The sequence below is a fragment of the Pseudomonas sp. Os17 genome (assembly GCF_001547895.1).
Taxonomy (GTDB): Bacteria; Pseudomonadota; Gammaproteobacteria; order Pseudomonadales; family Pseudomonadaceae; genus Aquipseudomonas.
In genome coordinates this window covers 6,224,649-6,451,003 of the sequence record NZ_AP014627.1, presented here as the reverse complement: position 1 = coordinate 6,451,003, position 226,355 = coordinate 6,224,649, and the positions used below count along the sequence as shown (strand labels likewise).

Here is a 226,355-nt window from a genome sequence, read left to right as displayed (position 1 = left end):
GGTAGTTCTCGCCGAAGTCCCGCAGGCCGGCGGCGTAGGCTTCACGCAGGGCGGCAGCGGGCTTGGTCTTGCTCACGGCCAGCAACCGGACGCTGGCCGGGTCGCGCTGTACGGCCTGACAGGCGCTGCGGATGCGCTCGGCGAGCCGGGCAATGTTGTCTGCTATCGTGGACATTCGATTTCTTCTCAAAAGTACCGGCGGCCTCGGCCTGCCGGCTGCCGCGTGAATCCACCAGACCCTCACCCGCCACTGGCCAGAGTATTGCTCGATGGCCGTGGCGGACCTTGCCCTTGCCTCGGGCAATGGCAGCCGCCCAGAGGCGGGCGGGTCTGAAGCTCGCGGCATTCTACTGGAATTGGGAGTCACTATGGACATCACCGAACTCTTGCTCTTGAGCGTCGCCCGAGGTGCTTCCGACCTGCATCTGTCCGCCGGACTGGCGCCGATGTTGCGTATCGACGGCGATATCGGCGCGCTGGAGGGGCCGGCCCTGGACGGGCAGCAGACGCTGGCCTTGATCCACAGCCTGATGAGCGAATCGCAGCGCCAAGCCTTCGCCGTCACCCGGGACCTGGACTTCGCCTACGAGCTGCCGGGCGTGGCGCGCTTTCGGGTCAACGCCTTCCAGCATGCCCGGGGTGCCGGCGCGGTGCTGCGCCTGATTCCTGCGCGGGTACAGAGCCTGGAAGCGTTGGGGCTGGGGGAAGTGTTTCGGCACATTGCCGAGGTGCCCCGGGGGCTGGTGCTGGTGACCGGGCCCACCGGCAGCGGCAAGTCCACCACCCTGGCGGCGATGATCGATCATCTGAACCGCCATCGGCGCCAGCACATCCTCACCATCGAAGATCCCATCGAGTTCGTGCATCCGCAGCACAGCTGCCTGGTGCACCAGCGCGAGGTGCAGCGCGATACCCAGAGCTTCGCCAGCGCCTTGCGCGCCGCGCTGCGGGAAGATCCGGACGTGATCCTGCTGGGAGAGCTGCGGGACCTGGAAACCATCCGCCTGGCGCTGACCGCCGCAGAAACCGGGCATCTGGTACTGGCCACTCTGCACACCGCTTCGGCGGCCAAGACCATCGATCGGTTGGTGGACGTGTTCCCGGGGGAGGAAAAGGCCCTGGTGCGCTCGATGCTGGCCGAGTCGCTGCAGGCGGTGGTTGCCCAGGTGCTGCTGAAGAAGGTCGGTGGTGGCCGGGTGGCGGCGCACGAGATCATGCTGGGCAGCCCGGCGATTCGTAACCTGATTCGCGAGGACAAGGTGGCGCAGATGTATTCGGCGATCCAGACTGGCGGCGCCCAGGGCATGCGCACTCTGGACATGAGCCTCAAGGCGTTGCTCGGGCAGGGGTTGATCAGCCGCGAGCAGGCTCGGGAACAGGCGCGGATGCCGGAGAGCTTTTGACCGGGCTGCAAATGCATTCGCCGGCAAGCCGGCTCCTACAGGTGGGCGTAGGAGCCGGCTTGCCGGCGAATGGGCGAATCAGCAGATCAGCGCTGCACGACCCGCAGGGGCGCGTGCTCCTTGGGCAGGACCCGCTTGGCAACCACGTAGTGGCTCTGCCAGTAGGGTTTCTTCAGGGTGTCGATGGTCACCGCCTTGCCGCGCCGCGGGGCGTGGATGAAGCGGTCTTCGCCCAGGTAGATGGCGACGTGGTTGACCTTGCGGCTCTTGATGTTGAAGAACAGCAGGTCGCCCGGCTTCAGGTCCTTGCGCTCGACCTTCTGCCCGTGGCCGCTGGCCATGGCGTTGGACGTGCGCGGCAGGTCCACGGCGGCAACGTCGTTGAAGGCGTAACGCACCAGGCCGCTGCAATCGAAGCCTTTACTTGGGCTGCTGCCGCCCCAACGATAAGGAGTACCGAGAACGTTGACCGCGCGGCTGAGGACTGTGGTGCTCGGCCGGCCGGCGTTGTTGGCCACCAGCTTGCTATCGGTCTTGCTCAGGCGGGTGGGGTGCTTGATGGTGGTCTTGTTCTTGGCGGTGACCGTCGAAACATGCGGTTTCGGGGTGTAGCCATTAACGTTGGGAAGTCGTTGCTCACGGTTGGTGGCGTGGGCGGCCAGTGGCATTAATAGGCAAATGGTTAGCCATGTCTTGAAAAATGGTCGCATTAGGCAAGGCTCTTATTTGGTTTGCGCGCAACTTTATAACAGCTTTCGGGTCACTTCCGTGGCCGTTTGTCGATTCAACCTTGGGGTCAACTTCGGCAAAGAGGTGGCAACTTGACGCAGAAAACTGTCAGAAGTCAGGCAGTACAAGGCTTTGACGGGAGAGAAGGTAACATCGTCCACATGTCGAACGCCTGTAAAAAAGTCACAAAGTTTTTAAGAATATTTATCTATCACCTGCAAAGAGGCTCTTAATGAACACCTATCGTCAGGATGCATCCGCTCATGACACTCACAGCAAGGTGATCGGTTACCTGTTGTGGATTTTTGGTTTTACCGGTGCCCACCGCTTCTATTACGGCAAGCCGGTAACCGGGACCCTCTGGTTCTTCACCTTCGGTCTGTTGGGCATTGGCTGGCTGATCGACTTGTTTCTGATCCCGTCCATGGACCGGGAAGCGGACTTGCGTTTCACCTCGGGGCCACTGGAGTACAGCGTCGCCTGGATACTCCTGACCTTCCTCGGAGTCTTCGGCGTACATCGCATGTACCAGGGCAAATGGCTGAGCGGGGTGATCTATCTGTTCACCGGCGGCCTGTTCTTCCTCGGGGTGCTGTACGACTTCTGGACCCTGAACGATCAGGTGTCCCTGGAAAACGCCAAGCGCCGCTGATCCATTCAGCGGCGCAGGCGGTGATGGCGTTGCATGGGGCTGTTGCCGCAGGCCGCCATCAGGAGCGGCGGCTCCTTCGGAGCCGTTCGCAGCCTGCGGCAGCGGCTACAGGGTGCCAGCCAGGGAGTCAGCCTTGATAGCTGATGTGCCCGTCCACCAGGGTGTAGCGCACCGCGCCCGGCAGGCTATGGCCGAGGAACGGGCAGTTCTCGCCCTTGGACAGCCAGCGCTCGCCGGCCACGGTGGAACTGACCGGGTCGAACAGCACCAGGTCCGCCGCGCCACCTTCCACCAGCTTGCCCGCCGGCAGGCGCAAGGCGGCGGCCGGGCCGGCACTGAGGCGCGCCAGCAGGGTCGGCAGGTCCAGCAGGCCATCCTGAACCAGGGTCAGGGCCAGTGGCAGCAGCAACTCGACGCTGCTGATGCCCGGCTCGGTGGCGCCGAACGGTGCCAGCTTGGCGTCACGTTCATGGGGCTGGTGATGGCTGGAGATGGCTTGCACCACCCCGGACTTCACCGCCTCGCGCAGGGCGTCACGGTCGGTCCGCGAGCGCAGTGGCGGCTGTACGTGATACAGGCTGGAGAAGTCGATCAGCGCCTCGTCGGTGAGGATCAGCTGATACAGCGCCACATCGGCGGTCACTGGCAGGCCGCGGGCCTGGGCCTGGGCAATCAGTTCCACGCCGCGGGCGCTGGTCAGCTGGCTGAAGTGCGCGCGCACGCCGCTCTGTTCCACCAGCAGCAGGTCCCGGGCCAGGGCCACGGTTTCCGCGCTTTCGGGAATCCCCGGCAAACCGAGGAAGCTGGCGGTAGCGCCTTCGTGGGCCAGGCCGCCTTCGGTCAGGTCGCGATCCTGGGAGTGGAAGATCACCGTCAGGTCGAAGGTGGCGGCGTATTCCAGGGCACGGCACAGGGTGCGGGTGCTGCGGAAACCGTCCAGGCCGTTGCCGAAGGCCACGCAACCGGCGTCACGCAGGGCAATCAACTCGGCCAACTGTTCGCCTTCTAGGCCCTTGCTCAAGGCGCCGATGGGGAACACCTTGCTGTTGCCGGCTTCGCGGGCGCGGTCGAGGATCAGTTCGGCCACCGCCGAGGTGTCCAGCACCGGCTTGGTGCGCGGTGGGCAGCACAGGCTGGTGACGCCACCGGCCGCGGCGGCGCGGGTTTCGCTGGCGATGCTGCCCTTGCGGCTGTAGCCCGGCTCGCGCAGGGCCACGCTCAGGTCCACCAGGCCGGGCGCGGCCACCAGGCCCTTGGCGTCGATGCTGGTGACGGCATTGAAACCGCCCGGGGCGGCGCCGATGGCGACGATCTTGCCGGCTTCCAGGTGCAGATCAGTGGTTTGATCCAGGCCGCTGCTTGGATCGATGACGCGGGCGCCGAGAATGCTGAGCTTCACTGGGCGTTCTCCTGCTCGAATTGTCGCTGGGCGGTCTGCCCGCTCATGGCCATGGACAGTACGGCCATGCGCACTGCAATACCGTAGGTCACCTGATTGAGGATCACCGAGTGCGGACCGTCGGCCACCGCCGATTCGATCTCCACGCCACGGTTGATCGGGCCCGGGTGCATGACGATGGCGTCGGGCTTGGCCCCGGCCAGGCGCGCGGTGGTCAGGCCGAACAGGCGGTAGAACTCGCCTTCGCTGGGCAGCAGGCCGCCCTGCATGCGCTCACGTTGCAGGCGCAGCATGATCACCACGTCCACGTCTTTGAGGCCTTCGGTCATGTCGGTGTAGACCTTGACCCCGTACTGCTCGATGCCGATGGGCAGCAGGGTTTTCGGTGCGATCACGCGGATGTCCGGGCAGCCGAGGGTTTTCAGCGCCAGCATGTTGGAGCGCGCCACCCGCGAGTGCAGGATGTCGCCGACGATGGCCACCGAGAGGTTCTCGAAGCCGCCCTTGTGCCGGCGGATGGTCAGCATGTCGAGCATGCCCTGGGTCGGGTGGGCGTGACGGCCGTCGCCGCCGTTGATGATCGCCACCTGCGGGCACACGTGTTCGGCGATGAAGTGCGCGGCGCCGGAGTCGCCGTGGCGCACTACGAACATGTCGGCGGCCATGGCTTCCAGGTTGCGCAGGGTGTCCAGCAGGGTTTCACCCTTGCTCGCCGACGAGGTCGAGACATTCAGGGTGATCACGTCCGCCGACAGCCGCTGGGCCGCCAGTTCGAAGGTGGTGCGGGTGCGGGTGGAGTTTTCGAAGAACACGTTGCACACGGTCTTGCCGCGCAGCAGCGGGACTTTCTTCACCGCCCGGGCGCCGACTTCGAGGAAGGAGTCGGCGGTGTCGAGGATTTCCGTCAGCAGCTCGCGGTTCAGGCCGTCGAGGGACAGGAAATGGCGCAGCTGGCCCTGATCGTTGAGCTGCAGCGGGCGCTTGGCGTCTAGAGGCGTCATCGCAATGGACTCTTAAAAGGGCGAGTTAGAGGGCGAGGTCTTGGAGCTCGAGTTGAAGCGGCGCAGGACCGGACAATTTTACCCGCTCGTGGGCGGCCAGCGACAGGGTCGCGCCCACCACATTCGGACGGATCGGCAGCTCGGCGGCGTTCAGGTCCAGCAGGCAGACCAGGGTCACGCTGGCCGGGCGGCCGTAGTCGAACAGTTCGTTGAGGGCGGCGCGGATGGTCCGGCCGCTCATCAGCACGTCGTCGATCAGCACCAGGTGCTGGCCTTCGATCTCGAACGGCAGCTCCGAGGGACGCACTTGCGGGTGCAGGCCGTTCTGGCTGAAGTCGTCGCGGTAGAAGGACACGTCCAGGGTGCCCAGGGGCGCGTCGCTGCCCAGGGCTTCCAGCAGGGCCTGGGCCACCCAGACGCCGCCGGTACGAATACCGATGAAGCGGGGCTCGCTGATAGCGCGCTGGGCCAGGTGGGCGTTGAGATCAGTGGCCATCTGGCTGATCAGGGCGGCGGGATTGGGCAGGCTCATGGTGGCTCCTTCGTGGGCTCGCGCCGGGTTGCCGGGCAGCGAGGCGCGTGGGACTTGCGGCTGGTGTTGGGCCAGGAGGCGCGCAGCAGGGGGCCGCGCCTCTTCAGGATTCGGGTTTCAGGTGTTCAACAGGCCGGCGTTTTCATCGAGCCAGCCCTGCAGCAGCAGGGCCGCGGCGATGGCGTCCACCGGGTTGTCGCGGTAACTGCCTTTCTGCCCGCCCCGGGCCAGGCGTTCGCCCTTGGCCTCGAAGGTGGTCAGGCGTTCATCGTGGGTATAGAAGGGCACATTGAAGCGGCCGTTCAGGCGCCGGGCGAACTTCTCGGCCCGCACGCACATATCGCTGGGGCTGCCGTCCATGTTCAGGGGCAGGCCTACCACCACGGCGTCGGGTTTCCATTCCTCGATCAGCGCTTGCACCTGATTCCAGTCCGGCACGCCGTTCTGCGCCTTGAGGGTGCACAGCTCGCGGGCCTGGCCGGTGATGGCCTGGCCCACGGCGACGCCGATCTGCTTGGTGCCGTAGTCGAAGCCGAGGATCAGTCGCAAGGCCATCAGGCGTGGCCCGCCTGGCTGGTGAGCAGGTTGAGGTTGACCCCCAAGTGCCGGGCGGCGGCTTCCAGGCGCAGTTCGCTGCTGGTGTTGAACAGGATGTCGGCGTCGAAGGGGCAGGTCAGCCAGGCGTTGTCCGCCAGCTCGGCTTCCAGTTGCCCGGCTTCCCAGCCGGCGTAGCCCAGGGCGATCAGGCTCTTGGCCGGGCCGACACCGTCGGCGATGGCGAACAGCACGTCTTGGGAGGTGGACAGGGACAGCCCTTCGAGCTCCACCGTGGCCTGGTAGACCGGGCCGCTGGGGTGCAGGACAAAGCCGCGATCGGTCTGCACCGGGCCGCCACTGAAGATCGGCACGTGCTGGCACAGCAGCGGCGGCTCTTCGTCGGGGCGCAGTTGTTCGAGGATATCCGCCAGGTTCAGGTCCTGGGGCCGGTTGATCACCAGGCCCATGGCGCCACTGGCGTTGTGCTCGACGATGTAGGTCAAGGTCTGCGCAAAGTTCGGGTCGGCCATATGGGGCATGGCGATCAGGAAGTGATGCTTGAGATAGCTTGGGCTGACATTTTTCATGAGCGCTAGTGTGGCGATGGCGGGCCCGGCTGACAAGCGCCAGCCGGTGGGTGCTGGCCTGCCGGTGCAGGTGGCGCGGGGGAGGGCGTATCCGCTGAGGGGCCTCTGCGCTAGCCAACCGGCTGTTGCGGGTGCTGGGCGCTTGCCAGCGGGTGCGGATTAATTGCTGGACAGCTTGTCGCCCCGGGCGAAGCGCCAGGTGCGGATGATTTCCAGGCGGTCGATGTCCGACAGGTCGCCGGTGAAGGGCGCGAACGGCGCGGCCAGGCGCACGATGCGCTGGGCGGCCTGGTCCAGCAGCGGCTGGCCGGAGGACTCCAGTACCAGTACTTCATACAGTGAGCCGTCGCGGTTGATCGAGACCATCAGCCGCAAGTTGCCGTAGATCTGCTTGCGGCGGGCCTCCTCGGGGTAGTTGAGGTTGCCGATGCGCTCGACCTTCTTGCGCCATTCGTCCTTATACCAGGCACCCTTGTCGCGCATGGTGGAGGCGGCGCTCAGGCGGTGGATGCGCGGGCGCTTGGCATACAGCTGTTGTTCGTTGGCCAGTTCCGCTTCCAGGCTGGAAATCTCGCTGGACAGCTGGGAGCTGTCGAACGTCGGAGTCTCGGCCTTGGGCGTCGGGTCTTTCCTGACCTCTTCACGCTGGGTCACGGTCTTTTTCGGTTTCGGCGCGGTGGTGGCCACGGCTGCCTTGGGCGCGGCTTCCTTGACCTCGGGCTTGACCGACGGCGGAGGCACCACCTTTTTCACCGAATTGTCCTGGAACGGCGCCACCTCGGTGGTTTTCGGAATGGCCTTCTTGTCCAGGGTGCCGCTGCCTTCCTGGTGCTCCTGGGCGAGAAAGTCGGCCTTCTTCGGCTTGGTCTCGCTCTTGAAGGTGGCCAGGGTGATTTCCAGGGTCTTGCTGATGGTCTGGGGCTCGGCGAAGGAAAAGCCCAGGCCGAGGATCAGTGCCAGGTGCAGGAGCGCCGCCAGGAACAGGGTAAATCCCAGGCGATCGGCCGCGCGCACGCCGCCATGGGCTAGCTCGGGGGGCAGATCGGACGGCAGGCTCATGGGCGTTTCGACATCACGGCAGGCATCACACAACCAACATCACGTTTTCACAGGCGGCGCATGATAACGCAATGTTGGTTTCAAGCCTTGAGTGCCAAGCTTCAAGCGACAAGCTGCAGATGACGCAGATCAAGCTTGCGGCTTGTTGCTGGCGGCTTGCAGCTTGCGTTCGATGGCATCCATCAGCCGCGCGCCGATTTGCGTGCCGAAGGCGTTGTCGATCTCACGGATGCAGGTGGGGCTGGTGACGTTGATTTCCGTCAGGTGCTCGCCAATCACATCGAGGCCGACGAACAGCAGGCCCTTGGCCCGCAGGGTCGGGCCGACCTGGGCGGCGATCCAGCGGTCCTTGTCGCTCAGTGGACGGGCTTCGCCACGACCGCCGGCGGCCAGGTTGCCACGGGTTTCACCGGCGGCGGGGATGCGCGCCAGGCAGTAATCCACCGGTTCGCCATCGATCATCAGGATGCGCTTGTCACCGTCCTTGATCGCCGGCAGGTAGGCCTGGGCCATGATCTGCTGGCTGCCGAGCACGGTCAGGGTTTCCAGGATCACCGACAGGTTCGGGTCGCCGGCGCGGTGGCGGAAGATCGAGGTGCCGCCCATGCCGTCCAGAGGCTTGAGGATCACGTCGCCATGCTCGGCGGCGAACTCGCGCAATACATCGGCGCGCCGGCTGACCACGGTCGGCGGGGTGCACTGCGGGAACAGGGTGGCGAACAGCTTTTCATTGCAGTCGCGCAGGCTCTGGGGCTTGTTGACCACCAGCACGCCGGCGCTTTCGGCCTGTTCCAGCAGGTAGGTGGAGTAGACGAACTCCATGTCGAACGGCGGGTCCTTGCGCATCAGGATCACATCCAGATCGCTCAGCGGGCAGTCGATCTCGGCGTCCAGCTCGAACCATTTCTCCGGGTTGGCGAACACCTGCAGCGGGCGCATGCGCGCCCGCGCCACGCCAGCGCCCTGGTACAGGTCGCGCTGCTCCATATAGAAGAGGGTCCAGCCGCGCTCCTGGGCGGCCAGCAGCATGGCCAGCGAGCTGTCCTTCTTGTAGGAGATGCTGGCGATAGGGTCCATGACAATCCCGACGCGAACGCTCATGGGTGGATTCCTTTAAGAAAATAAGTGGAAGCAAGGCAAAAAAAGTGGCGTCAGAGTGGCGCTGACAAGGGCCTGGGTCAAGGAAAAACCACTGCCTGGCGTGGTCCATAGATTGCAGAGGGGAGAGTGTGCTAAAAAGGCTCGCATGCCGGGCCGAGGCCTTGAAGTTCAAGGGTTTGGGGCGTAGGCCAGCGGTACCGGATCAAATCATTCGCTGGGGCGATGGCAGAGCAGATATGGAACAGCATTCCAACGCCTTGAAGGTGATGGTGATCGACGATTCGAAGACGATTCGCCGCACGGCCGAAATGCTGTTGAAGAACGTCGGCTGCGAGGTCATCACCGCCGTGGACGGTTTCGAGGCCCTGGCCAAGATCGTCGATCATCATCCCGGCATCATCTTCGTCGACATCATGATGCCGCGGCTCGACGGCTATCAGACCTGTGCGCTGGTGAAGAACCACAGCGCGTTCAAGTCCATTCCCGTGATCATGCTGTCCTCCAAGGACGGCCTGTTCGACAAGGCCAAGGGGCGCATCGTCGGCTCCGACCAGTTTTTGACCAAACCCTTCAGCAAGGAAGAACTGCTGAGCGCAATCAAGGCCCACGTTCCGGACTTTGTCGCGCTTGCGCCACAGTAGACACGCACAATGGCGCTCGGCCCGCGGGCCGCGCGCCCATACCGTATGGGGAAGACCATGGCTCGTATTCTGATCGTCGATGACTCGCCGACTGAAATGTACAAACTCACCGGCATGCTGGAAAAGCACGGCCATGAAGTGCTCAAGGCCGAGAACGGTGCCGACGGCGTGGCCCTGGCCCGGGAAGAAAAGCCCGATGCGGTACTGATGGACATCGTCATGCCCGGCCTCAACGGCTTCCAGGCCACCCGCCAGTTGACCAAGGACGCCGAGACCAGCCATATCCCGGTGATCATCATCACCACCAAGGATCAGGAAACCGACAAGGTCTGGGGCACTCGCCAGGGCGCCAAGGACTACCTGACCAAGCCGGTGGACGAAGAGACCCTGATCAAGACCCTGAACAGCGTCCTGGCCGGCTGATCGCCCGGCCATGAGCGAAACCCAGACCGCCTTCGAGCTGCTGCTGGAGATCGACCAGCGCTGCCGCCTGCTGGCCGCCGACCTGCCGTCCCAGGAAACCCGCCAGCACGGCTGGAGCGGTATCGGCTTCCGCCTCGGGGAGCACTGGTACGTGGCCGCCATGGGCGAAATCAGCGAGGTGCTGCACGAGCCGCGCTACACCCTGCTGCCCGGGGTCAAGCCCTGGGTCAAGGGCGTGGCCAACCTGCGCGGGCGGCTGCTGCCGATCATGGACCTGTGCGCCTTCTTCGGTCATGAGCTGTCGCCCCTGCGCAAGCAGCGGCGGGTGCTGGTGGTGGAGTACAAGGAACTGTTCGCCGGCCTGCTGGTGGATGAAGTGGCGGGCCTCAAGCATTTTGCCCAGGACAGTCTGGAGCCCGGCCCCGGCGACTTTGCCATTGCCGCGATCAACCCCTACCTGCAGGGGCAGTTTCGCAGCGACCAGCTCTGGCAGGTCTTCAGCCCCTTCGCCCTGGCCCGCTCGCCGGCGTTTCTGCAGGTGGCGGCGTGAGCCTCGCCCGGTCCCGCTTGCCCTGCGTTCGCTGTACCCCGGCCAGCCTTGCTGCCCTGGTTCCATCCATGCTGCCCGAGCGTTGCGTGCGCCCCGGGCTCCTGAAAGCGGGATCACCCGCTCGCCACAGGCCTGATCGATGACCAAAGCCAAAACCGGCAAGCCCCTGGAGGGCTCCCGCAGCCGCTCGCAGATCATCGTGCTGTTCATCGCACTGATCGTGTTCATCATGCTGCTGTTCGCCAACTTCGCTTACCTGAACACCCAGGCCACCTACGACAAGCAGTACATCGGCCATGCCGGCGAGTTGCGGGTGCTGTCCCAGCGCATCGCCAAGAACGCCACCGAAGCGGCAGCCGGCAAGGCTGCGGCGTTCAAGCTGCTGGGGGATGCGCGCAACGACTTTGCCCAGCGCTGGAGCTACCTGAAGAAGGGCGACCCGGCCACCGGCCTGCCCGGCGCGCCGGTGGTGCTGCGCCAGGAAATGCGCGCCGTGCAGCTGGACTGGGAAAAACTGCTGAAGAACGCCGATGTCATCCTCGGCAGCGAGCAGACGGTGCTGTCCCTGCATCAAGTGGCGGCGACCCTGGCGGAAACCGTGCCCCAGTTGCAGGTGGAATACGAGAAGGTGGTGGAGATCCTCCTGCAGCGCGGTGCCCCGGCCGCCCAGGTGGCCATGGCCCAGCGCCAGTCGCTGCTGGCCGAGCGGATTCTGGGGGCGGTCAACACGGTGCTGGCCGGCGACGAAAATGCGGTCCAGGCCGCCGACGCCTTTGGCCGGGATGCCGCGCGCTTCGGCCAGGTCCTCAACGGCATGCTGCAGGGCAACCCAGGGTTGAAGATCAGCCAGGTCGAAGACCCGGACGCCCGGGCCCGGTTGGCGGAAATTTCCGAATTGTTCGAGTTCGTCTCCGGTTCCGTGGACGAGATCCTCGAAACCTCCCCCGAGCTGTTCCAGGTCCGCGAATCGGCGAGCAACATCTTCAGCCTGTCCCAGACCCTGCTGGACGAAGCCTCGCTGCTGGCCACCGGCTTCGAGAACCTGGCCGGCAGCCGCAAGCTGGACACCATCGGCGGTTATGTCCTGGGCCTGCTGGCCCTGGCCTCGATCATCCTCATCGGCCTGGTGATGGTCCGCGAAACCAACCGCCAGCTGCGGGAAACCGCCGAGAAGAACGAGCGCAACCAGAACGCGATCATGCGCCTGCTGGACGAGATCGAGGACCTGGCCGACGGCGACCTGACGGTGACCGCCTCGGTGACCGAGGACTTCACCGGGACCATCGCCGACTCCATCAACTATTCCGTCGACCAGCTGCGCGACCTGGTGGCCACCATCAACCTCACGGCGGGGCAGGTGGCCGGCGCGGTGCAGGAAACCCAGGCCACCGCCATGCAACTGGCCGAAGCCTCCGAGCACCAGGCCCAGCAGATTTCCGAAGCCTCCACGGCGATCAACGAGATGGCCCAGTCCATCGATCAGGTGTCGGCCAACGCCGCCGAGTCCTCGGCGGTGGCCGAGCGTTCGGTGGAAATCGCCAACAAGGGCAACGAGGTGGTGCACAACACCATCCACGGCATGGACAACATTCGCGAGCAGATCCAGGACACCGCCAAGCGCATCAAGCGCCTGGGCGAGTCCTCCCAGGAAATCGGTGACATCGTCAGCCTGATCGACGACATCGCCGACCAGACCAACATCCTGGCCCTCAACGCGGCGATCCAGGCCTCCATGGCCGGCGATGCCGGGCGCGGTTTCGCCGTGGTGGCCGACGAAGTGCAACGGCTGGCGGAGCGCTCCTCGGCCGCCACGCGGCAGATCGAGACCCTGGTGCGGGCGATCCAGACCGACACCAACGAAGCGGTGATCTCCATGGAGCAGACCACCACCGAAGTGGTGCGCGGCGCGCGTCTGGCCCAGGACGCGGGGGTGGCCCTGGAAGAGATCGAAGGCGTGTCCAAGACCCTGGCGGCGCTGATCCAGAGCATTTCCAACGCGGCCCAGCAGCAGACCACGTCAGCCGGGCAGATCTCCCTGACCATGAACGTGATCCAGCAGATCACCTCGCAAACCTCGTCCGGCTCCACCGCGACCGCCGAGAGCATCGGCAACCTGGCGAAAATGGCCAGCCAACTGCGCCGCTCGGTGTCCGGCTTCACCTTGCCGGCCACCCGGGCCCCGGCCCCGAATGACAATCGCTGACGCAAGGCCTTGACGGGAGTGGTGATGGTGGACCGGCATGACTATGTGGCCCTGGAATGGGTCAAGGGCGAAATTGCCGAAACCTTGAAGCAGGCGCATCAGGCCTTGGAACACCTGGCGGATGACCCCCAGGACCCGGATGCCCTCGGCCAGTGCCTGGCGGGGATCCACCAGGTCCATGGCAGTCTGCAGATGGTGGAGTTCTACGGCGCCGCGCTGCTGGCCGAGGAAATGGAAAAGCTCGCCCTGGCCCTGCAGCAGAACCGGGTGGCCCAGCGCGACGAAGCCCTGCGCCTGCTGCGCCAGGCCATCGGCCAACTGCCCCAGTACCTGGACCGGGTGCAGAGTGCCCGCCGCGACCTGCCCCTGGTGGTGCTGCCGCTGCTCAACGACCTGCGCAGTGCCCGGGGCGAAGGCCTGCTCTCGGAAACCAGCCTGTTCAGCCCGCAACTGCCCAGCCTGCCGACCCTGTCCGACAAGGCCCTGGCGGCTCTGGAGCCGCTGGAGTTTCCCACCCAGATGCGCAAGTTGCGGCACCTGCTGCAAACCGCGCTGGTGGACCTGCTGCGCGAGCAGGACGCCGAACACTGCCTGGGCCACATGGCCAAGGTCTTCGAACGCCTGGAGGCGCTGTGCCAGGACGCACCGCTGGCGCCCTTGTGGCACATCGCCTCGGCCCTGGTGGAAGGCATGCGCCAGGGCGTGATCGCCAACAGCCCGGCGGTGCGCAGCCTGCTCAAGGACGCCGACAAGGAACTCAAGCGCCTGCTGGAACAGGGCATGCCCGGAATCAACCAGGCCGCGCCCGACGAATTGCTCAAGAGCCTGTTGTTCTACATCGCCAAGGCGCGCCATCCCACCCCATTGATGCTGACCATGAAAGAACGTTACGGACTGGACGACGCGCTGCCAGACAGCGCGGTGGTGGATGAGGAACGGGCCCGCCTGGCCGGGCCCGACCGCGATGCCATGCGCTCGGTGCTGACCGCGGTGTGCGATGGCCTGGTGCGGGTCAAGGAGCGCCTCGACCTGTTCGTGCGCAGCGACCGCCAGCACACCGGCGACCTGGACAGCCTGCTGTCTCCCTTGCGACAGATCGCCGACACCCTGGCGGTGCTGGGTTTCGGCCAGCCACGCAAGGTGATCATCGACCAGTTGGCGGTGGTCCAGAGCCTGGCCCAGGGCCAGCGCGCGCCGGACGACGCGGTGCTGATGGATGTGGCCGGGGCCTTGTTGTATGTCGAGGCGACCCTGGCCGGGATGGTCGGCACCGTGGAGCCGGAAAGTCCCGAGGACAGCCGCCTGCCCACCACCGACCTGACCCAGATCCATCAGTTGGTGATCCAGGAAGCCCTGGTCTGCCTGCGTCAGGCCAAGGACCTGATTGGCGAGTGCATCGAGGCCGACTGGGAGCGCGAGCAACTGGTGTCGGTGCCCGAGTTGCTGACCCAGGTGCGCGGCGCGCTGGCGATGATCCCGCTGCCCCGTGCCGCCAGCCTGATGGAAGCCTGCAATCGCTTCATCAGCGAACAGCTGCTGCAGGATTCGCCCCGGCCGGACTGGCGGCAACTGGACCACTTGGCGGATGTGATCACCAGCCTTGAGTACTACCTGGAGCGCTTGAAGGAGGACCACCAGGCGCCGGGGGAGAAGTTCCTCGACCTGGCGGAGCAGGGCCTGACGGCCCTGGGGCATGCCCCCGTGGCGCAAGCGGCATTGCCGGAGCGGCCCGCAAGCGGCGGCGAGGCGCCGGCGCTGCCGGTGTCCCAGGCAGCGGACGAGCCCCGGCCGGCGCAGTCTCTGGCCGATGCGCTGGCGGCCCCGGTGTCGGCGCTCAACCCGCCGGCCCTGATCACCCCCGGCAGCCTGCTACCGCCGCCGGTGGACGAAGAGCCGGTCGACGACGAACTGCGGGAAGTCTTCCTTGAAGAAACCGAGGAAGTGCTGGACATGCTCCGCGAGTACCTGCCGCGCTGGACGGCCGAGCCCCAGGGCCAGGCCGCCCTGAGCGAACTGCGTCGAGCCTTCCACACCCTCAAGGGCAGTGGGCGCATGGTGCGTGCCCTGGTCCTGGGGGAGCTGGCCTGGGCGGTGGAGAACCTGCTCAACCGGGTGCTGGAGCACAGCGTTGCCCCCAGCGCCGAAGTCCGGCAACTGGTGGCCGACACCCTGCAGCTGCTGCCGGACCTGATCGGCGAATTCGCCGCCCGGGCCCAGCGCCAGCGCGAGGATGTCGACCGCCTCGCCGCTCGCGCCCATGCCCTGGCCAAAGGTGCCGCAGCCGACGCCCTCGCTGAAGGCCAGGCGCTGGACCCGCAGTTGCTGGAGATCTTTCGCGCCGAAGCCCAGACCCACCTGGACAGCATCCAGCGTTTTCTCGAACGGGCTGCCGAGCACCTGCCGCTGCAGGCCAGCGATGAACTGCAGCGGGCCCTGCATACCCTCAAGGGCAGCGCCTCCATGGCCGGGGTGCTGCCGATGGCCGAGCTGGCCGGGCCCTTCGACCAGTTGGCCCGGGAATACCGGGCCCACCTGATTCCCCTGGACCTGGACGAAGTCGAGCTGCTGCTGGAAGCCGAAGGCCTGCTGCGCCGCGGGTTGCGGCAACTGGACAGCGATCCGCTGGCGCCCATCGACGGTGCCCGCTCACTGGTGGGGCGCGCCCTGGCACTGCTCGGCGAGCGCCTGGAAACCCTGCTCAACGCCCCGGACGCCGCCCCCCGGGCCAAGCGCGATCCGCACTTGATCACCAACTTCCTGGCCCAGGGCATGGACATCCTGCTGGACGCCGAAAGCCTGCTGCGGCGCTGGCAGCAGCATCCCGGCGAGCGTCAGGAACTCAGTGCCCTGCTGGACGAACTGACCACCCTCGGTGAAGGCGCGCACCTGGCCGACCTGCACCCGGTGGATGAACTCTGCGAAGCCCTGCTCGACCTCTATGGCGCGGTGGAGGAGAGCAGCCTGGCGGTCAGCGAGCGCTTCTTCCACGAGGCTGAAAGCGCCCACGAGGCCTTGCTCAACATGCTCGACGAACTGGCCGCAGGCCAGGCAGTCAGCCCCTGCGCGGAGCGCGTTCAGGCCCTGCGCGATTTGCTGCACGAAGGCCTTGATCCGAGTGCCACCGGCCTGATCAAGAGCGATGGCAGTCGGGCCTTGAGCATCAGTGAACTGGGGGCGGCCACCGCGCGCCTGGAGCAGACGCCGGGGCAGGCGGACGCAGACGCGGAGATCGTCGAGATCTTCCTCGAAGAAGCGGTGGACCTCCTCGAAAGCGCCGATCAGGCCCTGCAACGCTGGTTGGCGGACCCGGAAAACGGCGCGCCGCTGTCCTCCCTGCAGCGGGACCTGCACACCCTCAAGGGGGGCGCGCGAATGGCCGAAGTGACGCCGGTGGCGGAGCTGGCCCAGGAGCTGGAGTCGTTGTACGAGGGCCTGGTGGACCGGCGCTACAGCCACAGCCAGCACCTGGGCCTGCTGTTGCGCAGCAGTCATGAGCAATTGGCGTTGCTGCTGCATCAGTTGCAGAGCGCGCGGCCCCTGGATGACTCCCGGGCTCAGGTCGAAGCCGTGCGCGCCTACCGGCAGCAGGTAGCCAGCCCCGCCGAGACGGCCGAGAACGCGCCCTCCGAGGACAGCGCGGCCCAGGATCCGGAGCTGCTGGAGATCTTTCTCGAAGAAGGCTTCGACATCATCGACAGCTCCGCCGCGGCCCTGGCGCGCTGGCAGGCCGACCCCCAGGCGCGTCAGGAGGTGGAAACCCTGCTGCGGGACCTGCACACCCTCAAGGGTGGGGCGCGAATGGTGGAAATCGCCCCCATCGGCGATCTGGCCCACGAGCTGGAGTTTCTCTTCGAAGGCTTGTCCGCCGGCCTGCTGCAACCCAGCCCGGCGTTGTTCACCCTGCTGCAGAAAAGCCACGACCGCCTGGCGCAGATGCTCGATGCGGCTCGCGCCGGGCAACCCATCGAGCCGGCGCAGAAACTGATCGAGGCGATCCACGACCTGAGCCATCCGCGCGTGCCGTCCGTGCCCGGGGCGCCTGCGCCGATGCCGGCGAGCAAGCCGGAGCCGGCGGCCCCCGCCGCGGAGGCCGCGGTGGTGGGCGACATGGTCAAGGTGTCGGCGGAACTGCTGGACGATCTGGTGAACCTGGCCGGGGAAACCTCGATCTTCCGGGGGCGCATCGAACAACAGGTCAACGATGCCCGGGTAGCGCTTGGCGAGATGGAAACCACCATCGAGCGCATGCGTGACCAGTTGCGGCGCCTGGACACCGAAACCCAGGGCCGCATCCTCAGTCGCCAGCAAGTGGAGGCCGAGCGCCTGGGCTACGAGGAATTCGACCCGCTGGAAATGGACCGGCATTCGCAGTTGCAGCAGTTGTCCCGGGCCCTGTTCGAGTCCGCCTCGGACCTGCTGGACCTCAAGGAAACCCTCGACCGGCGCAACCACGACGCCGAGAACCTGTTGCAGCAGCAAGGACGGATCAACACCGAATTGCAGGAAGGCCTGATGCGCACGCGCATGGTGCCCTTCGAGCGCATGGTGCCCAGGCTCAAGCGCATCGTGCGGCAGGTGGCCGAAGAGCTGGGCAAGGACGTGGAGTTCGTGGTGGGCAACGCCGAAGGGGAAATGGACCGCAACGTTCTCGAACGCATGGTCGCGCCCCTGGAGCACATGTTGCGCAATGCCGTGGATCACGGCCTGGAGGCCGCCGACGTGCGCCGCGCCGCGGGCAAGCCGCCCCGGGGGCGGATCAGCCTCGACCTGTCCCGGGAAGGCGGCGACATCATCTTCGACATGCGCGACGACGGCGCCGGGGTGCCCCTGGAAGCGGTGCGCGCCAAAGCCATCAAGCGCGGCCTGCTGGATCCGCAAGCCGCGATCAGCGACCGCGAGGTGCTGCAGTTCATCATGCAGCCGGGGTTTTCCACCGCCGAGAAGATCACCCAGATCTCCGGGCGCGGGGTGGGCATGGACGTGGTGCACGAGGAAGTGCGGCAACTGGGCGGCAGCATGAGCATTGATTCGGTGGCCGGGCAGGGGGTGCATTTCCGCATTCGCCTGCCCTTCACCGTCTCGGTCAACCGGGCGTTGATGGTGCAGTGCGCCGATGAGCAGTACGCGATCCCGCTGAACACCGTCGAAGGCATCGTGCGGGTCTTGCCGGGCGAGCTGGACGCCCATTACCAGCTCGATCCGCCCCGTTACGAATACGCCGGGCAGGGCTATGACCTGTGCTACCTGGGGGAACTGCTGCACACCGTGCCGCGCCCGAAACTGCTGGGCCAGGTGCTGCCGCTGCCGGTGCTGCTGGTGCACTGCAACGAACAGCGCATCGCGGTGCAGGTGGATGTCACGGCCGGCACCCGGGAGATCGTGGTCAAGAGCCTGGGGCCGCAGTTCGCGGCGGTGCAGGGCCTGTCCGGGGCGACCATTCTCGGCGATGGCCGGGTGGTGCTGATTCTCGATCTGCTGGCGCACCTTCGTGCGCTGCAGCTCCAGGCACCGCGGCCGGGGCCGAGCGGCGAGGCCGTGGCCGCCGAAGTCCAGCCGCCACGGCCGATGCTGGTGCTGGTGGTGGACGATTCGGTCACCGTGCGCAAGGTCACCAGCCGCCTGCTGGAACGTCATGGCATGAACGTGCTCACCGCCAAGGACGGGGTCGACGCCATGACGCTGCTGGCCGAGCACACCCCGGACCTGATGCTGCTGGACATCGAGATGCCGCGCATGGACGGTTTCGAAGTGGCGATCCAGGTACGCAACGACCCGCGCCTGCAACACTTGCCGATCATCATGATCACCTCCCGCACCGGGCAGAAACACCGCGACCGGGCCATGGCCATCGGGGTCAACGACTACCTCGGCAAGCCCTATCAAGAATCGGTGCTGCTGGAAAGCATCGCCCTGTGGAGCAAGCCCCATGCTTGATCACCGCGCCAGCACCCTGACCGGTCTGTTGCTGCCCCTGGCGGACCGTACCCTGATCCTGCCCAACGTGGCGGTGGCCGAACTGATCGACTATCAGCAGGGCAGCTTCGACCTGGATTCGCCGCCCTGGTACCTGGGCCGGGTGCTGTGGCGCGAGCGGTGGATTGCGCTGATCAGTTTCGAGTCGGCCTGTGGTGGCAAGACGGTGTTGGGCGAGCGGGCGCGTATCGTCGTGCTCAACGCCCTGGGCGGACGCCCGGAGCTGAAGTTCATGGCCTTGCTGGTGCAGGGCATTCCCCGCTCCTGCAAGCTCGACAGCCAGTTGAGCTACGTCGATGTGTCGTTGGCGCCTCTGGAAAAGGCCGCGGTGCAGGTGGCCGAGCAAGTGGCCAAGGTCCCGGATCTGCTGGCGCTGGAGGAGTTGCTGGTGGGGGCGGGGCTGCTGTCCTAGGCGTGTTTTGCCGGCAAGCCGGTGGCGTGCAGCACGCGCGCGTCGCTAGACCCTGGCGTGCCGGCGAAAGCTGCGCCTCAGGCCCCCCGCAACCTGTCCCGTACCTCCATCAAGGCATACCCCAGCAGGTTCAGGCCGCGCCACTGCTCCGGCCGGCTGGCCTTGGCATCGTCCGCCGCCAGGCCAATGCCCCAGATCCGATCCACCGGGCTGGCTTCCACCAGCACCTGATCGCGGGTGGACAGCAGGTAGTCGCCCAGGGCCGGGTGCTGGCTGAACTTGGCCAGGTTGCCTTGCACCACGATCTCGAAACGCGCCTCGGACCAACGGGCGTCATCGAAGCCGCGCACTTCGCGGCCCAGCTGTTTGACGTCCGCCGGGGTGGTCGCCTTGAGGATCCGCCCGTGGGTTTCCCGGTCATCGAACAGCAGGGCCTTGCCGGCCATCATGAAGTGCTCGGCGCTGGGGTAGTGAATGCCCTCAAGCTCCAGGCCGGCGGCGAACCACTGGCTGAAGCAGCTTGGGGAAAGGCGCCCGTCGCGGGTCGGCTGGTGGCCCCAGAACATCAGGTAGTCGGGCTCAAGGCCATGCTTGATCTGTTCCAGCAGTGTCTGGTTCGAGCGAATCGGTGTGTCCATGCTGACTCTCATCATTGTCTGCTCAGGCCATTGACTGGCCGGTCCGGCGCGCATTGTGGCCCCAGAGGGCGGCCGGATGCCAACCCTGTGGATAATCTTGCAACTGCGCAACATCTTGCGCAGTCATCTGTGGATAAGCCTGTGCACAGATCGCGGTAATGGCCTTGCCGCATGGCCTGCTTCAAGGTGCGCAAGATCTTGCACAGCACTGCGCAACATGTTGCGCACTTTTCCCGGTATTTCCTCGAAAAAGTCCGCCAAACACTGCCAATTAGTCAGTAACTCACTGATTCAAAACAACTAATCAATTGCTGGCACAGACCTTGTACTCACCTCTGCACCCCACGGCCGTCTGGCCGGGGTTTCTTTAGTGATTTGCAAGGAGAGCATGCATGGCAACGCCAGCGTATATGTCGGTCACCGGCACCAAACAGGGGCTGATCACCGCCGGGGCCTTTACCGCCGATTCCGTGGGCAACACCTACCAGGAAGGTCATGAAGACCAGGTCATGGTCCAGGGCTTTCAGCACGAAGTGATCATTCCCCGCGATCCGCAGTCCGGCCAGCCCACCGGCCAGCGGGTGCACAAGCCGGTGATCATCACCAAGGTCTTCGACAAGGCTTCGCCGCTGCTGCTGGCGGCGCTGACCTCGGGCGAGCGCCTGACCGAGATCGTCATCCAGTGGTACCGCACCTCCGCCGCCGGCACCCAGGAGCACTACTACACCACCACCCTTGAGGACGCGATCATCGTCGACATCAAGGACTACATGCACAACTGCCAGGACCCGGGCAATGCCCACTTCACCCACCTGGAAGACGTGCACTTCACCTACCGCAAGATCACCTGGACCCACGAAGTCTCCGGCACTTCCGGCTCCGATGACTGGCGGACCCCGGTCACCGGCTAAGGAAGGCCGCTCGACCCTTACCGCGCCCTGGCCAGCTTCGCTGGTCCGGGCCCTTATTCATCCAGCAGTTGCACTGCCCGCATCGAGGCACAGGGAATGTTCGCCGCCGCCGACCAGACGCATTTCAGCCTGACCCTGGAGGGTCGCCCCCACGACTTTCAAGTGCTCGGCCTGCAGGGCCGGGAACGCATCAGCCGGCCCTTTGCCTTCGACCTGGAGCTGGTTAGCGAACGCTCCAACCTGGACCTGGACGCGCTGCTGCACACCCCGGCCTTCCTGCAACTGGCGGCTGATGGCAGCGGCATTCACGGGCAGATCCAGCGCATCGCCCAAGGCGACCGCGGTCGTCGCCTGAGCCACTACCAGATCACCCTCGGCCCACGCCTGGCCTATCTGGGCCAGCGCATCAACCAACGGATCTTCCAGCACCTGAGCGTGCCGCAGATCATCGCCCGGGTGCTGGAGGAACACGGCATCCTCGGCAACGACTACCACTTCCACCTCGCCGGCCCCTACCCGGAGCGCGAATACTGCGTGCAGTACGACGAATCGGACCTGCGCTTCATCCAGCGCCTGTGCGAGGAAGAGGGCCTGCACTACCACTTTCAGCACAGCCGCGACGGGCATCGACTGGTGTTCGGCGAAGACCAGACGGTGTTCCGCAAACTGGCCCCGGTGGCCTACCGGCAAGACTCCGGCCTGGTGGCCAGCGAGCCGGTGATCAAGCGTTTCGAGCTGCGCTTGGAGGTGCGCCCCAGCCGCACCACGCGCCGCGACTACGACTTCGAAAAACCGCGCCTGCTGATGCAGGGAGCGGCCAAACCGCAAGAGCCAAAAGCCGAGCCGGACCTTGAAGACTACGCCTACCCCGGACGCTTCACCGACCGCGAGCGCGGCAAGCATCTGGCCAGGCGCGCCCTGGAACGGCACCGCAGCGACTACCGCCAGGCCAGCGGCCACAGCGACCAGCCGAACCTGCGCAGCGGGCATTTCCTGCCCCTGAGCGAGCACCCCCACCCGGCCTGGAACGACCTGTGGCTGCTGACCGAAGTCCTCCACGAAGGCAAACAGCCGCAGGTGCTGGAAGAGTCCATCACCAGCGACACCCGGGCCGGAAAAGGCTTTCACCAGGGCTACCGCAACCGCTTCACCGCCACCCCCTGGGAAGTGCCCCATCGCCCGCCCCTGGAACACCCCAAGCCGCGGATTCTCGGCAGCCAGACCGCCAAGGTCACCGGCCCTCAGGACGAGGACATCCACACCGACGCCCACGGCCGGGCCAAGGTGCAGTTTCACTGGGACCGCGAGGGCCAGGGCAACGACAAGAGCAGCTGCTGGCTGCGGGTGTCCTCGGCCTGGGCCGGCGCCTGGTACGGCGCCATCGCCGTCCCCCGGGTGGGCATGGAAGTGCTGGTGACCTTCCTCGAAGGCGACCCCGACCAGCCCCTGATCACCGGCTGCCTGTACCACAAGGAAAACGTCGTCCCCTATCCGCTGCCGGCGCACAAGACCCGCAGCACCTTCAAGACCTTGAGCAGCCCCGACGGCGGCGGCTTCAACGAACTGCGCATCGAAGACAAACAAGGCGCCGAGCAGATCTTCATCCACGCCCAGCGCGACTGGGACCAGCAGGTCCAGCACGACCAGAAAATCCGCGTCGGCCACCAGCGCCACGACACGGTGGAGGCCAACAGCTACAGCGAATTCAAGGCCGAAGAACACCACACCGTGCATGGCGAGCGCAAAGTCGAAGCCCGCGCCAGTGATCACCTGAGCGTCGCCGGCAGCCAGCACCTGCAACTGGGCAACGGCCTGTTCATCGAAGCCGGCCAGGAAATCCACCTCGCCAGTGGCCTGAAAGTGGTGCTCGAAGCCGGCAGCGAACTGACCCTCAAGGGCGGCGGTAGCTGGATCAAGATCGACGCCGGCGGCGTGGCCCTCAGCGGCGCCCTGGTCAATAACAACTCCGGCGGCAGCCCGGGCAGTGGCACTGGTGCGGCGCCGTTGTTGCCGGGGCCGTTGCGGGTGGCGGATGGGGGTAAGCCGGGCATCCCGCTGGAAGCCCTGGTCAAGCAACACCTGGTCTTTCGTCAAGCCAAGGCCGGAGTGTGTGAAGTCTGTGAAGCGGCAAAACGTGCCAGGAAGGCTAATTCATGAACCCGACACACCAAGGTGCGCTGCTGCTCGACGGCGCCTCTCAGGACCATATTCTGGCTTGGCTGTATCAGCATTATCCCAGCCATCAACCGCTGCCACTGTTACTGGAAACCCCCTATGCCGCGCTGCAGGAGTCGGGACCGATTCTGCTCGACGCACCGCGCCACAGCCCCCTGTATGAGGGCTGGAGCAGCGGCGTGACAGAACTGCGCCACGGGTTGTGGTTGGAGGCCCGGTTGCCCGCCGAACAATTGTTCCACTGTCTGCAACGTCGCCTGCAAGTGCGCTCGCCGGACAGCCGCATATTCTGGTTGCGCCTGGGCGATGCGCGGCCGCTACTGCGGGCCTGGAAGGCCGGAGTCGAATGGCCCCGAGGCTTCTGGCACGGCATCGACGTGCTCTGGATGCGCGACGCACAAGGTCCGATCCCCACCTGGCGCAACCACCAACCGGAGTTGGACCTAGTAACCGCTGGTGACAGCTTTGATGCCCACATCACCTTGAGCTGGCCTTTACTAGGCGCCCTCACAGAAGAGCCCGAGCCGTCGCAGGAAACCGATCAATGAACCAGGCCGCACATGCTCCGCAACACTTCAAACCGGCCAGTTGCCCGTTGCTGGCTGCTGTTCTGCCCGTGCGTTATGCCATTGGCCCGGTCACTTCGGAACCGCAGCTCGCCAGCATCGACGCCAGCGCGTTGGGCCTGCAAGCAGTGAGCGGCCAGTTCCCGGAACTGGGGCCCGATCATCCGCCACTGACCCAGTGGCCCCTGGGGTACGTGCCACGCCTGCTACGGGACGGTTGGTTGTATGTCTGGCAGGACAGCACTCACCTGCTTAGCGAATACCGGGTCGATAGCACCCTGTTGAGCCAAACACCACGCGGTGGTCCGGTGTTGGAGAAACAAGCCCAGGTCTACCTGCTGCTACCGGCCGGTGCGCCCGCGCAACTGGTCTGGTCGCCGGTACGCTGGAGCGACTCGCAGTTCACTGCCGTCAAGACCCAGGGCAATGTCCGTCAACGTGTCATGCGCAACCTGACGCCCGGTATCGCCCCCGAAAGCGGCTTGTTGTCCAGCACGCGGAAGTTTCTCGGAGACAGTACCCCGGAAAACTTCCGCTGGAGCTGTTTGCCAGAACCACAACCCTGGCAATTGAACGACCCGATCCTGCGCCGCATGCAGCGCTGTGAACAACAGCATTACGCAATCGTCGACGATCCCTGGGGAGTACTGATCGATCTGGCCGGCCTGGTACGTGCCCGTAATCTGGCTTTCGACAAGCAAAGTCTGGCGCATCGCGACCGTTGGATGGTCGCCAGCGTGCTCCAAGAACTGAGTGAGCATGACAAACAGCTCAAGGCCAACCTGCCCAGCGACACCGACTACGAAGCCTTGAAACGCACATGGCGCGAGCAGAAACAGGCCGCCGACCAACTCGACTTCGATCGTCGGCGGATCGTCACCTTATGGGCAGACTGGTTTGGCACCCTGGGTCAACAGGGCCCGGCCACCCTGGAAACCGCCTGCGGGCACATGGACATCACCCAGCATGAGGCCCGTGACCTGCTAGAGGCCAGCTTCGCCGCGGCCTGCCTCGGCCCGTCTGCCACGGCCATTGGGGTCCAGGCGCTCTACCAGGCCATGGATCTAGAAAACCAGAACGTGCAAAAACCTTGGCTAGTCTGGGCTTTACTGGGGCTCCAACAGCGCCTCTCAGGCACCGAAGTCAAACAGCTGTTGCATGTTCCTGAAGGTCTTGAGCCTCTTGAGTCCGCGGCAAAACGTATAGCTCAGGCGCTGGCCCTGGTGGCCGCGTTGAATGCTGGAGCGAGCAAGCTGTCGGAACTGCCCTTGGCCAAGCCGACAGAGGCTTTTTTTGCCGCCATGGCTCCAGTGGTGGGTGGCCATATGCGTAGCATGCCCGAGCAAGTCAATCTCGCCGCCCTACGCCTGCTCCAGGCCATGCTTGCGCGCAGCCAGCAGCAGGTGGAGGTACAGTCGTTGAGCGCAAAGCAGAGCTTGGCCTGGCTTGGCGAACAGCTCGATGGCACGCAGAACAAATCGAAGCGCCGACGCCTGAAAAAAGAAATCGCCACACTTGAAGAACAGGACGCGCGTAATGCCCGTGTTGAAAGCAAAGGAGCAGGCGATGCAGCGACAGGCAAAGGCCAGCCTTCGGCCATCGCTAAGCAGGTGCAGGGGTACCCTCACCTAAACCTTATCCCGGCCCAGCGCCCAGCAGCCCCCGCACATCCTGCTCCGGGGTATGGAAGTGGCGCGCATGCACCCACGGTAAAAACTCCTGGGCCGAGTGCAGCAGACTTACCTCCACTGCCCAAAAGTGCGACGAAACTTGATCTGCCATTGAATGCGCGTGACCTGTTGAATGATTCGCCGTTGAAGGTTTTGATTGCGCTGGTTTCGGTTTGGAATTTGAGAAGTAGTTTTGATGCTTTGTCTGAAAACTACACAAACAAGAACAACTTGACAGCTATGAGTGCAGGTCTGGGAGTTTGGGCGGCTTTCTCCACAATTTCTCAACATCTCGCAGATGTAAAATGGAAAGCGTTTATTGGTAAGTCTGGCAAGTTCAATTTCGAAGCGCAAAAATTGCTTGCGAACGCGTTAAAAATTGGTGCTAGCGCAGTGCTTATTCAAGCAGCTACTGCAGGGTTAGATACTATTATCTACGGTTGGGATGCGCTGGATTCTTATAGAATAGGAGATATTGATACAGCTACTGTCAACGTTGGTTTAGGCGTAGCTAGCTTTGGTTATATTCGAGTTTCCTTACAAATCTCCCGTATGTTGCGAGTCTCTCGCGCCACAGTAATTATGGGTAGTGTTGCTGCATTAGGGCGTGGTATCTCTGTTTTGCCTGCTCCGCTTGTTGCACAAGCAACGGGATTAGTTATAACTATATTTGGTGGCTTGCTGGCACGCATGTATACCAAAGACACGCCTGTCGAAACTTGGGTCAAGCAGACCTGCTTCGGAACTCGCCCTGCCAATTGGTCAAATAGTTACGAAGAGACAATGAAAGCCTACTATCAGGCGGTGGCCCCAGTAACAATGAAACTCCGTCGCTGGATTGATATCAATCCGGTCAGTGGTGAGTGGGTCAATGAGGTTCGTTTGGTGTTGTTGATCGAAGGCCAAACAAGTTATCAACAAGGCATGGTGAGTTTTAGCGGAGTCGAGGAGTGGACCCAAGAACAACCCCTTATGGACTTCAGCCCACCCCGCAAGATTTCCTATCCATTGGAGTGGGGGGAGGAAGACCCCAATCCCTTAAAACAAGAATTTGGTAGCCGCATCCGACAAGAACCTGGCGTACTGTGCCTTAGCGCAGCCTATCATCAGAACGGTGCGATGAAGCTGACTGGTATTCGCGGTAATTTAATATATCAACCCATTGAGGGAATTTATTTGCCACTCATTGATGTTAATTTGAGTTGAAATTATGACTAAAGGAAAACTTATAAAGTTGTTAGGGGACAAGTTGAGCGGGAAAAATAGTAGTGCGATTTTGTATTCGGATAGATCCACAGGCAGGTCGCCCATGAATTTGCTCGATATTGAGGAGCATAATGAAATTTATTTAGAAGTTGCCAGTGGAGGGGGCTCATATAAAGGGATGTTGACAGGTATGTTGGGTGGAATGTCTGGGTTGATGTTTTTATGTATATCTGCGTATTTTTTATGGAATGGCAGATATCAGCCTGCACTGGAAGTGCTCTTGCTCGCGATTTCTCTATTCATCGTGCCTTTTCTTTGGGAAGTACTCCGCTCTGTGCCACCCCCTATACTTTTCAATCGACGTACTCGTGAAGTCTACTTTCAGCACGATGACGAATTATTTCATACTCCTTGGGATGGTATAGCTGCGGTTGCATACCAATTTCAGATGATGGGACCTTATACCGGAGACATGCGTCATGCCTCGTTGGAGATTTTAGTTCAATGTTTTTGTCATCCGGAAAAACAGTTGATGCTAAGCCTAGGATTACCTATGGGTAAAAGCCTTGAATTGCAGGAAAGCTCTTGGGAGTATCTGCGTGCATACATGAATAATGGACCATGGTTTGATGAGCATGGTAGACATAGCGAGTCTGATGTATTTATTAAAAGTCAGCTGGAGATTTCTGGAAGTGGAACGAAGCTTTTCAAAAATACGTGGGAGCGAATTTTTACTGAGTACAAAAGAAACGGTGGTAAAAATTTTCTGGATTTTGCGGATTTCTACCTATTAATAATGGGCATATTGTTTAGTCCTATGAATACCATTCAGGAGTTCACCTACAGCGTCGCCAAACGCCGCAGTCGTAAGCTCTGGCCAAAATTGGTGATGGAACGTTTAAAGCCAAATGGCCCTACCACTCGACTCATCGATATCGAACAAAAAAAGAATCTTGAACAGCAACGCCAATCGCCTGAAAAGCCAGATTGAATCGCTAGCTCCGGCGTCACTGTTGTCGGGGCGCTTCTACAACAACGCCTCAAGGAACACCTGCCTCTGGTGGAGCTATGCCAGAAGCACAAGGGCGGCACGCCCATGCAGTTATCAATGGTGGAAGCTGCAGCACGGCCTGTCATTCACCCAGGCGAGTGAGTACCTGGAGCAGGGTATGGATCTGGGCTTCGTCCAGGCCGAGGAACTGCAGCGTTTTCTCGACCTGCGGCTGCGCTATGCCCACCACGACCTGCCGTGTCTGGCTTCACACACCAGCAATGAGGACCGCCTGGAACTGTTACGTCGGCATTGGCAAGACAAGGAGTCACTGACATGAGCGCCCCCATCGGTAGCCTGAGCCCGGGCCCGGCCTGCGAAGTCGGCAAACTGATCGTCCAGGTGATCGGCAAGGATCACCCCGAGAGCCAGAAGCTGGTGCTGCTGGATCGGGCCGGCAGCCCGCTCAAGGGCGAGCAGGAACCCCTGGAGCGGGAACTGTGCAGCAGCGTGTTGCACGTCTGGGACAGCGCCGGCCTGGCCAAAGGACAACTGTGCCTGGAAATCGCCACCGGAACGTTTGATTTATTGGTTTTTCATCTCGGTGCTCGGTCTTGCGGGAGCCGGTGCTGTCGGTTTTTTTCTGTACAAGGCGTGGGTGGCTTTTCAATGGAATGACCAGGCTTATTGGGGATTCCTGGTGCTCGCCCTCGGTGTAGGGCTGTTTGCCTTTATCAATACCAAGAAGCTGTATGGCACCTGGATGGGCCCTTCGTCCGAGCCCGCGCAGGAGCAAGACCAGACCGCCGGTTGACCCCCAAGGAGGCCAACCGGGCAGGTTTGACCGAGGTCTTTACGCCTCCAGCCGCCACTGCAAGGCGTCCAGGGCATCGCAGCCGTCTTGCAGCAGCAGGTGGGCGGCGTTGACGAAGTGGTTCAGGTCGCGTTCGTCGACGCCTTTGAGGCTCAGGCAGTTGAGGCTGTGCAGCAGGTCGCGCGAGGCCTTGATGCGCTGCACCGCGCCGCCGTGCAAGTCCGCTGCCGGGGCGTCGCGGTCGAGGTGGAACACTGGGGTAGGGGTGAGATTGCTGTGTAGCGGGATGAAATCAGACATAGCGCACCTCCGTGTTTTTTGAGGAGCTACTACCTTTTGCGGCTAAACAAAGAGGGTGGCAGCTGCACGCGGGTTAGCCGACCAGAGGAATTCACGGAACCTCCGGCACACCCGAAGGTGTCCCGCGCACAGCCGCCATAGCAAAATGCCAGGCGGCAAAAAGCGCCGGCATTATAGGCAAGCGCTTGTGCGTCCGTGAACAGGCTCGACCGGCTAAGATCGGCCGCCGATGCATCGGCGACCGGGCAACTATGCGGTTCCCCCTGCGCTGCAACAACCGCCAATGTGTTGCCATTACCTACAGCCGGCCTTCGATTCAATCATTACCCTCAGCGTAACGATCCAACGCCGCGCTTGATTGATGCCCCCCGTTTTCACTCCTAAGGTGACTGCCACGACAGCGAACCCGTGGAGTGAGCATGACAACAATAATTTCCCCCGACGCGCGCTGGTCGCGGCGGCGCAGCGAAAAGCAGCGGCGCCTCGAGCAGGTGCGGGCCCTCGCCGATGGCGTGGTGTTGCCGACCGACAAGATCGTCGCGGCGCTGGAGGCTCTGATCCTGCCCGGCGACCGGGTGGTGCTGGAGGGCAACAACCAGAAGCAGGCGGACTTTCTCTCCCGCTCCCTGGCCAAGGCCGACCCGGCCAAGCTGCATGACCTGCACATGATCATGCCCAGCGTCGGCCGCTCCGAGCACCTGGACCTGTTCGAGCGCGGCATCGCCCGCAAGCTGGACTTCTCCTTCGCCGGCACCCAGAGCCTGCGCATCAGCCAGTTGCTGGAAGACGGGCTGCTGGAAATCGGCGCCATCCACACCTACATCGAGCTCTATGCGCGGCTGGTGGTGGACCTGATCCCCAATGTGGTGCTGTCCGCCGGCTTCATGGCCGACCGCGCCGGCAACATCTACACCGGCCCCAGTACCGAGGACACCCCGGCGCTGATCGAGCCGGCGGCCTTCAGCGACGGCATTGTCATCGTCCAGGTCAACCAGTTGGTGGACGACGTCAGCGAGCTGCCCCGGGTCGACATTCCCGCGTCCTGGGTGGATTTCGTGGTGGTGGCCGACAAGCCGTTCTACATCGAGCCGCTGTTCACCCGTGACCCGCGCCATATCAAGCCGGTGCACGTGTTGATGGCGATGATGGCGATTCGCGGCATCTACGAAAAACACAACGTACAGTCGCTGAACCACGGCATCGGTTTCAACACCGCGGCCATCGAGCTGATCCTGCCCACCTACGGCGAATCCCTGGGGCTCAAGGGCAAGATCTGCCGCAACTGGACCCTCAATCCCCACCCGACCCTGATCCCGGCCATCGAAAGCGGCTGGGTGGACAGCGTGCATTGCTTCGGTACCGAATTGGGCATGGAGAACTACATCGCCGCGCGCCCGGACGTGTTCTTCACCGGCCGCGATGGCTCGCTGCGTTCCAACCGGATGTTCTGCCAACTGGCCGGGCAGTACGCGGTGGATCTGTTTATCGGCGCCACCTTGCAGGTGGATGGCGATGGCCATTCTTCCACCGTGACCCGCGGCCGCCTGGCCGGTTTCGGCGGTGCGCCGAACATGGGCCACGACCCGCGCGGGCGCCGCCACGGCACTCCGGCCTGGCTGGATATGCGCCAGGATCAAAGCGATGCGCCCCAGGCCATGCTCGAACGCGGCAAGAAGCTGGTGGTGCAGATGGTGGAAACCTTCCAGGAAGGCGGCAAACCGACCTTCGTCGAGACCCTGGACGCGGTGGACGTGGCGCGCAAGAGCGGCATGCCGCTGGCGCCGATCATGATCTACGGCGACGACGTCACCCACCTGCTGACCGAGGAGGGCATCGCCTACCTGTACAAGGCCCGCTCCCTGGAAGAGCGCCAGGCGATGATCGCCGCCGTGGCCGGAGTCACTGCCATCGGCCTGCGGCACAACCCCAAGGACACCGCGCGCATGCGCCGTGAAGGCCTGATCGCCTTGCCCGAAGACCTGGGCATCCGCCGCACCGATGCCAGCCGCGAGCTGCTGGCGGCGAAAAGCGTCGCCGATCTGGTGCAGTGGTCCGGTGGCTTGTACAACCCACCCGCCAAGTTCAGGAGCTGGTAATGCACGCACTCAACCTGCAATCACAACCCCTGAGCCTGGCCGAGCGCCTGGCGGACCTGGCGGTGGACGCGCTGATCGACGAGGCCGACCTGTCGCCCAAGCCGGCCCTGGTGGACCGCCGTGGCAATGGCGCCCACAGCGACCTGCACCTGGGCCTGATGCACGCTTCGGCCCTGGCCCTGTGGCCGGCGTTCAAGGAAATGGCCGAGGCGGCGCTGGCATTCGGCGCCGTCGGCCTGCCCCTGCGCGAAGCCCTGGGGCGCATCGGTCGTGAAGGCGAGCGAGCCATGCTGACCACCACCGGCGGGGTGAACACTCACCGTGGGGCGATCTGGGCCCTGGGCCTGCTGGTGGCCGCCGCCGCGCTGGAGCCGCGATCCACCCGTGCCGGCAGTGTCGCGCTGCGGGCCGCGCGCCTGGCCCTGCTGGAGGATCGCTATGCCCCACGGCCCCTGAGCCACGGCGCCCAGGTGGCGCTGCGCTACGGCGTGCGTGGCGCTCGGGAAGAAGCCCAGCAGGGCTTTCCCGCGGTGCTGCAATGGGGGTTGCCGCAGCTCAAGCGCAGCCGTGCCCAGGGCCATGGCGAACAGAACGCCCGACTCGATGCCTTGCTGGCGATCATGAGCCGGCTGGCCGACACCTGCGTGCTCTACCGCGCCGGTGAACAAGGCCTGCTGGCCATGCAACAGGGCGCCCAGGCGGTGCTCGATGCCGGTGGCAGCGCCAGCCTCGCCGGGCGCCGCCGCCTGCACGAACTGGACCTGCAACTGTTGACCTTGAATGCCTCGCCCGGCGGTGCCGCCGACTTGCTGGCGGCCAGCCTGCTGCTGGACCGGATCGAATCCGCCGACGCCTTTCACCCGGGAGCGAACTGATGGAAACCTTGTCCTTTGAATTTCCCGCCGGCCAGCCCGGTCGTGGCCGCGCCCTGGTGGGCTGTGTCGGCTCCGGCGACCTGGAAGTGCTGCTGGAGCCGGGGCAGCCCGGCAAACTGACCATCCAGGTGCAGACCTCGGTCAATGGCAGCGCCGCGCGCTGGCAGCACCTGTTCGAGCGCATGTTCGACGGCCAGACACCGCCGGCGCTGCTGATCGATATCCATGATTTCGGCGCCACCCCGGGGGTGGTGCGCCTGCGCCTGGAACAGGGCTTCGAGGAGATCGGCCATGACTGACAGCGCACGTTTATTGAACAAGCACAGCTTCGTCGAGCTGGGTGCTCGGCAGCGCGCTCGGGCCTTGCTGGATGCCGGCAGTTTCCGTGAGCTGCTGGACCCGTTCCAGCGGGTCATGTCGCCGTGGCTGGCGCGCCAGGGCGTGGTGCCCCAGGCCGATGACGGGGTGGTGATCGCCAAGGGCAGCATCGACGGCCTGCCGGTGGTGGTGGCCGCCATCGAAGGCGCCTTCCAGGGCGGCAGCCTGGGTGAAGTGGGCGGGGCGAAGATCGCCGGGGCCCTGGAACTGGCCGCCGAGGACAACCGCAACGGCACCCCGACCCGCGCCGTGCTGCTGCTGGAAACCGGTGGCGTGCGCTTGCAGGAAGCCAACCTGGGGCTGGCGGCGATTGCCGACATCCATGCGGCGATTGTCGACCTGCGCCAGTACCAGCCGGTGATCGGCGTGGTGGCCGGCAGCGTCGGCTGCTTTGGCGGCATGTCGATTGCCGCCGGGCTGTGCAGTTATCTGCTGGTCACCCAGGAAGCGCGCCTGGGGCTCAACGGCCCGCAGGTGATCGAACAGGAGGCCGGGCTTGAGGAATACGACTCCCGGGACCGGCCGTTCATCTGGAGCCTGACCGGCGGCGAGCAGCGTTTCGCCAGTGGCCTGGTGGACCGGTATGTGGCCGACGATGTGGCGCAGATCCAGGCCCAGGTCCGCGAACTGCTGGCCCTCGGCTTGCCGCAACGGCAACGCAGCCGCGAGGCCGAACACTACCTGCAACGTCTGGCTCGTCTGGACACTGGGCCGCAAATCGATGCGGCGACGGTTCGCGATCTGTATCAAGGAGACCGCTCATGAGTGCGTGTTCGTTGCGGGGCCTGAACTGGTTCAACGCCTTGAGTGGCGGCGTCGCGCCGCTGACCGGCCTGCCGCCGTCGCTGCGGGTGGCCGATGGCGAGCTGGCCGGGCAGCCGGTGCGTTTTATCGCCGTGGTGGCCGACCCGGAGAATCGTTTTCCCCGTGCCCGCCAGGGCGAGGTCGGCCTGCTGGAAGGCTGGGGCCTGGCCAAGGCGGTGGATGAGGTGATCGATGCCGACCGCGACCAGCCCCACAAGCGGGCGCTGATCGCCATCGTCGATGTACCGAGCCAGGCCTATGGCCGGCGTGAAGAAGCCTTGGGCATTCATCAGGCCCTGGCCGCGGCCGCCGACAGCTATGCCCGGGCCCGCCTGGCCGGACACCCGGTGATTGCCCTGCTGGTGGGCAAGGCCATGTCCGGAGCCTTTCTGGCCCACGGGTATCAGGCCAACCGCCTGATCGCCCTGCGCGACCCGGGGGTGATGGTGCACGCCATGGGCAAGGCCTCGGCGGCGCGGGTCACCCTGCGCAGTGTCGAGGAACTGGAAGCCCTGGCCGCCAGCGTGCCGCCCATGGCCTATGACATCGACAGCTACGCCGGCCTGGGCCTGCTCTGGGAAAGCCTGTCGGTGCGGCAGATCGAACAGCCCACGGCCGAGGATCGGGTCGCGGTCGAGGAGTGTCTGCTGGCGGCCATCGTCGATGTGCGGGCCAAGGGCGTCGACCTGAGCGGCCGGCTGGGGGCGGCGAACCGGGCGGCGTCGAGCCGGGTCCGCCAATTGCTGCGGGAACAATGGTGAACGGCTTCGGCCCCTGGCTGCCCCACGACCTGCTGTGGGGCATGACCCCGGCGCAGTTGGCCGCCGATGCGCCGGATTGGGCCTTTGCCGTGCTGGAGGCGGGGCAGCCGGTGGTGGTGCGGCGGGCGCTGACGGCGCCGGGGCAGATCGCGGTCGGCCTGCGCGGCCGCACCCGCGAGCAGCGCTACCCGGCGTTGCTGGCGCTGGACTCGGTGCAGCGCGGGGTGTATCCCGAAGCGCTGTGCCAGTTGAATGGCACACGCTCATTGCCGGCGCTTCAGGCCTTGCAGCAACTGCGGGGCGAGCTGAATGCCCTGGGCCTGGTCTGGGGCGTCAGCGGCAGTGCCGGTTTCGAGCTGGCCTCCGGGGTGGCTGCGCTGCATCAGCACAGTGACCTGGACCTGATCCTGCGCACACCGGAACCCTTTTCCCGGGCTCAGGCCCGGGAGCTGCTGGCCCTGCTGGAGCGCGCCGAGTGCCCGGTAGACCTGCAACTGCAGGTTCCGGCCGGGGCCGTGGCGCTGCGTGAATGGGCGGGAGCGGCGCCTCGGGTGCTGCTCAAGAGTGCCGAAGGCGCGCGCTTGGTCAGTGATCCTTGGTGCCTTCTGGAGCAGGTGGCATGAGCAGCCTGTTGGTGTTTCCGGGCCAGGGCGCGCAGCAGCCGGGGATGCTCCAGCGTCTGCCGCCAAGCCCGCAAACCCGCGCCTGCCTGCAGGAAGCCAGTGAGGTCCTGGGGGAAGACGTACTGACCCTGGATTCGCCCCAGGCCCTGGCCAGCACCCGGGCGGTGCAGTTGTGCCTGCTGATCGCCGGCGTGGCCAGTGCCCGGACCCTGTTGCAAGCGCCGCTCAAGGCGGACTATGTGGCGGGCCTGTCCATCGGTGCCTATCCGGCGGCGGTGGTGGCCGGGGCCCTGGAGTTTGCCGATGCCTTGCGCCTGGTGCGCCTGCGGGGCGAGTTGATGCAGCAGGCGTATCCGCAGGGCTATGGCATGACCGCATTGATCGGCCTGGATCTGGCGGCGGTGGAGGATTTGCTGGCCCAGGTCCACAGCCCGCAGACGCCGGTGTACCTGGCCAATATCAACGCCGACAGCCAGGTGGTGATCGCCGGCAGCGATGCGGCGATGCAGGCGGTGGCCGAGCTGGCCCGGGGTTGCGGAGTCGGCGTGGCCAAGCGGCTGGCGGTCAGCGTGCCGTCCCATTGCCCGCTGCTGGAGCAACCGGCCCAGACCCTGGCCGCGGCCTTTGCCGAAGTGCCCCTGCAGATGCCCGTGCTGGGTTACCTGAGTGGCAGTCGGGCCCGACCGCTGCGCACGCTGGAGCAGCTGCGCGACGACCTGGCGTTCAACATGTGCCGGGTGGTGGATTGGCGCGGCACCGTGCAAGGCGCCTACGAGCGCGGGGTACGCTTGCAGATCGAATTGCCTCCCGGTGCGGTACTGACCGGGCTGGCCCGCCGGGTGTTTGCCCAAGGGACGGTGATCGCCTTCGACGGCGCGCGCCTGGACACCCTGCAAGCCCTGTTGAGTGAGGAGGGAAGCCGCGACCGATAGAGCACCGACTCAGGCTGACGAAGCACAAGAACAACAACTTCGACGATGCACTTTGAGGACAACAACAATGATTATCTACGGTGTGGCCTTTCTGGCCTTTTGTACCCTGGTGGGTATTTTCATCGGTGAGCTGCTGGGCAAATTGATCGGCGTGCCGGCCAATGTCGGCGGTGTCGGTATCGCCATGCTGCTGTTGATCGGCTTGGGCAGCTACCTGCACAAGCGCGGGCTGTTCGCCGGCAAGTCCGAACAGGGCGTGGAGTTCTGGGGCGCGGTGTACATCCCCATCGTGGTGGCCATGGCCGCGCAGCAGAACGTCTACGGCGCGCTCAAGGGCGGGCCGATGGCGATTCTCGCGGGCACCCTGGCGGTGGTGATCGCCTTCGCCCTGGTGCCGGTGCTGGTGCGCATCGGCAACAAGGCGCCGGATGCGGCCGTTGCTCAGAAAACAGTGGGGTAAGGGCCATGTACGAATCGATGATGAAGGTCATTACCGGCTACGGGCTGATCAGCGGTTTCGCGGTGATCGGGATCACCATGTGGGTGTCCTACTGGATCTCCAACACCTTTACCAAGGGCCGCCTGCACGGCTCGGCCATCGCCATTCTGCTGGGGCTGGTGCTGTCCTATGTCGGTGGCGCCTTCACCGGCGGGCAGAAGGGCGTGGTGGACATTCCGCTGTTGTCGGGCATCGGCCTGCTGGGCGGGGCCATGCTGCGGGACTTCGCGATTGTCGCCACGGCCTTCGGGGTCAGTGTCGAGGAGCTCAAGCGTGCCGGGTTCGTGGGCGTGCTGGCGCTGTTTGTCGGGGTTGGCTCGTCCTTTGTCGCCGGGGTCGGCGTGGCCATGGCCTTTGGCTACACCGATGCGGTGAGCCTGACCACCATCGGCGCCGGGGCGGTGACCTACATCGTCGGCCCGGTGACCGGTGCGGCGATTGGCGCCAGCTCCGAAGTCATGGCGCTGTCGATTGCCGCGGGGTTGATCAAGGCGATCCTGGTGATGGTGATGACGCCGTTCGTGGCGCCGTTGATCGGCCTCAACAACCCGCGCAGCGCGGTGATCTTCGGCGGCCTGATGGGCACCTCCAGCGGCGTTGCCGGGGGCCTGGCGGCCACCGATCCGAAGCTGGTGCCCTACGGTTGCCTGACAGCGGCGTTCTACACCGCCCTGGGTTGCCTGCTCGGGCCGTCGTTGCTGTTCCTGCTGATGCGCGGCCTGCTGGGCGCGTAGGGGCCGGCTTGCGGGCACGTTCGCTGGCAAGCCAGCTCCTACGAGGCGAGTGCATCGCGGATTTCGTGTAGGAGCCGGCTTGCCGGCGAAGGGGCCCTCGGAGTTTGTGCCGGGCTTGCGCATGCTTTCGCTGGCAAGCCAGCGCCCAGGCAAGGCCGAGCCGAGCGCCGTTGGGCGGGCTTCTAGGTACTTTGCCGGTTGGCGTACATCCGGCATTCAGCCAGCAGCGCCAACAGGTTGGGGTCGCGCTCCTTGGCCTTGAGAAACACCACGCCGATATGTTGCTGCAGGCGGTAGCGCGCCTGCAGCGGTATCAGCTTCACGCGGTTTTCATACACCGCGGCAATCCTTCCCGGTAGCAACGCATAACCGACCCCGGAGCTGACCATGCTCAGCAGGGTGAAGATGTCATTGACCTGCATCGCCACCTTCGGTTCGAACCCCGCCTGCTTGAACACCCGCACCCCGTCCTGATGGGTGGCAAAGCCCTGGGTCAGGGTGATGAAGGTGGCGTCGCGCACGTCGGCCAGGTCCACTTCGCGCTGCTGGGCGAAGGGCGAATCGGCCGGGGTGGCGAGGAAGATATCGTCGGAAAACAGCGGCAACTGCTCGCAGTCCGGGTCGTTGACGCTGTCGTCCAGGGAAATCAGGATGGCGTCCACTTCCATGTTCTTGAGTTTGTACAGCAGGTCGATGTTGGAGCCCAGGATCAGGTCGATATTCAGTTCGCTGCGGCGCAGCTTCAGGCCCATGATCAGTTGCGGCACGGTTTTCACCGTCAATGAGTAAAGCGCGCCGAGCTTGAAGCGTTCTGCAGAGAAGCCTGCCGCTTCACGGGTCAGGCGCACGCTCTCGACCACGTCCTGCACCAGCTTCTGCGCGCGTTCCTCCAGCACGAAGGCGCTTTCCAGCGGCGTCAGGTTGCGTCCTTCATGCTTGAACAGCGGGCAGCGCAGGGCGTTTTCCAGGGAGTGGATGGCCCGATGCACGCTGACATTGCTGGTCTGCAACTCGGCGGCGGCGCGGGCCAGGTTGCCGGTGCGCATGAAGGCCAGAAACACTTCGAGCTTTTTCAGGGTCAACTCTTCGTCGATGAGCATGGTCCGGCCTCGGCTGATGAGGGGCTGATGATGCCCGATGAGTCCGAAAGTGGCCGCTGGTTTTTTATCCGCCGTGCCCCCATTGAGCTATTGCGCTTTCAAACTGCAGGCCTGAGCCTTGCGTGGTTTTTCATGTTTCAAGGGTGAGTGACCGATGTATCACGGAGAAAGATTCAACGCCTGGACCCACTTGCTGGGGGCGATCGCGGCGTTTATCGGCGGCATCTGGCTGGTGGTGCTGGCCAGTATCGACGGCAGTCCGTGGAAGATCGTCAGTGTGGCGATCTACGCCTTCACCTTGCTGGTGCTCTACAGCGTGTCCACGGTCTATCACAGCGTGCGCGGCCGGGCGAAGAACATCATGCAGAAGGTCGATCACTTTTCGATCTACCTGCTGATTGCCGGCAGCTACACGCCGTTCTGCCTGGTGACCCTGCGCGGGCCCTGGGGCTGGACCCTGTTCGGGATTGTCTGGGGGCTGGCGCTGATCGGCATCCTCCAGGAGATCAAGCCGCGTTCCGAGGCGCGGATCCTCTCCATCGTGATCTACGCGGTGATGGGCTGGATCGTCCTGGTGGCGGTCAAGCCGTTGCTGGCGGCCCTGGGAACCGCCGGGTTTGCCTGGCTGGCGGCGGGTGGGGTGCTGTACACCGTGGGCATCATCTTCTTCGCCCTGGACAGCCGCCTGCGCCATGCCCACGGCATCTGGCACCTGTTCGTGATTGCCGGCAGCCTGCTGCATTTCGTCGCCATCCTCTTCTACGTCCTGTAGGAGCCGGCTGGCCGGCGAAGAGTCCCTCGCGATTTGCACCGGGCTTGCGGCCGCTTTCGCTGGCAAGCCAGCTCCTACGGGGCGAGGGACTGCGGATTGGTGTAGGAGCCGGCTTGCCGGCGAAGAGTACCTCGCGATTTGCACCGGGCTTGCGGCCGCTTTCGCTGGCAAGCCAGCTCCTACGGGGCGAGGGACTGCAGATTGGTGTAGGAGCCGGCTGGCCGGCGAAGAGTCCCTCGCGATTTGCACCGGGCTTGCGGCCGCTTTCGCTGGCAAGCCAGCTCCTACGGGGCGAGGGACTGCAGATTGGTGTAGGAGCCGGCTTGCCGGCGAAGAGTCCCTCGCGATTTGCACCGGGCTTGCGGCCGCCCTCGCTGGCGAGCCAGCGCCTACAAGGGATGGTCGAGTTGGGCCTGGGCCTGGCGGGCGAAGATCTCCAGCAGGCTGGCCAGGGTGTGGGGCGGCGGTTCGGCGGCGCGGGTCACCGCGTACAGGGTGATCGGCAGCGGCGGGCTCAGGGGCCGGATGACGGTGCTGGCGGTTGATGCGCCCAGGGCGGTGAACGGGTCGATCAGTGCCAACCCGGCGCCGGACTCGACCATGGCCCGGGCCAGGGAGTAGGTCTGTACGGCAATGCTGATCCGCGGCGGCGGCTCCACGGCCTTGAGGTAGCTGTCCAGGCGCGCCGACAGCGGGTCGCTGCTGCTCAGGCCAATCAGCGGTGCATCCGCCAATTCCATCAGGGCCAGCGGCTGGCCGCGCACGGCGGGCGGCCAATAGTCCAGCGGCGCCAGGGCCACCAGCACGCCCTCGGCCAGGGGCTGTGCGCAGAGCCCGGGGTGATCCGGGCGCTGCAGGGTCAGGGCCACGTCGATTTCCCGCATCAGCAGGTTCTGCACCAGTTCGCGGCTGTGGGCGCTGGACAGTTCGCACAGGCTGTCCGGGTAGAGGCGGGTCCATTCACGGATGGCCGGTGGCAGCAGCGCCAGGGCCAGGGCCGGGGTGGCGCCGATGCGCAGGCTGTGGCCCGGTGCCCGGCGCAGGTTCTGGGCCAGGCGCCGCACGCCTTGCAGGCTTTCGCTGACCTTGTCCACTTCGCGCTCCAGCTCCAGGGCTTCCGGAGTCGGCTGCAACTTGCCCCGCACCCGCAGGAACAGCGGGAAACCCAGCTGCAGTTCGGCGTGCTGCAGGACCTTGGTCACCGCCGGTTGCGAGACGTGCAGCAACTGCGCGGCGCCGCTGATGGAGCCGGCCTGGCGGATGGCCTGGAAGATTTCGATATGACGCAGGCGCATGGGGCAGCCCATAACCTTTGTTTATGGGAGGTGCATCTTTATTCATTGTCCGGCGCCTGTCACCTGCCCCTAACCTTGGGCCATCGAACAATCGGTCATCGAACAACGGGCCAGGGGCAGTCATGAGTCAGCAGGTTTGCATCATCGGTGGCGGCGTCATCGGCTTGGCCAGTGCCTACGCCCTGGTCCGCCAGGGCTTCGAGGTGACCCTGGTGGAGGCCCAGGACTCCCTGGGCAGCCAGACCAGCTTCGCCAACGGCGGGCAGTTGTCCTATCGCTATGTGGCGCCTTTGGCCGATGCCGGCGTGCCCTGGCAGGCCTTGGGCTGGATGCTCAAGGGCGACTCGCCGCTCAAGCTGCGCCCGCGCCTGGACCCGGCGCAGTGGCGCTGGCTGGCGGGGTTTCTCGGGGCTTGCCGGCACTCGGTGAACCAGCGCAATGGCGCTCACCTGTTGCGCCTGGCGCTGCTCAGCCAGAGCACCCTGCAACGCTGGCGCGAAGAGGATGGCCTGCAGGGCTTCGACTGGCGGCGCAACGGCAAGCTGGTGACCTTTCGCGAGCCCGGCAGCTTCGAACATGCCCGGCGCAACCTGGCGGACAGCCGCCAGCAGCAGGTGTTGTCCGCCGCCGAATGCACCGCCCTGGAGCCGACCCTGGGGGACACGCCCTTCGTCGGTGGCATCTATACCCCGGATGAAGAAGTGGCCGACTGCCACGCGTTCTGCCAGCAGCTGGCGGCGTGGCTGCGGGCTTCCGGGCGCTGCGAAATCCTCCTCGGCCAGCGGGTCCGGGCCATCCACCATGGGGGCGACCGGGTCCAGGCCATCGACCTGGGCGAGCGCCAATTGCCGGTGCAACAGCTGGTGCTGGCGGCCGGTCATCGCAGCCCCGAGTTGCGCCTGCCGGGGCTCAAGCTGCCGCTGTATCCGCTCAAGGGCTACAGCCTCAGCGTGCCCATCGGCCCGCAGCACCGGGCACCGGAGATCAGCATCACCGACTACAACCGCAAGATCGTCTACGCGCGTATCGGCCAGCAACTGCGGGTGGCGGCGATGGTCGACATCGTCGGCTTCGATCCGTCCCCGGAACCGGATCGCCTGGCCCTGATGCGCCGGCAGGCCGAGCAGACCTTCGCCGACGCCGGCGATTATCAGGCCGCCATCGAATGGGCCGGCATGCGTCCGGCCACCCCCAGCGGCGTGCCGCTGATCGGCGCCACCGCCTACCGCAACCTGTGGCTCAACCTCGGCCACGGCGCGCTGGGTTTCACACTGGCCTGTGGCAGCGGCCAGTTGCTGAGCGAACTGATCGGCCAGCGCTCCACCAGCATCGACATGCAGGGCCTGACGCCCCGCGTCGCCTGAACGTTCAAGGGAGTCTTCAGATGAGTATCCAGCGTATCCACAGCAACGAGCGCCTGAGTGGCGCGGTGACCTTTGCCGAACTGGTGTTTCTCTCCGGCCAAGTGCCGGGGGCCAGCAGCGACATCGGCGGCCAGACCCGTGAGGTGCTGGAGAAGATCGACGCCTTGCTGGCCGAGGCCGGTAGCGACAAGGACCATCTCTTGAGCGCGACGATCTACCTCAAGGACATCCAGGCCGACTTCGCGGTGATGAACGAAGTCTGGTCGGCCTGGCTGTCTCCCGGCCAGGCGCCGGCGCGTACCACCTTGCAGGCGGCCCTGGCACGCCCGCAGATCCTTGTCGAAATCAGTGTCATCGCGGTTCGCCGCTGAGCCGCCTTAACCCACAACGGAGAATAACAATGCATAAGATCACGTTGCTCGGCTGCACCCTGGGGCTGTTGTTCAGCGCCATTTCCCAGGCCAACGAGGCGCCCCTGGATGGCACCCTGGCCAAGATCGCCAACAGCGCCAGCATTACCTTGGGTTATCGCGACGCTTCGGTGCCCTTTTCCTACGTGGGCGACAACAGCGGCAAGCCCATGGGCTATTCGGTGGAGCTGGCGAGCAAGGTGGTGGAGCGCATCCAGCAGCAGTTGCACCTGCCCAAGCTGAATGTGAAGTACAACCTGGTGACCTCGCAGACGCGCATTCCCCTGGTGCAGAACGGCACCGTGGACCTGGAATGCGGCTCCACCGGGGTGACCGCCGAGCGGCAGAAGCAGGTGGCGTTCTCCTACGGTTTTATCTACGTCAAAGGGCAACTCTTGACCGCCAAGGACAGTGGGATCAAAAGCTTCGCCGACCTGCGGGGCAAGAACGTGGTGACCACGGCGGGGACCACCAACGAGCGGTTTCTCAAGAACTACAACGTCGAGCACAAGATCGACATGTTCGTGATCAGCGCCAAGGACCACGGCGAGGCGTTCCAGATGCTGCAGACCGGGCGCGCGGCGGCGTTCTACATGGATGATGCGCTGCTCTACGGCGAACGGGCCAAGGCTCGCGATCCGCACAATTGGGTGGTGGTGGGGGAGGAGCAGTCGCGGGAGATCTACAGCTGCATGGTGCGCAAGGATGATCCGCAGTTCCTGGCGCTGGTCAACGGCGCCTTGGCGGATCTGTACCGCTCCGGGGAAATCAACGGCATCTACCAGCGCTGGTTCCAGCAGCCGATTCCGCCCAAGGGCCTGAACCTGGAGTTCCCCATGACCGCCGAGCTGAAAGCCATCATCGCCCGGCCCACCAGCGATCCGGTGGAGTAACCGGCTGTTGCGCCGCCACCTGTAGGAGCCGGCTTGCCGGCGAAGGGGCCCTTGAGACGTGTACGGGACTGGTGGGCGCCTTCGCTGGCAAGCCAGCTCCTACGGTGGGTGTTTGACCGGGGACTGTTTTAGAAATCGCCCCACAGTTGCTGGGCCACGGCCAGGGCCACCACCGGGGCGGTTTCGGTACGCAGCACGCGAGGGCCGAGGCGGGCGGGCAGGAAGCCGGCGCCGTGGGCCTGCTCCACTTCGGCATCGGACAGGCCGCCTTCCGGGCCAATCAGGAAGGCCAGGGTCTGCGGTTTGGCATGGCTTTCCAGGGGCTCGGCCACCGGGTGCAGCACCAGCTTCAGGTCGGCCTCGGTCTGCTTGATCCAGTCCGCCAGCAGCACGGGCGGATGAATCACCGGGACTTGCGAGCGCCCGCATTGCTCGCAGGCGCTGATGGCCACCTGGCGCCAGTGCAGCAGGCGCTTGTCGGCGCGTTCGTCCTTGAGCCGCACTTCGCAGCGCTCGCTGAAGATCGGGGTGATCTCGCTGACCCCCAGCTCCGTGGCTTTCTGAATCGCCCAGTCCATGCGTTCGCCCCGGGACAGGCCCTGACCGAGGTGAATCCGCAGCGGCGACTCTGGCTGGCCGGCAAAGCGTTCATCCAGCTGCACGCGCACGCGCTTCTTGCCCACTTCCACCAGGGTGCCGCGAAACTCCGTTCCCGAGCCGTCGAACACTTGCAGCGCATCGCCTTCAGCCATGCGCAGCACGCGCCCGATGTAGTGGGCCTGGGCTTCCGGCAGTTCGTGCTCGCCGAGGCTCAGGGGGGCGTCGATAAAGAAGCGGGACAGTCTCATCTGGGTTCTCTGTTGAATGTGTATCGGTGGAAAGCCTTCTGTGGCGAGGCAGCTGGCTCCCGCTCGGCGGCGAAGCCGTCGTTGAAGCCGCCGAGGTGCTCAGCCTGGTTTGGGACCGCTACGCGGTCCCTCGCCACCCTTGATGGCCTGCTCTAGCCCGGATCGCGAAAGCCCGGGTGGAAGTCCTTGGGCACGGCCACGCTGACGCTGTCGCGGGTGGCGATGTCGATGCCTTCGCTGGCCACTTCGGCGAGGAAGTCGATCTGCTCCGGGGTGATCACGTAGGGCGGCAGGAAGTACACCACGCTGCCCAGGGGACGCAGCAGCGCACCGCGCTCCAGGGCGTGCTGGAACACCTTCAGGCCACGCCGCTCCTGCCAGGGGTAGGCGGCCTTGCCGGCCTTGTCCTGGACCATCTCGATGGCCAGGACCATGCCGGTCTGGCGCACTTCGGCGACGTGGGGGTGGTCCACCAGGTGCGCGGTGGCGCTGGCCATGCGCTGGGACAGGGCGCGGTTGTTGGCGATGACGTTGTCCTGCTCGAAGATGTCCAGGGTCGCCAGGGCCGCCGCACAGGCCAGCGGGTTGCCGGTGTAGCTGTGGGAGTGGAGGAAGGCGCGCAGGGTCGGGTAGTCGTCGTAGAAGGCGCTGTAGACGTCGTCGGTGGTCATGCACGCGGCCAGGGGCAGGTAGCCGCCGGTCAGGGCCTTGGACAGGCACAGGAAGTCCGGGCGGATGCCGGCCTGTTCGCAGGCGAACATCGTGCCGGTGCGGCCGAAGCCGACGGCGATCTCGTCGTGGATCAGGTGCACGCCGTAGCGGTCGCAGGCTTCGCGCAGCAGCTTGAGGTACACCGGGTGGTACATGCGCATGCCGCCGGCGCCCTGGATCAATGGCTCGACGATGACCGCGGCTACCGTGTCGTGGTGTTCGGCGAGGGTCTGTTCCATGGCGGCGAACATGTTTCGCGAGTGTTCTTCCCAGCTCATGCCGTCGGGCCGCAGGTAGCAGTCCGGGCTCGGCACCTTGAGGGTGTCCAGCAGCAGGGCCTTGTAGGTTTCGGTGAACAGCGGCACGTCGCCCACCGACATCGCGGCGATGGTTTCGCCGTGGTAGCTGTTGCTCAGGGTGACGAAGCGCTTCTTGTTCGGTTGGCCGCGGTTGATCCAGTAGTGGAAGCTCATCTTCATCGCCACTTCGATGCACGACGAACCGTTGTCGGCGTAGAAGCAGCGGGTCAGGCCTTCGGGGGTGATCTGCACCAGGCGCTCGGACAGCTCGATCACCGGTTGGTGGCTGAAACCGGCGAGGATCACGTGTTCCAACTGGTCCACCTGGTCCTTGATGCGCTGGTTGATGCGCGGGTTGGCGTGGCCGAAGACGTTGACCCACCAGGAACTGACGGCATCCAGGTAACGTTTGCCTTCGAAGTCTTCCAGCCAGACGCCTTCACCGCGCTTGATCGGGATCAACGGCAGTTGTTCGTGGTCTTTCATCTGGGTGCAGGGATGCCACAACACCGCAAGATCGCGTTGCATCCACTGGTTATTCAGGCCCATGTACAGTCTCCTGGAGGCAGCTCGCTGAGGGGGCGGGCGAACAATCGGGCAAGCCTATGCAATGCATGGCCGCGGGACAACCTATTGTGCAGGGCGGCAACCGGGGACGGCGCGACCCAGGGGTAAAGACGTAGCCGCTCGCTGCCAGGGCACGGGTGGCGATGGCCTCGAAAGCGTCAGAAAATGCCCTTAATCTTTTCTTAATACCCTGAGCCCAGAGTACTGATCGTATTTCTCGATATTTCAAAGCAAATTTTTTCGCTTTAATTCGATAGGTAAATCGCTAGTCTTGGTCAGCGTTTCTTACAGGATGCAACTGATGCAGTTACGTAATTCTTCTTCTCGCTACGGCTGGGTAAGCATTGTTCTGCACTGGGGCGTGGCCCTGGCAGTCTTCGGTCTGTTCGCCCTGGGCCTGTGGATGGTCGGCCTCGACTACTACAGCACCTGGCGCAAAGACGCGCCGGACCTGCACAAGAGCATTGGCCTGACGCTGTTCGCGATCATGCTGCTGCGGGTGTTGTGGCGGTTTGTCAGCCCTCCGCCGCCAGCGCCGGCCAACCATGGACGTCTGACCCGCCTGGGGGCCAAGTTGGGACATGGGTTCCTGTACTTGGGTCTGTTCGCGGTGATGATTGCCGGCTACCTGATTTCCACCGCAGACGGCGTGGGTATCCCGGTGTTTGGCTTGTTTGAAGTTCCTGCCCTGGTTTCCGGACTGCCGGACCAGGCAGATGTAGCAGGTGTGGTGCATCTGTACCTGGCCTGGGCGCTGGTGATTTTCGCCGGCATCCATGGCCTGGCCGCCTTGAAGCACCACTTTATCGATCGTGATGCGACCCTCACCCGTATGCTGGGTCGCAAAGCCTGATGTTCAACCTTGACTCAAAAGGAATAGAAAGCATGTTGAAAAAGACTCTCGCCGCATTGGCCATCGGTTCTGCTGTATTGGCGGCCGGTCAAGTGATGGCAGCGGACTACGTGATCGACAAGGAAGGCCAGCACGCCTTCGTCGACTTCAAGATCAGCCACCTGGGCTACAGCTTCATCACCGGTACCTTCAAGGACCTGGACGGCAAGTTCAGCTTCGACGCGGCCAAGCCGGAAGACGCCAAGATCGAAGTCAACGTGCGCACCGCCAGCGTGTTCACCAATCACGCCGAACGTGACAAGCACATCACCAGCAAGGACTTCCTGGAATCCAGCAAGTTTGCCGATGCCAAGTTCGTCTCCACCAGCGTCAAGCCCACCGGCAAGAATGCCGATGGCAAGCTGACCGCCGACGTGGCGGGCGACCTGACCCTGCACGGCGTGACCAAGCCGGTCGTGGTCAAGGCCACTTTCCTGGGTGAAGGCAAGGATCCATGGGGCGGCTACCGTGCCGGCTTCGAAGGCACCACCAGCATCAATCGCCAGGATTTCGGCAAGATGATGGACCTGGGCCCGGCGTCCAACAACGTCGACCTGTACATCAGCTTTGAAGGTGTGAAAGCGAAGTAATGCTTCGCCTGTAGCCGCTGCCGCAGGCTGCGACAAGGCCCGCAGGGCCTCCGCGATTCAATTCGCACAGCCCGTATTGGACCGATCGCAACCTGCGCCAAGGCAAAAAAAGCGCCCCCGACCACAAATCGGGGGCGTTTTTTATTGCCCGTCATGCAACCCGGTGAGCCTGGCAGGCCCTTGCGCCGAGTTCCCCGTCGTTCGCAGCCTGCGGCAGCGGCTACAGAAAGCACTCTCGACCAGCCCCCACAAAAAACGCCCCGGGTCTTGCGACCAGGGGCGTTTTTCATTTCAGCGCGGTGACTCAGCGATTGCGGGTCAGCAGCGCCGGCTTCTCGCCCCGTGGACGGCTTGGCAACTGGTCCAGTTGCTCAGGCGTCGGGAAACGATCGATCTTGGACTCTTTGTGCATGATCTTCGGCTGGTTGCTCCGAGGGTTCTGCACCGCAGGCTCCTGGCGGGCCTGATCGTCACGGTTCGGCCGGCGATTGCGCGATTCGTCGCGACGGCCCTGGCTGTCACGCGGGGCGCCGTTGCGTGGACCGCCGCTGCGCTTGGCGGGTGCGGTGCCGGTGGTGCTGCCGTTGCTGTTGCGCGGGCTACCGGAGCGACCCTGGCCGCCGCCGCGAGGCGGATTGCCGGCACCGGCGCCTGCACCCAGGGCCGGAGCCCCTGGACGGCGGCCGCGGCCCTGGTTGTTCTTGTTCTGGTAGGGGCTGACGTAGTCGGCGCGGTTACCGAAGTTGTCCACGTCGTCGTCGAGGAACTCGTCCGGTGCCCGATCGGCACGGGGCGTCGGCTGGCGCTGTTCGCGAGCCGGGGTGCCTTCGCGGGGCTTCTGCTCGCGGGCCGGGCGTTCGCCACGGGCCGGCTTGTCTTTGCCGCCCTTGTCCTTGCCCTTGTCCTTGCGACCACCGCCGCCACCGCCGCCGTTCGGGCCGTCGCCACGTGGGCCGCGAGGATTGCGCGGGTTGCGTACGTCCGGACGCTCGCGCACTTCCGGCTTCTCGGCTTCCACGGCGCTGGCATCGAAGCCCATCAGGTCGCCATCGGCGATCTTCTGCTTGGTCATGCGCTCGATGCTTTTCAGCAGTTTTTCTTCGTCCGGGGCCACCAGGGAGATGGCCTCGCCCGAGCGACCGGCACGGCCGGTACGACCGATACGGTGCACGTAGTCTTCGTCGACGTTAGGCAGCTCGAAGTTGACCACGTGGGGCAATTGGTCGATATCCAGGCCGCGAGCGGCGATATCGGTGGCCACCAGGATCCGCACGTCGCCGGCCTTGAAGTCGGCCAGGGCCTTGGTGCGGGCGTTCTGGCTCTTGTTGCCGTGGATCGCCACGGCGCTCAGGCCGTGCTTGTCCAGGTACTCGGCCAGGCGGTTGGCGCCATGCTTGGTGCGGGTGAACACCAGGACCTGTTCCCAGGCGCCGGCGGTGATCAGGTGCGCCAGCAGCGAGCGTTTGTGGCTGGCGGGCAGGCGGAACACCCGCTGCTCGATGCGCTCCACCGTGGTGTTGGGCGGAGTGACTTCGATGCGCTCGGGGTTGTGCAGCAGCTTGCCGGCCAGGTCCGTGATGTCCTTGGAGAAGGTCGCGGAGAACAGCAGGTTCTGGCGCTTGGCCGGCAGGCGCGCGAGGACTTTCTTCACGTCATGCACGAAGCCCATGTCGAGCATGCGGTCGGCTTCGTCGAGCACGAGGATTTCCACGTGGGACAGGTCGACGCTGCCTTGGCCGGCCAGGTCCAGCAGACGGCCGGGGCACGCCACCAGCACGTCCACGCCACGGGCCATGGCCTGGACTTGGGGGTTCATGCCGACGCCGCCGAAGATGCAGGCGCTGACGAACTTCAGGTCGCGGGCGTACAGCTTGAAGCTGTCATGCACTTGCGCGGCCAGTTCGCGAGTCGGGGTCAGGACCAGGACGCGGGGTTGGCGCGGGCCGTGACGCTGGGATTTGTCCGGGTGACCGTTGGGAAACAACCGCTCCAGGATCGGAAGGGCGAAACCGCCGGTTTTACCAGTACCTGTCTGTGCCGCGACCATCAGATCGCGACCTTGCAACACGGCGGGGATGGCCCGCTGTTGCACCGGAGTAGGCTGGGTGTAGCCGGCGGCTTCGATGGCGCCGACTAAAGCCTCGGAGAGACCGAGGGAAGCAAAGGACATGAGTAATCCTGTTTTAGTGAGGGCTTGGCCCAAAGGGATAATCTTGCCGAGCGTGAATGGCGTTTAAGAGGACGCAATCCCGTCCGGTCCTGCTGGCCTGAAGGCTCATTCACCGGTGGCTCGCGCGGGCCGGATGGCTGCGCCGTAGCGGGGTGGAGAGGCCTTGAACAGGGTCCAGCGTCCGGGCGTGAGCCTGGCGGGAGGCCGGAGTATAACAGAGCATTCGATGTGCGCTGCTTTCCTACTGCTCAACGGTTTTTTCTGACTCTCGGGTGGATGAGGACCTGACAGGGGGCAGAATGGGTTCCGCGCCGTACTTGGCGCTCAATTCGGCGTAGGCCGGTTCGCGCTTGAAGCGCTTGAGTTCGGCGCCGAAGCGTTGCACCAGCAGGTCCATTCCGGCATTGCGGCGCAGCGCCAGGTACTGGCTCTGGCGGCTGATGACGGTGGAGTTCTGGCTGACCTGATCGCGGATGCCCAAGCTGTCCAGCAGGTGCTGGCCGACCCGTTTGTCGGTGATCAGCAGGTCAATCCGCCCCAGCAGCAGCTTGCCGAAGTTGGCTTCGTGGGTCGGTGCCGGTTCGCGTTTGAACAGGGTCGATTGACTGAAGTCATCGCTGTACAGGTAGCCGGGCGAGGTGCCGATGGTCAGGCCCTTGAGCTCATCCAGATGCTTGAACGGATGGGGGCGCTGCTTGGCGTAGAACATCACGAACTCGACGTCCGACAGGGGCTCGCTGGGGTAGAGCAGGGTGCTGTCGCGCTGGTCGCTGTGAAAGATGTCCAGGGCCCCGTCGGCCTGGCCGGTTTCCAGCATCGCCAGGCAGCGCTTCCAGGGCAGGAATTGCCATTCCACATCTATCCCCAGGCGCTGAAAGACAATGGCCGTGGTTTCGTAGTCCAGCCCCAGGACCTTGCCGTTTTCTTCGTAGACGTAGGGCGCCCAGGGCTCGGTGACAATACGCAGCTTCTCGCCATGGGCCGCGAGGCTCAGGCAAGTGCAGAGAAGGGTGATCAGCAGCCGGGCAATGACAGACATTGCTGGAGATTACGACGGGAGATCATGCAATTGCTAGGGGCAGCGCCAGCCGCTCTAGTTCAAGGCTGATGCAAATAAAAAGGCCCCGTCTGTGCCGGGGCCTGGTGAGGCTTTGCCGATCAGCGCGGCAGCTTCAGGTTGTTCCAGATCGCCAGGCTCGGGTCGGCCTGGTTCAGGGTGTAGAAGTGCAGCCCTGGTGCTCCGCCTTGCAGCAGGCGTTCACACATTTCGCTAATCACCTGCTCGCCAAAAGCCTGAATGCTGGCGCTGTCGTCGCCGTAGGCTTCCAGCTGCTTGCGGATCCAGCGCGGGATCTCGGCGCCGCAGGCGTCGGAGAAGCGCGCCAGCTTGCTGTAGTTGGTGATGGGCATGATGCCCGGCACGATCGGGATGTTCACGCCCATCTTCTGCACGCGCTCGACGAAGTAGAAGTAGCTGTCGGCGTTGAAGAAGTACTGGGTGATCGCGCTGTCGGCACCGGCATTGGCCTTGCGGGCGAAGTTGCGAAGATCGTCTTCGAAATTGCGCGCCTGTGGGTGCATTTCCGGGTAGGCGGCGACTTCGATATGGAAGTGGCTGCCAGTCTCTTCGCGAATGAAACTCACCAGGTCGTTGGCGTGGCGCAGTTCGCCGCTGGCCATGCCCATGCCCGAAGGCAGGTCGCCACGCAGGGCGACGATGCGCTTGATGCCGGCTGCCTGGTACTGCTTGAGCAGGCCGCGCAGGTCGTCCTTGCTGTCGCCGACGCAGGACAGATGCGGCGCCGCGGGAATTTTTACTTCGCTCTCCAGTTGCAGCACGGTGTTGACCGTACGATCACGGGTCGAGCCGCCGGCGCCGTAGGTGCAGGAGAAGAAGTCGGGGTTGTAGCCGGCCAGCTGACGGGCAGTGGCGAGCAGTTTTTCATGTCCAGCATCGGTCTTGGTGGGGAAGAACTCGAAGCTGTAACGACGTTCTTGGGACATGGAGGGAACCTCCAGCTACAAGCCGCAAGCCGCAAGGTCCAGGAGAAGCGTGGGTGCGCTCGTCTCCTGTTCCTGGAGCTCGTTGCCTGACGCTGTTTAAGCAAATAGGGGCGAAGCGTGAGGCTTTGTGCGGCAAGCCCGGCTTGTGGCCCTGGCTTGCCGCGTGAAGCTCAACGCTTGCAGCTGCTCTTAGTAGCGATAGGCGTCTGGCTTGAACGGGCCTTCGACGGTCACGCCGATGTAGTCAGCCTGTTGCTTGGTCAGTTGAGTGACCACGCCGCCGAAGCCGCGGACCATTTCCAGGGCCACTTCTTCGTCGAGTTTCTTCGGCAGTACTTCAACGGTCAGGCGCTCGGCTTTCTGGGCCGGCGACAGGTCGGCGTACTTCTGGCCGAACAGGAAGATCTGCGCCAGCACCTGGTTGGCGAACGAGCCGTCCATGATGCGGCTTGGGTGACCGGTGGCGTTGCCCAGGTTCACCAGGCGACCTTCGGCCAGCAGGATCAGGTAGTCGTCGTTCTGTGGGTCGAAGTCGCCGTGGCCGGTGCGGTGGATCTTGTGCACCTGTGGCTTCACTTCTTCCCATGCCCAGTTCTTGCGCATGAAGGCGGTGTCGATTTCGTTGTCGAAGTGGCCGATGTTGCAGACCACGGCGCGCTTCTTCAGGGCCTTGAGCATGTTGGCATCGCAGACATTGACGTTGCCGGTGGTGGTCACGATCAGGTCGATCTTGCCCAGCAGGGCCTTGTCGATGCAGGCTTCGGTGCCGTTGTTGATGCCGTCGATGAACGGCGAAACCAGTTCGAAACCGTCCATGCAGGCTTGCATGGCGCAGATCGGGTCGACTTCGGACACCTTGACGATCATGCCTTCCTGACGCAGGGACTGGGCCGAGCCCTTGCCCACGTCACCGTAGCCGATGACCAGCGCTTGCTTGCCGGACAGCAGGTGGTCGGTGCCGCGCTTGATGGCATCGTTCAGGCTGTGACGGCAGCCGTACTTGTTGTCGTTCTTGCTCTTGGTCACCGAGTCGTTGACGTTGATCGCAGGAATCTTCAGCTCGCCCTTGGCCAGCATGTCCAGCAGGCGGTGTACGCCGGTGGTGGTTTCTTCGGTCACGCCGTGAACGCGTTCCAGCACCTGTGGGTATTTGTCGTGCAGCAGCTGGGTCAGGTCGCCGCCGTCGTCGAGGATCATGTTGGCATCCCAAGGCTGGCCATCCTTGAGGATGGTCTGCTCCAGGCACCACTCGTACTCTTGTTCGGTCTCGCCTTTCCAGGCGAACACAGGAATGCCGGCAGCGGCGATGGAGGCAGCGGCCTGGTCTTGAGTCGAGAAGATGTTGCAGGACGACCAGCGTACTTCGGCACCCAGGGCAACCAGGGTTTCGATCAGCACGGCGGTCTGAATGGTCATGTGGATGCAGCCGAGGATTTTCGCGCCCTTGAGTGGCTGTTCAGCCAGGTACTTGCGGCGCAGACCCATCAGGGCCGGCATTTCCGACTCGGCGATGATGGTTTCGCGACGGCCCCAGGCGGCCAGGGAAATGTCGGCGACTTTGTAGTCGGTAAAATCTGCAGGCGTGTTTACAGCGCTCATGAAGAGCCTCCATTCGTAGTGTGCGAATGGGCGCCGTTGTGCGTTTAGTGTCCGTACAGGGAAGCCTGTACCGACAACGCCCCATCCGAGCCTGACAGGTCATGCCTGCTGCAGCGCCCCTCGGACAGGTGGCGGGAAAACGGTATCAGGTGCAGATGACCGTTTTGAAACGGTGGCGATTATAGCTTTCTTTAAGCAGCAAGGTGCAAGCCACAAGCAGCAAGTAAGAGCAGGTCGGTTTTTACTTGCAGCTTGTGGCTTGAAACTTGAAGCTGGGAGCGTCAATTGCACTCGTTCAAGCACCTTGGAGTCCCCCATGAATTTCCACACCCGCAAGTGGGTCAAGCCCGAAGACCTCAACCCCAACGGCACGCTGTTCGGTGGCAGTCTGTTGCGCTGGATCGACGAAGAAGCGGCGATCTACGCCATTGTCCAGCTGGGCAACCAGCGGGTCGTCACCAAGTACATCTCGGAAATCAACTTCGTCAGCGCCTCACGCCAGGGCGACATCATCGAGCTGGGCATCACCGCCACCGAGTTCGGTCGCACCTCCATCACCCTGACGTGCGAAGTGCGTAACAAGATCACCCGCAAATCCATTCTCACCGTCGAGAAGATGGTCTTCGTCAACCTCGGTGAAGACGGCCTGCCGGCACCCCACGGCCGTACCGAGATCAAATACGTCAAGGACCAGTTCAAGGACGAAGCCTGACAGTAGGCCGAGATTGCCCGGCAAGCGCGCCCCGCTCCGGACGGAACAGCCCTGAACCCCGCGTGTCGTAACCATACGACTCACCTGGTTCAGGACTCCCATGGACACTCGCAACGACGGTAAAACCCCCGGACTTTCAGTCGAAGAGCAACAGGACGTCGACCGCAACCAGCCGCCTCGCGCGGCGGTACTGCACGAGATCATCCGCACGCAGGGCGACCAGGAACTGGAGCGCAGCGTCGCCGCCCTGTGGTGGTCGGCCCTGGCCGCCGGCCTGACGATGGGCCTGTCTCTGATGGGCATGGGGCTGCTCAACTCCCGGCTGCCGGAGGGCGAAGCCTTCAAGGTTGTCGCCAGCTTCGGCTATTGCGCGGGCTTTCTGGCGGTGATCCTCGCGCGCCAGCAACTGTTCACGGAGAACACCCTGACCGCGGTGCTGCCGGTGATGAGCAAGCCGAGCCTGAAGAATGCCGGGCGCCTCCTGCGCTTATGGGGTGTGGTGCTGACGGGCAATCTGTGCGGCACCCTGTTGGTGGCATACGTGATGCTGCATCTGCCGATCTTCGACAGCCGCACCGACCAGGCCTTTCTGGAAATCGGTCGCCAGGTGATGGAGAACGACCGCGCGCAGATGTTCGCCAAAGGCATCATCTCCGGCTGGATGATTGCCACCATGGTCTGGATGATCCCGTCCATGGAGAGCGCCAAGCTGTGGATCATCATCCTCATCACCTACCTGATGGCGCTGGGGGATTTCACTCACATCGTGGTGGGTTCGGCCGAGGTGTCTTACCTGGTGTTTGCCGGGGAGCTGGGGTGGCGGGATTTCTGGCTGGTGTTTGCCGGGCCGACCCTGGCAGGGAACATCATCGGCGGCAGTTTCATCTTTGCCTTGATCAGCCACGCTCAGGTGCGCAGCGAGAGCGGCAAACCAAGTGGCCGCACGGATCGGGCGACGGCGCCCGATCCGCGTGGGATCAAGAAATGATCAATGGCCTTGAGCCGTGGCCGCCGGGGCATCCTGGGTGACATGACGCACCAGTCTGCCGATGCTCAGACCCTGCAACAGGATCGACGACAGCACCACGATGTAAGTGATGCTCAGCACCAGGTCACGCTCCGGACCCAGGGGCAGGGCCAGCGCCAGAGCCACCGAGACGCCGCCCCGCAGGCCGCCCCAGGTCAGCACGCGAATGGTGCCCCGGGGCACGCTGCGCCAGCGCCGCAGCAGCAGGATCGCCGGGGCCACGGTGAGCAGGCGCGAGAGCACGATGGCTACCGCCAGCAGGCTTGCGGCCGCCAGGTGTAGCCAATTGAACGGCAGCAGCAACAGTTCCAGGCCGATCAGGGCGAACAGCAGGGCGTTGAGCATGTCGTCTAGCAGTTCCCAGAAGCCGTCCAGGTAGCGCCGGGTCATGTCGTTCATCGCCAGGTTGCGCCCCAGGTTGCCGATGATCAGGCCCGCCACCACCATGGCGATCGGCGCCGAGACATGGATCTCGCTGGCCATCGCCGAGCCGCCGATCACCAGGGCCAACGTCAGCATCACCTCGATCTGGTGCTGCTCGATGCTCTTGATCATCAGGTACACCAGGTAGCCGATCAGCCCGCCGAACAGCACGCCGCCAATGGCTTCATGCACGAACAGCCAGGCCGTGGCGCCCACTGTCGGGGTTTCACCCAGTTGCGCGATGCCCAGCAGCACGGTGAACACCACCACCGCGGTGCCGTCATTGAACAGCGACTCGCCGACGATGGTGGTCTTCAGTGGTTTGGACGCGTTGGCGGTACGCAGTACGCCCAGCACCGCAATGGGATCGGTGGGCGAGATCAGTGCACCGAACAGCAGACAGTAGAGGAAACTCACGTGCCAGCCGAACAGGCCGAAGATCCAGTAGGCCAGGCTGCCGATGACGAAGGTCGCGATCAGCACGCCGACCGTGGCCAGCAGGCCGATGGGCCAGCGATAGCTGCGCAGGTCGTTGAGGTTGACGTGCAGGGCGCCGGCGAACAGCAGGAACGACAGCATCCAGTTCATCAGCAGATCGCCGAAGTCGATCTTGCCGATCAGTTCCTCGACGTGTTCCTCAAGGCCAGGGAAGCCCAGGTAACTCAAGCCCTGCAGCAACAGCGAGAACAGCAGGGCGGTGACCATCACGCCGATGGTCGGTGGCAGGCCGATAAAACGGAAATTCACATAAGTGAGCAGGGTGGTCAGGCAGATAAAGGCGGCGACAAGTTCAAGCATCCGGACTCCTTTGGATGATCGCAGGGAAAAAAGCTTCAAGCGGCAGGTGTGCAGCGTCTGGCCAGGGGCCTGAGGTGGTTGGTGCTGGGGTTTACCCGCCCCATTGACCGCAGTAGTGGCACGATGTTGCAGGCGCTTGCCTAAAAAGGCGGGTATCGGGACCCGGCTGGGGTGACGTCGGGCAGCAGGCCCATGCTGACGAAGTGCGTGCTATCGCTGCCAAAAATGCCGGCAGCCCGTGCAGGCAGGCCAGCGTCATGCGAGGATTCGCCCTCGGCGGTCGGCGCAAGTATAGGCGGCCGGGAACGCAGGATGAATCGATTCTCTTTCGGGCCAACAGGGAGTGTGAGGTGCTGGCGACAAGTCTGGTTCTGGTGGCGGCGCTGCTGCATGCGGCATGGAACACCCTGATCAAGTTCAGCGGCGAGCGCCTGTTGGTGGTGGCCTGCATGGACAGCGTGGCTCTGCTGTTCGTGGCGAGCATGCTGTTTTTCCTGCAGTGGCCGCCGTTGGAACTCTGGCCCTGGATCATCGCCTCGGCTGCCTTCGAACTCTTGTACCGCTATCTGTTGATCCAGGCGTATCGGGTGGGCGACCTGGGGCTGGTCTATCCACTGATGCGCGGTCTGTCGCCATTGGTGGTGTTGGCCTTGACCCTGATCTTTGCCGGCGAGGAGCTCAATACCCAGCAGATCCTCGGCATCCTGCTGATTCCCTTCGGCATGCTCTGCCTGCTCTGGCAGGGGGGCGGTGGGGCGCGCCTGCCCTGGAACATGTTGCCGGTGGTGGCGTTGATCGGCCTGTGCATCGGTTGCTACACCTTCATCGACGGCCAGGCCTTGCGCCGCTGGTCCCATCCGCTGGACTACCTGACCTGGGTCACCCTGCTCAGCGCCTGGCCCTTTCCTCTGTTGGCCGTGGTCTGCAAGCGCCCGTCCTTCATCCTGTTCTGGCGTGAACAATGGCGCCTGGGGCTCAGCGTCGGATTCTGTGTGCTGTTCAGCTACGCCCTGGTGCTGTGGGCCATGCAGTTGGGGTCGATTGCCGAAGCGGCGGCGTTGCGCGAGATCAGTGTGATTTTGGTGGTGCTGTTCGGCATGCGCTACCTGAAAGAACCTTTCGGCCGGCCCCGGCTCTTAGCCTGTGGGTTGGTGCTGATCGGCATGTTGGTGATGAAGTTCTGAAGACCCCCCTGAAAACTCATAAAAAAGGATGTGCTCCATGACTGTCGCTTTCTGGTGTGTATTGATCGCAATTGTCCTGCCGTACCTGTGTACCGCCATTGCCAAGGGCGCCGGCAAATATGGGCTTCGTTACAACCATGATCCGCGGGCGTTCCTGAATACCCTGGAGGGGCTGCCCAAGCGGGCCCATAACGCGCAGCTCAACGGTTTCGAGGTGACCCCGGCATTTGCGGCGGCAGTGATCATCGCCCATGTGGCGGGCAACGCCGAGCTGGTGACGATCAACGTGCTGGCGGTGCTGTTTATCACCAGTCGCCTGCTGTACATGATCTGCTACCTGGCGGACTGGGCGATCCTGCGCTCCCTGGTGTGGTTCGTGGGCATGGGCCTGATCGCCAGCTTCTTCTTCGTTTCAGTCTGAAACACCCTCTTGCAGCAGCCGGCTTGTCGGCGAAAGCGCCTTCATGGTCGCCTTCGCCGACAAGCTTGCTCCTGTAGCGGGTCACGGGGTATCGGGCACTTCCGGCACTTTGGGCAGTGGCGCGCCTTTGGGCCAGAGCATCCAGATCTGCCCCTGCTGCTTCATGTCGCCGGCCAGTTGCCCGGCCGCCTCGCCAGTGCCCCAGAACAGATCGGCACGGACTTCGCCGGTAATCGCGCCGCCCGTGTCCTGAGCGGCCACCGGGCGCACCAGGCTGCTGCCATCCGGGCGCGTGGTGGATAACCACAGCAAGCTGCCCAGGGGAATCACCTTGCGGTCCACCGCGACGCTGTAGCCGGACGTCAGCGGCACGTTCAATGAGCCTCGGGGGCCTTCGTTGCTGTCCGGGTTGCGGTTGAAGAACACGTAGCTCGGGTTGCTGCCCAGCAGTTCGGGAATCCGCGTCGGATGAGCCTTGGCCCAGGCGGCGATGGTGCCCATGGTCACGTCTTCTTTCTTCAATTCGCCCTGCTCCACCAGCCAGCGTCCGATGGGCCGGTACGGGTGGCCGTTCTGGTCGGCGTAGCCGATCCGCAGTTGGCGTCCGTCGTCCAGCTGGATCCTTCCCGAACCCTGGATCTGCAGGAATTGCAGGTCCATCGGATCGGTCAGCCAGGCCAGCACCGGAGCCTTGACCCCCTTGGTTTCGATGGTCGCCGCGTCGTCATAGGGCTTGAGCACCCGACCTTCGAGCCGGCCTCGCAGGCGCTTGCCCTTGAGTTCCGGGTAGAGACTGTCCAGGGCAACGATGATCATGTCCTCCGGCACCCCGTACACCGGCACACTGGCGCTCGGTGTCTGGGTCAGGCTGCCGGGATACACCGGTTCGTAGTAGCCGGTGATCAGGCCGGTGCTGCTGCCGCTGCCCGAGCGCAGGCCGTAGACCTCCAGGCGCTCCTTGAGAAAACCGCGGATGGCTGTCGGGGTCTGCGGCACATTGGCCGCTGCAGCGCAGGTGGCACCCCAGATCGGATCAGCCTTCAAGCGGGTGCAGGCACTGCGCCAGGCACCGAAGCCGGCCAGCAGGTCGTTATCGGCAACGCTGGGCAGGGACTCCCAGGGGGCGCTGTTGTAAGTGGCCAGGGCGTGGGTCTGTGGGGCCTTGCTGTTGTCGCCGCCGTTGCAGCCGGCGAGCAGTGCCAGGGCTGGCAGGGCCCAGAGCAGGTGGCGACGCCAGCGGAGGAAGCTCGGGTTCATGCTGTGTTTCCTTGGGGGGTATCCATCAGCGGCATGACGATGGACAACCCCTATTGTTAATAGGGCTATTGGTGTTTGCCGGGGAGGCGAGGATACTGGCCGCCGTTTCCGTGACCTGACCTGAAGCCACCATGACGCTAAAAAGACTTTCCGTTGTATTGCTGGCCTGCCTGACGCTTTCCGCCTGTGGCGGTGTCGACCCCAACTCTCCCCTGGGCCAGCGCAAGGCGATCTTCAAACAGATGCTCAAGACCGGCGAGGACCTGGGGGGCATGCTGCGTGGGCGGATTCCTTTCGACGGCGCACGTTTTGCCGAAGGCGCGGTGAAGCTGGATGCCCTGTCCCATGAGCCCTGGAAGCATTTTCCCGAGGTCAGGGAGCAGGACCACAGCAGCGCCACCGATGATGTCTGGCGCAAGCAGGCGCGTTTCCAGGAGCTGGCGCGCAACCTTGAAGCGGCCACCGCCGAGCTGGTGACCATCAGCCAGGTCCAGCCCTACAAGGCCAGCAATCTGGGGCCGGCCGTGCAGAAAGTCGAGGACGTCTGCAGTGCCTGCCACAAGGAGTTTCGTAATCACTGAGTGAGGTCGTTGCCAGGGAGGGCAGCGCTTACTTGTCCAGTTCGTCCAGGGCTTGCTGCAGTTCCTTGCGGGACTCGGCGAGCTTGTCCTTGCGCTTGTTGATCTTCTCCGAGTCGCCTTTCTTCATGGCCTTTTCCAGGTCGGCCTGACGCCGGCTGACTTCATGCTTGGCTTCCAGCACCTTGTTTTCCCGATCCTTCTTCAGCGAGGCATCGGTGCAATGGGTGGTGACTTCGCTCAGGGCGCGCTCCAGGCCGGCCTGCTGATCGCTGTTGCCATGGGCCTTGGCCTGTTCGATCTGGGTCATGATCGCCTGGCGCTTGGCGGCGCAGCCGGTCAGTGGCTGGGCTTGTTCGGCGGCCAGCAGGGGCGCGCTCATCAGGCTGCACAGGGTCAGGGCAGCGAGGGACGGAAACAGTTTCATGGAGGGCTCCAGGTGAAAAAAGATCAAAAAATAACCAATGAAAAAATACTGACTGTCATACCGGGAATGGGCTGTTGGAGCGCATTCCTGCCGGGGTGGTTCAATGTGCGCTCCCGGATTGCGGCCTAAAAGCCTTTGATTCCGGCCTGATTCAGGGTCGCCTGCAAGGCCTGCACCTGGGGCTCGCGAAAAAACGCCACCAACTGCGCAGCCCGTTCCGGGCCGACACCGGCTTCGTTCTGCCAGTCCAGGCTGTTGCGTGAGGCCAGCACCTGCCATGGACCGTTCAGTTCGGCCGAGCCGCTGGGCGGCAGGCCCAGAGCCTTGAGCCAGCGTGCGAAGGGTCGCTGCCTTGCCTGTTGCAGACTCTCGATCAGTCGCAGGCTGCTGCGTGCGCCGAAGCCGGCAATGGTAGCAAGCTCTGCCTGATCCAGGGTCAGCCAATCCAAAAGGCCTTTGATACGGCCTGTTTCAACCAGCCTGGCCCAGGTTTGTTCGCCGATATGGTCCAGGTGCAGTCCCTGTTTGCCGCTGAGCCAGGCCAGGCGGGCGACAAACTGGCCTTCGCATCCGGGGGTTGGCCGCCAGCAGCTCAGGGCATGAAAGTCCTCCGGCGCTGGCGCCTGGATCGCCTGGCGTTGCTGGCTCCTGAGGACCACGCCATCCAGGCGGGGGAGGGTCAGTCCGGCCAGGCTGATGGCCACCTGGTCGCCGGGGACGATATCCAGGGCTTGCCAGCGTTGCAGCGAGCCGACGCTGACGCGGCGGATCTGTCGGTCATCGAGGACCACCGGGTCGATGTCCAGCAAGGGACTGATGCGCCCGGTGCGGCCGATCCGGAAGCGCACCTGACGCACATTGGCCAGGGCCTGGGCATAGGGGTATTTCCAGGCTGCAATCCAATGTGGGGCCCTGGCCTGCCAGCGTTCGGCGGCGGGGCGCAGGCTCTGGCGCAGGATGATGCCGTCGCTGGCAAAGGGCAGGGGCGAACGGTACCAGTGTTCTCGCCAGTGCCGGGCTTCGCTGAACCCGGCGATCGGGCGGCTGTACTCGGCGCCTTCGGTGAAGCCCAGCTGCGCCAGTTGCTCCAGGCGTTCACTCAGGGAGGCGGGGCCTTGGGGCCAGTCCCAGACGAACAGGCCGATTTGTGCCGCCTCTGCCGCCGACAGGTGTTTGCGTGCCAGCCATCCGGCGACCCGACTGCGGGCATTGAGGCTGCCGGAGCGGGCCTGGATGTGTTGCTCCAGTCGTTGATAGAGCTCTCCCTGCAAGAGCAGGTCCACGGGCTGGGGCAGTTGTTTGGGGATGGCCGCGATCTGCCGGGCGCGGGCGCTCCAGTCCTGGCCGTGCCAGCCATCACCCCGGCTCAGTGCCTGGTGGAAACGGCCCTGGCGGTAGATCAGGGTGACCGCCACGCCATCGATCTTGGGTTGCGCCCAGATGCCTTCACGGCCTTTCAGCCAGAGCTGTACTGCGTTGTCGTCGGGGAGTTTTTCCACTCCGGTGTGGGCGATGGGGTGGGGCACGGGGCCCCGGGCGCCGTGCAGGGCAGGGGCCGCGGCGACGGGAAGCTGGGGGAAGCATTGTTGCAGGCGGGTCAGGCGCTGCCGGGACTGATCATAGAGCTCGTCGGCGACGGGCGATTGACCGTGTCGGTGATAGCGGATGTCCCAGGCCTCGAGCTGTTGTTGCAGGGCGGTGAGTTCCCGTTCGGCCCGGGCACTGGACCAGTCGGGGCATTGGGCCAGGGCGGGCAGGCCGGTGAGGGCCAGAAACAGCAGGAAGAGTCTTGGCAGCATGGGGAGCGTCCTTGCTCGGAATGGGCATGCCTTGAAGGGTAGGTGGGCGTGGGGCGATTTTTCGGCGAGGTGGTTGCGGGGTGTTTCATGATGGCCTGGGGCGCTGGCTTGGCCAGTGGATACCTGGACAATTGTCCTGCTGAGAGAAACCTCTGGCGACAAAAAAGCCCCGCCGGTGGTGCCGGCAGGGCTTTGTCTGTTACCGGGTGACGCTTAGAGGCCGGCGGCAGCGCGCAGGGCGTCGGCGCGGTCGGTCTTTTCCCAAGTGAAGGTGGTGAAGGTGTCGTCACCCACGGTCTTGGTTTGCGGAGCACGGCCGAAGTGACCGTAGGCTGCGGTTTCCTGGTACATCGGGTGCAGCAGGTCGAGCATGGTGGTGATTGCGTAAGGACGCAGGTCGAAGTGCTCGCGAACCAGCTTGACGATCTTGTCGTCGCTGATCTTGCCGGTGCCGAAGGTGTTCAGGGAGATCGAGGTCGGTTGGGCCACGCCGATGGCGTAGGACACCTGGATCTCGCAGCGCTCGGCCAGGCCGGCGGCGACGATGTTCTTGGCCACGTAGCGACCGGCATAGGCCGCGGAGCGGTCGACCTTGGATGGGTCCTTGCCGGAGAACGCGCCGCCGCCGTGACGGGCCATGCCGCCGTAGCTGTCGACGATGATCTTGCGCCCGGTCAGGCCGCAGTCGCCCACCGGGCCACCGATGATGAACTGGCCGGTCGGGTTGATGTGGAACTGGGTGTCCTTGTGCAGCAGTTCGGCTGGCAGCACATGCTTGACGATCAGCTCCATCACGCCTTCGCGCAGGTCGTTGTACGACACTTCAGGGTTGTGCTGGGTCGACAGCACCACGGCGTCGATGCCGACCACGATGCCGTTTTCATAGCGGCAGGTGACCTGGGACTTGGCGTCCGGGCGCAGCCATGGCAGCAGGCCCGATTTGCGTGCTTCAGCCTGGCGATGGACCAGCTGGTGCGAGAAGGCGATCGGCGCCGGCATCAGCGCGGCGGTTTCGTTACTGGCGTAGCCGAACATCAGGCCCTGGTCGCCGGCACCCTGATCTTCAGGCTTGGCGCGGTCGACACCCTGGTTGATGTCGGGGGACTGCTTGCCAATGATGTTCATCACACCGCAGGTGGCGCCGTCGAAGCCAACGTCGGAGCTGGTGTAGCCGATGTCGCAGATCACGTCACGGACGATCTGTTCCAGGTCGACCCAGGCGCTGGTGGTGACTTCCCCGGCGACGATGGCGACACCGGTCTTGACCAGGGTTTCCACTGCCACGCGAGCGTGTTTGTCCTGGGCAATGATGGCGTCCAGCACCGCATCGGAAATCTGGTCAGCGATTTTATCCGGATGCCCTTCAGACACGGACTCGGAGGTGAAAAGGGAGTATTCGCTCATCTCGACGGTTTCCTAAAATTTACCGATGGTGAGTGTCGCCAGCCGGTCGCTGAAAATGGCGGACCTGGATCTGGAAACCATTACGTAAGCCCACATAGAGGCTTTCCCCGGGAATCAGTCCCGCAGCGGTGGCCCAGCGGGCCAAATCATCTTGTTCGAACCCTAGCCAGAGATCGCCGCAAGCCTCTTTGGCCCAACTCTGGTTGTGGCTGCACAAGTCTGTTACCAACAGGCTGCCGCCTGGTTGCAGCAATTGGGCCATCTGCTTGAGGGCCTCGGCCGGTGCGGCGAAATGGTGCAGGACCATGTTCAGTACCACGCAGTCGGCCGTCAGTTGTACGCCATCCAGTGCATCGGCCAGTTGCAGGCTGACGTTAGCCAGTGTTTCGCGTTCACACAGCTGACGGGCCAGTTCAAGCATCGCCGGACTGTTGTCCAGCGCGGTGACCCGGGCAAAGCGTCGGGCCAGGTCGGGGAGAAAACCACCGTCGCCGGGACCCACTTCAATGGCCGTGGCCATTGCTTTGAAGCTCAGCTTGTCCAGTAGCGCGAGCACGCTGTCGCGGTACTGGGGCAGTCCTGCGATCAGGTCCTGCTGGGCGCGGAATTTATCCGCCACCCGGGAAAAGAAGTCCTGGCTGGCCGCGGCCCGTTGCCGGTGCACCAGGCCAATCCGGTTCTGGACATCCACCGGCAGTCGCACCTGGTCGACTTCGTCCAGCAGGGCGGCGTGCAGCTTGCCGCCCAAGAGTTCGGTGTGGGGCAGGGCACGGCGGTAGAAAATCGCGTTGCCTTCACGGCGGGTCGCCACCAGGCTGGCCTGGGCCAGGACCTTCAAATGGTGGCTCATGCCCGACTGGCCGATGGCAAAGATCTGCGCCAGTTCCAGTACGCCGAACGAGTCGTTGCTCAGGGCGCGCAATACATTGAGTCGCAGAGGATCGCCGCCGGCCTTGCACAGGGCGGCCAGCTCGTCGCAATCGTCATGATCAATGGAGGGTGCGCTCAGGTTCATAGGGGCGCAGTCTAGAGGTGCCTGCAAAGGCCTGCAAGATCAATATCAAAAAGTTTTGATATTGCCCCTCAAGGGGCTTCTGCCAGAGCCCTGGTGGCCCTGTCGGCCGGCGACAAGCGGGTTTGCTCAGTGGATTGCCGGCTTATCCATGGGAAAAACATGCCTGAGTGACTATCTGTCATTGCCCCCGCCAGACGCCTGAGGGAAAATGCAGGCCTTTTTTCCGTTTCGTTTTATTCAATCCTCAGGAGATCAGCGATGCCCAGCCGTCGTGAGCGTGCCAACGCCATTCGTGCCCTCAGCATGGATGCCGTGCAAAAAGCCAACAGCGGCCATCCAGGTGCCCCCATGGGTATGGCGGATATCGCCGAAGTGCTTTGGCGTGACTACCTCAAGCACAACCCGAGCAATCCATCCTTCGCCGACCGTGACCGCTTCGTGCTGTCCAACGGTCATGGCTCGATGCTGATCTACTCGCTGCTGCACCTGACCGGCTACGACTTGTCGATCGATGACCTGAAGAACTTCCGCCAACTGCACAGCCGCACCCCGGGCCACCCGGAATTCGGCTACACCCCGGGCGTTGAAACCACCACAGGTCCTCTGGGCCAGGGTCTGGCCAATGCCGTGGGCTTCGCCCTGGCGGAAAAAGTCCTGGCGGCGCAGTTCAACCGTCCGGGGCACAACATCGTCGATCACCACACCTACGTGTTCCTGGGTGATGGCTGCATGATGGAAGGCATTTCCCACGAAGTGGCCTCCCTGGCCGGTACCCTGGGCCTGGGCAAGCTGATCGCCTTCTACGATGACAACGGCATCTCCATCGACGGTGAAGTCGAAGGCTGGTTCACCGACGACACGCCCAAGCGTTTCGAAGCCTACAACTGGCAGGTGATCCGCAATGTCGACGGCCACGATCCGGAAGAGATCAAGACGGCCATCGACACCGCGCGCAAGAGCCCGCTGCCGACCCTGATCTGCTGCAAGACCACCATCGGTTTCGGTTCGCCGAACAAGCAGGGCAAGGAAGACTGCCACGGCGCGCCACTGGGTGCCGAGGAAATCGCCCTGACCCGCGCTGCGCTGAAGTGGAACCATGGCCCGTTCGAAATTCCGGCTGACATCTATGCCGAGTGGGACGCCAAGGAAGCCGGCCGCGCCGTGGAAGCCGAGTGGGACCAGCGTTTTGCTGCCTACTCCGCCGCATTCCCGACCGAAGCCAACGAACTGGTGCGTCGCCTCGCAGGTGATCTGCCAGCGGACTTCGCCGAGAAGGCCAACGCCTATATCGCTGAAGTGGCGGCCAAGGGCGAAACCATCGCCAGCCGTAAAGCCAGCCAGAACACCCTGAACGCCTTCGGTCCGCTGCTGCCCGAGTTCCTCGGCGGCTCGGCCGACCTGGCCGGTTCCAACCTGACCTTGTGGAAAGGCTGCAAGGGCGTCAGCGCTGAAGACGCCAGCGGCAACTACATGTACTACGGCGTGCGCGAATTCGGCATGACCGCCATCATGAACGGCGTCGCCCTGCACGGCGGCCTGGTGCCTTACGGCGCGACCTTCCTGATGTTCATGGAATACGCCCGCAACGCGGTGCGCATGTCGGCGCTGATGAAGCAGCGGGTGATCCACGTCTACACCCACGACTCCATCGGCCTGGGCGAAGACGGCCCGACCCACCAGCCGATCGAGCAACTGACCAGCCTGCGCAGCACCCCGAACCTCGACACCTGGCGCCCGGCCGACGCCGTGGAATCGGCGGTGTCCTGGAAGTACGCCCTGGAGCGCAAGGACGGTCCTTCGGCGCTGATCTTCTCCCGCCAGAACCTGCAGCACCAAACCCGCGATGCCGGCCAGATCGCCGATATCAGCCGCGGTGGCTACGTGTTGAAGGACTGTGCAGGCGAGCCTGAGCTGATCCTGATCGCCACCGGTTCGGAAGTGGGCCTGGCGGTTCAGGCTTTCGACAAGCTGACCGAGCAGGGCCGCAAGGTGCGGGTGGTTTCCATGCCGTGCACCAGCGTGTTCGACGCCCAGGATGCCGGCTACAAGCAATCGGTGCTGCCGCTGCAGGTCAGCGCGCGGATCGCCATCGAAGCCGCCCATGCCGACTTCTGGTACAAGTACGTGGGCCTGGAAGGCCGCGTGATCGGCATGACCACCTACGGCGAGTCGGCGCCTGCGTCGGCCTTGTTCGAAGAGTTCGGTTTCACCCTGGACAACATCCTGGGCCAGGCCGAAGAGCTGCTGGAAGACTAAAAAAGCACGCGGTGGCCCAGCCACCGCGATCCCTTTGTAGGCGCTGGCTTGTCAGCGATTCGCGGTCTGCCTGACACACCGCTGATCGCTGGCAAGCCAGCTCCTACGATGGGTGCGTATAACAAGTTCGTCTGCCTGTGCCTGATCGAGAACCCCATGCCTCAACCGCGTCCCTATAAAGTTGCACTCAACGGCTACGGCCGGATTGGTCGTTGCGTCTTGCGTGCTCTGTTCGAGCGAGGGGCTGCGGCCGGGTTCGAGATTGTCGCCATCAACGATCTGGCCGACATGGCCAGTGTTGAATACCTGACACGCTTCGACTCCACCCACGGGCGGTTTCCCGGTGAGGTGAAAGTCGACGGCGACTGTCTGCATATCAATGGCAACTGCGTGAAAGTGCTGCGCAGTGCCACCCCCGAAGGCATCGATTGGGCGTCCCTGGGCGTCGATCTGGTGCTGGAATGCTCCGGTGCCTACCACACCCGCGAAGACGGCCAGCGTTTCCTCGACGCCGGCGCGCCGCGGGTGCTGTTCTCCCAGCCGATGGCCAGCGAGGCGGATGTCGACGCCACCATCGTCTACGGGGTCAATCAGGATTGCCTGACCGGCGCCGAGCTGCTGGTGTCCAACGCCTCCTGCACCACCAACTGCGGCGTGCCGCTGTTGCGTCTGCTGGATCAGGCCATTGGCCTGGAGTACGTGTCGATCACCACCATTCACTCGGCGATGAACGACCAGCCGGTGATCGACGCCTATCACCACGAAGACCTGCGCCGGACCCGTTCGGCGTTCCAGTCGGTGATTCCGGTGTCCACCGGTCTGGCGCGAGGCATCGAGCGCCTGCTGCCGGAACTTGCCGGAAGAATCCAGGCCAAAGCAGTGCGGGTGCCGACGGTCAACGTGTCCTGCCTCGATATCACGATGCAGACCGTGAGCGATACCGACGCCACCGAGGTCAATCGGATTCTGCGCGAGGCCGCCACCAGCGGTCCGCTCAAGGGCCTGCTGGCCTATACCGAGCTGCCTCACGCCAGCTGTGATTTCAATCATGACCCCCATTCGGCGATCGTCGATGCCAGTCAGACCCGTGTTTCCGGCCCTCGGCTGGTGAACATCCTGGCCTGGTTCGACAACGAATGGGGCTTCGCCAACCGGATGCTGGATGTTGCTGGGCACTACCTGCAAACGGCCACTCCACGCTCTGCCACTAAACTCTCTGTTTCTGAACAACAGTAACCCAGGAATTGCGACCCATGACCGTGTTGAAGATGACCGACCTCGATCTGCAAGGTAAGCGCGTGCTGATCCGCGAAGACCTCAACGTCCCAGTCAAGGACGGTGTTGTCACCAGCGATGCGCGGATCCTGGCTTCGCTGCCGACCATCAAGCTGGCCCTGGAAAAGGGCGCGGCTGTGATGGTCTGCTCGCACCTGGGCCGTCCGACCGAAGGCGAGTTCTCCGCCGAGAACAGCCTCAAGCCGGTAGCCGATTACCTGAGTCGTGCCCTGGGCCGCGAAGTGCCGCTGGTGGCCGATTACCTGGGTGGCGTCGAGGTCAAGGCCGGCGACGTCGTGCTGTTCGAGAACGTGCGCTTCAACAAGGGCGAGAAAAAGAACGCCGACGAACTGGCCCAGCAATACGCCGGCCTGTGCGATGTGTTCGTGATGGACGCCTTCGGCACCGCGCACCGGGCCGAGGGTTCGACCCACGGCGTGGCCAAGTTCGCCAAGGTGGCCGCCGCAGGTCCTCTGCTGGCCGCTGAACTGGACGCGCTGGGCAAGGCCCTGGGCAACCCGGCCAAGCCAATGGCGGCCATCGTTGCCGGCTCCAAGGTGTCCACCAAGCTGGACGTGCTCAACAGCCTGAGCCAGATCTGCGACCAACTGATCGTCGGTGGCGGCATCGCCAACACCTTCCTCGCTGCTGCCGGGCATCCGGTGGGCAAGTCGCTGTACGAGCCGGATCTGTTGGACACCGCCCGTGCCATCGCCGCCAAGGTCAGCGTACCGCTGCCGGTGGACGTGGTCGTGGCCAAGGAGTTCGCCGAAAGCGCCGAAGCTACCGTCAAGCTGATCGCTGATGTTGCCGCTGACGACATGATCCTCGACATCGGTCCACAGACTGCTGCGCAGTTCGCCGAGCTGCTGAAATCCTCCAAGACCATCCTCTGGAACGGTCCGGTAGGCGTGTTCGAATTCGACCAGTTCGGCAACGGCACCAAGGTGCTGGCCCAGGCCATCGCCGACAGCGCCGCGTTCTCCATCGCGGGTGGTGGCGACACCCTGGCGGCCATCGACAAGTATGGCGTGGCCCAGCAGATCTCCTACATTTCTACCGGTGGTGGCGCGTTCCTCGAGTTCGTCGAGGGCAAGGTGCTGCCGGCGGTTGAAGTCCTGGAAGCCCGGGCCAAGGCCTGAGAGTCCCGTTGGCCGGGCAAAGGAGTGTTCTGATGGTCAAGACGTTGCCACTGTTGATGGCCGTGGCGTTGCTGGCGGGGTGCTCCAGTGCTCCGCCGGCAAAACCGGCGGACGAGACCGGCGAGCCGGGCCAGGGCTGTTATCAGGCCGACTGGCAGGCCGAGACCGCGCCGGTGATCAACAAGCGCCTGGGCCCCGAAGGCCTGGAGAAGTACGAGACACCGTCAAAGACCAGGGAACAGGGTTGCCCTTGACCGGTCAGATCGGATAACGCAATGCGCTGGGGCCCCTGGGCTGCCGGCCGAGGAACATTGATGAAAGCTTTGATCGCCGTGGCGATCCGCTGTGTGCCTTGGCCGGTTGCGCCAACCTTAACCTGCTCAAGTCGCCGGCTACCGACAACTGGACGACCTGGACCTGCGACAGCCAGGCCCAGGTGCTGTGGCGCTACACCGACGACAGCCGCAAGGCGGTCGACGTGCGCCTGGGGGCGACGACCAGGTTCGGCGCCTGAAGCTTGAGCCCAGTGGTTCGGGCTCGCTGTACAGCGACGACATGCTGGCGTTTCACGTCAAGGGCGAGGAGGGCCTGGTCTACTGGGTTGCCACCAACGACCTGATCGGCCGCGGCTGCAAGGCCATGTAGAGGCTGGCTTGCCAGCGAAGGCGGCCTCCGGACCTGTGCAAGGCCCAGCGTCCCATTCGCCGGCCAGCCGGCTCCGACAAGGCTGTAGAGATTTGGTTTTAACGGATACAACAGAGCGGGCCGACCCCCGATCTGCAATCACTTGAACAGCAGTCGCCGCTACGGCAGGCTTGCACGATTAACGACCCTCGACCGGGAGAGACACACACAATGGCACTCATCAGCATGCGCCAGATGCTGGACCACGCAGCCGAATTCGGCTACGGCGTTCCAGCCTTCAACGTCAACAACCTTGAGCAGATGCGCGCCATCATGGAAGCCGCTGACAAGACTGACTCTCCGGTGATCGTCCAGGCTTCGGCCGGCGCCCGCAAATACGCCGGCGCGCCGTTCCTGCGCCACCTGATCCTGGCCGCCATCGAAGAATTCCCCCATATCCCGGTGTGCATGCACCAGGATCACGGCACTAGTCCTGACGTCTGCCAGCGTTCCATCCAGCTGGGCTTTTCCTCGGTGATGATGGACGGCTCCCTCGGCGAAGACGGCAAGACCCCCACCGACTACGAGTACAACGTGCGCGTCACCCAGCAGACCGTGGCCATGGCCCACGCCTGCGGCGTGTCGGTAGAAGGCGAGCTGGGCTGCCTGGGCTCCCTGGAAACCGGCATGGCCGGTGAAGAAGACGGCATCGGCGCCGAAGGCGTGCTGGATCACAGCCAGATGCTGACCGACCCGGAAGAAGCTGCGGACTTCGTCAAGAAGACCCAGGTCGACGCCCTGGCCATCGCCATCGGCACCAGCCACGGTGCCTACAAGTTCACCAAGCCGCCTACCGGCGACGTGCTGGCCATCGATCGCATCAAGGAAATCCACAAGCGCATCCCCAACACCCACCTGGTGATGCACGGTTCGTCTTCGGTTCCGCAAGAGTGGCTGGCGATCATCAACCAGTACGGCGGCGACATCAAAGAAACCTACGGCGTACCGGTTGAGGAAATCGTCGAAGGCATCAAGTACGGCGTGCGCAAGGTCAACATCGACACCGACCTGCGCCTGGCGTCCACCGGTGCCATGCGTCGTCTGATGGCCACCAACCCGAGCGAGTTCGACCCGCGCAAGTTCTTCGGTGCCACCGTGACCGCCATGCGCGACGTGTGCATTGCCCGTTACGAAGCCTTCGGCACCGCCGGCAACGCTTCGAAGATCAAGCCGATCTCCCTGGAAGCGATGTTCCAGCGTTACCTCAAGGGTGAGTTGAACGCCAAGGTCAACTAAGCCCTAGCGTCATCCGGAAAGCCCGCAGCGATGCGGGCTTTTTTATGCCTGGCGTTTCTGCCTCGGCAGGCAGCGAAGAGAGCCACTGGGCATGCGCGGGGCTCAAGGCTGCCTGCGCCGGCAGCTAGATTTTGTTGTGGTCGATATCCAGCTTGGAGAAGGTCACCTTGCCGCCTTCGCTGGTGTAGCCGCTGTTGTCCTGGACGTAGACCCCGGCCTTGAAATACAGCGGCTTGTCGCGCCACTTGGCGCTCAATTGCCCACCCCATTGCTGGCCGGCAGCACTGAGCCCCAGGGCGCCGCCTGGGCTCAGGTGGATCAAGTAGGAAAAGTCGCGATTCATGGGCACGTTTTCGGCCAGGGTGATGACCCGGCCCTCTTCGTCGTCCGGGCGCATGCGCACCTTGGCCACGATATTGCCGCTGCCTTTGCTGGTCTTGTACTGGTACTCCACTTTGACCAGGGGCTTGGTGCTGTTGTAGGCGTGAATCTGACCCACGACGATCTTGCCCGACGATGGCACCTGGTTCACCGCCAAGGTGGCGTACAGCAGGTTGTCGGCTTCGGGATAGGTCCAGTTGCGCAAAGTGCCGTCGGCATAGGTCTCGCGCAGCTCGGTGCGCGGATAGATGGCGTTCTCGGTTTTCGAGCCGGTGACCGGTGACCAGAAGAACAGAGTGCCGCTATCGGCGTGGAAGTACCGGTCCTTGAATCCTTTGACCAGTGTCGGGGTGTCGATGGTCGCCGGAGGGTTGCCGACGGGAACGCTGAGGTTCCAGGTTGCCAGGTCGATCATGCTGGAGATTCCGCAAGGGGGGAGGGGCTGGTGCAGGTCGCCGAAGGCTTTAGCCTGCGCTTCTTGGGGCGTCTTTATAGCGCAGAACTGGCTGCCTGGAATGCCCGTATGGCGGATAAATGACGTCAGCAAAATGTCGAAATGCCATCCTCCCCGGGTTTCATAAGGCATAACTGTGACCGTTAGTCGGGTGCCAGGGCCATTGGTGAAGTGATGGCCGGGTGGCAGCTTCTGCTTTTCAGGATCCGGGTCTAGAGTGGTCCACAGATTTGTCAGGTTTTCTCACCCGTTCAGTCTTACTACAGACAAGAGAAGCAGCATGGAATGCGTGCAACCGGAGGCCTTCGAAGGCGACTCCACTCTTCTGATCGTTGATGACTATCCTGAAAACCTCCTGAGCATGCGGGCACTGTTGCAGCGCCAGGACTGGCGGGTGATGACCGCGGCCTCCGGTCTTGAGGCCCTGGGCCTGCTGCTCGAGCATGAAGTGGATCTGGTCCTGCTGGATGTGCAGATGCCCGGCATGGATGGTTTCGAAGTGGCCCGCCTGATGCGCGGCAGCCAGCGCACGCGTTTGACTCCGATCATCTTCCTCACCGCCAACGAACAGTCCCAGGATGCCGTGATCAAGGGCTATGCCAGCGGTGCGGTGGATTACCTGTTCAAGCCGTTCGACCCGCAGATCCTCAAGCCCAAGGTCCAGGCGCTGCTGGAGCACCAGCGCAATCGTCGGGCCCTGCAGCAGCTCAGCCACGATCTGGAAGTGGCGCGGGCGTTCAACGCCTCGGTGCTGGACAACGCAGCCGAAGGCATCCTGGTGGTGGACGAGGGCGGACTGGTGCGCTACGCCAATCCGGCGGTTTCGCGCTTGCTCAATGCCCAGGTGAAAGAGCTGGAGGGCTCGCTGTTCCTCGACTACCTGCAAAAGCCCCATGTTCCCGACTGGAGCGAATCCGAGCTCCTGGCCTGCTATCGACGCGGGCAGACCTACCGCCTGCATGATGCTCTGCTGCGTACCGTGCCTGGCCAGCAGCTCAGCGTGGCGCTGTCCTGTGCGCCCTTGCCCAGCGAGCAGAAGGCCATGGTGGTGACCCTGCTGGACATGTCCGAAGTGCGCCACCTGCACCAGCAACTGGAGTATCAGGCGGTCACCGACCCGCTCACGGGGCTGCTCAACCGCCGCGGTTTCTACCAGACGGTGGAAAACATCCTGTTGCGCAGTGATCGTCCGGGCAAGACCCTGGTCCTGCTCTACCTGGATCTTGACGGCTTCAAGCGGGTCAACGACTCCCTGGGGCACGATGCCGGCGACCGGGTGCTGCGCTGGGTGTCCGAGCAGTTGAAGGAGTGCCTGCATTCCTTCGACATCCTCGGGCGCATGGGCGGTGACGAGTTCACTGCCCTGCTGGAACTGAGCTTCCCCGAGCAGGCGGCGAAAGTCGCCGAGAAGCTGATCGAGCGCCTGTCCATCAGCCAGCAGATCGACGGCCTGGAGGTGGTGCTGGGCGCCAGCATCGGCATCGCCATCTATCCCGACTGCGGCTCCAACCTGGACGGCCTGCTGCGGGCGGCAGACATCGCCATGTACGAAGCCAAGCGTGCGGGGCGCCAGCAGTACCGCTACTACGATCACGAGATGAATGGCCGAGCACGTTCCCGGCTGATGCTCGAGGAAAGCGTGCGCAGCGCCGTGGAGCGCAAGGAATTCACCCTGGTGTATCAGCCTCAGGTGGCCATTGCCGATGGCCGTTTGCGCGGCTTTGAGGCCTTGCTGCGCTGGCGTCACCCAAGTGTTGGCGATGTGCCGCCGGGGCTGTTCCTGCCGCTGCTGGAAGAGGCGCGGTTGATCAGTCGCCTGGGCAGTTGGATCTATCAACAGGGGGCGGCCCAGCGCAAGGACTGGGAGCAGGTGTTCAGCCCTGATCTGGTGCTGGGCGTCAGTCTCAGCGCCACCCAGTTCGGCATGCCCAATCTGGCCAATGAATTGCGCCAGGTGCTGGTGCGCCATGGCTTGCAGCCGCGCCAGCTGGAAGTGGAGGTCACCGAGGCGGCGTTGACCCAGAACCTGGCCGAGACCCGCAAGCAGTTGCAGCAGTTGCATCAACTGGGGGTGCGGGTGGCCCTGGACGATTTCGGCTCGGGCAGTTGTTGCCTGGCCTATCTGCGCGACCTGCAACTGGACACCCTCAAGCTCGACCGGCACCTGATCGCCCGCCTGCTGACCTCGCCGCGGGACGCCGCCATCGCCCGCAGCGTGATCGACCTGTGCAAGCAGTTCGGCTTGCTGGTGATCGCCGAAGGCGTGGAAACCCACGAGCAGTACCAATGGCTCAAGGCCAACGGCTGCGAATACGTGCAGGGGTTCCTGGTGGCTCGGCCGCTGACCGCCGCCAGCGCCAGCCAGTTTGCCCAGCCCTTTGACTGGAGCGCGTTGCCGGCCTGAATTCGCTACACTGGCGCCCTTCGTACCTTGCGCTGCCCCTCCATGACCGTACTCAAATACCTCCAGGCCTATCCCGTCGCCCTGCAACAGCAAGTGCGTCAACTGATCGTCGAAGATCGCCTTGGGGAGTACCTCACAGGGCGTTATCCGCACAAGCATTCGGTGCAGAGCGACAAGGCGCTGTACAGCTACGCCCTGGAGCTGAAGCAGGAGTACCTGCGCAACGCGCCGGCCATCGACAAGGTGCTGTTCGACAACCGCCTGGACCTGACCCACCGCGCCCTAGGCCTGCACACCACGGTGTCCCGGGTGCAGGGCGGCAAGCTCAAGGCCAAGAAGGAGATCCGCATTGCCTCGCTGTTCAAGGAGGCGGCGCCGGAGTTTTTGCGGATGATCGTGGTGCACGAGTTGGCGCACTTCAAGGAATCGGAACACAACAAGGCGTTCTACAAGCTCTGCGAGCACATGCTGCCGGGCTATCACCAGCTGGAATTCGACCTGCGGGTCTACCTGACCTGGCGCGACCTGCAGGCCAGGTCGGGGACGGCGGATTAATTCATGGCAATAGGGAGTGGGCGATGGATGTAAGCAAGACCAAGAGCAGTTTCTACCGCCGTCTGTATGTGGCGTATCTGATCGACAGCGGGCTGGCCAGCAGCGTACCGGCGCTCACCGAAGTCACCGGCATGCCCCGGCGCACCGCCCAGGACACCATCGCCGCCCTGGCGGACCTGGATATCCTCTGCGAATTCGAACAGCAAGACGGCGCCCGCAATCACGCCGGGCGCTATCGGATTCACAACTGGGGCGCCATCGACAAGGGCTGGATCGAGCCCAACCTGCGGCAGATCAAGGCCGTGCTGGGCTATCCCTGAGGCTCAGGGCCGGCGCATGCCGATGTGTGGAATATCGTCTTCCAGGTACTCCTCGCCCGCCACCACGAAACCGTAGCGGCCGTAGTAGGCCTGCAAGTGAGCCTGGGCCGAGAGGTAGATCGGGGTGTCGGGCCAATGCCGTTCGGCCTGCTTCAGTCCCTGTTCCATCAGGGTGTGGCCCAGGCCCTGGCCTCGCGCCTGTTCAGCGATGAGCACGCGGCCGATGACCACGTCACCGCCCTGGGAGATGGGGTCCAGCAGGCGCAGGTAAGCCACCAGCCGGTCACCGTCCCAGGCCATCAGGTGACAGGTGTCGCCCTCCAGGTCGCGGCCGTCGACCTCTTGATAGGGGCATTTCTGTTCCACGACGAAGACTTCGGTACGCAGTTGCAGGATGGCGTACAGCTGCTCCTTGCCCAGATCGGTGTGATGCTTGCAGACCCATTCGATGGTCATTTCCAACTCCTCTAGAAAGTGCTGCGCGAAATACTAGGCACATCGCCCGAGGATGTCTCGTGGGTTGGCGCGGTGAAGTTGTTTCTGTGAGATAGGTCAAAATGCCATTACTGCGCTAACCGCCGTTTGTCTTCTTTGTGTAATCTGTTTTCAAGTCCTGTGCATTGGCGTTGATGAGCTAATGTTAGGACCTGGGGCGAGCCGTCGAGCGTGGGTCGCCACCCTTGGGTGTGGGCTGGAAAGCGCCGGGCTCTGTGCCCGCTAAGGATCTATTAGCATGCTGCGATTGCATCGAGCGTTAGCCTTGATCGGATTGCTGTTGCTGGGCCACAGCGCTTCTGCGGAGAAGTTGCGACTGGTCGCTGACGCCTGGCCTCCCTTCACTGATGCGACCCTGGTCAATGGTGGCGTGGCCACCGACATCGTCAGTACCGCCCTGTCCCGCGCCGGCTATGCCAGCGAGTTCGAACAGGTGCCCTGGGCCCGGGCCTTGCTCGGCATCGGCGAGGGTCGCTACGACGTGCTGGTCAATGCCTGGTACAACAAGGAGCGCACCCAGTTGGGGCAGTTCTCCGCGGAGTACATGATCAACCGGGTGCGCTTCATCAAGCGCAAGGACGCCCCGCTGGAATACAACAACCTCAAGCAGTTGCACGAGTACCCGGTGGCCGTGGTGCGCGGCTATGCCTATTCCCCGGAGTTCGACAATGACCCGGACCTGCAGAAGGTCCCGGTGCACAACTTCGCCATGGCGGTGCGCATGCTGGCGGCGGACCGGGTCAAGCTGACCCTGGAAGATGAATACGTCGCCCGTTACTACCTGGCCCGCGAGTCACCGCGGGTGCGCAACGCCGTGGAGTTCCTGCCCAAGCCGTTGAGCGAGAACAGCCTGCATATCCTGGTGAGCCTGAAGAATCCCGAGCATGCGCAGATCGTGGCGCGGTTCGATCGGGAGATTGCCGCCATGAAAGCCGACGGCAGCTACGATCGCCTGCTGCGCCAGCACGGCATGTAAGAGGGGCAGCGGCAAGCTGCAAGCGGCAGGCTAGAGCCGTTCACGCAGTGCTTGCCGCTTGTGGCTTGAAGCTTGCCGCTGCTCTTAAGCTGCCTTGATCAGGTGCGCCGCCAGGGTCCGCAACGGGCCCAACTGGCGACAGATCAATGCCAGCTGGGTCTGCACCAGGCGCTGGCCTTCGTCGATCTCATCCGGCATCTGCTCCAGCTCATTGGCCAGCGCTTCCTCGGCATCGCTCTGGATGGCGATCGGGGTCTTGTTGGCCAGGCCCTGGGCGATTTCATCGATGCTCGCCGCCAGACTGACGCCCGCGCCATTGATCAGATGCTCGCGCACTTCGCCCGGAAGTTGGGTCTCCCGGTGTGCGCCCAGGCCCGACAGGTAGCTGAGCAGGGTGTGGGACAGCACCAGGAAGCGGAAGCCCACGTCGGCCTCCTTACGGAAATGCCCCGGTTCCATGAGCATGTTGGCCAGGGTGGTGGACAGCGCCGCATCGGCGTTGTGGGCGTTGCGCCGGGCCAGGCGGTAGGCCAGGTCGTCGCTCTTGCCGGCGGCGTACTGCTGCATGATCTGGCGCAGGTAGATGCTGTTGCAGGTCAGGGTGTTGGCCAGCACCTTGTTCAGGCGCCGGCCCTGCCAGTCCGGCAGGAACAGGAACACCGCCAGCCCGGCGATCAGGCTGCCCAGCAGGGTATCGAACAGCCGCGGCAGGAACAGCCCGTAACCGTCGCCCACCTGGTTGAAGCAGAACAGCACCATCAGGGTGATGGCGGCCGTGGCCAGGGTGTAGCGGGTGGTGCGGTTGGTGAAGAACACCACCCCGGCGGCGATGGCGAACAACGACTGCACCAGGGGACTGGGGAACAGGTCGAACAGCGCCCAGGCCAGCGTCAGGCCGATGGCCGTGCCGACGATCCGCTGGCCCAGCTTGCGCCGGGTGGCGCCGTAGTTGGGCTGGCAGACGAACAGCGTGGTGAGGATGATCCAGTAGCCCTGGGACGGGTGGATCAGGTGCACCATGCCATAGCCGATGCTCAACGCCAGGGGCAGGCGCAGGGCATGGCGGAACAGCAGCGAAGTCGGCGTCAGCTGGGTGCGCAGGCGGGTCCAGACATCCTTGAGATTGCGTGGCGAGCGATCCAGCAGGCTGCTGTCGGTGGCGTCGGCCAGGGCGTCGGGGTTGCTGGCGTCGCTGAGCAGGCGGTCGAGGGTGCCGAGGTTCGCCGCCAGGGCCCGCAGCGAACGCAACAGCCCGCGCCAGGCCGGGTTGCTCTGGATGCGCAAGTGTTCCAGGGAGGCGTGCAGGTCGCTCAGGGCCTCGGCGAAGCTGGCGTCGTAGACGAAGGGCTGGCGCAACTGGATGGATTCGGCCAGGGCGCGGCAGGCCTTGCCCTGCTGGCGCAGCAGGCGCTGGCAGCGGAACAGCACGTCGCTGTGGAAGAAGGCGTCGGCCAGGGCGTTGTACGGGTAGTGGGACGAGCTGGCGCGCTCGTGGATGTCCTGGGCGAGGAAATACAGCTTCAGGTAGCGACTGACCTTCGATCCCGGCCGACCATTGCCGACCCGGTGCAGGATGATCTCCTTGGCCGCGTTGAGGGCCGCCACCACCTTGCCGTTTTGCTGGGCCAGTTCCAGGCGCCGGGCCTCCACATCCAGTTGGCGGATCGGCTCGAACAGCGACGACTTGAGCTTGAGGTAGAAGCCCAGCTCGCGAAACAGCCGGGCCAGGCTCTGCTGCACCGGCTGGTTGGAAAACAGTGCCTGCCACAGCACCGAGAGCAGGCCGTACCAGGCGGCGCCGGCCACCAGCAGCACCGGCTCGTGCCAGAAGTCGATCACCGCGCCGCCGCGCTGGTCCACGCCGATCATGGTGTAGACCGAGAGAATCAGGGTCGCCGAGGCAATGGCGCCATAACGTTCCCCCAGTGCCCCGAGCATGGTCAGGCCGAAGCTGGCCAGGGCCAGGGCGATGGCGAAGATCCAGGGGTAGGGGAACAGCAGTTCCACCGACAGCGCGGCAATGCTGAAGCACACCAGGGTCACGGCCAGGGCATTGAGCCGGCCTTGCCAGCTGTCGTCGGTTTCCGCCAGGGCGCTGGCGATGATGCCGAGAAACAGCGGGATCAGCAGGCCCATTTCATCCTGATACCAGCACAGCGCCATGCTGCCGGTCAGGGCGATGAATACCCGCACGCTGTAGCTGAATTTATCCAGCGCCCAGAGGCGGCGCAGAGACTGACGAAAAGAGGTCGATGACATGGAGTGGGACAGGCCTTCCGGGGCGATGCAGCTAAATTGAGCCAGTATTGACGACGGCGCAATGCCGTCGTCACATCCGCCGGCAAATTCTGTTGCCGTTGCCGGTCGGGCGCCTACAGGGACACACAGCGGCTCAGACGTACTGCGCCGCCGCGTAGCCCGAGGCCCAGGCCCACTGGAAGTTGAAGCCGCCCAGGTGGCCGGTGACGTCCAGCACTTCACCGATGAAATACAGCCCCGGGCTCTTCAGCGACTCCATGGTCTTGGACGACACCTCGCGGGTATCGACCCCGCCCAGGGTCACTTCGGCGGTGCGGTAGCCTTCGGTGCCCGCCGGCACCAGCTGCCAGCTGCCGAGTTTCTGCGCCACGTCCGCCAGCTCCGCCGGGGTGTACTGCTTCATCGGCTTGGAGACGAACCAGTGCTCGGCCAGCAGGCCGGCCATCTTCTTGGTGAAGATCTCCCCCAGCAGGGTCTTCAGTTCGCTGTTGGGGCGCTCGGCCTGCTGCTGTTGCAGCCAGCCCAGGGCGTCGTGGTCTGGCAGCAGGTTGATCTCGACACTGTCGCCGGGTTGCCAGTAAGAGGAAATCTGCAGGATCGCCGGGCCGCTGAGGCCCCGATGAGTGAACAGGATGTTCTCGCGAAAGCTCTGCTCGTTGCAGCTCACCAGACAGTCCACCGAGGTGCCCGACAACTCGCTGCACAGTTCCTTGAGCTGGTCGGTGATGGTGAACGGCACCAGGCCGGCACGGGTCGGCAGCAGTTCATGGCCGAACTGCTTGGCGACCTGATAGCCAAAACCGGTAGCGCCCAGGGTCGGGATCGACAGGCCGCCGGTGGCGATCACCAGGGACTGGCACTGCACCGCGCCCAGGGTGGTCTGCAGCAGGTAGCCGGACTCAAGCTTTTCGATCTGCTGGATCGAGGTGTCCAGGCGCAGCTCGACGCCGACCTGATCGCATTCGTCGAGCAGCATGCCGAGGATGTCGCTGGACTTGTTATCGCAGAACAGCTGGCCGAGTTTCTTCTCGTGGTAGGGCACGCCGTGCTTGGCCACCAGGCCGATGAAGTCCCACTGGGTGTAGCGGGCCAGGGCCGATTTGCAGAAATGCGGGTTCTGCGAAAGGAAGTTGGCGGGCTCGGTGTACATGTTGGTGAAATTGCAGCGGCCACCGCCGGACATCAGGATCTTCTTGCCGGCCTTGTTGGCGTGGTCCAGCAACAGCACCTGGCGGCCCCGGCCGGCCGCGGTCAGGGCGCACATCAGGCCGGCGGCGCCAGCGCCGATGATCACGACTTCGGTAGAACGCAAAACGGAGTCCTCGCACAAATTTGTTTAGGAGCGAGCTTGCTCGCGATAACGGTGCCGGGTTCAACCTCGATGTCGGCTGTTCGGACGCTATCGCGAGCAAGCTCGCTCCTACAGGGACGGTGGGGTTAGAGGACGCGCACGCGCAGCGAACGGCCCTTGATCTTGCCGTTGTTCAAGCGCTGCAGGGCCTGCATGACCACGCTGCGATCAACCGCCACATACGACTGGAAGTCGAAGATCGCAATCTTGCCGACCTGGGCGCCCGGGATCCCGGCGTCGCCAGTCAGTGCACCGAGAATATCGCCCGGACGCACTTTGTCCTTGCGCCCGCCGGCGATGCACAGGGTGCTCATCGGTGGCTGCAGCGGGGCGCCGCCCTGGGACTTGAGGTTGTCGATCTGATCCCAGTTCAGCGGGGTTTTCTGCAACTGCTCGATGGCTTGCGCGCGATGGGCTTCGGACGGTGCGACGAGGCTGACCGCGATGCCTTTTTCGCCAGCGCGACCGGTACGGCCGACGCGGTGAATGTGGATTTCCGAATCGCGGGCCAGCTCGACGTTGATCACCATGTCCAGCGCATCGATGTCCAGGCCGCGGGCGGCCACGTCGGTGGCGACCAGTACCGACGTACTGCGGTTGGCGAACATCGCCAGTACCTGATCGCGGTCACGCTGTTCCAGATCACCATGCAGGCCGACGGCGGAAATGCCTTTGGAGGTCAGGTGATCGACGGTTTCCTGCACCTGCTGCTTGGTGAAGCAGAAGGCGACGCAGGAAGCGGGACGGAAGTGGTGCAGGACTTTGGTCACTGCGCTCATGCGTTCTTCCGGGGAAATCTCGTAGAAACGCTGTTCGATCTGCGTGTCGTCGTGGAACGCTTCGGCTTTCACCGTCTGCGGATCACGCATGAACTTCGACGCCAGCTGCTTGATGCCCACCGGGTACGTGGCGGAGAACAGCAGGGTCTGCCGGCGCGACGGGGTCTGCTCGATGATGTCTTCGATGGCGTCGTAGAACCCCATGTCGAGCATGCGGTCGGCTTCGTCGAGGATCAGCGTGTTCAGGCCGTCGAGCACCAGTGAACCCTTGCGCAGGTGTTGCTGGATACGCCCCGGGGTGCCGACGATGATGTGCGCGCCGTGTTCCAGGGAGGCGATCTGCGGGCCGAAGGACACGCCGCCGCACAGGGTCAGGACCTTGATGTTGTCTTCGGCGCGGGCCAGGCGACGGATTTCCTTGGCCACCTGGTCGGCCAGCTCGCGGGTCGGACAGATCACCAGGGCCTGGCAGCCGAAGTAGCGCGGGTTGATCGGGTTCAGCAGGCCGATGCCGAAGGCTGCGGTCTTGCCGCTGCCGGTCTTGGCCTGGGCGATCAGGTCCATGCCCTTGAGAATCACCGGCAAGCTTTGCGCCTGGATCGGCGTCATCTGGGCATAACCGAGGGAGTCGAGGTTAGCCAGCATGGCGGGAGACAGGGGCAAAGTATTAAAAGCGGTGGCAATGGTGGTCACGGGACTGGCCTGCAAAACAAAATGTCGCGCAGTGTATCAGTCCCGCTCCCACAACCTGCAAATTCTGGACGAGCAACCGCGCAGGGGCGGTTCTGGGTAGGAGCTGGCTGGCCAGCGAAGGCGGACGCAAGGCTCAAGGGCCTCTTCGCCGGCAAGCCGGCTCCTACGGAGGGAGGGGGCGGCTCAATGCTCGATGTGCTGTTCCTCGACCTTGCGTGCGCGACGGCCGTCGGTGGGCGACAGCTGGAGGAAGATTGCCGCGGCCAGCATCGCCATGATGCCTACGGTGAGGAACGTCAGTTGGAAGGCACCGAGCACGGTGTCCACGCCGTCATTGCCCACTTGTGCGGTGAAGCCACCCAGCAGCGCACCGGCACAGGCCACCCCTAGGCTCAGGGACAGTTGCGCCACCACCGACAGCAGGCTGTTGCCGCTGCTGGCGGCGGCATCGTCGAGGTCGATCAGGGTCACGGTGTTCATGGCCGTGAACTGCAGCGAGTTGATCGCTCCCAGTACCGCCAGCATGGCCAGCAGCAGCGGGTAGGGCGTTTGTTCGCTGACCAGCCCCATGCTCGCCAGCATCAGGCCCAGGGCCAGGGTGTTGCCGGTCAGCACGATGCGGTAGCCCAGGCGCTCGATCAGGGGGCGGGCAATGGACTTGGCCACCATGGCCGCGGCCGCCAGGGGTAGCATGCTCATCCCGGCCTGGGATGGCGAGTAGCCCAGGGCCACTTGCAGCAGCAGGGGCACCAGGAACGGCAGGGCTCCGCTGCCGAGGCGGGCGAACAGGTTGCCGAGGATGCCCACGGCAAAGGTCCGGACCTTGAACAGCGACGGGGCGAACAGCGGGTTATCGACATGCCCGGCCCGCAGCCAGTAGGCCGCCAGGCAGGCCAGGCCGCCAAACAACAGCAACATCACCCGCAAGTGCGGCAGGTGCAGTTCACCCAGGCCTTCCATGGCGATGGTGATCAGCACCATCGCCGCGCCGAACAGCACAAAGCCCAGGCCGTCGAAGCGCGTGCGTTCGCTGCCCCGCAGGTCGGGAATGAAGCGCCATACCGCGTAGCAGCCCACGGCCCCCACCGGCAGGTTGATCAGGAAGATCCAGTGCCAGGTCAGGTACTGCACCATCCAGCCGCCCATGGTCGGGCCGATCAACGGCCCCAACAGCCCCGGAATGGTAATGAAGCCCATGATCCGTACCAGCTCCGAGCGCGGGTAGGCCCGCAGCACCACCAGCCGGCCCACCGGCAGCATCAGTGCCCCGCCCAGGCCCTGGATCACCCGGGCGCCGATCAGTTGGCTCAGGGTGTTGGACAGGGCGCACAGCAGCGAACCGACGCTGAACAGCAAAATGGCGCCGAAGAAGATCTTCTTGGTGCCGAAGCGGTCGGCGATCCAGCCCGAGGCCGGGATCAGCAGGGCCACGGTGAGCATGTAGGCGATGATCACCCCCTGCATGCGCAGCGGGTCTTCCGCCAGGTCCTGGGCCATGGCCGGCAGTGCGGTGTTGAGGATGGTGCCGTCCAGGGACTGCATGAAGAAGGCGATGGCCACCACCCAGGGCAGCCAGCGGGCGGTGGTGGCGTCGAGCGGCGAGCGTTCGGGCATGGGACCTCAGTCAGGGCAGCGTTAAGTGGCCAGCTTCAAGCCGCAAGCTTGTGGCTTGCAGCTTGAAGCTGATTTCACAAGGTCAGGGTCAGGCGGCTGATCAGTGCTCCGGGCAGGTGCATCGAGGCGGTCTGGCGCTGGCCGTAGGTACTGGCCGAAAGCAGCAGCTCCCGCTGTTCGGTCAGCGCTTCCAGCTGTGAACCCAGCAGGCTGTAGACGCTGTCGTCGAAACGCATGGTGCTGACCGGGGCCTGGATCTCGCCGTTTTCCACCCAGAAGGTGGCGAAGCGGGTCATGCCGGTCAGGCGCGCCGCCGGCAGGTCCGAGTAGTTCAGGTACCACAGGTTGCTGATGTACAGGCCGGTGCCCAGCTGCTTGAGGATCTCCTGCTGGGCGAGCTGGCCCGCCGCCATGTTCAGCGCGCTGGGGTATTCGCCGCTGCCGGCGCCGTTGCTGCTCAGGCCGTATTCGGCGGCGCTGCGGGAGTTGATCAAGCGGTCATTGGCCGCGCCCCGGGCGATCAGCGACAGGTCACTGCGCGGATAGCCTTCGTCGGAAAACGCCGGGCTCAGGGAGCCGCTGACCTGTTCGTCGAGGGCTATCAGCGGGCTCAGGGCGGCGTCGCCGGCATAGAGTTTCTGCAAGGGGCTGTGCTTGCTGGCAATCGATTGGGCCGAGAAACCGCCCCAGGCCAGCATGCCCATGATTTCCTCCAGGGCCGCCGGTGCCAGGTAGGCCCGGTATTGCCCGGGCGCCAGGGTGCGCAGCGGGCGGCCGAGAAATTCCAATTGCTGGCGGGCCTGATCGAAGCGCTGGGCAAAGGCGTCGCTGTCCCAGGCGTGTCCGGCATAGCTGGCCTTCACCGCTTCGCCGTTGGCGTGGAACAGGCTGAAGTCGAAATTGAAGCTATTGGCCTGGTGCCAGCCGAAAGCCCCGGCGGAGCTGGCGAAGCCGCGACTGATGGGGCCGGCGGCGTAGATGCCCACCAGATCCAGGCCCGCCGCCGCGCGGCCGATCTGCGCCACCACCTGCTCGCTGCCGGGCAGCGGGTGTTCCTGTACGTGATGGGATTGCCACTGGCTGTGGTTGAGCATCAGGTAGGGGTCCACCGGCAGCAGCGCCAAGGTGTCCCGCAGCTGTTGCAAGCCTTCGGCCAGGCGCTGGCGATCCACCTCGGGGTCATTGCTCAGGGTGATGTCCAGATCGGCGTGACGGCCCTCCTCGATCAGCTTGAAACGCAGGCTGGCCTGTTGCACCTGCCCCGCCTGGCGCACCTTGGCGTGGTTGAAGCGGATGAACTCCGAGGCTTCGGCCGAGTAGCTGAGGGTGAACTGCTCTGGCGCCCTGATCGCTTCCCGCAGCCATTGCACCAGGTCCTTGAACTGCTCGGCCTGATTCATCGTCCTGGTCATCAGGCATCTCCTCCAAATACGTCAATCTTGCTGAACACGCAGGCCGGCGAAGCATGGCCCACGCGGATCACCTGGTTGGGTTCGCCCTTGCCGCAGTTGGGCGTGCCCAGGACCTGGAAGGTGCTGCGATCGCCCACCGCGCAGAGGTTGCGCCAGAACTGCGCGGAAATGCCCCGGTAGTTGGGGTTCTTGACCACGCCCTTGAGCTCGCCGTTCTCGATCAGCTGGCCCCATTCGCAGCCGAACTGGAACTTGTTGCGCGCATCGTCGATGGACCAGGAACGGTTGGTGGACATCAGGATGCCGTGCTCGATCTGGCCGATCAGGCGGTCCAGGGGCTGGTCGCCGGGCTCGACGTTGAGGTTGGCCATGCGGTCGATGGGGGCGCGGTTCCAGCTGCTGGCGCGGCTGTTGGCAACCCCGTCGAGGCCGCTGCGGTATTGCGACAGGGCGCTGCCCAGCGGCCGCACCAGCAGGCCTTCGCGGATCAGGAACTGTTTGCTGGCGGCGCTGCCGTCGTCGTCATGGCTGTAGCTGGCCAGTTCCTCGGGGATCTGTGGGTCGAAGGTCACGTTGAGCAGGGAGGAGCCGTATTGCAGGCGGCCGAAGTCTTCCTGTTTGACGAAGCTGGTGCCGGCGTAGTTGCGTTCGTCGCCCAGAATGCGGTCCAGCTCCAGGGGGTGACCGATGGATTCGTGGATCTGCAGCATCATCTGATCCGGCATCAGCAGCAGGTCGCGCTGGCCTTGCGGGGTGTTCGGCGCCAGTAGCAGTTGCAGGGCCTGGTCGGCCACTCGGGGCGCGGCCCCCAGCAGGCCGCAGCGGCTGATCACATCGCCGGCGCCCTGCTGGCCGAAGTTTTCCCGGCCCAGGCTGCGGGTCTGGCTGTCGCTGCCGTCGTAGGCGGTCACGTCCAGGCCCGGGTAGACGAAGCGCTGGGCCTGGCGCAGCTCGGCGCCGGCGCTGTTGAGGTAGATCTGCTCGACCTGGGTCACGCCGATGCCCACTTGCCAGTTCACCAGGCGTTCATCCTTGGGCACCGAGGCCGACTCGTCGCCCAGCAACTGGTAGCAGTCGCTGAGGGACGGAAATGCTTGCTCCAGGTTCGGCGAAAGGTAGTCCCCGCGGTGGCTGGACACCGGCTGCTCGCGCAGGTCCAGCAGGGCGTGGGCGGCAATCACCCGGGCCTGTTGCTCGGCCCGCTCGAGGGCTGCCTGCAGGCCACGTTGCGACAGGTCGTTGGTGGCGGCGTAGGCTTCCACGCCACGTACCCGCACGGTCAGCATCGCCCCTTCGTCACGGCCCAGGCTCGGTGGTTCGGCGATGTTCTTGCGTACCGACAGGTACTGGTTCGACTCGCGCACATAGCGCAGGGAAAAGAATTCTGCGCCCGTGCGCAAGGCAGCGAAGCGCTGCTTGAGCTGGGGGTGAAAGTCGAACATGGGGGACCTCCTTGTGAGGCGCGCGAGCGGGCTGGCGCGTTTCGCCAGCAAGCTGGCTTCTACAGGTGTAGAGGCTGATGGGCTCAGGGGCGAAGGGGATGTGCAAGTTGCAGAACTGTAGCCGCTGCCGGAGGCTGCGATCAAGGATGTAGTTCTGGGGGGAGGCGGGGAAGTGAAGCAGGGCGCCGACCCTTGCGGTCGGCGCCCGTGTCGCTTACTGGGCGGTCGCAGTGACGTCGCGCAGCGGCTTGCCACGTACCGGAGCGTCGCCGGCTACGTAGTAGTCGGCCTTGCTGCGGGGCAGCGGCTGACGGCCACGGATCTTGTCGGCGATTTTCTCGGCCATCATGATGGTCGGCGCGTTGAGGTTGCCGGTGGTGATGATCGGCATGATCGAGGCATCCACCACGCGCAGGCCCTGCATGCCGTGCACGCGACCCTGGCCGTCGACTACCGCCATGTCGTCGGTGCCCATCTTGCACGAGCAGGACGGGTGGAACGCGGTCTCGGCGTGCTCGCGGATGAACTTGTCCAGCTGCTCATCGGTTTGCACTTCGATACCCGGGCTGATCTCGCGACCGCGGAAGGCATCCAGGGCCGGCTGCTGCATGATTTCCCGGGTCAGGCGGATGCCGTCGCGGAATTCCTGCCAGTCCTGCTCGGTGGCCATGTAGTTGAAGAGGATGCTCGGGTGCTGGCGCGGGTCCTTGGACTTGAGCTGCACGCGACCACGGCTCGGCGAGCGCATGGAGCCCATGTGCGCCTGGAAACCGTGCTCTTTCACGCCGTTGCTGCCGTTGTAGTTAATCGCCACCGGCAGGAAGTGGTACTGGATGTTCGGCCAGGCGAACTCCGGACGGGTGCGGATGAAACCGCCGGCTTCGAACTGGTTGCTGGCGCCGATACCGGTGCCGTTGAATAGCCACTCGGCACCGATGGCCGGCTGGTTCCACCACAGCAGCGATGGGTACAGCGAAACGGGCTGGGTGCAGGCGTACTGCAGGTACAGCTCCAGGTGGTCCTGCAGGTTCTCGCCGACGCCCGGCAGGTCGTGAACCACCGGGATGTCCAGGCTTTCCAGCAGGGCCCGCGGGCCGACGCCGGAGCGTTGCAGCAGTTGCGGCGAGGCGATGGCGCCGGAGCTGACGATCACTTCCTTGCGGGCGCGGGCTTCCACGCGCTCTTCGGTGCTGCCTTGCAGGTAGCTCACGCCCACGGCGCGCTTGCCCTCGAAGAGGATCTTGTCGGTCAGGGCGTGGGTGACGATGGTCAGGGTCGAACGCTTCTTGGCGATGTCCAGGTAGCCACGGGCAGTGCTGGAGCGACGGCCTTTGGGGGTCACGGTACGGTCCATCGGGCCGAAGCCTTCCTGCTGGTAGCCGTTCAGGTCTTCGGTACGCGGGTACCCGGCCTGCACGCCGGCTTCGACCATGGCGTGGAACAGCGGGTTGTTGCCGGCCTTGGGCGTGGTCACGCTGACCGGGCCTTCGCCACCGTGGTAGTCGTTGGGGCCGATGTCACGGGTTTCCGCCTTGCGGAAGTACGGCAGGCAGTCCAGGTAGGTCCAGTCTTCCAGGCCTGGCAGTTTGGCCCAACCGTCATAGTCCATGGCGTTGCCGCGGATGTAGCACATGCCGTTGATCAGCGACGAGCCGCCCAGGCCCTTGCCGCGACCGCACTCCATGCGCCGACCGTCCATGTGTGGCTCCGGGTCGGTCTCGTAGGCCCAGTTGTAGCGCCGGCCTTGCAGAGGGAAGGCCAGGGCCGCCGGCATCTGGGTCCGGAAGTCGAAACGGTAGTCCGGGCCGCCGGCTTCCAGCAGCAGGACGGTGACGCCCTCGTCTTCAGTCAGACGGGTCGCCAGGGTGTTACCGGCCGAGCCGGCACCGATGATGATGTAATCGAATTCTTGGGCCATTGGAGCCTCCGTGGAGAGCTGCAAGCCTCAAGCTTCAAGCTGCAAGTTAAAGGCAGCGAAGCGGGCTTGGCATTGAATGAGGAGCAGGCGGCAAGCCAGGCTGTTGCCCTGGCTTGCCGCTTGTAGCTGGCTGCTAGCGGCTGCTTAGAACACCGAGGCGTAGTCGCCCAGCTCGACCTGTACCGACTTGATGCGGGTGAAGTTGTTCAGCGAGCTGATGCCGTTCTCACGGCCAACACCCGACTGCTTGTAGCCGCCAACCGGCATCTTGGCGTCGGATTCGCCCCAGGCGTTGATCCAGCAGATACCGGCTTCGAGCTGATGAATCACGCGGTGGGCGCGGTTCAGATCCTTGGTGACGATACCGGCGGCCAGGCCGAAGTCGGTGTCGTTGGCACGGCGGATCACTTCTTCCTCGGTTTCGTAGGTCAGGATCGCCATCACCGGGCCGAAGATTTCTTCACGGACGATGGTCATGTCGTCGGTGCAGTCGGTGAACACGGTTGGTGCCACGAAGGCACCCTTGGCGAATTCGCCGTCGGTCAGGCGCTCGCCGCCGCACAGTACGCGGGCACCTTCTTCCTTGCCCTTGGCGATGTAGCCCAGCACGCTTTCCATGTGCTGGAAGCTGACCAACGGACCGAAGTTGGTGTTTTCGTCTTCCGGGTTGCCGATGCGGATGCGCGCAACACGCTCGGCGATCTTGGCTTCGAAAGCGGCTTTCAGGTGGCTCGGTACGAACACGCGAGTGCCGTTGGTGCAGACCTGACCGGAGCTGTAGAAGTTGGCCATCATGGCGGTGTCGGCGGCGCGATCCAGGTCGGCGTCGTCGAAGATGATCAGCGGCGACTTGCCGCCCAGTTCCATGGTCACGTCTTTGAGCGACGAGCTGGAAGCGCTGGCCATGACCTTCTTGCCGGTGTCGGTGCCGCCGGTGAAGGAGACTTTCTCGATGCGCGGGTGCTCGGTCAGCCAGGTGCCGACTTCACGGCCGCTGCCGGTCAGGACGTTGAACACGCCCGCCGGTACGCCGGCTTCGGTGTAGATCTCGGCCAGTTTCAGGGTGGTCAGCGAGGTGACTTCGCTGGGCTTGAAGATCATTGCGTTGCCGGCGGCCAGGGCTGGCGCGGATTTCCACAGGGCGATCTGGATCGGGTAGTTCCAGGCGCCGATGCCGGCGACCACGCCCAGCGGCTCGCGACGGGTGTAGACGAAGGATGTGGTGCGCAGCGGGATCTGCTCGCCTTCGATGGCCGGTACTAGGCCTGCGTAGTATTCCAGCACGTCGGCGCCGGTGACGATGTCCACGTACTTGGTTTCGGAGAAGGCTTTACCGGTGTCCAGGGTTTCCAGAGCGGCCAGTTCGTCGTTGCGCTCGCGGAGGATTTCCACGGCACGACGCAGGATGCGCGAACGCTCCATGGCGGTCATGGCGGCCCAGATCTTCTGGCCTTTTTCGGCGCTGACCACGGCGCGTTCCACGTCGTCAAAGGTCGCACGTTGCACTTGTGCGAGAACTTCACCGTTGGCCGGGTTGATGGCATCGAAGGTAGCGTCGCTGCCGGCATCGGTGTAGCCGCCGTCGATGTAGAGTTTTTGCAGTCCGAAACGGGCCATAGTGTCCTCGCAAGTGCATTAAGTAGTGGGCTTGACCACCGGGCGTATCCCGAAGTTCAGGACACGTTGATCAGTGGCGGGTCAGGGGCCGAGCGTGTCTTTTGTGCTCTGGCGCTCCTGCTTAGCCAGTTGTAGATCCATGTATTCGTAAGCGATCCGTATCGCCTGGTCGGTATCGAATGCATCACCCGACAAGGCACCACGCAACCACAAACCGTCGATCAAAGCCGCCAGGCCGCGAGCTGCCTTGCGCGCATGGTAGAGCGGCAGGGCACGGCGGAACTGGCAACACAGGTTGGAATACAAGCGGTGGTCGTTGATCCGCTGCAACCTGTGCAAATCGGGCTGGTGCATGCTGGAGGCCCAGAAGGCCAACCAGGTTTTCATTGCCGGGCCGTTCACCTGGCTGGCATCGAAGTTGCCCTCGATGATCACTTTCAGGTGAGCGCGCGGGCTGTCGTCCGTCAGGGCCTGGCGGCGTGCTCGGACGCCTTCGTTGAGCATGCTCATGATGTAACCCATCGTCGCTGCGATCAGGCCGTTCTTGTCCCGAAAGTAGTGACTGATGATGCCGTTTGAAACACCGGCCAAACGGGCGATCAGCGCAATGCTGGCGTCCCCCATTCCGACCTGATCGACCGCTTGCAGCGTGGCTTCGATCAATTGCTGGCGGCGTATGGGTTGCATACCGACCTTGGGCATCTGATACCTCTCCTTAGGCCTGTCGGCGGGCGTATGACGCCGGTCGACTTGTGGGCCAGTCTATTTTGTTTTGATTGAACGTTCAATCAACAAAGAATAAGATCTGCGACAAATCGTCGCTGCCTGGGGAGGTTTTCCTACTCGCGGACGGCGGGAAAACGACCTCCGAAATAGCCCAAAACTTACACGTGGCATGGCGTGGACCGGCAAGAGTAAGGACGTGTTGAAGGGGCAGGACGCTCCGGGGAACAGGCGACGAGCTGCAGGTTCGTCACTGACCTTGGATGCGGGTGCACAACGCGGCTTTTGCGGTTTCGGGCTTTTTCGGGGTGTCTTTATATCACCCGATGATCGGCTGCCAACTAACCGATTGGTCGGGTGCGGTGTTGCCTTGTGTCCTTCTCTCGCACTGCCTGGAGCATCTGTGCAATGAGTTCTGCCTCTCTTATAAAGACCCCACCGGAGAAGGTGCGGGTCAACGGTTGGGTGTTCTACACCTCCACCGCGCTGATCCTGTTGTTGACCGCCATTCTGATCATCGCCCCGCAAGAGGCCGGCAGATTGCTGGGCATTGCCCAGGCCTGGTTGTCCCGCAGCTTCGGCTGGTACTACATGGTGGTGATCGCCGCCTACCTGGTGTTCGTGGTGGGCCTGGCGTTCTCCTCCTACGGCAAGCTCAAGCTGGGGACCAAGCAAGACACCCCGGACTTCAGCTACGGCGCCTGGGCCGGGATGCTGTTCTCCTCCGGCATCGGCATCTCGCTGTTGTACTTCGGTGCTTCCGAGCCCCTGGACCACTACTTCAACCCGCCCGAAGGCGTACCCGGCAGCAACCTGGCGGCACGCCAGGCGCTGCAACTGACCTTCCTGCACTGGGGCCTGCACGGCTGGGCGATCTATGCGCTGGTGGGTTTGGCGGTGGCGTACTTCGCCTACCGGCATAACCAGCCGTTGGCGCTGCGTTCGGCGTTGTACCCGCTGGTGGGCGAGCGCTGGGTCAAGGGCGCTGCCGGCCACGCGGTGGACGGTTTCGGCATGTTCGTGACCCTGCTGGGCCTGGTGACCAACCTGGGGATCGGCTCGATGCAGGTGTCTTCCGGCCTGGAAAACCTGTTCGGCATGGAGCACAGCAACACCAACCTGCTGATCGTGATCATCGTCATGAGCACGGTGGCCACCATCGCCGCCGTGTCCGGTGTGGAAAACGGCATTCGCCGCCTGTCCAACCTGAACATCGTGCTGTTCAGCGGCCTGTTGATCTTCGTCCTGCTGTTCGGTCCGACCCTGCACCTGCTCAACGGCTTCGTGCAGAACATCGGCGACTACCTCAACGGCGTGGTGCTCAAGACCTTCGACCTCTACGTGTACGAAGGCGACAACGCCAAGTCCGACCGCTGGCTGGGCCTGTGGACCCTGTTCTACTGGGCCTGGTGGATTTCCTGGGCCCCATTCGTGGGCATGTTCATTGCGCGTATCTCCCGCGGTCGCACCGTGCGTGAACTGGTGGCCGGCGTACTGCTGATTCCCCTGGGCTTCACCCTGGCCTGGCTGTCGATCTTCGGTAACTCGGCCCTGGACCTGGTGGTGAACCAGGGAGCGGTAGAGCTGGGCAAGACGGCCCTGGAACAACCGTCCATGGCGATCTACCAGCTGCTTGAACACTACCCGGCCTCGAAGATTGTCATCGGTGTCTCGATCTTCGTCGGCTTCGTGCTGTTCCTGACCCCTGCCGACTCCGGCGCGGTGATGATGGCCAACCTGTCCTGCAAGGGCGGCAACGTCGACGAAGACGCCCCGCACTGGCTGCGGATCTTCTGGTCGGTGGTGATCACCCTGGTGACCATCGGTCTGTTGTTTGCCGGCAACTTCGAAGCCATGCAGACCATGGTGGTGCTGGCCGGCCTGCCGTTCTCGGTGGTGCTGATCTGCTTCATGTTCGGCTTGCACAAGGCCATGCGCCAGGACGTGCAGATCGAGCAGGAACAAGCGCAACTGGCCGAGCGCGGGCGTCGCGGTTTCAGCGAGCGCCTGAGCCAGCTGGACCTGCAACCGACCCAGTCGGTGGTCCAGCGCTACATGGACAAGCACATCAGCCCGGCCCTGCAGGAAGCCGCCGCGCAACTGCGCAACCTCGGCCATGAGGTGCAGACCAACCTGGGCAAGTCCAAGAACCTGTTGGGCCTGCGGGTGGAAATGGAGGAGGGCAATCCCTTCGTCTATGAAGTGAGCCTGGACGGCTACCTGGCGGCGCCGAGCGAATCGGCCCAGCCGGAAGGGGCGGACAGCGAAGTCCGTAGTCGTTTCTACCGCGCCGAGGTCTACCTGCACAACGGCAGCCAGGAATACGACTTGATGGGCTTCACCCAGGAGCAGATCACCCGTGATGTGCTCGATCAGTTCGAAAGCCATCGGCAGCTCCTCGGCCGTGTCTATAGCTGAGTGAAGTAGCGATCCGCTCCCGACGGAGCGGTTCCACCTGCTGTAGGAACCGGCTTGCCGGCGAAGGCGCCCTCAAGGGCACTGCAAGGCTTCAGGGCCTGTTCGCTGGCAAGCCAGCTCCTACAGAAGGTGGTTGGTGGTTAAAGCAAAACGCCGCGATTGCTCGCGGCGTTTTTGTGTCTGCTGCTTAACCCAGGTTCTTGCCGAGCAGCGCGTGGTAGAGCTCGCTGTCGCCAAGGATGCCCACCACTTTCTGGTTGTCGTGGAGCACCAGTTTGTTGCCGGTCTGGTAGCGGATCTGCAGCGCGTCGCGCATGCCGATGTTGGAGTCCACCAGGGTCGGACGCCGGCCCAGTTCTTCCACGGACTGCCCCGGAACCCAGTTCTGCAGGTCCAAGTGCGAGCCATTGCGCCGCGCGCCCTTGATGGTGTTGCCTTCCGCCAGGTCGAGCCAGGAATCGCCACCCGGGTCCAGGCACACCGAGCCGTTGACCCGCTTGCAGTTGTCCAGGCTGCGCATCAGGCTGCGCCCGCAGAGCACGTTCAGCGGATTGGTGTGGGCGACGAAGGTGCGCACATAGTCGTCCGCAGGATTGAGCACGATCTCTTCCGGATTGCTGTACTGGATGATCCGCCCGTCTTTCATGATGGCGATGCGGCTCCCCAGTTTCAGGGCTTCGTCCAGGTCATGGCTGACGAAGACGATGGTCTTGCTCAACTTGCGTTGCAGCTCCAGCAGTTCGTCCTGCAGGCCCTGGCGGATCAGCGGGTCGAGGGCCGAGAAGGGTTCGTCCATCAGCAGGATGTCGGCGTCCATGGCCAGGGCGCGGGCCAGGCCGACCCGCTGCTGCATGCCGCCGGACAGTTCGTCGGGCTTCTTGTTGCGCCATTGGGTCAGGCCCACCAGTTCGAGCTTCTCGTCCACCAGCTTGCGCCGTTCCTTCTCGGGACGGCCCTGCATCTCCAGGCCGAAACTGATGTTCTCGCGCACCGTCAGCCAGGGCATCAGGGCGAACTTCTGGAACACCATGGCAATGCGCTTGGTGCGCATCATCTTCAGCTCGGCGGGGGTGCAGGAGGCAATGTCGATCTGCTTGCCTTCGTGTTCGACGAACAGCTTGCCGCGGCTCACGGTGTTGAGGCCGTTGATGCAGCGCAGCAGGCTGGACTTGCCGGAGCCGGAAAGGCCCATGAGTACGCAGATCTCGCCTTTCTGGATGTCCAGGCTGGCTTTTTCCACGCCGACGATCTGCCCGGTCTTTTTCAGGATCTCGTTGCGGGTCATGCCCTGGTCCAGCAGCTTGAGCGCCTCCCGAGGGTCCTTGGAGAAGATAACGTCTACGTTGTCGAAGCGGATTATGCTCATGCGTCACCCCCTACTTTGGCTTCAGGTTGTTTGCAGATACGGTCGAGCATGATCGCCAGCAGCACGATGGCCAGACCGGCTTCAAAGCCCAGGGCAATGTCGGCGGTATTGAGTGCGTTGACCACGGGTTTGCCCAGGCCGTCGGCGCCGACCAGGGCGGCGATCACCACCATCGACAGCGACAGCATGATGCACTGGGTGATGCCGGCGGCGATGCTCGGCATGGCGTGGGGCAACTCAATGCGCGACAACAACTGACGGCGCGAACAGCCAAAGGCCTTGCCCGCATCCATCAACTCTTGTGGAACATCGCGAATGCCCAGGTAGGTCAGGCGAATCGGCGCGGCGATGGCGAACACCACGGTGGAAATCAGGCCGGGCACCACCCCCAGGCCGAACAGGGTCAGGGTCGGGATCAGGTAGACGAAAGTGGGAACGGTCTGCATCAGGTCCAGGACCGGACGCATCATGGTGTAGAACAGCGGCTTGTGCGCGGCGACGATGCCCAGGGGCACGCCGATCAGCACGCAGACCAGGGTGGCAAACAGCACCTGGGCCAGGGTTTCCATGGTTTCCTGCCAGTACCCCAGGTTGAGGATCAGCAGGAAGGAGAGCACGACGAAAACAGTCAGGCCCCATTTGCGCTGAATCAGGTGCGCCAGCAGGGCGATCAGGCCGATCAGGGCCAGGGGATTGAACCAGGTCAACGCGAACGTGACGCCGTGGATCATGGTTTCCAGGGTGGTAGCGATCGCGTCGAAGGTGCTGGCACCGTGTTTCGTCAACCACTCTACGAAAGCCGCGATGTACTGGCCCAGGGGGATTTTCTGATCAGTGAGCATGGTATTGAACGTCCGCATGCAAGGAAAAAACAGCCCGGGCGGGCAAGCCCGCCCGGCGTAAGCGATTACTGGGCAAGCTTGGCTTTCACGGCTTCCAGGCCAGGTTTACCGTCAATGGTGGTCACGCCGGCGAGCCAGGTATCGAGCACCTGTGGGTTTTTCTTCAGCCAGGCCTTGGCGGCCGCGTCAGGCTTCATCTTGTCGTCCAGCACGTTGCCCATCAGGGTGCTTTCCATGTTCAGGGTGAACGACAGGTTCTTCAGCAACTGGCCAACGTTGCTGCACTCGCTGGTGTAGCCCTTGCGGGTGTTGGTGTAGATGGTGGCCTGGCCGAAGTTGGGGCCGAAGTACTCGTCGCCCCCGGTCAGGTACTTCATCTTGAAGCGCGTGTTCATCGGGTGCGGTTCCCAGCCCAGGAACACCACCGCGGTGTCGCGTCGCTGAGCACGCTCGACCTGGGACAGCATGCCCGCTTCGCTGGACTCCACCACCTTGAAGCCGGCGTCCTTGAGGCCGAAGGCGTTCTTGTCGATCATCGTCTGGATGGTGCGGTTGCCATCGTTGCCCGGCTCGATGCCGTAGATCTTGCCGTCCAGCTCCTTCTTGAACTTGACGATGTCGGCGAAGTCTTTCAGGCCCTTGTCATACAGCGACTCGGGCACTGCCAGGGTGTACTTGGCGTTTTCCAGGTTGGCCCGCACGGTTTCCACGGTGCCGGCGTCGCGGTAGGGCTTGATGTCGTTTTCCATGGTCGGCATCCAGTTGCCGAGGAACACGTCCATGTTCTTGCCATCGGCCAGGGACTTGTAGGTCACCGGCACGGAAATCATCGTGGTCTTGGTCTTGTAGCCCAGGGCGTTGAGCACGACGCTGGTGGTGGCGGTGGTCACGGTGATATCGGTCCAGCCGACATCGGAGAAGTTTACGGTGCTGCATTGCTCCGGTTCTGCGGCGTGTGCCAGAAGCGGCAGACTCAGCATGGCGGCCAACAACAACGACGGGGAACCTTTCATAGGGGGGACTCCTGGATGTTTTTCTGGCGGCGTATGGACCGCGCTTATAAGTGTGGCGGTTGGTGTGCCGGGGACAGCTCTACCACCGTGCCTTGCAATCGAGTCGAGACTGATCATGTACCAGTGAAAAACTGTCGCCTACGGGGTGCGTCGTATCCAGTACAGGGAGGGTCGCATCCAGTGTCGGTGAGGTCGCTTACAGTGTTTCCGGGCATTTTTTCCTGCATCTGCACCGCAAAAAACGCCCAGAACCCGAGCCTCGCGCCAGGCGGCGTTGGTGGGCATGAGTGGGTCGGTGTCAGACGCCGCGAGTCGCTGTAAAAGCCTGATGATGCGCCCTTCTCGGCGGATTGCAGCTTGAGCGTAGCAGCTCCGTCAGAGGGCGTTTTCGACGCCTGGACTGTGCTCATCGAGGAGTTAAGCAGTAATGGCTATCAGTGTTTTCGACTTGTTCAAGATCGGCATCGGCCCCTCCAGTTCCCACACCGTCGGCCCCATGCGTGCCGCGGCGCTGTTCGTCCAGGCATTGAAGGAAAGGCACCTGCTGGAGCAGGTGCGGCGGGTCGAGGTGCAGTTGTTCGGCTCGCTGTCGGCCACCGGCATCGGCCATGGCAGCGACAACGCGGTGATCATGGGGCTGATGGGGGAGTGGCCGGACGCGATCGACCCTGCGCTGATCGGCCCGCGCATCCAGCAGTTGCGCGACAGCGACACCTTGCTGCTGGACGGGCGCCTGCCGGTGCCGTTCTTCTGGGCTCGGGACATGCGCCTCCTGGACGAGAACCTGCCCTTTCACCCCAACGCCATGACCCTGGTGGCAGAGGCGGAAGGCACGGAGCTGTACCGCGATACCTACTATTCAGTGGGCGGCGGTTTTGTCGTCGACCAGGCCCAGGCCAGCAGTGGCGTGGCGGACCTGGATCGCAGCGAGCTGCCTTATGACTTCTCCAGCGCGGTGGAACTGCTCAACCTGTGCCAGAAGCACAACCTGCGGGTTGCCGAGCTGATGCTGGCCAACGAGAAGGTCTGGCGTTCGGAGGAGGAAATCCGCAGCGGCCTGATGGCGCTGTGGCGCGCGATGCAGGATTGCGTGGAACAGGGGCTCAAGCACGAAGGCATCCTGCCCGGCGGGCTCAATGTGCGCAGGCGCGCGGCCAAGCTGCATCGCAGCCTGCAGGAACTGAACAAGCCCAATGTGATCGGCTCCACCTTGAGCGCCATGGAGTGGGTCAACCTGTTCGCCCTGGCGGTGAACGAGGAGAACGCCGCCGGTGGACGCATGGTCACCGCACCCACCAACGGCGCGGCGGGGATCATTCCGGCGGTGCTGCACTACTTCATGAAATTCAGCGAGGACGTGACTGACGCCAACGTGGTGGATTTCTTCCTCGGCGCGGCGGCCATCGGCATCCTGTGCAAGAAGAACGCTTCGATCTCCGGGGCCGAAGTCGGCTGCCAGGGCGAGGTGGGCTCGGCCTGCGCCATGGCGGCGGCGGGGCTGGCGGAGATTCTCGGGGCCAGCCCCGAGCAGTTGTGCAACGCCGCGGAAATCGGCCTGGAGCACAACCTGGGCCTGACCTGCGACCCGGTGGGCGGACTGGTGCAGGTGCCCTGCATCGAGCGCAACGCGATTGCCGCGGTGAAGGCGATCAATGCCGCGCAGATGGCCTTGCGCGGTGACGGCCAGCACTTCATTTCCCTGGACCGGGTGATCCGCACCATGCGCGATACCGGCGCCGATATGCACGACAAATACAAGGAGACGTCCCGTGGCGGCCTGGCCGTGAGCGCGGTGGAATGCTGAGCCGCCCTCGCTGGCCAGCCGCATGCGAACCAGGGACGTCGGCGCGCGCAAATGGCTCACTCGGGCCACCGCGCGCCACCTTTTAGCGCGTCGCGAATAGACAAGTTGCCCGGTGCGCCGGCGGACCAGTCGGTGGGTCGGCGCGCTGTGCTTTGAGTGACACTCGCCGGCCTCGGCGCAACGCCTTGGCGGCCCAAGTGCTACCTAACTGCTCACCGCTTTTGTCGGCGCCTGTGCGCCGCGCCTTTCGGCGCTTCTTATCCGCACATTGACAAGGGCTATATAGACGCGTCGCGACGTCGTTTTCAGGAGTTATTGAATGCCCATTCAACTTTAGGCATGGCAATTGCTCTGTGAATACCAAGCCCGCCTCCGAAGCGTCGCAGGGCACATAAAAAGAGCCTCCGCCTGAGGCCATCACCCGCTTTGTGTGAGGAGATATCGCGATGACGTCGTTCAACTCCGGGGCCCAACCCCAGAACCGTGCGCCTCAATCCATCGGCTTTCTGCTGCTGGACAATTTCACGCTGATTTCCCTGGCCTCCGCAGTCGAACCCCTGCGCATGGCCAACCAACTGTCCGGCCGCGAGCTGTATCGCTGGACCACCCTCAGCGTCGATGGCGGTCAGGTCTGGGCCAGTGACGGTCTGCAAATCACCCCCGACGCCTCCATGCACAAAGCCCCCAGCCTCGACACCGTGATCGTCTGCGGTGGCATCGGCATCCAGCGCACCGTGACCCGTGAACATGTGTCCTGGCTGCAAAGCCAGGCGCGCCAGTCCCGTCGCCTCGGCGCGGTGTGCACCGGCAGCTGGGCCCTGGCCTGCGCCGGCCTGCTGGACGGTTTCGATTGCAGCGTGCACTGGGAATGCCTGGCGTCGATGCAGGAAGCCTTTCCCCGGGTGGCCATGAGCACCCGCCTGTTCACCCTCGACCGCAACCGCTTCACCAGCTCCGGCGGCACCGCGCCGCTGGACATGATGCTGCACTTGATCAGCCGCGATCATGGCCGTGAGTTGTCGGCGGCGATCTCGGAGATGTTCGTCTACGAACGCATCCGCAACGAACAGGATCACCAGCGCGTGCCCCTCAAGCACATGCTTGGCACCAACCAGCCCAAGCTTCAGGAAATCGTCGCGCTGATGGAGGCCAACCTCGAAGAGCCGATCGATCTGGACGAGTTGGCGGTGTACGTCGCCGTGTCCCGGCGTCAGCTGGAGCGGCTATTCCAGAAGTACCTGCATTGCTCGCCGTCGCGCTATTACCTCAAGCTGCGGCTGATCCGCGCGCGGCAACTGCTCAAGCAGACGCCGATGTCGATCATCGAAGTGGCCTCGGTCTGTGGTTTCGTCTCGACGCCGCACTTCTCCAAGTGCTACCGCGAGTACTTCGGCATTCCGCCCCGTGACGAGCGCATCGGTTCCAACACCACCCAGCAGGTGGCGATGATGCCGCTGCCGCAAGCCATGGTCCTGGCGCCGCTGTCCGGCCCGCTGTCGGCCCTGAGCCAGGCGCGCAACGAATCGACCTTCGCCAGCGTGCGCCTGTAGTCACAGGCGTTTCTTGAAATACACCACGCGCTCGGTTTCCTCGAAACCCAGCGCGTGGTGCAGGGTCTGGCTGGGCAGATTGTCCAGGCTGGTATCCGAGGCCAGCTCCACGCAGCCTTGTTGTCGTCCCCATGCAGCCACCTGCTCGATCAGCCGCTGGGCGATGCCCTGGCGGCGGGACTCGGGAGCCACATAGATCCCTTCGAGAAAGACCACCGGCGAGCTTTCGGTACCGTTGACGTAGTCGTGGCGCAACGCCGCCTCGGCCAGTCCTGCCGCCACCCCGTCTGCCCCATAGGCCAGCCAGCAGCCATAGCGCTGAGGTTCTGCCAGCATCTGGCGGATTTCCGCTTGGTGCTCTTGAGGCGGGCAGTCGGGCCATAGCTCCCGGCGCAATTGCAGCCAGTCGGACTGTTCGCTGAGGGCGCCGGATTGAATGCGGATCATGAGGAAATGGCCTGTGTCGGTGTGGGAAGAGCGGACTCTAGCAACCGACTCAGGCGTTGGGGACATTCACGCGCGCTTGTGCTGCAGGTATTCGGCCAGGGCCGGCAGCAACTGACGGTCGATGGCCTGGCGCACCGCCGGCAGAATGGTCGCATTGCCGGTGAGCATCTGCTCCACCATGCCCTTGAGCGCCTTGGCCCGCGCGTCGCTCAAACCCCTTACCGCACATTCGCAGGCCTGCTCGGCGCTGGCGCCAGCGGGCATTTCGAAACCCAGGGCCCGGAGTTGTCCCAGCAGGTCGTCCTGGTCAATCAGATCCGCATGCATCATGACTTTTATCCTTGTTCAGGGAGCGTGGTCGTCAACCGATTCTGGTAGGGCGTCCGGGTGGCGGCAAGGGCAGATTGTCGTGATGGCCCGTTTACCTATGAACAGGTCGTTTTCGGCTAACTCGGTGGCCTGGAGCCGGTTGTCGCGCTGCTATGGATCTGACTTGCATTTCAGATTTTTCCGCCTTGTTTGACCTGGCTCCTGGCGGCATAAGAGGTAGCGCAATGATTCAGGCGTTATCGCTGAACGCCATTCTCAAGGAGCAATCATCATGTCAGGGAAGCCCGCCGCACGAGCCACCGACCTCACCGCCTGCCCAATTCCCGGGCATGGCGTGAATCCCATCGTCAGTGGCTCGCCCGATGTCATTTTCGATGGATTACCCGTTGCTCGTGAGGGTGACCAGACAGCCTGTGGAGCGGTTCTGACGGGTAACTTGATCAGCAATGTGCTGATCAATGGACGACCCGTGGCCACCACGGATTCGTTGGGTAGCCACGGCAATGTGGTTATTGGCGGGTCGGGAACGGTCATTATCGGGACTACGGTCACCGTTGCTGAGTTTACCTCCATCACGCCATTGGCCATTCAGCACCGCCACAACGCACAGTTTGAGCTGCTGGATACCGATGGCGAACCTGTGCCTGATTTCAAGTACAAGGTCGTGACGCCGGACGGCAAGGTATATAGGGGCATTACGGATCAAAATGGATTGACGCAACGGTTTTTTACTGACGTCAGCGGGCTGCTCCAAATAGACCCGGATGACTCGGTTTGAGGCGTTGTTCATGAGTCAGATTGTGCTTGCGAATAATGTGCATGCCGCTACCCGGGATGTGAGCGCTCGGCAACGTGTCGGGGTAACGACCAAGTATGTGAGACGGGCGGATGACAAGGGCTGGCTGGGCTTTAGACCTATGTTTTCCCATGAGGCGAGTTTTATCTATTTGTGTGAATACACCAAATTGGTCATGGTGAAAGCGTCAGAAAAATATGCTCACTTCCAAGTGAAGGATGGCAATAGTGGCTTTATTGGTAAAGAAGTGGCTTTGAGTCACCGCAATGTCCCCTTGTATCTGTCTGACATTGGGCCAGAAAAAAATGCGGCAACGATCCGAGTGAAATACGCGAATTTAGAGACAGGGGTCAGGTCAGAAATCAAGAATTTTGCATTCACTCAGCAGTGGGCTGTGGCTGAGTTTTCAGGAATCAGCGCAAGGGTTACGCTTAACAGCGTCTGGGGCAGGGCGTTTACGCCCATAGCCCCAGGTAGGCACCGAATCATGGCCCCTGATTTCTCTCACGCAGAAGTTGACACTTCGGGATATAGAGCTGCTTATCCTGGGAAGATAATTTGCACCGATGTCTGGTTTCCTATTGCCTTGGAGGGTACGGAAACCAACAGTACGCGATATATACATATTGGTCATGTGTCAGAAGGGTGTGTAACGCTCTATGAGTTAATAAAGTGGAATGCTTTATATGAGTATCTGATCAATAAGCGCGTGCCTGGGGCTCAGGGAAAATTTGTGGGTTATCTAATAGTGGAGCAGTAGTTGATGAGGGTGTTTTTCAGTATTTGCGTGTCTGTATTGTTGTGCCTATCTTCTCATGTCGCTTCGGCAGCGGATGAATGTGGGGACTTTTTGAGGGCGATGGTGGGGGTTTCAGATACTATCGAATATGTTAAATGCGATTCGGAACCAGAGAGGCAAAGTGCTCCTTTGACCGCCCTATATCGGATTAAAGGAAGGGATGCACAAGCAGTAGAACAGTATCTGCATGATAAATTTGGTGTGAGTGAGTATCTGAAGTTTGTTTGTTGTCTCTGGGAAGTTAGAGGGATGACCTCTTACGAAGACAAGAAAACCGGCATCACGTATCACATTAGAATGAGCTCCGAAGAAACTATCTACAATAAAAGAGATGATTGGGGGAAGATTGGTTATTTTTATATTACGGTTGTTCGTTTCATGGAAGACGTTTGATCAAACAAGGTTGTAGTTTTATATCTGTTTTGCGGAAGTTGTTGGATGGGTTGCCGAGGGCCGATGATAGCCGGCATGACCCTTTTACCTATGAACACGTCGCTTTCGGCTAACTGGAGTCAGGGCCGAATCGGCAGACTGAACCCAGCTGGCGTCGTGATGGTTTGGTCACCTTCTCACCGCAGCTCCTCAGCAGTAGTCCCTGCCTCGATCCTGTCACGGCTTGATCGGGGCTTTTTTTTGCCTGGGGAAGGCTGCCGGCAAGTTTCGCCGGCAAGCCGGCTCCTACCGGGAGCCGGTGCTGGCGGGGTGAGGATCAGCGTTGCAGCACGAGGATTCTGGAGAGCAGTTCGTCGCGGTCGATGTAGCAGCCCTGGAAGTGTCGGGCGCCGCTGGCCGGGTCGAAGGCATTGCGCGCGTGCAGGGTGCGGCGGTTGTCGAAACACCAGAGCTGGCCCGGATCGAGGCGCTGGATCACCCGGAACCGGGCTTCGCGGGTCAGGGCGATAAAGCGTCGGTAGGCGCGATACAGCCGGGGCATCTGTTGTTCGGTGGTGTCGAAGGGACCGCGCAGGAAGTTGGCCATGCGGATTTCCGCCACTTCGCCCAGGGCATCCAGGGCAATGATCGGCGCCAGGCAGCGGTAGTCGCTGTGGCGGTCCTTGTTGCGAAACTCCACGGGTATTTCACACAGCGCGCGGAACGCGTCGGGGTCTTCGTGGCGCAAGGCATCGGCTATGGCGAAACCGTCGACGAAAATGCTTTCGCCGCCCGTCGCGTCATTCACCAGGCAATGCAGAAATTGCAGCCCCGGTTGCAGTTCGCGGGTCGGCAGGTCGCTGTGCAAAGGCAGGTTGAAGGCGGTGTAGGCATTGCTGTCGGCGTCGGCCTTGGACTGCACGTTGAACAGCACGCCGAAGTTGCTCTCGCGGATGAACGCAATGCGCCGGGCGATCAGGGCCAGGGAGCCGGGTTCGGTGGGCGCGCCACGCACCTGGGTCAGACCGATGTCGCGCAGGGCCAGCAGCCATTGCAGCAGCGCCTTGGGGTCGTCCATCAGGGCCTGATAGTCGAATACCGGCAGTTGCAGGCGGCTGTCCCACAGCTGGCTCTGCGCCTTGTGGGCGCGGCGTTCCTCGCGGGATTGCCGGTCATAGGCGTGGGCTCGCAACCAGCCGGGGTCGAAGCGACTCTGGTGGCCGTCCGCCCAGTCCAGGCACAGGCAACCCTGGCTGTCGATGCGTGCCCCGAGGCAGCCGAGGTCTTCGGGCACGTCGATGATTTCCAGTACCTGTTCGCGGGTCACGCTGTAGACGCATTGCGTGCAGGGGCAGTTGTCCCGCAGCCACTGGTGATGAAAGGGGCTGAGGCGATCATCGGCCCAGCGCACCTGAACCCGGTCCGGCAATACCTGGACGGCGCTTAACGGGCTGATCAGCGGGTAACGGCGATAGTCGGCAAGGGCGGCGGTGTTCACGGTGATCTCCTTTTCTACGGCTGATTATTTTTCCGCGGGCAGGCCGATGACCCGGCCGATGTAGGCGGGGCGCGGCAGATCGGCCTGTTCGGCCGCCATGCTTTGCAGGCGCTGCAACACCGCTTCGTCGAACGGCGCGGAGCGGGGGCCGGCGAGGTCGACGTGGAGCAGCATCTGCTCGTTACCGGCCAGCTCCTGGGGATCTCCGGCCCTGTGCAGGCTGTGATACAGGTGCAGGCGCTTGCGGTCGTGGCCGATGATCTGGGTATGGACCTCGACCTCGGTGCCCTGCTTCACCTCGTGCAGGTAGTTCAGGTGCAGTTCCAGGGTGAACAGCGAGTGGCCGCTGGCGTCGCGGTTGTCGCTGTCGAGCCCCAGGCGATCCATCAGGGCATCGGTGGCGTAGCTGAAGATCAGTAGGTAGAAGGCATCGCGTAGATGGCCGTTGTAGTCGACCCAGTCTTTGATGATGCGGGTGCTGTAGGTGGTCAGGGCAGGCATGGGATCACCGGATAACGGTAGGAGCCGGCTTGGCGGCGAAGGCGTCCGTTGGGTGTGCGCCTGGCTTGAGGGCCTATTCGCTGGCAAGCCAGCTCCTACGGGGGTTGGGTTAGTCGTGAAAGTGCATGCCGTGCTTGGCCTTGGTGGTTTTCACCGCCTCCAGCACCGCCAGCAGGCAGTCATCACGATAGCGCTCCAGGGCCGAGATGCTGTGCGTGCCCAGTTGCTCGGCCGTGCCTTCGACCACGTCGTCGATCAGCTGGTCGGTCAGCTCCGGGGCCGGCAGGTAGGTCCAGGGCAGTTGCAGCGCCGGGCCGAACTGGGCCATGAAATGGCGCATGCCGGCGTCGCCCCCGGCCAGGGTGTAGGTGAGGAAGGTGCCCATGAACGACCAGCGCAGGCCGGCGCCAAAGCGGATCGCATCGTCGATCTCCCCGGTGGTCGCCACGCCGTCGTTGACCAGGTGCAGGGCTTCGCGCCACAGCGCTTCGAGCAGGCGGTCGGCGATGAACCCCGGTACTTCCTTGCGCACATGCAAGGGGCGCATCCCCAAGGATTCATAGACCTTGATTGCCGCCTGGATCGCTGCGGGTGCGGTGCGCTGGCCGCCCACCACCTCCACCAGCGGCAGCAGGTACACCGGGTTGAACGGATGGCCCACCACGCAGCGTTCCGGGTGGGTCGAGCCCTCATAGAATTCACTGGGCAGCAGGCCCGAGGTGCTGGAGCCGATCAGGGCGTCGGGCTTGGCCGCGGCGCTGATCTTGCTGTGCAGTTCCAGCTTGAGTTCCAGGCGCTCGGGAGCGCTTTCCTGGATGAAGTCGGCGTCTTTCACGCACTCTTCGATGGTGCTGACAAAGCGCAGGCGCTGTGGCGAGGCTCCGGGGGCCAGGCCCTGTTTTTCCAGAGCGCCCCAGGCGTTGGCGACCCGCTGGCGCAGGGCTGCTTCAGCGCCCGGCGCCGGGTCCCAGGCCACCACGTCCAGGCCGTGGGCCAGGGCGCGGGCCACCCAGCCGCTGCCGATCACGCCGCTGCCTAGGGCGGCGAAGGTTTTGATGTTGGTGATAAAAGTCATCGCGTCTTCCTGAAAAAAGAGTCTGTAGGCGCGGGAAGCTGTTGGCGGCCGTGTGGGCCGCTTCGCGAGCGAGCTCGCTCCTACAAGGGGAGGGTGGTTCGGGTTAGCCGCGTTGTTTCAGGCCCATTTTCTGGCGGCCTTCTGCCGGTGTCAGGACTCGGGCGCCGAGGCGGCTGAGGATCTCCGTGGCCCGTTCCACCAGTTGGCCGTTGGTGGCGAGCACGCCGCGATCCAGCCACAGGTTGTCCTCTAGGCCGACCCGCACGTTGCCCCCCAGCAGCGCCGCCTGCGCGGCCATGGGCATTTGCATGCGGCCGATGCCGAATCCGGCCCAGACCGCGTCCGCCGGCAGGTTGTCGACCATGGCCTTCATGGTGGTGGTGTCCGCCGGGGCGCCCCAGGGAATGCCCAGGCACAGCTGGAACAGCGGGTCGTCCAGCAGGCCTTCCTTGATCATCTGCTTGGCGAACCACAGGTGGCCGGTGTCGAAGATCTCCAGCTCGGCCTTCACCCCCAGCTCCTGGATGCGCTTGGCGCCTGCGCGCAGCTGGGCCGGGGTGGACACGTAGATGGTGTCGCCGTCGCCGAAGTTGAGGGTGCCGCAGTCCAGGGTGCAGATCTCCGGCAGCAGTTCCTCGACATGGGCCAGGCGGGTCAGGGGGCCGACCAGATCGGTGTTGGGGCCGAACTCCATGGGGCGTTCGCCGGCGCCGATCTCCAGGTCGCCGCCCATGCCGGCGGTGAGGTTGACGATGATGTCGATGTCGGCCTCGCGAATCCGCTCCATAACTTCGCGGTACAGCGCCACGTCCCGGCTGAACTTGCCGGTCGCCGGGTCCCGGACGTGGCAGTGGACCACCGTGGCGCCAGCCTTGGCGGCCTCTACCGCGGCGGCGGCAATCTGCTTCGGGGTGACCGGCACATGGGGGCTCTTGGCGGTCGTGTCGCCAGCACCGGTGAGTGCGCAGGTGATGATGACGTCGTGGTTCATGGTGCGGTTCCTTACAGGCAGTTTGCTGGGGGCGTGGGGTGGCCGTGCGCAGCCCTGGGCGGGCTGCGGGGCGCGAGTGTGGGTGGTTTATTTACTGGTCAGTTGCAGGTGTTCGGCGGCCGGCTTGCCATCGAAGGTGGTCACCCCTTCCAGCCAGCGCTGCTGGTCCTGCGGGTGATCCTTGAGCCACTGTCGGGCCGATTCCAGGGCGTCCTTGTGATCCAGCAGCGGCTGCATCATGCGACTCTCGTCTTCGGCGCTGAAGGTCAGGTTGGTCAGCAGCCGGTGCACGTTCGGACACTGCTCGGCGTAGGTCGGCGCGGTGACGGTCCACACCGTGGCCTGGCCTTCGTTCGGGCCCAGGGCATCCTGGCTGCCACTGAGGTAGGTCATCTTGAAGTTGACGTTCATCGGGTGCGGCGCCCAGCCGAAGAACACAATGGCTTCGTTGCGCTTAACCGCCCGGGCCACCGCCGACAGCATGCCGGCCTCGCTGGACTCCACCAGCTGGAACTGGCCCAGGCCGAACTGGTTCTTGGCGATCATTTCCTTGATCTGGGTGTTGGCCCCCGAGCCGGGTTCGATGCCGTAGATCTTGCCCCCCAGCTCCTTCTGGAAGCGGGCGATGTCGGCGAAGGTCTTCAGCCCCTTGTCCGCCAGGTAGGCGGGCACGGCCAGGGTGGCGCGGGCGTCCTTGAGGCTGGGCTCGGCCAGGACCTTGACCTGATTGGCCTCGACGAACGGGGTAATGGTCTGGGTCATTAGCGGGTTCCAGTAGCCGAGGAACAGGTCCAGGCGCTGGTCGCGGATGCCGGCAAAGATGATCTGCTGCGAGGCACTGGTCTGCTTGGTCTTGTAGCCGAGGCCGTCGAGCAGGACCTGGGTCATGGCGCTGGTGGCGATCACGTCGGTCCAGTTGACCACGCCCAGGCGCACGTTCTGGCAACTGGGGGCGTCGGCGGCCATGGCCCCTGACATCAGAAAAACGCTACCACCAAGCGCAAGCACACAGCGGCTGATCAGTCGTTTCATGAGGGTTCCCTCGGCAGGTCGTTATTGTCGGTTCCGACGTCTTGGTGCGTCGGTGAGCTCAAGGTACGCAGGCGCCGCGGACGGCAAACGCACAGCGGCGACCGACTCTTGCACTGCAGCGACCTGGCCCCTTGTGGCTGGGGGGCATTTGGCGTATCACAGGGCCCACGCTGGCCGTCACCGGAGTGGGTTGCATGTCCCAGGATGTCTATTTCCTGCTGATGCCGGGGTTCTCCGCCATCGGTTTCATCTCCGCCATCGAGCCGCTACGGGTGGCCAATCGCTTTCGTGGCGAGCTGTATCGCTGGCATGTGCTCAGCACCGACGGCGGAGCGGTGCTGGCCAGCAACGGCATGTCGGTCAATGTTGACGCGGCCCTGGAGCCGCTGAAGAAGGGCGCGACCCTGTGGGTGGTGGCCGGCTTCGAACCGTTGAAGTGCCTGACGCCAGCCCTGGAGCACTGGCTGCGCCGCCTGGACCTGGAGGGCGTGACCCTTGGCGGCATTGACACCGGCAGCGTGATCCTCGCCGAAGCCGGGCTGCTGGAGGGGCACCGGGTGACCCTGCACTGGGAAGCCATCGAGGCGTTCAAGGAGTCCTATCCGCAGTTGAGCGTGACCCAGGAGTTGTTCGAGATCGATCGGCGGCGCATTACCTGCGCCGGCGGCACCGCGTCCATCGACATGATGCTCGACCTGATCGCCCAGGCCCACGGCCCGCAACTGGCGATCCAGGTCAGCGAGCAGTTCGTGCTCGGGCGCATCCGCCCGCGCAAGGATCACCAGCGCATGGAAGTCGCCAGCCGCTACGGCATCAGCAACAAGAAGCTGGTGCAGGTGATCGGCGAGATGGAGCAACACAGCGAGCCCCCCCTGAGCACCCTGGCCCTGGCCGAGTCGATCAAGGTCACCCGACGCCAGCTGGAGCGGCTGTTCCGCCTGCACCTGAACGACACCCCGAGCAACTTCTACCTCGGCCTGCGCCTGGAGAAAGCCCGGCAGTTGCTGCGCCAGACCGACATGAGCGTGCTGGAGGTGAGCATCGCCTGCGGCTTTGAGTCGCCGTCCTACTTCACCCGCAGCTACCGCGCGCGTTTTGTGAATTGTCCGCGGGAAGACCGGCGTCAGTCGGGCGGTGGCCGGGAGCAGGCTTGACTCGTGCCCGTTAACGCTGGCAGACCCGTTAGCAACGGCAAGCCGGCTCCTGGGGTTATTTTTTGAACAGGGCGGCGCAGGCCGCTTTGTAGGCTTCGTGCTGGTACTTGTTGAGGCTCGCCGGCAGGGCGAAGTCGTGCTTCTTGTGCTGGGCGTTGAGGGTCTGCGGCGACAGCAGGGTCACCTCGCAATTGTCCAGCAACTGAAACACGCCCTCGATCTTGAAGGTGGTAGGGCCACCGGCGAATTCGCCTTTCTTGCTGCGTTTCTTGATGGCGATGCGGGTGATCCCGTGTTCGCGGACAAAGGCGCCGACCTGGGCGGCGAAGGCCCGGACGTTGCCCGCCTCATCGTCGTCTTCCAGGGCGATCTTCTTGGTGGCCAGCGCCAGGTGCTGCGGCGTGCCGTCTTGCAGGGTGGCGAGGGCGAAGATGGCTTCGCTGCCTTTGATCTCGATACCGCAAATGCTCATGGGGAACCCTTTCAATCAGTGAGTGAGGCGCAGCTTACAGCTCCAGCTGGTCGGTGCGTATGCCGAAGGCGACGATCTTTTTCCGGGTGCCCCGGCGCGGGCGGGCGACGCTTTCCTGCCGGGCAAAGGCCGACTGGGAGATCCCCAGGCGCCTGGCGACTTTGTCTTGGGCCAAGCGCAGAACCTTGTCCCTTTGTTGCCCGTGCCGCCGTCACCAGGTCGTGGACTGCCCGCGCCGGTCCACTTCGTACACCTTCTGGCGCAGCAGCCGTTCCTTGAGCCAGCGTTCGGCCTTGCCCATCACTCGCTGCCGGGCCCACAGCAGGTCCACGCCCACCAGCCAGTCGGTGTGGGGGTAGGCGTCCAGTTGCAGTTCCACCAGCTCGCCCTGGGCCAGTTCGCGCTGGATCAGTTGCCGGGGCAGGGTGGCCCAGCCCAGGCCGGCGCGGACCATCTCCAGCAGCGCCAGGTAGTTTTCCGCCTGCCACAGTTGGCTGCAGCGCAGGTACTCGCTGCTGGGCAGCTTGTCGGCGTGGGCGCTGAAGGCCAGGCGCCGGTGTCCATGCAGGTCGTCGAAGGTCACCCGTTCCAGCCGGGCCAGGGGGTGCTCGGGGTGGCAGACGTGCAGCATGATCAGCTTGCCCAACTGCTGGAACTCCAGCTCCCGGGGGTAACCGGGCTGGGAGAAGGCGATCCCCAGCATGGCCTCGCCCCGGGCCACCAGTTCGCTGGCATCTCCGGACAGTGGATGACGGATCAACAGGTCGACATAGGGAAAGGCCTGTTCGAACTCGCGCAAGACCGGCATCAGCGGGCCGTAAGGGGTTTCGATGACGAGGGTCAGTTGCGGCTCCAGCGCCTGGGACAGGCAATCGGCACTGGCCTGCAGGGTCAGGCAGCGCTCCAGCACCGCCTCGGCCTGCAGCAGCATTTTGCGCCCGCTGGCCGTCAGTACCGGGCTGCGGCTGCTGCGGTCGAACAGCTCCACCCCCAGGTCGGCCTCCAGATTGGCGATGGCCACGCTGACCGTGGACTGGGTCTTGCCCAGCTTGCGTGCCGCGGCCGAAAACGAGCCGGTTTGTGCGGCTTGGACGAACATCTGCAGTTGTTCCAGTGAGAAGTGCATCGCGTCTCCCGACCCAAGGACAGGCTGGTGCAATCCATCGTTAAAAACGATGGGTGCTCATTTGTTGCATCGCATTCAAGCACAGATCATGGGCGCCGCCGTCCGAACTTCCTGCCGGGGCGCTGCTCCCGGATGCCTGCCAGAACAACAACAGCCGCACCTTCAGGAGACCTGCGACATGACTATTTCCCGTGTTCATCCCGTGGACGAGGTCCTGCCCGTTCGCCAGTTGTTCAGCTTCGGCCTGCAACACGTGCTGGTGATGTATGCCGGTGCAGTGGCGGTGCCGTTGATTCTAGGCAATGCCCTGGGCCTGACCCCGGCCCAGGTGGTCTTGTTGATCAACGCCAACCTGCTGACCTCCGGAATTGCCACGCTGATCCAGACCCTGGGCTTCTGGCGGTTCGGCGCACGGCTGCCGTTGATCCAGGGCTGCTCGTTCATTGCCCTGGCGCCGATGATCATGATCGGCAAGCAGTTCGGTTTGACCGAAGTGTTCGGCGCGGTGATCGCTGCGGGCCTCATCACCATGGCCCTGGCGCCGCTGTTCAGCCGCCTGTTGCGGTTCTTTCCGCCGGTGGTGATCGGCAGCCTGATCACCATCATCGGCATTTCCCTGATGCCGGCGGCGGCGATCTGGCTGGGGGGCGGCAACCCGGCGGCAGCGGATTTCGGCGCGCCGGCCAATCTGCTGCTGGGCCTGGCCACGGTGGCGGTGACCCTGGTGATCTACGGCAAGTTTTCCGGGTTCATCGGCAACCTCAGCGTGCTGATCGGCCTGCTGGCGGGCAGCCTGATTGCTGCCGCCTTCGGCATGACCCACTTCGCCCAGGTCGGCGATGCGGCCTGGTTCGAACTGAGCCCGCCCATGGCTTTCGGCACCCCGCAGTTCTCCCTGATGCCGATCCTGATCATGACCCTGGCGATGCTGGTGATCATGGCCGAGACCACCGGCAACTGCCTGGCCATCGGCACGCTCACCGGCAGGCCGACCACCCCGCGCACCCTGGGCGATGCCTTTCGCGCCGACGGCCTGTCGACCCTGGTGGGCGGCCTGTTCAATAGCTTTCCCTATAACGCCTTTACCCAGAACACTGGGCTGATCGCGCTGTCCCGGGTCAAGAGCCGCTTCGTGGTGGCCGCCGCCGGGGCAATCATGGTGCTCATGGGCCTGTTTCCCAAGCTCGGCGCCCTGGTGGCCGCGGTGCCGACCCCGGTGCTCGGCGGCTGCGCCATCGTCATGTTCGGCATGACCACCGTGGCCGGTATCCAGGAATTGTCGCGGGTGAGGTTCGAGGGCACCCGCAACGCGATCGTCGTCGCGGTGTCGGTCAGTGTCGGGGTGCTGCCGATGTCCTTTCCGGCGCTGTTCGCCCACGCCCACGGGCCGCTCAAGCTGCTGCTGGAAAGCGGCATCTTTCTCGGCGCCATCACCGCCATCGTCCTCAATCTGCTGCTCAACCCTCGCGAGCCGGCGGCTGATGCGTTGCCGGCCCATGCCGGGCTCAATGATTGACGGTTGCTTTCCAACCCGCCTTTTGCGGCGGGACTCTGCCCATGAAAAGGAGGTCACCATGACCCAGATACTGTCTCCCATCCCTGCCGGCGTCAGCGAACTGGACCTGCACCTGCTGCGTCAGAGCATCGAACTGGCAGAAGAAGCCAAGGCCCGTGGCCGCCACCCGTTCGCCGCCCTGGTGGCGGACCGTGACGGCAAGGTCATCGCCAGCGCCGGCAACAACTCGATGCCCCCCGAAGGCGACCCGACCCAGCACGCCGAACTGGCTGCCGCTGCCAAGGCCGCAAGGCTCCTGGGCCCCGAGGAGCTGGCCCAGTGCACCCTGTACACCAGCGCCGAGCCCTGCTGCATGTGCGCCGGGGCCATCTACTGGACCGGGATTGGCCGGGTGGTCTATGCCCTGTCCGAACACGCCTTGCTGGAACTGACCGGCGATCACCCGGAAAACCCGACCTTTTCCCTGCCGTGCCGTGAAGTCTTTGCCCGCGGGCAGCGGCAGATCCCGGTGCTGGGGCCAATGCTGGAACACGAAGCGGCCCGGGCCCATGTGGGGTTCTGGAAATGAATGGCGGGGTGTCGATCCACGTGGTGGATGTCGCCAGCGGCCAGGTGGCCGAAGGCATGGCGGTGCGGGTGCGGCGCCTGGGCGGCGATTGGCTATGCCAGGGGCGGATCGACGGCAATGGCCTGCTCGATGGCCTGCCGGAGTGCGCGGCCAGCTTCGGGCCGGGCGTCTACGAAGTGGAGCTGGAGGTGGCGGCGTTCTATCGCGAGCTAGGCCAGGCGCTGCCGCCGGTGCCCTTCCTCGATGTGCTGGTGTACCGCTTCGGCCTGGATGACCCGCGCCAGCATTACCACCTGCCGTTCAAGCTCACCGCCTGGGGCGTCTCGTGCTTTCGCGGCGGCGCCTGACCCGGTGTTGACCTGGCGTTGACTTGCAGGAGCGAGCTTGCTCGCGAAACCCCCGCAACCGCCGCACCGGGTTCGGCAGGGCGTTTTTTACGGGCAAGCCCGCTCCTGCCGGCGCTAGCGGGTCATTCCTGGGCGATGGATTCGATGAATTCCGAACGCTCGTCGCTCATCCGCGCCAGGCAATCGTTGGTGGCGATGGTGTAGGCCTTGGTCCCGGGCTTGGCCGGGAAGGATTCCATCGCGCAGTCGGCTTCGCGCTGCTTCTGCCACAACTGTTGGGCGTTCTTGACCTTGGCGCTGATGTCGGCCAGTTGCGCCTTGTCGTTGCCGTACAAGGTGCCCAGGCGTTCCAGCAGGCTTTGCACGTTGTCACTCAGCAATTGCTCGGCGGTGGTGCGGTTGTAGGTCGCGCATTCCAGGGTCTGCACGTCGTTTTCCACCCCGTCGCAGGGCGTGTTGTCGGTCTCTTCGGCCGCCTGTACGCCGGTCGCTATCAGTAACAAGGCCAGGAAGATCGGTTTCATTGCAGCGCTGCCCTCATCCAGTGATGCTTTCGTTGAAGCGGCGAATTCTGGCGCAAGCCCCCGGCAAAGAACAGAGGTGGCCGGTGCCCTCCGTCCGGCCCTTTGTCGGTGCTTGACGCTTTCGGCAATTCCCCTGTCGTTTTTGCACCCAGGCGCCCCGGCCCTCAAGCATATGCTGACCCCAAAGCGCCGGCAGACGATTCGGCGCATGAATCGCCAACAAGGGGACAGCCTGATGAGCCCAGCCGAATTACACGCCGACAGCATCGTTATCGACGGGCTGATCATTGCCAAGTGGAACCGCGAGCTGTTCGAGGACATGCGCAAGGGCGGCCTGACCGCAGCCAACTGCACGGTGTCGGTTTGGGAAGGGTTCCAGGCCACGGTCAACAACATTGCCGCCAGCCAGAAACTGATCCGCGAAAACAGCGACCTGGTGATGCCGGTGCGCACCACCGCGGACATCCGTAAGGCCAAGGAAGTGGGCAAGACTGGCATTCTCTTCGGCTTCCAGAATGCCCATGCCTTCGAGGACCAGATCGGTTATGTCGAGGTGTTCAAGCAGCTGGGCGTGGGCATCGTGCAGATGTGCTACAACACCCAGAACCTGGTAGGCACCGGCTGCTACGAGCGCGACGGCGGCCTGTCGGGCTTCGGCCGCGAGATCGTCGCCGAGATGAACCGCGTCGGGGTGATGTGCGACCTGTCCCACGTAGGTTCCAAGACCAGCGAGGAAGTGATCCTCGAATCCAAGAAGCCGGTGTGCTACTCCCACTGCCTGCCGTCCGGGCTCAAGGAACACCCGCGCAACAAGTCCGACGCCGAGCTGAAATTCATCGCCGACCACGGCGGTTTCGTCGGCGTGACCATGTTCGCGCCGTTCCTGGCCAAGGGCATCGATTCGACCATCGACGATTACGCCGAAGCCATCGAATACACCATGAACATCGTCGGAGAAGACTCCATCGGCATCGGCACCGACTTCACCCAGGGCCACGGCCAGGACTTTTTCGAATACCTGACCCACGACAAGGGCTACGCCCGGCGCCTGACCAACTTCGGCAAGATCATCAACCCCCTGGGGATCCGCACCGTGGGCGAGTTTCCCAACCTCACCGAAACCCTGCTCAAACGCGGCCACAGCGAGCGCGTGGTGCGCAAGATCATGGGCGAGAACTGGGTCAATGTCCTCAAGGACGTCTGGGGCGAGTAAGACCACCCCCCACAGCACATTCCTGTAGCCGCTGCCGCAGGCTGCGATCGGCTCCGAAGGAGACGCGCTCTAGCGGCCCTCGGAAGGCTCTTCGAGCCTTTTCCCAGCCTTCGGCAGCGGCTACAGACGTACTTATCCACAGAATTCCGGAGTTTTGAAACATGGCCAAGATCGCCCCGCAACTGCCTATCGAAGTCGACAGCGAAACCGGTGTCTGGACCTCCGACGCCCTGCCGATGCTCTACGTGCCGCGGCATTTCTTCGTCAACAACCACATGGGCATCGAGGAAGTCCTGGGCGCCGAGGCCTACGCCGAGATCCTCTACAAGGCCGGCTACAAGTCCGCCTGGCACTGGTGCGAAAAAGAAGCTGAATGCCACGGCCTGGAAGGCGTCGCAGTGTTCGAGCACTACATGAAGCGCCTGTCCCAGCGCGGCTGGGGGCTGTTCAAGATCCAGGACATCGACCTGGATAAAGGCACCGCCAGCGTCAAGCTCGAACACTCGGCGTTCGTCTACGTCTACGGCAAGGTCGGGCGCAAGGTCGACTACATGTTCACCGGCTGGTTCGCCGGCGCCATGGACCAGATCCTGGCCGCCCGTGGCAGCAAGATCCGCACCGTGGCAGAGCAGGTTTACGGTGGTTCCGAAGAAGGCCACGACGATGGCCTGTTCGTCGTCAAACCGTTGTAAGCGGAGTTAAGACAAATGGCTTTCGAAGCGATGTTCCAGCCGATCCAGATCGGCAAACTGACCATCCGCAACCGCGTGCTCAGTACCGCCCACGCCGAGGTCTACGCGACTGACGGCGGCATGACCACCGAACGGTATGTGAAGTACTACGAAGAAAAGGCCAAGGGCGGCATCGGCCTGGCGATCTGCGGTGGTTCCTCGGTGGTGGCCATCGACAGTCCCCAGGAATGGTGGAGTTCGGTGAACCTGTCCACCGACCGCATCATCCCGCACTTCCAGAACCTGGCCGACGCCATGCACAAGCATGGCGCCAAGATCATGATCCAGATTACCCACATGGGCCGCCGCTCGCGTTGGGACGGCTTCAACTGGCCGACCCTGATGTCGCCGTCCGGCGTGCGTGAGCCGGTGCACCGCGCCACCTGCAAGACCATCGAGCCGGAAGAGATCTGGCGGGTGATCGGCAACTACGCCCAGGCCGCACGCCGGGCCAAGGCCGGCGGCCTGGACGGCGTCGAACTGTCGGCGGTGCACCAGCACATGATCGACCAGTTCTGGAGCCCGCGGGTCAACAAGCGTACCGACGAATGGGGCGGCACCTTCGAGAAACGCATGCGTTTCGGCCTGGAAGTGCTCAAGGCGGTGCGCGCCGAAGTCGGTGACGATTTCTGCGTCGGCATGCGCATCTGCGGTGACGAGTTCCACCCGGACGGCCTGTCCCACGAGGACATGAAACAGATCGCCAAGTACTACGACGACACCGGCATGCTGGACTTCCTCGGCGTGGTCGGCTCGGGCTGCGACACCCACAACACCCTGGCCAACGTGATCCCCAACATGAGCTTCCCGCCGGAGCCGTTCCTGCACCTGGCGGCGGGCATCAAGGAAGTGGTCAAGGTTCCGGTGCTGCACGCACAGAACATCAAGGACCCGAACCAGGCCACGCGGATTCTCGAAGGCGGTTACGTCGACATGGTCGGCATGACCCGCGCCCACATGGCCGACCCGCACCTGATCGCCAAGATCAAGATGGGCCAGATCGACCAGATCAAGCAGTGCGTCGGCGCCAACTACTGCATCGACCGCCAGTACCAGGGCCTGGACGTGCTGTGCATCCAGAACGCCGCCACGTCCCGTGAGTACATGGGCGTGCCGCACATCATCGAGAAAACCACCGGCATCAAGCGCAAGGTGGTGGTGGTCGGTGCCGGTCCTGCCGGTATGGAAGCCGCCCGTGTCGCCGCCGAACGTGGCCACGACGTGACCCTGTTCGAGAAGAAGGACGCCATTGGCGGGCAGATCACCACCGCCTCCAAGGCCCCGCAACGGGACCAGATCGCCGGTATCACCCGCTGGTATCAGCTGGAACTGGCGCGCCTGAAAGTCGACCTGCGCCTGGGCACTGCGGCGGACACCGCGACTATCCTCGACCTGCGCCCCGACGTGGTGGTGCTGGCCGTGGGCGGCCATCCGTTCATCGAGCAGAACGAGCACTGGGGCGCCGCCGAAGGGTTGGTGGTCAGCAGCTGGGACATCCTCGACGGCAAGGTGGCGCCGGGCAAGAACGTGCTGGTCTACGACACCATCTGCGAGTTCACCGGCATGTCGGTCACCGACTTCATCGCCGACAAGGGCTCGCAAGTGGAGATCGTCACCGATGACATCAAGCCGGGCATCGCCGTCGGCGGCACCTCGTTCCCCACCTACTACCGCAGCCTGTACCCCAAGGAAGTGATCATGACCGGGGACCTGACCCTGGAGAAGGTCTACCGCGAGGGCGACAAACTGGTGGCGGTGCTGGAGAACGAATACACCGGCGCCCGCGAAGAGCGGGTGGTGGATCAGGTGGTGGTGGAAAACGGCGTGCGTCCCGACGAGGAGCTCTACTACGGGCTCAAGGAAGGTTCGCGCAACAAGGGCCAGATCGACGTCGAGGCGCTGTTCGCGATCAAGCCGCAGCCGTGCCTGAGCGAGACGGGGGAGGGCTACCTGTTGTTCCGCATAGGCGACTGCGTATCCCAGCGCAACACCCATGCCGCGATCTACGACGCACTGCGCCTGTGCAAGGACTTTTAGCGGCAGCGGCAAGTTTCAAGCTGCAAGCGGCAAGTTGAAGCAGGCGTTCGCGATTGCTCTTTCTTGCTGCTGGAAGCCCGCGGTCGATAGGACGCACTCGGCTCTGTGAGGATTTTTAGCGGCAACTGCAAGTTTCCGGCTGCAAGCTGCAAGCGAAAGCACTGCTCACATTGCTCTTTCTTGCCGCTTGAAGCTTGCCGCTTGCAGCTGACTGTAAGGTGACTGTGATGTTGAACACCCTTCTTCCCATTCTGTTGTTCGCCGCCGTCGGCCTTGCGGTCCTCGGCGCGCTGCGGCGCGTGGCCCTGTGGCGCCAGGGGCGGGCCTCCAAGGTCGATCTGCTCGGCGGCCTGCTGGCCATGCCCAAGCGCTACATGGTGGACCTGCACCATGTGGTGGCCCGGGACAAGTACATGGCCAACACCCACGTGGCCACGGCGGGCGGCTTTGTCCTGGCGGCGGTGCTGGCGATCCTGGTGCATGGTTTTGGTCTGCATAACCGCATCCTCGGCTACGCCTTGCTGCTGGCCACCACGCTGATGTTCGTTGGCGCGCTGTTTGTCGCCAAGCGTCGGCGCAACCCGCCGGCGCGGCTGTCCAAGGGCCCGTGGATGCGCCTGCCGAAAAGCCTGCTGGCGTTTTCCGTGAGTTTCTTTGTGGTGACCCTGCCCGTGGCCGGGATCCTGCCGGAACACTTCGGTGGCTGGGTGCTGGCGGCGATCCTGGCGGTCGGTGTGCTGTGGGGCGTGTCCGAGCTGTTTTTCGGCATGACCTGGGGCGGGCCGATGAAGCACGCCTTCGCTGGCGCCTTGCACCTGGCCTGGCACCGCCGCGCCGAACGCTTTGGCGGCGGCCGCTCCACCGGCCTCAAGCCGCTGGACCTGGAAGACCCCAGCGCGCCCCTGGGCGTGGAAAAACCCAAGGACTTCACCTGGAACCAGCTGCTGGGCTTCGACGCCTGCGTGCAGTGCGGCAAGTGCGAGGCGGCGTGCCCGGCCTTCGCCGCCGGCCAGCCGCTGAACCCGAAGAAGCTGATTCAGGACATGGTGGTCGGCCTGGCCGGTGGCACCGACGCGCAGTTCGCCGGCAGTCCCTATCCAGGAAAGCCCATCGGCGAGCACGGCGGCCATCCGCACCAGCCTATCGTCAACGGCCTGGTGGACGCCGAGACCCTGTGGTCCTGCACCACCTGCCGGGCCTGCGTCGAGGAATGCCCGATGATGATCGAGCACGTCGATGCCATCGTCGACATGCGACGCCACCTGACCCTGGAGAAGGGCGCGACCCCGAACAAGGGCGCCGAGGTCCTGGAAAACCTCATCGCCACCGACAACCCCGGCGGCTTCAACCCGGGCGGACGGATGAACTGGGCGGCGGACCTGAACCTGTCCCTGCTCAGCGACAAGCAGAGTACCGACGTGCTGTTCTGGGTCGGCGACGGCGCCTTCGACATGCGCAACCAGCGCACCCTGCGGGCCTTCGTCAAGGTGCTCAAGGCGGCCAAGGTGGACTTCGCCGTGCTCGGCCTGGAAGAGCGCGACAGCGGCGATGTGGCCCGGCGCCTGGGGGACGAAGCGACCTTCCAGCTGCTGGCCAAGCGCAATATCCAGACCCTGGCCAAGTACCGCTTCAAGCGCATCGTCACCTGCGACCCTCACAGTTTCCATGTGCTGAAGAACGAATACGGCGCCTTCAACGGCCACTATCTGGTGCAGCACCACAGCACCTACCTGGCTGAGCTGATCGACGCCGGTGCACTGAACCTGGGCCAGCACAAGGGCAGCAGCGTGACCTATCACGACCCTTGCTACCTGGGGCGCTACAACGGCGAGTACGAAGCGCCGCGCGAAGTGCTGCGGGCCCTGGGCATCGAGATCAAGGAGATGCAGCGCTCGGGCTTCCGTTCCCGTTGCTGCGGCGGTGGCGGCGGCGCGCCGATCACCGACATTCCGGGCAAGCAGCGGATTCCCGACATGCGCATGGAAGACATCCGCGAGACCGGCGCCGAGCTGGTGGCCGTGGGTTGTCCACAGTGCACGGCGATGCTCGAAGGGGTGGTGGAGCCACGGCCGATGATCAAGGACATCGCCGAGCTGGTGGCCGATGCCTTGCTCGAAGACGTCGCCCCGGGCAAAGCCCCGGTGGCGGTGAAACCCGAACCTGCGGAGGTGCATTGATGAGCGAGATTATCCGCCGCGATCCCCGCGCCGAGTGGATCGCCCGCAACCGCCTGCACCCGCTGCACGCGGCCATGCAGCCGGCGCAGCACAGCTGGATGGGGCCCAATGGCCTGATCCGCAAGAACCCCCATGGCATCGGTTTCATCGGCCCCAACGGCCTCAAGCGCATCGACCGCAGCGGCGCCCAGCAGGGCGGCAGTGCCAAGCGCACGGCGGCGGCCGAGGTGCAGTTGCCGCTGCATCAGGTGGCGCAACCGGCGTTCTACATCAACGTGGTGCCGGACATGGTCGGCGGCCGACTGAGCAGCCACGACCGCGACCTGCTGGGCCTGGCCCGGCAACTGGCGGGCCAGGACGGCGCGGTGCTGGCAGTGGTGTTTGGCGAGCACAAGGAGTCGGCCTTCGCCACCGCGGGCGTCGACCGCCTGCTGGTGCTGCCTGGCAGCGAGTTCGACGGTTATGCACCGGAACAACGGGTGCAGGGCCTGCGGGCTGTGGATAACCAGTTCAGCCCGCGTCACTGGCTGCTGCCCGACAGCCGCACCGGTGGCGGCGAACTGGGTCGGCGCCTGGCCGCGGCCCTGGGCGAACGCCCGGCGACCCGGGTCTGGCAGGTCAAGGACGGGCAGTGCATCGGCCGGGCCGGTGCCGGCCTGCAGGACCTGGCGCGGCCGGCGCCACGCCTGATCCTGGCCGCCGCCGAATGCGCCGAGCCGGTCAGCGAAACCCGTCACGAAGCGTTGCCGGTGGAGTTATCCACAAGCGTGGCCCGCAGCCTGGCGCGCATCGAGGATCTGGGTGCGGTGGCGGTGGACCCGGCGGCGATTCCCATGGCCGAGGCCGAATTCATCTTTTCCGGGGGCAACGGGGTCAAGGATTGGCCACTGTTTCACCAGACCGCCGCGGCCCTGGGCGCCACCGAAGGCGCCTCGCGGGTGGCGGTGGACGACGGCTTCATGGCCCGTGACCGGCAAGTGGGGGCCAGCGGCATCTGGGTCACCGCGCGGGTCTATGTGGCGGTGGGGATTTCCGGGGCGATCCAGCACCTGCAAGGCATTGGCGCCTGCGACAAGGTGGTGGCGATCAACCTCGATCCGGGCTGCGACATGATCAAGCGCGCCGACTTGTCGGTGATTGGCGACAGCGCGGAAATTCTCAGGGCCTTGATCGCGGCGGTAGCGGCCTACCGCAACGACGCCAAGCGCGATGCGGCTTAAGGGGACGTTATGAACAGCAATGTGATCAGCCTGGTATCGATAGGCGCGCACCCGACTTCCGGCCGCCCACGGCGCGCCGAACAGGACGCCCGCGCGGTGGAACTGGGCCTGCAACTGGCGGGGGACAAACTGCAGGTGCTGCATGCCGGCGACGTCGCCGAACCGGCCCTGCGTGCTTACCTGGGCATGGGCCTGGAACAGCTGCACGTGCTGGAACAGCCAGCGGGCGCTGATGCCCTGCCGATCCTGACCCAGTACCTGCGCGAGGCGGGCGCCCAGGTGGTGCTTACCGGCAGCCAGGCGGAAACCGGCGAAGGCTCCGGCATGCTGCCGTTTTTGCTGGCGGAGAACCTGGGCTGGCCCCTGGTGGTGGGGCTGGCGCAAGTCGAATCCCTGGCCGACGGCGTGGCCCATGTGCTGCAAGCCTTGCCCCGTGGCCAGCGGCGCCGGCTCAAGGTGCGCCTGCCGTTCCTTGCCACTGTGGATAACGCTGCGCCGAAACCGCGCCAGAGCGCCTACGGCCCGGCGCGCCGTGGTCTGTTGCAGGCCGATCAGGTCATGGTGGTGGAGGACGAGTTGTTCACCACCTCCAGCTTGCAACCGGCCAAACCCCGGCCCAAGCGCCTGAAGGTGATCAAGGCCAAGAGCGGCGCGGATCGCATGAAGGCCGCCACTGCCAAGGCCAGCGGTGGCACCGGCCAGGTCCTCAAGGGCGTGAGCCCCGAGGCGGGCGCCGAGGCCATTCTCAAGTTGCTCATCGAAGAAGGCGTGGTGCGCTGAGCTCAGGTTTATGCACAGCCCTCGGGCCGTGCACCCACCTCTGAGCACCGCCGTTCGCTGGCAAGCCAGCTCCTACCAGGGAAATCGCGCCTGCACCCACCGGTAGGAGCCGGCTTGCCGGCGAGGGGGGCGTCATGGTTTTGCACATCTCTGGGCACCGCCATTCGCTGGCAAGCCAGCTCCTACCAGGGAAATCGCGCCTGCACCCACCGGTAGGAGCCGGCTTGCCGGCGAAGGGGGCGTCATGGTTTTGCACATCTCTGGGCACCGCCGTTCGCTGGCAAGCCAGCTCCTACCAGGGAAATCGCGCCTGCACCCACCGTAGGAGCCGGCTTGCCGGCGAAGGGGCGTCATGGTTTTGCACATCTCTGGGCACCGCCGTTCGCTGGCAAGCCAGCGCCTACCAGGGAAATCGCGTCTGCACCCACCGTAGGAGCCGGCTTGCCGGCGAAGGGGGCGTCATGGTTTTGCACATCTCTGGGCACCGCCGTTCGCTGGCAAGCCAGCGCCTACAAGAGTAGCGATGGGTTACTCACAATCCCTGTGTGCGTACCTGTGGATAAGGTGTTCGCGCCTTGCTCAAGCCCCTATGCAACAAGCCCTGTAGCCGTCTGTACGAAATTTGATCAGGCTAAGCTGGCGTTTTTCATGGCTTTTTTTCCTGGGCAGGGCAACAGCCGCAGAGACTTTTGCACAGCACTTGCCCCCAAAGTCTGTTGGCGCTTCTGTGGATAAGATGTTCGCTTAGCGCTACAGGCCTTGCAGATCGCGCCTTGCAGGCTTTTGATCAAAAAACAGTCAAATGCGGCTTTTTCTACCCGTTACCCCGCCATGAACCCGATTATTCGCGGCTTTCAAGGGTTTTCCACAGTGCGCCGGGTCATTCACCACAGTTGCCCCCAAAGTCTGTTGGCCTTTCTGTGGATAAGGTGTTCGCCTTCCGCTGCGGGCCACGGCAGACGTGGCTTTCAAGCTTCTGTTCAAAAACTGATCAATGCTGTCAAAAACCGCTGATTCTGCATAAGTCACGGTTTTTATTGCCATTGGCCGACGAACTATCCCCACCCCCGGTGCACTTGCCCACAGTTGCTGTGGGTCAAGGTGTGGATAAGGTGTTCGCCAACGGCTGGACGCCTTGTGATTCATAGCGTGCCCGGCAATAGGTCAAATTTCATACAGTTCTAAGGGCTTTCTTGACACTGGCAATGGGCCTGTCTTCACTGAGGCATCAAGGACTTAGCGGCAACTTATCCACATCCGGCTCAGGGAGCGAAGGCAATGGATTGTCGTTCATCGCAGGTTTATCCGACCGGGGCCCCCCTCCCTAGACGTACCCGTCGCCGTGCCGCCAACCAGCGCGCACGCCTATAGCCCTGCCCTGCGCTTTGTTCCGTCACTGACTGCACTGCTGATGTTTCAGGCGCCTGGGCCTGCCTGTGCGGCTGCCTGCGCGTCAACGGATGCACCCATTAGAGGCAACCCACGAGTTGCCCCATCTGCCTGAGAGGAACTCCGCCATGACTCGGATCGCGACCCCCATCAGCGAGATCCAGGAACACTACGACGTGATCGTCATCGGCTCCGGCTATGGCGGCGGCATTGCCGCCTCCCGACTGTCCCGGGCCGGGCGCCGCGTCTGCCTGCTGGAGCGGGGGCGGGAAATCCAGCCCGGCGAGTACCCCAACACCCTGGCCAGCGCCACCGAGGAGTTGCAGGTGCATGACCCCGAAGGTCATATCGGTTCGCGAACCGGGCTCTTCGATCTGCACGTCAACGCCCAGCAGAACGTGGTGGTGGGCTGTGGCCTGGGGGGCACTTCGCTGATCAACGCCAACGTCGCCCTGGAACCCGAACCCGGAGTCTTCGATGACCCGCGCTGGCCCCAGGCGGTGCGCGAACACCGTGACACCCTGCTCAAGGAAGGCTTCGCCCGGGCCCGGGAGATGCTCAAGCCCAATCCCTATCCGGAGTCGGCGCCGACCTTGCCCAAGCTGGTGGCTCACCGCAAATCCGCGGAGTTTCTCAAGCAGGGCTCGCACTTCTACAAGCCGCCGATCAACGTGACCTTCAGCAAGCTGCCCAATAACCTCAACCATGTCGGGGTCGAGCAACTGCCCTGCAACCACTGCGGCGACTGCGTCTCGGGCTGTAACAACAAGGCCAAGAACACCACCCTGATGAACTACCTGCCGGACGCCTGCAACCATGGCGCGCAGATTTTCTGCCAGGCCCAGGTGCGCTACCTGGAGCGTGACGGTGACGGCTGGATCGTGCACTTCCAGTACCTGGACAGCGGCCGCGAGAAGTTCTCGGCGCCGACCCTGTTCGTCAAGGCCGACATCGTCGTGCTCAGTGCCGGCACCCTGGGTTCCACGGAAATCCTCCTGCGTTCCCGGGCCAAGGGCCTGTCCACCTCGGCCCAGCTCGGCGAGCACATGAGCGGCAACGGCGACATCCTCGGCTTTGGCCACAACTGCGAGCAGACCATCAATGGCATCGGCTTCGGCACCCATTCGGCCAGTGAGCTCAAACCCGTGGGGCCGTGCATCACCTCGGTCATCGACCTGCGCACCGAAGGCGACTGGCGCAGCCGCATGGTGATCGAGGAGGGTTCGATTCCCGGCGCCCTGGGGCGGGCCATGGTGCCGAGCATGGCGCTGTTCGCCGGGACCCTGGGCAAGGCCACCGACAACAGCCTCAGCGGTCAGTTGGGCTACAAGGAGCGCGAGGCCGAAAGCTTTCTGCGCGGGCCCTACTACGGCGCCCTGCACAACATGCAGACCTACCTGATCATGAGCCACGACAACGGCCGCGGGCGCATGCTGCTCGATGACCAGGACCAGCTGCGCATCGACTGGCCGGGCGTTGGCGAGCAGCCCAATGTGGTCCTCGGCAACGAACGCCTGCAGCAGTGCACCAAGGCCCTGGGCGGGATCTGGGTGGAGAACCCGATCTGGACCCAGCTGCTCAAGCACAGCATCGTCTCGGTGCACCCGCTGGGGGGCTGCGTGATGGGCGAGGATGCCGGGCAGGGCGTGGTCAACCACAAGGGCCAGGTGTTTTGCGGCGCCAGCGGCAGCGATGTCTATCCCGGGTTGTATGTGGCCGACGGCGCGGTGATTCCGACGTCACTGGCGGTCAATCCGCTGCTGACCATCTCGGCGGTCAGCGAGCGCAACATGCGCCTGCTGGCCGAGGACCGCGGCTGGAAGATCGACTACCGCCTGCCCTCGGCACCGAGCAAGGCGGTGCCGGCGCCGACCCTGGGCGTGCAGTTCACCGAAACCATGAAGGGCTACTTTTCCACCGACTTCACCCAGCCCCAGGGCACCGATCTGGCGCTCTACCAGGCAGCGGCCCAGCGCGGAGAAGCGCAGAACTCGCCCATCGAATTCACCCTGACCATCACCGCCGCCGACCTCGACCGGATGATCAAGGAACCCGAGCACGCCGCAACCCTGGTCGGCACCCTGAATGCCCCGCTGTTGTCGGCCCAGCCCCTGGTGGCCAGCCACGGCGTGTTCAACCTGTTCGAGGAGTACCAGGAGCAGGTTGGCGTGCGCCACATGAACTACGACATGCGCCTGAGTGCCGAGGACGGCAGTGAGTATTTCTTCAGCGCCTTCAAGACCGTGCCCGAGGATCACGGCGTGCTGAACATCTGGCCCGACACCAGCACCCTCTACGTGACCCTGTACCGCGGCCGGGACAAGAACGCTCCGGTGCTGGGCAGCGGGGTGATGCACATCCTGCCGGCGGACTTCGCCCGGCAGATGACCACCATGAAGGTGCTCAACGCGCGCAACGAACGCGAGCGCATCGAGGCCCTGGCGCGCTTTGGCAAGTTTTTCGCCGGGATTCTCTGGGAGAGCTACGGCGGGGTCTTCGCCGGGGACATCTACTTCAACCCCGATGCGCCGCCCCGGCTGAAACGCCCCCTGGACGCGCCGGTGCCGACCGTGCATTTCTTCCAGACCGAGGACCATGTGCACCTGCGCCTGACCCGTTATCAGGCCGGCAGCAAGGGCCCGGTGATGCTGGTGCACGGGCTGGGCGTGGGCTCCAACATCTTCTCCACCGACACCATCCAGACCAACCTGCTGGAGTACCTGTGCAAGCACGACTATGACGTCTGGCTCCTGGATTTCCGGGTCAGCATCCTGCTGCCGGCGAGCAAGCAGGAATGCAATGGCGACCAGATCGCCGCCTACGATTTCAAGGCCGCCATCGGCCAGATCAAGCAGGCGACCGGGGCCCGGGACGTGCAATGCGTGGTGCATTGCTATGGCGCCACGACCTTCTTCATGTCGCTGCTGGCGGGCCTGCAGGACGTGCGTTCGGTGGTCTGCTCGCAGATCGCCGCCGACACCGTGGTGGCCGCCGCCACCGGGATCAAGGCCGGGTTGCACCTGCCGGGCATGCTCGACGCCATCGGCATCAAGTCGCTGACGGCCTATGCCGACAGCAAGGAAAGCTGGTTCAACAAGCTCTACGACACGGCCCTCAACGGCTATGCCCGGCTTGAAGCCCAGGGTTACTGCACCAACCCGGTGTGCCACCGCATCACCTTCATGTACGCCTCGCTGTACCGCCACGACACCCTCAACCAGACCCTGCACGACAACCTGCACGAGCTGTTCGGCGCATCCAACATCGAAACCTTCGAGCATCTGGCGCTGATCTGTCGCAAGGGCCACCTGGTGGACTTCAAGGGGCGCGACGTCTACATGCCGCATTTCGACCGGCTGAAGTTGCCCATCTGCTTCATCAGCGGCGCCGACAACCAGTGCTACCTGCCGCAAAGCACGCAGAAGACCTACGAGCGCCTGTGCCAGCTGCATGGCCCCGAGCTGTTCAGCCGCCATGTGGTGCCGGGTTATGGGCACATCGACTGCATTTTCGGCAAGAACGCGGTGGTGGATGTGTACCCGCTGATCCTTGCGCACCTGGACAAGACCGCCCGGGGCTGACCCTGGCCGGCCCGCGGCGCGGTTGCCGCGGGCTTGGGCCAGGTCAGGGAACAGGCAGCGCAGCAAGCACGCTTCGAGGTCGAGTGCAGGCTGCGGCGGCCGCTACACATGGATGCAGGGAAGGTTGAGATGAACGCTTATATCCGCTGGTTCCAACGCTTCATCTGGCTGGGCATCGCCATGAACATGGTGTTCGCCCTGCCGGCGCTGTTTGCCCCGGCGCTGCTGACCGCGGTGGTCGGCCTGCCGCCGGTGCTGTCCGATCCCTGGCTGGAAAACACCGGCATGCTGCTGGTGGGCATCAGCCTGTTCTACATGCCTTCGGGCTGCAACGCTCCGCGTTTCGTGGTGCATTCCTGGCTGTGCGTGCTGTCGCGGCTGATCGCCGTGGCGTTCTGGATCTACCTGATCAATACCAGCAACCAGTCCCAGGTGTTCGTGCCCATGCTGATGGGCGACCTCGGCATGTTCCTGGTGCTCGGCCTCCTGCTGTACCTGGGCAGTGCCCCGGCCAATCGGCCCTGGGCCCTGCTCTGTGCCGGGCTGCAGGCCTTGCGTGAACACTGGGCCGCCTGCTGGGCGCGCCACAGCTTTCGTGTCGGCGCCCTGGTGACGCTGCTGGTGCTGGGGTTTGTTGGCTACCAGACATGGGTCAACATGCTGCGCGAGGTGCCGCAGCCGGTGGAAGCCTCCGACGAGGACCACTTCAAGTACGCCGCCATCGGCCTGGGCATCGAGGCGCGGATTCCCTACTACCTGTTCGCCGTGCTGCCACAGATGTGCCCGGAAAAACTGCCCCGGCCCGGCGGCTACGAAGTCTTCGGCTTCCTCTACGAGAACGGCCGGGACCTGCCGGTGGGCATGGCCAAGCGGCAGCTCGGCTACCCCACGGTGGAGCCCAACTGCGCCCTGTGCCACACCGGTGCCTACCGCGCCAGCGCCGGCGATGTGTCCCAGGTGGTGCCCACGGCGCCGGCCAACCTGATGCAGCTCCAGGCCTTCCAGTGGTTTGCCTACGATTGCGCCAGCGATCCGAAATTCACCGTGGATGCGCTGATGGACGCGATCAACGCCAAGTTCCAGCTGGGCTTCATCGAGCGCCTGTACAACCGCTACCTGATCATGCCCATGGCCAGGAGCGCGCTGCTCAAGCAGAAGCAGGCCTACGCCTGGCAGAAGTTGCGGCCGCCGCAAGGGCCGGGGCGTACCGACACCTTCAACCCGACCAAGATGGTGGTGTTCGGTTTCCCCGACGACTCCACCATCGGCACCGTGGACCTGCCGCAGATCTGGAACCAGAAGCCCCGGGAGTCGATGTACCTGCACTGGGACGGCAACAACAACCAGATCCGCGAGCGCAACTACGCGGCGGCGATGGCCGTGGGCGCGACCCCGCAATCGGTGCTGCCCGAGAGCTTCAACCGGGTCACCAACTGGTTGCTGGGGCACAAGCCGCCGGCCTGGCCGTTCGCCCTCGATCAGGCCAAGGTGGCCCAGGGCAAGCCGCTGTGGGAAGCCAACTGCGCCGGTTGCCATGATTTCGGCAAGGCCGACACCGGCCAGGTCACCACCAATATCCAGGCGCTGGGCACCGATCCCCATCGCCTGGATTCCTTCACCACCGGGCTGGTCCAGGCCTTCCACGGCTTCAAGAAGCCGCCGTTCGACTTTGGCGCCTATCGCAAGACCCAGAGCTACAGCAACACCCCCACCGACGGCGTCTGGCTGCGCGCGCCGTACCTGCACAACGGCTCGGTGCCCAGCCTCTGGGACCTGTTGCAGGCCCCGCAATTACGGCCCCAGGTGTTCTACACCGGCTCGGATGTGTATGACCCGCAGAAGGTCGGCTTTGTCACCAGCGGCCCGACGCTGCAGGGCCCGGGCTCCTTCAAGTACGACACCCACCTGGAGGGCAACAGCAACAGCGGCCACCTGTATGGCACGCAGCTTTCAGAGCAGCAGAAGTGGCAACTGATCGAGTACATGAAGACCCTGTGACGCCCGTTCGGCGTTTGGGCAAAGGGACCATCAAGAGGGATGCCGACATGTCATTTGTGAGTAATCTGGAACACGAATACGAACAGGTGAAAGCCCGGGTCGACGGGCTGCTGGCCAGGCTCGACCTGGCCTGGAAAAAACTCCGTAGCCAGCTTGAGCCGGCGGAGCTGCAGGCGATCGTGCAACTGCTGCAGCGCGCCCATGACCAGGCGCAGTACGCCCTGATTCACGGCGACTTGCCCCCCGGTCAGGCGCCGGTGCCCTGGGAGTTGGCCCACGGCCTGTCGGTGCTGCACCTGGGCAACGCCAAGCCCCTGCCGCAAACGGTGGCCGAGCTGCAGACCCAGGTGATGAAGGACGGCACCCTGTTGGGTTGTCGCCAGTGGGAGCTGCTGGACCTGCGCTGGAGCGAGGCGCTGCTCAACTGGATCGAGAACCTGCGCAAGCACGCGCCCTTCGGCACCACCCCGGCGCTGATCGAGATGGCCGACAACGTGCTGCTGGACATGGCCGGGGACTGGGGCACCGGCTACTTCCAGCCCCATTCGGCGGCGCAGCGGGTGGCGGACCTGATCAAGCAGGACCAGGCGGATTTCACCGTCCACCTGGGAGATGTGTATTACGCCGGTACCGGCAGCGAAGAGAACGCCGACCTTGCCGATTGGCCCATGGGCCGCCAGGCGTCATTCAGCCTCAACTCCAACCATGAAATGTACAGCGGTGCCCATGGCTACTTTGCCGAGATCGCCGCGCTGTTTCCCCAGCAGCAGGGCACCAGCTACTTCACCCTGTTCAACAGCCACTGGCTGATCGTCGGCCTGGACAGCGCCTATGCCGCCGACGAAATGAACCTGTACATGGACGGCAACCTCAATCCCCCGCAGCAGCAATGGCTCAAGGACCTGGTGGCCAGCAAGGGCCAGGGGCGCAAGATCATGCTGCTCAGCCATCACCAGGGGCTGGATATCAGCGGCCAGCAGCAGACCGCGCTGTACAAGCAGGTGGTCGCGGCCCTGGGCCGGGTGCCGGACTACTGGTACTGGGGGCACCTGCACAATGGCATCTGCTATGCGCCCAAGGACGGCATGTACGGGCGCTGCATCGGCCACGGGGCGATTCCCTATGGCGTCACCCGCGAATTGAAAGGCAACCCTCAGGTGCTGTGGTCGGAAACCCTGTCGGCGGATGATCCGAACTACCCGCTGCGGGTGCGCAACGGTTACGTGAGGGTGAAGCTGGATGGGGCGCAGATCAGCGAAGACTTCATTGGCGAGACCGGCGCAGTCAGTTGGTCACTGCCTCGAAGGCCCTGAACCCCCTGAAACCCTGTAGCCGCTGCCGAGCCCGCGAGGCTGCGACAAGGTCCGCAGGACCTTGCTTGACGGTCGCCAGACGAACCTCTGTCGCCTGCAAGATCCTTACGCGCGCTACGTCGCAATCCCGCCCAAGCCGTTCGCAGCCTGCGGCAGCGGCTACACCAACCCTGTAGCCGCTGCCGAGCCTGGGGGGTCAGCCGGTGACCGGCACGCCCTTGAGGTAGGGCGCCGGTTCCGCGCCGAGGTTGCTCAGCATGCGCTCGCTGTACCAGTCGACGAAGTTGACCACGCCGAACTCGTAGGTCTTGGAGTACGGGCCCGGCTGGTAGGCGGTGGAGTTGATGCCGCGCTGGTTTTCTTCCGCCAGGCGCCGGTCCTGGTCGTTGGTGGCGTCCCACACCTGGCGCATGCGCTCGACGTCGTAATCGACACCTTCCACGGCATCCTTGTGCACCAGCCACTTGGTGGTGACCACGGTTTCCTGGGCGCTGATCGGCCACACGGTGAACACGATGATGTGGTCGCCCATGCAGTGGTTCCACGAATGCGGCAGGTGCAGGATGCGCATCGAGCCCAGGTCCGGGTTCTTGATCCGCCCCATCAGCTTGGCGCAGCCCTGCTTGCCGTCCATGGTCATGGACACGGTGCCCTTGAGCAGCGGCATGCGCACGATACGGTTGCGCAGGCCGAAGCTGGCGTGGGCGTAAGGGATCTTCTCGGCTTCCCAGGCGGCGGCGGAGGCGGCCACGTGGTCCTTGAACGCCTGGTCGGCCCGCGGGTCGGTGACGTCGTCCCATTCCAGCAGGGTTTTCAGCAATTCGGGGTGCGAGCCGCCGCAGTGGTAGCACTCGCGGTTGTTCTCCAGCACCAGCTTCCAGTTGGCCTTTTCATGCAAGGTGGTCTGCACCGCCACCTTGGTGTTCTCCATGTCGTAGGGCTCCATGTAATGGGCCAGGGTCGCCAGGAAGTCGTCGATGGCCGGCGGGTTCTCGGCCAGGGAAATGAAGATGTAGCCGCCGGCGGTCTTCACGTTCACCGGTTTCAGGCCGTACTGCTTCATGTCGAAGTCGGCGCCCATCTCGGTGCCGGCGAACAGCAGGCGACCGTCCAGTTCGTAGGTCCACTGGTGGTAGTGGCAGACCAGCTTGGCGACCTTGCCCTTGTCGCTGGTGCACAGCCGCGAACCGCGGTGGCGGCAGACGTTGTGGAAGGCGTGGACCACGCCGTCGGCGCCGCGGATGACGATGATCGGGTTCTTGCCGATCTGCAGGGTGATGTAGTTGCCCTTGGTGGGGATCTCGCAGGTCATGCCGGCGATCAGCCATTCCTTCTGGAAGATCTCCTGCATGTCGATATCGAACAGCCTTTCATCGCAGTAGAAGGGCTGCGGCAGGGAGAAGGTCCGCTCGCGCTCCTGCAGCATCTGTGCAGTGGCCTTGCGTGCAGGTTCCAGTGGATCGCCCAAGCTCAGGGTTGCGGTGACGTCCATCGTTCAAGTCCTCATGGCCGTTCTGTGCGGCCGGCGAATTAAATAGTGGCTACGGTGGGTGCTACGCAAGTCACGAAAAATCGGTTGTCGTGTTTGAGGCGAGTGTGGGTCCGCGGGCGCCTTGAACCTTATCCATGGGCGACATGGCCCAATCTGTTCCCGACGCGCCAGCCCCGGCAGCTGGGGGCTGGTCGCGATAAGCATGTGAATGTCGCAGATAGGTAAATGGGCGCGAGAAGCCTTACGCAGAATCGCTGACAAGACGCCGACAGTCGGCCGTGGAGAACAGCATGTCCAACACCTTCCTCAACCCGGTAACCACCCAGACCTGGGCCAATGGCCGTCACATCGTCCGTTGCGTCAAAGTCATCCAGGAAACCTGGGACGTGCGGACCTTCTGCTTCATGGCCGACCAGCCGATCATGTTCTTCTTCAAGCCCGGGCAGTTCGTCACCCTGGAGCTGGAGATCGAAGGCCAGCCGGTGATGCGCTCCTACACCATTTCCAGCTCGCCGTCGGTGCCCTACAGCTTTTCGGTGACCATCAAGCGCGTGCCGGGGGGCAAGGTCTCCAACTGGCTGCACGACACCCTGCATGAAGGCCAGGAGCTGGCGGTGCACGGGCCAGTGGGGCTGTTCAACGCCATCGACTTCCCCAGCCCGAAAGTGCTTTACCTCAGCGGCGGCGTCGGCATCACCCCGGTGATGTCCATGGCGCGCTGGTTCTACGACACCAACGGCAACGTCGACATGGTGTTCATCCACAGCGCCCGCTCACCCAAGGACATCATTTACCACCGCGAGCTGGAGCACATGGCCTCGCGGATCGACAACTTCAGCCTGCACCTGATCTGCGAGAAACACGGCCTGGGCGAGCCCTGGGCCGGCTATCGCGGCTACCTGAACCACAAGATGCTGGAGCTGATGGCCCCGGACTTCCTGGAGCGGGAAGTGTTCTGCTGCGGGCCGACGCCCTACATGAATGCGGTCAAGCGCCTGCTGGAAGCTGCCGGTTTCGACATGGCGCGCTACCACGAGGAATCCTTCGGCGCGACCCCGCCCGAAGCCCGGGCCGACGCCGTGGAACACGCCGAACAGGCGGCCGAGGCGCCGGAGCCGGATCTGGCCGATCTGCATCAGGTGGAGTTCACCGCCTCCGGCAAGAGCATCCGCGTGGCCCCGGGGGAAACCGTGCATGCCGCTGCGGCCAAGCTCGGCCTGATGATCCCCAAGGCCTGCGGCATGGGCATCTGCGGCACCTGCAAGGTGCTCAAGCTGGGCGGCGAAGTGGTGATGGAGCACAACGGCGGGATCACCGAGGAAGACGAAGCCGAAGGCTACATCCTGTCCTGCTGCAGCGTGCCCAAGGGCGACGTGCGAGTGGAATACTGATCCCGCTCTGGTGGTGAGTGAGCAAGCCGCTCACTCACCCCACGCGGGCCTTGCGCTCAATACAGCGCCGGGCGCCGATCCAGGTGCACATGGTTATGTTCGCTGATGGACTTGTGCCAGGCCTGGGCCAGGTCCAGCTCCGCCAGCAGCAACTGCTCGGCACTGTGCCGATCCTTGCCCGCCAGCGGATAGCCGTCGGCATCGACAATGGTCGAGCCACCCACCCAGTCAACGTCGCGCTCCTGGCCACAGCGATCGCAAGCGGCAACGAACATCCGATTGACCGCCGCGTTGGCCTGTACCCGGATCATCTCCGCCGGGCGTTCGCTGGCCGGGCGCGGGCCGTCCGGCCAGTTCACCGGTGCACATAAAAGTGCCGCCCCGGCCAGGGCCGGCAGGCGCACCCATTCGGGAAACTCCAGGTCATAGCAGATCATCATGGCGATCGGCCCGAAGCGGGTGGGCACCACCGGTGGCGGTTCGTCGCCGGGGGTGAAGATCAGGTTTTCCTGATCCCACAGGTGGGCCTTGCGATACACCGTCAGCGTTCCTTCGGGCTCGATCAGCGCCGCGCTGTTGGCCACCCGTTCCTCATCCAGGCGCTCGCAGAAGCCGCCGACGATCACCACCTGCAGCTCTTCGGCCAGGGTTTTCCACAGGCTCAGGGTCGGTCCGTCGAGGGTTTCCGAGAGTGCCAGCGCTTCTTTCCGGTCGCGGAACACATAGCCGCTCTGCACCAGTTCCGGCAGCACCACCACCTGGGCGCCACGGGCAGCGGCCTGGCGGATGGCCTCGGTGCTGAGGGTGCGGTTGTAGTTCAGATCGCCGATCCGTGGTGCCAGTTGCTGGCAGGCCACTTTCACAGAGCCCTGAGGAATCATTGCGCGCCTCCTTCCAGTTGCTGTTCGCTGGCCTGGATGGCCAGGCGTTCGGCTTCCAGGTCCAGGTTACGGGTCAGGCCCCAGTAGACCAGCCCGGCCACCGCCAGGCCAATCACGAAGGCAATGTCGGCGCCGCCCAGGGCCTGGGACAGCGGCCCCTGATAGAAGCTCAGGGACATGAACGGCACCATCGCCAGCAAGCCGAGGAAGTAGGCCAGCAACCCGGCGCTGGACCAGCGGCCATAGATGCCGGCGGGATTGAAGATGTGGCTGATGGCGTAATGGCCTTTGCGCACCAGGTAGAAGTCCGCCAGGTTGACCGCGGTCCAGGGCACCAGGAAGTACAGCATCAGCAGGACAAAGGTGTTGAAGCTGCCCAGGTAGCTTTCGGGAATGTTCATGGCGATCAGGAAGATCACCACCGCCACCAGCAGGATGCCGGTCACCCGGCTCTTGAGGTTGGGCTTGATCGACTTGAAACCGTCAATGGCGCTGATGCCGGTGAGCATGGCGCCGTAGCAGTTGACCGCCATGATGCCCACCAGCGCCGGCACCGCGATCAGCACGGTGAAGGTGCCAAAGCCGGGAATCAGGGTGTTGCCCACTTCGCGCACGCTGGCGATGGCGTCCGGCGAGGGCAGGGCGGACGCCAGGAAGGCCCCCAGGGACATCAGCCACAGGGCCGAGCCGGCGGCGCCCAGGTAGGTCCAGAAAATCACCTGGCGCGACGGCGTCTGGTGCGGCAGGTAGCGCGAATAGTCGGAGACGTACACCGAGTAGCTGATCTGGTAGCCGGCGGCAGCCGACAGCTGGATCAGGAACGCCGACCAGGAAAAATGCGCATCGGCCACGGCGGAGTCGGCCTGCAGGGTCAGCAGGGCGCTGACGGTGAGCACCGCGAACACGCTGATCATCACGTAGGTCAGCCAGCGCTGCACGGTATGCAGCAGGTCATGGCCGACCACCGCGATCAGCACCGCCACGGCGATCATCAGGCTGTACCAGGGCGCCCGGGCCCCAGGAATCACCGTGTTGATGGCGTCGGTGGCGAGGATCACGTTGAACACGTTGAAGCCGATGTAGACGAACACCACCGCGGTGAACGGCACGATGGCGCCCCGCAGGCCGAACTGCGCGCGGGACTGGATCATCTGCGGCAGGCCCATGCGCGGGCCCTGGTTGGCGTGGAAGGCCATGCAGAAGGTGCCCAGGCACACACCGATGACGATCGCCAGAATGGCATAGGGCAGGGCCAGGCCCAGGGCCGCGCCGGTGAAGCCGGTGACCATGGTGGTGAGCACGAAGTTGCCGGTGAACCAGAACGGTCCCTGGTGCCAGACCTTGCCGTGGCGCTCGTTGCGCGGCACGTAGTCGATGGAACGGGTTTCGATCGCAAGGCCGGGAGACTGGGCCTTTTCGGTGACGCAAGACTGAGTCGTCATGGGTGGAGCCTTTGTTTTTATAGGTCGACCCCGGAGTCTCGGACAAAGGTGGCGGATGTTGAATCAGCAGGGGCAAATAATCAGTTCAGGAATTTGTGAACTGATGCTTTCGCTGGCCAGCCAGTTCCCATGGAGGAGGGCGTGTCGTTGCAGGAGCCGGCTTGCCGGCGAAGGCGCCCGTGAGATCGGCGTCTGGCTTGCGGGCCTGTTCGCTGGCCAGCCAGCTCCTACGGGCGGGAGGTGCTCTAGCTATTGTAGGAGCCGGCTTGCCGGCGAAGGCGCCCGTGAGATCGGCGCCCGGCTTGGGGGCCTCTTCGCTGGCCAGCCAGCTCCTACGGGGCGAGAGGTGCGCGGGCAATTGTAGGAGCCGGCTTGCCGGCGAAGGCGCCCGTGAGATCGGCGCCCGGGGTGCGGGCCTCTTCGCTGGCCAGCCAGCTCCTACGGGGCGAGAGGTGCGCGGGCTATTGTAGGAGCCGGCTTGCCGGCGAAGGCGCCTGTGAGAGCGGCGCCCGGGTTGCGGGCCTGTTCGCTGGCCAGCCAGCTCCTACATGCGGAGGGGATGGGTCAGGCGCTCATCACGGTGCGGATGTCCGCTGCCAATTCGCGCACGCGCTCTTCTTCGGTGTCCCAGGAGCACATGAAGCGCGCGCCGCCCTTGCCGATGAAGGTATAGAAGCGCCAGCCCCTGGCGGTCAGGGCGGCAATCGCCGGTTCCGAGAGTTGCAGGAACACGCCGTTGGCCTGCACCGGGAACATCAGCTCCACGCCAGGGATGTCGGCCACTAGCTGGGCCAGCAACTGTGCGCAGTGGTTGGCGTGGCGGGCGTGCTTGAGCCAGGCGTCGTTTTCCAGCAGGCCGACCCAGGGCGCCGAGAGAAAGCGCATTTTCGAGGCCAGCTGGCCGGCCTGTTTGCAGCGGTAGTCGAAGTCTTCCGCCAGCTTGTGGTTGAAGAACAGGATCGCTTCCCCCACCGCCATGCCGTTTTTCGTGCCGCCAAAGCACAACACGTCGACGCCGGCCTTCCAGGTCAGCTCCGCCGGGGTGCAGCCGAGGAAGGCGCAGGCGTTGGAGAAGCGCGCGCCGTCCATGTGCAGGTTCAGCCCCAGTTCCTTGCAGGTGGCGCTGATGGCGCGGACTTCTTCCGGGGTGTAGACGCTGCCCACTTCGGTGGCCTGGGTCAGGGTCACCACCCGCGGCTTGGGATAGTGGATGTCCTGGCGCTTGAGGGCGATCTCGCGGATCGATTCCGGGGTCAGCTTGCCGTTCTGGGTGCCGGCGATCAGCAGCTTGGAACCGTTGGAGAAGAACTCCGGGGCGCCGCATTCGTCGGTTTCGACGTGGGCGGTTTCCGAGCAGATCACGCTGTGATAACTCTGGCACAGCGACGACAGGGCCAGGGAGTTGGCGGCGGTGCCGTTGAAGGCGAAGAACACTTCGCAGTCGGTTTCGAACAGTTTGCGGAAATGATCCGAGGCGCGAGCGGTCCACTGATCGTCGCCGTAAGCGCGCTCGTGGCCGTGGTTGGCCTGCTCCATGGCGGCCCAGGCTTCGGGGCAGATGCCGGAGTAGTTGTCGCTGGCGAATTGTTGGCTCTTGTCGGTCATGGCCGGCTCCGTGGTCGATGATGGTGCGCACTTTACCCAAGATTAATGGCTCAGCACACGCTCTGTTTATGCAGGAATAATGCAGGGCCCATAAGGATTTATGCGTGATGCGATGCTGAAAACCGACAACAGCCAGCGCGATGGGGCGCTGGATGCACTGAAGTGGCTGGCGCTGCTGAGCATGGTGCTGGATCACCTGCGGTATGTGGGCCTGAGCCTGGACTGGCTGTATGTGCCGGGGCGGCTGGCGTTTCCCTGGTTCTGTCTGGCCATGGCGGTGAATCTGACGCGCCTGAGCGAGCGTGCCGGACGCCCGACCGGGCAATGGCGCTACCTGGGCTGGCTGCTGCTGTTCAGCGCGCTGAGTGAGATTCCCTATCGCCTGTTCGTGCCTGATCCCGACACCTTGAATGTGCTGCCGACCCTGGCCCTGGGCTTGCTGGTGGCCCGGGGCTGGCAGCAGCGTCGGGGACTGGCCTTGGCGCTTGGCCTGGCGGCCCTGTTGCTGGCGCTGGGTTTGTCCCGCTGGCTGATGTTTGGTGCCTTCGGGGTGTTGCTGCCGCTGGCCCTGCTGCTGGTGCTGCGCCGACCCTGGTATTTCAGCCTGTTGCCCGGGGCCTTGTGCCTGGCGGCCAACCAATGGGAAACCTTGTTCCCGGCGGCGCGCCTGGGCAATCCGGTGGCGACCTGCGGTATTGCCGTTTGTCTGCTGGCGCCGTGGCTGGGAGTGATGCTGCTGCGAGTGTTGCGCGGTTGTACGGTGCCGGCCATGCGGCGCTGGGCCTACCTGCTGTACCCGGCGCACTTTCTCCTGCTGCTGGCCCTGCGCCAACTCCTGTAGCCGCTGCCGCAGGCTGCGAACGGCTTGGGCGGCATTGCGACGCAGCAGACGCGGCGATCTTGAGGGCGTAGAGGTGTGGCTGGAGATCGCCAGGCAAGGTCCTGCGGACCTTTGCGCAGCTTCGCAGGCTCAGCAGCGGCTACAGGGGCGGGCGCCTTTCGCCTGCGGCCCGGACCTGTGCTGCGCCGCAAGGTGTCGATCCAGAGCCTTCGCCCGGCTGTGGCCCGAGGCATTTATCTCCGTGCGCCAAGGCATGTCGTAAACGCACCTTTGCGTGGCGTCCATAGGCATTTGAGTTCCCCTTGCCGGTCATACCATCGCATCCAAAGGGCGCAGCTTTAAGGCTGGCCTCACCGAGACGAAAGGCGCAGCGCCGCCGCTGGGAGAGACGTGATGTTCAGCAAGCAAGACCAGATCCAGGGTTACGACGATGCACTGCTGGCGGCGATCAATGCCGAGGAACAACGCCAGGAAGATCACATCGAGCTGATCGCGTCGGAGAACTACACCAGCAAGCGGGTGATGCAGGCGCAAGGCAGCGGGCTGACCAACAAGTACGCCGAAGGCTATCCGGGCAAGCGCTACTACGGTGGCTGCGAGCATGTGGACAAGGTCGAGGCCCTGGCCATCGAGCGTGCCAAGCAGCTGTTCGGCGCCGATTACGCCAACGTCCAGCCGCACTCCGGCTCTTCCGCCAACAGCGCGGTGTACCTGGCCCTGCTGCAGGCCGGCGACACCATTCTCGGCATGAGCCTGGCCCATGGCGGTCACTTGACCCACGGCGCCAAGGTGTCGTCTTCGGGCAAGCTGTACAACGCCGTGCAGTACGGCATCGATACCCGCACCGGGCTGATCGACTACGACGAAGTCGAGCGTCTGGCCGTGGAACATAAGCCGAAGATGATCGTCGCTGGCTTCTCGGCCTACTCCAAGACCCTGGACTTCCCGCGTTTCCGGCAGATCGCCGACAAGGTCGGGGCGCTGCTGTTCGTCGACATGGCCCACGTCGCCGGGCTGGTGGCCGCCGGTCTGTATCCCAACCCGCTGCCCTATGCCGACGTGGTCACCACCACCACCCACAAGACCCTGCGCGGTCCCCGTGGCGGCCTGATCCTGGTCAAGGCCAACGAAGAGATCGAGAAGAAGCTCAACGCTGCGGTGTTCCCGGGTGCCCAGGGCGGTCCGTTGATGCACGTGATCGCCGCCAAGGCGGTGTGCTTCAAGGAAGCGCTGGAGCCCGGGTTCAAGGTCTACCAGCAACAGGTGATCGACAACGCCCAGGCCATGGCCGGCGTATTTATCAAACGCGGCTACGATGTAGTGTCCGGTGGCACCGACAACCATCTGTTCCTGGTCAGCCTGATCCGTCAGGGCCTGACCGGCAAGGATGCCGACGCCGCCCTGGGCCGCGCCCACATCACCGTGAACAAGAACGCCGTGCCCAACGACCCGCAGTCGCCGTTTGTCACCTCCGGCCTGCGCATCGGCACCCCGGCGGTCACCACCCGCGGATTCAAGGTCACCCAGTGCACCGAGCTGGCGGGCTGGATCTGCGACATCCTCGACCATCTCGGCGATGCCGACGTCGAGGCCAATGTCGCGCGCCAGGTGGCAGCCCTGTGCGCTGATTTCCCGGTTTACCGCTGAGAGCCGCAACTGGAGCAATGACTATGCAACGCTATTCGGGCTTCGGCCTCTTCAAGCACTCTCTCAGCCACCATGAAAACTGGCAGCGCATGTGGCGCACGCCGACCCCGAAGAAGGTCTATGACGTGGTCATCGTCGGTGGTGGCGGGCATGGCCTGGCCACGGCCTACTACCTGGCCAAGGAACACGGCATCACCAACGTCGCGGTGGTGGAAAAAGGCTGGCTGGGCGGCGGCAACACCGCGCGCAACACCACCATCGTGCGTTCCAACTACCTGTGGGACGAGTCGGCGCAGCTCTACGAGCACGCCATGAAGCTGTGGGAAGGCCTGTCCCAGGACCTCAATTACAACGTCATGTTCTCCCAGCGCGGGGTCTACAACCTGTGCCACACCCTGCAGGACATCCGTGATTCCGAGCGTCGGGTCAGCGCCAACCGCCTCAACGGCATCGATGGCGAGCTGCTCAACACCCAGCAGGTGGCGGACGAGATCCCCTACCTGGATTGCTCGAAAAACACCCGTTATCCGATCCTTGGCGCCACAGTCCAGCGCCGTGGCGGCGTGGCCCGTCACGACGCCGTGGCCTGGGGCTTTGCCCGGGCTGCCGACGCCCTGGGCGTGGACCTGATCCAGCAGACCGAAGTCATCGGTTTTCGCAAGGAAAACGGCGTGTGCATCGGCGTCGAGACCAACAAGGGCTTTATCGGCGCCAAGCGCGTCGGTGTGGTCACCGCCGGTAACTCCGGGCACATGGCCAAGCTCGCGGGCTTCCGCCTGCCGATCGAATCCCACCCGCTGCAAGCCCTGGTGTCGGAGCCGATCAAACCGATCATCGACAGCGTGATCATGTCCAACGCGGTGCACGGCTACATCAGCCAGTCGGACAAGGGCGACCTGGTGATCGGCGCCGGTATCGACGGCTGGGTCGGCTACGGCCAGCGCGGCTCCTACCCGGTGATCGAGCACACCATCCAGGCCATCGTCGAGATGTTCCCGATCCTTTCCCGAGTGCGCATGAACCGCCAGTGGGGCGGCATCGTCGACACCAGCCCGGACGCCTGCCCGATCATTTCCAAGACCCCGGTGCCGAACATGTTCTTCAACTGCGGTTGGGGCACCGGCGGCTTCAAGGCCACCCCGGGCTCGGGCAACGTGTTTGCCGCAAGCCTGGCCAAGGGCGAAATGCATCCATTGGCCGCCCCTTTCTCCATCGACCGTTTCCACAACGGTGCGCTGATCGACGAACACGGCGCTGCTGCGGTCGCCCACTAAAAGGACAACTCCCTATGTTGCATATCTTCTGTCCTCACTGCGGCGAGCTGCGCTCCGAAGAGGAATTCCATTCGTCCGGCCAGGCCCACATTCCCCGGCCCCTGGACCCCAACGCCTGCACCGACGAGGAGTGGGGCGACTACATGTTCTTCCGCGACAACCCCCGCGGCCTGCACCACGAGTTGTGGATTCACGCCGCCGGTTGCCGCCAGTACTTCAACGCCACCCGCGACACCGTGACCTACGAAATTCTTGAAACCTACAAGATAGGCACCAAACCGCAGTTCACCGCCAAGGCTGCTGGAGAGAAGGTATGAGCCAGACCAATCGCCTGTCCAACGGCGGACGCATCGACCGCAACAAAGTCATCACCTTCACCTTCAACGGCCAGAGCTACAAAGGCTTTGAAGGCGACACCCTGGCCTCGGCCCTGCTGGCCAACGGCGTGGACATCATCGGTCGCAGCTTCAAGTACTCCCGGCCTCGGGGCATCTTCGCCGCGGGCTGCGAAGAGCCCAACGCCGTGCTGCAGATCGGCGCCACCGAAGCCACCCAGATCCCCAACGTGCGCGCCACCCAACAGGCGCTGTACCAGGGCCTGGTGGCCACCAGCACCAACGGTTGGCCCAGCGTCAACAACGACATGATGGGGATTCTCGGCAAGGTCGGCGGCAAGCTGATGCCGCCGGGCTTCTACTACAAAACCTTCATGTACCCGCAATCGTTCTGGATGACCTACGAGAAGTACATCCGCAAGGCGGCGGGCCTCGGTCGCTCGCCCACCGAGAACGATCCGGACACCTACGACAACATGAACCAGCACTGCGACGTGCTGATCGTCGGCGCCGGCCCGGCCGGCCTCGCCGCCGCCCTGGCCGCTGCCCGCAGCGGCGCCCGGGTGATCCTCGCCGATGAGCAGGAAGAGTTCGGCGGCAGCCTGCTGGACAGTCGCGAAAGCCTGGACGGCAAGCCGGCGGCGGAGTGGGTGGCCAGTGTGGTCGCCGAGCTCAAGTCGCTGCCGGACGTGTTGCTGCTGCCACGGGCCACGGTCAACGGCTACCACGACCATAACTTCCTGACCATCCACGAGCGCCTCACCGATCACCTCGGCGACCGCGCGCCGATCGGCCAGGTGCGCCAGCGTATCCACCGGGTCCGCGCCAAGCGCGTGGTGCTGGCCACCGGCGCCCATGAGCGGCCGCTGGTCTACGGCAACAACGACGTGCCGGGCAACATGCTGGCCGGCGCGGTGTCCACCTACGTGCGTCGCTACGGCGTGGCCCCGGGCAAGAAACTGGTGCTGTCCACCAACAACGACCACGCCTACCGCGTGGCCCTGGACTGGCTCGACGCCAGCCTGCAAGTGGTGGCCATCGCCGATGCGCGGCACAACCCCCGCGGCGCCCTGGTGGAAGAAGCCCGGGCCAAGGGCATCCGCATCCTCACTTCCAGTGCGGTGATCGAGGCTCGTGGCAGCAAGCACGTGACCGGCGCGCGCGTAGCAGCCATCGACGTCAAGGCGCACAAGGTCACCAGCCCCGGCGAATGGCTCGACTGCGACCTGATCGCCAGTTCCGGCGGCTACAGCCCGGTGGTGCACCTGGCCTCGCACCTGGGCGGCAAGCCGGTGTGGCGCGAAGACATCCTCGGTTTCGTGCCCGGTGAAGCACCGCAGAAGCGCGTGTGCGTCGGAGGCATCAACGGCGTCTACAGCCTCGGCGACACCCTGGCCGACGGTTTCGAAGGCGGTGTGCGCGCCGCCAGCGAAGCCGGGTTCCAGAGCGTCGAGGGCGTGTTGCCCAAAGCCCTGGCCCGCCTGGAAGAACCGACCCTGGCGCTGTTCCAGGTGCCCCATGAAAAAGGCACCGCTCGCGCGCCCAAGCAATTCGTCGACCTGCAGAACGACGTCACCGCCGCCGCCATCGAACTGGCGACCCGCGAGGGCTTCGAGTCGGTGGAGCACGTCAAGCGCTACACCGCCCTGGGCTTCGGCACCGATCAGGGCAAGCTGGGCAACGTCAACGGTCTGGCCATCGCCGCTCGTTCGCTGAACGTCAGCATTCCGCAGATGGGCACCACCATGTTCCGCCCGAACTACACGCCGATCACCTTCGGCGCCGTGGCTGGGCGTCACTGCGGGCACATCTTCGAGCCGGTACGCTTCACCGCGCTGCACGCCTGGCACGTGAAGAACGGCGCCGAGTTCGAGGACGTCGGTCAGTGGAAGCGCCCTTGGTACTTCCCGAAAAACGGCGAAGACCTGCATGCCGCGGTCAAGCGTGAATGCCTGGCGGTGCGCGACAGCGTCGGCCTGCTGGACGCCTCGACCCTGGGCAAGATCGACATCCAGGGCCCGGACGCCCGGGAGTTCCTCAACCGCATCTACACCAACGCCTGGACCAAGCTCGACGTGGGCAAGGCCCGCTACGGCCTGATGTGCAAGGAAGACGGCATGGTCTTCGACGACGGCGTGACCGCCTGTCTGGCCGACAACCACTTCCTGATGACCACCACCACCGGCGGCGCGGCGCGCGTGCTGCAGTGGCTGGAGATCTACCAGCAGACCGAATGGCCGGATCTCAAGGTGTACTTCACCTCGGTCACCGACCACTGGGCCACCATGACCCTGTCGGGCCCCAACAGCCGCAAGCTGCTGAGCGAAGTCACCGACATCGACCTGGACAAGGACGGCTTCCCGTTCATGACTTGGAAGGAAGGCCTGGTGGGCGGCGTGCCGGCGCGGGTGTTCCGTATCTCGTTCACCGGCGAGCTGTCCTACGAGGTCAACGTCCAGGCCGACTACGCCATGGGCGTGCTGGAGCAGATCGTCGAGGCTGGCAAGAAGTACAACCTGACCCCCTACGGCACCGAAACCATGCACGTGCTGCGGGCCGAGAAGGGTTTCATCATCGTTGGCCAGGACACCGACGGCTCGATGACCCCGGACGACCTGAACATGGGTTGGTGCGTGGGCCGGACCAAGCCGTTCTCGTGGATCGGCTGGCGCGGGATGAACCGTGAAGACTGCGTGCGCGAGGAGCGCAAGCAACTGGTGGGCCTCAAGCCGATCGACCCGACCCAGTGGCTGCCGGAAGGCGCGCAACTGGTGTTCAACCCCAAGCAGGCGATCCCGATGAGCATGGTCGGTCACGTGACCTCCAGCTATGCCCACAACTCCCTGGGTTATTCCTTTGCCCTGGGCGTGGTCAAGGGCGGCCTCAAGCGCCTGGGCGAGCGGGTCTTCGCGCCCCTGGCCGATGGCCGGGTGATCGAGGCGGAAATCGTTTCCTCGGTGTTCTTCGACCCCAAAGGCGACCGCCAGAACATCTAAGGCACAACACGCCCATGTAGGAGCTGGCTTGCCAGCGAAGGCGGCCTCAAGGCTGCCACAAGGCCCAAGGGCCTCTTCACCGGCAAGCCGGCTCCTACAGGGCGTTATCAACAGAATTCAGGACAGGTGCTCTATGACCGCAGTCAACGTTTACCAACAGCGCCCCACCACCGGGGCCAAGGCCGAGTCGCCCCTGCACCACGCCGACCTGCCGAGCCTGGTGGGCAAGGGGCGCAAGAACGCCGGTGTGATCCTGCGCGAGAAAAAACTCCTCGGTCACCTGACGATCCGTGGCGACGGCCACGACCCGGCCTTCGCCGCCGGCGTGCACAAGGCCCTGGGCATCGAATTGCCGGGCGCCCTGAGCGTGGTGGTCAAGGGCGAGAGCAGCCTGCAATGGCTGGGCCCGGATGAGTGGCTGCTGATCGTGCCCAGCGGTGAAGAATTCGCTGCCGAGCAGAACCTGCGCGCCGCCCTGGGCGACCTGCATATCCAGATCGTCAACGTCAGCGGCGGCCAGCAGATCCTCGAACTGTCCGGCCCCAACGTGCGCCAGGTGCTGATGAAGTCCACCAGCTACGACGTGCACCCCAACAACTTCCCGGTGGGCAAGGCGGTGGGCACGGTGTTCGCCAAGTCGCAACTGGTGATTCGCCGCACCGGCGAAGACACCTGGGAGCTGCTGGTACGCCGCAGCTTCTCCGATTACTGGTGGATGTGGCTGCAGGATGCCGCGGCCGAATACGGCCTTAGCGTCCAGGCCTGACCCCGCTTGGCCTGGTAGGAGCGAGCTGGCTCGCGAACTCGCGAAGGATGGATTTCCCGGAAGACCACAGCGCCCTTGGATTTTTCGCGAGCAAGCTCGCTCCTACAGAGAATCGACCGCGCTGCGGTTGCCCCAACGAACAGGAGTTACTGCCCATGAGCCGCGCCCCCGATACATGGATTCTCACCGCCGACTGCCCCAGCGTGCTCGGCACGGTGGACGCGGTGACCCGCTTTCTGTTCGAGCAGGGTTGCTACGTCACCGAGCACCACTCCTTCGATGACCGGCTCTCGGGTCGCTTCTTCATCCGCGTGGAATTTCGCCAGCCCGACGGCCTCGACGAACAGGGCTTTCGCCAGGGGCTGGCCGAGCGCGCCAAAGCCTTCGAAATGAACTTCGAGCTGACCGCGCCGCACTATCGGCCGAAGGTGGTGATCATGGTCTCCAAGGCCGATCACTGCCTCAACGACCTGCTCTATCGCCAGCGCATCGGCCAGTTGCCCATGGACGTGGTGGCGGTGGTGTCCAACCACCCGGACCTCAAGCCCCTGGCCGACTGGCACCAGATTCCCTACCACCACTTCCCCCTCGACCCCAACGACAAGCCGTCCCAGGAGCGTCAGGTGTGGCAGGTGATCGAGGAGTCCGGCGCCGAACTGGTGATCCTTGCCCGCTACATGCAAGTGCTGTCGCCGGAGCTGTGCCGCAAGCTCGATGGCAAGGCGATCAATATCCACCACTCGCTGCTGCCGGGCTTCAAGGGCGCCAAGCCTTATCACCAGGCCTACAACAAGGGCGTGAAACTGGTGGGTGCCACCGCGCACTACATCAACAACGACCTGGACGAAGGCCCGATCATCGCCCAGGGCGTGGAGGTGGTGGACCACAGTTACTACCCTGAAGACCTGATCGCCAAGGGTCGCGACATCGAGGGCCTGACCCTGGCCCGGGCAGTGGGCTACCACATCGAGCGGCGGGTGTTCTTGAACGGCAACCGCACGGTGGTGCTCTGATGATTCTTGGGGCTGCTGCGCAGCCCTTCGCGAGCAAGCTCGCTCCTACAGGCGTTGCGCCTGTTTGCGCGAAAACGATTTTGAAAACGAAACAGCATCCGTACCCGAGCAATCCACGTGTTTCCCCCTTTGGGTAACGCGGTTCCATAACAACAACAGCGAGGTGAAAGCATGTCTGGTAATCGTGGTGTCGTGTATCTGGGCAGCGGCAAGGTCGAGGTACAGAAAATCGACTATCCAAAAATGCAGGACCCGCGCGGCAGGAAGATCGAGCACGGCGTCATCCTGCGCGTAGTCTCCACCAACATCTGCGGCTCGGACCAACACATGGTCCGCGGCCGTACCACCGCCCAGGTCGGCCTGGTCCTGGGTCATGAAATCACTGGCGAAGTGATCGAGAAGGGCAGCGACGTCGAGAACCTGAAGATCGGTGACCTGGTGTCGGTGCCGTTCAACGTCGCGTGCGGACGCTGCCGTTCCTGCAAGGAACAGCACACCGGGGTCTGCCTGACCGTCAACCCGGCCCGCGCCGGTGGCGCCTACGGGTACGTCGACATGGGCGACTGGACCGGTGGCCAGGCCGAGTACGTGCTGGTGCCTTACGCCGACTTCAACCTGCTGAAACTGCCGGATCGCGACAAGGCCATGGAGAAGATCCGCGACCTGACCTGCCTCTCCGACATCCTGCCCACCGGCTATCACGGCGCCGTCACCGCCGGCGTTGGCCCGGGCAGCAGCGTCTACATCGCCGGTGCCGGCCCGGTCGGCCTGGCCGCCGCTGCGTCTGCGCGCCTGTTGGGGGCGGCGGTGGTGATCGTCGGCGACGTCAACCCGGTGCGCCTGGCCCACGCCAAGGCCCAGGGGTTTGAAATTGCCGACCTGTCCAAGGACACCCCACTGCACGAACAGATCGCCGCCCTGCTGGGCGAGCCGGAAGTTGATTGCGCGGTGGACGCCGTGGGCTTCGAAGCCCGTGGCCACGGCCATGCCGGTGCCCAGCACGAGGCCCCGGCCACCGTGCTCAACTCGCTGATGGGCGTGGTGCGTGTGGCGGGCAAGATCGGTATTCCCGGCCTGTACGTCACCGAAGACCCGGGCGCGGTGGACGCCGCGGCGAAGATGGGCAGCCTGAGCATCCGCTTCGGCCTGGGCTGGGCCAAGTCCCACAGCTTCCACACCGGCCAGACCCCGGTGATGAAGTACAACCGCCAACTGATGCAGGCCATCATGTGGGACCGCATCAACATCGCCGAAGTGGTGGGCGTGCAAGTCATCAGCCTCGACGACGCCCCGCGCGGCTATGGCGAGTTCGATGCCGGCGTGCCGAAGAAATTCGTCATCGACCCGCACAAGCTGTTCAGCGCCGCCTGAGGACCGTCAGCCTTTGGCTTGAAGCCTGCCGATAACGAAAAACGCCGCCTTCTCTTGCCGAGAACGCGGCGTTTTTTCTGTGGCGAGGGAGCAAGCTCCCGCTCGGCCGGCCGGCCGGCCGGCGCCCCGGCGCGTAGCGGTCGTAAAACCTACTGGCGTGGCTTGTCAGGCTCACCGCGTAGACGCTACCGGGGGCGCTGCGCACCCCAGCGGGAGCAAGCTCCCTCGCCACATCCAGCGGTTGCAGTCAGGCGATCAGCGTGGCGCGCAAGCGCCGTCCCAGCACATCCATCAGGTCGCAGCCATCGCGCAGGGGAATGGCGCAGAGCTGGGCCAACTCCTGGGCCAGTACCGGGTCCTTGCCCAGCGCATCGCTCAAGGCCAGTTGCTCCAGCACCTGGGTCACGGCGCGGATACGGAAGGCGGCGGCTTCATGGAGCACATCCAGCGGCGCCTGGGTATCGATCAGTAGAGAGGGAATGTTGCAGTCGTGGCCGGTGATCGGCATGTAACGGTTCATTCGATAACACTCCTGTGTCGTCTTCCTGAATGCCGCCACTCATTTGTCGCCAAGCATTGGGTGGCAGCTGTACGCAGGTTGGCGAACCGGAGACACAAGAACCCGGCAGACCCGAAGGTCTCCCGCGCACAGCTGCCATAAAGCAACGGATGCGCATGCGCTCACGTTTTCCACTGTGCGCGGAAACCGTGTACGCCTTGTATCTGACGGGTCGCCAAACCCGGTCGCCATCTCGGCGACCGGCGGACTATAAGCCGCCGGCGCAGGGGCGGCAAGGCGTTGGGGGGTGGATGTCTTGCAGGAGGTTTCGTCTGCTGTGGCGTCGCTGAACGTGCACGAGGTCCTGTTCACGAGTCGGGTCCACTGAAATCGGTTGACCGAAAAAGGCAAAGCTCCCAGAATGCATTTCGTGGCCACAACGTAGCTACAAATAACTAATAGAGGTGATACCTTGGCTGCATTACTGAAAACCACTGATGTGCGTTGCCGCATAGACGAGGACTTGAAGGTGAGTGCTACTGCTGTGCTGGAAGCCTGCGGGCTGAGCCTCAGTGAGGCCATGCGCCTGTTCCTGCGTCAGGTTGTGGCCGTGCAGGGACTGCCTTTCGAAGTGCGTGTCCCATCGGAGAAAACCGCTCGTGCCATGGCGCAGGCGCGTGAGATTCGACGTCAGTACGATTCGATCGACGAGATGTTGAGGGATGCTGATGGCGAAGCCGGAGAAGAAGCAAAAGCGCGCTGACCTGCCCAGGCAGTGCGCGCAAACAGCAGAGTTCAAGAAGTCATGGGAGCGCTACCAGCGCGCGGGGCGTCGCGATATGCACGAAGTGCGCAAGGTCATGGTGCTGCTGTTCCTGGGGGAGCCACTACCGGCCCAGTACCTCGATCATGCGCTGAAGGGGGAGTGGGACGGTTTCAGGGAGTGTCATATCGGTGGCGATTTTCTGCTGATTTATGACGTGGCCCGAGCCGGGCTGGTGACCTTTGTCGATCTTGGCAGCCATGCCGAGTTGTTCAGATAGTTCATACCGACTGAAAAGCCCGCCCATTGGCGGGCTTTTCGTTGCCTGCGAACCCGACTCGATCAATAGCCCCTGCCCGGGTAGTCGAACCAGTGTTCGCCTCTCAGGATTTCCTTTATGTCGGTCTCGGCCAGGATGCCTGGCGCATCCCGCTGGAAGCGTGAGCGCCACTGGGGCAGCCACCAGTAGTTCAGCGCCGTGCCTCTTGGTATCAGCACCAGGGTCAGGACGGGGCGGTCCATGGCCCCGCGCTGATACAGCTGGTGGCTGCGGTCCATGAGGTCCAGGTAGTAATCGAGGGGCAGGGACAGCATCAGGGCCGTGGTATGCACCTTTTCCGTCTGGGTTCGCTGTGGGTCCTGCAGCAGGTTCAGGGCTTCGCAGTAGTAACGCTCGGGTTGGCGGGCGAACGGCTGGGCCTCGGCAACGCCAAGAATGCCCAAGGCGCTGCCGTCGTCGCGCCAGTCGGCTCCCTGGCGGTCGCTGAAGTGCTGGCGGATAAAGCCGGTCAGGGGGCCCGGGGCCGTGTTGGCGCATTGGCTGCTATCAACCGGGGTGCCGATTCGCCAGAGCAAGACGGTGATTGCCAGGGCCAGCAGCAGGCCGCTGTAGAGCGCAGCTTTCATAAGAGTCTGTTCGGTGGATGGCGCCAGGCGAGGCGGGGGCTTGCATGGCAGGCAAGGGCCTGCCTGCAAGGAGGCAGCGGGGGGCCTGGGCGCGGAGTTTACCCTGACGGCGTTCGCGGGCAAGCCCGCTCCTACGCCACCAGGTGCCTGTTACAGCGAGGCCAGTTGGCCCTGGTACAGCACCGGTCCGGTGGGTTGGCCGGTGGGCGAGCCGCCGTGGGGCTCAAGGCTTACCGCCAGGGCAATCGGCGTATCGAGCAGGGCGCGCTGGGCCGGGCTCAGGTTGATCTTGCCTTGGCCGCCGACCGGCACCACGCCGAGGGAAATCGGCTGGCCGTCGGCAGGGATCGCCCAGAGTTCCAGGCTGCGGTCCAGGCCGATGGCGGCCAGGGTCAGGGGTTCGACTTGCAGGTACTGGGCGTGGGCCTTGATCCGCAGGGCCGGTTGCTGGTCGGCGCTGAGCAGGGTGGCGCTGTAGCGCACCTGGTCGCTCTGCTGGATAAAGCCGATGTACAGGGTCGCCAGCACGGCGCAGGCGGCAAGCGCCAGGCGCAGGCGCATCCACAGCGGTTTCTTCTGCGGTACGTGCAGCACTTGCGGTTCGATGCGTGCCTGGATGCCCGCCCAGACCCGTTCCGGCACCGCCGCTTCAGGCAGGGCTTCGGTCAGGCTGGCGAGGCTTTCCTGCCACTGCGCCAGTTCTTCGCGCAGGGCGGCGTCGTCCAGCAGGAGCATTTCGAAGCGCCGGCGGGCGGCGCCCTGCATCAGGCCGATGGCGTAGTCGGCGGCCAGGGCGCGGCGGCGTTCAGGGGTTCGATAGTTCATGATTCAAGGCACCGGCGCAGGCGTTCCATGCCCCGACGAATCCAGGATTTGACCGAGCCCAGGGGCGCGGCCAGGTGTTCGGCCAGCTCCGAGCAGGACAGGCCCTGGAAGTAGGCCACGGTAATGGATTGGCGCTGCATGCCGTCGAGGCTGTCCAGGCAGCGGTTCAGGGCCCGGGCGGCGCGGGCGCTGTCCAGTTGGTCGTGGGCCGAAGGGCTTTGATCCTCCAGCTGTTGTTCTTCGAGTTCGCCCAGGGGCCGTTCGCGCTGTTTGCGCAACTGGTCGATGGCCTGGTTGCGGGTGATGTTGACCATCCAGGTCAGGGGCGCGGACAGGTGCGGCTGGTAGCGCACGGCGTTGTTCCAGATGCGCACGAAGCTTTCCTGCAGCACTTCCTCGGCCAGATCGCGACGGCCCATGAAGCGCAGGGCGACGCCATGCAGGCGCGGGGCAACCATGCGATAGAGGGTTTCGAAGGCCCGGCGATCACCCAGTGAACACTGGGCCAGCAGGTGCCGCAGCTGATCGGTGTCGAGGCTCGAGATGGCGATTCTCCTGACAGGAACTGGGACAAGGGCCAGCGACAAGCGCCGACTGACGCAGCCAGAGATTAGTCCAGGGTGGGTGGTTGTTCCATTCACGTCCTGCTGCCTCATGCCGGAGCCCGAAGGTGGCGCTTGTGGACGATATACGCAGCAGCAGCGCAGCTGGATGCAGGCGCCGGACGGCAGGGCAGGCGCTGGAACATTCGCCTGGGGTTTCAGTCAAAACACTGGTTTCCCGCCGCCCGAGTCCGGACGGTTTCCCGCCCCATGAGGTTGTTTCGATGAATATTCCACGCGGTTTTGCTTTGGCTACCCTGATGACCCTGGCAGCCGGTTCGGCGTTGGCCGGCGGTTTCAGCTTGAGCGATGCGGCCAACGCCATTGCCGGCATGCAGGGCGGCGACAAGGCCGCTGCCGCCGCGCCGACTTCCCAGACCGCCGGCCTGCTGGGCACCCTGGCGCAACTCAATGTCACCCCTGAGCAGGCCATCGGTGGCACCGGCGCCATGCTCGGCCTGGCGAAGAATCAACTCAGCAGCACCGACTATTCGCAACTGAGCCAAAGCGTACCGGGCCTGGACCAGCTCTCGGGCAGCAACGCCCTGGGCAGCCTGGGCGCCTTGAGCGGCCTGCTCGGCCAGTCTTCCGGCAACAGCGCCGGCCTGGGCAGCGCCCTGGGCAACGTCAAGGACACCCAAGACCTGAACAACGCCTTTGGCGCCCTGGGCATGGACAGCGGCATGATCGGCCAGTTTGCGCCGCTGATCCTGCAGTACCTGGGCCAGCAGGGCGTTGGCGGTTCCCTGCTGCAAAGCCTGGGCGGCATCTGGGGCGTGAACCAGTAACGCCTCCCGGCCCCGGCGCGATCGGCGTCGGGGCCATCGGTGGCGGAGCGCTCGATGTCGAAGCTTCCCCCCGAGCCCTGAAACTTTACCTTTGCGCAGTTTTCGCCCCATCCGGCCTGTGCTATATCTCGCGCCCCGTTTTCCAAGGAAGCTTGAACGCGATGTTCATGGATGCACTGAAGATGTCTCTGCCCGCCGACGCGGTGCTCGGTTTCATGCTCTACATGCTGGGCGCTGCCCTGGTGTTTGCCCTCTACGCGTTCATCTACACGCGCCTGACCCCCTATAACGAATTCGCCCTGATCCGCCAGGGCAACAGTGCCGCTTCCATCGCCCTGTCCGGCGCCTTGCTGGGCTTTGCCATTCCGGTGGCCAGCGCGATTTCCCATTCCATCTCGATCATCGATTTCCTGCTCTGGGCCGGCATCGCCGCGGTGGTGCAATTGCTCACGTTCCTGGTGGTCAGCCTGACCCTCAAGGGCCTGTCCCAGCGCATTGCCAACCAGGAAAACGCCGCGGCGATCCTGGTGGCGGCGGTGTCTGTCGGTGTCGGCCTGCTGAATGCGGCCTGCATGACCCCATCGGTCTGAGGGCGCCGGCATGAAACGCAGTAAAAGCGTGCGCCTGGTGCTGCTGGGCAGTGTGCCATTCGCCCTGGTTGCCTGTGACGGCCAGCCTCAGGCAACCCGCGAAGTGCGCCAGACCCAGCATTTCAGTAGTGTCCGCGACTGCGTACTGGCACAGGTTCCGTCCGCGATCTGCCAGGCCGCTTTCGATGATGCCCGCGAGCGTGGAGAGCTGATAGCGCCGCGTTATCTCGACCTGCAACGCTGTGAAGACGACTTCTTCGCGGGCAACTGCATGGTGTCCAGAGACAACCGCGCCTACGTGCCGATTGCCAAGGGCCTCGCCCTGACCACCCAGCGCACGGTGCCGGTTCAGCCCGAGGACGAACAACCCGAGCAGGCCAGCTCCAGCAGTTCGAGTGGTGGTGGTGGTGGTGGTGGTGGTGGTGGTCACTCCTATGGCGCCCGCGCAGGTTCCAGCTTCTGGCGCTGGATCGGCCTGGATTCCACGCCCGAGCCGCGCTATTTCAGCGAGACGCTGTACAAGGAGCGTGACGGTCGGGGCGGCTCGCAACTGAGCACCCTCAGCCAGCAGGTGGAGGCCGGCAAGACCTTCTCCGGCGCCAACGGTGGACGCTTCGGCATTTCCAGCCCGGACCACTTCACCAGCGCCGGCAATCCCCTGGCCGGTGCCCATGAAGTGGTCAGTCGTGGCGGCTTCGGTTCCTCCAGCCGCAGCAGTTGGAGCTTCGGTTCTTGAAGCGCATTCCCAGCACCCCTCGCGCGGATTGGCAGGCCACGGCGCAGCAGTTGGGCTTTGCCTTCCACACCTTCGACGGCGAGCCGTACTGGGACGAGTCGGCCTACTACCGCTTCAGCCTGCGGCAGATCGAGGACGACCTGGAGGACCCGACCCAGGAACTGCACGAGCTGTGCATGGCCCTGGTGGCCGAAGTGGTGGACAGCGAAGCGTTGCTGGAGCGCCTGGCCATTCCCCGGGCCTTTCACGAGTTGATCCGCCAGTCGTGGAAGCAGGGCGACCCCCATCTCTACGGGCGCATGGACCTGTGCTACGACGGCAGTGGCCCGGCCAAGCTGCTGGAGACCAATTACGACACGCCGACGTCGCTGTATGAGGCGAGCTTCTTTCAGTACGTCTGGCTTGAGCAGCAGTTGCAGCGCGGGCAGTTGCCGGCTGGCTGCGATCAGTTCAACAGCATCGAGGACAAGCTGCTGCAGGCCTTTGTCCAGGGCGGCTTCAAGTCGCCGATGCACTTCGCCTCGGTGCGGGATTCGCTGGAGGATCGCGGCACCGTCGAATACCTGCGCGACATTGCCCGTCAGGCGGGCCTGGGCACGCGCCTGATCAATATCGAGGACATCGGCCTGAATGCCGGTGGGCGTTTCGTCGACCTGCTGGAGATGCCCATCGACAGCCTGTTCAAGCTCTATCCCTGGGAACAGCTGTTCACCGAAGCCTATGGCCCGGCGCTTGCCGGCAGCGGCACGCAGTTTGTCGAGCCGCCGTGGAAGGCGATTCTTTCCAACAAGGGCGCGCTGGCCCTGCTCTGGGAGCGGCATGCGGGGCATCCGAACCTGTTGCCGGCGTTCATCGACGACGATCCCGCTGCCAGCCTGGGCCCGGGCTGGGTGCGCAAGCCGTTCTTTTCCCGAGAGGGCGCCAATGTGGAAATCTGCACCGAGGGCGGTGAGCGCCTGATCGAGGCCGGGCCCTATGGCGGGCCGTGCATCCGCCAGCGGTTTCACCCGCTGCCGGTGTTTGCCGGCAACCACACGGTGATTGGCAGTTGGGTGATTGGCGATCAGCCGGCGGGGATTGGCATTCGTGAAGACAACTCGCCGATCACCAAGGACAGCAGCCGTTTCCTGCCCCATGTGATCAGCGATTGATCAGCGGCGTTCGCTCAGCAGTTCGCTGATGCGCTGGTCCTTGTCGGTCCACAGCCGGTTGACCCAGTCCTGCACTTGCTGGCGGAACGCCGGGTCGTTTTCGTAATCGCCGTGCCACAGCGCCGGGTCCAGCTCGCGGGTGCGGATGTCGATGATCACCTTGGGCACGCTGCCGCTGATCAGGTCCCAGAAACCGGGAATGCGTTGCTGGGGATAAACCACGGTGACGTCCAGCACCGCGTCCAGCTGTTCGCCCAGGGCCGCGAGGACGAAGGCAACGCCGCCGGCCTTGGGCTTGAGCAGGTGCTGGAAGGGCGAGTCTTGCTGCTGGCGCTTGGCCTCGGTGAAGCGGGTGCCTTCCAGGTAGTTGACCACAGTCACCGGCTGGCGCTTGAACAGCTCGCAGGCCGCCTTGGTGATCTCCAGGTCCTTGCCTTGCAGCTCCGGGTGCCTGGCCAGGAACGCCTTGCTGTAGCGCTTCATGAAGGGGTAGTCCAGGGCCCACCAGGCCAGACCGAGGAACGGCACCCAGATCAGCTCCTTCTTGAGGAAGAACTTGAAGAACGGCGTGCGCCGGTTGAGGGTCTGGATCAGCGCCGGGATGTCGACCCAGGACTGGTGGTTGCTCACCACCAGGTAGGAGGTGTCGACCCGCAGGCCTTCGCCGCCGCGAATGTCCCAGCGGGTCGGGATGCACAGGGCGAAGATCAGCTTGTCGATCTCGGCCCAGGTCTCGGCGATCCACATCACCGCGGCCGAGGCGCAATCGCGCAGGCGTCCCGGCAGAACCAGCTTGAGCAGGGCGAACACCATCAGCGGGCCGAACAGCACCAGGGTGTTGAGCAGCAGGAGCAGGGTGACGAAACAGCCGGTGAGCAGGCGGCGCATAAGGCACTCTTTGCAATCTTTTGGGCGCGCCATGATAAGCAGCTTCGGTGGGCAGGCCAAATTCTAAGTGGCAGCGGCAAGCGGCAAGCGGCAAGCTCCAAGCTCCAAGCTCCAAGCTCCAAGCTCCAAGCTCCAAGCTCCAAGTTCCAAGTTCCAAGTTCCAAGCTCCAAGCTCCAAGCTTGAGGCTTGAGGCTTGAGGCTTGAGGCTGCTTCTATACGAACCAATTCGTTGGCTGCGGTCTAAAATCCCGCTGCCCCTCTCTTCAAGGAATCCACTGTCGTGAAATCTGTCCTTGCTCTTGTTTCGCTGTTGGCGCTGCCGGTGATGGCCGCCGAGCCGACGCTGTATGGCCGTTACGAATACATCCGCCTGCCGGAAATCGGCGAAACCCTGCAGGCCAAGATGGACACCGGGGCCCTGACCGCGTCGCTGTCGGCCAGGGATATCCAGACCTTTACCCGCGATGGCGAGGACTGGGTGCGTTTCCGCCTGGCGACCAAGGATGCCGGGAACAAGGTCTACGAGCACAAGGTGGCGCGCATCAGCAAGATCAAGAGCCGCGCCGACGAGGGCGATGAGGCTGAAGAACCGCAGTCGGCCAAGCGCCCGGTGGTGGAGCTGGAGATGTGCCTGGGCAACGTCAAGCGCACGGTGGAGGTCAACCTCACCGACCGCAGCAGCTTCAACTATCCGCTGCTGATCGGTGCCAAGGCGCTGCGGGAATTCGGTGCGGCGGTGAACCCGGCGCGGCGCTACACCGCGGATAAACCCGACTGCTGATTGACGGCTTACCAGGCATCCGGCACCGTTCGCCCACTGAATTTGCGTGCTTGGATGCCATGCCCCATATCCTGATTGTCGAAGACGAAGCGGCCATTGCCGACACCCTGATCTTCGCCCTGCAAGGCGAAGGCTTCACCACCACCTGGCTGAGCCTGGGTCATGCGGCCCTGGAGCATCAGCGGGCAACCCCGGCGGACCTGATCATCCTCGATATCGGCCTGCCGGATATCAGCGGCTTTGAAACCTGCAAACAGCTGCGCCGCTTCAGCGAGGTGCCGGTGATGTTCCTCAGCGCCCGGGACGGTGAGATCGACCGGGTGGTGGGCCTGGAAATCGGCGCCGACGATTATGTGGTCAAGCCCTTCAGCCCGCGGGAAGTGGCGGCGCGGGTCAAGGCGATCCTCAAGCGCATGGCTCCGCGAGCGGCTCCCGAGGCAGCCCCGGCGCTGTTCGTCATCGACGCCGAGCGGGTGCAGATCAGTTACCGGGCCCAGCCCCTGAGCCTGACCCGGCATGAGTTCCGCCTGCTGCAATGCCTGCTGGAGCAGCCCGAGCGGGTGTTCAGCCGCGAGCAGTTGCTCGATGCCCTGGGGGTGGTGGCGGACGTGGGCTACGAGCGCAATATCGACAGCCACATCAAGAGCCTGCGGGCCAAGCTGCGCCTGGTGGCGGCCGAGGCCGAGCCGATCCAGACCCATCGCGGCCTGGGCTACAGCTACAGCCCGAGCCACGCCTGATGACCTTGGGCATCCGCATCTTCCTGGTCTATTTGCTGTTCATCAGCCTGACCGGCTATTTCGTGCTGAGCACGGTGATGAAGGAGATCCGCCCCGGCGTGCGCCAGTCCACCGAGGAAACCCTGGTGGACACCGCCAACCTGCTGGCGGAGATCCTGCGAGACGACTTCAAGGCCGGCACCCTCAGCGAGAACCGCTGGCCGCAACTGCTGCGGGCCTATGGCGAGCGGCAACCGGCGGCGACCATCTGGGGCCTGCCGAAGAATCAGGTCAACCACCGCATCTACGTCACCGATGCCAAGGGCATCGTGGTCCTGGACTCCAGTGGCCTGGCGGTGGGCCAGGACTATTCGCGCTGGAACGACGTGTACCTGACCCTGCGCGGCCAATATGGCGCGCGTTCGTCGCGCTCGCTGGCCGACGATCCCAATTCCTCGGTGATGCACGTGGGCGCGCCGATCCGTGACAACGGCCAGATCATCGGCGTGGTCACCGTGGCCAAGCCCAACAGTTCCCTGCAGCCCTATGTCGACCGCACCGAACGCCGCCTGCTGTGGTACGGCGCCGGGCTGATTGCCATGGGCCTGCTGTTTGGCGCCTTGCTGTCCTGGTGGCTGAGCGCGGCGTTGCGGCGCATGACTGCCTATGCCCTGGCAGTGAGTGAAGGGCGCCGGGCCGAGCTGCCGCACTATCGCGGTGGCGAGCTGGAACAGTTGGCAACGGCGGTGGAACGCATGCGCACCCAGCTCGAAGGCAAGGCCTATGTCGAGCGCTACGTGCACACCCTGACCCACGAACTGAAGAGCCCCCTGGCGGCGATTCGCGGGGCGGCGGAACTGCTGCAGAGCGAGATGCCCCTGGAGCAGCGCCAGCGTTTCGTCGGCAATATCGACAGTGAAAGCGCGCGCATGCAGCAGTTGATCGAGCGTCTGCTGAACCTGGCGCAAGTGGAGCAGCGCCAGGGCCTGGAAGAGCGGGTCAGCGTGCCCCTGGCGCCGCTGTGCAAGGAGCTGCTGAACAGCCAGCACGGGCGTATCGAAGGCAAGCAGCTGCAGGTGCAACTGCGGGTGCCAGCGGACCTGGCCTGGTCCGGCGAGCCGTTCCTGCTGCGCCAGGCCCTGGGCAACCTGCTGACCAATGCCCTGGATTTCAGCCCCGTGGGTGGCCTGTTGCGCTGCTCGGCGCAGCGGGTGGAGGACGGCGTGGAACTGGTGCTGTTCAACCAGGGCGAGCCGATTCCGGACTATGCCCTGCCGCGCCTGTGCGAGCGTTTCTATTCCCTGCCGCGCCCGGACAGCGGACGCAAGAGCACCGGCCTGGGGCTGAATTTTGTCGAGGAAGTGGTGCAACTGCATGGCGGCCAGATGCGCATTGAGAACGTTGCGGGTGGGGTGCAGGTGACCTTGCGGCTGCCCTGAGCGGGGATTCTCCACAGAGTCTCCACATTGCCCCCATAAAACCCCCATGCCCGGGTTCCAGACTCTCGCCCATTCCAACTGGGAGAGCCTCATGAACCGTAACCTGACCTTCAAACTCGGGGCCATTGGCCTGTTGATCGTGCTGTTGCTGATACCGCTGCTGATGATCAGCGGCCTGATCGGCGAGCGCCAGAGCCTGCGCGATGGCGTGCTCGAGGATATCGCCCGCAGCTCCAGCACCCAGCAGCAGATCAGCGGCCCGGTGATGGTGGTGGACTACCGCAAGACCGTGCGCACCTGGAAAACCGACGACAAGACCAAGAAGCGCTACCAGGAAACCAGCGAGCAGCAGGGACGGCTGTTCTTCCTGCCCGAGCATTTCGAACTGGACAGCAAGGCCCAGACCGAGCTGCGCGCCCGGGGGATCTACGAGGCGCGGCTGTTCCACGCCGACAACCACATCAGCGGCCACTTTGCGGTGCCCGAGCAGTACGGCATCAAGGAGGATTTTGCGGATTACCAGTTCGACCAGCCGTTCCTGGCGGTGGGCATCAGCGATATCCGCGGCATCGAAAACGCCCTGCAACTGCAGCTCAACGGCCAGACCCTGGACTTTGCCCCCGGCACCTTTGTCAGCTGGCTGGACGAAGGCGTGCACGTGCTGCTGCCGCCCCTGGACCTGAAGAAGAACACTCGCCTGGACTTCGCCTTCGACCTGCGCCTGCAGGGCACCGGCCAGTTGCAGGTGCTGCCGGTGGGCAAGACCAGCAAGGTGCTGCTGACGGCCAACTGGCCGCACCCGAGCTTTGTCGGCAACTACCTGCCGGTGCAGCGTGAGATTACCGAGCAGGGCTTTTCGGCGCTCTGGCAGACCTCGTTCTTCTCCACCAACCTGGAGCAGGCCATGGAGCGCTGCGCCTACAGCAGCCAATGCCAGGACTTCAACAGCCGCAGCTTTGGCGTGAGCTTCATCGACCCGGTGGACCAGTACCTGAAAAGCGACCGGGCGATCAAATACGCGCTGCTGTTCATCGGCCTGACCTTTGCCGGCTTCTTTCTCTTCGAGGTGCTCAAGAGCCTGTCGGTGCACCCGATCCAGTACGCCCTGGTGGGCGTGGCACTGGCGTTCTTCTACCTGTTGCTGCTGTCGCTGTCGGAGCACCTGGGTTTCGAACTGGCCTACGGCGTGTCGGCGGCGGCCTGCGTGGGCTTGATCGGTTTCTATGTCAGCCATGTGCTGCACAGTTGGCGTAACGGCGCAGTGTTCGCGCTCTCGCTGGCGGCCTTGTACGGCTTGCTGTATGGCCTGCTCAGCGCCGAGGACTATGCGTTGCTGATGGGCTCGCTGTTGCTGTTCGGCCTGTTGGGCGTGTTCATGGTGCTGACCCGCAAGCTGGACTGGTATGGCCTGGGCCAGAGCAAGACCCCGGCGCCCCTGCAGTTCGACCTGGAGGCCATCCATGAGTAAGTCACTGGGCTTGCGTGAGGACCAGCGTCAGCGCGAGCGCCTGACGCAGCGGATTGGCCAGTTGTTTCCACCGGAGGCGTGGTGGCGGGTGCGCCAGCAAGCTGCTCCCCGTGCTACAGGAGCCGGCTTGCCGGCGAACAGGCCCGAGCGCCTGACCGATTAGGCCGGCGGTCGGGTCGCCAGCATCGACGGCCGCTGGCTGACCTCGAAGTACCAGGCGGCCAGTTGAGGCTGGTCCTGGCGCCATTCCAGGTCGGGGTGGCGGAAGTCCAGGTAACCCAGGGCGCAGGCGACGCTGATGGCGGCCACGTCGAAGTGGCTGGCCAGCTCGGCAATCGCCTCGGCCTCCAGCACCGCCAGGGCGCGGCGGATCTTGTCGCGCTGGCCGTCGAGCCATTGCTCCCAGTGTTTTTCCGGGGCGCGCAGGGCCAGCTCGTAGCGCACCAGCACCGCGGCGTCCATGATCCCGTCGGCCAGGGCCGCGAGCGTCAGGCGGCGCCAGCGGGCCGAGCCATCCCGGGGGATCAGCGGGTTGCCGACGTGCTGCTGGTCCAGGTAATCGAGGATCACCCGGCTGTCATACAGCACCTGGCCGTCGGCCAGGCGCAGGGCGGGAATCTTGCCCAGGGGGTTGTCCTGGTTCAGGGTGGCGTCCGAGTTGACCGGGCTCAGTTGGCTGGCTTGCAGGGCAACCCGGTTCAACTGTCCGGTTTCATGCAGCAGCACCATGACTTTGCGTACAAAAGGTGATGCCGGGTTGTGGAACAGCGTCATGCTTGGGGTGGACATGAATATTCCTCGCGGGTGGAAGTCTCGCAGCCCGGGGATCTTAGCGCAGCCTGGGGCATGGGCCACAGGGGCGAGCGGCAGTACAGACAAGGAGTGATGAGTGCGCAGGTCCTATCTTTTACACGGGTTGTACAGCCTGGCCCTGACCTTGCTGGGCGCGCTGGCGGTGTACCTGGCGCTGCAATACGAGTTTCGTCGCAAGGGCGAGGGTGAGCCGGAGCTGATCATGGCGTTCGCCTACATCGCCTGGTACTGGGCCCTGCCGGCACTGGCCCTGCCGGGCCTGGCCTGCGCCCTGTTGCGCTTGCGCGGTCCCGACCCGGTGACCCAGCTGTGGCGCTGGAGCCTGGCGGCCAGCTATGTGCCGCTGCTGGGGCTGGCCTTGTTCAGCGTGCTGGTGGCCATCGAGGCGTTCCAGGAAAACCGGGTGTTCATCCCGGTGATGCTGATCGGCCTCGGGCTTGCGATGTACCTGTGGCGCGGCTTCCCGGCGCCGGGTTCAGGCCGCCGGCTTGCGCCGCAGCAGGCCGTGCAGGGCGATCAGGGTCGGTAGGCCCAGACCCAGCCAGCTCAGGCTGTCCCAGACGCCGTCGCCCAGCAGTGCGGCGAACAACCCGGCGGCGCTCAGCAGGCCAAGCGCCAGGGGCGCACCGAAGACCTTCCAGAAACTCGCTTGCCGCGGCTTCATCGGTGCCCCTCCCGGGTCGCCTTGCCGGCCCGCCGGCGGACGATCCACAGGTACAGGCCGCTGCCCAGGACAATGAGGGTCAGGACGTCCAGCGCCGCCCACAGCAGCTTCATCGGCAGGCCGCCGTAGTCGCCGAAATGCAGGGGCTGGGACATGCCCATGGCGTCCATGTACCAGGGCCGCTCGCCGACGGCGGTGACCTGCAGGCTGCTGGCATCGATCAGCACCGGGGTCAGCAGGTGCGAGGTCAGGTGGCTGCCGCCCTTGAGGAACACCGCGTAGTGGTGCTCGCTGGAGAAGCGCGTGCCGGGAAAGGCGATGAAGTCCGGCTGCATGCCCGGGGCGGCTTCCCGGGCGATGTCCAGCAGGCGGCTGGCGGGAGCCAGCGCGGTCAGGGGCGGGGCGTCGCGGTAGGGCGCGACCATGGCGCTGAGGCTGTCATTGCGCCAGGCGGCGATGATCAGGTCGGCGCAGGCGCTGATCACCCCGGTCACGCCCACCACCAGGGCCCAGGTCAGGGTCACCACGCCGATCAGGTTGTGCAGGTCGAGCCAGCGCAGGCGGCTGGATTTGTCCTGGCGCACCGTGGCGAACTTCAGGCGGCGCATGAACGGCAGGTACAGCACCGTGCCGGAGATGATCGCCAGCACAAACAGCAGGCCCATGAAGGCCAGCAGCAGCTTGCCCGGCAGCCCGGCGAACATGTCCACATGCAGGCGCAGCATGACCATCATCAGCCCGCCATTGGCCGAGGGCATGGCCACGGCTTCGCCGGTGCGGGCGTCGAGCATGAAGGTGTGGGAGGAATTGGGCTCGGTGCCGGCGGTCTTGGCCATGATCGCCATCACACCGTTGGGCTCGTCTTCGTCCCAGCCGAAGTACTGCATGACTTCCCCCGGGCGATGAGCTTCGGCGGCCTTGACCAGCTGTTGCAGGTCCAGGTGCGGGGTGTCGGCGGGCATTTCCTGCAGCTGTGGCGCGTCCCCCAGCAGGTGGTCGATCTCGTGGTGGAAGATCAGCGGCAGCCCGGTGAGCGCGAGCAGCAGCAGAAATACCGTGCAGATCAGGCTGCTCCAGGTGTGGATAAAGGACCAGCGGCGGATTGTCTTGCTTTTCATTTCTTAGCCTTCAGGCACACCAAGGCCGTCCTAGTCGGACGGCCTGGTTGTTAATTCAGCCGATTACCATTGATAGGTGGCGCTGGCGACCACGCTGCGCTGATCGCCGAAATAGCAGTAGGAACCATCGCAGGTGGACAGGTAGTCCTTGTCGAACAGGTTGGTGGCGTTGAGTTTCAGCGACGCCCCTTTGAGGCTGTTGTCCAGGCGACCGAGGTCGTAATGCACGGCAGCGTCGAACACCGTGTAGGCGTCGGCCTTGCCCAGCCAGGTGTTGGCCTGGTCGCCATAGGTATTGCCGGTGTAGCGGGCGCCGGCACCGATGCCGAAACCGTCGAGTACGCCGGAGTGCCAGGTGTAGTCCGTCCACAGGGAGGCTTGCTGGTTAGGCATCAGTTGCAGGCGGTTGCCTTTGTGGATGCCTTTTTGTACCTCGGACTTGGCCAGGGTGTAGGCCGCGATGACCTTGAGGTTGTCGGTCACGTCAGACACGGCTTCCAGCTCCAGGCCTTTGACCTTCACTTCGCCGGTCTGGTTGGTGATCGATTCGCCTCCTGCCCCGATGCTGGTGACCAGGACATTCTTCTGGGTCAGGTCGTAGATCGCCGCACTCAGCAGCGTGTTCGAACCCGGCGGTTGATACTTGATGCCCAGCTCCCACTGTTTACCTTCCGTGGGTTTATACGATTCGGTCGGTGAAACGCTGGCGTTGCTCGCTGGCTGGAAGGATTCGGCGTAGGAAATGTACGGCACGACACCCGAGTCGAACACATAGCTGAGCGCCGCATTGCCACTGAAGTTCTTGCTGCGATCAGTGTTGGTCGCGTCTTTCTTGTTGAGGTAGGTGGTGCCTTGGTGCACCCAGTCCTCACGACCACCCAGGGTCAGGCGCCAGTTGTCCAGGGCCATCTGGTCCTGGACGTAGAGGCCGGTCTGAATGGTTTTCTGGTCGTAGTCGTAGTAAGCGTCGGTGCGCGACGGACGAACGATCGGCTGGCCATAGACCGGGTTGAAGATATTGGTTTTGCCCCCGTCGCCATAGATCGACAGGTACGAAGTGCTGGTGCGCTGGTGGTCCAGGCCGATGAGCACGGTGTGGTCGATGTCGCCGGTGGCGAAGTTGGCCTGGACGTTGTTGTCGACTGCGAACTGGCCGATGTCTTCGTTGACGTTGGTCGAGGTCCGGCTGATGTTGCCCGCCGCATCAGCCGGGGAGTAGGCATAGGAACCCACGGTCAACTGCTGGAAGGACAGTTCCGATTTGGTGTAGCGCAGGTTCTGACGGAACTGCCAGACATCGTTGAAGCGGTGCTCGAAGGCGTAGCCCAGGGCGTAGTAGGTGCGGTCGTAGAACTCGTAGTCCGGGTCGCCCAGGTTCTTGTGATGGGAAACCTCGCCCAGTGGCGAGTTGATCTTGGTGCCCTGGATCGGCATGAACTGGCTGGTGGCACCGGTATCGTCGCGGGTGAACTGCGTGAGCAGGGTCAGGCGGGTATCGGTATCGATGTTCCAGGTCAGGCTGGGGGCGATGTTGTAGCGCTTGTTGTCGATGTGGTCGACCTGGGTGCCGGCATCGCGCACCACGCCGCTGAGCCCATAGAGGAACTGGCCCTCGTCGTCGATCTTGCCGGTGCTGGCGAAGTTGATCTGGCGGTAGTTGTCGCTGCCGTACTGGATCTGCACGGCATGGCTGGTGTCTGCGCTGGGGCGGCGGCTGACCATGTCCAGCAGGCCGCCCGGCGGGGTCTGGCCATACACCGAGGACGCCGGGCCGCGCAGCAGGGCCAGGCGGTCGAGGTTCCAGGTTTCCGCTTTCGGGTTGGCATACACGCCGCGGGGCAGGGGCAGGCCGTCGAGGAACTGGGTGGGCTCGAAGCCACGGACCCGCATCCAGTCATAGCGGGTGTCGCTGCCGTAGCTGGCAGAGACGATACCGGGCATGTAACGCACGGCATCGTCGAGGTTCTGCACGTTGCGGTCCTCCATCTGCTGGCGGGTCGCGACGGAAATCGAGCGCGGCGCTTCAACCAGCGCGGTGTCGGTCTTGGTGCCGGCGGCGGTACGTGTGGCGAGGTAACCGTCGACCGGGCCCCAGGCACTTTCGCCAGCCTGCTGGCCGGTGATGCTGGTGGGCGCCAGGGTCACCACGTCGTCGGCAATCGCCACCAGGCTGTAGCTGCCGGCAGGGCTGCGTTGCAGCTGCAGGCCGCTGCCACGCAGGGCCTCACGCAGGGCGCCGGGGGCGTCGAACTGGCCCTTGACCGGGGCCGAGCGCTTGCCCGCCGCCAGGGACGGATCGAGGCTCAGGGCCAGGCCGGCCTGGCTGGCGATCTGGTTCAGGGTGCTGGCCAGGGGCGCGGCCGGCAGGTCGTAGGCGCGCACGCTGGACGCTTGCTCGGCGGCCATCAGTCCCTGGCTGGCCAGCGGGGCGCAGAGGGCGATGGCGACAGCCAGCAGGCTGGGGCGTAACAGGGTGTCTAGCGAGCGGGACATGGGGGCGGCTCCTGAATGGAAATGTTTCGCAATTGCCTAGGTGCCGGACGAGATTGGAAAAGTGATAGGGGCGGATTGAAAATAATCTGGATTCGGATTGATGGCGGGCGATTGGCTGGCAAGCCAGCGCCTACGGGATCGGTGTAGGAGCCTGCTTGCTGGCCAAGACCGCGACGCCGACCTCAGCGCTTGGCGTCGGCCTTGGCCGCCACGGTCACCCACCAGTCGGTGTGCCGCTCGATCGTCACCGGCAGGGTGGGCAGCAGGGCATTGAGCGCCAGGTCGGTGTCCTGCAGCGGAAAGCTGCCGGTAATGCGCAGGTCGGCCACTTCCGGGGCGACGCCCAGGTAGCCGCGACGGTAACGTCCCAGTTCCTTGATCAGGTCGCCCAGGCGCGCGTTGTCCACCACCAGCATGCCCCGGGTCCAGGCGTCGGCCCCCGGGGTCAGGGGCGGCAGCGGGTCCAGGCCAGCGCGGCGCATCAGCACCTGCTGGCCCTGCTTGAACACCTGCTCGTCCCGAGCGGCTTGCGGTCGCGCCGCCACCGCCGATTGCAGCACGCCGAGACGGGTGCCCTGGTCTTCACGCTGGACCAGGAACCGCGTGCCCAGGGCACGCATCCGCCCGTCGCGGGTTTCGACGATGAAGGGGCGGCTGTCGTCGTGTCCGGTCTCGATGAGGATCTCGCCTTCCTGCAGCACGATCCGCCGTTGCTGCTCATCGAAGCGCACGTCCAGCGCACTGTGGGTGTTGAGGTTGATCCGCGTGCCATCGCTCAGGTGCAGGGTGCGCTGCTCGCCGGTGGCGGTGCGCTGGTCGGCCAGCCAGTAATCCACTGGCAGGTAACGCTCCCCGGCAAACAGCGCCAGCCCGACCACCAGCACCACACTGGCGACCCCACGTCCCAGCTTGCGTACCTGCCGGCGCAGGCCTTCGCGCGATTGCAGCAAGGCGTTGCGCGCAGGCCCCGAGGCGACGCTGACGCGCTGGTCAAGCATGCCCAGCTGGCGCCAGGCCCGGGCATGTTCTTCATGGGCGGCGTGCCATTTGGCGAACTCCTCGCGCTCCAGTGCGCTGGCGCCGCCATCCAGCGACAGCTGCCAGGCGATGGCGGCGTCCAGTACCCGTGCCGAAACCGGTTTGGAACTGATGGGGGTCATAGCGGCTCCCCGTACAGGGCGATGTAGCACTGGCGAATGCCCTGGGCCAGGTACTGGCGCACCCGCGGCACCGAGACCCCGAGGCGTGTGGCGATCTCGGCGTGGCTCAGGCCGTCGAGGCGGTTATAGAGAAAGGCCATGCGGGCCTTGCTGGAAAGCTTGCCCAGCAGGCGGTCGATGGCCTTGAGGTCTTCGAGGATCATCTGCTGCTCCTCCGGCGAGGGGTGCTCGCTTTCGGGGATCAGCATCAGTTCGTTGAGGTAGGCCTGTTCCAGGGCTGCGCGGCGGAAATGATCGAACAGCAGGCCCTTGGCAATCGCCAGCAGAAAGGCCCTGGGCTCCCGGGGCGCCTGGAGTTCGTCGCGACCCAGCAGGCGGACGAAGGTGTCCTGGCTCAGGTCCTCGGCCCGCTGGCTGCAGGCCACGTTGCGCCGCAACCAGGCCAGGAGCCAGCCGCGATGGTCGCGATACAACGCACCAACCAGCTCATTGCGAGGGCTTTGGACTGACGACAACCGGGTTCACCCACCGAAAGGTTTGAATTAACGAGAATTATTCGCGATTGTCGCAGAGGCGAAACAGCGGCGCAATTGACGTCGGTCGGCTGTCTTGTCGCGGAAGGTGGCGGGTGCTGAAGAGGTTTGCCTGCAGAGAAAGCCCGTTGTGGCGAGGGAGCATGCTCGCGCTGGCGTGCGCCGCACGCCCAAGGCTCTGTGTCAGGTGGAACCGGGACGCGGGTTTACGGCCGCTGCGCGGCCGAGCGGGAGCAAGCGCCCTCGCCACGGTTGTGATGGATCAGAACGAAGGGACCTGCTGGCGACGCTTCCACTGGCTGAGGCGCTGTTGCAGGTTCAGCGGACTGTGGATCTGTTGCTGGCGGGCGCGGTTGAACAGGATCAGTGCCAGTTCGGCGGTGGCCAGGGCGTCGGCCGCCGCATGGTGGCGCTCCACCACTTGCAGCTTGAACTCACTGATCCAGTCGTCCAGTCCGGCTTCGCGGATGTGGGCCTGGGGGCAGAGCATGGGCGCCATGTCCGCCACATCGAGGAAGCGGTGCTGCAGGCGATAGCCCAGGCTGTCCTTCAAGGCCCTGCCGAGCATGTGCTGGTCGAAGGGCGCATGAAAGGCCAGCAGCGGGCTGTCGCCGACGAACTCCATGAAATCCAGCAGGGCTTCTACCGGATCGCAGCCGGCGGCGATGGCGCTGGGGCCCAGGCCGTGGATCAGCACGCTGGGGCTGAGTTTGTGGCCCTCGCGCTGCAGGGTGCGCTCGAACTGCTGGCTGAAGTCGATGGCGCCGTCCTCGATCACCACCGCGCCGATCGACAGCACCTGGTCGCGGTTGAGGTTGAGGCCGGTGGTTTCCAGGTCCACCACTACCCAGCGCTGTTCACGCAGGCTGCCTTCACCCAGTTCGGTGAAGGCTGGCAGACGGTCGCGGCGTTGTTGCTGCTCGGCGGTCAGTACGCTGACCGCGGGACGGAACCAGGCAAACAGACTCATAACGGATAGCTCATAACTGGTAGCGCAGGGCCAGGCTGCTTTGCAGGCGCTGGGCCTGGCGCAGGGATTCGCGCAGGATGCGCCGGTCCAGGTGGTTCAGGCTGTCCGGGTCGACCCGGTTGGAATAGGGCTGGTTCTCCCGGGTCTGGCGTTGATGCTGTTGCATGCGGGTCTGCTGGATGAAGTGGTAGGCCTCTTCATAGGCGGCGCCGTCCAGGGGCTCGATGACTTGCCTGGACACCAGCTGGCGCAGGCGTTCCAGGGTATTGATGGCGCCGATGCCGTTGGCCAGGGCCAGCAGGCGCGCGCCGTCGACGAAGGGCGTGAGGCCCTGGACCTTGAGGTCGAGGGTGGCCTTTTCGCCGTTCTTGCGGGCCAGCACGAACTCGCGAAAGCGTCCCACCGGCGGGCGCTGGCGCAGGGCGTTTTCCGCCATCATGCGCTGGAACAGGCGGTTGTCCGCGACCTGGTCGAGGATGGCGCGGCGCAGTTGTTCGGCGCCTTGTTCATCGCCCCAGACCACCCGCAGGTCGAAATAGATGCTTGAAGCCAGGAGGTTTTCCGGGGTCGCCTCGCGGATGAAGGCGGCAAAGCGTCGGGCCCATTCGGCGCGGGACAGGCACAGCTCGGGATTGCCGGCCATGATGTTGCCCTTGCACAGGGTGAAGCCGCACTGGGCCAGGCTCTGGTTGATCTGCTGGGCAATGGGCAGCAGCTTGCCGCGAATTTCCGCGGCATGGGCAGCGTCCCGGGCTTCGAACAGGATGCCGTTGTCCTGGTCGGTGTGCAGGGTCTGTTCGCGCCGGCCTTCGCTGCCGAAGCACAGCCAGCTGAAGGGCACGCCGGGGTCGCCCTTGTCCGCCAGGGTCAGTTCGATCACCCGGCATACGGTGTGATCGTTGAGCAGGGTGATGATGTGGGTGATCTGGGTCGAGGAGGCGCCGTGGGCCAGCATGCGTTCCACCAACTGGCCGATCTCGCCCCGCAGCGCCACCAGATGCTCGACCCGGGGGGCGTTGCGGATGGTCCGGGCCAGGTGCACCAGATCGACCCGTTGCAGGGAGAACAGGTCGCGTTCGGACACCACGCCGCACAGGCGCTGGTCCTTGACCAGGCAGACGTGGGCGATATGGCGTTCGGTCATGGCGATGGCGGCGTCGAAGGCGCTGTGGTCCGGGCTGAGAAAGAACGGCGCCTGGGTCATGTGGCGTTCGATGGGCTGGTTGAGGTCCTGGCTGCCGTCGGCCACCACCTGGCGCAGGTCGCGCAGGGTGAAGATCCCCAGGGGCGCCTTGTTTTCGTCCACCACCACGATGCTGCCCACTTGCTGCTCGTGCATCAGTGCCACGGCTTCGCGCAACGGTGTGTGCGGACTGCAGGCCACCGGATGGCGCATGGCTAGCTCGCCGAGGCGGGTGTTCAGCGAGTACTGGGTGCCGAGGGTTTCCACGGCCTTCTGCTTGACCTGCTGGTTGACCTGGTCCAGCAGGCTGCTGACCCCGCGCAGGGCGAAATCGCGGAACTCCGCGGACAGGGCGAACAGCTTGATGAAGGCGTTCTTGTTCAGTTGCAGGCAGAAGGTGTCTTCGGCGGCTCGATGCTCGGTGCGGGTCGCCCGTTCGCCGAGCAAGGCGGCGAGGGGAAAGCACTCGCCGGTGGTGATTTCGAAGGTGGTTTCGGTGCTGCCCTTGGCGGCGTGGGTGCGTTCGCCCACCACGCGCCCCTGCTTGACGATGTAGAAGTGCTCAACCGGACCGTCGGCCGGCTTGATGATGCTGTCGCCCGGACCATAGAAGCGCAGCTGGCATTGTTCCACCAGGTAGGCCAGGTGGAGGTTTTCCATCTGGTTGAAGGGCGGGAAACGCTGCAGGAACTGCACGGTCCCCTGGATGTTCTGCAACACCGCGGTCTTGCCGGCCTGGGTGAAGGCGTCCGCTTTACTCATAACGATTACCGCAGTCTTTTTGGAGTTGTTGTGGTCGGGTCACGGCAATGGTCGGCGCCTGGGGCGGGAGTGCCCATTGGACGTAAGTCTAGGTAGCGCTCGCGTTCCAGGGCATTTGGCTTTGAGCCTGCGGTCATCCATGCGAAAAAGCTCTGATCGGGGCACTTGGCAATTTTTCCGACGAAGTGCACATTGGAAACCTGCTTAGCGATGTCTGACCACAGTGCTAGGGGATTGATTGGTTCATGTAGAGAAATGTATGCCCGACCACGATATTTTGAGTGACGCCGAGCGCGAGGCTCTGAGCGAGGCCATGCTCGAGCCGGACCTGCCCGCTCAGCGTGTGCTCATTGCCGATGACGACAAGGATGCCCGGGAGCTGCTTGCGGAGATTCTGGGTCTGGATGGCATTCGCTGCATGACCGCAGCCAGCGGCAAGGCCGCTCTCAAATTGCTCGAATCGAACAAATCCATCGGCCTGCTGATCACCGATCTGCGCATGGCGCCCTGCAGTGGCCTGGAGCTGATTCGCCAGGTGCGTGAGTCGGAGCGCGCCGCGTTGCCGATCATCATCATTTCCGGCGACGCCGATGTGCGGGATGCGATTGCCGCCATGCACCTGAGCGTGGTGGATTTCCTGCTCAAGCCCATCGATACCGGCAAGCTGCTGGCCCTGGTCAAGCATGAGCTGGGCGTGGTGCGGTAGAAGGCTTTCGACACGCGGAACAAAAAAAGCCCCGGTCCACTGGACCGGGGCTTTTTCATGGGCGTGGCCGGGCGATGTTACAGGCCGTTCTTGGCCTTGAACTCGCGACGACGACGGTGCAATACCGGCTCGGTGTAGCCGTTGGGCTGCTGGGTGCCTTCGATCACCAGCTCCAGGGCGGCCTGGAAGGCGATGTTGCTGTCAAAGTCCGGCGCCAGCGGGCGGTACAGCGGGTCGCCGGCGTTCTGCCGATCAACCACCGGGGCCATGCGCTTGAGGCTTTCCAGCACCTGCTCCTGGGTCACCACGCCGTGGCGCAGCCAGTTGGCGATGTGCTGGCTGGAGATGCGCAGGGTGGCGCGGTCTTCCATCAGGCCGACGTCGTTGATGTCCGGCACCTTGGAGCAACCCACGCCCTGGTCGATCCAGCGCACCACGTAGCCGAGAATGCCCTGGGCGTTGTTGTCCAGTTCGTTCTTGATCTGCTCGGCCGACCAGTTGGTGTCGCTGGCCAGAGGGATGGTCAGGATGTCGTCCACCGAAGCGCGGGGGCGCTTGGCCAGTTCGGCCTGACGGGCGAACACGTCGACCTTGTGGTAGTGCAGCACGTGCAGGGCGGCGGCGGTTGGCGACGGCACCCAGGCGGTGTTGGCACCGGCCAGCGGGTGGGCGATCTTCTGTTCGAGCATGGCGGCCATCAGGTCCGGCATGGCCCACATGCCCTTGCCGATCTGCGCACGGCCTTGCAGGCCGGTGGATAGGCCGATATCGACGTTCCAGTTCTCGTAGGCGCCGATCCATTTCTCGGCCTTCATGTCGGCCTTGCGCACCATGGCGCCGGCTTCCATGGAGGTGTGGATCTCGTCGCCGGTGCGGTCGAGGAAGCCGGTGTTGATGAACACCACGCGCTCGCTGGCGGCCTTGATGCAGGCCTTGAGGTTGACCGTGGTGCGGCGCTCCTCGTCCATGATCCCGACTTTCAGGGTGTTGCGCGGCAGGTTCAGCACCTCTTCGATGCGGCCGAACAGTTCGTTGGTGAACGCGGCTTCTTCAGGGCCGTGCATCTTCGGCTTGACGATGTACACCGAGCCGGTGCGGCTGTTCTTGCGCGAGGTGTTGCCGTTGAGGTTGTGGATCGCCGCGAGGCTGGTGACCAGGCCGTCGAGGATGCCTTCCGGCACCTCGTTGCCGTGCTTGTCGAGGATCGCGTCGATGGTCATCAGGTGGCCGACGTTGCGCACGAACAGCAGCGAGCGACCGTGCAGTTTCACCGGCTCGCCGTTGACACCGGTGTACTTGCGGTCGGCGTTCATGGTGCGGGTGAAGGACTGGCCGCCCTTGGAAACCTCTTCCGCCAGGTCGCCCTTCATCAGGCCGAGCCAGTTGCGGTAGATCACCACCTTGTCATCGGCATCGACGGCGGCGACCGAGTCTTCGCAGTCCATGATGGTGGTCAGGGCCGCTTCCATCAGCAGGTCCTTGACCCCGGCGGCGTCGGTCTGGCCGATCGGGCTTGCGGCGTCGATCTGGATCTCGAAGTGCAGGCCGTTGTGCTTGAGCAGGATCGCGGTAGGGGCCGCGGCATCGCCCTGGTAGCCGATCAGTTGCGCGTCGTCGCGCAGGCCGCTGTTGCTGCCGCCCTTGAGGCCCACCACCAGCTTGCCGCCGACAATCTTGTAGCTCACCGAATCCACGTGGGAGCCGGCGGTCAGCGGGGCTGACTCATCGAGGAAGGCGCGGGCGAAGGCGATGACCTTGTCGCCGCGAACCTTGTTGTAGCCTTTGCCCTTTTGCGCGCCATCGGCTTCGCTGATGGCGTCGGTGCCGTACAGCGCGTCGTACAGCGAGCCCCAGCGGGCGTTGGAGGCATTGAGGGCGAAGCGTGCATTCATCACCGGCACCACCAGCTGCGGGCCGGCCATGTGGGCGATTTCTTCATCGACGTTTTGCGTCGTGGCCTGGAAATCCGCCGCTTCTGGCAGCAGGTAACCAATGTCTTGCAGGAAGGCTTTGTAGGCCACGGCATCGTGTGCCTGGCCGGCACGGGACTGGTGCCAGGCATCGATGCGCGCCTGGAAATCGTCGCGTTTGGCGAGTAGGGCTTTGTTCTTCGGTGCCAGGTCATGAATGACCTTGTCGGCACCGGCCCAGAACGCGTCGGCGGTGAGGCCGGTACCGGGAATGGCTTCGTTGTTCACGAAGTCGAACAGGACTCTGGCGACCTGCAGGCCACCGACTTGAACGTGTTCAGTCATTGCTTGCCTCACTCTGCTCAGCTATTTCGCTTTTCAGCTCTTCAAATTAACAATGAAGCCGGCGGCCATTTAAAGCACAACCCTGTTCACCAGTACATGCCATTGCGGGCGGCTGGGTGCTTCCAATCAACGGCAGAGCCTTGCTGATGGGGGGTTGCAGGGGTTGCAGTCAGGCCTTGGCGGACATCGTTCCAACGTTATGTAGTGCGCGCTGCGGCATACTACATGATGAATTGCGGTTGTGAAAATTAGACTAAATTCGTCGTTCCGCGACTTAAGAATGCAGTGCGGTCACGCTGGGGGACGCGGTGTTCTCAAAAAGCCGGTGGATTGTTCCATATAAATACAAAAAGTTGTACACGATTTGTGTTTTGCCCTGCACGCGCTCCCGGGTGTCGGCTGGCCGGCGAAAGGATCCTTGGGGTCTGTGCCGGTCTTTCCAGCGCCTAGGCTGGCATACCAGCCCCTGCACCCGCCCGCTTTGATCCTCGCTCCTTGTGATGGAGCGGCAAGGCGCGGGGAATGAGGCTGCCTATAATTGCTCTTTCACTCACCCAAGAGGGCTGCGCCATGGACCATCTCGTTCTCACGGTATTCGCCCCGGACAAGGCCGGGCAGGTCGAGCGGATCGCCCAGTGCATCGCCGAACATGGGGGCAACTGGCTGGAAAGCCGCCTCTCGCGCATGGCCGGGCAGTTTGCCGGCATCCTGCGGGTCGGGGTGCCGGCCGAGGCCTACGACGAGCTGGTGGATGCCTTGCAGGGTTTGTCGGCCCAGGGCATCCGGGTGTTGATCGCCGAAAGTGGCATCGAACAGTCCTGCACCTGGAAACCCATCGCCATGGAGTTGGTGGGCAACGACCGCCCGGGGATCGTTCGCGACATCACGCGCTTGCTGGCGGAGCAGGGGGTCAATCTCGAACGGCTGGTGACCGAGGTGCGCCCGGCGCCCATGAGCAGCGAGCCGCTGTTTCACGCGGAGGCGATTCTGGCGGTGCCTCTGACCCTGTCGCTGGATGTATTGCAGTCGCGCCTGGAAACCCTGGCCGACGACCTGATGGTGGAGTTGGTGCTGCGCAGCGAGGTCTGAGTGCCGCCCTGCGGGTTATCCCAGTAAACCGTGCATGCGCCTGTGGATAACCTGTAGAGACCCGGCGCCAGCCCAACGGCGCCGCGGCTTTCCGGAGCTTGATCAAAAAACCATCAATTTCAAGGGCTTGTGCACAAAGGGCGGGGATCAGGTTGTGGATAACCTTGGGAAGAACCGCTGCAGGCCACGAACGGCTTGGCCTGCAGAGTGTTGGGTGTTTTTTGATCAGCGCCGGCCGCGCAGGCTGAACCAGGCATCGACGCTGTACACCGCCAGTCCCGCCCAGATGAACATGAAGGCCAGCAGGGTACTGGAGGACAGCTGTTCGCCGAACAGCAGCACCGCCTGCAGCAGCACCAGGGTCGGCGCCAGATATTGCAGGAAGCCCAGGGTGGTGTAGGGCAGGTCCCGGGCGGCGGCATTGAAGCACACCAGGGGAATCAGCGTGACTGGACCTGCGGCCACCAGCCACCAGGCTTGGGAGCTGCTCCAGAATTCGGCATGGGCACTGCTGGCATCGGGGTGCAGCAAGAGCCAGGCCAGGGCGATGGGCACCAGCATCCAGGTTTCCACCACCAGCCCGGGCAGGGCCTTGACCGGTGCCTGCTTGCGGATCAACCCATAGAAACCAAAGCTCAGGGCCAGTATCAGCGACACCCAGGGCAGGCTGCCCACCTGCCACACTTGCTGGGCCACCCCCAGCGCCGCCAGGATCACCGCCAGCCACTGCAGGCGGCGCAGGCGTTCGCCGAGAATCAGCATGCCCAGCAGGACATTGACCAGGGGGTTGATGTAGTAGCCCAGGCTCGCTTCGAGCATGCGTCCGTTGTTCACCGCCCAGACATAGGTCAGCCAGTTGCCGGCGATCAAGGTGCCGCTCAGGGCCAGGATCGCCAGGCGCTTGGGGTTGTCCCGCAGCTCGCGCCACCAGCCCGGATGCTTCCACACCATCAGCAACAGGGCGCCGAACAGCGCCGACCAGAGCACCCGGTGGATGATGATTTCCACGGCGGGAACGCTGGCGATGGCTTTGAAATAGAGCGGAAACAGACCCCAGATGATGTAGGCGGTCAGGCCCAGAATGTACCCGCGACGCGGGTTGGCGGCTTGCATGGAGAGTCCTTGCTTAGGCAGCTAACAAAGCGGCAATTGTAAGGACAATTGTCTAGACCTGTCCTGACTTTTGCGCCGCCCGTTTCTTTGGGGGAGGGCTTGTGGGCAATGGCGAACTTACGGGCCTCTTCGCTGGCGAGCCAGCTCCTACAGTTGGCGCTGTATCAAGGCGGATTCTTGTAGGAGCCGGCTTGCCGGCGAAGGCGATCTCATGGGCCCCTTCGCTGGCAAGCCAGCTCCTGCAGGCAGGGTCAGAACAGCTTGAGGGGTTCTTCGTTGAGGGCCGCCAGCTGTTCGCGCAGGGCCAGGATCTGTTCGCCCCAGTAACGCTCGCTGCCGAACCAGGGAAAGCTGTGGGGGAACGCCGGATCGTCCCAGCGCCGGGCCAGCCAGGCGCTGTAGTGCATCAGGCGCAGGGCCCGCAGCGGTTCGATCAGGGCCAGCTCCCGCGGGTTGAAATCGTGGAACTCGCTGTAGCCGTCCATCAGTTCCGAGAGCTGGCCGAGGCAGTCCTGGCGATCGCCGGCGAGCATCATCCACAGGTCCTGCACGGCAGGCCCCATGCGGCAGTCATCCAGGTCGACGATATGGAACATCTCGTCGCGGCACATCATGTTGCCCGGGTGGCAATCGCCGTGCATGCGGATGTTCTGGTGCGGGGTGGCCTGGTACACCTCTTCCACCCGCTTGAGCAGGTCCCGGGCCACGGACTCGTAGGCCGGCAGCAGGCTCTTGGGAATGAAGTTGCCTTGCAGCAGGGTGGCCAGGGACTCGTGGCCGAAGTTCTGCACCCCCAGGGCCTCGCGGTGCTCGAAGGGGCGGGTCGCGCCCACGGCGTGCAGGCGCCCGAGCAGCTGGCCGAGGCGATAGAGCTGGTCCAGGTTGCCAGGTTCCGGGGCCCTGCCGCCGCGGCGGGGAAACAGGGCGAAACGAAAGCCCGCGTGTTCGAACAGGCTGGCGCCGTCGTGGACGATGGGCGCCACCACCGGAACCTCGCACTCGGCCAGTTCGAAGGTGAAGCGGTGCTCTTCGAGAATGGCTTCGTTGGTCCAGCGCTGGGGCCGGTAGAACTTGGCGATCAGTGGTTCGCTTTCGTCGATGCCTACCTGATAGACGCGGTTTTCGTAGCTGTTGAGCGCCAATACACGGGCGTCGCTGAGAAAACCGATGCTTTCAACGGCGTCCAGGACCAGGTCGGGGGTCAGTGTTTCAAACGGGTGCGACATGCTTACTCCTGCTCGCAGCAGGCTGCCGCGTCCGGCCAGGCATGGTAACGCAGACGACGGGCCAGCGGGGGAGGGTTTTCCGGCGGTCGGGCAGGGCGCCGGGCTCGTCGGCGAGCCGGCCCCTGCACGGGTAGGGGCCGGCCGGACGGGAAGCAGGATCAGGCGCCGATGATGCCGCCGTCTTCCCGGGTGATGGCCATTACCGAGGAGCGCGGCTTGCCGTTGGGCAGGTGCTCGGGGAAGGTCGAGCCGCCGTTTTCTCCGGGGTGCTGGATGCCGACGAACAGGGTCTTCTGGTCCGGGGCGAAGGCGATCCCGGTGACCTCGCAACCCACGGGCCCCACCATGAAGCGGCGGATCTCGCCGCTCTCCGGGTCGGCGCAGAGCATCTGGTTGTTGCCCATGCCGGCGAAGTCGCCGCTGTTGCTGTAGTCGCCGTCGGTGAGGATCCACAGGCGTCCGGCCTGGTCGAAACCCAGGCCGTCGGGGCTGTTGAACATGTTCTCTGGGGTGATGTTGGACGAGCCGCCCTTGGCCTGGCCGGGATGCACGCCGGGGTTGCCGGCGACCACGAACAGGTCCCAGGTGAAACTCAGGGCGCCATGATCGTCGTTGCCGGTGCGCCAGCGCAGGATCTGCCCGTAGACGTTCTTCTCCCGCGGGTTGGGCCCGCCCACCGGCTGGCCGTCTTCGCCGCGTTTGACGTTGTTGGTCAGGGTGCAATAGACCTGGCCGTCCTTGGGGCTGACCACAATCCATTCCGGACGGTCCATGCGGGTGGCCTGGACCACGCTGGCGGCCAGGCGCGCCTGGATCAGCACCTGGCCCTGGTCGGCGAAGCCGCTGCTGGCGTCGATGCCGTTCTTGCCGTGGGTCAGCTCGATCCACTGGCCCTGGCCCTTGGGCCGGTCCGGATTGCCGTCACCGGCATCGAAGCGCGCCACGTACAAGGTGCCGTGGTCCAGCAGGTCGCGGTTGGCCTTGGGGTTGCGGTGGTTGATCTTGTCGCGGCTGATGAACTTGTAGATGAATTCGCCGCGCTCGTCGTCGCCCATGTAGACCACGGCGCGGCCGTCGCGGGTTTGCGCCAGGGCGGCGTTTTCATGCTTGAAGCGGCCCAGGGCGGTGCGCTTGACCGGGGTCGATTGCGGATCGAAGGGGTCGATTTCCACCACCCAGCCGTGGCGGTTGAGTTCATTGGGGTTCTTCGCCAGGTCGAAGCGCGGATCGTGGGGATGCCAGTTGATTTCCTTGCTGGCCACCACGGCGCCGTAGCGTTTCTGCGCGGCGTCGAACTTCTGCTCGGGGTTGCTGCTGCCGAAACAGTCGGTGAAGTTCTCTTCGCAGGTCAGGTAGGTGCCCCAGGGCGTCTTGCCGTTGGCGCAGTTCTGGAAGGTGCCGAGGACCTTCTTGCCCTTGGGATCGGCCGCGCTCTTGAGCAGGTCGTGGCCGGCGGCGGGGCCGCTGAGGCGGATCGGTGTGTTGCCGTGGATGCGCCGGTTGTAGCGCGAGCCCTGGACGAACTGCCATTGGCCGTTCCTGTACTGCACTTCGATCACCGACACCCCTTCGCTGGCCTGGGCCTTGCGCACGTCTTCGGCCGATTGCGGCTGGCCGCCGTGGGGATAGAGGTAGCGGTAGTTGGTGTATTCGTTGTTGATCGCCATCAGCGCCCGGTGCTTGTCGTCCGCAAAGGCGAACAGGCTCATGCCGTCGTTGTTGTCGCCGAACTGCACTTCCTGGGCCTGGGCGGTGCCATTGCCGCTGGGGTCGAAGGCCGGTCCGTTCTTGGCCAGCGGCTGGCCCCAGCTGATCAGCACCGAGGACCGGTAGCCCGGTGGCAGGGTGATGCTGTCGCTGGTGGCCGCAGCAATGCCGGTAAAGCCCAGCAGCTGGCTGTTGCCGGCGCTGACACCGGCGGCCAGGGCGCTGCGGCCGAGCAGTCCGCCACCGAGAAACAGCGCGGCGCCGCACAGGGCTCCGGCACCGATGAAACCGCGGCGGCTGAGGCCGACCATCTGTTCCAGGTCGGTGGGTTGGTCTTCTTCCAATAGCAGGCTCATATCAGGCTCCCTGAAGGTTTTTGCAGCCACCTTAGTGAGCCTCTATGACGAACAGGTTGCAGTCGCAAGACGCCGGTTACGGCTTAGAGCGGGGTGCCGAGCAGGACCTGGGCGGGGGAGAAGTGCACCTGGACGGCCTGGCGTTCTCCAAGCCCGAGGTCTTTGAGCCGGCGGGGCTCGGCCAGGGCGCAGAGGGTCTGGCCGTTGGGCAGGAGCACTCTGACTTCGCAGGGGCCATCTTCGGCGTCGAGAATCTGCTCGATGGTGCCGTTCAGGCAATTGTGTCCAGTTGTTGCCGGGGCGCCGATGGGGTGCAGCTCCAGCCAGCCGGCCTTGATCAGCGCCACCACCTCGGTGCCGGCGGCCAGTTCCAGGCGCTGGGTGCTGTCGTGGGTGATTTGCGCCTTGAGAATCAGGCCCTCGGCCAGCCCCAGGCTGATCAGGTCGTTGCAGCCCTGGCGGGCGATGGCCTGGACCTTGCCGTGCAGCTGGTTGCGGGCGCTGGTACGCAGCATCAGGCGTCCCAGCAGGTCGAGGTCGCTGGCCTCCTCCGCGGCTTCCAGGACCTGGGCTTGCAGGGTTTGCAGGCGTTGGTAGAGGCGCAGCACGCGCTGGCCTTCGAGCGTCAGCCTGGCACCGCCGCCGCCCTTGCCGCCGACGCTGCGCTCGACCAGCGGGCTTGCGGCCAGGTTGTTCAGCTCGTCGATGGCGTCCCAGGCGCCCTTGTAGCTCAGGCCGGCGCTTTTGGCCGCGCGGGTGATGGAGCCCTGTTCGGCAATGTGCTGGAGCAGGGCTATGCGCTGCGGGCGGCGGACGATGTGCTGTGTCAACAGAGTGGGCAGGGACATGGCTGGGCGGCTTCGGGCACTGAAGGTGGACAGGGAGTTTGCGACTTGGGCAATGAGAGTCAAGTCAGTCGCGGTGCTCGGCTCCTGGCGTGCGGGCCAGGCAATAGACATCCACTTGTCGGGCACCGGCCTCCATCAGCAACTGCGCCAGGGCCTGGGCGGTGGCCCCGGTGGTGAGGACGTCGTCCACCAGGGCCAGGTGCCGGCCCGCCACGGGTGCGTTGGCGGTGAGGGCGAATGCCTGGCTCAGGTTGCGTCGCCGGGCCCGTGCACTCAGGCCCTGCTGTGCCGGGGTGTCCTGGATGCGTCGCAGCAGGTCAGGCTCCACTGCCAGGTGCAGGGGCTGTCCGAGCCATCGGGCGAGCATCTCGGCCTGGTTGAACCCCCGCTTTCGCAGGCGTCGGCGGGACAGCGGCACCGGTAGCAGGCAGTCGGGCCGGGGCAGGCCCTCGTCGAAGCGAAAACGCAGGAACTGGGCAAGAAGTTCGGCCATCAGGCGGCCAAAAGGCCATTTCTCCTGATGCTTGAAGCGGCTGATCAGGCTGTCCAGCGGAAAGTCGTAGCGCCAGGGCACGATGACCCGTTGAAAGGCGCGAGGGCGTTGCAGGCACTGGCCACAGGTCAGGTCGGCGGCGGGCAGCGGCAGGGCACAGACCGAACATTGGGCGCCCAGCCAGGGCAGCTCATCCTGGCAGGCGCTGCACAGGGCCAGGAGCGAATCGCTGGGCTCATCGCACAGCAGGCAGGTCTGTGTGTTTTTTGACCAGATGTAAACCGGTCCTTTGTAATCGGGTTGACAGTGCATGGCGCTTCCATAAATATGCCGGACATCCGTGTCGCGGCCGTGGACCTTCCCTGTCCAGCGCCGCTTGCCAAGCATAATCAAGGAATCGCCCATGAGCGCCAGCACCACCGCTACCCTGCGTCATGACTGGACTTTGGCTGAAGTCAAAGCCCTGTTCGTCCAGCCGTTCAATGACTTGCTGTTCCAGGCGCAGACGGTGCACCGCGCGCATTTCGATGCCAATCGGGTCCAGGTTTCCACGCTGCTGTCGATCAAGACCGGCGCCTGCCCGGAAGATTGCAAATATTGTCCGCAGTCCGGTCACTACAACACCGGCCTGGAAAAGGAAAAACTTCTGGAAGTGCAGAAGGTCCTGGAAGAAGCCGCCCGGGCCAAGGCCATTGGTTCCACGCGTTTCTGCATGGGCGCCGCCTGGAAACACCCGTCGGCCAAGGACATGCCCTATGTGCTGGAGATGGTCAAAGGCGTGAAGGCCATGGGCCTGGAAACCTGCATGACCCTGGGGCGCCTGGATCAGGAGCAGACCGAAGCCCTGGCCAAGGCCGGCCTGGACTACTACAACCACAACCTCGACACCTCGCCGGAGTTCTACGGCAGCATCATCACCACCCGCACCTACAGTGAGCGCCTGCAGACCCTGGCCTACGTACGCGACGCGGGGATGAAGATCTGCTCCGGCGGCATCCTCGGCATGGGCGAATCCCTCGACGACCGCGCCGGTCTGCTGATCCAGCTGGCCAACCTGCCGGAGCATCCGGAGTCGGTGCCGATCAACATGCTGGTGAAAGTGGCCGGCACCCCGCTGGAGAACGCCGAAGACGTGGATCCGTTCGACTTCATCCGCATGCTCGCGGTGGCGCGGATCCTCATGCCGCAATCCCACGTGCGTCTGTCCGCCGGTCGCGAAGCGATGAACGAGCAGATGCAGGCCCTGGCCTTCTTCGCCGGTGCCAACTCGATTTTCTATGGCGACAAGCTGCTGACCACCGCCAACCCACAGGCCGACAAGGACATGCAACTGTTCGCCCGTCTGGGCATCCAGCCCGAAGCCCGGGAAGAGCATGCCGACGAAGTGCATCAGGCCGCTATCGAGCAGGCCCTGGTGGAGCAGAAAAGCAGCGAGCAGTTCTACAACGCCGCCGTCTGACCCTGTGCCGTAGGAGCCGGCTTGCCGGCGAACCCCGTGAACCGCGCGAATCCGGCGGGTGGCGGGTTGTTCGCTTCGCGGGCCAGCCCGCTCCTACGGGTAATGTGTCTGTGAGCCAACATCGAGGCCTGCATGTCTTTTGATCTCGCCGCGCGCCTCGCTGCCCGCCGTGCCGAACATCTGTATCGCCAGCGTCCGCTGCTGGAAAGCCCCCAGGGGCCGCAAGTGGTGGTGGACGGGCAGCCGTTGCTGGCCTTCTGCAACAACGACTACCTGGGCCTGGCCAATCATCCGCAAGTGATCGAAGCCTGGCGCGACGCGGCCAGCCGCTGGGGCGTGGGCGGTGGGGCCTCGCATCTGGTGATTGGCCACAGCACGCCTCACCACGAGTTGGAAGAAGCCCTGGCGGACCTCACGGGGCGCCCGCGGGCGTTGCTGTTCAGCACGGGCTACATGGCCAATCTCGGTGCGGTCACGGCCCTGGTCGGGCAGGGCGATACGGTGCTGGAGGATCGCCTCAATCACGCCTCGCTACTGGATGCCGGGCTGCTTTCGGGAGCCCGCTTCAACCGCTATCTGCATAACGATGCAGCCAGCCTGGCCAAGCGCCTGGAAAAGGCCACCGGCAATACCCTGGTGGTCACCGACGGGGTGTTCAGCATGGACGGCGATGTTGCCGACCTGCCGGCCCTGGCCCGGGAAACCACGGCCCGCGGTGCCTGGTTGATGGTGGACGACGCCCATGGTTTCGGCCCGCTGGGGGCCAATGGCGGCGGACTGGTGGAGCACTTCGGCCTGGGGCTGGATGCAGTGCCGGTGCTGGTGGGCACCCTGGGCAAGGCGTTCGGCACCGCCGGGGCCTTTGTCGCTGGCAGCGAGGACTTGATCGAAACCCTGATCCAGTTCGCCCGGCCCTACATCTACACCACCAGCCAACCGCCAGCGCTGGCCTGCGCCACGCGCAAGAGCCTGGAGTTGCTGCGCAGCGAACACTGGCGGCGCGAGCACCTGGCCAATCTGATCCGCCAGTTCCGGCTGGGGGCCGAGCAGATTGGCCTGGAGCTGATGGACAGTTTTACCCCGATCCAGCCGATCATGGTCGGCGACAGTGCCCGGGCCGTGGAGTTGTCACGGATGCTCCGCTCGCGGGGAATCATGGTCACCGCCATCCGTCCGCCGACCGTGCCGGCCGGCAGTGCGCGGCTGCGGGTGACGTTGTCCGCCGCCCACAGCGAGGCGCAGGTGCAGCTATTGTTAAGCGCGTTGGCGGATTGTTTCAGTGAACTGCAAACGAGGCCGAGCCATGCGTGATCGACTGATTCTGTTGCCGGGCTGGGGGCTGGGCGTGTCGCCCCTGGAACCCCTGGCTGCCGCGTTGCAGGGGCTGGATGAACACTTGCGGGTGGAGATCGAACCCCTGCCGGAGCTGACCTCCAGCGATCCGCAGGCATGGCTGGACGAACTCGATGACGCGGTGCCGGATGACGCCTGGCTGGGGGGCTGGTCCCTGGGCGGTATGCTCGCCGCGGAGCTGGCGGCCCGACGCGGCGAGCGCTGCTGCGGCTTGTTGACCCTGGCCAGCAACCCCAGTTTCGTTGCGCACGAGCAATGGTCCAGTGCCATGGCCGGTGAGACGTTCGACGGCTTTCTGGCCGGCTGCGCCGCTGATCCGCGCACCACCCTCAAGCGCTTTTCCCTGCTGTGTGCCCAGGGTGCGGCCGATCCCCGCGGCTTGTCGCGGATGCTGCTGGGCGGCGCGCCGACCACGCCGGGGCCGGTGCTGATGGCGGGCCTGGAGTTGTTGGCGCAGCTGGATACGCGCGAAGCCCTGCTGGGGTTTCGCGGCCCGCAGTTGCACCTGTTCGCCGGGCTGGATGCTCTGGTGCCTGCCGAGGCGGCCGCCGAGTTGCTGGCCTTGCTGCCGGATATAGAAGTTGGCCTGATCGAGCAGGCCAGCCACGGTTTTCTTCTGGAGGATCCCCATGGAGTGGCGGGGGCGATCCAGGCTTTCTTGCATGAGTCCGGTGATGACTGATCTGTCTGTTGCTGTCTTGCCCGCAGGCCTGCCTGACAAGCGTCAGGTAGCGGCTTCTTTTTCCCGCGCTGCGGCCAGTTACGACAGTGTCGCCGAGTTGCAGCGAGCGGTCGGCCAGCAGTTGTTGAATCGCTTGCCTGCAGGACTCGTCCCCGCCAGATGGCTCGACCTGGGTTGCGGCACCGGGCATTTCAGTCGTGTGCTGGGGCAACGCTTTGCGGGCAGCCAGGGGCTGGCCCTGGATATCGCCCAGGGCATGCTCGAACATGCGCGGCCTCTGGGCGGGGCCGAGCATTTCATCGCCGGCGACGCCGAGCGCCTGCCCTTGCAGAACGACAGTTGCGGACTGATTTTTTCCAGCCTGGCGGTGCAGTGGTGTGCGGATTTTTCGGCGGTGCTCAGCGAGGCTCGGCGGGTGCTGCAACCGGGGGGCGTGCTGGCATTTGCCAGCTTATGTGTCGGCACCTTGCACGAGTTGCGCGAGAGCTGGGGGCGGGTCGACGGGCAGGTGCACGTCAATCGTTTCCGTGAGTTCGAACGCTATCGTCAGTTGTGTGAGGCCAGCGGCCTGCAGGTGCACAGCCTGGAGAAGAGCCCCCATGTGCTGTATTACCCGGATGTGCGCAGCCTGACCCATGAGTTGAAGGCCTTGGGTGCGCACAATCTGAACCCCGGTCGCCCCGGCGGCCTCACTGGACGGGCGCGTATCGCCGGGCTGATTGAGGCTTATGAAGGCTTTCGTCAGCCCAGGGGGCTGCCGGCGACTTATCAGGTGGTCTACGCCGTGTTGGAGAAAGCGCCATGAGTCCTGCCTATTTCATTACTGGCACCGACACCGATGTGGGCAAGACCACCATCGCTGCCGGGCTGCTCCACGCGGCGCGTCTGGCCGGGTTGAGCACCGCGGCGGGCAAGCCGGTGGCTTCCGGTTGCGAGGTGGGTCCCAAGGGCCTGCGCAATGCCGATGCCCTGGCGTTGCTGGCCCAGTCGTCGTTGCCACTGAGCTATGAAGAGGTCAACCCGTTCGCCTTCGAGCCGGCCATCGCGCCCCATCTCGCGGCGCGGGAGGCCGGTGTGGCGTTGACGGTGCAATCGCTGTTGATGCCGATGCGTGAATTGTTGGCCAAGGGCGCGGACTTCACCCTGATTGAAGGGGCCGGGGGCTGGCGGGTGCCCCTGGCCGATCAGGACAATCTGTCGGACCTGGCCATGGCCCTGGGGTTGCCGGTGATTCTGGTGGTGGGCGTGCGCCTGGGTTGCATCAATCACGCATTGCTGAGCGCCGAGGCGATTGCCCAGGACGGTCTGCAGCTGGCGGGCTGGGTGGCCAATATCATCGAGCCGAAGACCTCTCGTCTGGAAGAAAACCTGGCGACTTTGGCTGAACGCTTGCCTGCGCCGTGCCTTGGCAGAGTGCCGCGACTCAAGCCGGCCAGCGCCGAGGCGGTGGCCGAGCACCTGCAACTGGACTTGCTGGACTAGATTTTGCCTATGAAGAGGCATATTGCCATTAGTGTTTTTGACGGGTGTTTTCTTGACGCGTCTGCTTCAATGACACCTGTCACTCATTTTCAAGGTCGAGTCCTTCCATGGAAATTTCCGGGAACAGCGCTTTCTACGCCGGACTGAATGCCATTCAGGCCGGACAGAATCGTGTCGATCAAGGTTCCAGCCAGATCGCCAGCAGCGCCGTCGAGCGCTCTTCCGACAGCCGGGCGTCTGCCGATCAGGTCAATCGCCTGAACGGCGTGGATCGCAGCCAGGAGTCGGACCTGGCCAGCAGCATGGTCGATATGTCCATGGGCAAGATCCAGGTGGAGCTGGGAGTCAAGGTTGCCAAGGCCTCTGATGAGGCGCTCGGTACCCTGATCGATACCTACGCTTGATCGCTTTGTGCAAAAGCCCGTTTCCCTGAGGGGAGGCGGGCTTTTGCTCATGCCTTTCCCTTCTGTAGTTCCTCTTCTTCATTTCCTTGTGTAACTGATCGCCGGTGAGCCGGCTCCTACACTTCACGGCAGCGCTGTGGGTATTGGCCTGCGCGTGTGTTTTGTTTCGATGACGAAAGGCATTGGAGCGGCGCTTGACAAGATTTGGGCCTAAACGTATGTTTCAAACACCTGTTTGACCGCTATAAAAAATCAACGCGGTTGTTCATTCCCGGTTACATCAGCAGAGGTTTATCGCTATGCCTGACTACAAGGCCCCCTTGCGTGATATTCGCTTCGTTCGTGACGAGCTGCTCGGCTATGAGGCGCACTATCAGAGCCTCCCGGCTTGCCAGGACGCCACTCCGGACATGGTTGACGCCATTCTCGAGGAAGGTGCGAAGTTTTGTGAGCAGGTACTTGCTCCGCTGAACCGTGTGGGCGACCTGGAAGGTTGCACCTGGAGTGAATCCGGCGTTAAGACCCCGACCGGCTTCAAGGAAGCCTACAAGCAATTCGTCGAAGGCGGCTGGCCAAGCCTGGCTCACGACGTCGCGCACGGTGGCCAGGGCCTGCCTGAGTCCCTGGGCCTGGCAGTGAGCGAAATGGTCGGCGAGGCCAACTGGTCGTGGGGCATGTACCCAGGCCTGTCCCATGGCGCGATGAACACCATTTCCGAGCACGGCACCCCCGAGCAGCAAGAGGCCTACCTGACCAAGCTGGTGTCGGGCGAGTGGACCGGCACCATGTGCCTGACCGAGCCGCACTGCGGCACCGACCTGGGCATGCTGCGGACCAAGGCCGAGCCTCAGGCTGATGGTTCCTACAAGGTTACCGGCACCAAGATCTTCATCTCCGCCGGTGAACACGACATGGCCGACAACATCGTCCATATCGTTCTGGCCCGCCTGCCGGATGCACCTGCCGGCACCAAAGGCATCTCGCTGTTCATCGTGCCCAAGTTCCTGCCCAACGCCGACGGCAGCGTCGGCCAGCGCAACGCGGTGAGCTGCGGCTCCCTGGAACACAAGATGGGCATCCACGGTAACGCCACCTGCGTGATGAACTTCGACGCGGCCACCGGTTTCCTCATCGGCCCGGCGAACAAAGGCCTGAACTGCATGTTCACCTTCATGAACACCGCGCGTCTGGGTACTGCTCTGCAAGGCCTGGCCCACGCCGAGATCGGCTTCCAGGGTGGTCTGAAATACGCTCGCGACCGTCTGCAAATGCGCTCCCTGACTGGCCCGAAAGCGCCGGACAAGGCCGCTGACCCGATCATCGTGCACCCTGACGTGCGTCGCATGCTGCTGACCATGAAAGCCTTCGCCGAAGGCAACCGGGCGATGGTCTACTTCACCGCCAAGCAGGTGGACATCGTCAAGTACGGCGTGGATGAAGAAGAGAAGAAGAAAGCCGATGCACTGCTGGCTTTCATGACGCCGATCGCCAAGGCCTTCATGACCGAAGTCGGTTTCGAATCCGCCAACCACGGTGTGCAGATCTACGGTGGCCACGGCTTCATCGCCGAGTGGGGCATGGAGCAGAACGTTCGCGACAGCCGTATCTCGATGCTGTACGAAGGCACCACCGGCATCCAGGCTCTGGACCTGCTGGGCCGTAAAGTGCTGATGACTCAGGGCGAGGCGCTCAAGGGCTTCACCAAGATCGTCCACAAGTTCTGCCAGAACAACGAAGGCAACGAGGCCGTGAAGGAGTTCGTTGCACCGCTGGCCGCACTGAACAAGGAGTGGGGCGAGCTGACCATGAAAGTGGGCATGGCCGCGATGAAGGACCGTGAGGAAGTCGGTGCTGCTTCGGTGGACTACCTGATGTATTCCGGTTACGCCTGCCTGGCCTACTTCTGGGCCGATATGGCGCGCCTGGCGGCTGAAAAACTGGCAGCCGGTACGACCGAAGAGGCGTTCTACACCGCCAAGCTGCAGACGGCGCGCTTCTACTTCCAGCGCATCCTGCCGCGTACCCGCACGCACGTTGCCAGCATGCTGTCGGGTGCCAACAACCTGATGGACATGAAGGAAGAGGACTTCGGCCTGGCTTACTGAGCCTGACTGAACGCCTTTGCCAAGCCGCTCGCCCTTCGGGTCGAGCGGCTTTTTTGTGCCCGCAGATTCTTCATGAAAATTCCCGACTAAAACGCTAAGCAGATGCGATTTCCTGCCGTTAAAGAGATGGCAATGTGATGTCCGTCACAGCAAGTGTGCTCAACTTCAGTAAACGAAGGCACAATGCCATCTATTGATCAGCCGGGTCGGAGTTTTACCCTTGCCGCGTTCTTCCGCTGTACGTTTCAGTCACTTTCTACCGTCTTTACTGCTCTTGCTTGCGGGGCTGGCGGCCGCCTACGTCAAGGACCTCAACGTCTTCTTCACTTCGCTGTTCAACGTGCTGCCAACCCTGGTGCTGTTGCTCGGCGGAGCCTATTGCGCGGTGTATCGTCGTCAGCGCGAACTGTTCCTGATGGTCACGGTGTACATCGCCTATTTCCTGCTGGATACCCAGACCGACTTCTATCGGGATAACGGCCGGGTCCGCGAAGATGCGGCGGTGGTGTTTCATCTGTGCTGTCTGCTGCTGCCCTTGCTGTTTGGCCTTTTCGCCGCCTGGCAGGAGCGCACCCATCTGTTTCAGGACATGGTGGCGCGCTTTGCCGTGCTGCTGGCATTTGGCAGTGTGGCCCTGGGCCTGGAGCAGAGTTACCCGCAGGCCTTGCTGAACTGGCTGGCGGAGATTCGCTGGCCGGCCTTGCACGGCAGCTGGATGAGCCTGATCCAGTTGTCGTATCCGGTGTTCTTCGCCGCCTTCCTGTTGTTGGCGATCCAGTATTGGCGCAGTCCGCGACCGCTGCACGCGGCGCAGCTGGTGGGCCTGCTGGGGCTGTTCTGGATGCTGCCCAAGACCTTCATCCTGCCCTTCACCCTGAACATCATGTGCAGCCAGGTGATGCTGATGATCGCCGCGGCGGTGGCCCATGAGGCCTATCAGATGGCCTTTCGCGACGAGCTCACTGGCCTGCCGGGGCGACGGGCGCTCAATGAGCGGATGCAGCGCCTGGGGCGCAACTATGTGCTGGCCATGACCGACGTCGACCACTTCAAGAAATTCAACGACACCCACGGCCACGACGTGGGCGACCAGGTGTTGCGCCTGGTGGCCAGCAAGCTGTCGAAAGTCACCGGCGGCGGGCGGGCCTATCGCTATGGCGGGGAAGAGTTCGCCGTGGTGTTCGCCGGCAAGACCCTGGATGAATGCATGCCGCACCTGGAGATGATTCGCGAGATCATTGCCACCTACAACATTCAGCTGCGCAACCAGGACAGCCGTCCCCAGGATGACCAACAGGGGCGCCAGCGCCGTGGCGCGGCGGGAGCATCCAGTGTTTCGGTGACCATCAGTATCGGTGTCGCCGAGCGGCTGATGGAGCACCGGACCCCCGAGGAAGTGCTCAAGGCCGCCGACCAGGCGCTCTATAGCGCCAAGGGTGCTGGCCGTAACTGTGTCATGGCGTTCGGGCAGAACCGCCGCGGTGCGGTGCGCATGGATACCGCTGCGGGTTGACTGATGACGGTGCATTCAGCGACTGCAGCGTCATTGGCAGGCTGAGGGCGACGGCAGTAGGTTGGGCTGATCTGCTGCCGGAGAAACCACCATGCCCGAGTATCAAGCTCCCCTGCGCGACATGCGCTTTCTGATCGATCACGTCTTTGACTTTCATGCCGGCTATGCCGCGCTGGGTGCCAGCGATGCCAGCCCGGACATGGTCCACGCGATCCTTGAGGAAGGCGCGAAGTTCTGCGAGAGCGTCCTGGCCCCGCTGAATCGCTCGGGCGACGAGGAAGGCTGCCATTTTGACAATGGCGCAGTGACCACCCCCAAGGGCTTCAAGCAGGCCTTCGCGCAATACGTCGAAGGCGGCTGGCATGGCCTGGCCGCCGATCCGGCCTATGGCGGCCAGGGGCTGCCCCAGTCCCTGGGACTGGTGATCGGCGAGATGGTGGGTTCCAGCAACACCTCCTGGGGCATGTACCCGGGGCTGACCCATGGCGCCATGTCGGCGATTCATGCCCATGGCAGCCATGAGCAGAAACAGTTGTACCTGCGCAAACTCACCGCCGGGCAATGGACCGGCACCATGTGCCTGACCGAGGCCCACTGCGGCACGGATCTGGGGCTGATCAAGACCCGCGCCATACCCCAGGCCGACGGTAGCTATGCCGTGTCGGGGAGCAAGATTTTCATCTCTGCCGGCGAGCACGACATGAGTGAGAACATCATTCATCTGGTGCTGGCCAAGCTGCCGGACGCACCGGCCGGGACCAAGGGCATTTCCCTGTTCATCGTGCCCAAGTTCCTGCCGGATGCGGCAGGAGAGGCCGGCGAGCGCAATGCGCTGAGTTGCGGCTCCATCGAGCACAAGATGGGGATCAAGGCCTCGGCCACTTGCGTATTGAACTTCGACGGGGCCAGGGGCTTTCTGCTGGGCGAGGCCAACAAGGGCCTGAACTGCATGTTCACCATGATGAACCACGCGCGCCTGGGCACCGGGATGCAGGGCTTGTGCCTGGGGGAAGCCAGTTTCCAGGGCGCGGTCCGCTACGCCAACGATCGTTTGCAGATGCGCTCCCTGAGCGGGCCCAAGTCCCCGGACAAGGCGGCGGATCCGATCATCGTCCATGCGGATGTGCGGCGCATGCTGTTGACCATGAAAGCCTTCAACGAGGGCAACCGTGCCCTCGCCTATTTCACCGCCCAGTTGCTGGACGTGGCCCACCTGAACACCGACCCGGCCCAGCGTCAGGATGCCGAGAACCTCCTGGCGTTCCTGACCCCGATCTGCAAGGCGTTCATGACCGAGACCGGCCTTGAAGTGACCAACCACGGCATGCAGGTGTTTGGCGGTCACGGCTACATTCGTGAATGGGGCATGGAACAACTGGTGCGCGATTGTCGTATCGCCCTGATCTATGAAGGCACCAACGGCATCCAGGCTCTGGACTTGCTGGGGCGCAAGGTTCTGGGCAGCCAGGGCAAGCTGTTGCTGGGGTTCACCAAGATCGTGCACAGGTTCTGTGGGGCCCATGCCGAGCATCCTCAGCTCAAGGCCTATATTGCGCAACTTGATGGCTTGAACCGGCAGTGGGGCGAGTTGACCACCCGGATCGGCATGGCCGCGCTGAAGAACCCGGACGAAGTGGGGGCGGCGGCCCTGGATTACCTGATGTACAGCGGTTACATCGTCCTGGCCTATCTCTGGCTGCGCATGGCCCTGGCGGCTCAGCAACAGCTCGATGCCGGGCAGGGGGACAGCGATTTTGCCCGCGCCAAGCTGGCGACCTGTGAGTTCTACTTCAAGCGCCTGTTGCCGCGTACCGCTTCGCATCTGGCGGCGATCGACGCCGGCAGTGATTGCCTGATGCAGCTCCCGGCGCATTGGTTCGCTCTGTAAATAGCCGGGATGCCCGGATGAAGCCCGCTTCGCGCGGGCTTTGTCTTGCGTATTCATGGCTGTGACCAAAAATAACAATAAAGTCACTAGTTGACCCTATGTGTCGCAAAAGTTGTTCGGGTACACTCGGCTTTTCGTCAATGGGCCCGTTGCGGTCCGCTTGTTTAGATCCTGCGAGGTTTGCCATGGCTGACTACAAAGCGCCCCTGCGCGATATGCGCTTCGTCCTCAATGAAGTTTTCGAGGTCGCCAAACTCTGGGCCCAGTTACCGGCATTGGCTGAGACTGTGGATGCCGAGACGGTCGAGGCGATTCTGGAGGAAGCGGGCAAGGTCACTGCCCGCAGTATCGCTCCGCTGAGCCGCGCTGCCGACGAGGAAGGCTGTCACTGGAACGACACCGCGGTCACCACTCCCCAGGGGTTCCCCCAGGCCTATCAGACCTATGCCGAAGGCGGTTGGGTGGGTGTGGGCGGTGATCCTGAGTTTGGCGGCATGGGCATGCCCAAGGCGGTTTCCGCCCAGGTCGAGGAAATGGTCAACTCCGCGAGCCTGGCCTTTGGTCTGTATCCGATGCTGACGGCGGGCGCCTGCCTGTCGATCAACGCCCACGCCAGCGAAGAGCTGAAAGCCACTTACCTGCCGAACATGTATGCCGGTGTCTGGGCCGGTTCCATGTGCCTGACCGAGCCCCATGCCGGTACCGACCTGGGCATCATTCGCACCAAGGCCGAACCCCGGGCCGACGGAGCCTACGCCATCAGCGGGACCAAGATCTTCATTACCGGTGGTGAGCACGACCTGACGGAAAACATTATCCATCTGGTGCTGGCCAAGCTGCCGGACGCCCCGGCCGGTCCCAAGGGGATTTCCCTGTTCCTGGTGCCCAAGTTCCTGGTCAACGCCGATGGCAGCCTGGGCGAGCGCAACCCGGTGAGCTGCGGTTCGATCGAGCACAAGATGGGGATCCAGGCTTCGGCCACCTGCGTGATGAACTTCGATCAGGCCATTGGTTACCTGGTCGGCGAGCCGAACAAGGGCCTGGCGGCGATGTTCACCATGATGAACTACGAGCGCCTGGGCGTGGGTATCCAGGGGCTGGCCACCGGTGAGCGCTCCTATCAGAACGCTGTCGAGTATGCTCGTGACCGTCTGCAGAGTCGTGCGCCGACCGGGCCGCAAGCCAAGGACAAGGTCGCCGATCCGATCATCGTGCACCCGGACGTACGGCGCATGCTGCTGACCATGAAGGCCGCCAACGAAGGCGGTCGGGCATTTTCCACCTATGTGGCGATGCAGCTCGATACCGCCAAGTTCAGCGAGGACGCCCAGACCCGCCAGCGGGCGGAAAGCCTGGTGGCCTTGCTGACCCCCGTGGCCAAGGCATTCCTCACCGACCTGGGCCTGGAAACCACGGTGCATGGCCAGCAGATCTTTGGTGGGCACGGCTACATTCGTGAATGGGGCCAGGAACAGCTGGTGCGCGACGTGCGGATCACCCAGATCTACGAAGGCACCAACGGCATCCAGGCCCTGGACCTGGTGGGGCGCAAGATCGTGGGCAGCGGCGGGGCTTTCTACCGCCTGTTCGCCGATGAGATCCGCCATTTCACCGCGACGGCCGATGGGCAGCTGGCAGAGTTCACCCGGCCGTTGAATGCGGCTCTGGACAATCTGGATGAGCTGACCGCCTGGTTGCTGGATCGAGCGATCAGCAACCCGAATGAAATTGGTGCGGCATCGGTGGAATACCTGCAGGTGTTTGGCTACACCGCTTATGCCTACATGTGGGCGTTGATGGCCAAGGCGGCCCTGGGCAAGGAGCAGGAAGAGGCGTTCTATGCCAGCAAGCTGGGGACTGCACGGTTCTACTTTGCACGTCTGCTGCCGCGTATTCACTCCCTGACCGCCTCGGTGAAAGCGGGTAGCGAATCGCTGTTCCTGCTGCCGGCTGAGCAGTTTTAACGGGCAAGGGACTTTGTAAGTAATCTCTTACATAACGTGCTGCTGATCGTCCATATCGGTAGATGACGGCTGAGGCTAATCTACTTCACATGGACGTCGCGCAGGAAGCGCAAAGCAACAACACGGACACGTAGGATTCCGCCAGGATGGTGGAGTGAAAAGGATGTCAGGGAAACAGTCTGCAAAACCCCGCTTCGGCGGGGTTTTCTTTTGCCCGGCTTTTTTATTCCGGCGAGTTCAGCCCAGGATGTCCGGCACCACCGTTGTGCCCAGGCGTCCGTCGTGGGTGCTCATCGAGTCTTCCAGCAAGGTTCGCAGCAATTCCAGCGTCCCCTGCTGACGCTGCAGATCGCGACAGACCAATCCGACTTTCAATGGCACCCTGGGTTCGCTCAAGGGCTTCCACAGCAATTCGCTGTTGCTGTGCTGCTGTTGCGAACGCCCCGGAAGCACGGTGGCCAGCTGGGTGTGGGGCAGGCTGTCGAGGATGCCGGCCATATTGTTCAGTTCCGCCTGTACCTGCGGGCGCCGTCCCAGATTGGCCAGTTGTGCCTGCCAGATCTGGCGCACCTGAAACTCCTCTCCCAGTAGCAACATCGGCAGTTCCGCCGCCTGGCTCATGGACACCTTCTTGAATTCGCGCAACGGGTGTTGCGCGGGGATGACCAGTGTCAGCTCGTCTTCATAGAGCGGAACGCCATGCAGGCCGGGCTGGCGTGGCGGCAGGTAGCTGATGCCGATGTCCAGCGAGCCATTGAGCAAGCGCCGTTCGATCTCCAGGCCCGTCAGTTCGTAGATCTGCACCACCAGATGGGGCTGGGCTTTGCGTACCCGTTCGAGCATCTGCGGCACCAGGCTGGTGTGCACCGTTTGCAGTACGCCGATGGCCAGGGTGCGCAGGGCTTGGCCCTTGAAGTTGCGCAAGGCTTCGCGGGCCTGTTGCAGGCCATCGAGCAGGGGCAGGGCGTGATTGTAGAGGGTGTGGGCGGCCAGGGTCGGCAAGAGCCGCTTGCTGCTGCGTTCAAACAGGCTGACGTCGAGGTTCTGCTCCAGTTGGCGGATCTGCTGGGACAGTGCCGGTTGTGAGATCGACAGGCGCTCTGCAGCACGGCCCACGTGGCCTTCTTCATACACCGCGACGAAATAACGCAGTTGCTTAAAATCCATAAGTATTTCTTATCGAAAAAGCTTAAAAATCGAAATGGCCCGGAGCCCGCAAGGCGCCTAGTCTAGCGCCTATTCACAAGGCTTACAGGGCCAAGAAGGGCGATGAATACCGTTTACGTCGATGGTGTTTACATAGGCAAGGCAAAAAATCTCGGCCAGGGTCTGGTCATAGATACCGACAAGCACCCGGTTGCAAACCGTCTCTGGTTGTGGCCACAAGGCCTGGGCAGCGATGAGCAGGGTGATCCGCGCTTTCATAGCGGTCCTGAACGGGCCCTGCATCACTATCCCGCCGAGCACTACGCCCACTGGCGCAAACGTTATCCACAGTTCGATTGGTCGGCCCCGGCCTTTGGCGAAAATCTCTCGACCCGCGGCCTGACCGAAGAGCAGGTGTGCCTGGGGGACATGTTCCGCTGGGGCGGTGCGTTGTTGCAGGTCAGTCAGCCCCGTTCCCCCTGCTACCGCCTGAGCCGGCGCTGGGGGCTGGTCAATCTGCCCCAGCAGGCCCAGGACAATGGCCGCTGTGGCTGGTTCTACCGGGTGCTCAAACCCGGCTTCGTCCAGGCGGACGAACCCTTGGAACTGATCCAGCGCAGTTATCCCGGCCTGACCGTGGCCTGGGCCCTACGCTGTTTTTTCCGGGAGCCCCTGGAGCCTGTCGGTCTGAAAACCCTGATTGACTGCCCCGCGCTGTCCTCGCGCTGGCGCGATATTGCCATCAAGCGCCTGCGCACCGGTCGTGTCGAGGACTGGTCCTCGCGCTTGTTGGGACTGCCCCTGGAGGGCTTGCGGGCATGAATCTGTTCAATCTGCGCCGTACCCCGCCCAGTCTGGAGGATCTGGCCGTCGAGCCCTGTCTGGCTGCCGCGGACGATGGCTGTGCCAGTGAGTGCCTGATGCCCAGCGTGCCGCGTCCCCAGACGGTGTTCGTCCGTGGCCAGGGTTCCTGGTTATGGGACAGCAATGACCGCACCTATCTTGACTTCACCCAGGCCGGAGCCGCCAACAGCCTGGGCCATAGCCCTTCGGTCGTGGTCAATGCCCTGGCCGCCCAGGCCCAGTCGCTGATCAACCCCGGCTCGGGTTTCTACAACCGCGGCATGCTCAAGCTTGCCGATCGCCTGTGCCGCAGCACCGGCAGCGACCAGGCCTATCTGTTGAGCAGTGGCAGCGAAGCCTGCGAGGCCGCGATCAAGCTGGCCCGCAAGTGGGGACAACTGCACCGAGGCGGCGCGGCCGGCATCATCACCGCCAGTCGCAGTTGTCATGGTCGGGGTTTTGCCGCGCTGTCGGCGGCGGGGCGTGGTGCCCCGGGCAATCGCTTCGAGCCTCAGCTGCCGGGCTTCAGCCAGGTGCCGTTCAATGATCTGCCCGCTTTGCACGCGGCAGTGGATGCGCAAACCGTGGCCATCATGCTGGAGCCGATCCAGGGCGAGGCCGGGGTCATTCCAGCGACTGAACACTACCTCAAGGGCGTGGAACGTCTGTGTCGTGAGCTGGGCATCCTGTTGATTCTCGATGAGGTGCAGACCGGCATCGGCCGCTGCGGCACGCTGCTGGCCGAACAGTTGTATGGCGTGCGCGCCGACATCATTGCCTTGGGCAAGGGCCTGGGCGGCGGCGTGCCGCTGGCGGCGCTGCTGGCGCGGGGCAAGGCCTGCTGTTTCGAAGCGGGCGAACTGGACGGCACGCATCACGGCAATGCGCTGATGACTTCGGCCGGCCTGGCGGTGCTGGACAGTCTGCAGGAGCACGGCTTTCTGCAGCAGGTGCGCACCCATGGCCAGTACCTGGGGCAGGGGCTGACGCGCCTGGCGAGCCGTTATGCACAGGGCGAAGTGCGTGGCCATGGACTGCTCTGGGGCATGAGCCTGGCCGACGCCTCGGCTGAGGCGGTGGTCAAGGCGGCGCTGCTCGAAGGGTTGTTGCTCAGTGCCCCGCAACCGGACTGCCTGCGCTTCACCCCGGCCCTGAGTGTCAGCAAGGGCAATATCGATGAAATGCTGCTGCGCCTGGCCCGGGCGTTCTCCCGGGTGCGCACTGCACAACTGCAATGCCGCAAGGGGGTGGTGGTCTGATATCCAGGCCGATCCGGCGCGCTTCACCGAGGTTTGCTGCCACCTCACGTTGACTGAATTCCTGAACCGTCTCGCGGTATAACGCATCGCCCCGTGTCCGATTTTTCGCACGGGGCGTTTTTTTGTCTCCGTGTTGTTCAGCGTCCGGTGTGGCCCTTGAAACCTCGGTCGCTTGCTGGCTCGTTGCGCCTATCGACCCGGGCCGTCGCTGTCATCGGCTGAATGCCATTGGGGCAGAGCCACTGCAACAAGACCGCCCTGCGGGCTGGCGGGTGATTGTTCTGAACCCTGGCCCGCAGCCGGGGTCGATTGCAGGCAAGGCTCAACCGAGCCGATTTCCAACAGGAGCTGCCCTATGGACTTGATCCGCATCATCTTCGCCATTCTCTTGCCGCCCCTGGGGGTATTTCTGCAAGTGGGCTTTGGCGGCGCTTTCTGGCTGAACATCCTGCTGACCCTGTGTGGCTACATCCCCGGTATCGTCCACGCGGTCTACATCATCGCCAAACGCTGATGGTCCGGCCCGCCCGTTGCGCTGGAACGGGCGGGCCTTGCTCAAGGCTGCGCCTGCAGCACCTTCTGATAGAACCGCCACTCCTGCTCCAGGGCGTGAGCCTGGTTGTCCGCCTTGCGAAAGCCGTGGCGTTCATCCGGGTAGTAATGCGCCTCGGCGGCAATGCCCTGGTCCTTGAGCGCCTTGAGCATGTCGCGGGTTTGTTGCGGCACCACCACGGCGTCCAGCTCGCCCTGGAAAAACACCACCGGGACGCGGATGTCGCCGGCGTGCAGCAGCGGTGTGCGGGCCAGATAGCGCTGCCGGTCCTGCTGCGGATCGCCGATCAGCCAGTCCAGATAGTCGCCCTCGAACTTGTGCGTGGAACGGCTGAGGGCAATGGGGTCGCTGACCCCGTACAAGCTGGCGCCGGCACAGAACACCTTGGCGAAAGCCAGGGCACAGAGGGTGGTATAGCCCCCCGCGCTGCCGCCACGGATGAATGCCTGCCGTGGGTCGATCAGCCCTTGCTGGTCCAGGTAGGACACCACCGCGCAGGCATCTTCCACATCCACTTCGCCCCAGCGCAGGTGCAGGGCCTGGCGATAGGCCCGGCCATAGCCGCTGCTGCCCCTGTAGTTCAGATCGGCCACGGCGAAGCCGCGCTGGGTCCAGAACTGGATGCGCGGATCGAGTATCGGATAGCAGGCCGAGGTCGGACCTCCGTGGATGAACACCACCAGGGGCGGTCGCTTGACCCCGTTCATGGCCGGATAGAAGAAACCATGGGCCTGGCCATCGCCGCTGGGGTAGCACAGGGTTTGCGGACGGCTGATGTGTTCCGCCGGCAGCGGCGCCACGCCGCCGGCCAGTACCTGTACCTGCCGGGTTTCCCGCTCGATGGTGATCACGGCCGAGGGGCTGACGGGGGAGGCGGCGATGCAATACAGGTAGCGCTGATCCAGCGCCAGGCCGCGAAAGCGACTGTAGTCGCCGCTGAAGTCCTGTTGCGCACCGTCGGCGTGGTGCAGGCCGAGACGGCCGAAGCCATTCTCGGTCCAGCTGCCGAACCAGGCGTCACCGCCCAGGGGCATCCAGGTGCTGCAGCCCAGCTGCCAGGGCGCTGGAGCGTGATCGGCCGCGGCACAGGGCAGCGGCCGCAAGCCGCTGCCGGATTCGGCCCAGGGTTGCCAGAAACCCTGGCGATCGGTCAGGCAGTACAGTTGCTGGTCCTGGTCGAAGCGTGGCTGCTGCAGGGATTCCTGCTCGCCGTCCCCGGCTACGCAGCGCGGTTCACCCCAGGTGCCGTCGCCTTGGCGCTCGGCGAGCATCAGGCGAGTGCAGGTCCAGGGCTGATGAGGGCGATCCCATTCGATCCAGGCCAGGCGTTGGCCGTTGGCGCTCAAGGTCGGAGCGGCATAGAAGTCGGCCCCGGCGGCGAGCAGCTGCCGACCCCCGTCGTGGAGGTCGATGGCCACCAGCCGGTGCTCGTTGGCGCACTCTTCCACGGCCAGGACCTGCTCGGCGTGAGCCTGCAGATCTCCGTAGCGGCAAGCGCCCCGGGTCAGGGCTTCTGGCGCGCCGCCGGCCAGGGGCTGGCGATACAGCTGCTGGTCCGCGTCATTGACGAACACCAGGTGTTCGCCGCTGATGCAGAAGGCGCCGCCGCCGTATTCGTAGACCCGGCTGCGGGCGCTGAAACCCGCCGGGGTCAGGCAACGGGCCTGGCCTTGCTGCCAATGCCAGATCCGGCAACTGGCGTCTGCGGGACGGTATTCATTCCAGAACAGGCCGTGGGGCGTCAGTTGCAGTTCGGCAAAATCGGTTCCGGCGGCGGTGGCCTGGTTGGCGCTGAAGGGCTCAACCCTTGGCGATGAGGCGTGAGTTTCGTTCATTGCGAAAGGCCAGTTGCTCAATGGTTTGGGTGGCGGTTTCGGATTCTTCGCGGGCCTTGAGAATCATCCCGTGGTGTTCCGATTTGCTGCACACCGGGTCGGCATTGCTGGCATCCCCCGTGAGCATGAAGGCCTGGCAGCGGCAGCCACCGAAGTCCTTTTCCTTCTCGTCGCAGGAGCGGCACGGCTCGGGCATCCAGTCGTAGCCGCGATAGCGGTTGAAGCCGAAGGAGTCGTACCAGATGTGCTGCATGCTGTGGTCGCGCACATTGGGGAACTGCACCGGCATCTGCCGCGCGCCGTGGCAGGGCAGGGCGGTGCCGTCCGGGGTCACGGTGAGGAAGATGCTGCCCCAGCCATTCATGCAGGCCTTGGGGCGCTCTTCGTAGTAGTCCGGGGTGACGAAGATCAGTTTGCAGGGATGGCCCTGGGCTTCCAGCTTGGCGCGGTACTCGTTGGTGATGCATTCCGCGCGCACCAGCTGCTCCTTGGTCGGCAGCAGGCCGACGCGGTTGAGCTGGGCCCAGCCGTAGAACTGGCAGGTGGCGAGCTCGACGAAGTCGGCTTCCAGGGCGATGCACAGCTCGATGATGCGGTCGATTCTGTCGATGTTGTGCCGGTGGGTGACGAAGTTCAGCACCATCGGGTAACCGTGGGCCTTGACCGCACGGGCCATTTCCAGCTTCTGCGCGAAGGCTTTCTTCGAGCCGGCCAGCAGGTTGTTCACCTGCTCGTCGCTGGCCTGGAAGCTGATCTGGATGTGGTCCAGGCCGGCTTTCTTGAAGTCGCTGATCTTCTGTTCGGTGAGGCCGATGCCGGAGGTGATCAGGTTGGTGTAGAAACCCAGCTTGCGCGCCTCGCCGATCAGTTCGGCCAGGTCCTGGCGCACCAGAGGCTCACCGCCGGAAAAGCCCAGCTGCGCGGCGCCCATCTCCCGCGCCTCGCGAAACACCTTGATCCATTGCTCGGTGCTCAGCTCCTTGCCCTGCTCGGCGAAATCCAGGGGATTGGAGCAGTAGGGGCATTGCAGCGGACAGCGGTAAGTCAGCTCGGCCAGCAACCACAGTGGCAGGCCGACTGGCGGTTTGTCGGGCACGACGGCTTCAGCCGAGTTCGATCCAGTGCTGGGCACGGGCGACCTCCATGAACTGCTCGATATCGTCACCGAGCTCGGCCACTCCGGGGAACTGCACCTCCAACTCCTGGATGATCGCCGCCACGTCCCGCTCGCCGTCGATCAGGCCACCGATCAGTGCCGCGCTGTCGTTGAGCTTGATCATGCCTTCCGGGTACAGCAGCACGTGGCCCTTTTGCGCCGGTTCGTACTGGAAGCGGTAGCCGGGGCGCCAGCGTGGGGTCTTGCTGCGGTCGAAACTCATAGAGGGATCCCTTTATGCCAGACCCGCTGATCGGTAACGCTGTGATAAGGCGGGCGGTTCAGTTCATAGGCCATGCTCATGGCGTCGAGCATGCTCCAAAGGATGTCCAGTTTGAACTGGAGAATTTCCAGCATGCGTTCCTGGCCGGCACGGGTGGTGTAGTGCTGCAGGGTGATGGCCAGGCCGTGTTCCACATCGCGCCGGGCCTGGCCCAGTCGGGTGCGGAAGTACTCGTAGCCGGCCGGGTCGATCCACGGGTAATGCTGGGGCCAGCTGTCCAGGCGCGACTGGTGGATCTGTGGGGCGAACAGCTCGGTCAGCGAGCTGCTGGCGGCCTCCTGCCAACTGGCGCGGCGGGCGAAGTTGACGTAGGCGTCCACGGCGAAGCGCACCCCGGGCAGTACCAGTTCCTGGGAACGCAGTTGCTCCGGGTCCAGGCCCACCGCCTGGCCCAGGCGCAGCCAGGCCTCGATGCCGCCGTCCTCACCGGGGGCGCCGTCGTGGTCCAGCAGGCGCTGGATCCACTCGCGGCGAACTTCCCGGTCCGGGCAGTTGGCGAGGATCGCCGCATCCTTCATGGGGATGTTCACCTGGTAGTAGAAGCGGTTGGCGACCCAGCCCTGGATCTGTTCGCGGCTTGCCCGGCCTTCATACATCGCCACGTGATAGGGGTGATGGATGTGGTAATAGGCGCCCTTGGCGCGCAGTGCCTGCTCGAACTCGGCAGGGGACAGGGGGGTGTCGGTCATGTGTGTTCTCCGGGGGGCTGTCCTTTCGCGGGCAAGCCCGCTCCTACGCAAAGCGAGCTTGTAGGCGATATGGCCTACAGCTCAATACTCATTCCGTCGTAAGCCACTTCCACCTTTCGACGTACCAGTTCGGCACGTTCGGCGGAGTCTTCGTCGAGGATCGGGTTGGTGTTGTTGATGTGGATCAGCACCTTGCGCTGGCGGGGCAGTTGCTCCAGCACCTCGAGCATGCCGCCGGGACCGTTCTGCGCCAGGTGGCCCATTTCCTGGCCGGTGCGGGTGCCGACGCCACGGCGCTGCATTTCATCGTCTTCCCACAGGGTGCCGTCCACCAGCAGCACGTCGCTGGCGGCCATGATCTCCAGCAGGGGCGCATCGACTTTGCCCAGGCCCGGGGCATAGAAGAGTTTGCCGCCGCTGCGCAGGTCTTCGACGATCAGGCCGATGTTGTCCCCCGGGTGCGGGTCGAAACGGTGCGGAGAATAGGGCGGCGCCGCGCTGCGCAGGGGCAGCGGCGTGAAGCGCAGGTTGGGGCAGGCGGGGATGCTGAAGCTCTGGTCCAGTTCGATGCGGTTCCAGTTCAGGCCGCCGTTCCAGTGGCTGAGCATCTTGAACAGCGGAAAGCCGGTGCTCAGGTCTTCGTGGACCATGTCGGTGCACCAGACCTGATGCGGGCAGCCTTCACGCAGGCTGAGCAGGCCGGTGGTGTGATCGATCTGGCTGTCCATCAGGATGATGGCGCCGATTCCGCTATCGCGCAGGGCCCGGCCCGGTTGCATGGGGGCGAAGCCCTGCAGTTGGGCGCGGATGTCCGGGGAGGCGTTGCACAGTACCCAGTTCACCCCGTCATCGGAAATGGCGATGGACGATTGGGTGCGGGCCTGGGCCCGCAGGCTGCCGTCGCGAAACCCTGCGCAGTTCACGCAGTTGCAGTTCCACTGCGGAAAACCACCGCCGGCGGCGGAACCTAGAATCTGGACAAACATGGACACTCCCGGGGTGACGACGTGAACAAGGTGGGCAACTGAAAATAAAAACGCCCCGGACGGGCCGAGGCGTTGCGCTGCGTGTTTCGGCCAGAGGCAGAAATCAGCGGCTGGCGAAGTACATGGTGACTTCGAAGCCGATACGCAGGTCGGTGTAAGCAGGTTTGGACCAGGTCATAAAAATGCTCCTTTGAGGTGGGTGGGACGGGTATTGCCTATACATATAGTCCACCTCCGGCGGGAGATGTTCAGATGCTTAGGGGGCTATCTTACTAAATTCCCGCAAAAGGTTGCCTGCAAATCTTAAGAAAGCTCATTGCAGCGCCGGTAATGATCATTGCGCCACTTGCCAAGGGGCTCCCGGGCAAGGCCCGGTGGCCAGTAGTGTCCAGCCACCGGCCGCCGCCTGCAGGGCCTGGGCGGCCTGAATCACGGTGTCGGGCGTGAGGGCCAGGATGCTGGCGTGCAGTTGCGTCAGGTAATCCGACGGATGGCCGGCCAGTCGCGCCTGCCAGAGCCATTGCGCAGCCTGTTCCAGGGGCAGCAGCGAGGCCTGGAACTGCTGGGCCAAAGCCTGTCGCTGTTCGTTCCAGAACGCCTCGTCGAGTGTGCGCAGATGCTCCGGCCATTGCTGGAGAAATTGCTCCACGTGCTGAAGGATTTCGCTGAGCGTCGCGCTGGGCGATTGCACGCCGAACAGCAGGCCGGTCTGGCCGTTGCGCTGGCGCACGGCGCTGAACACCGCATAGCCCAGCTGCAACTCCACCCGCAGGCGTTGATAGAACGGCGTCTGGCAGAGCTGGCCCAGCAGGCGCCAGGCCGCTTCATCGGCCAGTTGCGGGCCGGGCGTGGGGCAGAACAGCAACAGCGCCTGTTCCCCGGCATCCCCGGGCAGGCTCTGCCAGCGGCGGACGGCCTCGGCTGCCGGCGGCTGGCAGAGCCCGGCATCTGCACTGCCGGGCATCCGCTGCAGCACTCGACCAAGGGCCTCCTGAATGCCTGCGGGCAACCCCAGGGCCAGGCCATCCCAGCGGGCGTCGGCCCACAGTGCTTGCAGATCCGATGCCTGCGTGCAGCGGGCGTCGGTGGCTTGTGGCTGCTCGCTGAAGGCCTTGAGCAGCCGCCGGATTGGCATCAACGGTGCTTCGTCCGGGGCGGCAGGGTTCTTCTGCCAGAACGAGTCGACGGGCTGGGTCAGTTGTATCAAGGCCTGTTGCAGCACCGCCGGCAGGGGGGGCTGCAGGCCGCTGAGCGTCAGCAACCAGTCTTCGCCAGCGCTGGCAAAGCTCAATTGCACACCGGCCTGGGCGGCGTCGCTGCGCAGGGGCGCGAGGCTGTGCTGCAGCCGTTCGTGCAAGCCGGCCGGAGCGGGCGAGGCCAGGCGCCAACGCAGAATCAGGGCCCCTTCATGACCGTCCGTGGGCAGGGTTTGGCTCAGGTGCAGTGCCGAAGTTTCTCGGCGGCTTCGCGAGCGATCCTGCGCGAAGGTGCGCAGCCCGCGGTGTGCACTGGTCTGTCCACGAATCAGTCCCGCCCGCGGCGCCTCGGCAGCGCTGCGCAGGAAAGGGTTGGCCGCTGGCAGGCGCCATTCGCTGCTGAAGTTATCCACAACCTGGGGCTGCAACTGCGCAAGCACCGCCTTGAGCGCCGCGAGCCCCTGCGCATTCAGCTCACCGATGCTCTGGCGGCTATCCCGCTGGGCCAATGCCAGAGCACTGGCGACCTGCAACGGGCGTTGTTGCAGCAAGGCATATTCCTCCCGCAGCTCGGGCCAATCGTCCTGGGCCCTGAAGAAGCCCAGCCAGTCTCCGAGCAGCTCGCTGACCTGGGCCGCGGCTGTCGTTGCCCGGGTGCTAAGGGTCACCTGCAGGTGCAACAAGGCCTGCCCGGCAAATTCATACAGCGTCTGTGCCTTCAGGCCCTGGGCCAACTGGCGTTGCTGGAGCCCGGCAAGCAGCCCTCCCGGCTTGGCCGATTGCAGCCAGGTACAGAGAAAGTCCAGGGCGGGTGCTGCGCCGTCGGGCAGTTGTTCGAAGGCGAACAGCAGGTCCAGGCGTTGTGCCTCGAGCTGTTGATAGCTGCGGGTGCCGCTCGGCAACAGCGCGGGAGGTCGGCGCTGCTCAAGATGCCGGCCCTGGGCCAGAGTCGCACCGTAGCGTTCGGCCAGTTCGCGAAGTTCTTCCAGAGGCTGGGGGCCGACCAGGCTCAGGGTCATTTGCCCGGCCTGGTAAAACTTTTGATGAAACTGCTGAAGCGCTTGCTGAAAACCGCGGCTGGCCAGGTTCAGGCTGTAACGGTTGCCGGCATGGAAGGCCCGCAGCGGATGAGCGCCAGACAGACCGTCGAACAGCGCGAACTGACGCTGCGCCGCCTGATCCCGGGACCAGGCGATAAATTCCGCGTGCAGCACTTCCCGCTCCCGGCGCTGGTCATCAAGGTCCAGGCGCGGGTGGGCGAGCATGTCGCACAGGCGTTCCAGGCCGGCGGCAAGAGCACTGGGCGGCAGCTCGAAGAAGAACTCGGTCGCTCGCTCACAGGTCTTGGCATTGAGCTGTCCGCCCTGGTTTCGCACATGGGCCATCAGCCCCTGTTCGGCAGGAAAGCGCTCGGTGCCGAGAAACAGCAGGTGCTCCAGAAAGTGCGCCAGCCCCGGCCACGCCGCCGGCGCATCGTGGCTGCCGGCGCAGACCCGCAGTGCCGCGGCGCAACGTTTCAGGTGAGGGGCATGACGCAGGGACACCCGCAGGCCGTTGGCCAGGGTTTGCAAGTGAGGCAGGGGGTGGTTCAGCGCGGGCATGAGCACTTCCAGAACAGAGAGGCGCCCATGCTAGCGGATATGGGCGGATCAGCGCTTGCTCAGGTCGTCGTATAGCTCGGGGCGACGATCGGCAAGGTAGCGGTTCAGCGCCCGGGATTGGTTCATCAGCGTACGATCCAGGGTGCCGATGATCAGGGCTTCGTCCAGCCCGGCCAGGGCGATCCGGCTGCCGTCGGGGGCGGCGATGGAGCTTTGGCCGCAATAGCGGATCTGCTCTTCCCGGCCGCAGTAGTTGGCGTAGGCCACATAGCACTGGTTTTCGAAGGCCCGGGCGCGAATCGTCACATCGGCGACGAAGTCGTAGGGAATCATGTTTGCCGTCGGCACCAGGATCAGCTCGGCACCGGCCAGGGCCAGGCGTCGGGCGTTCTCCGGAAATTCGATGTCGTAGCAGATCAGGAAGCCGAGCTTCCAGCCGTTGAGCTCCACCAGGGGGAAGTCATCCGCACCGGCGCTGAACATCGAGTGATCCAGATCACCGAACAGATGAGTCTTGCGGTAGTTGCACAGGCGCTGGCCCTGGGCGTCGATCAACTGCACGGCGTTGTAGATCTGGCCGTCGCTGCTGCGCTCCGGGTAGCCGTAGAGAATCGCCGTGCCGGCGGCCTGGGCGATGGCGGCGATGCGCTGGGCCGAGGGGCCGTCCTGGGCCTCGGCCAGGGCGCCGACCGCTTCGGCGCCGATGTTGTAGCCGCTGAGGAACATCTCCGGCAGCACCAGCAAATCGGCATCCGTGGCCTCCATGGCCACCCGGTGCAGGCGCTGCAGGTTACCGGCCACATCCAGTGGCGCGGGCGGGCACTGGTACAAGGCGACGTGCATGGTCTTCACTCCTCTGACTGACTGGCCGACCACTGTAGCGGCTGGCGCAGGCGGCGATAAGCCCTGCCAGGGACTTGCCGCGCGCCATGGCCCGTTGCTCAGTCCGCCAGGGCAATCGGTCCGATTTCGTGGAACACGTCCCCCGGTCCCGGGTTCTCGGGATGGGTGGCGCCGCCGAAGTGCTTCATGATGCCCCACACGGCGTTGAGCGAGGTCTGCACCGCGCCCTCGACCCAGGCCGGGGTCCAGGACACGTCATCGCCGGCGATGAAGATGCCGCGCTGTTCGGCCGGCATGTCGTCCTGCATGAAGTGCGCGTACATGCGCTGGTTGTAGCGGTAATGGCCCGGCAGCGCGCCCTTGAAGGCACCGAGGAAATGCGGATCGGCCTCCCAGGACACGGTGATCGGGTCGCCGATGATACGGCTGGCGATGTCGACTTTCGGGTAGATCTTCTTCAAGGCGTCCAGGGCCAGCTTCACGCGCTTTTCCACCGGCTGCGGGAGCATCTTCAGGGCGTCGCTCATCCACGAGTAGGACAGGCAGATCACCCCCGGCTTGTCGTCGCCGTTGTCGAACAGGTAGGTGCCGCGGGTCAGGCGGTCGGTGAGGGTCATGCTCATCAGGTCGCGGCCGGTTTCCGGGTCCTTGTCCTTCCAGAACGGCCGGTCGACCATGACGAAGGTCTTCGACGACTGCATGTAGCGGGTGCGGTCCAGGGCCATCCACATCTTCTGCGAGAACAGCGACTCTTCGCATTCGATCTGGGTGGTCAGCAGCCAGCTCTGGCAGGTGGTCAGGACCGCCGCGTATTCCCGGGTATCGCCCCAGTTGTCGGTGACGCTGAAGCGGCCGTCGGCGGCCCGGGCAATGCGCTTGACTCCGGTGCGTGGCGCGCCATGGTGCAGCGAGCTGAGGCTGGTGCCGGCCGGCCAGTGGGCGCAACGCTCCGGCACGTGGCGCCAGATGCCCAGGGGCACCTGTTCGACGCCGCCGACCACCAGATGCTGGTGATCGTCGCAGTTGGTCATCACCACGCGGAAGATTTCCAGCATCGAGTTGGGGAAGTCCGAGTCCCAGCCGCCGGTGCCGAAGCCCACCTGGCCGAACACTTCACGGTGATGGAACGACAGCTTGGCGAAGGCCTTGGAGGTGGCGACGAAGTCGTAGAACGTGCGGTCGTCCCACAGCGGCACCAGGGTGTTCCACAACTCTTTGAGGCGCGGCACGTCGCGATCGCGGATGGCTTGCTGGATCTCGCTGAAGCGCGAGCCGTCCTCCAGGGCGTCGGCCCAGGCGTCGGCGACTTCCTGGAACAGGGCCGGCAGGTCGGCGAGTTTCTGGGCGTAGTGGGTCTGGCCTTCGAGATCGATGACCGTGCTGCCCGACGCCGGGGTCAGCGGGTTGGGGAAGGGCTTGGTCTCAAGGCCGAGCTTGTCGACGTAGTGATAGAAGGCCGTGGACGACACCGGAAAGCGCATGCCACCGAGTTCGGCGATGATGCCTTCGGCGCCTTCGAAGGCCTGGGAGCGCAGGCGGCCACCCATTTTCGACGCTTCATAGACCACCGGCTTGAGGCCCAGCTTCATCAGTTCGTAAGCGGCGACCAGGCCGGCGATACCCGCGCCGACGATGGCCACTTCGGTGCCGTGCTGGGCTTCGGGGATGCTGCCCAGGCCGGCGGGGTGCTCGATCCAGTCGTCAAAGGCGAAAGGAAAATCCGGGCCGAAGATGGTGATCGGTTTTTTACCGTCTGCAGGATGGCGATTGTTCTTGTTCATGGCTGACCTTGGCGGGCGGCTCAGCAGAGTGCTGAGTATAGGAAAAGATGGCAGCCATTCTAGAGAGGGGGAAACACGTAAATAAGACGCAAACTGTCGTCGTTATGCATTGTTATTTATCAACCTGACGAATAGATGATTCAGATTGACGATGGAGCGCTTTCAGCTGTGGGGCTTCAGAGCGCATGCCCGCGATCAATCTTGCTGCTGAGGATGATCGAGGTGGTGGTCTTTTCCACGCCGTCGACGCTGCCGATCTGGTCCAGCAATTGGTCCAGCTGTTCCGGCGAGTCGGTGCGCAGCCAGGCCACGTAATCGAACTCGCCGCTCACCGCGCACAGTTGCTGGACCTGAGCCATGCCGCTCAGACGCCGCAGCACTTCCTTGCCGGAGCGCGGCTGGACCTTGATCCCCACATACGCCTGCAAGCCGCCGTCGACCACCCTCTGACCCAGGCGCACGCCGTAGCCGGTGATGACCCGGGTCTTTTCCAGGCGCGCCAGACGCGAAGTCACGGTGGTGCGGGCAATACCCAGCTGCCGGGCCAGCATGGCCACGCTTTCGCGGGCATTGATCTGCAGGGCGGCGATCAGTTGGCGATCGACTTCATCAAGAACGGGAGGGCGGCTATCGGACAAGGGGGGCTCCAGCACGGCTATCGAGGGAGCGAGCATGTTACAGCCTCGGGCAAACCCTGGCTGCTGCTGCCGATTGTCTGTTCTGGCCAGGGACTGAGCTTTCGCCATCGGGACTATTTTTGAAACAAATAGCCTGCGACAAGTTGTCATAAGTAACCAGTTAGTACATTCTCGCAGCCTAGTTTTACAAATGGCAGAGGTTTGACATGAAAAACACGGGGGCTGCCACCGGCAGCCGATGGCTCCTGGCGGGGTTGGGCATTCTGATTGCCCTGATCGGGCTGGGCCTGGCGGGAGGCGGTGGCTATCTCCTGAGTCTGGGAGGCAGCGCCTATTTCCTGTTGATGGGCCTGGCGATGCTGGTGTCCGGCATTCTGATTGCCCGGGCCAATCCTCGTGGCGCCAGGCTGTACGGCGTGGCCCTGGTGCTGACCGCGATCTGGGCGGTCTGGGATGCCGGCTTGGAATACTGGCCGCTGGTTTCGCGGGTGCTGACCTTTGCCGTGATCGGCCTGGTGGTGGCGCTGATCTATCCGACCCTGATGCGCGCCTCCGGTGCCCGCGCCGGGCGTGCGGCTCATGGGCTGGCGGGGCTGCTGGGCGTTGGCATAGTGGCGACCCTGGCCTACATGTTCGTGCCGACCCATGTGGTCAAGGCCGACAGCGTACCGGCCATCCAGCCGGTGGCTCCCGCCGAGCAGCAGAAAGACTGGGCCCACTGGGGCAATACCACGGCGGGCAACCGCTTTGCTGCCCTGGACCAGATCAACAAGGGCAATATCGGCCAACTGCAAGTGGCCTGGACCTTCCGCACCGGTGACCTGCCCCAAAGCACCGGCGCCGGCGCCGAAGACCAGAACACCCCGCTGCAGATCGGCGATACCGTCTACACCTGCACCGCCTACGGCAAGGTGTTCGCCCTGGACGCCGACACCGGCGCCGAGCGCTGGAAGTTCGACCCGCAAGGCTATGCACCCAACTGGCAGCGCTGCCGTGGCTTGGGCTATTTCGACGCCTCCGCGGTCCCGGTAAGCCAGTCCTCGGCGCCCGCCGCTGCTCCTGCGGCTTGCACCAGGCGCCTGTTCCTACCGACCGGCGATGCGCGCCTGATTGCGCTCGATGCCGAAACCGGCAAGCCCTGTGAAGACTTCGGCCACCAGGGCACGGTCGATCTGAAAACCGACATGGGCGAGATCAAGCCGGGTTACTACCAGCAAACCTCGACGCCTCTGGTGGCGGGCACTGTAGTTATCGTGGGCGGCCGGGTGGCGGACAACTTCTCCACGGGCGAGCCGCCAGGCGTGGTGCGGGCTTTTGATGTGCGCAGCGGCGAGCTGATGTGGGCCTGGGACCCGGGCAACCCGGCCACCACCAAACGTCCGCCGGCGGGTGAAACCTATACCCGTGGCACCCCGAACGTCTGGTCGGCGATGTCCTATGACGCCAAGCTGGGCCTGGTGTACCTGCCCACCGGCAACGCCACGCCGGATTTCTTCGGCGGTCAGCGCAGCGAGTTCGATGACAAGTGGAGCTCCTCGGTCGTCGCCCTCGACGTGAAGACCGGCCAGGTGCGCTGGCATTTCCAGACCACCCACCATGACCTCTGGGATTTCGACCTGCCGGCGCAGCCGCTGCTGTACGACATTCCGGACGACAAGGGCGGCGTGCAACCGGCATTGGCCCAGGTCACCAAACAGGGCGAGATCTTCCTGCTCAACCGCGAAACCGGCAAGCCGATTGCCCGGGTCGAAGAGCGTCCGGTGCCCCAGGGCAATGTGCCGGGGGAGCGTTATTCGCCGACCCAGCCGTTCTCGGTGGAAATGCCGTCGATTGGCAATCAGACGCTGACCGAGTCCGACATGTGGGGCGCGACTCCGTTCGACCAGCTGCTGTGCCGCATCCAATTCAAGGGCATGCGCCATGAGGGCGTGTACACCCCGCCTGGCCTGGATCACGCACTGCAGTTCCCCGGCTCCCTGGGTGGCATGAACTGGGGCAGCGTGTCGGTGGATCCGACCAGCCACTACATGTTCGTCAACGACATGCGCCTGGGCCTGGCCAACTACATGATCCCTCGGGAGCAGATTGGCGCCGGTGCCAGTGGCATCGAAATGGGCGTGGTGCCCCAGGAAGGCACGCCGTTCGGCGCCATGCGCCAGCGCTTCCTCTCGGCGGTGGGCATTCCGTGCCAGAAGCCGCCGTTCGGCACCATGTCGGCCATCGACCTGAAGACCCGCAAACTGATGTGGCAGGTGCCGGTGGGCACCGTGCAGGACACCGGCCCGCTGGGGATTCGCATGCACCTGCCGATCCCGATTGGCATGCCGACTCTGGGCGCGTCCCTGGCGACCCAATCCGGCCTGCTGTTCTTCGCCGGCACCCAGGACTTCTACCTGCGGGCCTTCGATACCGGCAACGGTAACGAAATCTGGAAAGCGCGCCTGCCAGTGGGCAGTCAGTCGGGGCCGATGACTTACGTATCGCCCAAGACCGGGCGCCAGTACATCCTGCTCACGGCCGGTGGCGCACGGCAGTCGACCGATCGCGGTGACTATGTGATTGCCTACGCGCTGCCCAAATAAGGACAGCCGGCGACACAGTGAAAAGCCGCGCAATGCGCGGCTTTTTCATGGGGGCAAGAAATGGCTGGCGATGGCGGTGGTGCCCAGGGGCCTGCCTTGGCGTTGTCAGTATTAGCAGGTCTGAATTTGAGCTGACCACTAATGGTGCAGCGTTAAGTCGGCATCCGGGTTAATTCTGCATCAGCGATAACAGCTTGGCTGAACGAGCAGCAGATCGCGTAGCGCTTCACCCACTCCGGTGGCGGATTGAGGGTTTTGTCCCGTGACGAGCCGACCATCGACCACCACGTTGGCAGTCCAGTTTGCTGCGCCGTGATGATGCGCACCACGCGCACTCAGGGTACTGGCCAGCAAGAAAGGCACGATGTTGTCGAGCTTGACCGCACGTTCTTCGTCGTCGGTAAACGCACTGAGGTTTTTGCCGGCAACCAGGTAGCTGCCATCGCTGAGCGTCACGTTCACCAGTGCCGCGGGGCCGTGACAGACTGCGGCCACTGCACCACCGGCTTCGAAGAGGTCGCGGGTCATGCTTTGCACGGCAGGGCTAGTCGGGAAATCCCACATCGCACCGTGGCCGCCGGTAAAGAAGATAGCGGCGTACTTCGACGCATCCAGGGCGTCCAGGCGTTGTGTGTTGGCAATGGCGGCGCGAAAGCGACTGTCGTTCCAGTAGCGTGCGTTGGTGACATCATTCAGGTCGAGACCATCGACCGGAGGTTCGCCGCCCTGGATCGAGGCGAACTCGATTGTAAAGCCGGCCGCTTCGAGTACGGCAAGCGGGTGGGTGACTTCGGCGAGGTAAAAGCCAGTCGGCTCGCCACCATCGCCTTTGCTGGCGTGGCTGGTGAGGACCATCAACAGTGGTTTGTGTTGGTTTGCGGATGAGGGCGTCATGATTTTTTCTCTAGAGTTCAAGCTGAAGGAGCAATGCCGGTGGCAGTGCCCACTGGCACAGTCGGGGAATTCGCTGGAGCGGCTGAGCCGCAAATGTTGTCGTTAGAAAGTCGCTTTACCGACTGACGCACCAGTAATAAGGACAGTGTGAGGTTTCATTACAGTGCTCCAAATACCCGTCAGAAACCGGGGTCGAGGGAGGGCGCAGTGCTGCAGTCGTGTTATTTCAATCGATCGAGCAGTGCCTTGCCGACCTCAATGGCCGAGGCTGGATTCTGGCCAGTGATCAACTCGCGATCGATGACCACATTAGGCGTCCAATTGGAAGTGTTGCTGCGGTACACCCCACCGGCTTGTTCCAGCGCGGTTTGCGGGTAGAACTTCATAACACCACCGTTGAGCAGACCTTTGGCTTCTTCCTCTTCCTTATTGCTGATAACGGTCATCTTGTAGCCCGCATAAATCCAGTCGGCGCTGCCCCTCTCAGGTTTCGCACTCTGGAGTTGGCGGGTGAATTTTTCGGCGTCAGGCAAGGTCGACAGCAGGGCGATCGGGCCATGGCAGACGAGTGCGGTGGTCTTGTCTTGTCCATGGAAATTCGCCAGCAAGCGACCCAGCTGACGGCTGTGGAGCAGGTCCTGCATGGGGGCGTGGCCGCCGGGAATGTAGACCGCATCAAAGTGCGCATAACCAATCTGCTCTACCCGAGAAAGGCTGATGACCGGTGACTGTTCCGGCAAGGTCAGTTTCAGTTGATCAAGCAAGTTCTTATAGGTCTGAAGCGCTGCCTCATCGTTGTTGAAGTACATTTTATCGATGGACGTTTTGTCCACTGTCGGCGCGTTGCCGTTCGGGGTAGCAAAGGTGACGTTATGGCCCGCGTCGAGCAGCATCTTTACCGGTTGCAAAAGCTCGTTCAGGTAGAAGCCGGTGGCAAAGACCTTGCCGTCCTTCAAATCGAGCTTCGCCGAATCGGAAAGCACCACAAGCACGTTGTCAGCGCTGGCTGCCAGGCTGGTGCTGGCGAGGGCCATGGCTAATGCAATACGGGTCAGTTTTCTCATGTCGTGTCCAGAATTTATCGGGCGAACGGTTGCCGCCCCTGCCTGGATACTCTATTGATGTATGATTTGGCGATAAACTACCTAAAATGGAATTCATTTGGACTTTGTAGGCAATAATGGCGCGTAGATTTGACCATCTTGGGGATGTGGAAGCCTTTATTCGCGTGGTGGAGCAGGGCACTGTCAGTGCTGCTGCCACTGCCCTGGCGACCACGCCTTCGGTGCTCAGCCGGGCGTTGACGAGGCTCGAGTCGCGCCTTGGCGTGCAATTGTTGCGACGTACTACCCGAAGGCTCAGCCTGACAGACGCCGGCAAGTTGTACCTGGAACAAACCCGTTTGGCCTTTTCACAGATTGAAGAGGCGGAGCGCAATATTTGCGGCCAGGAAGGCGAGTTGAGCGGGCGCGTTCGGATGAGCGTCCCAACGACTTACGGGCATCATCGTCTGCCACCGCTGCTCAGTGAGTTTGCCCGGCAATACCCGGCTGTGCGGGTGGAACTGAGCATCACCAATCGCAATGTCGACCTAGTCGCCGAAGGCTACGATCTGGCGATTCGTCTGGGGCAGTTGCCGGACAGTGGTCTGGTGGGCCGCAAACTGGAAGATGCGCGGCTTTGCCTCGTCGCGTCTCCCCAATACCTGGCTCGCGCCGGCATCCCTACGACGCTTGAGATGTTAGGCGAGCACGTTTGTCTGCCATTCATCATGCCCAGCAGTGGCAAGGTCGGATCGTGGTTGTTCTGTCTTGACGGGAAAAATATCGAATGGCTGCCGCAAGCCAATGTGGAGGTTTCGGATGATGTTCTGGGGATCGTTTCGCTGGCGGAAAGCGGTCTGGGCATCTGCCAGACCTATGATTTCATCGTCCGGGACAAAATTCAGCGCGGGCAATTGGTGGAAATACTTGCGCAATTGAGTGGGCGCAGTCGGCCGTTCTCGATTATTTACCCGCCTCACCGGCAATTGTCAGCCGCATCCCGGGCGCTGATCGAGTTCATCCTGGATAACACCCAAGCCTGAGCGATTCAAGCGGCTGATGTGGACGTTTTGTGGACGGTTAGCAGATTTTAATTCGAGGTCTTTCGAACCGTAGAAGCGCGAAAGCCGCGCATTGCGCGGCTTTCAATTTGGTGGGCCCACACGGACTTGAACCGTGGACCAAAGGATTATGAGTCCTCTGCTCTAACCAACTGAGCTATAGGCCCTCAGCAGGCGGCGGATTATAACGATGGTTTCTCGGCTGTGCTATCCGAAAAATCGGAAACCCGGATCCGCAGGAAGGCCGCACAGAACTCATCTGCCTCAAGGGGCAGACTGACGATGTAGCCCTGGATCTGCTCGCAGCCTTCCTGGGCGAGGAAGGTCTGCTGGTCATGGTCTTCCACCCCTTCGGCGATCACCGTGAATTGCATGCTGCGACCCAGGGCGATGATGGCGCGGACGATGGCCACGTCGTGGGGGTCGTCCGGCAGGCCACGGACGAAGGACTGGTCGATCTTGAGGAAGTCCAGGGGCAGGCGCTTGAGGTAGCTCAGGGACGAGTAGCCGGTGCCGAAGTCGTCGATGGCCAGTTGCACCCCCAGGCGCTTGAGCTGGTGCAACACCTCCAGGGCTTCTTCGGCCTGGCTCATGATGAAGTTCTCGGTGATCTCCAGTTGCAGCAACCCGGGCTGCAGGTCGTAGTCGCGCAGCAGTTGTTCGATGCGGCCCAGGAGATTGGGTTGGCGCAACTGGGCGCCGGCCAGGTTCACCGACAGCGGTCCGAAGTGCTCGTAGTGCTGGTTCCAGCTATGCAGGTGCTGGCAGGCCTGTTCCAGGACCCAGTCGCCAATCAGCAGGATCATGCCGTTTTCTTCGGCCAGGGGAATGAAGTGCTCGGGCGGGACATCGCCGAAGGTGGGGTGGTGCCAGCGGATCAGCGCCTCGGCGCCCACCAGTTCGTGGCTGCTGAGGCTGATCTTGGGCTGGAAGTACAGCGATAGCTCATCGCGTTCGATGGCCCGACGCAGTTCGTGTTCCAGGGCCACCCGCTCGCTGGCCTGGGCGGTCAGGTCGCGGGTGTAGCGTTCCACGCGGTTGCGGCCCTTGGCCTTGGAGCGGTACATGGCGGCATCGGCGTTCTTGATTAGGGTGGCGACGTCGCAACCGTCCTTGGGGTAGAGGCTGGTGCCGATGCTGGCGCTGATGAAGAACTCATGTTCACCGGCCTGGAACGGCGCGGTGAAGCAGTTCAGCAACTTGGTGGCGATGTGGTCGGCATCGCTGGCCTGGTGCAGCCCGGGCAGCAGGATGATGAATTCGTCCCCGCCCAGGCGAGCCACGGTGTCGATGTCTCGTAGCTGTTCCTTGAGGCGCACGGCGATGCCCTTGAGCAGCAGATCGCCCACCGGGTGGCCGAGGCTGTCGTTGATGTGCTTGAAGCGATCCAGGTCGAGGAACAGCACCGCGCCCTGGCCGCCGCTGTCCTGCTGGCCGTTGAGCGCGGCCAGCAGGCGACTTTCGAACAGGGTGCGATTGGGCAGGCCGGTCAGGGGGTCGTGGTGGGCCTGATAGTCGAGCCGTGCCTGGGCGTGCTTGAGGCTGGAGATATCGGCGAATACCGCCACGAAATGGGTGATCTGCCGCTCCTTGTTGCGCACGGCGTTGATGGTCAACCAGTTGGGGTAGAGCTCGCCGTTCTTGCGACGGTTGGAAATCTCGCCCTGCCAGTGGCCTTCCAGGGTCAGTTGATGCCACATCGCGGCGTAGAAGGCGCTGTCGTGCAGCCCCGATGCCAGCAGGCGCGGGGTCTGGCCCAGGGTTTCACTTTCGCTGTAGCCGGTGATTTCGCTGAAGGCCCGATTGACCGCGCTGATGCGCTGCTGGGTATCGGTGATCATCACGCCCTCGGCGGTGCTTTCAAACACTGTGGCGGCCTGTTGCAGTTTTTCCTGCATTTGCTGGCGATCGGTAATGTCCCGGGCGATGGTCAGCATGCAGTCTTCTTCGCCGATGGGCAGCGGCCGGCTGGACAGCTCGCAAAGGCGGATCTGGCCATCGTTGCGGCGAATATGGCAACGGAAGTCACGGACGTAGCCGTCGCGTTGCAGCAGATCGAGCATCTGTTTGCGTTCGTTGAGATTGACCCAGATCCCCAGTTCCAGGGTCGAGCGGTCCAGCGACACGGCGCTATTGAAGCCGGTGATGCGACTGAAGCCCTCGTTGACCTCGATCAGCAGGCCATCGCGCTGGCGGCTCAACAGCAGTCCGTCCGGGGAGGCGTGGAAGGCTTTGGCGAACTTCTCTTCGGAGGTCTGCAGTTGCTGCTGGGTTTCCTTGAGCTGGCTGATGTCGCGCACCACCACCACCAGCGCCGGGGTGGTGTCGAGGTCAAAGGGCTCGGCGGAGATCAGCCCGGTGAACAGCTGGCCACCGTGGCGGCGAAAGGGCATCTCCAGGTTGCGGATGCTGCCGGCCTGCAAGCGCTGCAAGAGGCTGGGGCCGACCCCCGGGATCCCCCAGATGTTCAGCTCGGTGGCGGTCTGGCCGATGACCGTTTCGGCACTCAGGCCGATCTGTTCCTCGAAGGCCTTGTTGACCTCCAGCAGGCAGCCGTCGGACAGGCGTGCGATGACCAGGATGTCCGGGCACTGCTGGAACACCGAAGCGAACTTCTGCTCGGACAGGCGTAGCGCTTCTTCGGTGTGCTTGGCTTCGCTGATGTCGATCATCAGCCCGCGCATCACCGGTTCCTGGCCGTGCTCGATCAGGCTGACGATGTCGCGTACCCAGAGGCAGCGACCGTCGGCGGTGATCACCCGGTAGTCGAGGCTGTGGTCGCGCCCGGCCTGGACCTCGTGGTCGCAGAACGCCTGGGCCCGGGTCAGGTCGGCGGGGTGGATGATGTTGCGCCAGAACCCGGGAACCAGCCAGTGAGCCAGGGGATAGCCCAGCAGCGCTTCGGCGTGGGGCGAGACGTAGCTGTAGGTGAAGTCGCTGACGCGGGCTTCCCAGGCGATGGCGGACAGGCTCTCCACCAGGCTGCGATAGTGGTATTCGCTGCTGCGCAGCTCCTGTTCCAGGGCCACCCTGCGGGAGATCTCCGAGCTCAGGCGGCGGTTGATACGGATCACCACCGCGAGCACGGTGACCAGCAGGAGCAGCCCGGGCAGCCCGTAGAGCAGCACGTCGGACCAGAAGGTTCGATGGTCGAGCACGCTGCCGACCCAGTGTTGCTGAATGGCACTGATTTCATCGGGGCTGAGGTCAGCCAGCACCTTGTCGAGAATGCCAACCAGGATCTTGCTGTCGCGCGGGACGCCCATCGCCAACTGGTAGCGATAGGGGGTTTCGCCGCTGACATACAGGCCCTCGAGCTTGAGCTGGCGCAGGCTCCAGACGCTGGAGGCCAGGTCACCGACCACGGCGTCCACTTCGTCGGTGGCCAGGGCCTGCAGTGCGGAACTGATGTTGGGCAGGGCGACCAGGTTCAGGTCCGGATGATGGGTGCGCAGCAGTTCGTGGGGGGCGTAGTTTTCCACCACGGCCACTTTCAGGCCGTAAAGGTCCTGAAGGTTGCGCGGTTGCGCACCGCCGCTGTGGGCGAGGATGACGATGGGGAAATCAAGGTAGGGGCGGGTGAACGCCATGTAGCTCTGGCGCTCCGGGGTCGACATGATCCCGGGCAGCAGGTCCAGCTTGCCCTGCTTGGCGTCCTCGAGCACCTCGGTCCAGCTGGCGGGCTCGATGGGCGTCAGGCTCACCGACAGGCGTTCCTGGATCAGGTGGATGTAGTCCGCTGCAAGGCCCTGGTAGCGACCTTCCTCGTCTCGATATTCGAATGGCGGCCAGGAGGCATCTACCCCCAGGCGCAGTTGCGGGTGAGCCTTGAGCCAGCCACGTTCTTCATCGGTGAGAGTCAGCGCGCCAGCCGTTGCCGTCCAGGTAAGCAGCGCCAGCAGTAGCATGGCCGACAGTCTGGGCATAACCGTCTCGTTATGGCACGGGGAATGTTTCGAGTGTAGACGGGCTATGCGGCGAGGGAGAGCGAGGATCTGCAAAAAGCAAAACCCCCAGCTGGGCTGGGGGTCTTGGGCTTACTCGTCGAGGAAGGAGCGCAGATGCTCGCTTCGCGTCGGGTGGCGCAGCTTGCGCAGCGCCTTGGCTTCGATCTGACGAATCCGTTCACGGGTCACGTCGAACTGCTTACCAACCTCCTCGAGGGTGTGGTCGGTATTCATGTCGATGCCGAAGCGCATGCGCAGGACCTTGGCTTCACGGGCAGTGAGGCCGGAGAGTACTTCGCGGGTCGCTTCTTTGAGGCTCTCAACGGTGGCCACATCGATTGGCGACTGCATGGTCGAGTCTTCGATGAAGTCGCCCAGATGGGAGTCTTCGTCATCACCGATCGGGGTTTCCATGGAGATCGGCTCTTTGGCGATCTTCAATACCTTGCGGATCTTGTCCTCAGGCATTTCCATGCGTTCGCCCAGCTCTTCCGGCGTCGGTTCACGACCCATTTCCTGCAGCATCTGCCGGGAAATGCGGTTGAGCTTGTTGATCGTCTCGATCATGTGCACCGGAATACGGATGGTGCGGGCCTGGTCGGCAATCGAGCGAGTGATCGCCTGACGGATCCACCAAGTGGCATAGGTCGAGAACTTGTAGCCGCGACGGTATTCGAACTTGTCCACCGCTTTCATCAAGCCGATGTTGCCTTCCTGGATCAGATCGAGGAATTGCAGGCCACGGTTGGTGTACTTCTTGGCGATGGAGATCACCAGACGCAAGTTGGCTTCAACCATCTCTTTCTTCGCGCGGCGGGCCTTGGCCTCACCGATCGACATGCGACGGTTGATGTCCTTGATCTCGGCGATCTTCAAGCCGGTTTCGACTTCAAGAGCGGTCAGCTTCTGCTGGCAACGGATGATGTCCGGCTGCAGGCGGGCAATGGCTTCGGCGTATTTGGTCTTGCCTTTGGCCAGGGCGTCGGTCCAGCTTTCATCCACTTCGTTGCCCGGGAACTGGCGCAGGAAGTCGGCACGCGGCATGCGGGCATCACGCACGCAGAGCTGCATGATGGCGCGCTCTTGCTGACGCAGGCGATCCAGGGCGCTGCGTACACGTTCAACCAGGCCTTCGAATTGCTTCGGAACCAGTTTGATCGGCATGAACAATTCGGCCAGGGCCAGCATTTCGGCGATGGCTTGCTTGTTCTCGCGGCCGTGCTTCTTCAGCGCCTTGCGGGTGATCTCCATCTGATCGGCGACAGCGCCAAAGCGCTGTGCGGCGATAACAGGATCCGGACCGCTTTCGGCTTCTTCTTCGTCTTCGGTCGCTTCAGCTTCTTCGTCGTCGCTGTCGTCATCCGCCTTCGCGGTTTTGGTGTCGACAGGCGGCGGCACTTCGGCGGCAGGCGGCGTAATACCGTCGTCCGGATCGATGTACCCGCTGAGAACGTCAGACAGGCGGCCACCTTCGGTGGTGACGCGAGTGTATTCGGCGAGGATGTGATCAACCGTGCCAGGGAAGTGCGCGATTGCGCCCATCACTTCACGGATGCCCTCTTCGATACGCTTGGCGATTTCGATTTCGCCTTCACGTGTGAGCAGCTCTACCGTGCCCATTTCGCGCATGTACATGCGCACTGGGTCGGTAGTGCGACCAATGTCGGTTTCCACAGCCGCCAACGCTGCGGCGGCTTCTTCAGCTGCTGCTTCGTCGGTGTCGGCTTCGGCCAACAAAAGGGCATCCGCATCCGGAGCACTCTCGAATACGTTGATCCCCATGTCGTTGATCATGCGGATGATGTCTTCCACCTGTTCCGGATCTGAAATATCCTCCGGCAGGTGGTCGTTGACCTCCGCGTAAGTCAGGTAACCCTGCTCACGTCCACGGCTGATCAACTCTTTGAGGCGAGACTGCTGTTGCGCTTTTCCGGACATAACACCCTATCCACTGAAGGTCTTGGCGGGCAAAAAACAAGCCGAGGATTATACCCGAGCTATGACCTCACGCGCCAGTTGAGGTCGGGTTCGATGCGGGAACATTGCGTTTTAAAAGCTCAACCAGCTGAATTTTCTCTTCGCTGCTGAGCTCGCTTTGACGCGATTTCCTGAGAAGTTGGTCTAAAACACGCTCGCGTTGGCGAGCGGACAAGCTATTAATGGTGTCGAAAAACTGTTGTTCAAGGTTATCTCCGTCGATCAACCACTCTTTTTCTGCCAGGGCAGTCAGCAGGTGGCCCTGCTGAGTGCCGTGCCAGCGCGCCATCAACTGATGAATAGAGCGTAGCTTAGGATTTTTCTGCACGGCTTCGATCAGGGCGACCAGCAACTGTGTATTGATGTTGTCGTCATCGGCAAAGTGCCCGGCATCTTCAACTTTTTCTGCCAACTGCGGGTGATGCAGCAAGGTACGCAGGGCTGCCAGTGTCGGAGGCTCCACCGCTGCCGGGACCCGCGGGCCCCTGGGCTGGTCGCGATCGCCCTGGCGCTTGCCCTTGCCGTTCTTGTCCCAGGGCTTGTTTTCCCACTTCTTGCCGCCGCCATTTTTCTTCGGCGTCCACTCCTGTTGAGGGACGTAGGTTTCCTGGTGGGGCTCATGGTAGTCGGCGTAATCCGGCATTGCGTCGTAATCAATGCCGGCGTCGTAGGCTGGCGGCGCTTCCGGCGCGGCGTTGTGGACCAGTTGCGTGACGGTTTCGCTGGTCAGGCCGGTGATCTCGCTGAGGCGCTGGCGCATCAGGGTGCGCAGGTTGGCGCCAGGGATCTTTTCGATCAGCGGCGCAGCCAGCGTGGCCAGGTGGGCCTTGCCTTCCAGAGAGCGCGGGTCTGCTTCGTCGATCAGTTGCTGGAAAAAGTAATCCGCCAACGGCTGCGCGTGCTGATTGATCCGCGCGCGGAAGGCGTCGGTGCCTTCGGAACGCACCAGGGTGTCCGGGTCTTCGCCTTCCGGAAGGAACAGGAAGCGTGCGCGGCGTCCGTCCTGCAGGCAGCTCAGGGTGGCTTCCAGGGCGCGCCAGGCGGCCTTGCGTCCGGCCTGGTCGCCGTCGAAGCAGAACAGTACGTTGGGCACGATGCGGAACAGGCGCTTGAGGTGTTCCTCGCTGGTGGCGGTGCCCAGGGTCGCGACGGCATTGCGCAGCCCTTGCTGGGCCAGGGCAATCACGTCCATGTAGCCCTCGACGACGATGATTTCGTCGAGGTTGCGGTTGTTCTTGCGGGCCTCGTACAGGCCGTAGAGTTCCTGGCCTTTGTGAAACACCGGGGTTTCCGGGGAGTTCAGGTACTTGGGTTTGTCGTCCCCCAGCACCCGGCCGCCAAAGGCAATGATCCGGCCGCGGGTATCGCGGATGGGAAACATCACCCGGTCGCGAAAGCGGTCATAGCGTTTGCCGGTCTCGGCGTTTTCAATCAGCAGGCCGGCGTCGATCATGGCTTTTTGCTGCAGGGTGTCGCTGCTCAGATGCTTGAACAGGTTGTCCCAGCCGGGCGGGGCGAAGCCCAGGCCGAAGTCGCGGGCGATCTCGCCGGTGAGGCCGCGTCCCTTGAGGTAGTCCACCGCCGCCTTGCGTGCCGGGTGGCTTTTCAGGGCCTGGCGATAGTAGTCGGCAGCGGCAGTGAGCAGGGGATAGAGCGGGGAGTCCGTGGGCTGTCGGGGTTTGCGCTGGCCGCGAGTGCTTTCCTCGCGGGGAATCTCCATGCCGGCGGCTTTCGCCAGTTCCTCGACGGCCTGGGGGAAGTCCAGGTTGTCGTGGTCCATGATGAAGCCGAGGGCGTTGCCGCCCGCGCCACAGCCGAAGCAGTAGTAGAACTGCTTGTCGGGGCTGACGCTGAAGGAAGGGGTCTTTTCCTTGTGGAACGGGCAACAGGCGGTGTAGTTCTTGCCGGCTTTCTTGATCTGCAGGCGCGAGCTGACGACATCGACGATGTCGGTGCGGTTCAGAAGGTCGTCAATAAAGCTCTGGGGAATGAGCCCGGCCATGGCGTTCTCGTCATCACTGCGGGAAAAAATAGCCCTGGCGACGCTGTCGAAAGACCGGATGCAGCGAGGCGTGAAGGTTGCGCGGCTCGGTCCGGGTTTTCGGCGTGATCGCAGTCGGGAAGTGTATCTGCCGAACGTCCACTGACGTTAGTTTCTATCAGTATTCGACTATTTGAAGGTATTGCGCTGAGTCCGACAGTGGCCTTTGGGTGGCCTCGGATAGCTCATTAAGCGGGCGCCGGAGAAGTGCGCCTTGGGCTGATCGTCTGTAGGAATCAGTAAGGGTGTGCTCGTCAGTAGCCTTGGAAGGCTCGTCAGAAAAGACGTGCACCGCTGGCAAGAGCCAGGTCTGACGTGGTGAAGCAGATTCGTCTGGGTCGCATGGGCGGCTTCGACGGTGAAGCATCAAGCGTATTCCGCAAATGCCATTAGCCCGGCTGAGGGCCGGGCTTGGCAGAAGCTTGCAGCGAACGTCTGTGTATTAGTACAGACGTACGGCGCGGCGCTGTTCGCGCTGAACTTTCTTGGCGTGACGCTTAACAGCAGCAGCTGCTTTGCGCTTACGCTCGGAAGTCGGCTTCTCGTAAAATTCGCGGCTACGAACTTCAGCCAGAACACCGGCTTTTTCGCAGGAGCGCTTGAAACGACGCAGAGCTACGTCGAAGGGTTCGTTCTCTTTAACTTTGACGGCTGGCATCCAGAGCTACCTTCATTCATTACCGGGGTCAACGTTCTCGTCGCAAAAATCGCGGCTGAGGTCGTCGGTTTTTAAGGGTTGCGGATGTTAACCCCTCAACGCTCGGAATGCAAAGCCTCTGATCGAAAACCGCTGGTCGGGCGCGGGAGTGGCGACTATTATGCGCGCCTTCGAATTCAGCCTCTACAAGGCGCAAACCCATGCTAGTACTGGGATTAGAAACCTCCTGCGACGAAACCGGCGTCGCGCTTTACGACAGCGAGCGCGGCCTTTTGGCCGATGCGCTGTTCAGCCAGATCGACCTGCACCGCGTCTACGGCGGCGTGGTGCCGGAGCTGGCTTCCCGTGATCACGTCAAGCGCATGCTGCCGCTGATCCGTCAGGTTCTGGCTGAGGCCGACTGTGTGCCCACCGAGATCGATGCCATTGCCTATACGGCCGGTCCCGGCTTGGTCGGCGCGCTGCTGGTCGGGGCTTCCTGCGCCCAGGCGCTGGCGTTCGCCTGGGGCATTCCAGCCCTGGGCGTGCATCACATGGAAGGTCACCTACTGGCGCCAATGCTGGAAGAGCAGCCACCGGAATTCCCGTTCGTCGCGTTGTTGGTGTCCGGCGGTCATACCCAGCTGGTTCGGGTCGATGGCATCGGCCAATACGAGCTGCTGGGCGAGACGCTGGATGATGCGGCGGGCGAGGCGTTCGACAAGACCGCGAAGATGATCGGTCTGAATTATCCCGGCGGCCCTGAAATTGCGCGTCTGGCCACTCAAGGCGTACCGGGGCGGTTTGTCTTCCCCCGGCCGATGACCGATCGTCCTGGCCTCGATTTCAGTTTCAGCGGCTTGAAGACCTTTGCCCTCAACACCTGGCAGCAGTGCGTCAGCGCTGGAGACGACGGTGAGCAAACCCGTTGCGACATCTCCCTCGCGTTCCAGCAGGCAGTGGTGGAGACTTTGACCATCAAGTGCAAGCGCGCACTGAAGCAGACCGGCCTCAAGCGCTTGGTGATCGCCGGGGGCGTGAGCGCGAACAAGGCCTTGCGCGAGGCTCTGGAAAAGATGCTCGCGGAGATGAGCGGCAATGTGTTCTATGCTCGCCCCCAGTTCTGCACCGATAACGGCGCGATGATCGCCTTTGCCGGTTGTCAGCGTTTGCAGGCCGGGCAGCAGGAAAGCCTGGCAATCACTGTGCAGGCGCGTTGGCCGATGGAGCAGTTGTCGGCCCTTTAGAGGGTGCGCGGCGGCGTAAGCTTGAGTCTTTTGATCGTCGAGGACTTAGAAATGCCGTTCGCGGCCGGCAAACAGGTCGCGTAGATTGCCGCGATGGCGCCAGACGATCAGCAGCGTCAGTACGCTCATCGGCAGCAGCGCTTCGGGCGCCTGCCAGGCCAGCAGCGGCAGGGTCAGGGGCGTGGCGATCAGGGCGGCCAGTGAGCTGGTACGGGTGAGGTAGAAGGTCAGCGCCCAGGCGGCGACGGCCAGCAGGGCGGCTGGAGGATAAAGCCCCAGCAGCATGCCGGCGGCGGTGGCGACACCTTTGCCGCCGCGAAAGCGGAAGTACAAAGGGAACAGGTGGCCAAGGACGGCGTAGAGTCCGACCCAGGCCTGTTGTTGCAGCGAGAGTCCCGCAAGGTGCGCGATCAGCACGGGCACCAAGCCCTTGCAGAGATCCCCCAGCAGGGTCAGGACTGCGAGTTTCTTGCCGGCCAGGCGCAGCATGTTGGTGGCGCCGGCATTACCCGAGCCACTCATTCGCGGATCGGGATTACCCGTCAGGCGGCTGAGCAAAATGGCGAAGGACAGAGAGCCAAGCAGGTAGGCGAGAATCGCCAGTAACCAAAACATGCTAACTATTCCGGGCGAGGACGCCCTGATTCTAACGGCGCATTGCGCCCTTGTCGTGCTGCGGAGAAGAGTGCTTGGACAGAGTGTTTATCGAAGGACTGGAAGTGGACACCGTGATTGGAGCCTACGACTGGGAGCGTGGCATCCGACAGTGCCTGCGTCTTGATCTGAGCTTTGCCTGGGATAATCGCCCGGCCGCCGCTGGGGATGATCTGACGCTGGCGCTGGATTACGCCAGCGTTTCCACGCGGATCCAGGCGTTTGCCGAGCAGGCCCAGTACCAGTTGGTGGAAACCTTTGCCGAGCGTCTTGCCGAAGTGCTGATGAGCGAATTCCATATTCCGTGGCTGCATTTGAAACTGACCAAGCCGGGTGCCGTTCCGGCTGCCGCGGGCGTGGGCGTGGAGATCGAGCGCGGATGTCGCTGACTCAGGTGTTTCTGGGGCTCGGTAGCAATATCGAGCGTGAAGTTCACCTGTGCGCCGGGCTTGATGCCCTGGCCGGCTTTCTGGTGGATATGCGTTGCTCGGCGGTGTTCGAGAGCCAGCCGGTGGGGATCAAGAGCGGCCCGTTCTTCAATCTGGTGGTGTCGGGCTATACCGATCTGCCGTTGATTGAACTGGATCGGCGCTTGAAGTTCATCGAGGCGGACAACGGCCGCTATGCTCCGGACCGCAAAGGCTTGCCGCTGGACATCGATGTGCTGCTGTATGGCGATCTGACCGGCAATTTCGATGGTCTGATCCTGCCTCGGGCAGAGATCCTGAAGAATGCCTTCGTGCTTTGGCCGTTGTCGCTGATGGCCCCTGAGCGAGTGCATCCGCTGGCCGGCAAGAGCCTGGCGGCGCTCTGGCATGAAGCGCAGATCGATCAGGTGTTGGCGCCGGTGCCGTTCGAATGGCGGGGCCGGCAACTGACGCCTCCCGGGCTTTAGTCCCCAGCCTCGGCTCGTGAGGCGGGCAAGGCTTGTGCCTTGCCCGCGGGGCTCAAGGTGTGGGCGGCTCCTTGTAGGCCTTGAGCGCTTTCAGTCGTTCCAGTCTCAGCGCTTCGCCCAGTGCCGGGCCTTTGAAGCCTTGCTCAAGCAACGGCTGGACCGCCACTGCCCGGGCCACATTGGCCGCGCCGCGCAGATAGTCCGCTTGGGGGTAGGGGCGCGACTCCAATCCCAACCGTCCGCGGGCATCCATCTCGCAAGCGGCAATGAACTCTTCGAAGCGCTGCGGGCGACGGAACACGTCAAAGCTTTGCAGCAGCTCTAGCAGTGTCGAGGCCTTCAGTTCCTGCGCCTTGTGGGCGTGGGTGTGGTACTGGCCTACCAGCAATGCCAGTTCCTGGCATTCCCGTGGCACCTTGAACCGCTCGCTGACGGCCTTGATCAGCTCCAGACCCTTGTGTTCGTGTCCGATGTGCCGTGGCCACTCCTGCTCGGGGGTAAGGCCTTTGCCCAGGTCGTGCAGCAGGCAGGCCCAGCGTACCGAGAGGGGCTGATGGTGCAGTGCCGCTTGCTGCAAAACGCTGAGGGTGTGCAGGCCGGTGTCTATCTCCGGATGGTGCGCGGCTGGCTGGGGAACGCCGAACAGGGCGTCGACCTCGGGCATCAGCACCGCCAGGGCACCGCAGTCCCGGAGCACCTGGATGAAGACCTGGGGCTGTTCTTCCATCAGGGCCCGGGAAATCTCCTTCCAGCTGCGCTCCGCGGTGAGGGCCTGCAGCTCGCCTGACTCACTGAGTTCTCGCATCAGTTCGAGCGTCTCTGCGGCCACCCTGAAACCCAGGCCGGCATAGCGCGCGGCGAATCGCGCTACCCGCAGTACTCGAAGGGGATCTTCGGCGAATGCCGGGGAAACATGACGTAACAGCCGTTCTTGAAGATCCTTCTGGCCGTTATATGGGTCGGTCACGACACCCTGATCATCCTCGGCCATGGCGTTGATCGTCAGGTCGCGGCGAATCAGGTCTTCTTCCAGGGTGACTTCCGGGCTGGCGTGGAAGGTGAATCCGCCGTAACCCCGTCCGCTCTTGCGCTCGGTTCGGGCCAGGGCGTATTCCTCGCCATTCTTGGGGTGCAGAAACACCGGAAAATCGGCGCCAACCGGGCGAAAGCCCTGAGCGATCATGTCTTCTGCGCTGGCACCGACTACCACCCAATCGATATCGGTGACCGGCCTGCCCAGCAAGCGATCGCGTACTGCGCCGCCGACTTTGTAAATCCGCATAAAAAACCTCCGTTAGCGCGACAGAATAACTCTTGTGTCGCGCTGACGGAGGACTGTTGTTGGACTCAGAGGTGGATGACTGCCAGGTCCAGCCGACCGTAGTCGTTTTCGTTGTGATCGCTTCTTGGCGGGACGTGATGGGTTTTCACCACTTGATCGCCCTGCAGGGTTTCCAGGTGAATGTCGAAGCCCCACAGGCGGTGCAGGTGCTTGAGTACCTCGTCGGTGGAGTCGCCAAGGGGTTTGCGATCATGTTGCTGGTGGCGCAGGGTCAGTGAGCGGTCGCCGCGGCGGTCGATGCTCCAGATCTGCACGTTGGGTTCCCGGTTGCCCAGGTTGTATTGCGCGGCCAGGGTTTCGCGGATGATCCGATAGCCGCTTTCGTCATGGATCGCCGGCACCAGCAGGTCGTCCTTCTGGTCGTCGTCCATGATGCTGAACAGCTTGAGATCACGGATCACCTTGGGTGACAGGTACTGCAGGATGAAGCTCTCGTCCTTGAAGCTGCTCATGGCGAATTTGATGCTCGACAGCCAGTCGGTGCCAGCCAGTTCCGGGAACCAGCGGCGGTCCTCTTCCGTGGGTTCCTCGCATATGCGGCGGATGTCCCGGTACATGGCAAAGCCCAGGGCGTAGGGGTTGATGCCGTTGTAGTAAGGACTGTCGAAGCCCGGCTGGTAAACCACGCTGGTATGGGAGGCGAGGAATTCCATCATGAAGCCGTCGGTCACCAGGCCTTCGTCATACAGGTCATTCATCAGGGTGTAGTGCCAGAAGGTTGCCCAGCCCTCGTTCATTACCTGGGTCTGGCGCTGCGGGTAGAAGTACTGGGCGATCTTGCGCACGATGCGCACGATCTCCCGCTGCCAGGGCTCCAGCAGGGGTGCGTGCTTTTCAATGAAGTACAGGATGTTTTCCTGAGGCTCGGCGGGGAAGCGAGCATTGTCCTTGTCGCTGTATTTGTCCGCGCCTTTGGGAATGGTACGCCACAGATCGTTGATCTGTTTCTGCAGGTGCTCTTCCCGGTCCTTCTGGCGGCGCCGTTCTTCCTCGGCGGAGATCGGGTAAGGCCGCTTGTAGCGATCGACGCCGTAGTTCATCAGGGCATGGCAGGAGTCCAGCAGATCCTCCACGGCATCGATGCCATGGCGCTCCTCGCACTGCATGATGTACTGCTTGGCGAACACCAGGTAATCGATGATCGAGCTGGCATCGGTCCAGGTGCGGAACAGGTAGTTGCCCTTGAAGAAGCTGTTGTGGCCATAGCAGGCATGCGCAACGACCAGGGCCTGCATGCAGATGGTGTTCTCCTCCATCAGGTAGGCGATGCAAGGGTCTGAGTTGATCACGATCTCGTAGGCCAGTCCCATCTGCCCGCGGCTGTAGGACTTTTCGGTGCTGAGAAAGTGCTTGCCGTAGGACCAATGGTGATAACCCAAGGGCATGCCAACCGAGGCATAGGCATCCATCATCTGCTCGGCGGTGATCACTTCGATCTGGTTGGGGTAGGTATCCAGGGCATAGCGAGCCGCGATACGGCTGATTTCGCGGTCGTAGGCCTGGATCAGCTCGAACGTCCATTCCGAGCCGGTGGAGATAGGTTGGCGCTTCTGCTCTCTGGCGGTCATGTCACTAACCTGCGCTGGAAGAGTTCACGGAAGACCGGATAGATATCGCCGGCCGAAACCAATTGTTGCTGGGCGAACGTGTCGGAGAAGGCCTCGGCGATACGTTCGTATTCGAACCACAGGGCCTGGTGCTCTCGTGGAGTGATCTCCACGTAGGTGTAGTACTGCACGAAAGGCATGATCTGGTTGATCAGGATGTCGCGGCAGATGGGCGAGTCATCGTTCCAGTTGTCGCCGTCGGAAGCCTGTGCGGCGTAGATGTTCCATTCGTTGCTTGGATAGCGCTCGGCCATGATCTCCTGCATCAGTTTCAGGGCACTGGAGACAATGGTCCCGCCGGTTTCCCTGGAATAGAAGAACTCTTCCTCGTCCACTTCACGGGCACTGGTGTGATGGCGGATGAAAACCACGTCGATCTTGTCGTAGTTGCGCTTGAGGAACAGGTACAAAAGGATGAAGAAACGTTTGGCAATGTCCTTGGTGGCCTGGGTCATGGAGCCGGAGACGTCCATCAGGCAGAACATCACCGCCTTGGAGCTGGGGTTGGGCTGTTTCACCAACAGGTTGTACTTGAGGTCGAAGGTGTCGAGAAAAGGCACGCGATGAATGCGCGCGCTAAGGCGTTCGATTTCTGCTTCAAGTTCCTGAATATCGCCGAAGTTGTCCGGTTCTTCGCGTTTCAGGCGTTCCAGCTCTTCTTTCACCTCCCGCAGCTTGGCCCGGCTGCTGCCGGACAGGGCAATGCGTCGGGCGTGGGCCGAGCGCAAGGTGCGGATGATGTTGATCCGCGACGGGTTGCCTTCGTTGCTGATCCCCGCTCTCACGGTCTTGAAGGTGTCGGTGCCGGTCAGGTTGCGTTTGACCAGGTTGGGCAGTTCCAGGTCTTCGAACATGAACTCGAGGAATTCTTCCTGGGTAATCTGGAAGACGAATTCGTCCATGCCTTCGCCGGAGTTGCCGGCCTTGCCGCGGCCGCCGCCACCGCCGCCGCCCTGAGGCCTGGCGATATGTTCGCCGGCGGTAAATTCCTTGTTCCCGGGATGGACCACGGTCTGCTTGCCGCCACGGCCGTGGTGCAGCACCGGTTCGTCGATATCCCGCCCGGGAATGCTGATTTGTTCGCCGTGCTCCATGTCGGTGATGGAGCGGCGGCTGACGGCCTCTTCGACGGCCTTTTTAATATGGTCACGGTAACGCCGCAGGAAGCGCTGGCGGTTCACCGTGCTCTTGTTCTTGCCGTTGAGACGTCGGTCGATCACATAGCTCATGGGCCCCTCCGGGGAGCTTCAAGACATAAGCCTCAAGCCGCAAGCGGCGTAGCGGCGGGGCCCGGGAGGGCTCCGCAGCATCGCGCTTGCAACTCGTAGCTAGAAGCTTGCAGCTGCATCACTGCGATTTTCTGACCCGCAGATACCATTCGGACAGCAGCCGAACCTGTTTGTCGGTGTAGCCGCGCTCGACCATTCGTGTGACGAAGTCGTTGTGTTTCTGTTGATCCTCCTTGCTGGCCTTGGCGTTGAAGCTGATGACCGGCAGCAGGTCCTCGGTGTTGGAGAACATTTTCTTCTCGATGACCACCCGCAGTTTTTCGTAGCTGAGCCAGGTGGGGTTCTTGCCGTTGTTGTTGGCCCGGGCACGCAGGACGAAGTTGACGATCTCGTTGCGGAAGTCTTTCGGGTTGCTGATACCGGCCGGTTTTTCGATCTTCTCCAGCTCCTCGTTGAGGGCCACGCGATTGAGGATCTCGCCGGTTTCCGGATCGCGGTATTCCTGATCCTGAATCCAGAAGTCCGCATAGAGCACGTAGCGGTCGAAGATGTTCTGGCCGTACTCGCTGTAGGACTCCAGGTAAGCGGTCTGGATCTCCTTGCCGATGAACTCGATGTAGCGCGGCGCCAGGTATTCCTTGAGGAAGCGCAGGTAACGCTCGCGAGTTTCCGCCTGGAACTGTTCCTGCTCGATCTGCTGTTCCAGCACGTACAGCAGGTGCACCGGGTTGGCCGCCACTTCATGGGGGTCGAAGTTGAAGACTTTCGACAGGATCTTGAAAGCGAACCGGGTCGACAGGCCATTCATCCCTTCATCTACGCCGGCGCTGTCGCGGTATTCCTGGATCGACTTGGCCTTGGGATCGGTGTCCTTCAGGTTTTCACCGTCATAGACCCGCATCTTCGAGTAGATGTTGGAGTTCTCCGGCTCCTTGAGGCGCGACAGCACAGTGAACTGCGCCAGCATTTTCAGGGTGTCGGGGGCGCAATGGGCCTTGGCCAGGGAGCTGTTGAACAGCAGCTTGTCGTAGATCTTCACCTCATCGGTGACGCGCAGGCAGTAAGGCACCTTTACGATATAGATCCGGTCGATGAAGGCTTCGTTGTTCTTGTTGTTGCGGAAGGTGTGCCACTCCGATTC

General features: G+C 63.8%; 199 protein-coding genes, 1 tRNA gene, 2 pseudogenes and 1 riboswitch (2 of these 203 cut by a window edge). Of the genes and pseudogenes, 106 read left to right on the top strand and 96 right to left on the bottom strand.

The genetic code is table 11. The features are described 5' to 3' along the window. Positions 1 to 175, bottom strand: partial view of a YggS family pyridoxal phosphate-dependent enzyme gene (locus POS17_RS28595; protein ID WP_060841538.1) — the 5' end (the start) only. Its footprint begins 524 nt before the window's first position; 175 of the gene's 699 nt are visible here — the first part of the coding sequence; its start codon is at positions 173 to 175; its stop codon lies beyond the left edge, outside the window. Between the two features lie 193 nt (positions 176 to 368). On the opposite strand from POS17_RS28595, the gene POS17_RS28590 reads away from it, so the two are divergent. Next, the gene (locus tag POS17_RS28590) at positions 369 to 1,403 is read left to right on the top strand and encodes a type IV pilus twitching motility protein PilT (protein WP_060841537.1); all 1,035 of its coding nucleotides are present in this window, start codon (positions 369 to 371) and stop codon (positions 1,401 to 1,403) included. Between the two features lie 86 nt (positions 1,404 to 1,489). Here POS17_RS28590 and POS17_RS28585 read toward each other — a convergent pair whose 3' ends face one another. Beyond that, positions 1,490 to 2,113: a C40 family peptidase gene (locus POS17_RS28585; protein WP_060841536.1), complete on the bottom strand. Its 624-nt coding sequence runs from the start codon at positions 2,111 to 2,113 to the stop codon at positions 1,490 to 1,492. Between the two features lie 251 nt (positions 2,114 to 2,364). Here POS17_RS28585 and POS17_RS28580 point away from each other — a divergent pair, with 251 nt between their 5' ends. Continuing rightward, positions 2,365 to 2,784 carry an NINE protein gene (locus POS17_RS28580; protein ID WP_060841535.1) on the top strand — a complete coding sequence of 140 codons (420 nt, stop codon included), beginning with the start codon at positions 2,365 to 2,367 and terminating at the stop codon, positions 2,782 to 2,784. A gap of 127 nt (positions 2,785 to 2,911) precedes the next feature. On the opposite strand, the gene POS17_RS28575 is transcribed toward POS17_RS28580, so the two are convergent. From POS17_RS28575 to gshB, 7 genes are all read right to left on the bottom strand, one after another. After that, entirely contained in the window at positions 2,912 to 4,183 is a 1,272-nt protein-coding gene (locus POS17_RS28575) for a dihydroorotase (RefSeq protein ID WP_060841534.1), read from the bottom strand. Beyond that, a complete protein-coding gene (locus POS17_RS28570) occupies positions 4,180 to 5,184 on the bottom strand; it encodes an aspartate carbamoyltransferase catalytic subunit (RefSeq protein WP_011064007.1) in 1,005 nt (334 codons plus the stop codon). Before POS17_RS28570 ends, POS17_RS28575 begins: the two co-directional genes overlap by 4 nt. A 25-nt stretch (positions 5,185 to 5,209) precedes the next feature. Beyond that, complete coding sequence (gene pyrR, locus POS17_RS28565; RefSeq protein WP_060841533.1) at positions 5,210 to 5,716, bottom strand: bifunctional pyr operon transcriptional regulator/uracil phosphoribosyltransferase PyrR; 507 nt, start codon at positions 5,714 to 5,716, stop codon at positions 5,210 to 5,212. A 117-nt stretch (positions 5,717 to 5,833) separates the two neighbouring features. Continuing rightward, positions 5,834 to 6,271: a Holliday junction resolvase RuvX gene (gene ruvX / locus POS17_RS28560; RefSeq protein ID WP_060841532.1), complete on the bottom strand. Its 438-nt coding sequence runs from the start codon at positions 6,269 to 6,271 to the stop codon at positions 5,834 to 5,836. Next, positions 6,271 to 6,840, bottom strand: coding sequence for a YqgE/AlgH family protein (locus POS17_RS28555; protein WP_060841531.1), 570 nt, complete (start codon positions 6,838 to 6,840; stop codon positions 6,271 to 6,273). The genes ruvX and POS17_RS28555 overlap by 1 nt, the downstream gene beginning before the upstream one ends. Before the next feature lie 159 nt (positions 6,841 to 6,999). Beyond that, positions 7,000 to 7,899: an energy transducer TonB gene (locus POS17_RS28550; RefSeq protein ID WP_060841530.1), complete on the bottom strand. Its 900-nt coding sequence runs from the start codon at positions 7,897 to 7,899 to the stop codon at positions 7,000 to 7,002. A gap of 129 nt (positions 7,900 to 8,028) precedes the next feature. Then, positions 8,029 to 9,000: a glutathione synthase gene (gshB, locus tag POS17_RS28545; protein ID WP_060841529.1), complete on the bottom strand. Its 972-nt coding sequence runs from the start codon at positions 8,998 to 9,000 to the stop codon at positions 8,029 to 8,031. A 236-nt stretch (positions 9,001 to 9,236) separates the two neighbouring features. Here gshB and pilG point away from each other — a divergent pair, with 236 nt between their 5' ends. The 6 genes from pilG to POS17_RS28515 all read left to right on the top strand — a co-directional run bounded on the left by pilG (position 9,237) and on the right by POS17_RS28515 (position 19,202). Further along, a complete protein-coding gene (gene pilG / locus POS17_RS28540; RefSeq protein WP_016964938.1) occupies positions 9,237 to 9,641 on the top strand; it encodes a twitching motility response regulator PilG in 405 nt (134 codons plus the stop codon). A 57-nt stretch (positions 9,642 to 9,698) separates the two neighbouring features. Beyond that, entirely contained in the window at positions 9,699 to 10,064 is a 366-nt protein-coding gene (gene pilH, locus POS17_RS28535) for a twitching motility response regulator PilH (RefSeq protein ID WP_042941009.1), read from the top strand. A 10-nt stretch (positions 10,065 to 10,074) separates the two neighbouring features. Further along, on the top strand, positions 10,075 to 10,614 hold the full coding sequence (locus POS17_RS28530; RefSeq protein WP_060841528.1) for a chemotaxis protein CheW: 540 nt from the start codon (positions 10,075 to 10,077) through the stop codon (positions 10,612 to 10,614). A 139-nt stretch (positions 10,615 to 10,753) separates the two neighbouring features. Then, positions 10,754 to 12,817 (top strand): methyl-accepting chemotaxis protein, encoded by a 2,064-nt coding sequence (locus POS17_RS28525; protein WP_060841527.1) that lies wholly within the window; start codon positions 10,754 to 10,756, stop codon positions 12,815 to 12,817. Positions 12,818 to 12,841: 24 nt separating this feature from the next. Beyond that, positions 12,842 to 18,751 carry an Hpt domain-containing protein gene (locus POS17_RS28520; RefSeq protein ID WP_060841526.1) on the top strand — a complete coding sequence of 1,970 codons (5,910 nt, stop codon included), beginning with the start codon at positions 12,842 to 12,844 and terminating at the stop codon, positions 18,749 to 18,751. Next, positions 18,744 to 19,202, top strand: coding sequence for a chemotaxis protein CheW (locus POS17_RS28515; protein ID WP_060841525.1), 459 nt, complete (start codon positions 18,744 to 18,746; stop codon positions 19,200 to 19,202). The genes POS17_RS28520 and POS17_RS28515 overlap by 8 nt, the downstream gene beginning before the upstream one ends. Before the next feature lie 77 nt (positions 19,203 to 19,279). On the opposite strand, the gene POS17_RS28510 is transcribed toward POS17_RS28515, so the two are convergent. Continuing rightward, positions 19,280 to 19,840 carry an NADAR family protein gene (locus tag POS17_RS28510; protein WP_060841524.1) on the bottom strand — a complete coding sequence of 187 codons (561 nt, stop codon included), beginning with the start codon at positions 19,838 to 19,840 and terminating at the stop codon, positions 19,280 to 19,282. 392 nt (positions 19,841 to 20,232) lie between these two features. On the opposite strand from POS17_RS28510, the gene POS17_RS28505 reads away from it, so the two are divergent. From POS17_RS28505 to POS17_RS28485, 7 genes are all read left to right on the top strand, one after another. Next, entirely contained in the window at positions 20,233 to 20,751 is a 519-nt protein-coding gene (locus tag POS17_RS28505; RefSeq protein WP_047305413.1) for an Hcp family type VI secretion system effector, read from the top strand. Positions 20,752 to 20,847: 96 nt separating this feature from the next. Next, entirely contained in the window at positions 20,848 to 22,908 is a 2,061-nt protein-coding gene (gene tssI / locus POS17_RS28500; RefSeq protein WP_060841523.1) for a type VI secretion system Vgr family protein, read from the top strand. After that, a complete protein-coding gene (locus tag POS17_RS28495; RefSeq protein ID WP_060841522.1) occupies positions 22,905 to 23,474 on the top strand; it encodes a DUF4123 domain-containing protein in 570 nt (189 codons plus the stop codon). Before tssI ends, POS17_RS28495 begins: the two co-directional genes overlap by 4 nt. Next, on the top strand, positions 23,471 to 26,368 hold the full coding sequence (locus tag POS17_RS28490) for a toxin VasX (protein ID WP_060841521.1): 2,898 nt from the start codon (positions 23,471 to 23,473) through the stop codon (positions 26,366 to 26,368). The genes POS17_RS28495 and POS17_RS28490 overlap by 4 nt, the downstream gene beginning before the upstream one ends. 103 nt (positions 26,369 to 26,471) lie before the next feature. Beyond that, entirely contained in the window at positions 26,472 to 27,359 is an 888-nt protein-coding gene (locus POS17_RS31370) for a hypothetical protein (RefSeq protein WP_231978986.1), read from the top strand. Positions 27,360 to 27,537: 178 nt separating this feature from the next. After that, positions 27,538 to 27,699: a hypothetical protein gene (locus POS17_RS32095; protein WP_159426434.1), complete on the top strand. Its 162-nt coding sequence runs from the start codon at positions 27,538 to 27,540 to the stop codon at positions 27,697 to 27,699. Next, positions 27,696 to 28,037, top strand: coding sequence for a hypothetical protein (locus POS17_RS28485; protein WP_060841520.1), 342 nt, complete (start codon positions 27,696 to 27,698; stop codon positions 28,035 to 28,037). Before POS17_RS32095 ends, POS17_RS28485 begins: the two co-directional genes overlap by 4 nt. A gap of 175 nt (positions 28,038 to 28,212) precedes the next feature. On the opposite strand, the gene POS17_RS28480 is transcribed toward POS17_RS28485, so the two are convergent. Then, positions 28,213 to 28,473 (bottom strand): hypothetical protein, encoded by a 261-nt coding sequence (locus tag POS17_RS28480; protein ID WP_060841519.1) that lies wholly within the window; start codon positions 28,471 to 28,473, stop codon positions 28,213 to 28,215. Positions 28,474 to 28,892: 419 nt separating this feature from the next. On the opposite strand from POS17_RS28480, the gene mdcA reads away from it, so the two are divergent. From mdcA to madM, 9 genes are all read left to right on the top strand, one after another. Continuing rightward, positions 28,893 to 30,569, top strand: coding sequence for a malonate decarboxylase subunit alpha (gene mdcA / locus POS17_RS28475; protein WP_060841518.1), 1,677 nt, complete (start codon positions 28,893 to 28,895; stop codon positions 30,567 to 30,569). Then, positions 30,569 to 31,444 carry a triphosphoribosyl-dephospho-CoA synthase gene (locus POS17_RS28470; RefSeq protein ID WP_060841517.1) on the top strand — a complete coding sequence of 292 codons (876 nt, stop codon included), beginning with the start codon at positions 30,569 to 30,571 and terminating at the stop codon, positions 31,442 to 31,444. Before mdcA ends, POS17_RS28470 begins: the two co-directional genes overlap by 1 nt. Further along, positions 31,444 to 31,743 carry a malonate decarboxylase subunit delta gene (locus POS17_RS28465; protein WP_016968739.1) on the top strand — a complete coding sequence of 100 codons (300 nt, stop codon included), beginning with the start codon at positions 31,444 to 31,446 and terminating at the stop codon, positions 31,741 to 31,743. Before POS17_RS28470 ends, POS17_RS28465 begins: the two co-directional genes overlap by 1 nt. After that, positions 31,736 to 32,587 carry a biotin-independent malonate decarboxylase subunit beta gene (locus POS17_RS28460; protein ID WP_060841516.1) on the top strand — a complete coding sequence of 284 codons (852 nt, stop codon included), beginning with the start codon at positions 31,736 to 31,738 and terminating at the stop codon, positions 32,585 to 32,587. The genes POS17_RS28465 and POS17_RS28460 overlap by 8 nt, the downstream gene beginning before the upstream one ends. Continuing rightward, entirely contained in the window at positions 32,584 to 33,387 is an 804-nt protein-coding gene (mdcE, locus tag POS17_RS28455) for a biotin-independent malonate decarboxylase subunit gamma (protein WP_060841515.1), read from the top strand. The genes POS17_RS28460 and mdcE overlap by 4 nt, the downstream gene beginning before the upstream one ends. Then, positions 33,384 to 34,010 (top strand): malonate decarboxylase holo-ACP synthase, encoded by a 627-nt coding sequence (locus POS17_RS28450; protein WP_060842027.1) that lies wholly within the window; start codon positions 33,384 to 33,386, stop codon positions 34,008 to 34,010. The genes mdcE and POS17_RS28450 overlap by 4 nt, the downstream gene beginning before the upstream one ends. Beyond that, positions 34,007 to 34,942, top strand: coding sequence for a malonate decarboxylase subunit epsilon (gene mdcH / locus POS17_RS28445; RefSeq protein WP_060841514.1), 936 nt, complete (start codon positions 34,007 to 34,009; stop codon positions 34,940 to 34,942). Before POS17_RS28450 ends, mdcH begins: the two co-directional genes overlap by 4 nt. Positions 34,943 to 35,009: 67 nt before the next feature. Next, positions 35,010 to 35,402, top strand: a complete 393-nt coding sequence (gene madL, locus POS17_RS28440; RefSeq protein WP_060841513.1) for a malonate transporter subunit MadL — start codon at positions 35,010 to 35,012, stop codon at positions 35,400 to 35,402. Positions 35,403 to 35,407: 5 nt separating this feature from the next. Further along, on the top strand, positions 35,408 to 36,175 hold the full coding sequence (madM, locus tag POS17_RS28435; RefSeq protein WP_016968745.1) for a malonate transporter subunit MadM: 768 nt from the start codon (positions 35,408 to 35,410) through the stop codon (positions 36,173 to 36,175). Between the two features lie 182 nt (positions 36,176 to 36,357). Here the strand turns inward: madM and POS17_RS28430 are convergent, their stop codons facing one another. Beyond that, a complete protein-coding gene (locus POS17_RS28430) occupies positions 36,358 to 37,275 on the bottom strand; it encodes a LysR family transcriptional regulator (protein WP_016968746.1) in 918 nt (305 codons plus the stop codon). 154 nt (positions 37,276 to 37,429) lie between these two features. On the opposite strand from POS17_RS28430, the gene trhA reads away from it, so the two are divergent. Further along, the gene (gene trhA / locus POS17_RS28425) at positions 37,430 to 38,047 is read left to right on the top strand and encodes a PAQR family membrane homeostasis protein TrhA (RefSeq protein WP_060841512.1); all 618 of its coding nucleotides are present in this window, start codon (positions 37,430 to 37,432) and stop codon (positions 38,045 to 38,047) included. Between the two features lie 389 nt (positions 38,048 to 38,436). On the opposite strand, the gene POS17_RS28420 is transcribed toward trhA, so the two are convergent. Continuing rightward, positions 38,437 to 39,342 (bottom strand): LysR family transcriptional regulator, encoded by a 906-nt coding sequence (locus POS17_RS28420; RefSeq protein ID WP_060842026.1) that lies wholly within the window; start codon positions 39,340 to 39,342, stop codon positions 38,437 to 38,439. Between the two features lie 122 nt (positions 39,343 to 39,464). Between POS17_RS28420 and POS17_RS28415 the strand changes: the two genes are divergently transcribed. From POS17_RS28415 to POS17_RS28405, 3 genes are read left to right on the top strand one after another with little or no spacing between them, the layout of a single operon-like run. Continuing rightward, positions 39,465 to 40,706, top strand: a complete 1,242-nt coding sequence (locus POS17_RS28415) for a D-amino acid dehydrogenase (protein WP_060841511.1) — start codon at positions 39,465 to 39,467, stop codon at positions 40,704 to 40,706. A 20-nt stretch (positions 40,707 to 40,726) separates the two neighbouring features. Continuing rightward, positions 40,727 to 41,077: a RidA family protein gene (locus POS17_RS28410; protein ID WP_060841510.1), complete on the top strand. Its 351-nt coding sequence runs from the start codon at positions 40,727 to 40,729 to the stop codon at positions 41,075 to 41,077. A gap of 29 nt (positions 41,078 to 41,106) precedes the next feature. Beyond that, on the top strand, positions 41,107 to 42,009 hold the full coding sequence (locus POS17_RS28405; protein ID WP_060841509.1) for a transporter substrate-binding domain-containing protein: 903 nt from the start codon (positions 41,107 to 41,109) through the stop codon (positions 42,007 to 42,009). Positions 42,010 to 42,137: 128 nt separating this feature from the next. Here POS17_RS28405 and POS17_RS28400 read toward each other — a convergent pair whose 3' ends face one another. Both POS17_RS28400 and POS17_RS28395 read right to left on the bottom strand, forming a co-directional pair. Beyond that, the gene (locus POS17_RS28400) at positions 42,138 to 42,857 is read right to left on the bottom strand and encodes a 16S rRNA (uracil(1498)-N(3))-methyltransferase (protein ID WP_060841508.1); all 720 of its coding nucleotides are present in this window, start codon (positions 42,855 to 42,857) and stop codon (positions 42,138 to 42,140) included. 152 nt (positions 42,858 to 43,009) lie between these two features. Next, positions 43,010 to 44,416: an adenosylmethionine--8-amino-7-oxononanoate transaminase gene (locus POS17_RS28395; protein WP_060841507.1), complete on the bottom strand. Its 1,407-nt coding sequence runs from the start codon at positions 44,414 to 44,416 to the stop codon at positions 43,010 to 43,012. A 319-nt stretch (positions 44,417 to 44,735) separates the two neighbouring features. Between POS17_RS28395 and POS17_RS28390 the strand changes: the two genes are divergently transcribed. Next, positions 44,736 to 45,287: a cytochrome b gene (locus POS17_RS28390; protein WP_016968753.1), complete on the top strand. Its 552-nt coding sequence runs from the start codon at positions 44,736 to 44,738 to the stop codon at positions 45,285 to 45,287. Positions 45,288 to 45,319: 32 nt separating this feature from the next. Next, positions 45,320 to 45,916 carry a YceI family protein gene (locus POS17_RS28385; protein WP_060841506.1) on the top strand — a complete coding sequence of 199 codons (597 nt, stop codon included), beginning with the start codon at positions 45,320 to 45,322 and terminating at the stop codon, positions 45,914 to 45,916. A gap of 304 nt (positions 45,917 to 46,220) precedes the next feature. Here the strand turns inward: POS17_RS28385 and POS17_RS28380 are convergent, their stop codons facing one another. The 4 genes from POS17_RS28380 to ahcY all read right to left on the bottom strand — a co-directional run bounded on the left by POS17_RS28380 (position 46,221) and on the right by ahcY (position 51,689). Continuing rightward, entirely contained in the window at positions 46,221 to 48,086 is a 1,866-nt protein-coding gene (locus POS17_RS28380) for a DEAD/DEAH box helicase (protein ID WP_060841505.1), read from the bottom strand. A gap of 241 nt (positions 48,087 to 48,327) precedes the next feature. Then, positions 48,328 to 49,125 carry a substrate-binding periplasmic protein gene (locus POS17_RS28375; protein ID WP_060841504.1) on the bottom strand — a complete coding sequence of 266 codons (798 nt, stop codon included), beginning with the start codon at positions 49,123 to 49,125 and terminating at the stop codon, positions 48,328 to 48,330. Between the two features lie 119 nt (positions 49,126 to 49,244). Continuing rightward, on the bottom strand, positions 49,245 to 50,090 hold the full coding sequence (gene metF, locus POS17_RS28370; RefSeq protein WP_060841503.1) for a methylenetetrahydrofolate reductase [NAD(P)H]: 846 nt from the start codon (positions 50,088 to 50,090) through the stop codon (positions 49,245 to 49,247). Positions 50,091 to 50,279: 189 nt separating this feature from the next. After that, a complete protein-coding gene (gene ahcY / locus POS17_RS28365) occupies positions 50,280 to 51,689 on the bottom strand; it encodes an adenosylhomocysteinase (RefSeq protein ID WP_060841502.1) in 1,410 nt (469 codons plus the stop codon). A gap of 21 nt (positions 51,690 to 51,710) precedes the next feature. Beyond that, positions 51,711 to 51,817: riboswitch (S-adenosyl-L-homocysteine riboswitch) on the bottom strand. A gap of 188 nt (positions 51,818 to 52,005) precedes the next feature. Between ahcY and POS17_RS28360 the strand changes: the two genes are divergently transcribed. Together POS17_RS28360 and POS17_RS28355 are read left to right on the top strand one after the other, a co-directional pair. Continuing rightward, entirely contained in the window at positions 52,006 to 52,401 is a 396-nt protein-coding gene (locus tag POS17_RS28360) for an acyl-CoA thioesterase (RefSeq protein ID WP_060841501.1), read from the top strand. A 100-nt stretch (positions 52,402 to 52,501) separates the two neighbouring features. After that, on the top strand, positions 52,502 to 53,389 hold the full coding sequence (locus POS17_RS28355) for a formate/nitrite transporter family protein (RefSeq protein ID WP_060841500.1): 888 nt from the start codon (positions 52,502 to 52,504) through the stop codon (positions 53,387 to 53,389). Here the strand turns inward: POS17_RS28355 and POS17_RS28350 are convergent, their stop codons facing one another. Continuing rightward, positions 53,390 to 54,649, bottom strand: a complete 1,260-nt coding sequence (locus POS17_RS28350) for a cation:proton antiporter (protein ID WP_060841499.1) — start codon at positions 54,647 to 54,649, stop codon at positions 53,390 to 53,392. A gap of 350 nt (positions 54,650 to 54,999) precedes the next feature. Between POS17_RS28350 and POS17_RS28345 the strand changes: the two genes are divergently transcribed. Together POS17_RS28345 and POS17_RS28340 are read left to right on the top strand one after the other, a co-directional pair. After that, a complete protein-coding gene (locus POS17_RS28345; RefSeq protein WP_060841498.1) occupies positions 55,000 to 55,833 on the top strand; it encodes an EamA family transporter in 834 nt (277 codons plus the stop codon). Between the two features lie 37 nt (positions 55,834 to 55,870). Further along, a complete protein-coding gene (locus tag POS17_RS28340; RefSeq protein WP_060841497.1) occupies positions 55,871 to 56,254 on the top strand; it encodes an MAPEG family protein in 384 nt (127 codons plus the stop codon). A gap of 81 nt (positions 56,255 to 56,335) precedes the next feature. On the opposite strand, the gene mltA is transcribed toward POS17_RS28340, so the two are convergent. Next, positions 56,336 to 57,511 carry a murein transglycosylase A gene (mltA, locus tag POS17_RS28335; protein WP_060841496.1) on the bottom strand — a complete coding sequence of 392 codons (1,176 nt, stop codon included), beginning with the start codon at positions 57,509 to 57,511 and terminating at the stop codon, positions 56,336 to 56,338. A gap of 131 nt (positions 57,512 to 57,642) precedes the next feature. On the opposite strand from mltA, the gene POS17_RS28330 reads away from it, so the two are divergent. Further along, positions 57,643 to 58,092, top strand: coding sequence for a c-type cytochrome (locus tag POS17_RS28330; protein ID WP_060841495.1), 450 nt, complete (start codon positions 57,643 to 57,645; stop codon positions 58,090 to 58,092). A gap of 28 nt (positions 58,093 to 58,120) precedes the next feature. Here POS17_RS28330 and POS17_RS28325 read toward each other — a convergent pair whose 3' ends face one another. The 4 genes from POS17_RS28325 to POS17_RS28310 all read right to left on the bottom strand — a co-directional run bounded on the left by POS17_RS28325 (position 58,121) and on the right by POS17_RS28310 (position 62,734). Beyond that, a complete protein-coding gene (locus tag POS17_RS28325; protein WP_060841494.1) occupies positions 58,121 to 58,516 on the bottom strand; it encodes a DUF1090 domain-containing protein in 396 nt (131 codons plus the stop codon). Positions 58,517 to 58,641: 125 nt separating this feature from the next. Further along, positions 58,642 to 60,315: an NAD-dependent DNA ligase LigB gene (ligB, locus tag POS17_RS28320; protein ID WP_060841493.1), complete on the bottom strand. Its 1,674-nt coding sequence runs from the start codon at positions 60,313 to 60,315 to the stop codon at positions 58,642 to 58,644. Positions 60,316 to 60,528: 213 nt separating this feature from the next. Further along, complete coding sequence (gene metK / locus POS17_RS28315; protein ID WP_060841492.1) at positions 60,529 to 61,719, bottom strand: methionine adenosyltransferase; 1,191 nt, start codon at positions 61,717 to 61,719, stop codon at positions 60,529 to 60,531. 19 nt (positions 61,720 to 61,738) lie between these two features. Continuing rightward, a complete protein-coding gene (locus POS17_RS28310; RefSeq protein WP_060841491.1) occupies positions 61,739 to 62,734 on the bottom strand; it encodes an ArsR/SmtB family transcription factor in 996 nt (331 codons plus the stop codon). A gap of 258 nt (positions 62,735 to 62,992) precedes the next feature. On the opposite strand from POS17_RS28310, the gene tkt reads away from it, so the two are divergent. The 6 genes and pseudogenes from tkt (at position 62,993) to fba (ending at position 69,327) form a co-directional block, all read left to right on the top strand. Further along, positions 62,993 to 64,990 carry a transketolase gene (gene tkt, locus POS17_RS28305; RefSeq protein WP_060841490.1) on the top strand — a complete coding sequence of 666 codons (1,998 nt, stop codon included), beginning with the start codon at positions 62,993 to 62,995 and terminating at the stop codon, positions 64,988 to 64,990. Positions 64,991 to 65,146: 156 nt separating this feature from the next. Continuing rightward, positions 65,147 to 66,226: an erythrose-4-phosphate dehydrogenase gene (epd, locus tag POS17_RS28300; RefSeq protein WP_060842025.1), complete on the top strand. Its 1,080-nt coding sequence runs from the start codon at positions 65,147 to 65,149 to the stop codon at positions 66,224 to 66,226. A 17-nt stretch (positions 66,227 to 66,243) separates the two neighbouring features. Continuing rightward, positions 66,244 to 67,407: a phosphoglycerate kinase gene (locus POS17_RS28295; RefSeq protein WP_060841489.1), complete on the top strand. Its 1,164-nt coding sequence runs from the start codon at positions 66,244 to 66,246 to the stop codon at positions 67,405 to 67,407. Positions 67,408 to 67,439: 32 nt separating this feature from the next. Further along, entirely contained in the window at positions 67,440 to 67,661 is a 222-nt protein-coding gene (locus POS17_RS28290) for a hypothetical protein (protein WP_060841488.1), read from the top strand. Between the two features lie 60 nt (positions 67,662 to 67,721). Then, positions 67,722 to 68,052, top strand: a pseudogene (locus POS17_RS28285) (MliC family protein). Between the two features lie 210 nt (positions 68,053 to 68,262). Next, the gene (fba, locus tag POS17_RS28280) at positions 68,263 to 69,327 is read left to right on the top strand and encodes a class II fructose-bisphosphate aldolase (RefSeq protein ID WP_003229012.1); all 1,065 of its coding nucleotides are present in this window, start codon (positions 68,263 to 68,265) and stop codon (positions 69,325 to 69,327) included. A gap of 124 nt (positions 69,328 to 69,451) precedes the next feature. Here fba and POS17_RS28275 read toward each other — a convergent pair whose 3' ends face one another. Then, the gene (locus POS17_RS28275; protein WP_060841487.1) at positions 69,452 to 70,123 is read right to left on the bottom strand and encodes a polysaccharide lyase family 7 protein; all 672 of its coding nucleotides are present in this window, start codon (positions 70,121 to 70,123) and stop codon (positions 69,452 to 69,454) included. 319 nt (positions 70,124 to 70,442) lie between these two features. Between POS17_RS28275 and POS17_RS28270 the strand changes: the two genes are divergently transcribed. The 3 genes from POS17_RS28270 to POS17_RS28260 are packed head-to-tail and all read left to right on the top strand — an operon-like array spanning position 70,443 to position 73,441. After that, the gene (locus POS17_RS28270; RefSeq protein WP_060841486.1) at positions 70,443 to 72,566 is read left to right on the top strand and encodes a putative bifunctional diguanylate cyclase/phosphodiesterase; all 2,124 of its coding nucleotides are present in this window, start codon (positions 70,443 to 70,445) and stop codon (positions 72,564 to 72,566) included. Positions 72,567 to 72,608: 42 nt separating this feature from the next. Continuing rightward, positions 72,609 to 73,121 (top strand): M48 metallopeptidase family protein, encoded by a 513-nt coding sequence (locus POS17_RS28265; protein WP_060841485.1) that lies wholly within the window; start codon positions 72,609 to 72,611, stop codon positions 73,119 to 73,121. 23 nt (positions 73,122 to 73,144) lie between these two features. After that, complete coding sequence (locus POS17_RS28260; protein ID WP_011063952.1) at positions 73,145 to 73,441, top strand: winged helix-turn-helix domain-containing protein; 297 nt, start codon at positions 73,145 to 73,147, stop codon at positions 73,439 to 73,441. 3 nt (positions 73,442 to 73,444) lie between these two features. Here the strand turns inward: POS17_RS28260 and POS17_RS28255 are convergent, their stop codons facing one another. After that, positions 73,445 to 73,897 (bottom strand): GNAT family N-acetyltransferase, encoded by a 453-nt coding sequence (locus POS17_RS28255; RefSeq protein WP_060841484.1) that lies wholly within the window; start codon positions 73,895 to 73,897, stop codon positions 73,445 to 73,447. 277 nt (positions 73,898 to 74,174) lie between these two features. On the opposite strand from POS17_RS28255, the gene POS17_RS28250 reads away from it, so the two are divergent. Then, positions 74,175 to 74,912, top strand: coding sequence for a substrate-binding periplasmic protein (locus POS17_RS28250; RefSeq protein ID WP_060841483.1), 738 nt, complete (start codon positions 74,175 to 74,177; stop codon positions 74,910 to 74,912). Between the two features lie 84 nt (positions 74,913 to 74,996). Here the strand turns inward: POS17_RS28250 and yccS are convergent, their stop codons facing one another. From yccS to betI, 9 genes are all read right to left on the bottom strand, one after another. After that, positions 74,997 to 77,171, bottom strand: a complete 2,175-nt coding sequence (yccS, locus tag POS17_RS28245; protein WP_060841482.1) for a YccS family putative transporter — start codon at positions 77,169 to 77,171, stop codon at positions 74,997 to 74,999. 133 nt (positions 77,172 to 77,304) lie between these two features. Beyond that, on the bottom strand, positions 77,305 to 78,483 hold the full coding sequence (locus POS17_RS28240) for an NAD(P)/FAD-dependent oxidoreductase (RefSeq protein ID WP_060841481.1): 1,179 nt from the start codon (positions 78,481 to 78,483) through the stop codon (positions 77,305 to 77,307). A 125-nt stretch (positions 78,484 to 78,608) separates the two neighbouring features. Beyond that, the gene (gene dbpA, locus POS17_RS28235; protein WP_231979065.1) at positions 78,609 to 79,946 is read right to left on the bottom strand and encodes an ATP-dependent RNA helicase DbpA; all 1,338 of its coding nucleotides are present in this window, start codon (positions 79,944 to 79,946) and stop codon (positions 78,609 to 78,611) included. A gap of 231 nt (positions 79,947 to 80,177) precedes the next feature. Then, the gene (gene mdtD, locus POS17_RS28230; protein WP_060841480.1) at positions 80,178 to 81,608 is read right to left on the bottom strand and encodes a multidrug transporter subunit MdtD; all 1,431 of its coding nucleotides are present in this window, start codon (positions 81,606 to 81,608) and stop codon (positions 80,178 to 80,180) included. 74 nt (positions 81,609 to 81,682) lie between these two features. Next, the gene (locus POS17_RS28225) at positions 81,683 to 83,020 is read right to left on the bottom strand and encodes a TldD/PmbA family protein (protein WP_060841479.1); all 1,338 of its coding nucleotides are present in this window, start codon (positions 83,018 to 83,020) and stop codon (positions 81,683 to 81,685) included. Further along, positions 83,020 to 84,462 carry a TldD/PmbA family protein gene (locus tag POS17_RS28220; RefSeq protein WP_060841478.1) on the bottom strand — a complete coding sequence of 481 codons (1,443 nt, stop codon included), beginning with the start codon at positions 84,460 to 84,462 and terminating at the stop codon, positions 83,020 to 83,022. The genes POS17_RS28225 and POS17_RS28220 overlap by 1 nt, the downstream gene beginning before the upstream one ends. A 214-nt stretch (positions 84,463 to 84,676) precedes the next feature. After that, on the bottom strand, positions 84,677 to 86,380 hold the full coding sequence (betA, locus tag POS17_RS28215; protein ID WP_060841477.1) for a choline dehydrogenase: 1,704 nt from the start codon (positions 86,378 to 86,380) through the stop codon (positions 84,677 to 84,679). A 144-nt stretch (positions 86,381 to 86,524) separates the two neighbouring features. Further along, positions 86,525 to 87,997 (bottom strand): betaine-aldehyde dehydrogenase, encoded by a 1,473-nt coding sequence (gene betB / locus POS17_RS28210; RefSeq protein WP_060841476.1) that lies wholly within the window; start codon positions 87,995 to 87,997, stop codon positions 86,525 to 86,527. A gap of 81 nt (positions 87,998 to 88,078) precedes the next feature. Beyond that, a complete protein-coding gene (gene betI / locus POS17_RS28205) occupies positions 88,079 to 88,699 on the bottom strand; it encodes a transcriptional regulator BetI (protein ID WP_060841475.1) in 621 nt (206 codons plus the stop codon). Between the two features lie 486 nt (positions 88,700 to 89,185). On the opposite strand from betI, the gene POS17_RS28200 reads away from it, so the two are divergent. Beyond that, entirely contained in the window at positions 89,186 to 91,138 is a 1,953-nt protein-coding gene (locus POS17_RS28200) for a BCCT family transporter (RefSeq protein WP_231979064.1), read from the top strand. Positions 91,139 to 91,325: 187 nt separating this feature from the next. Here the strand turns inward: POS17_RS28200 and choV are convergent, their stop codons facing one another. The 3 genes from choV to POS17_RS28185 all read right to left on the bottom strand — a co-directional run bounded on the left by choV (position 91,326) and on the right by POS17_RS28185 (position 94,359). Continuing rightward, on the bottom strand, positions 91,326 to 92,504 hold the full coding sequence (gene choV / locus POS17_RS28195) for a choline ABC transporter ATP-binding protein (RefSeq protein ID WP_060841473.1): 1,179 nt from the start codon (positions 92,502 to 92,504) through the stop codon (positions 91,326 to 91,328). Next, positions 92,501 to 93,346: a choline ABC transporter permease subunit gene (gene choW / locus POS17_RS28190; RefSeq protein ID WP_060841472.1), complete on the bottom strand. Its 846-nt coding sequence runs from the start codon at positions 93,344 to 93,346 to the stop codon at positions 92,501 to 92,503. Before choW ends, choV begins: the two co-directional genes overlap by 4 nt. A gap of 65 nt (positions 93,347 to 93,411) precedes the next feature. Next, entirely contained in the window at positions 93,412 to 94,359 is a 948-nt protein-coding gene (locus tag POS17_RS28185; protein WP_060841471.1) for a choline ABC transporter substrate-binding protein, read from the bottom strand. Positions 94,360 to 94,786: 427 nt separating this feature from the next. On the opposite strand from POS17_RS28185, the gene POS17_RS28180 reads away from it, so the two are divergent. Then, positions 94,787 to 96,163, top strand: a complete 1,377-nt coding sequence (locus POS17_RS28180; RefSeq protein ID WP_060841470.1) for an L-serine ammonia-lyase — start codon at positions 94,787 to 94,789, stop codon at positions 96,161 to 96,163. A 446-nt stretch (positions 96,164 to 96,609) separates the two neighbouring features. Next, positions 96,610 to 97,713, top strand: a complete 1,104-nt coding sequence (locus POS17_RS28175; protein ID WP_060841469.1) for a GlxA family transcriptional regulator — start codon at positions 96,610 to 96,612, stop codon at positions 97,711 to 97,713. Here the strand turns inward: POS17_RS28175 and aac(6') are convergent, their stop codons facing one another. Beyond that, on the bottom strand, positions 97,714 to 98,160 hold the full coding sequence (aac(6'), locus tag POS17_RS28170; protein WP_060841468.1) for an aminoglycoside 6'-N-acetyltransferase: 447 nt from the start codon (positions 98,158 to 98,160) through the stop codon (positions 97,714 to 97,716). It abuts the gene before it with no gap. A 66-nt stretch (positions 98,161 to 98,226) separates the two neighbouring features. Beyond that, positions 98,227 to 98,490, bottom strand: coding sequence for a hypothetical protein (locus POS17_RS28165; RefSeq protein WP_016962894.1), 264 nt, complete (start codon positions 98,488 to 98,490; stop codon positions 98,227 to 98,229). Between the two features lie 238 nt (positions 98,491 to 98,728). Between POS17_RS28165 and POS17_RS28160 the strand changes: the two genes are divergently transcribed. Genes POS17_RS28160 through POS17_RS31365 form a run of 3 tightly spaced genes read left to right on the top strand, consistent with a single transcriptional unit; the run spans position 98,729 to position 100,478 of the window. After that, the gene (locus POS17_RS28160) at positions 98,729 to 99,268 is read left to right on the top strand and encodes a PAAR domain-containing protein (RefSeq protein ID WP_269451973.1); all 540 of its coding nucleotides are present in this window, start codon (positions 98,729 to 98,731) and stop codon (positions 99,266 to 99,268) included. A 10-nt stretch (positions 99,269 to 99,278) separates the two neighbouring features. Beyond that, positions 99,279 to 100,046, top strand: a complete 768-nt coding sequence (locus POS17_RS28155; protein WP_148654992.1) for a hypothetical protein — start codon at positions 99,279 to 99,281, stop codon at positions 100,044 to 100,046. 3 nt (positions 100,047 to 100,049) lie between these two features. After that, positions 100,050 to 100,478: a DUF4952 domain-containing protein gene (locus tag POS17_RS31365; RefSeq protein ID WP_082729344.1), complete on the top strand. Its 429-nt coding sequence runs from the start codon at positions 100,050 to 100,052 to the stop codon at positions 100,476 to 100,478. 316 nt (positions 100,479 to 100,794) lie between these two features. Here the strand turns inward: POS17_RS31365 and POS17_RS28150 are convergent, their stop codons facing one another. From POS17_RS28150 to POS17_RS28130, 5 genes are all read right to left on the bottom strand, one after another. After that, positions 100,795 to 101,955, bottom strand: a complete 1,161-nt coding sequence (locus POS17_RS28150) for a gamma-butyrobetaine dioxygenase (RefSeq protein WP_060841465.1) — start codon at positions 101,953 to 101,955, stop codon at positions 100,795 to 100,797. Positions 101,956 to 101,979: 24 nt separating this feature from the next. After that, on the bottom strand, positions 101,980 to 102,456 hold the full coding sequence (locus POS17_RS28145) for a thioesterase family protein (RefSeq protein WP_060841464.1): 477 nt from the start codon (positions 102,454 to 102,456) through the stop codon (positions 101,980 to 101,982). A 109-nt stretch (positions 102,457 to 102,565) separates the two neighbouring features. Further along, the gene (locus tag POS17_RS28140) at positions 102,566 to 103,531 is read right to left on the bottom strand and encodes an L-carnitine dehydrogenase (protein ID WP_060841463.1); all 966 of its coding nucleotides are present in this window, start codon (positions 103,529 to 103,531) and stop codon (positions 102,566 to 102,568) included. 103 nt (positions 103,532 to 103,634) lie between these two features. After that, positions 103,635 to 104,522 carry a 3-keto-5-aminohexanoate cleavage protein gene (locus POS17_RS28135; protein ID WP_060841462.1) on the bottom strand — a complete coding sequence of 296 codons (888 nt, stop codon included), beginning with the start codon at positions 104,520 to 104,522 and terminating at the stop codon, positions 103,635 to 103,637. 87 nt (positions 104,523 to 104,609) lie between these two features. After that, positions 104,610 to 105,554: a choline ABC transporter substrate-binding protein gene (locus POS17_RS28130; protein ID WP_060841461.1), complete on the bottom strand. Its 945-nt coding sequence runs from the start codon at positions 105,552 to 105,554 to the stop codon at positions 104,610 to 104,612. A gap of 194 nt (positions 105,555 to 105,748) precedes the next feature. On the opposite strand from POS17_RS28130, the gene POS17_RS28125 reads away from it, so the two are divergent. Further along, positions 105,749 to 106,708 carry a GlxA family transcriptional regulator gene (locus tag POS17_RS28125; RefSeq protein WP_060841460.1) on the top strand — a complete coding sequence of 320 codons (960 nt, stop codon included), beginning with the start codon at positions 105,749 to 105,751 and terminating at the stop codon, positions 106,706 to 106,708. A gap of 55 nt (positions 106,709 to 106,763) precedes the next feature. Here POS17_RS28125 and POS17_RS28120 read toward each other — a convergent pair whose 3' ends face one another. The 3 genes and pseudogenes from POS17_RS28120 to POS17_RS28110 all read right to left on the bottom strand — a co-directional run bounded on the left by POS17_RS28120 (position 106,764) and on the right by POS17_RS28110 (position 108,306). Continuing rightward, positions 106,764 to 107,180: a DUF3010 family protein gene (locus POS17_RS28120; RefSeq protein ID WP_060841459.1), complete on the bottom strand. Its 417-nt coding sequence runs from the start codon at positions 107,178 to 107,180 to the stop codon at positions 106,764 to 106,766. Between the two features lie 34 nt (positions 107,181 to 107,214). Then, a pseudogene (locus POS17_RS28115) lies at positions 107,215 to 107,361 on the bottom strand (helix-turn-helix domain-containing protein); the annotation flags it as partial. A 30-nt stretch (positions 107,362 to 107,391) separates the two neighbouring features. Further along, a complete protein-coding gene (locus tag POS17_RS28110; RefSeq protein ID WP_060841458.1) occupies positions 107,392 to 108,306 on the bottom strand; it encodes a LysR family transcriptional regulator in 915 nt (304 codons plus the stop codon). 178 nt (positions 108,307 to 108,484) lie between these two features. Between POS17_RS28110 and POS17_RS28105 the strand changes: the two genes are divergently transcribed. From POS17_RS28105 to POS17_RS28095, 3 genes are read left to right on the top strand one after another with little or no spacing between them, the layout of a single operon-like run. Beyond that, positions 108,485 to 109,822: a nucleobase:cation symporter-2 family protein gene (locus POS17_RS28105; protein WP_060841457.1), complete on the top strand. Its 1,338-nt coding sequence runs from the start codon at positions 108,485 to 108,487 to the stop codon at positions 109,820 to 109,822. 58 nt (positions 109,823 to 109,880) lie between these two features. Next, the gene (locus POS17_RS28100; protein WP_060841456.1) at positions 109,881 to 110,390 is read left to right on the top strand and encodes a nucleoside deaminase; all 510 of its coding nucleotides are present in this window, start codon (positions 109,881 to 109,883) and stop codon (positions 110,388 to 110,390) included. Then, entirely contained in the window at positions 110,387 to 110,737 is a 351-nt protein-coding gene (locus POS17_RS28095) for a hydroxyisourate hydrolase (RefSeq protein WP_060841455.1), read from the top strand. Before POS17_RS28100 ends, POS17_RS28095 begins: the two co-directional genes overlap by 4 nt. Positions 110,738 to 110,859: 122 nt before the next feature. Here POS17_RS28095 and POS17_RS28090 read toward each other — a convergent pair whose 3' ends face one another. After that, on the bottom strand, positions 110,860 to 111,261 hold the full coding sequence (locus POS17_RS28090; RefSeq protein ID WP_060841454.1) for a lysozyme inhibitor LprI family protein: 402 nt from the start codon (positions 111,259 to 111,261) through the stop codon (positions 110,860 to 110,862). 235 nt (positions 111,262 to 111,496) lie between these two features. Here POS17_RS28090 and POS17_RS28085 point away from each other — a divergent pair, with 235 nt between their 5' ends. The 9 genes from POS17_RS28085 (at position 111,497) to POS17_RS28045 (ending at position 127,700) form a co-directional block, all read left to right on the top strand. Beyond that, a complete protein-coding gene (locus POS17_RS28085) occupies positions 111,497 to 112,474 on the top strand; it encodes a dipeptidase (RefSeq protein ID WP_060842023.1) in 978 nt (325 codons plus the stop codon). A gap of 161 nt (positions 112,475 to 112,635) precedes the next feature. Further along, positions 112,636 to 113,166 carry a 4-vinyl reductase gene (locus tag POS17_RS28080; RefSeq protein WP_016962810.1) on the top strand — a complete coding sequence of 177 codons (531 nt, stop codon included), beginning with the start codon at positions 112,636 to 112,638 and terminating at the stop codon, positions 113,164 to 113,166. Positions 113,167 to 113,181: 15 nt separating this feature from the next. Then, positions 113,182 to 115,242 carry a dimethylglycine demethylation protein DgcA gene (gene dgcA / locus POS17_RS28075; RefSeq protein ID WP_060841453.1) on the top strand — a complete coding sequence of 687 codons (2,061 nt, stop codon included), beginning with the start codon at positions 113,182 to 113,184 and terminating at the stop codon, positions 115,240 to 115,242. Positions 115,243 to 115,469: 227 nt separating this feature from the next. Beyond that, entirely contained in the window at positions 115,470 to 117,419 is a 1,950-nt protein-coding gene (dgcB, locus tag POS17_RS28070; RefSeq protein WP_060841452.1) for a dimethylglycine demethylation protein DgcB, read from the top strand. Continuing rightward, complete coding sequence (etfA, locus tag POS17_RS28065) at positions 117,419 to 118,639, top strand: electron transfer flavoprotein subunit alpha (protein ID WP_060841451.1); 1,221 nt, start codon at positions 117,419 to 117,421, stop codon at positions 118,637 to 118,639. The genes dgcB and etfA overlap by 1 nt, the downstream gene beginning before the upstream one ends. Positions 118,640 to 118,648: 9 nt before the next feature. Then, on the top strand, positions 118,649 to 119,419 hold the full coding sequence (gene etfB, locus POS17_RS28060; protein WP_060841450.1) for an electron transfer flavoprotein subunit beta: 771 nt from the start codon (positions 118,649 to 118,651) through the stop codon (positions 119,417 to 119,419). Positions 119,420 to 120,936: 1,517 nt separating this feature from the next. Then, complete coding sequence (locus POS17_RS28055) at positions 120,937 to 124,389, top strand: GMC oxidoreductase (RefSeq protein WP_060841449.1); 3,453 nt, start codon at positions 120,937 to 120,939, stop codon at positions 124,387 to 124,389. Positions 124,390 to 124,518: 129 nt separating this feature from the next. Further along, positions 124,519 to 126,387 carry a hypothetical protein gene (locus POS17_RS28050; RefSeq protein WP_060841448.1) on the top strand — a complete coding sequence of 623 codons (1,869 nt, stop codon included), beginning with the start codon at positions 124,519 to 124,521 and terminating at the stop codon, positions 126,385 to 126,387. A 47-nt stretch (positions 126,388 to 126,434) separates the two neighbouring features. Beyond that, the gene (locus POS17_RS28045) at positions 126,435 to 127,700 is read left to right on the top strand and encodes a metallophosphoesterase family protein (protein ID WP_060841447.1); all 1,266 of its coding nucleotides are present in this window, start codon (positions 126,435 to 126,437) and stop codon (positions 127,698 to 127,700) included. A 196-nt stretch (positions 127,701 to 127,896) separates the two neighbouring features. Here the strand turns inward: POS17_RS28045 and gbcA are convergent, their stop codons facing one another. Further along, positions 127,897 to 129,192: a glycine-betaine demethylase subunit GbcA gene (gbcA, locus tag POS17_RS28040; protein WP_060841446.1), complete on the bottom strand. Its 1,296-nt coding sequence runs from the start codon at positions 129,190 to 129,192 to the stop codon at positions 127,897 to 127,899. A 290-nt stretch (positions 129,193 to 129,482) separates the two neighbouring features. On the opposite strand from gbcA, the gene gbcB reads away from it, so the two are divergent. Next, entirely contained in the window at positions 129,483 to 130,583 is a 1,101-nt protein-coding gene (gene gbcB, locus POS17_RS28035) for a glycine-betaine demethylase subunit GbcB (RefSeq protein ID WP_060841445.1), read from the top strand. A 56-nt stretch (positions 130,584 to 130,639) separates the two neighbouring features. Here the strand turns inward: gbcB and POS17_RS28030 are convergent, their stop codons facing one another. The 3 genes from POS17_RS28030 to POS17_RS28020 form a co-directional block, all read right to left on the bottom strand. Further along, entirely contained in the window at positions 130,640 to 131,464 is an 825-nt protein-coding gene (locus POS17_RS28030) for a nitrilase-related carbon-nitrogen hydrolase (RefSeq protein ID WP_060841444.1), read from the bottom strand. Next, complete coding sequence (locus tag POS17_RS28025; RefSeq protein WP_060841443.1) at positions 131,461 to 132,906, bottom strand: purine-cytosine permease family protein; 1,446 nt, start codon at positions 132,904 to 132,906, stop codon at positions 131,461 to 131,463. Before POS17_RS28025 ends, POS17_RS28030 begins: the two co-directional genes overlap by 4 nt. A gap of 564 nt (positions 132,907 to 133,470) precedes the next feature. Then, on the bottom strand, positions 133,471 to 134,511 hold the full coding sequence (locus POS17_RS28020) for a threonine aldolase family protein (RefSeq protein ID WP_060841442.1): 1,041 nt from the start codon (positions 134,509 to 134,511) through the stop codon (positions 133,471 to 133,473). A gap of 100 nt (positions 134,512 to 134,611) precedes the next feature. On the opposite strand from POS17_RS28020, the gene POS17_RS28015 reads away from it, so the two are divergent. From POS17_RS28015 to fdhA, 8 genes are all read left to right on the top strand, one after another. Then, a complete protein-coding gene (locus POS17_RS28015) occupies positions 134,612 to 135,352 on the top strand; it encodes a TraX family protein (protein WP_060841441.1) in 741 nt (246 codons plus the stop codon). 393 nt (positions 135,353 to 135,745) lie between these two features. Continuing rightward, on the top strand, positions 135,746 to 136,999 hold the full coding sequence (locus POS17_RS28010) for a serine hydroxymethyltransferase (RefSeq protein ID WP_060841440.1): 1,254 nt from the start codon (positions 135,746 to 135,748) through the stop codon (positions 136,997 to 136,999). A 23-nt stretch (positions 137,000 to 137,022) separates the two neighbouring features. Continuing rightward, on the top strand, positions 137,023 to 138,273 hold the full coding sequence (locus tag POS17_RS28005) for a sarcosine oxidase subunit beta family protein (RefSeq protein ID WP_060841439.1): 1,251 nt from the start codon (positions 137,023 to 137,025) through the stop codon (positions 138,271 to 138,273). A gap of 14 nt (positions 138,274 to 138,287) precedes the next feature. After that, positions 138,288 to 138,590, top strand: coding sequence for a sarcosine oxidase subunit delta (locus tag POS17_RS28000; protein WP_011063902.1), 303 nt, complete (start codon positions 138,288 to 138,290; stop codon positions 138,588 to 138,590). Then, positions 138,587 to 141,604, top strand: a complete 3,018-nt coding sequence (locus POS17_RS27995; protein WP_060841438.1) for a sarcosine oxidase subunit alpha — start codon at positions 138,587 to 138,589, stop codon at positions 141,602 to 141,604. The genes POS17_RS28000 and POS17_RS27995 overlap by 4 nt, the downstream gene beginning before the upstream one ends. A gap of 133 nt (positions 141,605 to 141,737) precedes the next feature. After that, on the top strand, positions 141,738 to 142,370 hold the full coding sequence (locus POS17_RS27990) for a sarcosine oxidase subunit gamma (RefSeq protein ID WP_016964293.1): 633 nt from the start codon (positions 141,738 to 141,740) through the stop codon (positions 142,368 to 142,370). Positions 142,371 to 142,525: 155 nt separating this feature from the next. After that, complete coding sequence (purU, locus tag POS17_RS27985; RefSeq protein ID WP_060841437.1) at positions 142,526 to 143,383, top strand: formyltetrahydrofolate deformylase; 858 nt, start codon at positions 142,526 to 142,528, stop codon at positions 143,381 to 143,383. 171 nt (positions 143,384 to 143,554) lie between these two features. Continuing rightward, positions 143,555 to 144,754 carry a formaldehyde dehydrogenase, glutathione-independent gene (gene fdhA / locus POS17_RS27980; RefSeq protein WP_047289632.1) on the top strand — a complete coding sequence of 400 codons (1,200 nt, stop codon included), beginning with the start codon at positions 143,555 to 143,557 and terminating at the stop codon, positions 144,752 to 144,754. 247 nt (positions 144,755 to 145,001) lie between these two features. On the opposite strand, the gene POS17_RS27975 is transcribed toward fdhA, so the two are convergent. Then, positions 145,002 to 145,274, bottom strand: coding sequence for a hypothetical protein (locus POS17_RS27975; protein WP_047306413.1), 273 nt, complete (start codon positions 145,272 to 145,274; stop codon positions 145,002 to 145,004). Positions 145,275 to 145,725: 451 nt separating this feature from the next. Here POS17_RS27975 and POS17_RS27970 point away from each other — a divergent pair, with 451 nt between their 5' ends. Both POS17_RS27970 and POS17_RS27965 read left to right on the top strand, forming a co-directional pair. Continuing rightward, a complete protein-coding gene (locus tag POS17_RS27970) occupies positions 145,726 to 146,016 on the top strand; it encodes a type II toxin-antitoxin system RelB/DinJ family antitoxin (RefSeq protein ID WP_060841436.1) in 291 nt (96 codons plus the stop codon). Beyond that, positions 145,976 to 146,296 carry a type II toxin-antitoxin system YafQ family toxin gene (locus POS17_RS27965; RefSeq protein WP_231978985.1) on the top strand — a complete coding sequence of 107 codons (321 nt, stop codon included), beginning with the start codon at positions 145,976 to 145,978 and terminating at the stop codon, positions 146,294 to 146,296. Before POS17_RS27970 ends, POS17_RS27965 begins: the two co-directional genes overlap by 41 nt. 62 nt (positions 146,297 to 146,358) lie before the next feature. Here POS17_RS27965 and POS17_RS27960 read toward each other — a convergent pair whose 3' ends face one another. The 3 genes from POS17_RS27960 to POS17_RS27950 all read right to left on the bottom strand — a co-directional run bounded on the left by POS17_RS27960 (position 146,359) and on the right by POS17_RS27950 (position 148,388). Then, entirely contained in the window at positions 146,359 to 146,922 is a 564-nt protein-coding gene (locus tag POS17_RS27960; RefSeq protein ID WP_060841434.1) for a hypothetical protein, read from the bottom strand. Positions 146,923 to 147,072: 150 nt separating this feature from the next. Next, positions 147,073 to 147,747, bottom strand: a complete 675-nt coding sequence (locus tag POS17_RS27955) for an anti-sigma factor (protein ID WP_060841433.1) — start codon at positions 147,745 to 147,747, stop codon at positions 147,073 to 147,075. Continuing rightward, positions 147,744 to 148,388: a sigma-70 family RNA polymerase sigma factor gene (locus POS17_RS27950; RefSeq protein ID WP_060841432.1), complete on the bottom strand. Its 645-nt coding sequence runs from the start codon at positions 148,386 to 148,388 to the stop codon at positions 147,744 to 147,746. Before POS17_RS27950 ends, POS17_RS27955 begins: the two co-directional genes overlap by 4 nt. 185 nt (positions 148,389 to 148,573) lie before the next feature. On the opposite strand from POS17_RS27950, the gene POS17_RS27945 reads away from it, so the two are divergent. The 4 genes from POS17_RS27945 to POS17_RS27930 all read left to right on the top strand — a co-directional run bounded on the left by POS17_RS27945 (position 148,574) and on the right by POS17_RS27930 (position 151,614). Further along, positions 148,574 to 149,137 (top strand): DUF2780 domain-containing protein, encoded by a 564-nt coding sequence (locus POS17_RS27945; RefSeq protein ID WP_060841431.1) that lies wholly within the window; start codon positions 148,574 to 148,576, stop codon positions 149,135 to 149,137. Positions 149,138 to 149,298: 161 nt separating this feature from the next. Then, entirely contained in the window at positions 149,299 to 149,727 is a 429-nt protein-coding gene (locus POS17_RS27940; protein ID WP_060841430.1) for a DUF350 domain-containing protein, read from the top strand. 10 nt (positions 149,728 to 149,737) lie between these two features. Then, positions 149,738 to 150,463 carry a DUF1190 domain-containing protein gene (locus POS17_RS27935; RefSeq protein ID WP_060841429.1) on the top strand — a complete coding sequence of 242 codons (726 nt, stop codon included), beginning with the start codon at positions 149,738 to 149,740 and terminating at the stop codon, positions 150,461 to 150,463. Further along, positions 150,460 to 151,614: a glutathionylspermidine synthase family protein gene (locus POS17_RS27930; protein ID WP_060841428.1), complete on the top strand. Its 1,155-nt coding sequence runs from the start codon at positions 150,460 to 150,462 to the stop codon at positions 151,612 to 151,614. The genes POS17_RS27935 and POS17_RS27930 overlap by 4 nt, the downstream gene beginning before the upstream one ends. On the opposite strand, the gene POS17_RS27925 is transcribed toward POS17_RS27930, so the two are convergent. Further along, entirely contained in the window at positions 151,615 to 152,502 is an 888-nt protein-coding gene (locus tag POS17_RS27925; protein WP_060841427.1) for an acyltransferase, read from the bottom strand. Positions 152,503 to 152,783: 281 nt separating this feature from the next. Here POS17_RS27925 and rloA2 point away from each other — a divergent pair, with 281 nt between their 5' ends. The 5 genes from rloA2 to POS17_RS32090 all read left to right on the top strand — a co-directional run bounded on the left by rloA2 (position 152,784) and on the right by POS17_RS32090 (position 157,073). Then, complete coding sequence (gene rloA2 / locus POS17_RS27920) at positions 152,784 to 153,284, top strand: retropepsin-like aspartic peptidase RloA2 (RefSeq protein ID WP_016963060.1); 501 nt, start codon at positions 152,784 to 152,786, stop codon at positions 153,282 to 153,284. A 59-nt stretch (positions 153,285 to 153,343) separates the two neighbouring features. Further along, the gene (gene creB, locus POS17_RS27915) at positions 153,344 to 154,024 is read left to right on the top strand and encodes a two-component system response regulator CreB (RefSeq protein ID WP_060842022.1); all 681 of its coding nucleotides are present in this window, start codon (positions 153,344 to 153,346) and stop codon (positions 154,022 to 154,024) included. Next, a complete protein-coding gene (gene creC / locus POS17_RS27910; protein ID WP_060841426.1) occupies positions 154,024 to 155,442 on the top strand; it encodes a two-component system sensor histidine kinase CreC in 1,419 nt (472 codons plus the stop codon). Before creB ends, creC begins: the two co-directional genes overlap by 1 nt. A gap of 91 nt (positions 155,443 to 155,533) precedes the next feature. Further along, on the top strand, positions 155,534 to 156,910 hold the full coding sequence (gene creD, locus POS17_RS27905) for a cell envelope integrity protein CreD (protein WP_060841425.1): 1,377 nt from the start codon (positions 155,534 to 155,536) through the stop codon (positions 156,908 to 156,910). Then, positions 156,903 to 157,073, top strand: coding sequence for a hypothetical protein (locus POS17_RS32090; protein ID WP_159426289.1), 171 nt, complete (start codon positions 156,903 to 156,905; stop codon positions 157,071 to 157,073). Before creD ends, POS17_RS32090 begins: the two co-directional genes overlap by 8 nt. On the opposite strand, the gene POS17_RS27900 is transcribed toward POS17_RS32090, so the two are convergent. Next, the gene (locus POS17_RS27900; protein WP_060841424.1) at positions 157,070 to 157,699 is read right to left on the bottom strand and encodes a glutathione S-transferase N-terminal domain-containing protein; all 630 of its coding nucleotides are present in this window, start codon (positions 157,697 to 157,699) and stop codon (positions 157,070 to 157,072) included. The two genes, POS17_RS32090 and POS17_RS27900, sit on opposite strands and share 4 nt — an antisense overlap. A gap of 100 nt (positions 157,700 to 157,799) precedes the next feature. Here POS17_RS27900 and POS17_RS27895 point away from each other — a divergent pair, with 100 nt between their 5' ends. After that, entirely contained in the window at positions 157,800 to 158,252 is a 453-nt protein-coding gene (locus POS17_RS27895; RefSeq protein WP_060841423.1) for a hypothetical protein, read from the top strand. Here the strand turns inward: POS17_RS27895 and POS17_RS27890 are convergent. From POS17_RS27890 to POS17_RS27860, 7 genes are all read right to left on the bottom strand, one after another. Further along, the gene (locus POS17_RS27890; protein WP_060841422.1) at positions 158,199 to 158,387 is read right to left on the bottom strand and encodes a hypothetical protein; all 189 of its coding nucleotides are present in this window, start codon (positions 158,385 to 158,387) and stop codon (positions 158,199 to 158,201) included. The genes POS17_RS27895 and POS17_RS27890 overlap by 54 nt on opposite strands. Further along, positions 158,384 to 159,505 carry a PepSY-associated TM helix domain-containing protein gene (locus tag POS17_RS27885; protein ID WP_060841421.1) on the bottom strand — a complete coding sequence of 374 codons (1,122 nt, stop codon included), beginning with the start codon at positions 159,503 to 159,505 and terminating at the stop codon, positions 158,384 to 158,386. Before POS17_RS27885 ends, POS17_RS27890 begins: the two co-directional genes overlap by 4 nt. Before the next feature lie 63 nt (positions 159,506 to 159,568). Next, positions 159,569 to 161,998: a TonB-dependent siderophore receptor gene (locus tag POS17_RS27880; RefSeq protein WP_060841420.1), complete on the bottom strand. Its 2,430-nt coding sequence runs from the start codon at positions 161,996 to 161,998 to the stop codon at positions 159,569 to 159,571. A 182-nt stretch (positions 161,999 to 162,180) separates the two neighbouring features. Further along, entirely contained in the window at positions 162,181 to 163,158 is a 978-nt protein-coding gene (locus tag POS17_RS27875) for a FecR domain-containing protein (RefSeq protein WP_060841419.1), read from the bottom strand. Beyond that, on the bottom strand, positions 163,155 to 163,673 hold the full coding sequence (locus POS17_RS27870; RefSeq protein WP_060841418.1) for an RNA polymerase sigma factor: 519 nt from the start codon (positions 163,671 to 163,673) through the stop codon (positions 163,155 to 163,157). Before POS17_RS27870 ends, POS17_RS27875 begins: the two co-directional genes overlap by 4 nt. Before the next feature lie 280 nt (positions 163,674 to 163,953). After that, positions 163,954 to 164,661, bottom strand: coding sequence for a 3'-5' exonuclease (locus POS17_RS27865; protein WP_060841417.1), 708 nt, complete (start codon positions 164,659 to 164,661; stop codon positions 163,954 to 163,956). A 10-nt stretch (positions 164,662 to 164,671) separates the two neighbouring features. Continuing rightward, positions 164,672 to 166,606 (bottom strand): putative nucleotidyltransferase substrate binding domain-containing protein, encoded by a 1,935-nt coding sequence (locus POS17_RS27860; RefSeq protein WP_308811072.1) that lies wholly within the window; start codon positions 166,604 to 166,606, stop codon positions 164,672 to 164,674. Between the two features lie 259 nt (positions 166,607 to 166,865). On the opposite strand from POS17_RS27860, the gene POS17_RS27855 reads away from it, so the two are divergent. Next, a complete protein-coding gene (locus POS17_RS27855; protein ID WP_060841415.1) occupies positions 166,866 to 167,312 on the top strand; it encodes a response regulator in 447 nt (148 codons plus the stop codon). A gap of 77 nt (positions 167,313 to 167,389) precedes the next feature. Here POS17_RS27855 and POS17_RS27850 read toward each other — a convergent pair whose 3' ends face one another. Then, entirely contained in the window at positions 167,390 to 169,567 is a 2,178-nt protein-coding gene (locus POS17_RS27850; RefSeq protein ID WP_060841414.1) for a malate synthase G, read from the bottom strand. A gap of 570 nt (positions 169,568 to 170,137) precedes the next feature. Between POS17_RS27850 and POS17_RS27845 the strand changes: the two genes are divergently transcribed. After that, complete coding sequence (locus POS17_RS27845) at positions 170,138 to 170,656, top strand: glycine cleavage system protein R (RefSeq protein ID WP_060841413.1); 519 nt, start codon at positions 170,138 to 170,140, stop codon at positions 170,654 to 170,656. Positions 170,657 to 170,881: 225 nt separating this feature from the next. On the opposite strand, the gene rarD is transcribed toward POS17_RS27845, so the two are convergent. The 5 genes from rarD to POS17_RS27820 form a co-directional block, all read right to left on the bottom strand. Further along, positions 170,882 to 171,769, bottom strand: coding sequence for an EamA family transporter RarD (gene rarD, locus POS17_RS27840; protein ID WP_060841412.1), 888 nt, complete (start codon positions 171,767 to 171,769; stop codon positions 170,882 to 170,884). A gap of 251 nt (positions 171,770 to 172,020) precedes the next feature. After that, positions 172,021 to 172,995, bottom strand: a complete 975-nt coding sequence (locus tag POS17_RS27835) for a serine/threonine protein kinase (protein WP_060841411.1) — start codon at positions 172,993 to 172,995, stop codon at positions 172,021 to 172,023. 158 nt (positions 172,996 to 173,153) lie between these two features. Beyond that, entirely contained in the window at positions 173,154 to 175,058 is a 1,905-nt protein-coding gene (locus POS17_RS27830) for a PhoX family protein (RefSeq protein ID WP_060841410.1), read from the bottom strand. An 83-nt stretch (positions 175,059 to 175,141) separates the two neighbouring features. Next, positions 175,142 to 175,906: a TOBE domain-containing protein gene (locus POS17_RS27825; protein WP_060842021.1), complete on the bottom strand. Its 765-nt coding sequence runs from the start codon at positions 175,904 to 175,906 to the stop codon at positions 175,142 to 175,144. 64 nt (positions 175,907 to 175,970) lie between these two features. Continuing rightward, entirely contained in the window at positions 175,971 to 176,711 is a 741-nt protein-coding gene (locus POS17_RS27820) for a ComF family protein (protein ID WP_060841409.1), read from the bottom strand. Between the two features lie 91 nt (positions 176,712 to 176,802). Between POS17_RS27820 and bioB the strand changes: the two genes are divergently transcribed. The 10 genes from bioB (at position 176,803) to POS17_RS27770 (ending at position 189,249) form a co-directional block, all read left to right on the top strand. Further along, positions 176,803 to 177,858, top strand: coding sequence for a biotin synthase BioB (gene bioB / locus POS17_RS27815; RefSeq protein WP_060841408.1), 1,056 nt, complete (start codon positions 176,803 to 176,805; stop codon positions 177,856 to 177,858). 132 nt (positions 177,859 to 177,990) lie between these two features. Further along, positions 177,991 to 179,169, top strand: coding sequence for an 8-amino-7-oxononanoate synthase (gene bioF / locus POS17_RS27810; RefSeq protein ID WP_060841407.1), 1,179 nt, complete (start codon positions 177,991 to 177,993; stop codon positions 179,167 to 179,169). Continuing rightward, positions 179,162 to 179,893 carry an alpha/beta fold hydrolase gene (locus tag POS17_RS27805; RefSeq protein WP_060841406.1) on the top strand — a complete coding sequence of 244 codons (732 nt, stop codon included), beginning with the start codon at positions 179,162 to 179,164 and terminating at the stop codon, positions 179,891 to 179,893. Before bioF ends, POS17_RS27805 begins: the two co-directional genes overlap by 8 nt. Then, on the top strand, positions 179,886 to 180,698 hold the full coding sequence (gene bioC, locus POS17_RS27800; RefSeq protein ID WP_060841405.1) for a malonyl-ACP O-methyltransferase BioC: 813 nt from the start codon (positions 179,886 to 179,888) through the stop codon (positions 180,696 to 180,698). The genes POS17_RS27805 and bioC overlap by 8 nt, the downstream gene beginning before the upstream one ends. Further along, complete coding sequence (bioD, locus tag POS17_RS27795) at positions 180,695 to 181,375, top strand: dethiobiotin synthase (RefSeq protein WP_060841404.1); 681 nt, start codon at positions 180,695 to 180,697, stop codon at positions 181,373 to 181,375. The genes bioC and bioD overlap by 4 nt, the downstream gene beginning before the upstream one ends. 107 nt (positions 181,376 to 181,482) lie before the next feature. Then, entirely contained in the window at positions 181,483 to 181,779 is a 297-nt protein-coding gene (locus tag POS17_RS27790; protein ID WP_060841403.1) for a hypothetical protein, read from the top strand. A gap of 299 nt (positions 181,780 to 182,078) precedes the next feature. Next, positions 182,079 to 183,884, top strand: a complete 1,806-nt coding sequence (locus tag POS17_RS27785) for a phenylacyl-CoA dehydrogenase (protein WP_060841402.1) — start codon at positions 182,079 to 182,081, stop codon at positions 183,882 to 183,884. 220 nt (positions 183,885 to 184,104) lie between these two features. Then, positions 184,105 to 185,397: a GGDEF domain-containing protein gene (locus POS17_RS27780; RefSeq protein WP_060841401.1), complete on the top strand. Its 1,293-nt coding sequence runs from the start codon at positions 184,105 to 184,107 to the stop codon at positions 185,395 to 185,397. Positions 185,398 to 185,488: 91 nt separating this feature from the next. Continuing rightward, entirely contained in the window at positions 185,489 to 187,285 is a 1,797-nt protein-coding gene (locus POS17_RS27775) for an acyl-CoA dehydrogenase C-terminal domain-containing protein (protein ID WP_060841400.1), read from the top strand. Between the two features lie 185 nt (positions 187,286 to 187,470). Continuing rightward, positions 187,471 to 189,249, top strand: coding sequence for an acyl-CoA dehydrogenase C-terminal domain-containing protein (locus tag POS17_RS27770; protein WP_060841399.1), 1,779 nt, complete (start codon positions 187,471 to 187,473; stop codon positions 189,247 to 189,249). Between the two features lie 237 nt (positions 189,250 to 189,486). On the opposite strand, the gene POS17_RS27765 is transcribed toward POS17_RS27770, so the two are convergent. Next, the gene (locus tag POS17_RS27765) at positions 189,487 to 190,416 is read right to left on the bottom strand and encodes a LysR family transcriptional regulator (protein WP_060841398.1); all 930 of its coding nucleotides are present in this window, start codon (positions 190,414 to 190,416) and stop codon (positions 189,487 to 189,489) included. A gap of 102 nt (positions 190,417 to 190,518) precedes the next feature. Here POS17_RS27765 and POS17_RS27760 point away from each other — a divergent pair, with 102 nt between their 5' ends. The 3 genes from POS17_RS27760 to POS17_RS31355 all read left to right on the top strand — a co-directional run bounded on the left by POS17_RS27760 (position 190,519) and on the right by POS17_RS31355 (position 193,011). Further along, positions 190,519 to 191,217, top strand: coding sequence for an MOSC domain-containing protein (locus POS17_RS27760; protein WP_060841397.1), 699 nt, complete (start codon positions 190,519 to 190,521; stop codon positions 191,215 to 191,217). Beyond that, positions 191,214 to 192,497 carry an aspartate aminotransferase family protein gene (locus POS17_RS27755; RefSeq protein WP_060841396.1) on the top strand — a complete coding sequence of 428 codons (1,284 nt, stop codon included), beginning with the start codon at positions 191,214 to 191,216 and terminating at the stop codon, positions 192,495 to 192,497. Before POS17_RS27760 ends, POS17_RS27755 begins: the two co-directional genes overlap by 4 nt. Before the next feature lie 355 nt (positions 192,498 to 192,852). After that, positions 192,853 to 193,011, top strand: coding sequence for a YqaE/Pmp3 family membrane protein (locus tag POS17_RS31355; protein WP_011063854.1), 159 nt, complete (start codon positions 192,853 to 192,855; stop codon positions 193,009 to 193,011). Between the two features lie 41 nt (positions 193,012 to 193,052). On the opposite strand, the gene POS17_RS27750 is transcribed toward POS17_RS31355, so the two are convergent. From POS17_RS27750 to POS17_RS27710, 10 genes are all read right to left on the bottom strand, one after another. After that, the gene (locus tag POS17_RS27750; protein WP_060841395.1) at positions 193,053 to 194,885 is read right to left on the bottom strand and encodes a S9 family peptidase; all 1,833 of its coding nucleotides are present in this window, start codon (positions 194,883 to 194,885) and stop codon (positions 193,053 to 193,055) included. Then, positions 194,851 to 196,017, bottom strand: coding sequence for a pyrroloquinoline quinone biosynthesis protein PqqE (gene pqqE, locus POS17_RS27745; RefSeq protein ID WP_060841394.1), 1,167 nt, complete (start codon positions 196,015 to 196,017; stop codon positions 194,851 to 194,853). Before pqqE ends, POS17_RS27750 begins: the two co-directional genes overlap by 35 nt. Next, on the bottom strand, positions 195,989 to 196,264 hold the full coding sequence (gene pqqD / locus POS17_RS27740) for a pyrroloquinoline quinone biosynthesis peptide chaperone PqqD (protein WP_060841393.1): 276 nt from the start codon (positions 196,262 to 196,264) through the stop codon (positions 195,989 to 195,991). Before pqqD ends, pqqE begins: the two co-directional genes overlap by 29 nt. Beyond that, on the bottom strand, positions 196,261 to 197,013 hold the full coding sequence (gene pqqC, locus POS17_RS27735) for a pyrroloquinoline-quinone synthase PqqC (protein ID WP_060841392.1): 753 nt from the start codon (positions 197,011 to 197,013) through the stop codon (positions 196,261 to 196,263). Before pqqC ends, pqqD begins: the two co-directional genes overlap by 4 nt. A 74-nt stretch (positions 197,014 to 197,087) precedes the next feature. Next, complete coding sequence (gene pqqB / locus POS17_RS27730; protein WP_060841391.1) at positions 197,088 to 197,999, bottom strand: pyrroloquinoline quinone biosynthesis protein PqqB; 912 nt, start codon at positions 197,997 to 197,999, stop codon at positions 197,088 to 197,090. A 103-nt stretch (positions 198,000 to 198,102) separates the two neighbouring features. Then, a complete protein-coding gene (gene pqqA / locus POS17_RS31350) occupies positions 198,103 to 198,177 on the bottom strand; it encodes a pyrroloquinoline quinone precursor peptide PqqA (protein ID WP_003194766.1) in 75 nt (24 codons plus the stop codon). Between the two features lie 156 nt (positions 198,178 to 198,333). Further along, entirely contained in the window at positions 198,334 to 200,796 is a 2,463-nt protein-coding gene (pqqF, locus tag POS17_RS27725; protein ID WP_060841390.1) for a pyrroloquinoline quinone biosynthesis protein PqqF, read from the bottom strand. A 48-nt stretch (positions 200,797 to 200,844) separates the two neighbouring features. Next, the gene (locus POS17_RS27720) at positions 200,845 to 201,639 is read right to left on the bottom strand and encodes a carbon-nitrogen hydrolase family protein (protein ID WP_060841389.1); all 795 of its coding nucleotides are present in this window, start codon (positions 201,637 to 201,639) and stop codon (positions 200,845 to 200,847) included. Positions 201,640 to 201,737: 98 nt separating this feature from the next. Next, the gene (locus POS17_RS27715) at positions 201,738 to 203,420 is read right to left on the bottom strand and encodes a flavin monoamine oxidase family protein (protein ID WP_047306368.1); all 1,683 of its coding nucleotides are present in this window, start codon (positions 203,418 to 203,420) and stop codon (positions 201,738 to 201,740) included. 176 nt (positions 203,421 to 203,596) lie between these two features. Beyond that, positions 203,597 to 204,058 (bottom strand): Lrp/AsnC family transcriptional regulator, encoded by a 462-nt coding sequence (locus POS17_RS27710; protein WP_011063845.1) that lies wholly within the window; start codon positions 204,056 to 204,058, stop codon positions 203,597 to 203,599. Positions 204,059 to 204,264: 206 nt separating this feature from the next. On the opposite strand from POS17_RS27710, the gene POS17_RS27705 reads away from it, so the two are divergent. Next, a complete protein-coding gene (locus POS17_RS27705; RefSeq protein WP_060841388.1) occupies positions 204,265 to 206,640 on the top strand; it encodes a glucose/quinate/shikimate family membrane-bound PQQ-dependent dehydrogenase in 2,376 nt (791 codons plus the stop codon). A 180-nt stretch (positions 206,641 to 206,820) separates the two neighbouring features. Here POS17_RS27705 and POS17_RS27700 read toward each other — a convergent pair whose 3' ends face one another. Continuing rightward, a complete protein-coding gene (locus POS17_RS27700; RefSeq protein WP_060841387.1) occupies positions 206,821 to 207,534 on the bottom strand; it encodes a type 1 glutamine amidotransferase domain-containing protein in 714 nt (237 codons plus the stop codon). A 221-nt stretch (positions 207,535 to 207,755) separates the two neighbouring features. Further along, on the bottom strand, positions 207,756 to 208,598 hold the full coding sequence (locus tag POS17_RS27695) for a type 1 glutamine amidotransferase domain-containing protein (RefSeq protein WP_060841386.1): 843 nt from the start codon (positions 208,596 to 208,598) through the stop codon (positions 207,756 to 207,758). Between the two features lie 116 nt (positions 208,599 to 208,714). On the opposite strand from POS17_RS27695, the gene POS17_RS27690 reads away from it, so the two are divergent. Continuing rightward, a complete protein-coding gene (locus POS17_RS27690; protein WP_060841385.1) occupies positions 208,715 to 209,620 on the top strand; it encodes a LysR family transcriptional regulator in 906 nt (301 codons plus the stop codon). A 108-nt stretch (positions 209,621 to 209,728) separates the two neighbouring features. Here POS17_RS27690 and POS17_RS27685 read toward each other — a convergent pair. From POS17_RS27685 to dnaG, 4 genes are all read right to left on the bottom strand, one after another. Next, positions 209,729 to 209,805, bottom strand: a tRNA-Ile gene (locus tag POS17_RS27685). 15 nt (positions 209,806 to 209,820) lie between these two features. Further along, positions 209,821 to 213,564 carry an EAL domain-containing protein gene (locus POS17_RS27680; protein WP_060841384.1) on the bottom strand — a complete coding sequence of 1,248 codons (3,744 nt, stop codon included), beginning with the start codon at positions 213,562 to 213,564 and terminating at the stop codon, positions 209,821 to 209,823. A gap of 111 nt (positions 213,565 to 213,675) precedes the next feature. Further along, positions 213,676 to 215,523 (bottom strand): RNA polymerase sigma factor RpoD, encoded by a 1,848-nt coding sequence (rpoD, locus tag POS17_RS27675; RefSeq protein WP_016967955.1) that lies wholly within the window; start codon positions 215,521 to 215,523, stop codon positions 213,676 to 213,678. 67 nt (positions 215,524 to 215,590) lie between these two features. Beyond that, the gene (gene dnaG, locus POS17_RS27670) at positions 215,591 to 217,564 is read right to left on the bottom strand and encodes a DNA primase (protein ID WP_060841383.1); all 1,974 of its coding nucleotides are present in this window, start codon (positions 217,562 to 217,564) and stop codon (positions 215,591 to 215,593) included. Here dnaG and POS17_RS32085 point away from each other — a divergent pair. After that, the gene (locus POS17_RS32085) at positions 217,563 to 217,709 is read left to right on the top strand and encodes a hypothetical protein (protein ID WP_159426288.1); all 147 of its coding nucleotides are present in this window, start codon (positions 217,563 to 217,565) and stop codon (positions 217,707 to 217,709) included. The genes dnaG and POS17_RS32085 overlap by 2 nt on opposite strands. Positions 217,710 to 218,045: 336 nt before the next feature. Here POS17_RS32085 and rpsU read toward each other — a convergent pair whose 3' ends face one another. After that, positions 218,046 to 218,261, bottom strand: a complete 216-nt coding sequence (rpsU, locus tag POS17_RS31345) for a 30S ribosomal protein S21 (protein WP_002551877.1) — start codon at positions 218,259 to 218,261, stop codon at positions 218,046 to 218,048. A 200-nt stretch (positions 218,262 to 218,461) separates the two neighbouring features. Between rpsU and tsaD the strand changes: the two genes are divergently transcribed. Then, the gene (gene tsaD, locus POS17_RS27660) at positions 218,462 to 219,487 is read left to right on the top strand and encodes a tRNA (adenosine(37)-N6)-threonylcarbamoyltransferase complex transferase subunit TsaD (protein ID WP_060841382.1); all 1,026 of its coding nucleotides are present in this window, start codon (positions 218,462 to 218,464) and stop codon (positions 219,485 to 219,487) included. Between the two features lie 45 nt (positions 219,488 to 219,532). Here the strand turns inward: tsaD and plsY are convergent, their stop codons facing one another. Further along, positions 219,533 to 220,102, bottom strand: a complete 570-nt coding sequence (plsY, locus tag POS17_RS27655; protein WP_060841381.1) for a glycerol-3-phosphate 1-O-acyltransferase PlsY — start codon at positions 220,100 to 220,102, stop codon at positions 219,533 to 219,535. A 74-nt stretch (positions 220,103 to 220,176) separates the two neighbouring features. Between plsY and folB the strand changes: the two genes are divergently transcribed. Continuing rightward, positions 220,177 to 220,530: a dihydroneopterin aldolase gene (gene folB, locus POS17_RS27650; protein WP_060841380.1), complete on the top strand. Its 354-nt coding sequence runs from the start codon at positions 220,177 to 220,179 to the stop codon at positions 220,528 to 220,530. Continuing rightward, positions 220,521 to 221,036 (top strand): 2-amino-4-hydroxy-6-hydroxymethyldihydropteridine diphosphokinase, encoded by a 516-nt coding sequence (gene folK, locus POS17_RS27645; protein WP_060841379.1) that lies wholly within the window; start codon positions 220,521 to 220,523, stop codon positions 221,034 to 221,036. The genes folB and folK overlap by 10 nt, the downstream gene beginning before the upstream one ends. 52 nt (positions 221,037 to 221,088) lie before the next feature. On the opposite strand, the gene POS17_RS27640 is transcribed toward folK, so the two are convergent. The 4 genes from POS17_RS27640 to POS17_RS27625 all read right to left on the bottom strand — a co-directional run. Beyond that, positions 221,089 to 222,318, bottom strand: coding sequence for a multifunctional CCA addition/repair protein (locus tag POS17_RS27640; RefSeq protein ID WP_060841378.1), 1,230 nt, complete (start codon positions 222,316 to 222,318; stop codon positions 221,089 to 221,091). Between the two features lie 65 nt (positions 222,319 to 222,383). Further along, the gene (locus tag POS17_RS27635; RefSeq protein ID WP_060841377.1) at positions 222,384 to 223,946 is read right to left on the bottom strand and encodes a SpoVR family protein; all 1,563 of its coding nucleotides are present in this window, start codon (positions 223,944 to 223,946) and stop codon (positions 222,384 to 222,386) included. Beyond that, positions 223,943 to 225,214, bottom strand: a complete 1,272-nt coding sequence (locus POS17_RS27630; RefSeq protein ID WP_060841376.1) for a YeaH/YhbH family protein — start codon at positions 225,212 to 225,214, stop codon at positions 223,943 to 223,945. Before POS17_RS27630 ends, POS17_RS27635 begins: the two co-directional genes overlap by 4 nt. 118 nt (positions 225,215 to 225,332) lie before the next feature. Continuing rightward, a protein-coding gene (locus POS17_RS27625; RefSeq protein ID WP_011063831.1) for a PrkA family serine protein kinase crosses the window boundary here: on the bottom strand, positions 225,333 to 226,355 show its 3' portion. Its footprint extends 900 nt past the window's final position; 1,023 of the gene's 1,923 nt are visible here — the last part of the coding sequence; its start codon lies off the right edge, out of view — the gene reads right to left on this strand; its stop codon occupies positions 225,333 to 225,335.

Bases quoted from the DNA above. Each gene is read 5' to 3' on its own strand.
- POS17_RS28590 (WP_060841537.1), top strand. From the start codon at position 369: ATGGACATCACCGAACTCTTGCTCTTGAGCGTCGCCCGAGGTGCTTCC.
- POS17_RS28585 (WP_060841536.1), bottom strand. From the start codon at position 2,113: ATGCGACCATTTTTCAAGACATGGCTAACCATTTGCCTATTAATGCCA.
- POS17_RS28580 (WP_060841535.1), top strand. From the start codon at position 2,365: ATGAACACCTATCGTCAGGATGCATCCGCTCATGACACTCACAGCAAG.
- POS17_RS28570 (WP_011064007.1), bottom strand. From the start codon at position 5,184: ATGACGCCTCTAGACGCCAAGCGCCCGCTGCAGCTCAACGATCAGGGC.
- pyrR (WP_060841533.1), bottom strand. From the start codon at position 5,716: ATGAGCCTGCCCAATCCCGCCGCCCTGATCAGCCAGATGGCCACTGAT.
- ruvX (WP_060841532.1), bottom strand. From the start codon at position 6,271: ATGGCCTTGCGACTGATCCTCGGCTTCGACTACGGCACCAAGCAGATC.
- POS17_RS28555 (WP_060841531.1), bottom strand. From the start codon at position 6,840: ATGAAAAATGTCAGCCCAAGCTATCTCAAGCATCACTTCCTGATCGCC.
- POS17_RS28550 (WP_060841530.1), bottom strand. From the start codon at position 7,899: ATGAGCCTGCCGTCCGATCTGCCCCCCGAGCTAGCCCATGGCGGCGTG.
- gshB (WP_060841529.1), bottom strand. From the start codon at position 9,000: ATGAGCGTTCGCGTCGGGATTGTCATGGACCCTATCGCCAGCATCTCC.
- pilG (WP_016964938.1), top strand. From the start codon at position 9,237: ATGGAACAGCATTCCAACGCCTTGAAGGTGATGGTGATCGACGATTCG.
- pilH (WP_042941009.1), top strand. From the start codon at position 9,699: ATGGCTCGTATTCTGATCGTCGATGACTCGCCGACTGAAATGTACAAA.
- POS17_RS28530 (WP_060841528.1), top strand. From the start codon at position 10,075: ATGAGCGAAACCCAGACCGCCTTCGAGCTGCTGCTGGAGATCGACCAG.
- POS17_RS28525 (WP_060841527.1), top strand. From the start codon at position 10,754: ATGACCAAAGCCAAAACCGGCAAGCCCCTGGAGGGCTCCCGCAGCCGC.
- POS17_RS28520 (WP_060841526.1), top strand. From the start codon at position 12,842: ATGGTGGACCGGCATGACTATGTGGCCCTGGAATGGGTCAAGGGCGAA.
- POS17_RS28515 (WP_060841525.1), top strand. From the start codon at position 18,744: ATGCTTGATCACCGCGCCAGCACCCTGACCGGTCTGTTGCTGCCCCTG.
- POS17_RS28510 (WP_060841524.1), bottom strand. From the start codon at position 19,840: ATGGACACACCGATTCGCTCGAACCAGACACTGCTGGAACAGATCAAG.
- POS17_RS28505 (WP_047305413.1), top strand. From the start codon at position 20,233: ATGGCAACGCCAGCGTATATGTCGGTCACCGGCACCAAACAGGGGCTG.
- tssI (WP_060841523.1), top strand. From the start codon at position 20,848: ATGTTCGCCGCCGCCGACCAGACGCATTTCAGCCTGACCCTGGAGGGT.
- POS17_RS28495 (WP_060841522.1), top strand. From the start codon at position 22,905: ATGAACCCGACACACCAAGGTGCGCTGCTGCTCGACGGCGCCTCTCAG.
- POS17_RS28490 (WP_060841521.1), top strand. From the start codon at position 23,471: ATGAACCAGGCCGCACATGCTCCGCAACACTTCAAACCGGCCAGTTGC.
- POS17_RS31370 (WP_231978986.1), top strand. From the start codon at position 26,472: ATGAATTTGCTCGATATTGAGGAGCATAATGAAATTTATTTAGAAGTT.
- POS17_RS32095 (WP_159426434.1), top strand. From the start codon at position 27,538: ATGGATCTGGGCTTCGTCCAGGCCGAGGAACTGCAGCGTTTTCTCGAC.
- POS17_RS28485 (WP_060841520.1), top strand. From the start codon at position 27,696: ATGAGCGCCCCCATCGGTAGCCTGAGCCCGGGCCCGGCCTGCGAAGTC.
- POS17_RS28480 (WP_060841519.1), bottom strand. From the start codon at position 28,473: ATGTCTGATTTCATCCCGCTACACAGCAATCTCACCCCTACCCCAGTG.
- mdcA (WP_060841518.1), top strand. From the start codon at position 28,893: ATGACAACAATAATTTCCCCCGACGCGCGCTGGTCGCGGCGGCGCAGC.
- POS17_RS28470 (WP_060841517.1), top strand. From the start codon at position 30,569: ATGCACGCACTCAACCTGCAATCACAACCCCTGAGCCTGGCCGAGCGC.
- POS17_RS28465 (WP_016968739.1), top strand. From the start codon at position 31,444: ATGGAAACCTTGTCCTTTGAATTTCCCGCCGGCCAGCCCGGTCGTGGC.
- POS17_RS28460 (WP_060841516.1), top strand. From the start codon at position 31,736: ATGACTGACAGCGCACGTTTATTGAACAAGCACAGCTTCGTCGAGCTG.
- mdcE (WP_060841515.1), top strand. From the start codon at position 32,584: ATGAGTGCGTGTTCGTTGCGGGGCCTGAACTGGTTCAACGCCTTGAGT.
- mdcH (WP_060841514.1), top strand. From the start codon at position 34,007: ATGAGCAGCCTGTTGGTGTTTCCGGGCCAGGGCGCGCAGCAGCCGGGG.
- madL (WP_060841513.1), top strand. From the start codon at position 35,010: ATGATTATCTACGGTGTGGCCTTTCTGGCCTTTTGTACCCTGGTGGGT.
- madM (WP_016968745.1), top strand. From the start codon at position 35,408: ATGTACGAATCGATGATGAAGGTCATTACCGGCTACGGGCTGATCAGC.
- POS17_RS28430 (WP_016968746.1), bottom strand. From the start codon at position 37,275: ATGCTCATCGACGAAGAGTTGACCCTGAAAAAGCTCGAAGTGTTTCTG.
- trhA (WP_060841512.1), top strand. From the start codon at position 37,430: ATGTATCACGGAGAAAGATTCAACGCCTGGACCCACTTGCTGGGGGCG.
- POS17_RS28420 (WP_060842026.1), bottom strand. From the start codon at position 39,342: ATGCGCCTGCGTCATATCGAAATCTTCCAGGCCATCCGCCAGGCCGGC.
- POS17_RS28415 (WP_060841511.1), top strand. From the start codon at position 39,465: ATGAGTCAGCAGGTTTGCATCATCGGTGGCGGCGTCATCGGCTTGGCC.
- POS17_RS28410 (WP_060841510.1), top strand. From the start codon at position 40,727: ATGAGTATCCAGCGTATCCACAGCAACGAGCGCCTGAGTGGCGCGGTG.
- POS17_RS28405 (WP_060841509.1), top strand. From the start codon at position 41,107: ATGCATAAGATCACGTTGCTCGGCTGCACCCTGGGGCTGTTGTTCAGC.
- POS17_RS28400 (WP_060841508.1), bottom strand. From the start codon at position 42,857: ATGAGACTGTCCCGCTTCTTTATCGACGCCCCCCTGAGCCTCGGCGAG.
- POS17_RS28395 (WP_060841507.1), bottom strand. From the start codon at position 44,416: ATGGGCCTGAATAACCAGTGGATGCAACGCGATCTTGCGGTGTTGTGG.
- POS17_RS28390 (WP_016968753.1), top strand. From the start codon at position 44,736: ATGCAGTTACGTAATTCTTCTTCTCGCTACGGCTGGGTAAGCATTGTT.
- POS17_RS28385 (WP_060841506.1), top strand. From the start codon at position 45,320: ATGTTGAAAAAGACTCTCGCCGCATTGGCCATCGGTTCTGCTGTATTG.
- POS17_RS28380 (WP_060841505.1), bottom strand. From the start codon at position 48,086: ATGTCCTTTGCTTCCCTCGGTCTCTCCGAGGCTTTAGTCGGCGCCATC.
- POS17_RS28375 (WP_060841504.1), bottom strand. From the start codon at position 49,125: ATGTCTGTCATTGCCCGGCTGCTGATCACCCTTCTCTGCACTTGCCTG.
- metF (WP_060841503.1), bottom strand. From the start codon at position 50,090: ATGTCCCAAGAACGTCGTTACAGCTTCGAGTTCTTCCCCACCAAGACC.
- ahcY (WP_060841502.1), bottom strand. From the start codon at position 51,689: ATGAGCGCTGTAAACACGCCTGCAGATTTTACCGACTACAAAGTCGCC.
- POS17_RS28360 (WP_060841501.1), top strand. From the start codon at position 52,006: ATGAATTTCCACACCCGCAAGTGGGTCAAGCCCGAAGACCTCAACCCC.
- POS17_RS28355 (WP_060841500.1), top strand. From the start codon at position 52,502: ATGGACACTCGCAACGACGGTAAAACCCCCGGACTTTCAGTCGAAGAG.
- POS17_RS28350 (WP_060841499.1), bottom strand. From the start codon at position 54,649: ATGCTTGAACTTGTCGCCGCCTTTATCTGCCTGACCACCCTGCTCACT.
- POS17_RS28340 (WP_060841497.1), top strand. From the start codon at position 55,871: ATGACTGTCGCTTTCTGGTGTGTATTGATCGCAATTGTCCTGCCGTAC.
- mltA (WP_060841496.1), bottom strand. From the start codon at position 57,511: ATGAACCCGAGCTTCCTCCGCTGGCGTCGCCACCTGCTCTGGGCCCTG.
- POS17_RS28330 (WP_060841495.1), top strand. From the start codon at position 57,643: ATGACGCTAAAAAGACTTTCCGTTGTATTGCTGGCCTGCCTGACGCTT.
- POS17_RS28325 (WP_060841494.1), bottom strand. From the start codon at position 58,516: ATGAAACTGTTTCCGTCCCTCGCTGCCCTGACCCTGTGCAGCCTGATG.
- ligB (WP_060841493.1), bottom strand. From the start codon at position 60,315: ATGCTGCCAAGACTCTTCCTGCTGTTTCTGGCCCTCACCGGCCTGCCC.
- metK (WP_060841492.1), bottom strand. From the start codon at position 61,719: ATGAGCGAATACTCCCTTTTCACCTCCGAGTCCGTGTCTGAAGGGCAT.
- POS17_RS28310 (WP_060841491.1), bottom strand. From the start codon at position 62,734: ATGAACCTGAGCGCACCCTCCATTGATCATGACGATTGCGACGAGCTG.
- tkt (WP_060841490.1), top strand. From the start codon at position 62,993: ATGCCCAGCCGTCGTGAGCGTGCCAACGCCATTCGTGCCCTCAGCATG.
- epd (WP_060842025.1), top strand. From the start codon at position 65,147: ATGCCTCAACCGCGTCCCTATAAAGTTGCACTCAACGGCTACGGCCGG.
- POS17_RS28295 (WP_060841489.1), top strand. From the start codon at position 66,244: ATGACCGTGTTGAAGATGACCGACCTCGATCTGCAAGGTAAGCGCGTG.
- POS17_RS28290 (WP_060841488.1), top strand. From the start codon at position 67,440: ATGGTCAAGACGTTGCCACTGTTGATGGCCGTGGCGTTGCTGGCGGGG.
- fba (WP_003229012.1), top strand. From the start codon at position 68,263: ATGGCACTCATCAGCATGCGCCAGATGCTGGACCACGCAGCCGAATTC.
- POS17_RS28275 (WP_060841487.1), bottom strand. From the start codon at position 70,123: ATGATCGACCTGGCAACCTGGAACCTCAGCGTTCCCGTCGGCAACCCT.
- POS17_RS28270 (WP_060841486.1), top strand. From the start codon at position 70,443: ATGGAATGCGTGCAACCGGAGGCCTTCGAAGGCGACTCCACTCTTCTG.
- POS17_RS28265 (WP_060841485.1), top strand. From the start codon at position 72,609: ATGACCGTACTCAAATACCTCCAGGCCTATCCCGTCGCCCTGCAACAG.
- POS17_RS28260 (WP_011063952.1), top strand. From the start codon at position 73,145: ATGGATGTAAGCAAGACCAAGAGCAGTTTCTACCGCCGTCTGTATGTG.
- POS17_RS28255 (WP_060841484.1), bottom strand. From the start codon at position 73,897: ATGACCATCGAATGGGTCTGCAAGCATCACACCGATCTGGGCAAGGAG.
- POS17_RS28250 (WP_060841483.1), top strand. From the start codon at position 74,175: ATGCTGCGATTGCATCGAGCGTTAGCCTTGATCGGATTGCTGTTGCTG.
- yccS (WP_060841482.1), bottom strand. From the start codon at position 77,171: ATGTCATCGACCTCTTTTCGTCAGTCTCTGCGCCGCCTCTGGGCGCTG.
- dbpA (WP_231979065.1), bottom strand. From the start codon at position 79,946: ATGCTGGCTAACCTCGACTCCCTCGGTTATGCCCAGATGACGCCGATC.
- mdtD (WP_060841480.1), bottom strand. From the start codon at position 81,608: ATGCCCGAACGCTCGCCGCTCGACGCCACCACCGCCCGCTGGCTGCCC.
- POS17_RS28225 (WP_060841479.1), bottom strand. From the start codon at position 83,020: ATGACCAGGACGATGAATCAGGCCGAGCAGTTCAAGGACCTGGTGCAA.
- POS17_RS28220 (WP_060841478.1), bottom strand. From the start codon at position 84,462: ATGTTCGACTTTCACCCCCAGCTCAAGCAGCGCTTCGCTGCCTTGCGC.
- betA (WP_060841477.1), bottom strand. From the start codon at position 86,380: ATGGCCCAAGAATTCGATTACATCATCATCGGTGCCGGCTCGGCCGGT.
- betB (WP_060841476.1), bottom strand. From the start codon at position 87,997: ATGGCCCGTTTCGGACTGCAAAAACTCTACATCGACGGCGGCTACACC.
- betI (WP_060841475.1), bottom strand. From the start codon at position 88,699: ATGCCCAAGGTCGGTATGCAACCCATACGCCGCCAGCAATTGATCGAA.
- choV (WP_060841473.1), bottom strand. From the start codon at position 92,504: ATGAGCATAATCCGCTTCGACAACGTAGACGTTATCTTCTCCAAGGAC.
- choW (WP_060841472.1), bottom strand. From the start codon at position 93,346: ATGCTCACTGATCAGAAAATCCCCCTGGGCCAGTACATCGCGGCTTTC.
- POS17_RS28185 (WP_060841471.1), bottom strand. From the start codon at position 94,359: ATGAAAGGTTCCCCGTCGTTGTTGTTGGCCGCCATGCTGAGTCTGCCG.
- POS17_RS28180 (WP_060841470.1), top strand. From the start codon at position 94,787: ATGGCTATCAGTGTTTTCGACTTGTTCAAGATCGGCATCGGCCCCTCC.
- POS17_RS28175 (WP_060841469.1), top strand. From the start codon at position 96,610: ATGACGTCGTTCAACTCCGGGGCCCAACCCCAGAACCGTGCGCCTCAA.
- POS17_RS28165 (WP_016962894.1), bottom strand. From the start codon at position 98,490: ATGATGCATGCGGATCTGATTGACCAGGACGACCTGCTGGGACAACTC.
- POS17_RS28155 (WP_148654992.1), top strand. From the start codon at position 99,279: ATGAGTCAGATTGTGCTTGCGAATAATGTGCATGCCGCTACCCGGGAT.
- POS17_RS31365 (WP_082729344.1), top strand. From the start codon at position 100,050: ATGAGGGTGTTTTTCAGTATTTGCGTGTCTGTATTGTTGTGCCTATCT.
- POS17_RS28145 (WP_060841464.1), bottom strand. From the start codon at position 102,456: ATGCCTGCCCTGACCACCTACAGCACCCGCATCATCAAAGACTGGGTC.
- POS17_RS28140 (WP_060841463.1), bottom strand. From the start codon at position 103,531: ATGACTTTTATCACCAACATCAAAACCTTCGCCGCCCTAGGCAGCGGC.
- POS17_RS28135 (WP_060841462.1), bottom strand. From the start codon at position 104,522: ATGAACCACGACGTCATCATCACCTGCGCACTCACCGGTGCTGGCGAC.
- POS17_RS28130 (WP_060841461.1), bottom strand. From the start codon at position 105,554: ATGAAACGACTGATCAGCCGCTGTGTGCTTGCGCTTGGTGGTAGCGTT.
- POS17_RS28125 (WP_060841460.1), top strand. From the start codon at position 105,749: ATGTCCCAGGATGTCTATTTCCTGCTGATGCCGGGGTTCTCCGCCATC.
- POS17_RS28120 (WP_060841459.1), bottom strand. From the start codon at position 107,180: ATGAGCATTTGCGGTATCGAGATCAAAGGCAGCGAAGCCATCTTCGCC.
- POS17_RS28110 (WP_060841458.1), bottom strand. From the start codon at position 108,306: ATGCACTTCTCACTGGAACAACTGCAGATGTTCGTCCAAGCCGCACAA.
- POS17_RS28105 (WP_060841457.1), top strand. From the start codon at position 108,485: ATGACTATTTCCCGTGTTCATCCCGTGGACGAGGTCCTGCCCGTTCGC.
- POS17_RS28100 (WP_060841456.1), top strand. From the start codon at position 109,881: ATGACCCAGATACTGTCTCCCATCCCTGCCGGCGTCAGCGAACTGGAC.
- POS17_RS28095 (WP_060841455.1), top strand. From the start codon at position 110,387: ATGAATGGCGGGGTGTCGATCCACGTGGTGGATGTCGCCAGCGGCCAG.
- POS17_RS28090 (WP_060841454.1), bottom strand. From the start codon at position 111,261: ATGAAACCGATCTTCCTGGCCTTGTTACTGATAGCGACCGGCGTACAG.
- POS17_RS28085 (WP_060842023.1), top strand. From the start codon at position 111,497: ATGAGCCCAGCCGAATTACACGCCGACAGCATCGTTATCGACGGGCTG.
- POS17_RS28080 (WP_016962810.1), top strand. From the start codon at position 112,636: ATGGCCAAGATCGCCCCGCAACTGCCTATCGAAGTCGACAGCGAAACC.
- dgcA (WP_060841453.1), top strand. From the start codon at position 113,182: ATGGCTTTCGAAGCGATGTTCCAGCCGATCCAGATCGGCAAACTGACC.
- dgcB (WP_060841452.1), top strand. From the start codon at position 115,470: ATGTTGAACACCCTTCTTCCCATTCTGTTGTTCGCCGCCGTCGGCCTT.
- etfA (WP_060841451.1), top strand. From the start codon at position 117,419: ATGAGCGAGATTATCCGCCGCGATCCCCGCGCCGAGTGGATCGCCCGC.
- etfB (WP_060841450.1), top strand. From the start codon at position 118,649: ATGAACAGCAATGTGATCAGCCTGGTATCGATAGGCGCGCACCCGACT.
- POS17_RS28055 (WP_060841449.1), top strand. From the start codon at position 120,937: ATGACTCGGATCGCGACCCCCATCAGCGAGATCCAGGAACACTACGAC.
- POS17_RS28050 (WP_060841448.1), top strand. From the start codon at position 124,519: ATGAACGCTTATATCCGCTGGTTCCAACGCTTCATCTGGCTGGGCATC.
- POS17_RS28045 (WP_060841447.1), top strand. From the start codon at position 126,435: ATGTCATTTGTGAGTAATCTGGAACACGAATACGAACAGGTGAAAGCC.
- gbcA (WP_060841446.1), bottom strand. From the start codon at position 129,192: ATGGACGTCACCGCAACCCTGAGCTTGGGCGATCCACTGGAACCTGCA.
- gbcB (WP_060841445.1), top strand. From the start codon at position 129,483: ATGTCCAACACCTTCCTCAACCCGGTAACCACCCAGACCTGGGCCAAT.
- POS17_RS28030 (WP_060841444.1), bottom strand. From the start codon at position 131,464: ATGATTCCTCAGGGCTCTGTGAAAGTGGCCTGCCAGCAACTGGCACCA.
- POS17_RS28025 (WP_060841443.1), bottom strand. From the start codon at position 132,906: ATGACGACTCAGTCTTGCGTCACCGAAAAGGCCCAGTCTCCCGGCCTT.
- POS17_RS28020 (WP_060841442.1), bottom strand. From the start codon at position 134,511: ATGACCGACAAGAGCCAACAATTCGCCAGCGACAACTACTCCGGCATC.
- POS17_RS28015 (WP_060841441.1), top strand. From the start codon at position 134,612: ATGCGTGATGCGATGCTGAAAACCGACAACAGCCAGCGCGATGGGGCG.
- POS17_RS28010 (WP_060841440.1), top strand. From the start codon at position 135,746: ATGTTCAGCAAGCAAGACCAGATCCAGGGTTACGACGATGCACTGCTG.
- POS17_RS28005 (WP_060841439.1), top strand. From the start codon at position 137,023: ATGCAACGCTATTCGGGCTTCGGCCTCTTCAAGCACTCTCTCAGCCAC.
- POS17_RS28000 (WP_011063902.1), top strand. From the start codon at position 138,288: ATGTTGCATATCTTCTGTCCTCACTGCGGCGAGCTGCGCTCCGAAGAG.
- POS17_RS27995 (WP_060841438.1), top strand. From the start codon at position 138,587: ATGAGCCAGACCAATCGCCTGTCCAACGGCGGACGCATCGACCGCAAC.
- POS17_RS27990 (WP_016964293.1), top strand. From the start codon at position 141,738: ATGACCGCAGTCAACGTTTACCAACAGCGCCCCACCACCGGGGCCAAG.
- purU (WP_060841437.1), top strand. From the start codon at position 142,526: ATGAGCCGCGCCCCCGATACATGGATTCTCACCGCCGACTGCCCCAGC.
- fdhA (WP_047289632.1), top strand. From the start codon at position 143,555: ATGTCTGGTAATCGTGGTGTCGTGTATCTGGGCAGCGGCAAGGTCGAG.
- POS17_RS27975 (WP_047306413.1), bottom strand. From the start codon at position 145,274: ATGAACCGTTACATGCCGATCACCGGCCACGACTGCAACATTCCCTCT.
- POS17_RS27965 (WP_231978985.1), top strand. From the start codon at position 145,976: ATGCTGATGGCGAAGCCGGAGAAGAAGCAAAAGCGCGCTGACCTGCCC.
- POS17_RS27960 (WP_060841434.1), bottom strand. From the start codon at position 146,922: ATGAAAGCTGCGCTCTACAGCGGCCTGCTGCTGGCCCTGGCAATCACC.
- POS17_RS27955 (WP_060841433.1), bottom strand. From the start codon at position 147,747: ATGAACTATCGAACCCCTGAACGCCGCCGCGCCCTGGCCGCCGACTAC.
- POS17_RS27945 (WP_060841431.1), top strand. From the start codon at position 148,574: ATGAATATTCCACGCGGTTTTGCTTTGGCTACCCTGATGACCCTGGCA.
- POS17_RS27940 (WP_060841430.1), top strand. From the start codon at position 149,299: ATGTTCATGGATGCACTGAAGATGTCTCTGCCCGCCGACGCGGTGCTC.
- POS17_RS27935 (WP_060841429.1), top strand. From the start codon at position 149,738: ATGAAACGCAGTAAAAGCGTGCGCCTGGTGCTGCTGGGCAGTGTGCCA.
- POS17_RS27925 (WP_060841427.1), bottom strand. From the start codon at position 152,502: ATGCGCCGCCTGCTCACCGGCTGTTTCGTCACCCTGCTCCTGCTGCTC.
- creB (WP_060842022.1), top strand. From the start codon at position 153,344: ATGCCCCATATCCTGATTGTCGAAGACGAAGCGGCCATTGCCGACACC.
- creC (WP_060841426.1), top strand. From the start codon at position 154,024: ATGACCTTGGGCATCCGCATCTTCCTGGTCTATTTGCTGTTCATCAGC.
- creD (WP_060841425.1), top strand. From the start codon at position 155,534: ATGAACCGTAACCTGACCTTCAAACTCGGGGCCATTGGCCTGTTGATC.
- POS17_RS32090 (WP_159426289.1), top strand. From the start codon at position 156,903: ATGAGTAAGTCACTGGGCTTGCGTGAGGACCAGCGTCAGCGCGAGCGC.
- POS17_RS27900 (WP_060841424.1), bottom strand. From the start codon at position 157,699: ATGTCCACCCCAAGCATGACGCTGTTCCACAACCCGGCATCACCTTTT.
- POS17_RS27890 (WP_060841422.1), bottom strand. From the start codon at position 158,387: ATGAAGCCGCGGCAAGCGAGTTTCTGGAAGGTCTTCGGTGCGCCCCTG.
- POS17_RS27885 (WP_060841421.1), bottom strand. From the start codon at position 159,505: ATGAAAAGCAAGACAATCCGCCGCTGGTCCTTTATCCACACCTGGAGC.
- POS17_RS27880 (WP_060841420.1), bottom strand. From the start codon at position 161,998: ATGTCCCGCTCGCTAGACACCCTGTTACGCCCCAGCCTGCTGGCTGTC.
- POS17_RS27875 (WP_060841419.1), bottom strand. From the start codon at position 163,158: ATGACCCCCATCAGTTCCAAACCGGTTTCGGCACGGGTACTGGACGCC.
- POS17_RS27865 (WP_060841417.1), bottom strand. From the start codon at position 164,661: ATGAGTCTGTTTGCCTGGTTCCGTCCCGCGGTCAGCGTACTGACCGCC.
- POS17_RS27860 (WP_308811072.1), bottom strand. From the start codon at position 166,606: ATGAGTAAAGCGGACGCCTTCACCCAGGCCGGCAAGACCGCGGTGTTG.
- POS17_RS27855 (WP_060841415.1), top strand. From the start codon at position 166,866: ATGCCCGACCACGATATTTTGAGTGACGCCGAGCGCGAGGCTCTGAGC.
- POS17_RS27850 (WP_060841414.1), bottom strand. From the start codon at position 169,567: ATGACTGAACACGTTCAAGTCGGTGGCCTGCAGGTCGCCAGAGTCCTG.
- POS17_RS27845 (WP_060841413.1), top strand. From the start codon at position 170,138: ATGGACCATCTCGTTCTCACGGTATTCGCCCCGGACAAGGCCGGGCAG.
- rarD (WP_060841412.1), bottom strand. From the start codon at position 171,769: ATGCAAGCCGCCAACCCGCGTCGCGGGTACATTCTGGGCCTGACCGCC.
- POS17_RS27835 (WP_060841411.1), bottom strand. From the start codon at position 172,995: ATGTCGCACCCGTTTGAAACACTGACCCCCGACCTGGTCCTGGACGCC.
- POS17_RS27830 (WP_060841410.1), bottom strand. From the start codon at position 175,058: ATGAGCCTGCTATTGGAAGAAGACCAACCCACCGACCTGGAACAGATG.
- POS17_RS27825 (WP_060842021.1), bottom strand. From the start codon at position 175,906: ATGTCCCTGCCCACTCTGTTGACACAGCACATCGTCCGCCGCCCGCAG.
- POS17_RS27820 (WP_060841409.1), bottom strand. From the start codon at position 176,711: ATGCACTGTCAACCCGATTACAAAGGACCGGTTTACATCTGGTCAAAA.
- bioB (WP_060841408.1), top strand. From the start codon at position 176,803: ATGAGCGCCAGCACCACCGCTACCCTGCGTCATGACTGGACTTTGGCT.
- bioF (WP_060841407.1), top strand. From the start codon at position 177,991: ATGTCTTTTGATCTCGCCGCGCGCCTCGCTGCCCGCCGTGCCGAACAT.
- POS17_RS27805 (WP_060841406.1), top strand. From the start codon at position 179,162: ATGCGTGATCGACTGATTCTGTTGCCGGGCTGGGGGCTGGGCGTGTCG.
- bioC (WP_060841405.1), top strand. From the start codon at position 179,886: ATGACTGATCTGTCTGTTGCTGTCTTGCCCGCAGGCCTGCCTGACAAG.
- bioD (WP_060841404.1), top strand. From the start codon at position 180,695: ATGAGTCCTGCCTATTTCATTACTGGCACCGACACCGATGTGGGCAAG.
- POS17_RS27790 (WP_060841403.1), top strand. From the start codon at position 181,483: ATGGAAATTTCCGGGAACAGCGCTTTCTACGCCGGACTGAATGCCATT.
- POS17_RS27785 (WP_060841402.1), top strand. From the start codon at position 182,079: ATGCCTGACTACAAGGCCCCCTTGCGTGATATTCGCTTCGTTCGTGAC.
- POS17_RS27775 (WP_060841400.1), top strand. From the start codon at position 185,489: ATGCCCGAGTATCAAGCTCCCCTGCGCGACATGCGCTTTCTGATCGAT.
- POS17_RS27770 (WP_060841399.1), top strand. From the start codon at position 187,471: ATGGCTGACTACAAAGCGCCCCTGCGCGATATGCGCTTCGTCCTCAAT.
- POS17_RS27765 (WP_060841398.1), bottom strand. From the start codon at position 190,416: ATGGATTTTAAGCAACTGCGTTATTTCGTCGCGGTGTATGAAGAAGGC.
- POS17_RS27760 (WP_060841397.1), top strand. From the start codon at position 190,519: ATGAATACCGTTTACGTCGATGGTGTTTACATAGGCAAGGCAAAAAAT.
- POS17_RS27755 (WP_060841396.1), top strand. From the start codon at position 191,214: ATGAATCTGTTCAATCTGCGCCGTACCCCGCCCAGTCTGGAGGATCTG.
- POS17_RS31355 (WP_011063854.1), top strand. From the start codon at position 192,853: ATGGACTTGATCCGCATCATCTTCGCCATTCTCTTGCCGCCCCTGGGG.
- POS17_RS27750 (WP_060841395.1), bottom strand. From the start codon at position 194,885: ATGAACGAAACTCACGCCTCATCGCCAAGGGTTGAGCCCTTCAGCGCC.
- pqqD (WP_060841393.1), bottom strand. From the start codon at position 196,264: ATGAGTTTCGACCGCAGCAAGACCCCACGCTGGCGCCCCGGCTACCGC.
- pqqC (WP_060841392.1), bottom strand. From the start codon at position 197,013: ATGACCGACACCCCCCTGTCCCCTGCCGAGTTCGAGCAGGCACTGCGC.
- pqqB (WP_060841391.1), bottom strand. From the start codon at position 197,999: ATGTTTGTCCAGATTCTAGGTTCCGCCGCCGGCGGTGGTTTTCCGCAG.
- pqqF (WP_060841390.1), bottom strand. From the start codon at position 200,796: ATGCCCGCGCTGAACCACCCCCTGCCTCACTTGCAAACCCTGGCCAAC.
- POS17_RS27720 (WP_060841389.1), bottom strand. From the start codon at position 201,639: ATGCACGTCGCCTTGTACCAGTGCCCGCCCGCGCCACTGGATGTGGCC.
- POS17_RS27715 (WP_047306368.1), bottom strand. From the start codon at position 203,420: ATGAACAAGAACAATCGCCATCCTGCAGACGGTAAAAAACCGATCACC.
- POS17_RS27705 (WP_060841388.1), top strand. From the start codon at position 204,265: ATGAAAAACACGGGGGCTGCCACCGGCAGCCGATGGCTCCTGGCGGGG.
- POS17_RS27700 (WP_060841387.1), bottom strand. From the start codon at position 207,534: ATGACGCCCTCATCCGCAAACCAACACAAACCACTGTTGATGGTCCTC.
- POS17_RS27695 (WP_060841386.1), bottom strand. From the start codon at position 208,598: ATGAGAAAACTGACCCGTATTGCATTAGCCATGGCCCTCGCCAGCACC.
- POS17_RS27690 (WP_060841385.1), top strand. From the start codon at position 208,715: ATGGCGCGTAGATTTGACCATCTTGGGGATGTGGAAGCCTTTATTCGC.
- POS17_RS27680 (WP_060841384.1), bottom strand. From the start codon at position 213,564: ATGCCCAGACTGTCGGCCATGCTACTGCTGGCGCTGCTTACCTGGACG.
- rpoD (WP_016967955.1), bottom strand. From the start codon at position 215,523: ATGTCCGGAAAAGCGCAACAGCAGTCTCGCCTCAAAGAGTTGATCAGC.
- POS17_RS32085 (WP_159426288.1), top strand. From the start codon at position 217,563: ATGGCGTTCTCGTCATCACTGCGGGAAAAAATAGCCCTGGCGACGCTG.
- dnaG (WP_060841383.1), bottom strand. From the start codon at position 217,564: ATGGCCGGGCTCATTCCCCAGAGCTTTATTGACGACCTTCTGAACCGC.
- rpsU (WP_002551877.1), bottom strand. From the start codon at position 218,261: ATGCCAGCCGTCAAAGTTAAAGAGAACGAACCCTTCGACGTAGCTCTG.
- tsaD (WP_060841382.1), top strand. From the start codon at position 218,462: ATGCTAGTACTGGGATTAGAAACCTCCTGCGACGAAACCGGCGTCGCG.
- plsY (WP_060841381.1), bottom strand. From the start codon at position 220,102: ATGTTTTGGTTACTGGCGATTCTCGCCTACCTGCTTGGCTCTCTGTCC.
- folK (WP_060841379.1), top strand. From the start codon at position 220,521: ATGTCGCTGACTCAGGTGTTTCTGGGGCTCGGTAGCAATATCGAGCGT.
- POS17_RS27640 (WP_060841378.1), bottom strand. From the start codon at position 222,318: ATGCGGATTTACAAAGTCGGCGGCGCAGTACGCGATCGCTTGCTGGGC.
- POS17_RS27635 (WP_060841377.1), bottom strand. From the start codon at position 223,946: ATGACCGCCAGAGAGCAGAAGCGCCAACCTATCTCCACCGGCTCGGAA.
- POS17_RS27630 (WP_060841376.1), bottom strand. From the start codon at position 225,214: ATGAGCTATGTGATCGACCGACGTCTCAACGGCAAGAACAAGAGCACG.